Origin of the sequence: Paenibacillus albidus (assembly GCF_014644435.1) — a bacterium.
In the GTDB taxonomy this organism is placed as follows: Bacteria; Bacillota; Bacilli; order Paenibacillales; family Paenibacillaceae; genus Paenibacillus_AQ; species Paenibacillus_AQ albidus.
The window spans coordinates 1-230,686 of sequence record NZ_BMKR01000008.1; the positions used below are offsets into that span (position 1 = coordinate 1).

Annotated in this window: 218 protein-coding genes, 2 tRNA genes, 1 other RNA gene and 2 pseudogenes (1 of these 223 cut by a window edge); 24 read left to right on the plus strand and 199 right to left on the minus strand. The window is 51.5% G+C overall.

Annotated elements, in window-relative coordinates; genetic code table 11:
- Positions 1–12 precede the first annotated feature (12 nt).
- The 33 genes from IEY53_RS11140 to IEY53_RS11295 all read right to left on the minus strand — a co-directional run bounded on the left by IEY53_RS11140 (position 13) and on the right by IEY53_RS11295 (position 25,248).
- A complete protein-coding gene (locus IEY53_RS11140; RefSeq protein ID WP_189024881.1) occupies positions 13–282 on the minus strand; it encodes a phage holin family protein in 270 nt (89 codons plus the stop codon).
- The gene (locus tag IEY53_RS11145) at positions 282–578 is read right to left on the minus strand and encodes a hypothetical protein (protein ID WP_189024883.1); all 297 of its coding nucleotides are present in this window, start codon (positions 576–578) and stop codon (positions 282–284) included. The genes IEY53_RS11140 and IEY53_RS11145 overlap by 1 nt, the downstream gene beginning before the upstream one ends.
- Positions 579–661: 83 nt before the next feature.
- Positions 662–766, minus strand: a complete 105-nt coding sequence (locus tag IEY53_RS35020) for a CD1375 family protein (protein WP_229696087.1) — start codon at positions 764–766, stop codon at positions 662–664.
- Positions 759–1,277, minus strand: a complete 519-nt coding sequence (locus IEY53_RS11150) for a hypothetical protein (protein ID WP_189024885.1) — start codon at positions 1,275–1,277, stop codon at positions 759–761. The genes IEY53_RS35020 and IEY53_RS11150 overlap by 8 nt, the downstream gene beginning before the upstream one ends.
- Before the next feature lie 16 nt (positions 1,278–1,293).
- Positions 1,294–4,539 (minus strand): pyocin knob domain-containing protein, encoded by a 3,246-nt coding sequence (locus IEY53_RS11155; RefSeq protein ID WP_189024887.1) that lies wholly within the window; start codon positions 4,537–4,539, stop codon positions 1,294–1,296.
- Between the two features lie 20 nt (positions 4,540–4,559).
- Positions 4,560–5,201: a hypothetical protein gene (locus tag IEY53_RS11160; RefSeq protein WP_189024889.1), complete on the minus strand. Its 642-nt coding sequence runs from the start codon at positions 5,199–5,201 to the stop codon at positions 4,560–4,562.
- Entirely contained in the window at positions 5,194–6,369 is a 1,176-nt protein-coding gene (locus IEY53_RS11165; RefSeq protein WP_189024890.1) for a baseplate J/gp47 family protein, read from the minus strand. Before IEY53_RS11165 ends, IEY53_RS11160 begins: the two co-directional genes overlap by 8 nt.
- The gene (locus IEY53_RS11170; RefSeq protein ID WP_189024892.1) at positions 6,359–6,724 is read right to left on the minus strand and encodes a contractile injection system sheath initiator; all 366 of its coding nucleotides are present in this window, start codon (positions 6,722–6,724) and stop codon (positions 6,359–6,361) included. The genes IEY53_RS11165 and IEY53_RS11170 overlap by 11 nt, the downstream gene beginning before the upstream one ends.
- Positions 6,712–7,125: a Gp138 family membrane-puncturing spike protein gene (locus IEY53_RS11175; protein ID WP_189024894.1), complete on the minus strand. Its 414-nt coding sequence runs from the start codon at positions 7,123–7,125 to the stop codon at positions 6,712–6,714. The genes IEY53_RS11170 and IEY53_RS11175 overlap by 13 nt, the downstream gene beginning before the upstream one ends.
- Positions 7,122–7,916 (minus strand): phage protein, encoded by a 795-nt coding sequence (locus IEY53_RS11180; protein ID WP_189024896.1) that lies wholly within the window; start codon positions 7,914–7,916, stop codon positions 7,122–7,124. The genes IEY53_RS11175 and IEY53_RS11180 overlap by 4 nt, the downstream gene beginning before the upstream one ends.
- Positions 7,906–8,232 carry a phage baseplate plug family protein gene (locus IEY53_RS11185; RefSeq protein ID WP_189024898.1) on the minus strand — a complete coding sequence of 109 codons (327 nt, stop codon included), beginning with the start codon at positions 8,230–8,232 and terminating at the stop codon, positions 7,906–7,908. Before IEY53_RS11185 ends, IEY53_RS11180 begins: the two co-directional genes overlap by 11 nt.
- Before the next feature lie 8 nt (positions 8,233–8,240).
- Complete coding sequence (locus IEY53_RS11190) at positions 8,241–8,786, minus strand: phage baseplate protein (RefSeq protein ID WP_189024900.1); 546 nt, start codon at positions 8,784–8,786, stop codon at positions 8,241–8,243.
- Positions 8,773–11,454 (minus strand): phage tail tape measure protein, encoded by a 2,682-nt coding sequence (locus IEY53_RS11195; protein ID WP_189024902.1) that lies wholly within the window; start codon positions 11,452–11,454, stop codon positions 8,773–8,775. The genes IEY53_RS11190 and IEY53_RS11195 overlap by 14 nt, the downstream gene beginning before the upstream one ends.
- 45 nt (positions 11,455–11,499) lie before the next feature.
- Positions 11,500–11,682, minus strand: a complete 183-nt coding sequence (locus IEY53_RS11200) for a hypothetical protein (protein ID WP_189024904.1) — start codon at positions 11,680–11,682, stop codon at positions 11,500–11,502.
- Entirely contained in the window at positions 11,672–11,980 is a 309-nt protein-coding gene (locus tag IEY53_RS11205; RefSeq protein ID WP_189024906.1) for a hypothetical protein, read from the minus strand. The genes IEY53_RS11200 and IEY53_RS11205 overlap by 11 nt, the downstream gene beginning before the upstream one ends.
- Positions 11,981–12,009: 29 nt before the next feature.
- A complete protein-coding gene (locus tag IEY53_RS11210; RefSeq protein WP_189024907.1) occupies positions 12,010–12,408 on the minus strand; it encodes a phage structural protein in 399 nt (132 codons plus the stop codon).
- An 11-nt stretch (positions 12,409–12,419) separates the two neighbouring features.
- The gene (locus tag IEY53_RS11215) at positions 12,420–13,442 is read right to left on the minus strand and encodes a DUF3383 family protein (RefSeq protein WP_189024909.1); all 1,023 of its coding nucleotides are present in this window, start codon (positions 13,440–13,442) and stop codon (positions 12,420–12,422) included.
- Entirely contained in the window at positions 13,432–13,929 is a 498-nt protein-coding gene (locus IEY53_RS11220) for a phage neck terminator protein (protein ID WP_189024911.1), read from the minus strand. The genes IEY53_RS11215 and IEY53_RS11220 overlap by 11 nt, the downstream gene beginning before the upstream one ends.
- Positions 13,916–14,266 (minus strand): hypothetical protein, encoded by a 351-nt coding sequence (locus IEY53_RS11225; protein ID WP_189024913.1) that lies wholly within the window; start codon positions 14,264–14,266, stop codon positions 13,916–13,918. The genes IEY53_RS11220 and IEY53_RS11225 overlap by 14 nt, the downstream gene beginning before the upstream one ends.
- 2 nt (positions 14,267–14,268) lie before the next feature.
- A complete protein-coding gene (locus IEY53_RS11230; RefSeq protein WP_189024914.1) occupies positions 14,269–14,745 on the minus strand; it encodes a hypothetical protein in 477 nt (158 codons plus the stop codon).
- Positions 14,745–15,296, minus strand: coding sequence for a head-tail connector protein (locus IEY53_RS11235; RefSeq protein WP_189024916.1), 552 nt, complete (start codon positions 15,294–15,296; stop codon positions 14,745–14,747). Before IEY53_RS11235 ends, IEY53_RS11230 begins: the two co-directional genes overlap by 1 nt.
- A complete protein-coding gene (locus tag IEY53_RS11240) occupies positions 15,296–16,471 on the minus strand; it encodes a phage major capsid protein (RefSeq protein WP_189024918.1) in 1,176 nt (391 codons plus the stop codon). Before IEY53_RS11240 ends, IEY53_RS11235 begins: the two co-directional genes overlap by 1 nt.
- 44 nt (positions 16,472–16,515) lie before the next feature.
- Positions 16,516–17,115, minus strand: coding sequence for an HK97 family phage prohead protease (locus tag IEY53_RS11245; RefSeq protein WP_189024920.1), 600 nt, complete (start codon positions 17,113–17,115; stop codon positions 16,516–16,518).
- 8 nt (positions 17,116–17,123) lie between these two features.
- Positions 17,124–18,404: a phage portal protein gene (locus IEY53_RS11250; protein ID WP_229696088.1), complete on the minus strand. Its 1,281-nt coding sequence runs from the start codon at positions 18,402–18,404 to the stop codon at positions 17,124–17,126.
- A gap of 14 nt (positions 18,405–18,418) precedes the next feature.
- Complete coding sequence (locus IEY53_RS11255; protein ID WP_189024922.1) at positions 18,419–20,209, minus strand: terminase large subunit; 1,791 nt, start codon at positions 20,207–20,209, stop codon at positions 18,419–18,421.
- Positions 20,190–20,672, minus strand: a complete 483-nt coding sequence (locus IEY53_RS11260; protein ID WP_189024924.1) for a phage terminase small subunit P27 family — start codon at positions 20,670–20,672, stop codon at positions 20,190–20,192. The genes IEY53_RS11255 and IEY53_RS11260 overlap by 20 nt, the downstream gene beginning before the upstream one ends.
- Positions 20,673–20,790: 118 nt before the next feature.
- Positions 20,791–21,711, minus strand: coding sequence for a hypothetical protein (locus IEY53_RS11265; RefSeq protein ID WP_189024926.1), 921 nt, complete (start codon positions 21,709–21,711; stop codon positions 20,791–20,793).
- A 69-nt stretch (positions 21,712–21,780) separates the two neighbouring features.
- The gene (locus IEY53_RS11270; RefSeq protein WP_189024928.1) at positions 21,781–22,140 is read right to left on the minus strand and encodes an HNH endonuclease; all 360 of its coding nucleotides are present in this window, start codon (positions 22,138–22,140) and stop codon (positions 21,781–21,783) included.
- 166 nt (positions 22,141–22,306) lie between these two features.
- Positions 22,307–22,855 carry a site-specific integrase gene (locus IEY53_RS11275; protein WP_189024930.1) on the minus strand — a complete coding sequence of 183 codons (549 nt, stop codon included), beginning with the start codon at positions 22,853–22,855 and terminating at the stop codon, positions 22,307–22,309.
- Between the two features lie 568 nt (positions 22,856–23,423).
- Complete coding sequence (locus IEY53_RS11280) at positions 23,424–23,801, minus strand: hypothetical protein (RefSeq protein ID WP_189024932.1); 378 nt, start codon at positions 23,799–23,801, stop codon at positions 23,424–23,426.
- A gap of 98 nt (positions 23,802–23,899) precedes the next feature.
- The gene (locus tag IEY53_RS11285) at positions 23,900–24,208 is read right to left on the minus strand and encodes a hypothetical protein (RefSeq protein WP_189024934.1); all 309 of its coding nucleotides are present in this window, start codon (positions 24,206–24,208) and stop codon (positions 23,900–23,902) included.
- Positions 24,209–24,223: 15 nt separating this feature from the next.
- Positions 24,224–24,868: a hypothetical protein gene (locus IEY53_RS11290; RefSeq protein WP_189024935.1), complete on the minus strand. Its 645-nt coding sequence runs from the start codon at positions 24,866–24,868 to the stop codon at positions 24,224–24,226.
- Entirely contained in the window at positions 24,865–25,248 is a 384-nt protein-coding gene (locus IEY53_RS11295) for a nucleoside triphosphate pyrophosphohydrolase family protein (protein WP_189024937.1), read from the minus strand. The genes IEY53_RS11290 and IEY53_RS11295 overlap by 4 nt, the downstream gene beginning before the upstream one ends.
- 447 nt (positions 25,249–25,695) lie before the next feature.
- Between IEY53_RS11295 and IEY53_RS11300 the strand changes: the two genes are divergently transcribed.
- Positions 25,696–25,896, plus strand: coding sequence for a hypothetical protein (locus IEY53_RS11300; RefSeq protein ID WP_189024939.1), 201 nt, complete (start codon positions 25,696–25,698; stop codon positions 25,894–25,896).
- Between the two features lie 48 nt (positions 25,897–25,944).
- Here IEY53_RS11300 and dnaB read toward each other — a convergent pair whose 3' ends face one another.
- From dnaB to IEY53_RS11345, 9 genes are all read right to left on the minus strand, one after another.
- On the minus strand, positions 25,945–27,294 hold the full coding sequence (gene dnaB / locus IEY53_RS11305) for a replicative DNA helicase (protein ID WP_189024941.1): 1,350 nt from the start codon (positions 27,292–27,294) through the stop codon (positions 25,945–25,947).
- Entirely contained in the window at positions 27,260–27,610 is a 351-nt protein-coding gene (locus IEY53_RS11310) for a replicative helicase loader/inhibitor (protein WP_189024943.1), read from the minus strand. Before IEY53_RS11310 ends, dnaB begins: the two co-directional genes overlap by 35 nt.
- Positions 27,588–28,577, minus strand: a complete 990-nt coding sequence (locus IEY53_RS11315; protein ID WP_189024945.1) for a hypothetical protein — start codon at positions 28,575–28,577, stop codon at positions 27,588–27,590. The genes IEY53_RS11310 and IEY53_RS11315 overlap by 23 nt, the downstream gene beginning before the upstream one ends.
- A gap of 219 nt (positions 28,578–28,796) precedes the next feature.
- Positions 28,797–29,099: a hypothetical protein gene (locus IEY53_RS11320; RefSeq protein WP_189024947.1), complete on the minus strand. Its 303-nt coding sequence runs from the start codon at positions 29,097–29,099 to the stop codon at positions 28,797–28,799.
- Between the two features lie 106 nt (positions 29,100–29,205).
- Positions 29,206–29,367, minus strand: coding sequence for a hypothetical protein (locus IEY53_RS11325; protein ID WP_189024949.1), 162 nt, complete (start codon positions 29,365–29,367; stop codon positions 29,206–29,208).
- The gene (locus IEY53_RS11330; protein WP_189024951.1) at positions 29,364–29,633 is read right to left on the minus strand and encodes a hypothetical protein; all 270 of its coding nucleotides are present in this window, start codon (positions 29,631–29,633) and stop codon (positions 29,364–29,366) included. The genes IEY53_RS11325 and IEY53_RS11330 overlap by 4 nt, the downstream gene beginning before the upstream one ends.
- Positions 29,634–29,642: 9 nt before the next feature.
- Complete coding sequence (locus IEY53_RS11335) at positions 29,643–30,158, minus strand: helix-turn-helix transcriptional regulator (protein WP_189024953.1); 516 nt, start codon at positions 30,156–30,158, stop codon at positions 29,643–29,645.
- 125 nt (positions 30,159–30,283) lie between these two features.
- Positions 30,284–30,583 (minus strand): hypothetical protein, encoded by a 300-nt coding sequence (locus IEY53_RS11340; protein ID WP_189024955.1) that lies wholly within the window; start codon positions 30,581–30,583, stop codon positions 30,284–30,286.
- A gap of 2 nt (positions 30,584–30,585) precedes the next feature.
- Positions 30,586–30,837: a helix-turn-helix transcriptional regulator gene (locus IEY53_RS11345; RefSeq protein ID WP_189024957.1), complete on the minus strand. Its 252-nt coding sequence runs from the start codon at positions 30,835–30,837 to the stop codon at positions 30,586–30,588.
- 145 nt (positions 30,838–30,982) lie between these two features.
- On the opposite strand from IEY53_RS11345, the gene IEY53_RS11350 reads away from it, so the two are divergent.
- From IEY53_RS11350 to IEY53_RS11360, 3 genes are all read left to right on the plus strand, one after another.
- Positions 30,983–31,381, plus strand: coding sequence for a helix-turn-helix domain-containing protein (locus IEY53_RS11350; RefSeq protein WP_189024959.1), 399 nt, complete (start codon positions 30,983–30,985; stop codon positions 31,379–31,381).
- A 77-nt stretch (positions 31,382–31,458) separates the two neighbouring features.
- On the plus strand, positions 31,459–32,337 hold the full coding sequence (locus IEY53_RS11355) for an ImmA/IrrE family metallo-endopeptidase (RefSeq protein WP_189024961.1): 879 nt from the start codon (positions 31,459–31,461) through the stop codon (positions 32,335–32,337).
- Positions 32,338–32,401: 64 nt separating this feature from the next.
- Positions 32,402–33,559 (plus strand): site-specific integrase, encoded by a 1,158-nt coding sequence (locus tag IEY53_RS11360; protein ID WP_189024963.1) that lies wholly within the window; start codon positions 32,402–32,404, stop codon positions 33,557–33,559.
- A gap of 122 nt (positions 33,560–33,681) precedes the next feature.
- Here IEY53_RS11360 and IEY53_RS11365 read toward each other — a convergent pair.
- The 14 genes from IEY53_RS11365 to lspA form a co-directional block, all read right to left on the minus strand.
- Positions 33,682–33,755 (minus strand) — tRNA-Ile (locus IEY53_RS11365).
- A gap of 45 nt (positions 33,756–33,800) precedes the next feature.
- Positions 33,801–33,877: transfer RNA gene (locus IEY53_RS11370), tRNA-Met, on the minus strand.
- Between the two features lie 82 nt (positions 33,878–33,959).
- Positions 33,960–34,124: a hypothetical protein gene (locus IEY53_RS11375; protein ID WP_019909365.1), complete on the minus strand. Its 165-nt coding sequence runs from the start codon at positions 34,122–34,124 to the stop codon at positions 33,960–33,962.
- A 148-nt stretch (positions 34,125–34,272) separates the two neighbouring features.
- Positions 34,273–34,914: an orotate phosphoribosyltransferase gene (gene pyrE / locus IEY53_RS11380; RefSeq protein ID WP_189024965.1), complete on the minus strand. Its 642-nt coding sequence runs from the start codon at positions 34,912–34,914 to the stop codon at positions 34,273–34,275.
- A complete protein-coding gene (gene pyrF / locus IEY53_RS11385) occupies positions 34,911–35,651 on the minus strand; it encodes an orotidine-5'-phosphate decarboxylase (protein WP_189025254.1) in 741 nt (246 codons plus the stop codon). The genes pyrE and pyrF overlap by 4 nt, the downstream gene beginning before the upstream one ends.
- Positions 35,652–35,779: 128 nt before the next feature.
- A complete protein-coding gene (carB, locus tag IEY53_RS11390; protein WP_189024967.1) occupies positions 35,780–38,998 on the minus strand; it encodes a carbamoyl-phosphate synthase large subunit in 3,219 nt (1,072 codons plus the stop codon).
- A gap of 1 nt (position 38,999) precedes the next feature.
- Positions 39,000–40,178 (minus strand): glutamine-hydrolyzing carbamoyl-phosphate synthase small subunit, encoded by a 1,179-nt coding sequence (carA, locus tag IEY53_RS11395; protein ID WP_189024969.1) that lies wholly within the window; start codon positions 40,176–40,178, stop codon positions 39,000–39,002.
- Positions 40,179–40,220: 42 nt separating this feature from the next.
- Positions 40,221–41,498, minus strand: a complete 1,278-nt coding sequence (gene pyrC, locus IEY53_RS11400; protein ID WP_189024971.1) for a dihydroorotase — start codon at positions 41,496–41,498, stop codon at positions 40,221–40,223.
- A 102-nt stretch (positions 41,499–41,600) separates the two neighbouring features.
- Complete coding sequence (locus IEY53_RS11405; protein ID WP_189024973.1) at positions 41,601–42,509, minus strand: aspartate carbamoyltransferase catalytic subunit; 909 nt, start codon at positions 42,507–42,509, stop codon at positions 41,601–41,603.
- 1 nt (position 42,510) lies between these two features.
- Positions 42,511–43,095: a bifunctional pyr operon transcriptional regulator/uracil phosphoribosyltransferase PyrR gene (gene pyrR / locus IEY53_RS11410; RefSeq protein WP_189024975.1), complete on the minus strand. Its 585-nt coding sequence runs from the start codon at positions 43,093–43,095 to the stop codon at positions 42,511–42,513.
- Between the two features lie 316 nt (positions 43,096–43,411).
- Positions 43,412–44,017: a hypothetical protein gene (locus IEY53_RS11415; protein WP_189024977.1), complete on the minus strand. Its 606-nt coding sequence runs from the start codon at positions 44,015–44,017 to the stop codon at positions 43,412–43,414.
- 5 nt (positions 44,018–44,022) lie between these two features.
- Complete coding sequence (locus tag IEY53_RS11420; protein ID WP_189024978.1) at positions 44,023–45,276, minus strand: LL-diaminopimelate aminotransferase; 1,254 nt, start codon at positions 45,274–45,276, stop codon at positions 44,023–44,025.
- Between the two features lie 97 nt (positions 45,277–45,373).
- A complete protein-coding gene (locus tag IEY53_RS11425; RefSeq protein WP_189024979.1) occupies positions 45,374–46,345 on the minus strand; it encodes an RluA family pseudouridine synthase in 972 nt (323 codons plus the stop codon).
- Positions 46,338–46,832 (minus strand): signal peptidase II, encoded by a 495-nt coding sequence (lspA, locus tag IEY53_RS11430; protein WP_189025256.1) that lies wholly within the window; start codon positions 46,830–46,832, stop codon positions 46,338–46,340. The genes IEY53_RS11425 and lspA overlap by 8 nt, the downstream gene beginning before the upstream one ends.
- A 244-nt stretch (positions 46,833–47,076) precedes the next feature.
- On the opposite strand from lspA, the gene IEY53_RS11435 reads away from it, so the two are divergent.
- The gene (locus IEY53_RS11435) at positions 47,077–47,808 is read left to right on the plus strand and encodes a TraR/DksA C4-type zinc finger protein (protein WP_189024980.1); all 732 of its coding nucleotides are present in this window, start codon (positions 47,077–47,079) and stop codon (positions 47,806–47,808) included.
- 352 nt (positions 47,809–48,160) lie between these two features.
- On the opposite strand, the gene IEY53_RS11440 is transcribed toward IEY53_RS11435, so the two are convergent.
- The 37 genes from IEY53_RS11440 to IEY53_RS11620 all read right to left on the minus strand — a co-directional run bounded on the left by IEY53_RS11440 (position 48,161) and on the right by IEY53_RS11620 (position 90,837).
- Entirely contained in the window at positions 48,161–48,463 is a 303-nt protein-coding gene (locus IEY53_RS11440; RefSeq protein WP_189025258.1) for a DUF5665 domain-containing protein, read from the minus strand.
- A gap of 363 nt (positions 48,464–48,826) precedes the next feature.
- The gene (ileS, locus tag IEY53_RS11445) at positions 48,827–51,919 is read right to left on the minus strand and encodes an isoleucine--tRNA ligase (protein ID WP_189024981.1); all 3,093 of its coding nucleotides are present in this window, start codon (positions 51,917–51,919) and stop codon (positions 48,827–48,829) included.
- Between the two features lie 1,282 nt (positions 51,920–53,201).
- Positions 53,202–53,687: a DivIVA domain-containing protein gene (locus tag IEY53_RS11450; RefSeq protein WP_189024982.1), complete on the minus strand. Its 486-nt coding sequence runs from the start codon at positions 53,685–53,687 to the stop codon at positions 53,202–53,204.
- A 212-nt stretch (positions 53,688–53,899) separates the two neighbouring features.
- Positions 53,900–54,682, minus strand: a complete 783-nt coding sequence (locus IEY53_RS11455) for a YlmH family RNA-binding protein (protein ID WP_189025259.1) — start codon at positions 54,680–54,682, stop codon at positions 53,900–53,902.
- A 9-nt stretch (positions 54,683–54,691) separates the two neighbouring features.
- Complete coding sequence (locus tag IEY53_RS11460) at positions 54,692–54,958, minus strand: YggT family protein (protein WP_189024983.1); 267 nt, start codon at positions 54,956–54,958, stop codon at positions 54,692–54,694.
- A 7-nt stretch (positions 54,959–54,965) separates the two neighbouring features.
- Complete coding sequence (locus tag IEY53_RS11465; RefSeq protein ID WP_189024985.1) at positions 54,966–55,409, minus strand: cell division protein SepF; 444 nt, start codon at positions 55,407–55,409, stop codon at positions 54,966–54,968.
- Complete coding sequence (locus tag IEY53_RS11470; protein ID WP_189025261.1) at positions 55,409–56,101, minus strand: YggS family pyridoxal phosphate-dependent enzyme; 693 nt, start codon at positions 56,099–56,101, stop codon at positions 55,409–55,411. The genes IEY53_RS11465 and IEY53_RS11470 overlap by 1 nt, the downstream gene beginning before the upstream one ends.
- A gap of 9 nt (positions 56,102–56,110) precedes the next feature.
- Positions 56,111–56,965 carry a peptidoglycan editing factor PgeF gene (gene pgeF / locus IEY53_RS11475; protein WP_189024987.1) on the minus strand — a complete coding sequence of 285 codons (855 nt, stop codon included), beginning with the start codon at positions 56,963–56,965 and terminating at the stop codon, positions 56,111–56,113.
- Positions 56,966–57,040: 75 nt separating this feature from the next.
- A complete protein-coding gene (locus tag IEY53_RS11480; RefSeq protein ID WP_189024989.1) occupies positions 57,041–57,385 on the minus strand; it encodes a YlmC/YmxH family sporulation protein in 345 nt (114 codons plus the stop codon).
- 162 nt (positions 57,386–57,547) lie between these two features.
- A complete protein-coding gene (gene sigG / locus IEY53_RS11485; RefSeq protein WP_189024991.1) occupies positions 57,548–58,330 on the minus strand; it encodes an RNA polymerase sporulation sigma factor SigG in 783 nt (260 codons plus the stop codon).
- Between the two features lie 78 nt (positions 58,331–58,408).
- Complete coding sequence (sigE, locus tag IEY53_RS11490) at positions 58,409–59,131, minus strand: RNA polymerase sporulation sigma factor SigE (RefSeq protein WP_028530613.1); 723 nt, start codon at positions 59,129–59,131, stop codon at positions 58,409–58,411.
- Between the two features lie 43 nt (positions 59,132–59,174).
- Positions 59,175–60,122, minus strand: a complete 948-nt coding sequence (gene spoIIGA / locus IEY53_RS11495) for a sigma-E processing peptidase SpoIIGA (protein ID WP_189025263.1) — start codon at positions 60,120–60,122, stop codon at positions 59,175–59,177.
- Between the two features lie 378 nt (positions 60,123–60,500).
- Positions 60,501–61,625: a cell division protein FtsZ gene (ftsZ, locus tag IEY53_RS11500; protein ID WP_189024993.1), complete on the minus strand. Its 1,125-nt coding sequence runs from the start codon at positions 61,623–61,625 to the stop codon at positions 60,501–60,503.
- 63 nt (positions 61,626–61,688) lie between these two features.
- Complete coding sequence (gene ftsA, locus IEY53_RS11505) at positions 61,689–62,951, minus strand: cell division protein FtsA (protein WP_189024995.1); 1,263 nt, start codon at positions 62,949–62,951, stop codon at positions 61,689–61,691.
- A 333-nt stretch (positions 62,952–63,284) separates the two neighbouring features.
- Positions 63,285–64,040, minus strand: a complete 756-nt coding sequence (locus IEY53_RS11510) for a cell division protein FtsQ/DivIB (protein ID WP_189024997.1) — start codon at positions 64,038–64,040, stop codon at positions 63,285–63,287.
- 63 nt (positions 64,041–64,103) lie between these two features.
- A complete protein-coding gene (murA, locus tag IEY53_RS11515; protein ID WP_229696089.1) occupies positions 64,104–65,387 on the minus strand; it encodes a UDP-N-acetylglucosamine 1-carboxyvinyltransferase in 1,284 nt (427 codons plus the stop codon).
- A 229-nt stretch (positions 65,388–65,616) separates the two neighbouring features.
- Positions 65,617–66,723, minus strand: a complete 1,107-nt coding sequence (gene murG, locus IEY53_RS11520; RefSeq protein ID WP_189025001.1) for an undecaprenyldiphospho-muramoylpentapeptide beta-N-acetylglucosaminyltransferase — start codon at positions 66,721–66,723, stop codon at positions 65,617–65,619.
- Positions 66,724–66,728: 5 nt separating this feature from the next.
- Entirely contained in the window at positions 66,729–67,826 is a 1,098-nt protein-coding gene (spoVE, locus tag IEY53_RS11525) for a stage V sporulation protein E (RefSeq protein WP_189025003.1), read from the minus strand.
- 51 nt (positions 67,827–67,877) lie between these two features.
- Positions 67,878–69,299 carry a UDP-N-acetylmuramoyl-L-alanine--D-glutamate ligase gene (murD, locus tag IEY53_RS11530; protein ID WP_189025005.1) on the minus strand — a complete coding sequence of 474 codons (1,422 nt, stop codon included), beginning with the start codon at positions 69,297–69,299 and terminating at the stop codon, positions 67,878–67,880.
- 3 nt (positions 69,300–69,302) lie between these two features.
- Complete coding sequence (gene mraY / locus IEY53_RS11535; protein ID WP_189025007.1) at positions 69,303–70,268, minus strand: phospho-N-acetylmuramoyl-pentapeptide-transferase; 966 nt, start codon at positions 70,266–70,268, stop codon at positions 69,303–69,305.
- Positions 70,269–70,289: 21 nt separating this feature from the next.
- On the minus strand, positions 70,290–71,690 hold the full coding sequence (locus IEY53_RS11540; RefSeq protein WP_189025265.1) for a UDP-N-acetylmuramoyl-tripeptide--D-alanyl-D-alanine ligase: 1,401 nt from the start codon (positions 71,688–71,690) through the stop codon (positions 70,290–70,292).
- Positions 71,690–73,177: a UDP-N-acetylmuramoyl-L-alanyl-D-glutamate--2,6-diaminopimelate ligase gene (locus tag IEY53_RS11545; RefSeq protein ID WP_189025009.1), complete on the minus strand. Its 1,488-nt coding sequence runs from the start codon at positions 73,175–73,177 to the stop codon at positions 71,690–71,692. Before IEY53_RS11545 ends, IEY53_RS11540 begins: the two co-directional genes overlap by 1 nt.
- A gap of 56 nt (positions 73,178–73,233) precedes the next feature.
- Positions 73,234–75,159: a stage V sporulation protein D gene (locus IEY53_RS11550; protein ID WP_189025011.1), complete on the minus strand. Its 1,926-nt coding sequence runs from the start codon at positions 75,157–75,159 to the stop codon at positions 73,234–73,236.
- Between the two features lie 81 nt (positions 75,160–75,240).
- Positions 75,241–77,364: a penicillin-binding transpeptidase domain-containing protein gene (locus IEY53_RS11555; protein ID WP_229696090.1), complete on the minus strand. Its 2,124-nt coding sequence runs from the start codon at positions 77,362–77,364 to the stop codon at positions 75,241–75,243.
- Between the two features lie 144 nt (positions 77,365–77,508).
- A complete protein-coding gene (locus IEY53_RS11560) occupies positions 77,509–77,901 on the minus strand; it encodes a hypothetical protein (protein ID WP_189025015.1) in 393 nt (130 codons plus the stop codon).
- Between the two features lie 24 nt (positions 77,902–77,925).
- A complete protein-coding gene (gene rsmH, locus IEY53_RS11565) occupies positions 77,926–78,879 on the minus strand; it encodes a 16S rRNA (cytosine(1402)-N(4))-methyltransferase RsmH (RefSeq protein WP_189025017.1) in 954 nt (317 codons plus the stop codon).
- A gap of 36 nt (positions 78,880–78,915) precedes the next feature.
- Positions 78,916–79,353 carry a division/cell wall cluster transcriptional repressor MraZ gene (mraZ, locus tag IEY53_RS11570; RefSeq protein ID WP_189025018.1) on the minus strand — a complete coding sequence of 146 codons (438 nt, stop codon included), beginning with the start codon at positions 79,351–79,353 and terminating at the stop codon, positions 78,916–78,918.
- Positions 79,354–79,640: 287 nt separating this feature from the next.
- Entirely contained in the window at positions 79,641–80,906 is a 1,266-nt protein-coding gene (locus IEY53_RS11575) for an adenosylhomocysteinase (protein ID WP_189025020.1), read from the minus strand.
- Between the two features lie 45 nt (positions 80,907–80,951).
- Positions 80,952–82,583: a bacillithiol biosynthesis cysteine-adding enzyme BshC gene (gene bshC / locus IEY53_RS11580; protein ID WP_189025022.1), complete on the minus strand. Its 1,632-nt coding sequence runs from the start codon at positions 82,581–82,583 to the stop codon at positions 80,952–80,954.
- Between the two features lie 162 nt (positions 82,584–82,745).
- A complete protein-coding gene (locus tag IEY53_RS11585; protein WP_189025024.1) occupies positions 82,746–83,666 on the minus strand; it encodes an ABC transporter ATP-binding protein in 921 nt (306 codons plus the stop codon).
- The gene (locus IEY53_RS11590) at positions 83,663–84,658 is read right to left on the minus strand and encodes an ABC transporter ATP-binding protein (protein ID WP_189025026.1); all 996 of its coding nucleotides are present in this window, start codon (positions 84,656–84,658) and stop codon (positions 83,663–83,665) included. Before IEY53_RS11590 ends, IEY53_RS11585 begins: the two co-directional genes overlap by 4 nt.
- A 12-nt stretch (positions 84,659–84,670) precedes the next feature.
- Positions 84,671–85,609: an ABC transporter permease gene (locus IEY53_RS11595; RefSeq protein WP_285229538.1), complete on the minus strand. Its 939-nt coding sequence runs from the start codon at positions 85,607–85,609 to the stop codon at positions 84,671–84,673.
- A 2-nt stretch (positions 85,610–85,611) separates the two neighbouring features.
- Positions 85,612–86,544 carry an ABC transporter permease gene (locus IEY53_RS11600; protein WP_189025028.1) on the minus strand — a complete coding sequence of 311 codons (933 nt, stop codon included), beginning with the start codon at positions 86,542–86,544 and terminating at the stop codon, positions 85,612–85,614.
- A gap of 217 nt (positions 86,545–86,761) precedes the next feature.
- Entirely contained in the window at positions 86,762–88,477 is a 1,716-nt protein-coding gene (locus IEY53_RS11605; protein ID WP_189025031.1) for a peptide ABC transporter substrate-binding protein, read from the minus strand.
- Positions 88,478–88,627: 150 nt separating this feature from the next.
- On the minus strand, positions 88,628–89,014 hold the full coding sequence (locus tag IEY53_RS11610; protein WP_189025033.1) for a DUF3397 domain-containing protein: 387 nt from the start codon (positions 89,012–89,014) through the stop codon (positions 88,628–88,630).
- A 5-nt stretch (positions 89,015–89,019) separates the two neighbouring features.
- Positions 89,020–90,000: a ketopantoate reductase family protein gene (locus IEY53_RS11615; RefSeq protein ID WP_189025035.1), complete on the minus strand. Its 981-nt coding sequence runs from the start codon at positions 89,998–90,000 to the stop codon at positions 89,020–89,022.
- 186 nt (positions 90,001–90,186) lie between these two features.
- Positions 90,187–90,837: an RsfA family transcriptional regulator gene (locus tag IEY53_RS11620; protein ID WP_189025037.1), complete on the minus strand. Its 651-nt coding sequence runs from the start codon at positions 90,835–90,837 to the stop codon at positions 90,187–90,189.
- A gap of 343 nt (positions 90,838–91,180) precedes the next feature.
- On the opposite strand from IEY53_RS11620, the gene IEY53_RS11625 reads away from it, so the two are divergent.
- Both IEY53_RS11625 and IEY53_RS11630 read left to right on the plus strand, forming a co-directional pair.
- Positions 91,181–91,417 carry a DUF2626 domain-containing protein gene (locus IEY53_RS11625; protein ID WP_189025038.1) on the plus strand — a complete coding sequence of 79 codons (237 nt, stop codon included), beginning with the start codon at positions 91,181–91,183 and terminating at the stop codon, positions 91,415–91,417.
- A 125-nt stretch (positions 91,418–91,542) separates the two neighbouring features.
- A complete protein-coding gene (locus IEY53_RS11630) occupies positions 91,543–92,721 on the plus strand; it encodes a coiled-coil domain-containing protein (protein ID WP_229696091.1) in 1,179 nt (392 codons plus the stop codon).
- Here IEY53_RS11630 and IEY53_RS11635 read toward each other — a convergent pair.
- The 4 genes and pseudogenes from IEY53_RS11635 to IEY53_RS11650 form a co-directional block, all read right to left on the minus strand.
- The gene (locus tag IEY53_RS11635; protein ID WP_189025039.1) at positions 92,713–93,939 is read right to left on the minus strand and encodes an extracellular solute-binding protein; all 1,227 of its coding nucleotides are present in this window, start codon (positions 93,937–93,939) and stop codon (positions 92,713–92,715) included. The genes IEY53_RS11630 and IEY53_RS11635 overlap by 9 nt on opposite strands.
- 48 nt (positions 93,940–93,987) lie before the next feature.
- Positions 93,988–94,206 (minus strand): hypothetical protein, encoded by a 219-nt coding sequence (locus tag IEY53_RS11640; protein ID WP_189025040.1) that lies wholly within the window; start codon positions 94,204–94,206, stop codon positions 93,988–93,990.
- 402 nt (positions 94,207–94,608) lie between these two features.
- Positions 94,609–94,764, minus strand: a pseudogene (locus IEY53_RS36285) (transposase); the annotation flags it as partial.
- A 368-nt stretch (positions 94,765–95,132) separates the two neighbouring features.
- The gene (locus IEY53_RS11650) at positions 95,133–96,464 is read right to left on the minus strand and encodes a PhoH family protein (protein ID WP_189025041.1); all 1,332 of its coding nucleotides are present in this window, start codon (positions 96,462–96,464) and stop codon (positions 95,133–95,135) included.
- Positions 96,465–96,569: 105 nt separating this feature from the next.
- Between IEY53_RS11650 and IEY53_RS11655 the strand changes: the two genes are divergently transcribed.
- Positions 96,570–97,160, plus strand: coding sequence for a YhcN/YlaJ family sporulation lipoprotein (locus IEY53_RS11655; protein WP_189025042.1), 591 nt, complete (start codon positions 96,570–96,572; stop codon positions 97,158–97,160).
- Positions 97,161–97,216: 56 nt separating this feature from the next.
- Here IEY53_RS11655 and IEY53_RS11660 read toward each other — a convergent pair whose 3' ends face one another.
- The 12 genes from IEY53_RS11660 to IEY53_RS11715 form a co-directional block, all read right to left on the minus strand.
- Positions 97,217–97,669, minus strand: coding sequence for a pyridoxamine 5'-phosphate oxidase family protein (locus IEY53_RS11660; RefSeq protein WP_189025043.1), 453 nt, complete (start codon positions 97,667–97,669; stop codon positions 97,217–97,219).
- Between the two features lie 70 nt (positions 97,670–97,739).
- Complete coding sequence (locus tag IEY53_RS11665) at positions 97,740–98,831, minus strand: LCP family protein (protein WP_189025044.1); 1,092 nt, start codon at positions 98,829–98,831, stop codon at positions 97,740–97,742.
- 85 nt (positions 98,832–98,916) lie between these two features.
- A complete protein-coding gene (locus tag IEY53_RS11670) occupies positions 98,917–99,213 on the minus strand; it encodes a YlaH-like family protein (RefSeq protein ID WP_189025046.1) in 297 nt (98 codons plus the stop codon).
- Positions 99,214–99,852: 639 nt separating this feature from the next.
- Positions 99,853–101,694 (minus strand): translational GTPase TypA, encoded by a 1,842-nt coding sequence (gene typA / locus IEY53_RS11675; RefSeq protein ID WP_189025048.1) that lies wholly within the window; start codon positions 101,692–101,694, stop codon positions 99,853–99,855.
- A gap of 210 nt (positions 101,695–101,904) precedes the next feature.
- The gene (locus tag IEY53_RS11680; RefSeq protein WP_189025050.1) at positions 101,905–102,417 is read right to left on the minus strand and encodes a hypothetical protein; all 513 of its coding nucleotides are present in this window, start codon (positions 102,415–102,417) and stop codon (positions 101,905–101,907) included.
- A gap of 178 nt (positions 102,418–102,595) precedes the next feature.
- A complete protein-coding gene (locus IEY53_RS11685) occupies positions 102,596–103,255 on the minus strand; it encodes a TerC family protein (RefSeq protein ID WP_189025052.1) in 660 nt (219 codons plus the stop codon).
- 119 nt (positions 103,256–103,374) lie between these two features.
- Positions 103,375–104,661 (minus strand): tRNA uracil 4-sulfurtransferase ThiI, encoded by a 1,287-nt coding sequence (gene thiI / locus IEY53_RS11690; RefSeq protein ID WP_189025054.1) that lies wholly within the window; start codon positions 104,659–104,661, stop codon positions 103,375–103,377.
- A 5-nt stretch (positions 104,662–104,666) separates the two neighbouring features.
- Positions 104,667–105,815: a cysteine desulfurase family protein gene (locus IEY53_RS11695; RefSeq protein ID WP_189025056.1), complete on the minus strand. Its 1,149-nt coding sequence runs from the start codon at positions 105,813–105,815 to the stop codon at positions 104,667–104,669.
- A gap of 94 nt (positions 105,816–105,909) precedes the next feature.
- Complete coding sequence (locus IEY53_RS11700; protein WP_189025058.1) at positions 105,910–106,614, minus strand: lytic transglycosylase domain-containing protein; 705 nt, start codon at positions 106,612–106,614, stop codon at positions 105,910–105,912.
- 190 nt (positions 106,615–106,804) lie between these two features.
- Entirely contained in the window at positions 106,805–107,218 is a 414-nt protein-coding gene (locus tag IEY53_RS11705) for a DUF5353 domain-containing protein (RefSeq protein WP_229696093.1), read from the minus strand.
- 11 nt (positions 107,219–107,229) lie between these two features.
- The gene (locus IEY53_RS11710) at positions 107,230–107,448 is read right to left on the minus strand and encodes a DUF1540 domain-containing protein (RefSeq protein WP_189025271.1); all 219 of its coding nucleotides are present in this window, start codon (positions 107,446–107,448) and stop codon (positions 107,230–107,232) included.
- Between the two features lie 120 nt (positions 107,449–107,568).
- On the minus strand, positions 107,569–108,066 hold the full coding sequence (locus tag IEY53_RS11715) for a YpuI family protein (RefSeq protein ID WP_189025060.1): 498 nt from the start codon (positions 108,064–108,066) through the stop codon (positions 107,569–107,571).
- Between the two features lie 246 nt (positions 108,067–108,312).
- Here IEY53_RS11715 and IEY53_RS11720 point away from each other — a divergent pair, with 246 nt between their 5' ends.
- Positions 108,313–110,199 (plus strand): S8 family peptidase, encoded by a 1,887-nt coding sequence (locus IEY53_RS11720; protein WP_189025062.1) that lies wholly within the window; start codon positions 108,313–108,315, stop codon positions 110,197–110,199.
- Positions 110,200–110,215: 16 nt separating this feature from the next.
- Here the strand turns inward: IEY53_RS11720 and pdxR are convergent, their stop codons facing one another.
- Positions 110,216–111,649 (minus strand): MocR-like pyridoxine biosynthesis transcription factor PdxR, encoded by a 1,434-nt coding sequence (pdxR, locus tag IEY53_RS11725; RefSeq protein ID WP_189025064.1) that lies wholly within the window; start codon positions 111,647–111,649, stop codon positions 110,216–110,218.
- A gap of 91 nt (positions 111,650–111,740) precedes the next feature.
- Between pdxR and IEY53_RS11730 the strand changes: the two genes are divergently transcribed.
- Positions 111,741–112,955: an aminotransferase-like domain-containing protein gene (locus tag IEY53_RS11730; protein WP_189025066.1), complete on the plus strand. Its 1,215-nt coding sequence runs from the start codon at positions 111,741–111,743 to the stop codon at positions 112,953–112,955.
- Positions 112,956–113,434: 479 nt separating this feature from the next.
- Here the strand turns inward: IEY53_RS11730 and rnpB are convergent.
- From rnpB to era, 12 genes are all read right to left on the minus strand, one after another.
- Positions 113,435–113,851: RNase P RNA component class A (gene rnpB, locus IEY53_RS11735), an RNA gene on the minus strand.
- Positions 113,852–113,912: 61 nt separating this feature from the next.
- A complete protein-coding gene (locus IEY53_RS11740; protein ID WP_189025068.1) occupies positions 113,913–115,028 on the minus strand; it encodes a Nif3-like dinuclear metal center hexameric protein in 1,116 nt (371 codons plus the stop codon).
- Positions 115,004–115,801: a tRNA (adenine(22)-N(1))-methyltransferase gene (locus tag IEY53_RS11745; protein ID WP_229696094.1), complete on the minus strand. Its 798-nt coding sequence runs from the start codon at positions 115,799–115,801 to the stop codon at positions 115,004–115,006. Before IEY53_RS11745 ends, IEY53_RS11740 begins: the two co-directional genes overlap by 25 nt.
- Positions 115,777–116,601, minus strand: coding sequence for a hypothetical protein (locus tag IEY53_RS11750; RefSeq protein WP_189025070.1), 825 nt, complete (start codon positions 116,599–116,601; stop codon positions 115,777–115,779). The genes IEY53_RS11745 and IEY53_RS11750 overlap by 25 nt, the downstream gene beginning before the upstream one ends.
- Before the next feature lie 115 nt (positions 116,602–116,716).
- Positions 116,717–117,850, minus strand: a complete 1,134-nt coding sequence (rpoD, locus tag IEY53_RS11755; RefSeq protein WP_189025072.1) for an RNA polymerase sigma factor RpoD — start codon at positions 117,848–117,850, stop codon at positions 116,717–116,719.
- Positions 117,851–117,890: 40 nt separating this feature from the next.
- Complete coding sequence (dnaG, locus tag IEY53_RS11760; protein ID WP_229696095.1) at positions 117,891–119,726, minus strand: DNA primase; 1,836 nt, start codon at positions 119,724–119,726, stop codon at positions 117,891–117,893.
- Between the two features lie 24 nt (positions 119,727–119,750).
- Complete coding sequence (locus tag IEY53_RS11765) at positions 119,751–120,224, minus strand: YaiI/YqxD family protein (protein ID WP_189025074.1); 474 nt, start codon at positions 120,222–120,224, stop codon at positions 119,751–119,753.
- A gap of 207 nt (positions 120,225–120,431) precedes the next feature.
- Complete coding sequence (gene glyS / locus IEY53_RS11770) at positions 120,432–122,507, minus strand: glycine--tRNA ligase subunit beta (protein WP_189025076.1); 2,076 nt, start codon at positions 122,505–122,507, stop codon at positions 120,432–120,434.
- Positions 122,500–123,387, minus strand: coding sequence for a glycine--tRNA ligase subunit alpha (gene glyQ / locus IEY53_RS11775; protein ID WP_189025078.1), 888 nt, complete (start codon positions 123,385–123,387; stop codon positions 122,500–122,502). The genes glyS and glyQ overlap by 8 nt, the downstream gene beginning before the upstream one ends.
- Before the next feature lie 449 nt (positions 123,388–123,836).
- Entirely contained in the window at positions 123,837–124,592 is a 756-nt protein-coding gene (recO, locus tag IEY53_RS11780) for a DNA repair protein RecO (protein ID WP_189025080.1), read from the minus strand.
- Positions 124,593–124,628: 36 nt separating this feature from the next.
- The gene (locus IEY53_RS11785; protein ID WP_189025082.1) at positions 124,629–124,772 is read right to left on the minus strand and encodes a YqzL family protein; all 144 of its coding nucleotides are present in this window, start codon (positions 124,770–124,772) and stop codon (positions 124,629–124,631) included.
- 104 nt (positions 124,773–124,876) lie between these two features.
- The gene (gene era / locus IEY53_RS11790) at positions 124,877–125,770 is read right to left on the minus strand and encodes a GTPase Era (protein WP_189025084.1); all 894 of its coding nucleotides are present in this window, start codon (positions 125,768–125,770) and stop codon (positions 124,877–124,879) included.
- A 185-nt stretch (positions 125,771–125,955) separates the two neighbouring features.
- On the opposite strand from era, the gene IEY53_RS11795 reads away from it, so the two are divergent.
- Genes IEY53_RS11795 through IEY53_RS11805 form a run of 3 tightly spaced genes read left to right on the plus strand, consistent with a single transcriptional unit; the run spans position 125,956 to position 126,921 of the window.
- Positions 125,956–126,237, plus strand: a complete 282-nt coding sequence (locus tag IEY53_RS11795; RefSeq protein ID WP_189025086.1) for a hypothetical protein — start codon at positions 125,956–125,958, stop codon at positions 126,235–126,237.
- Between the two features lie 24 nt (positions 126,238–126,261).
- The gene (locus IEY53_RS11800) at positions 126,262–126,525 is read left to right on the plus strand and encodes a hypothetical protein (RefSeq protein WP_189025087.1); all 264 of its coding nucleotides are present in this window, start codon (positions 126,262–126,264) and stop codon (positions 126,523–126,525) included.
- Positions 126,526–126,528: 3 nt separating this feature from the next.
- Complete coding sequence (locus IEY53_RS11805) at positions 126,529–126,921, plus strand: hypothetical protein (protein WP_189025089.1); 393 nt, start codon at positions 126,529–126,531, stop codon at positions 126,919–126,921.
- Positions 126,922–127,261: 340 nt separating this feature from the next.
- On the opposite strand, the gene cdd is transcribed toward IEY53_RS11805, so the two are convergent.
- From cdd to IEY53_RS11895, 18 genes are all read right to left on the minus strand, one after another.
- Complete coding sequence (cdd, locus tag IEY53_RS11810; protein ID WP_189025091.1) at positions 127,262–127,681, minus strand: cytidine deaminase; 420 nt, start codon at positions 127,679–127,681, stop codon at positions 127,262–127,264.
- A gap of 86 nt (positions 127,682–127,767) precedes the next feature.
- Positions 127,768–128,163: a diacylglycerol kinase family protein gene (locus tag IEY53_RS11815; RefSeq protein ID WP_189025094.1), complete on the minus strand. Its 396-nt coding sequence runs from the start codon at positions 128,161–128,163 to the stop codon at positions 127,768–127,770.
- Positions 128,163–128,660 (minus strand): rRNA maturation RNase YbeY, encoded by a 498-nt coding sequence (gene ybeY / locus IEY53_RS11820; protein ID WP_189025095.1) that lies wholly within the window; start codon positions 128,658–128,660, stop codon positions 128,163–128,165. Before ybeY ends, IEY53_RS11815 begins: the two co-directional genes overlap by 1 nt.
- Positions 128,657–130,912, minus strand: a complete 2,256-nt coding sequence (locus IEY53_RS11825) for an HD family phosphohydrolase (RefSeq protein ID WP_189025097.1) — start codon at positions 130,910–130,912, stop codon at positions 128,657–128,659. The genes ybeY and IEY53_RS11825 overlap by 4 nt, the downstream gene beginning before the upstream one ends.
- A gap of 14 nt (positions 130,913–130,926) precedes the next feature.
- Complete coding sequence (locus tag IEY53_RS11830; RefSeq protein WP_189025099.1) at positions 130,927–131,898, minus strand: PhoH family protein; 972 nt, start codon at positions 131,896–131,898, stop codon at positions 130,927–130,929.
- 6 nt (positions 131,899–131,904) lie between these two features.
- Positions 131,905–133,095 carry a sporulation protein YqfD gene (gene yqfD / locus IEY53_RS11835; RefSeq protein WP_189025101.1) on the minus strand — a complete coding sequence of 397 codons (1,191 nt, stop codon included), beginning with the start codon at positions 133,093–133,095 and terminating at the stop codon, positions 131,905–131,907.
- Positions 133,092–133,385, minus strand: coding sequence for a sporulation protein YqfC (gene yqfC / locus IEY53_RS11840; RefSeq protein ID WP_189025103.1), 294 nt, complete (start codon positions 133,383–133,385; stop codon positions 133,092–133,094). The genes yqfD and yqfC overlap by 4 nt, the downstream gene beginning before the upstream one ends.
- Positions 133,386–133,733: 348 nt before the next feature.
- The gene (locus IEY53_RS11845) at positions 133,734–134,312 is read right to left on the minus strand and encodes a hypothetical protein (protein ID WP_189025105.1); all 579 of its coding nucleotides are present in this window, start codon (positions 134,310–134,312) and stop codon (positions 133,734–133,736) included.
- Positions 134,313–134,328: 16 nt separating this feature from the next.
- Positions 134,329–135,333, minus strand: a complete 1,005-nt coding sequence (floA, locus tag IEY53_RS11850; protein ID WP_189025107.1) for a flotillin-like protein FloA — start codon at positions 135,331–135,333, stop codon at positions 134,329–134,331.
- A 67-nt stretch (positions 135,334–135,400) separates the two neighbouring features.
- Positions 135,401–136,747: an NfeD family protein gene (locus tag IEY53_RS11855; RefSeq protein ID WP_189025274.1), complete on the minus strand. Its 1,347-nt coding sequence runs from the start codon at positions 136,745–136,747 to the stop codon at positions 135,401–135,403.
- A gap of 152 nt (positions 136,748–136,899) precedes the next feature.
- On the minus strand, positions 136,900–137,343 hold the full coding sequence (locus tag IEY53_RS11860) for a GatB/YqeY domain-containing protein (RefSeq protein WP_076109093.1): 444 nt from the start codon (positions 137,341–137,343) through the stop codon (positions 136,900–136,902).
- Between the two features lie 15 nt (positions 137,344–137,358).
- Entirely contained in the window at positions 137,359–137,532 is a 174-nt protein-coding gene (rpsU, locus tag IEY53_RS11865; RefSeq protein WP_005547957.1) for a 30S ribosomal protein S21, read from the minus strand.
- Positions 137,533–137,674: 142 nt separating this feature from the next.
- The gene (locus IEY53_RS11870; protein WP_189025109.1) at positions 137,675–138,034 is read right to left on the minus strand and encodes a histidine triad nucleotide-binding protein; all 360 of its coding nucleotides are present in this window, start codon (positions 138,032–138,034) and stop codon (positions 137,675–137,677) included.
- A gap of 359 nt (positions 138,035–138,393) precedes the next feature.
- Entirely contained in the window at positions 138,394–141,828 is a 3,435-nt protein-coding gene (locus IEY53_RS11875) for an AAA family ATPase (protein ID WP_189025111.1), read from the minus strand.
- A 1-nt stretch (position 141,829) separates the two neighbouring features.
- Positions 141,830–143,011: an exonuclease SbcCD subunit D gene (locus tag IEY53_RS11880; protein WP_189025113.1), complete on the minus strand. Its 1,182-nt coding sequence runs from the start codon at positions 143,009–143,011 to the stop codon at positions 141,830–141,832.
- Between the two features lie 97 nt (positions 143,012–143,108).
- A complete protein-coding gene (addA, locus tag IEY53_RS11885; RefSeq protein ID WP_189025275.1) occupies positions 143,109–147,194 on the minus strand; it encodes a helicase-exonuclease AddAB subunit AddA in 4,086 nt (1,361 codons plus the stop codon).
- Between the two features lie 14 nt (positions 147,195–147,208).
- A complete protein-coding gene (addB, locus tag IEY53_RS11890) occupies positions 147,209–150,751 on the minus strand; it encodes a helicase-exonuclease AddAB subunit AddB (protein WP_189025277.1) in 3,543 nt (1,180 codons plus the stop codon).
- Between the two features lie 376 nt (positions 150,752–151,127).
- Positions 151,128–152,522 (minus strand): class I SAM-dependent rRNA methyltransferase, encoded by a 1,395-nt coding sequence (locus IEY53_RS11895; protein WP_189025115.1) that lies wholly within the window; start codon positions 152,520–152,522, stop codon positions 151,128–151,130.
- Positions 152,523–152,616: 94 nt separating this feature from the next.
- On the opposite strand from IEY53_RS11895, the gene IEY53_RS11900 reads away from it, so the two are divergent.
- Both IEY53_RS11900 and IEY53_RS11905 read left to right on the plus strand, forming a co-directional pair.
- Entirely contained in the window at positions 152,617–153,606 is a 990-nt protein-coding gene (locus tag IEY53_RS11900; protein WP_189025117.1) for a Na/Pi cotransporter family protein, read from the plus strand.
- A 163-nt stretch (positions 153,607–153,769) separates the two neighbouring features.
- Positions 153,770–155,287 carry a hypothetical protein gene (locus IEY53_RS11905; RefSeq protein ID WP_229696097.1) on the plus strand — a complete coding sequence of 506 codons (1,518 nt, stop codon included), beginning with the start codon at positions 153,770–153,772 and terminating at the stop codon, positions 155,285–155,287.
- Positions 155,288–155,290: 3 nt separating this feature from the next.
- On the opposite strand, the gene IEY53_RS11910 is transcribed toward IEY53_RS11905, so the two are convergent.
- The 34 genes from IEY53_RS11910 to gpr form a co-directional block, all read right to left on the minus strand.
- Complete coding sequence (locus IEY53_RS11910; protein ID WP_189025121.1) at positions 155,291–156,121, minus strand: energy-coupling factor transporter transmembrane component T family protein; 831 nt, start codon at positions 156,119–156,121, stop codon at positions 155,291–155,293.
- Positions 156,118–157,824 (minus strand): ABC transporter ATP-binding protein, encoded by a 1,707-nt coding sequence (locus IEY53_RS11915; protein WP_189025279.1) that lies wholly within the window; start codon positions 157,822–157,824, stop codon positions 156,118–156,120. Before IEY53_RS11915 ends, IEY53_RS11910 begins: the two co-directional genes overlap by 4 nt.
- A gap of 67 nt (positions 157,825–157,891) precedes the next feature.
- The gene (locus IEY53_RS11920; RefSeq protein ID WP_229696098.1) at positions 157,892–158,452 is read right to left on the minus strand and encodes an ECF-type riboflavin transporter substrate-binding protein; all 561 of its coding nucleotides are present in this window, start codon (positions 158,450–158,452) and stop codon (positions 157,892–157,894) included.
- A 179-nt stretch (positions 158,453–158,631) separates the two neighbouring features.
- Positions 158,632–160,854: an Ig-like domain-containing protein gene (locus IEY53_RS11925; protein ID WP_189025123.1), complete on the minus strand. Its 2,223-nt coding sequence runs from the start codon at positions 160,852–160,854 to the stop codon at positions 158,632–158,634.
- A 137-nt stretch (positions 160,855–160,991) separates the two neighbouring features.
- Positions 160,992–161,423, minus strand: coding sequence for an NUDIX hydrolase (locus IEY53_RS11930; RefSeq protein ID WP_189025124.1), 432 nt, complete (start codon positions 161,421–161,423; stop codon positions 160,992–160,994).
- Between the two features lie 101 nt (positions 161,424–161,524).
- Positions 161,525–162,868, minus strand: a complete 1,344-nt coding sequence (gene mtaB, locus IEY53_RS11935; protein ID WP_189025126.1) for a tRNA (N(6)-L-threonylcarbamoyladenosine(37)-C(2))-methylthiotransferase MtaB — start codon at positions 162,866–162,868, stop codon at positions 161,525–161,527.
- A 3-nt stretch (positions 162,869–162,871) separates the two neighbouring features.
- A complete protein-coding gene (locus tag IEY53_RS11940; RefSeq protein ID WP_189025282.1) occupies positions 162,872–163,636 on the minus strand; it encodes an RsmE family RNA methyltransferase in 765 nt (254 codons plus the stop codon).
- A 131-nt stretch (positions 163,637–163,767) separates the two neighbouring features.
- Complete coding sequence (locus IEY53_RS11945) at positions 163,768–164,451, minus strand: site-2 protease family protein (protein ID WP_189025128.1); 684 nt, start codon at positions 164,449–164,451, stop codon at positions 163,768–163,770.
- 2 nt (positions 164,452–164,453) lie between these two features.
- On the minus strand, positions 164,454–165,518 hold the full coding sequence (gene prmA, locus IEY53_RS11950; protein ID WP_189025129.1) for a 50S ribosomal protein L11 methyltransferase: 1,065 nt from the start codon (positions 165,516–165,518) through the stop codon (positions 164,454–164,456).
- A 120-nt stretch (positions 165,519–165,638) separates the two neighbouring features.
- Positions 165,639–166,214, minus strand: a complete 576-nt coding sequence (locus tag IEY53_RS11955; protein ID WP_189025131.1) for a DNA-3-methyladenine glycosylase I — start codon at positions 166,212–166,214, stop codon at positions 165,639–165,641.
- A gap of 111 nt (positions 166,215–166,325) precedes the next feature.
- Positions 166,326–167,984, minus strand: a complete 1,659-nt coding sequence (locus IEY53_RS11960; protein WP_189025133.1) for a DUF4179 domain-containing protein — start codon at positions 167,982–167,984, stop codon at positions 166,326–166,328.
- Complete coding sequence (locus IEY53_RS11965) at positions 167,944–168,504, minus strand: RNA polymerase sigma factor (RefSeq protein WP_189025135.1); 561 nt, start codon at positions 168,502–168,504, stop codon at positions 167,944–167,946. The genes IEY53_RS11960 and IEY53_RS11965 overlap by 41 nt, the downstream gene beginning before the upstream one ends.
- Positions 168,505–168,673: 169 nt before the next feature.
- Positions 168,674–169,627 (minus strand): GDP-mannose pyrophosphatase NudK, encoded by a 954-nt coding sequence (gene nudK, locus IEY53_RS11970; RefSeq protein ID WP_189025137.1) that lies wholly within the window; start codon positions 169,625–169,627, stop codon positions 168,674–168,676.
- A gap of 16 nt (positions 169,628–169,643) precedes the next feature.
- Positions 169,644–170,861, minus strand: a complete 1,218-nt coding sequence (locus IEY53_RS11975; protein WP_229696099.1) for a MerR family transcriptional regulator — start codon at positions 170,859–170,861, stop codon at positions 169,644–169,646.
- 317 nt (positions 170,862–171,178) lie between these two features.
- A complete protein-coding gene (locus IEY53_RS35885; protein ID WP_189025139.1) occupies positions 171,179–172,090 on the minus strand; it encodes a methyl-accepting chemotaxis protein in 912 nt (303 codons plus the stop codon).
- Between the two features lie 269 nt (positions 172,091–172,359).
- Positions 172,360–173,550, minus strand: a complete 1,191-nt coding sequence (locus IEY53_RS11985) for a sn-glycerol-1-phosphate dehydrogenase (RefSeq protein WP_189025141.1) — start codon at positions 173,548–173,550, stop codon at positions 172,360–172,362.
- Positions 173,551–173,663: 113 nt separating this feature from the next.
- A complete protein-coding gene (gene araA / locus IEY53_RS11990; protein ID WP_189025143.1) occupies positions 173,664–175,154 on the minus strand; it encodes an L-arabinose isomerase in 1,491 nt (496 codons plus the stop codon).
- Between the two features lie 57 nt (positions 175,155–175,211).
- The gene (locus IEY53_RS11995) at positions 175,212–176,885 is read right to left on the minus strand and encodes a ribulokinase (protein WP_189025145.1); all 1,674 of its coding nucleotides are present in this window, start codon (positions 176,883–176,885) and stop codon (positions 175,212–175,214) included.
- An 85-nt stretch (positions 176,886–176,970) separates the two neighbouring features.
- A complete protein-coding gene (araD, locus tag IEY53_RS12000; protein ID WP_189025147.1) occupies positions 176,971–177,660 on the minus strand; it encodes an L-ribulose-5-phosphate 4-epimerase in 690 nt (229 codons plus the stop codon).
- A 513-nt stretch (positions 177,661–178,173) separates the two neighbouring features.
- On the minus strand, positions 178,174–179,268 hold the full coding sequence (locus IEY53_RS12005; RefSeq protein WP_189025148.1) for a GntR family transcriptional regulator: 1,095 nt from the start codon (positions 179,266–179,268) through the stop codon (positions 178,174–178,176).
- A 73-nt stretch (positions 179,269–179,341) separates the two neighbouring features.
- Entirely contained in the window at positions 179,342–179,716 is a 375-nt protein-coding gene (locus IEY53_RS12010; RefSeq protein WP_189025149.1) for a hypothetical protein, read from the minus strand.
- A gap of 88 nt (positions 179,717–179,804) precedes the next feature.
- Positions 179,805–179,984, minus strand: coding sequence for a YfhD family protein (locus IEY53_RS12015; RefSeq protein ID WP_189025150.1), 180 nt, complete (start codon positions 179,982–179,984; stop codon positions 179,805–179,807).
- Positions 179,985–180,028: 44 nt separating this feature from the next.
- Complete coding sequence (locus IEY53_RS12020; RefSeq protein WP_189025151.1) at positions 180,029–180,400, minus strand: hypothetical protein; 372 nt, start codon at positions 180,398–180,400, stop codon at positions 180,029–180,031.
- Positions 180,401–180,587: 187 nt separating this feature from the next.
- Positions 180,588–181,712 carry a molecular chaperone DnaJ gene (gene dnaJ, locus IEY53_RS12025; RefSeq protein WP_229696100.1) on the minus strand — a complete coding sequence of 375 codons (1,125 nt, stop codon included), beginning with the start codon at positions 181,710–181,712 and terminating at the stop codon, positions 180,588–180,590.
- Between the two features lie 116 nt (positions 181,713–181,828).
- Positions 181,829–183,676 carry a molecular chaperone DnaK gene (gene dnaK, locus IEY53_RS12030; protein ID WP_189025153.1) on the minus strand — a complete coding sequence of 616 codons (1,848 nt, stop codon included), beginning with the start codon at positions 183,674–183,676 and terminating at the stop codon, positions 181,829–181,831.
- A 161-nt stretch (positions 183,677–183,837) separates the two neighbouring features.
- Positions 183,838–184,428 carry a nucleotide exchange factor GrpE gene (gene grpE / locus IEY53_RS12035; protein ID WP_189025155.1) on the minus strand — a complete coding sequence of 197 codons (591 nt, stop codon included), beginning with the start codon at positions 184,426–184,428 and terminating at the stop codon, positions 183,838–183,840.
- Positions 184,429–184,478: 50 nt separating this feature from the next.
- Positions 184,479–185,510 carry a heat-inducible transcriptional repressor HrcA gene (gene hrcA / locus IEY53_RS12040; protein ID WP_189025157.1) on the minus strand — a complete coding sequence of 344 codons (1,032 nt, stop codon included), beginning with the start codon at positions 185,508–185,510 and terminating at the stop codon, positions 184,479–184,481.
- 238 nt (positions 185,511–185,748) lie between these two features.
- On the minus strand, positions 185,749–186,165 hold the full coding sequence (locus IEY53_RS12045) for a GNAT family N-acetyltransferase (protein WP_189025159.1): 417 nt from the start codon (positions 186,163–186,165) through the stop codon (positions 185,749–185,751).
- An 84-nt stretch (positions 186,166–186,249) separates the two neighbouring features.
- Positions 186,250–186,741 (minus strand): N-acetyltransferase, encoded by a 492-nt coding sequence (locus IEY53_RS12050; RefSeq protein WP_189025286.1) that lies wholly within the window; start codon positions 186,739–186,741, stop codon positions 186,250–186,252.
- 93 nt (positions 186,742–186,834) lie between these two features.
- Entirely contained in the window at positions 186,835–188,007 is a 1,173-nt protein-coding gene (hemW, locus tag IEY53_RS12055; protein ID WP_189025161.1) for a radical SAM family heme chaperone HemW, read from the minus strand.
- Between the two features lie 105 nt (positions 188,008–188,112).
- Positions 188,113–189,927 (minus strand): translation elongation factor 4, encoded by a 1,815-nt coding sequence (gene lepA / locus IEY53_RS12060; RefSeq protein ID WP_189025163.1) that lies wholly within the window; start codon positions 189,925–189,927, stop codon positions 188,113–188,115.
- A 91-nt stretch (positions 189,928–190,018) separates the two neighbouring features.
- Positions 190,019–190,501, minus strand: coding sequence for a hypothetical protein (locus IEY53_RS12065; RefSeq protein ID WP_189025165.1), 483 nt, complete (start codon positions 190,499–190,501; stop codon positions 190,019–190,021).
- Between the two features lie 14 nt (positions 190,502–190,515).
- Positions 190,516–191,850, minus strand: coding sequence for a stage II sporulation protein P (locus IEY53_RS12070; protein WP_189025167.1), 1,335 nt, complete (start codon positions 191,848–191,850; stop codon positions 190,516–190,518).
- 225 nt (positions 191,851–192,075) lie between these two features.
- Positions 192,076–193,077 carry a GPR endopeptidase gene (gpr, locus tag IEY53_RS12075; RefSeq protein ID WP_189025169.1) on the minus strand — a complete coding sequence of 334 codons (1,002 nt, stop codon included), beginning with the start codon at positions 193,075–193,077 and terminating at the stop codon, positions 192,076–192,078.
- Positions 193,078–193,254: 177 nt separating this feature from the next.
- Between gpr and rpsT the strand changes: the two genes are divergently transcribed.
- The 3 genes from rpsT (at position 193,255) to IEY53_RS12090 (ending at position 195,833) form a co-directional block, all read left to right on the plus strand.
- Positions 193,255–193,527: a 30S ribosomal protein S20 gene (rpsT, locus tag IEY53_RS12080; protein WP_189025171.1), complete on the plus strand. Its 273-nt coding sequence runs from the start codon at positions 193,255–193,257 to the stop codon at positions 193,525–193,527.
- Between the two features lie 665 nt (positions 193,528–194,192).
- Complete coding sequence (locus IEY53_RS12085; protein ID WP_189025173.1) at positions 194,193–195,080, plus strand: CPBP family glutamic-type intramembrane protease; 888 nt, start codon at positions 194,193–194,195, stop codon at positions 195,078–195,080.
- On the plus strand, positions 195,081–195,833 hold the full coding sequence (locus IEY53_RS12090; protein WP_189025175.1) for a MerR family transcriptional regulator: 753 nt from the start codon (positions 195,081–195,083) through the stop codon (positions 195,831–195,833). It begins immediately after the preceding gene.
- 414 nt (positions 195,834–196,247) lie between these two features.
- On the opposite strand, the gene holA is transcribed toward IEY53_RS12090, so the two are convergent.
- The 8 genes from holA to IEY53_RS12130 all read right to left on the minus strand — a co-directional run bounded on the left by holA (position 196,248) and on the right by IEY53_RS12130 (position 204,732).
- Positions 196,248–197,267, minus strand: a complete 1,020-nt coding sequence (gene holA, locus IEY53_RS12095) for a DNA polymerase III subunit delta (RefSeq protein WP_189025177.1) — start codon at positions 197,265–197,267, stop codon at positions 196,248–196,250.
- Positions 197,268–197,513: 246 nt separating this feature from the next.
- Positions 197,514–198,776 (minus strand): zf-HC2 domain-containing protein, encoded by a 1,263-nt coding sequence (locus IEY53_RS12100; protein WP_189025179.1) that lies wholly within the window; start codon positions 198,774–198,776, stop codon positions 197,514–197,516.
- The gene (locus tag IEY53_RS12105; RefSeq protein WP_189025181.1) at positions 198,773–199,324 is read right to left on the minus strand and encodes an RNA polymerase sigma factor; all 552 of its coding nucleotides are present in this window, start codon (positions 199,322–199,324) and stop codon (positions 198,773–198,775) included. The genes IEY53_RS12100 and IEY53_RS12105 overlap by 4 nt, the downstream gene beginning before the upstream one ends.
- A 389-nt stretch (positions 199,325–199,713) precedes the next feature.
- Positions 199,714–200,541 carry a carbohydrate ABC transporter permease gene (locus IEY53_RS12110; protein WP_189025183.1) on the minus strand — a complete coding sequence of 276 codons (828 nt, stop codon included), beginning with the start codon at positions 200,539–200,541 and terminating at the stop codon, positions 199,714–199,716.
- The gene (locus IEY53_RS12115; RefSeq protein ID WP_189025185.1) at positions 200,541–201,425 is read right to left on the minus strand and encodes a carbohydrate ABC transporter permease; all 885 of its coding nucleotides are present in this window, start codon (positions 201,423–201,425) and stop codon (positions 200,541–200,543) included. The genes IEY53_RS12110 and IEY53_RS12115 overlap by 1 nt, the downstream gene beginning before the upstream one ends.
- A 26-nt stretch (positions 201,426–201,451) precedes the next feature.
- Entirely contained in the window at positions 201,452–202,738 is a 1,287-nt protein-coding gene (locus IEY53_RS12120) for an ABC transporter substrate-binding protein (protein ID WP_189025288.1), read from the minus strand.
- A gap of 213 nt (positions 202,739–202,951) precedes the next feature.
- Entirely contained in the window at positions 202,952–203,929 is a 978-nt protein-coding gene (locus IEY53_RS12125; RefSeq protein ID WP_189025187.1) for a LacI family DNA-binding transcriptional regulator, read from the minus strand.
- Positions 203,930–204,090: 161 nt separating this feature from the next.
- Positions 204,091–204,732: a bifunctional 2-keto-4-hydroxyglutarate aldolase/2-keto-3-deoxy-6-phosphogluconate aldolase gene (locus IEY53_RS12130; protein WP_189025189.1), complete on the minus strand. Its 642-nt coding sequence runs from the start codon at positions 204,730–204,732 to the stop codon at positions 204,091–204,093.
- Positions 204,733–205,047: 315 nt separating this feature from the next.
- On the opposite strand from IEY53_RS12130, the gene IEY53_RS12135 reads away from it, so the two are divergent.
- The gene (locus IEY53_RS12135) at positions 205,048–205,998 is read left to right on the plus strand and encodes a sugar kinase (RefSeq protein WP_189025190.1); all 951 of its coding nucleotides are present in this window, start codon (positions 205,048–205,050) and stop codon (positions 205,996–205,998) included.
- 87 nt (positions 205,999–206,085) lie between these two features.
- Here the strand turns inward: IEY53_RS12135 and IEY53_RS12140 are convergent, their stop codons facing one another.
- From IEY53_RS12140 to IEY53_RS12160, 5 genes are all read right to left on the minus strand, one after another.
- On the minus strand, positions 206,086–207,102 hold the full coding sequence (locus IEY53_RS12140) for a LacI family DNA-binding transcriptional regulator (protein WP_189025191.1): 1,017 nt from the start codon (positions 207,100–207,102) through the stop codon (positions 206,086–206,088).
- Positions 207,103–207,183: 81 nt separating this feature from the next.
- Complete coding sequence (locus IEY53_RS12145) at positions 207,184–209,250, minus strand: glycosyl hydrolase 115 family protein (protein WP_229696101.1); 2,067 nt, start codon at positions 209,248–209,250, stop codon at positions 207,184–207,186.
- A 46-nt stretch (positions 209,251–209,296) separates the two neighbouring features.
- Positions 209,297–211,921 (minus strand): ComEC/Rec2 family competence protein, encoded by a 2,625-nt coding sequence (locus IEY53_RS12150; RefSeq protein ID WP_189025192.1) that lies wholly within the window; start codon positions 211,919–211,921, stop codon positions 209,297–209,299.
- Between the two features lie 85 nt (positions 211,922–212,006).
- Positions 212,007–212,525 carry a deoxycytidylate deaminase gene (locus tag IEY53_RS12155; RefSeq protein ID WP_189025193.1) on the minus strand — a complete coding sequence of 173 codons (519 nt, stop codon included), beginning with the start codon at positions 212,523–212,525 and terminating at the stop codon, positions 212,007–212,009.
- Positions 212,526–212,595: 70 nt separating this feature from the next.
- Entirely contained in the window at positions 212,596–213,222 is a 627-nt protein-coding gene (locus IEY53_RS12160) for a ComEA family DNA-binding protein (protein WP_229696102.1), read from the minus strand.
- A 186-nt stretch (positions 213,223–213,408) separates the two neighbouring features.
- Here IEY53_RS12160 and comER point away from each other — a divergent pair, with 186 nt between their 5' ends.
- Positions 213,409–214,260: a late competence protein ComER gene (gene comER / locus IEY53_RS12165; RefSeq protein ID WP_189025194.1), complete on the plus strand. Its 852-nt coding sequence runs from the start codon at positions 213,409–213,411 to the stop codon at positions 214,258–214,260.
- A gap of 79 nt (positions 214,261–214,339) precedes the next feature.
- Here the strand turns inward: comER and leuS are convergent, their stop codons facing one another.
- The 11 genes from leuS to IEY53_RS12220 form a co-directional block, all read right to left on the minus strand.
- Entirely contained in the window at positions 214,340–216,787 is a 2,448-nt protein-coding gene (gene leuS / locus IEY53_RS12170; RefSeq protein ID WP_189025195.1) for a leucine--tRNA ligase, read from the minus strand.
- Positions 216,788–217,444: 657 nt separating this feature from the next.
- Entirely contained in the window at positions 217,445–218,917 is a 1,473-nt protein-coding gene (locus IEY53_RS12175; protein WP_189025196.1) for a serine hydrolase domain-containing protein, read from the minus strand.
- 134 nt (positions 218,918–219,051) lie between these two features.
- Positions 219,052–219,654, minus strand: coding sequence for a CPBP family intramembrane glutamic endopeptidase (locus tag IEY53_RS12180; protein ID WP_189025198.1), 603 nt, complete (start codon positions 219,652–219,654; stop codon positions 219,052–219,054).
- Positions 219,655–219,926: 272 nt separating this feature from the next.
- Positions 219,927–220,931: a helix-turn-helix transcriptional regulator gene (locus tag IEY53_RS12185; protein WP_189025199.1), complete on the minus strand. Its 1,005-nt coding sequence runs from the start codon at positions 220,929–220,931 to the stop codon at positions 219,927–219,929.
- Between the two features lie 51 nt (positions 220,932–220,982).
- The gene (locus IEY53_RS12190) at positions 220,983–222,050 is read right to left on the minus strand and encodes an AI-2E family transporter (RefSeq protein WP_189025201.1); all 1,068 of its coding nucleotides are present in this window, start codon (positions 222,048–222,050) and stop codon (positions 220,983–220,985) included.
- 183 nt (positions 222,051–222,233) lie between these two features.
- Positions 222,234–222,443 (minus strand): YrzR-like zinc ribbon domain, encoded by a 210-nt coding sequence (locus IEY53_RS12195; RefSeq protein ID WP_189025203.1) that lies wholly within the window; start codon positions 222,441–222,443, stop codon positions 222,234–222,236.
- A gap of 14 nt (positions 222,444–222,457) precedes the next feature.
- A complete protein-coding gene (locus IEY53_RS12200) occupies positions 222,458–222,979 on the minus strand; it encodes a PRC-barrel domain-containing protein (RefSeq protein ID WP_189025204.1) in 522 nt (173 codons plus the stop codon).
- Positions 222,980–223,068: 89 nt separating this feature from the next.
- Positions 223,069–224,220, minus strand: a complete 1,152-nt coding sequence (locus tag IEY53_RS12205; RefSeq protein ID WP_189025206.1) for a cysteine desulfurase family protein — start codon at positions 224,218–224,220, stop codon at positions 223,069–223,071.
- Positions 224,221–224,265: 45 nt separating this feature from the next.
- Positions 224,266–224,757, minus strand: coding sequence for a 2-thiouracil desulfurase family protein (locus IEY53_RS12210; RefSeq protein ID WP_189025208.1), 492 nt, complete (start codon positions 224,755–224,757; stop codon positions 224,266–224,268).
- A gap of 44 nt (positions 224,758–224,801) precedes the next feature.
- Positions 224,802–225,080, minus strand: coding sequence for a YnaG family membrane protein (locus tag IEY53_RS12215; RefSeq protein ID WP_229696103.1), 279 nt, complete (start codon positions 225,078–225,080; stop codon positions 224,802–224,804).
- Positions 225,077–225,883 (minus strand): class I SAM-dependent methyltransferase, encoded by an 807-nt coding sequence (locus tag IEY53_RS12220; protein WP_189025215.1) that lies wholly within the window; start codon positions 225,881–225,883, stop codon positions 225,077–225,079. The genes IEY53_RS12215 and IEY53_RS12220 overlap by 4 nt, the downstream gene beginning before the upstream one ends.
- A 455-nt stretch (positions 225,884–226,338) precedes the next feature.
- On the opposite strand from IEY53_RS12220, the gene IEY53_RS12225 reads away from it, so the two are divergent.
- Positions 226,339–226,563: a DUF6199 family natural product biosynthesis protein gene (locus IEY53_RS12225; protein WP_189025217.1), complete on the plus strand. Its 225-nt coding sequence runs from the start codon at positions 226,339–226,341 to the stop codon at positions 226,561–226,563.
- Positions 226,564–226,714: 151 nt separating this feature from the next.
- A complete protein-coding gene (locus IEY53_RS12230; protein ID WP_189025219.1) occupies positions 226,715–227,347 on the plus strand; it encodes a type 1 glutamine amidotransferase family protein in 633 nt (210 codons plus the stop codon).
- Positions 227,348–227,399: 52 nt separating this feature from the next.
- On the opposite strand, the gene cymR is transcribed toward IEY53_RS12230, so the two are convergent.
- Positions 227,400–227,819, minus strand: coding sequence for a cysteine metabolism transcriptional regulator CymR (cymR, locus tag IEY53_RS12235; RefSeq protein ID WP_189025221.1), 420 nt, complete (start codon positions 227,817–227,819; stop codon positions 227,400–227,402).
- A gap of 328 nt (positions 227,820–228,147) precedes the next feature.
- On the opposite strand from cymR, the gene mnmA reads away from it, so the two are divergent.
- Both mnmA and IEY53_RS36290 read left to right on the plus strand, forming a co-directional pair.
- Positions 228,148–229,272: a tRNA 2-thiouridine(34) synthase MnmA gene (gene mnmA / locus IEY53_RS12240; protein WP_189025223.1), complete on the plus strand. Its 1,125-nt coding sequence runs from the start codon at positions 228,148–228,150 to the stop codon at positions 229,270–229,272.
- Positions 229,273–229,635: 363 nt separating this feature from the next.
- Positions 229,636–230,686 (plus strand): annotated as a pseudogene (locus IEY53_RS36290) (IS1182 family transposase); it runs 508 nt beyond the window's last position.

A 230,686-nucleotide genomic window follows, 5' to 3' on the forward strand; every position in this document is an offset into this window, starting at 1 on the left:
TACGGTAGATCATTACTCATCACCGCTCTTTTTGGTCGTCTGCTTGACCAACTGGTTACCATACACCGCCACAGCCCCGCACAGGATGCCCTGCAGGATACTCTCAGGGGTAAAGCCCATTGTCAGCGACACCAGGACAACGGCCACCACCGTGACCCCATAAATAATCGTCCAGTCTGGTACCTTCGGTGTCTGCTTAAGGATAACGCCAACAACCCAGCACGCGACCACAATAACCAATAGCTCCGGTTTGATAAAATTAGCAACTGCATTCCACTCCATTACACTTCACTCCTTCTATTTTGTTCGAATCGGTCAAGCCGCTTGTGATAAGACTTAGAGGATTCTTCAAGCCGCGTCACTCGTTCTGATAACGCGTCAAACCGCTGCCCTTGAACCCGCTGCTCCAGCCTCACATCATCCACACCACGCTTGATGTACTCCACATCCGTCCGCAGCGCCGCTCCAGTCCCGGCCTCCTGGGCGACATCCTTTTTAAATGCAGATGTACGGGTTACCCACCCAAGTACAACTCCGCTTACTGCTGCAACTATTGCTGTGATTGTTGTAATTTCCACTCCCGTTCCCCCTCAACAAAATAGCCCCCGGGGATCCGAGGGCAAAATAAAAACGCCTGCTTATGCGGCGCTACCTTGTATCTCTATTTGTCTTCCAAAATTACAGCTACATCCTCACGGATGATCTCCGGCACCTGCTCCAGCGTCTTCAGACCCTTGCGGATCAAGCTTGCATATACCTTAACCATTGTTCTCGTCACCTCCCTCTGCGGGCTGCTCCGGCTCTGTCGGGGCCTCCGGTTGCTGTCCGGCTTGTCCGGCAATCACCAGTTCATACAGCTCCGCCAGAGCAAGTTGAGCGTCTGCCGCCTCCTGCTTGGCTGCCTGAAGCTCTTCATAATTATCCGTTAACGCGACTTGAGTGTCCTTAAGGTCTGCCGCCAGCTGCTCGTTCTGCGCTTCCAGGGCTTCTACGCGTTCCCGCATCGGGTCCACTTGCGGCCCTGGATACGTAAATTCCAGCGTGCTGTTATCCGGGTTGACCCGGTAGCTATCGCATTGGGCAAACTCCCGGGAGTATTGGCCGTATTGCAGCTTGACCACGCCAACCGTCTCCCGGATCCGCTGGGCCAGCTCCTTGTAACTCGCAAAGTCCTGGTCCTCTGTCGTCTCCACGTAGCCCCGGCCCACGTATTCGCCAGTATTTAAAATCACATTGCCCGTTGTCTTATCAAAATAAATTTTCATTCCGATTTGCATTTCTATTCCTCCTTTTTTATTCGCAAGCCCACCATAAGTAACGTCCAGTCATGTATCCACTCGGAACGACAACATCAAAACCTTCATTATCGGGTGTAATCCAGTTTGATGTTAATGTTCCGTACGGACTAACAAAAAGACTTATGCCAAGTATCGTAGAATAAATACCATACCCTCCGTTCAGTCCTCCGCTCTCTGACCAGATAATGATCTGGCTCGGCCGAAACCCTGACCCTATAACTGGGAGCCACATAGACTGTCCGAGAGACAAGACTTCTTCTGATCCGGAAGCCGTCCTTTTACCCTCAACAAGCGTTCCAACCACACCAAACACATTTACACCACTACGAATGTTATGAGGCCTTAAATTACCTTCGACGGATTGCATTTGTGCACTGGTTACTTTGATCTCCCCAGCTCCTGCGCCACCTTTACGGTATCCCTCTCTCGGATAGACGGCCAAATCCCTACTAGGCCAAATCCCCACACCCTGAGCCACATCATCCCCTGTAGAGATAACGGGCACGGAACCTTGAACACCGAAAATACTTCTCCCGCTCAAGATGCTGCCAGGCACAAAGTTAGGATCATACGCAAGCAACGTCCCGAAGTTTCCTGCATTTTTCCCGGATTCGTAATAACCTGTGGGCGGCTCCATCACGATATCTCCAGCAGAGTCACCTAGGGCAGACAAGGCCGTGGTATATCCTCCAGCGGCGGCCCTAGTTCTATTTACCATGGAACCAGAAATTAACCCGGCTTCGGTGCCTACTGTATAACCAGCAAGCACTTGAGGAGCGGTTGCTGTTCCATACTCACCCCCTTCACCCTGTAAGATAAAAGCCGAGCCGTCATATACCAGCGTATAGACACCACCAAGAGCCAAAGGCGGGTTATTGCCGTTTGGCTTTTTGATGGACTTGGCTCCCAAACCGTTAAGGTTGAGCGTGACCGGCCCCGTTGTGGCCGCATGCGTTTTGATCGTCAGCCTCAGTCCCTGAGATAGGGCAGCTGGGGCTGGAGTGATCGAGGCCAACAATGCAGCTGCTGTACCTGTTGTCACTGCGAATGCTAGGGTTCCCTGTACCACTTCGGCTAAGGTCTTGCCCCCGTGCAGCTGAGGGTTGAGGTTAGCTACCTCTGTTGTTGAGGCTATGGTCATAGGGGCTGTCCCAGTAGGTACGGTGGAACTCAAACGTACCCCAAGACTGAAAATATTTGCGTTCATCACGGATATATCAATCAGCGTTATGATTCCCCCATTGGCACCTCCCGCAGCAGCATATCTGTGGACACTACCTCTTTGCATTACCACTCCGAACGTATAGGAAGGATTATCCCCCCGGACCTGCCTCCAGTTTGTACCGTCCCAGTAGCAGTTGGTACAATGCCAAAGGCCGTACCCATTGCCAGTGTCCGACGTTTGTTGCATGATCCCGCCAGAAGCAGCACCCGCCGCCATCGCTTCCGCTGAAGCTAAACGCCCGTTTTGTCCCATCGTGAACCCGCCCGCCACGAGATACCCGAAATTATCCCGTACTGGGATTGTGCTCGGTGCGTTCGCAACTTGGGCGGCGAACCCATCGGTTACAATTCTCCAAGCTGAAAACGCCCCATTGTTTATCTTGCTGCGCATGTAAACTCGGTTATTTACAGAATAGAACGTTTGGAACAACCAGTTATTTGTATTATTAAGGACTTCCCCAATATTCAAGTAGTTTACTAGAACCCCATAAGTAGCATCCGGGCTATTCGCCGCTGTTTGGGATACTGTAAATGTCCCCGGTCCAACGGAAGCGTTAAAATCCACAACCTGCCCGGCGTCCTGTCCTGTGAATTGGCTGTACATTTGAGTACGGGAAAGCCTGCCGTTACCGTCCGCGCCCAGGTATCCGTTAGCCACATTCTTTTTCCCCGAATGCTCAATTTCATACCAATTCGACCAAACGGAGTTGTAGTAATTACGAGTGAACATCCTCATTGCCGTAGCGTTCGCCCCGTAGGTCGTTAAGGTCTGGTTAAAGCCTCCTGCAGTATTCGGTACAACCTCCAGGTGGAACGATTTCCCGGCCACTTCTGGTGGCATACCGGAAAGAGTGGCGGCAGTAACGTCAGTAGCGCAGTAGTATTCACCCTCTACGAAAACTCCGGTATCACTTAAGCTCTGATTTGCAGATATCCCCCGCGCCTTCCGCGCGATATTACCCGGGATATTGGCGTCCAGGATAAAGGCGCTGGCATCCAGTCCGGCGTAGCCACTCGCTACGTTCTTTCGGCCTGTATTTTCGTTTTCTCTCCAAGTCGCCCAAACTCCACCGTCGTTCATGTATCGGGTGAAGCTACGGGTTGTCGCTGCATCAGTCACTCTTTGATATACCCCATTGCTAGAATTCACCAGCGTGTAGACTTCACAAAGCCCATATGTGAAACCTGTCGGCTTATTTGTTGCGGCTATGGGTGCGTAGTACAAACCCGGGGTTTTTAGAGCGTCAATATCACCGTTGTAAAAAATGGCAGCGCCGCTGTTTTCGGTTAGCTTATGCTTTTGAATCTCATACCCGGATTGGGTCACTGTATCATCTGGGATAGCCTGTACAGCCATGGGCAGCGTTGTTGCTTCTCCGGTATATACCCCACTAATCGAAGGCGTGGAATTTTGGGAAGAAGATGCGTTTGTAATACGGACCTTGATGGCAAAGTTATTTGTGGACGCCGCGCGTGATTCTATGGGTATTTTCCACGTGGTCGCGTCTTTCATCACCGGGTCGCCAATGGAAACATAATTTTTGGTCGCTCCCGTTACATCTGTGTATTGTGCGTTGTGCATGGATAATGTTGAGGCAAATGAAGCATTGAACCTCTTGACTATCCTCCCCGTCGTATTGAGGCTGTTGAAAGAACCGACCACCTCTATCTCCACGTATCCACCGATCGGTGTGGTCAAAAGAACGTCCACTTTCTGGGTCGCGGAAGAGAACCCCGCAAAAAAGACGCGTTCCGTAACCCTTCCGTTCAAAATAGCCCCATCAGAAAGGACCAGCTTATTTGCATCCAGTGCAGCCACCCCACCCGCAGCACCTTTTTCCGTCTTTTCAATCACTTTGCTCCGGATCTCCTGCAGAACCTTATATACCCGGTTAAAAAACCAATTCAGCCAGGCTGCCGGAGGCTTATCATTCACTTGCCATCCGTCCTTTTTCTTGGAGGCAGGCGGTTCTATGCCCGCTTCCTCCCAATCCGGTAATTTTTCATCCCATGCCAAATTGTTCCCCTCCTTATTAATTAAATTGGCAATGGATAATCGTCCCCTGGGGCATATACCGTGCCCAGCTCCCCGCCCGTAGTCATGGCTGGGTCTGCCAGCCCCAGCGGGCTTGTCTCCAGCACATCATACTGAGACGACAAAGCAAACGTGCCAGCAAGCTCGATCTGAGCCACCCGCACGCCTGCAGCAACCGTCTTTTGTATGATCCGGGCAAATTGTAACGGAGACATACCGACTTCATTCAACCGCCGGACCGGAACCCGAATCAAATTAATTGCCGCTGGCTCCGGCTCCAGGGGATCATCGAATTTCTCTTGAATGCGAATATCTGAATAGTCGCAATCCAAGGCGATGGCCAGTACCCTGATAATCGTATTTACATCCGTTTTCGATAGATTCCGGGCAATTTTACTTTTGAGCAGCACCCGGTAAACCTCATCCGTAGCAGCTCCACGGGGCTGCACAATATTGGTGCCGATCCGGTCCAAAGTGGTACCCTGGGCGGCGTCGATATCCTTCCATTCCCTTATCCGCTCGAAAGTCTCTCCTACCCTTGCCAGCTCCCCATGCAGGATGGTTATAACCTTGCCTAAGTTGCTGTCTGGGGATTTGTTGTAGGTGTCCGCGAAACGCCGCAGCATATCTTTGACACTAAACATGACTGGTCACCGCAATATCTGCAGCTTTGGTCCGGGCCACCTCGTATGCTTGTATGGCAACATTTGATCCGCCCAGGCTCCCACTTGCCTTGCCTACGGTCAAGACCATATCCTCGACACCTTCCACACTGGAGACGGCGCTAATAAGGCGAGTGAATACCACAGGTGCCCCCATGCTCAAGCCGTTGTAATAGGCCCCCGCTGCGTCTTCACCGCCGATGTACATAATAATTGCTGCTCGAATCTGATCGTCTCCATCAATGGGATACTGAGCGTTTTTGGTCACGGACACAGATACCTTTATTCCGACCTCTGCAGCACGGGAAAACTTGACCGTGTGGGGCAGCCCGCCAAGATCAGTGACTTGCTTACTAATCTTCCCATGGGCCTCCACGCCGCCGGACTTTGTAGCAAAAATAGCGTCAGCAATCTCTTGCTCATCCCCGCCCAACACATAAGCTTCAAACGATTTTGGGGGCCGCCCGGCGGCGTCTGTTGTCATGCCGGTATTTTCGATAATCGTTGCAGCTCGAACGGCGGGCATCCGTAGAAGCGCCCCGCGCAGGGCATCCACAGACGCCGCACCACCTCCGGCCACAGACAAATCAAAGCGACTCCGGAATTCGGCATCCGTCTCTTTTTCCCGACCTCCTGTCACGGCTGCGGCGTTGGATACGCCTGTAATATCCGGCACTGGATTGACGACAACGGTAATAGCACCCGCCGCCACATTACCCGCAGCTCCCGGGTCCAACGCCTCTATGGACACGGTGGCCGTGCCGCCGGTCAGTGTAACATCATCCATTGTCTCAAACACAACGCCGGATATCGTTGCCGCCCTGGTTCCCGCTGGTACCGTGTAACCGGCTGTACCAGTGATGGTTATATCACCCGCCGCCCATTGGGCCAGCGTTCGAGATATACCGACTTGCGGCCCCAGGCGGTCCAGGTTGTTGCCTGTAGCCGTGGGGATGTATCCGCTGTTGTATACGTCCTCGGCCATTGTCCAGATGGTCGCTAAAAAAAAAGCGAAGATCCGCAAAATGATCCCCAACGGGGACCGGACCGAAGTATTGACGGTATCGCCAAATGCCTCCTTGGCCTTATCCTCCATTTGGGCAAATAGATCATCAAAGCGCAGCCGCTTGAACCCTTTGCTATCCAACAACGGTTTCCACCCCCTCTATTGTGACAACATCACCATTGACTGCTGTGGCTGTTATGTCTGCGGTCACAGTCCGGTTTGGACGGTCAAATGTGACCACGACGTCATTGACCTCCGAAACCCTTGGCTCTTGCAAAATCCCTGCCGTCATTTCGGAACGCACTTCATCGGCAGTGACACCCTTGCCGGTGATTCGAGAGAAGTCTATCCCCAGTTCAGGGTCCAAGAACCACTCTCCTTGATTGGTGCCCAGCACCAGCTTGCAGCACTGTGCAATCTCTTCCGGGCCGGTCACCATTTGCAGCTCACCGCCGGTTATAACCAAATCCCCGGAAGCATCAATTTTTAAAGACTGCATGGCATTACCCCCACAATTACAGCATCCATCCGGCTGTGTCGCCTGCCTGTATCAGGCGCGGCCACTTGACCGGATAGCGTATTTTTAATCTCGGCATCAGCGCAAACAACATAGACGACGTCTCCAGCTGCCAGAGCCGGGCGCATGACCGTTTCAAATTCTCGCGGGCCGTTCCCAATATCAAGTTCAAATTTCACTTTATTGCCCGTTACTGGCACGGACATAATCTGTGCTGGCTGGCTGTTGGTTAGTTTAATCAAGGGCTGGACAACGGCACGCAACGCCAAAGCATCGAAGGCTATCACCTTGCAGGGCATGGCTACATTGATTTTGTCATCCTTGTTGCCCGCGTGTGCCCCAAGCAACCCCGCAAGCGCTCCCGCCGGATCTGATTTCCTCACATTACCGCCTCACCCTCTGTAATGAAATCACCTGTATTGCTGAACTTATGACTGCCGCTGCGGACATGCAACTTGCCGGACCACTCCCGGCAGGTCAAATTGAGCACTGACGCTGTGGTGATCCGACGCTGCAGCTGAGCCTGAACCTTGTACCCTTTAATCCCGTTATCCTCAAAATACTCAGGACTGCCGATCAAGCCAGTTTCCGGCGACAAAGCAAATACCCCGTCAGCACCGCTGCGGAGATTACGAACATATAGCTTGCTTTGATTGATATACACCGATGTGCCGCAGTCCTTACAGACCTCTGCAATAATATCTGTGACCTTGCCCTTTGCAGTGTACCCATCTTGATAGCGATAGTCCTGATTTAGTGTCATCTGGGCCACCGGCAGGCCAATGTATCCGGACATCTGCTTAATGATCGCACTGGCGAGTGTGCCTTTAGCAAAGGCAATCTCTGTAACCTCTCGCTTGCTCAGGTCCTCGCTGTCCAGTACGTTAATCGTTGTGACCTTATCAACACCCTCCCAGCGTGTGCGGACCGCAGATATCCGTCCATGCAGGATTACCCCAACATCGCCGGAATAGCCCGCATTAACCATCAGCACACCGTTATTCGTAATGTTGTTGATGGTGGTCTGGGCCAAATTCCAAAGCCGCAGCTCCGATTCATTCGGCAGCGCGTCATTGTCAAATGGTACTGTGCCCTCCATGGTGTATTTATCCAGTGTAAATTTCATGTTGCCAGTCATGATCTCCGCGACACGCCCAAAGTTTTTAAGTGCCATCAGCATCATCCTCATCCACGACATATAAAAAGACGCTCACTCCGAGCGTCTCCCAGGTTACAGCCGTGCTGTTCCCAGATTCATCCCAGGGCACGATAGGTAACCGAGGGAATCGGCTGTCCTGGACGTCGTAAAAGAGCGTCTGCCCATATACCAGCTTTTCCCCGTAGACCAAAACTTCACCGTCGCGCTCAAGGTCTACCGTAAAAAAATCGTAATCCGGGTTGTAATGGACCTCAAACGTATACATGACATCCGCAATCGAGATATCAAACCGATATGGGATATTGCCCTTTTCAATCTCGATAAACTTCATGATTCACCTCAATTCGCCCATTTGCTGCCTTCCTTAAATTTTACCTTCTCGACTTTTTCCTTCTCTTTCTCCTTCTTCTTGTCCTCCTTCTTCTGCTTGTCCTCCTTCTTGTCTCCCTTATTTGATTCTTTTTTTTCTTGGGTCTGCTTGGTTCCGCTATTCACAATTTTCACTACTTGCGCCTTAATCGGTGCCGGTAACGTCTCGACGTAAGAGGATGTGGCTATGCGGATCTCTCGCAGCTCCATAGAAAATGTGAATCCGTCCGCCGTGGTGTAATCATGTCCTGTTGAAAAATCAGTGATAAGGCCCTTAAACTGATTACGGCCCACGTAGTTGATGATCTGGCCCTTATCCTTAGCCGCTATTATATATGCCCGCGTCTTGGCTGCATCCGGGCCGACAATTACGCCAGACAAAGATAGTGTCCGGGCTTGAGCTTGAATGTGGTCTATAAGGTTAATCCCTTTTTCAACCGGCTGCTCAGTGACGGATACCGGAAAGGACGGAGACTCCGACTCTACGGTAATGTATTTACCATCAATTTGCGCCAACGATCTCCACCCCCATAATTCGAGATACCGCGTCAATCACATCCTGCATTTCCTGGCGGACAGTTTCACGTATGTTCGCAATCGTCTTTTCATCTGCATTGCCTTGGATAGTAATATTTATGGCCGGGGCGGTAAAATTGACCTTTGAACTTCCGACAGATCGGGCCGGAGCCGAATCCGGCGTGTATCCTCTGTTGTAGTCCTTGTTTTCCTCTGCTGTCAGGACGCGCTCTCCCTTATGCAGTTCGCCTATATACCCGTCAAACGGTACATTAGCAAGTCCGTTTGCGTGACTGCCGTCTACACCCACCCCCGAAGTGGCATCAGTAGTGGATACTGACACGTTTGCTGTTGTTTTGAAACCAAAAAAGCCCTTGATTCCGTCCACTATTCCCTTGACCTTTTCTTTCAAACTTTCCGCCATACTCATGATCCCATCCATAAATCCCGTAATAATCTTTTTTCCGGTATCCCATAGGTTAATCCCGTCGAAGAACCCCGTTACATTACTCCACATATTAGTCACGGCATTCCAAACATTGGTCCCGGCCGTCTTGATTCCGTTGACTATGCCATTCCAGATGTTTGTAATCTTATTCCACACTTGCGTCATTAGGGTTGATGTAGTGGATACCACATTGTTCCATGCACCGGTAATAGCATTCCAAACGGCGCTGACGGCCCCAGAAATAGTTCCAAGGATGGAATTCCAAACGGAACCAAGCCAGTTCCATACACTTGTAAAAACAGCCGTAGTGGTGGAACTAATGGAGTTCCAAGCGCTTGTGATGGCTCCCCATATAGCCGATGCTACGTTTGTTACGACAGTCATAATTCCGTTCCAGACGTTCTTCATCCAATTCCAAACTGCAGTAAAAACAGACACTGTTACGGCCTTGATCTTACTCCAATTGGCAATTATAAGCACCGCCAGACCGACAACAGCAGTTATTATCCATCCAATCGGACCCATAGCAACGACCCAGGCTGCAGCCATTCGAGCCGCGTGGATCATACTTTGAATCCCCATCCATGCCCAACGACCCACAATCACAGCAGATTTAGCAATATATACTGCTGCTGATGATATCGCACTTCCAGTGGACATTGCCCATCCCTTGATCATTTTAAAGCCAGCTACCAACGAACTATTGCCCATTATCCTAGTAGCTATGGTAGACCTTGCAGTCCAGATAGCATTGATTTTTTTTGCTGCGGTGTCGGCTAAAACCGCAGTTTTCAGTATCACAATCGCCGACGTTAATCCAACAACAACAGGAGTAAATCCTTCCCAGCTCATTACCTCGCTTGCCCCTTCAGATAGGGCCGAAGCAATATTTTGTAGAACTGGCCATAAGCTCACGGCGGCATTTAATAGCGTCGTCCCTAGCAACGTAACCACCGGCTCCATGCTCGTCCATAACTCCCGGCCTTTGGTCACCAAACTGCCAAAAACAGTTGCGGCCTGTGAGCCAAAGTCCTGTAAATATGGGATGGCCGCCTGAACCCAGCCACTTACCTTTTCAATGGCCGCACCCAGGCCGTTACCGATAACCTCACCGAAGGCTGCAATTTCCCCCTGGTGTCCTGATATCCAAGAACCAAATTGATTGAGATAGGGTAACAGCTTTTGACCAATCGGAATCAGGATACCCGTTTCGACATGCCTTTTAAAATACTGCATGGAATCCCCGATGCTCGTAAAAGAATTGAATAGGTTGGCCGCTGATCCTTTGCTTTTATCAAACCCTGTATTTACATCATCAAGTGCCGAAAAAGCCTTCACGCCAAGTTCCTCGAACATTGTCCCGAACAGGCCGATACCGATGGTGTTTTGCTGCACCGGATCTTCGATGTCTGATATCATGGACACGATATCCCTAAATGACTGCCGGGCTGCTGGCCCACCGCTCGAAAAGGTCTGCATCATCTTATTGGCGTCCAAGCCGAGCGCCTTAAAGGACTCTTCAGCAGTCCCGCCCGCTTCTATAGATAAGATACTAAATTCATTCATGGCATCCCCGAGAAGATCCGTATTCCTGGCCCCGGCCTTTAGGCCGTTTGTAAGGTATCCCATGGTATCTTCCATCGTAAAGCCCATACTCGAAAATGCCTGGGAATATTCATTTATGGAATCCAGCATATCGCCCTGGGTATTGGTCCCATTGTTCTGTCCCTGCGTCAACAAGTTAAAGGCTTCGGTACTGGTCACACCAAAGTTTTTCATCGCTACGCTCACGCCAGCTATGGATTCCGTAACGTCTCCGTCAAACTTATTTGAGTAAAGCATTGCCTCACGTGAAGCACTTTCCAGCGAATCACCCGTCAGTCCTGTTGCCTTCGCCACCGCAGAGATAGAGTTACCCAGATCGGCCCAATCTTCGCCAAAATTCTGGTTATATAAGTTTTTGGATATTTCCCGTGTTTCGGCCATTTGATCCGTTGTTTGTCCGGTAGTGAGTTGTACATTTGACATTGCACTTTCGAATTTCGATGCAGCATCCAAGGCAGCAGCTCCAAGGCCAATCATAGCCGATCCACCAGCAGCTCCCAAGCCGATTACACCTTTAGTAAGTGTCTTGACCTTACTGTCCGCCTCATCCAGGCCGCCGCTATTAAATTTAAACCCGACAGCGTACATTAAGGAGCCGATTATCCCGCCCGCCATATAACCTCCTTTCTGAACAAAAATAGACGCCAAGAAGGACGTCCACTATTTTCTGTTCAACTTATTCTGCTGCTCAATATGGATATCCAAGGCAGCATTGGCTTCGGCCAAGTCGTCCTGATCCATGTTATCCAGTTCAGTATAAGTGATGCCCATATCAGATAGAAGCAGCCGCCACATTGACCAATTCTCTTTAGCCCGCCGCGTTGCTTCTGCCCTACTTATCATCGACTTCATCTTCCTGTTCTACATCGCCAGGGTCAGGGGTTCCGGTAATAAAGAAATATGCTTTATTGGCTACCTCTACCATTTCCTTGTATTCTTCAAAGTCGTCAATGCCCATTTTGGGCATTACGACCACATGTTTGAACATCTCTTCACAGATTCTTTCCTCGGAATTGACGCCGTGCTTATTCTTAATACGGTCATTAATGCGGGTCACGTTTCGGACGCCAGGGTGTTGCAAAGTATATTTTCCACCGGATTTTGTGGTGATCTCTTTTTGTTTAAAATTAGTATTAGCCATGGATATAGGCCCCTTTCAGGTTTTATATTTTAGTTCATACTCAGGTCAAGGCATTGGAATTCGTAAGATCGGTCCCCAGCTTCGCTGCCATATTCACGGTCTGCAGGTTTTTTTATATATGCCTGCGTCGCTGTATTGGTTTCCTTCGGCGTTCCAGAGAAAACGACGGATACTGGAACAATCTTTTGACTATTCGCAAGACTGTCCAAATAGGGTACCTGCGGGCTGGTACTTTGAAGGGTAATCGTAACCGTTCCCAACGGATTATTCACCTTGGACCGAACGACGTCACCCTGTGCCCCTACCTTTGTGCTGTAACCTTCTTCGTCTTTGGCCACCGTAACCAAATCCTCTGCGAAGCCTGTTAAAAAAACGCCTCCCACAATTACAGAGACGTCCATTGCATCATATGTTTTTGCTTCTGACACTCGAATCCCTCCTATGCGAATTTAATGGTGCCACGAATAACGGCGGTATGGACAGCCCCGGCAATGACAAAATCAAATTGTCCATCCGGGTAATTACGAGCTGCAATCTGCGCTGGGTCCACCTGAGAACGCGGTGGAAACGTCGTATTATACAACGGTACTCCATTTTCATTAGCAGCAATCATTCCGTTGAGAAAGGCCCGCTGAAGGACTGTCCGAACCGCGCTCTCTATCTGAGCGATGCCTCGGTTGTCATATGGAATTTTGCTTTTCATGGCCTGGGCTTGGTTGAACAGATCCTGCACGGCAAACTGAATGGAATACACGATGTAGTCCTGGCTATGAACAAAGTCAATAAACTCCCCGCTGACTGCCCGGCCGTCACTGGTGACGTTGGTCCCGGCTCTGGTTACATAGGTATTAGCCCCCAGCCCATGAATTGCATTAAGCTCTGTGGTATCAATATCCATCGGCGCGATACCGACCAGCGTCCAGCCCTTCCAAGTCACTGATCCTGGCGGCAGACTACCGACAGCACCAACCCAAGACGCTTCGGGGTAATTGGTTACGGTAGTGTGGTATAAAACCTCCGTCCTGACATAGCCCTTGGCCTTGATGGTCGCCAAATCCTCTTTGCTGCTGGTTCGGGCGAAAAATTGGCGTGTCTTATTGGCTTCCACTGCATCACCGATAGCAATCAAGTCCGCTACCGCTGTTGATGTGGTTAAAAGGAAATGCCAGTCTTTGAGAAACAAGGACGGCAGCATATCCTCCAGTGTAACCGGCGTTGTTCCAGTCTTACGGGACACAATTGCCACCTCTGCAGGCGGGTTTTCCTGAGCGAAAAGTGCAAAGGCAACTTTATATTCCTCCGTTGACGCAGCATAATCCGCCCGTACCGCGTCTAAGTCCGCGTAATTTTTGAAGTCTTTTCCGGCTGCACTGGCCCCGAGAATCAAGGGTTTACCGAATCCGCCAAGAATCGGCGTCGGCTTTTGGACGGAAATAGTTACTGTAACGTCGCTAATGCTCAATTAAATCACTCCTTTGTATTGGTGCTGTCTCGATCCAGCCGGACAGGTCTGTAATCACAACGTCGGTGGCGCGGAAATCAACATCAAAGCCCTGCCGTCGCTCCCACTCTTCACCGATGTTAATGTCTCGGCTCTGAATTTCTCCGATCTCGGTAACAATGACGTCCAGTGTGTCCTTCAATAGCTCCCGGCCTGTTGTCTTAAACCAGTCACGGGCGCGCATGGCGTTTTCTACGCTGTCCTCCGTCAAATCGGCATACGAATTAAAAGAGACGGTAAATGTCACCGTCTCCCGCCTGTATTCTTTGCTATTTTGTTGTGTAATGACTGGCTGCCCCGTAGCCCCTCCAAAACCATCCGGAAAGTCATAGGTCAAGAAGCTACCGACTGGCATTTTACCGCCGCCGTTCATCTCTATCACCGGCATATTTAGCGCTGCCTTAAGGCCGCGGGCTATCGCTGACCGAATCGCTTTAAACGGGAGCATTGGCAACCACCTTTCGGAGCAGATATTGATTAACATCGCTGTATTCTCGCTCCGTCTCCTCTGCCACTCGGTACTGTACGTCTCCGTGGTCGATCATATCCCCTGTATTGTGGCTGCTGACCGTGTAAAGCATCCGGTCTGACTCTGTGTAATCCCCGCCTTCCGCAGCCCGGAGGCGGGCGCTCAGAGGCTGTACACTGCCGCGAAGGGAAACACGTATGGTTTGGCCTTCCCTCCAAACACCGTCTTCGTCGTACTCACCGCCTGATTCCTCCCGTAGCAGTGTATAAGGAACAAAATATTTACGGACAACGCCCGCAAACCGGAATCCCCTCATGCTTACTGCCCCCTCGGCACAATGTCATAGGTCAGCGAATCTTTCAATTCGTCCTCCCGGTGCAGTAGCTTCCGGGAGCCGGTCTTTCCTGCGGCATATCGGGCCGATAACGGCGGCTGCTTGATCCGCTCAAAATTCTTCTTCATCCGGTCTAATCCGGTTTCTCCAATTTCCACAAAAAGAGAATCCACTGACTTACGCCCGTGGGCAATCTCCGTCACCCCGGCCCGCACCAACTTGCCAATCGGGGCTTGCCCCTTTTTTTTGCCGGTACCGATAAAGGAACGCGCCGGAATGTTCATCTTGACGCTGCCGTATTCGTTGACGCCCGCGACCATAGCCAGCTCGGCATCCCCCTGCATACCGATTCGTATCTTTTGCTCAGTCAAGGGTCGCAGCCGCTCGGCCAGCAATTGCAGATTATCCTCGCCGGTCACCTGTACACCTACCCGCCGCGCTCGGCTTCTTTGGCTTGCCATTACACCCACCTCCCAACATAAGGCGATATGAGGGATACTACCGTTGGCGGCAACCCTTCACCGTCTGCGCTGTAGTTGACCGAGATATCACCCACCCGCTCCGCTGTCACTCCAGGTGTACGGAGCATCCATTGGGCATGGAAGATACAAGCCAGCTCCAGCACTTCCGGCAGTGTGCGGGGTTTTTCCGTAGTCGCATCGCAAGGCAGCACATAACCGGCGGTATACGTCACCTTGATATTGTGTTCTCCCGCAGGCCAGCCGGAAGGGCAGAAGATTCGCCCTTCCTCCAGGAGCTCATACTCGCCTACAGGCTTTCCGGGAATAACCACTTCTTCAATACTCTCCACCGGATAGTTCCGCAGGTTGATAAATGAGGAACGGGAATTCCCGCTATGCCGCTCACTATAACTCTGCAGTTTGAATGAGCGTTTGCAGTAGTTTTCAATGACCTGGGAAGATGCTGCAATTTGTATCTGCAGCACCTCTTGTTCAATTGAATCCCCTTGAACACCCATTGCCTTCTGTAGACGATCTACTGTTGTCAGCATTAGGCGCCGGAGCCGGAAATGGTCAGCTCACCGTAGACAAATGCGTCTTCATCGAAGCTCTGCACATCCTCGCGGCAGATGGCGCGTACATCGGTTGAATTCCGGCCAAATGCTTTACCGCCGACATTTGTGGAAGCAATAGAATATTGTTGACGGTCAAACAGCACAATCGCTTCCTTCAAGTCCCCGATAATCATAGGAGCCTTTTTCACGGTTGTGCCGGTTGTCGGCAGCCAACGATTACCAATTACGACAACCGGCTTGCCGAATAACATGTTTTGGGTAGGCATGGTTGGATTAGGCTGCAGCAATGGGCGTCCTTGACCATCTTTTTGCAAATCCAAGTAATTAAATCCGTCTTGGTTCGTCAGAATGATAGAACTCAGATTGATAGATGGGTCCAAGGTGACATTTAAAATAGTTTTGATACCGTCGATATCTGCAATAGCTACTTTGGTTTTCAAATTCAGCACAGCTAAGATCAACTTATTGCGAGTAACCACACACTTTTTAGAGATCCATTTGGAGATATACTCCATCAAGTTTTGATCCGTGTCTTGCAGCAAAGAATTGGAGATGGGAAGAATGCCGCCGCGATCTTTAATTGCATAAGAAATGGACTTGAATTTCGGATTATCCATGTCGTCCAGGTCCGTCAATTCGGTGATTTCCGCAAACTCAGTAATATCAGCATACTTTTCAATGACGCGGGAGCCTGAACGCGTGGAAACCGGCTCCACTGTCACATAAGGTTCCAGAGAAGCATACTGCCGCTTCAATTCATTGATTTTTGTACTAATATCCTGCGGTACAACAAGCCCCCCATCTTCTCCGACCGCCCCTTGCATGCCCGCACGCATTTCCTCAATCGCTTCGTCTACCAATGCCCGCTCCGAAGCATTCAGAGGCTTTTTACGCAATTCTTTCAGGAATGCGCTGCGATACTGTACTTCTTTGTCCAGTTTTTGCTCACGCTGTTCAGGTTCTGCAGGAACAGCGTCTCCAGGAGTGTCCAAATCCCGCATTTCAACCATTAAATCAATCTGCGCCCGCAGCTCTTTTGCTGCATCCTTTGCCGTCCGCGCTTCATCAAGCTTGCCGCTTTCCATGAGTGACCGGGCTTCTTCCAACTTTGCCGCCAGTCTCTGGCGTAATTCGCGTTCTTTCGGGTCCATATTGTACCTCCATTGGGTTTTTTGGCAAAACAAAAATCGACTTATTAGCCAAGAGCCAACAGGTCGATTTCGAGCAATAGCTTTTCTTTTTCAATTTTCCGCTGTTCTTTGGACGTAATGCCCAGCTGATCAATGCTGCGCTGACTCACTTCGCTATCTTCGTAAGCCGGGAACGGCGTAGGGGAAACTTCAAACAAATTCACATCAAGCAAAGTGCGTTCGTACACGTCTTCTTCCTTGAGATACTGCCAAGCGTCGCTACGTACATAAAAGCCGAAGCTCACTCCGTCAACATCCCCGCGCTGTACAGATTCAAAGGCATCATTGCCCCATGTATTGTTAGGCAAGTCAATTTCAAATGATAGGCCCACATCATCTTCCAGCAATCGCAGCGTCCCCGGCTTTGTCGATCCGAGAACAAAGTCACTGCGATGATTCCAGAAGGCTTTGATCACGTTCTCCTGCAGGCTGCGGGAGAATGCCCCTGCGGCTACACGCTCGTAGAACTCGCCCCAAATCAATTGGCTGCGCTGGTTAAACTTGACGACATAGCCACCGATGGTCTGAGTCTTACCGTCTCCCTCACCCTCTGCACTGCGCACTTCAATTTTAACAGGCAAGTAGCGAATAACCTTTTCACTCATTGTTGTTGTCACCCCCCTTCATTCGTAGCCTCTTTCCCGAGGCCCGCTTTCAGCATTTGATACTGGTCCATCTTCTCCAGGTTGACATAGTTCAGGCTGACAAAGTGTACGTCTCCTTTGTCACCGATATTGTCCCGCTCCTCCAGCTCCCGCACTTCATTGATGGTGTAGGCACCCATTGCAATCATTTCCTTGTAATAGGCTGCGCGGCTGGTGCTGTCTCCCCTTAATTCACTGGCTACGTTGAACTTGGTGTAATACTTCTTTCCCTCTGACTCCGTAAACAGCTTATAATCAAATTCCTGTTCCCAATTCGTAAGGATCGGCTGCAGCGTACTCTTCACGTACTCCAAAGACTGGTTTTCCATATTGCTGAACTTGACATCGGTCAGGCCCAGCTTATAGCCCGGCACCTTGTATATCTTGGCGGTCTCCATAATGCCAAATTTACTGGTTTCAATAAACTGAGCATCATTCAGGGGCATGCCAAGGTTCTGATATTCCATCCCGGCGTCCAGGATGGCTATCCGGTGCGCATTACTCAGTCCTGAATTCGCCTTCTGCCATTCGTCACGCGCTTTATCCTTGGCTGTTTTATCCAGAGTCCCGTTCGGAATTTTCAGAATGCCCCGCGTGGCCGTGCCGTTCGCATAGAAAGCACCGAGGAATTTACGTTGTGCCTTCTGCACCCCCAGCTCTTCGCGGATAACAGAGATCGGAGTAATTCCTTTCAGGCCGCTTTTGCTGATTGATTTAAAATGCAGCACATCAAAATGCTTCAGCTTCCGCATTTCCCCATTGGGTAGCGTTGTCACATACCAAACCTGCCCCGTATCTTTATCAACCTGGACGTCTGTTTTGGACGGGTCTAGGGGCCAAAACGCTTTTGGATATCCGTTATAGGGTCCGCTGGTCTCCCATTCAATATTGGCGTAACCATTACCCCAAACTACGGCATGAACCTCCATCAGCTCTTTAAATGTATAGGCGCTCATGTATGGGTTTGAACGCGTTCCAAGAAGCCTGGAAACCGGATGGCTACTGTCGCGCTCAATCCCTGCTCCGCTCTTTTTAAATACTTGAATCGGCAGCTTCCCAATGTCCCCGCCAAGGACGGAAGCACAGGTGTACACGTTGCTGTTTAGCAATGCGGAATCTGAGGTTACCGTTTCGCCGCTTGCCGTGTTGGAGACACCAAAAATATCAAGCAGCCACTGCATAGGATTCAATAGACTGTCCTCGGATGATCTCCACTCCCGCCAGCGCTGCACAAAGTTTCTTCGTTTCACGTTTCACCTCCTCGCTAAAACGAAAAGTCTTCGCTCAAGATATGATCATTTAGGTTAATGGTGGAGTCTCCCACCATAGCCCGGACCATGGCGTTTATAATGGCCGCAAGCAAGTCAATCCGCTGACTGTCGTCCTTATGCTTCTTCGATAGTTTAATATTCCCGTTGTTATCCGCAACTTCAACGGCGTTGGACAAGCACCAGGTCAGCAATGGACTTCCGTCATGAACGATTAAGCCGCGCAGAATCAGCTCACGGAAGAACTTTGTCGGTTCCGAAAGGGTTTGAACGCCCTGCCGAATCTCCACGCGGTTGTACCCTTCCGCTTCTAAATCCTGTGTGAAGTGAGTCGCGTTGTATGGGTCATAGCAAACCTCTTCAATAAACCAGGATTCATTCTGCTCCATTTGCTGAATATGAGATTTGATGAAGCTATAATCCACAACAGAGCCGGGTGTAAGTGTACACCACCCCTCTGCAGCCCACTGCCGATAAGGAACCCGGTCACTATGCTCATGCTTGGTAGCCGTTTCCTCCGGCATAAATCCGTGAGCCGTCACTGCATACCTGCCGTCTTCCAGCCGGAATACAAAGCCGGAGCCGGTCAAGTCTGTCGTTTTGGATAAATCCAATCCGTTGCGGGTCGCATAACCGCGAACCAAATCTAAAAAAGCACTCCGCGACACAGCGAGTGCTTTCCATTTGTCCATAATGCCGGACATGTATTTATTTTCGCTATCCGCCTGCCAGAGATTTACCCGCTTCGTCAGCCATTCCCGGATTTTATGCTGATCACCTGAATTGTACGCCTCGTCATGCTCTATGCGGATCTGCTTCTTCAGTTCCTGGGCGTATTCGTTGTCCTCTTGCAGAATAGGGTTAGCTTTAATCCAATTTTCCTCATTATGGGGATCGTCTGCCTTTTCCAGCTCACGAATCATCACATAGTAGGTGTCAATCATCGGGGTTTCGCCATCCAGCATCTTGCCAAGAGAATCATACTCTTTCTTGCAGGGACTATTTTCGGCATCTTTACCGGCGGTTGAAATGATTTGCATTAAGGATTGCAGCCGTTTACCGAAGCCTGAATAAGATACGTCAAGGATTTCGCTGGTCGGGTGCGCATGATACTCGTCAATAATGACCAGACAGGGAGCGCCGGAGTCCTTATTTTTCGTATCCTTGGACAATGGCCGTAGCCAGCCGCCCCGCTTCGCATGTTCAATGTACGTGCGCTTGATCCGCAGCCGCCTGGAAATGTCCGGGCTATTTTCCCCCATAGCTTTCGCATCCAGCCAGACACGCTTTGCCTGCTGCTTATCAACTGCAGCGCACTCCACTTCCGGGCTTTCTTCGTAGCGCTTTAAATGTGGTTGTCCAGGCGGATATACACAATCTCCGCACATCCCGTAAAGAGAGAGGCCGGACATTTCAGTCGATTTAACGTTCCCCCGCGCCCGTAAGTGCAGCGCCTTCGTAAATCTCCGTTTCCCGCTGTCCATATGCACCCAGCCATAGACGCACCCCAAATCAAATTTTTGAAAGGGTAGCAGCTCAATGAGTTGGCCGGAGAACGGGCCGCGCACGTGTCGGCAGCAACGTTCAAACCATTCGAATATGCGGTCAGCCCTGGATTCGTCGAAGACATACGGAAACTTAGGCGTTGCCTGCCGCTCTAAATCTGATAGATGTCGCTGGCACGCCTGCTGTTCTCGCTTGCAAGCAGGCCGCAATCCCATGACAATTTCCGCAGCATAACGATTAGTCGGGTGAACATCCTCCCAATTAATCGAAGAGTCCGGCATTCTCGTCCTCCTCCTGGTCCGCCGTCTTCTTCGCTAACCGCGCCCGCGATTCCGCATTCAGGCCGAGCTTGTTGGAATAAGAAAGAATGAGCCGTGAATAACTCTGTGCCATCTTCACGTATGCACTGACAACCATGTTCCCTTGAGCATTCACTTCCGTATATCCTTCAATGTCAATCAGCCGGTTCGCATCCTGGTACTTCGCTACGGCATCGCAATAAGCGCCTAGCACATCTTCATCCACTTTATCCAGGACGCCGAACTCGGCCATATCCTTCACCGTCTTACGCCAAACCTTCCGTGCCTCATCGTTCAGCCAGCCGGGTATTTTAAGGGTCTGCTTTTTCTTGCGTTCGAATTTTTTCGAAGCAGCTTCCCGAGCGTTAACCTCGGCTTCTGTCCAATGCTTGCCACCGCCTTTCTGTCCCACCCGCATGTGATTGAATTTTACAATTTCTGGCATATTTTCCGCACCTCCTTTTGAAACTTTCACTGGGGACTTTTTTTTACACAAGAGTCCGATGCGGTCTCTTAGGGGGCAAAATATTTTTTTCAGACCCCCGGGGGGGGTAGAAAGATCTTCAGTTATTCAACTTAGCTTGATCTCTTATTTCTCTCAACATTGGCGGAATACCCAAAAAACCTCTTGATGCCCTAATGTTATCTAATGGACTTATATTTTTAAGTTCGATACATCTCTGAACAAGATTATATGACTTTTCCATAGACTCAAAAATTAATCTCGCTTCTTGTCTTCTAATAGTTACAAACTCATCAATATAATCGGACGTGATTATATCCACACTAGAAGGAAATTTGCTAGATTCCGAACCATCCCAATGTAGCCTTATATGCTTTGTTTCTTCCAGTTCTATCTTTTCACATTCATCATTATATACAGCTTGAAACAAACTACCGTTAACAACAACAACTGGGAAGACAAGCTCAGCATAATCGGGAGGCGTTTTAGTTATTGAATCATCAAAATAATTGCCTACTAACCTAGAAGCAGCAGTAACATTTTGCATTGCTGAGTAGAATAAATCCTTGCCATTTGCAAGCGCTTGTCTTCCAGAAAACCCGGGAGTATTTGGGGTTAGAAAATGACTTGATCCGTAGATATCTCTATCTGCCGCCATAAGCCATAAGAGTGTATTGCCAAATTTTGAACTTACCGACTGAGCAATACAAGCCGCAGGACTCAGATTGCTCCCATTAGAACAAAAAACAACCCATGGTTTATCCTTGCTCCATTTACATTCTACAACGTGAGTGATCCTAAATAGTGTTTCATCATCAAGCTTATGAATAAGAGAAGCCAGTACATCTACTTCCCGATGAATATTATTCTTCTCATCTAAATAGTTTTCACTTTGACGCACCCTGAAACCCTGTTTCTCAAAAGCTGTCGCTGTTAGGAACTCCAAAGAGTACCCCTCTTTTTCAAGCCATTCTTGGACTTTTAACTTCAGACCATTTCCATTTGATATTTCTTCACTCACAAACTACACCTCAATATTTTATATTTGGAGATTTCAACTCCAATATATAATTTACCATAAAGTGTTTTGTTAAGGTCTACCAAATCCTCCATCTTCCCGAACGGTCTTGGCATCATGACACGCCTTGCAAAGTGCCTGCCAATTTTTGCGGTCCCAGAATAATTCCTTGTCGCCCTTATGCGGTACAATGTGGTCAACCACGGTAGCAGCAATCACCTTGCCCGCATCCCTGCAGTACACACACACCGGATGCTTCCGCAGATACCCTAGCCGGGCCTTACGCCACTGACCGTCATAGCCGCGCTGTGCGGCCGTTCCTCGGTATCTATCATAGCGGTGCTTCTCTTGGGTATGGTCGGCACAGTAACGGCCCCTGGTGAGGCTCCTACAGCCCACACGACTGCATGGTTTAAGTGGAGATTGTGCCATAATTAACCCCTTTGCTGCTGCTGAATAACTGGTAAATCCTGTGCGATCTAATTACACATATCTTACATTGTGTTAAATTCATTCACCTGTCACAGACCCTTGCTCTATAAGGCCTCTCAGCCTGTCCCAGAAACGAGTTTCACCTATCCTTAATATGTGTAACTGATTACGCTTTGTGACGCTTCAAAGCCATATCCATGCTGTCTTGAGCCATGCCTATATAGCGCAGCGTAATCTTGGGCGAAGCATGATTAAAGAAGTCCATCAGCATCCCAATGTCCTTGTCGGTTGTCTCGTTATAGAAGATGTAGCCAAATGTTTTCCGCAGTGTATGACAGCCCATTTCCGAAAGGCCGAACTCATCACCGATGGTTCGCATAATCTTATAGGCCATTTCGCGGGTAATGGGCCGGTTCATCCCTTCCCTGCTTTTGATAAGGAATTCATTAGCAGGCTTACCTTCAATGTAGGCAAGCAGAGCCTTTTTAAGTTCAGCAGCCATGTAAATTCGTTTCTGCTTATTGGTCTTCTTTTCACGAATGGAGATATGAGAACCGGAAACGTCCTTGACTCGCAATCGCAGAATGTCGCTAATCCGAAGTCCTGTGTAAATGCCAATCAGGAACATGATGTAATCCCTTGGATTCTTATCCTTGAGATAGTCTTTTATGTCTTGTATCGTTTCCGGGTCACGAATTGGCTGAACAAAGTTCATCCACGCCCACCGCCGTCCAGTTTCACACAATGGATCGGTTTAGAGCAGAACTGAGCTGCTGCTTCCCACTTGCCCCAAACACAGCCTTTGCATTTAACCGGCTGCTTCGGTTCTGGCGGTTCCCTGAGCCTCCTTACCTCATTCATTGCTTTTCCCCCAATATAAAAAGCCGCCCTTATATAAGAGCGACTTTGAGTATTTACATTTATTTGCATTATCCCGTACTTGCATGGTGACGGACGGTATTACCGACTAACATCCCCTATGCCAATATACCGCGCCCGGGCGGAGCGCGTTGAGAGTGATATTATAACTCCCTTTCCCCCGAACAGGCCGCCGCAAACATCTACTTGCTACTTGTGCGTACGGCTCTGCCACTAATTGCATCGCTATCGCGAGGGCATCATCACCGATTCAGCTCTGAAGAGTCCTGCGGCGATAAGGGGCAGCAGGGACACCCGGGAATGACTTCTTCCCTATGTCCCTACTGTAAATCGAATATACAGACGTAATGTTGACGCGAAACAGACGTAAAACAGACAGGTTACAGACGTAAAGCAGACACGTTTTAAATGATGCCTAGAAGTTTAAGTGTACCGGCTACCGATTCTGTTCCCTCTAGAATCTTCCGATCCAAAGAACGTCCGGTGAAGGAAGACCATTTTATTACGGCTGCTTTTCGCGGGTATAGATCAACAAAACGATATTTCATTATCTCTCTAATTTCAGCATCTGAAATGGATCTAATCGCTAACTCGATGTTCATGATTATCGGATTCAATTTTTTCAAGGTGGCTGCTTCTACTGTTGTAAGCTCACTTCTCCCCTTTAAGTCATTAACGATATCTGCCATTTTGGGATATTTACGAAGAAGCTTTTTGGTGACCATGATATCCGCCTTATTTGCACTCGGAAACAATTCCCCTTGTTCCCACACCATTGCCATTCCCCTCAATCCCCTTTGTGTTATAATGGGTTGAGGTAGAAATTACTGTTTATTGACCCCCGGCCCCCGCCAAGGATTAGGGGGTCTTTTCATGTTCACTATGCATATTTTTGACCTCTTTGATTTTCTGTAATATTCGCAGTCTTCGGAACTGAAACCCAAGCGAACCCTCTTTGCTCACCTCCAGAATCTTCAAATAAGTATGAGTAGCCTTTTGGGATGAAATCTCCCAGATGAATCCGCAAAACTCCAAAAGCTGTCTCTATTATTTGATGCTGAGCCAGTTCAGAACGTGGACATACATAAAGCTGCATGCGCTCGATCCTGCTACCTCTGCGGATTACCTTGTTGAGAGCAGAATTTATCATTTGTACCGCCTGTGGATGAATTGGGGATAAGGCGCTCATAAGTAACACCCCTTCCTATTTGCCGTGGCTTGCCAACCTCTCAAATTTTGCAAAGTCAAAAACCGGCTGTTCTTCGACCAATGACATAATGCGGTTAAGAAGCTCGATGCTATCTTTTGCAGATTCAAATGTCAGACGATTTCTCGCATTATCCTGTTCTATCGTTTTATTTCGGTGAACGATAGACAAACAATTTAGCAATTGATGCCTATTTATGCTCTCTTTCTTTTGCCGGTTTATGGTCTGCTGCGCTTCAAATAGCTCTAAACCTTTTTGAATTGAAATATTGTGAGCCATTTCCTGGGCGGAATCACGGCTGTATTCTAGTGACTTAACATACAGTTCAAGCTTGGCTATGCGTTGCTGCGCTTCTGTCAGCTGCCGATGATAGGACTGCGCTTCTTCGGTGCGCACTGCTTCAAAATGCTTGTATGCCTGGGCTTCACCTAATTCACCTTCAAGAAGCGACTTATCCGTTCTCAGGGTTTTAACAAGTTGCTGAGCGTCTTCCAGAGCAGCCAATAACTCCTTTCCGGCTGAATAGAGGTCGATTACACTTTCATTCGTAATTGTTCCTCTTGCTAAATGGCGTTCTAATTCTTCGATTTCAGCACCAAACTTGTACTTTAACTGTTCAACACGACCTGAAGTCATGTTCATATGACCTTACCTCCGTGTCGCTGCGGCCGCGTAGCGTTATAGGCCATTTTCTCTAAGATTGCGCGTTCTAGGTCGATACCATACCGCCCGCAGGCATCAAATACCCGAATTACAATATCAGCCAGCTCGGACGGGATGCCACAGGGCTTCCATGTCGCGTCCTGTCCTTCAATATCACTAAAGAAACGAATGATTTCCCCGTTCTTGGTATACCATTCTTCATCCGGCCATTTCCCATTACGATAGTCTTCCAGTGCTTCCGAAGCCTCGGAATGAATCAAAGCAATGACTTCACCAAAGCTACGGTCTTCATTCCACCAGCCCTTGTTTACTGCGTTTTCGTGTGCTTCCTTAACCAATTCATTAATAGATTTGCTCATAATAGTTATTTCTCCCCCGGGACAGTGCCCATAATCTTCGTACTGCGAAACAATAATTTATTTAAAGTCGAACCTTCCCATAATTTGTTAATAGTGATAATGTAGCTATAACTAATTAATAATAAGGAGACAGTTAAATTGCATAAAAAGAAATATTTCACCCTTTTACCACCATTCCTCGTTCTAGGGATCATCTTGGCTTACAATCTTCCATACGATAAAAGGTCTTTTGCATTATTACTAACCGTGTTGGCTTTTTGGATTACTTACTATATTTGGATTCATATTGAGAAGCTGATGCAGAAGAAGAACGAATAGTCTTTGTTACGCCTTATGCGTCTTACTGGCGCTACCTCTTCGTACTGTGCAGTATGTGGACATCAGATTAATTTAGTATGATATACTAAATCATGGTAATAACTATCCGTCTTTTAAAGGGGATTAAATATGAATAACAAAAAGAAGGAAAATCAAAATATGAATAAATGGATTTCGATTATTTGTCTTATATTAATACCTCTCTCTGCTGGCATCGGAATTTTATTCGATATTAATCCAGATCCAATACAAACTCTCCTTATGACTTTAGGTTTTTTAAGCATATCTTGGATTAATTGGTCAAAGTATAAAGAGAAATCCAAGTTGTAAATACTTTTGCTTCACAGTATGCGTCTACCTTGCAGCACTCCAAGCAGCTCAAGAAGCATGCGCCCGTTCATAATTGACGAATTTATTAAACTGCTTGAGGAATACAAGTTCCACGGTTCCTACCGGGCCATTACGCTGCTTGGAAATGATGATTTCGATGATGTTCTTCTTCTCGCTGTCCTGGTTGTAATAATCATCCCGGTAAAGGAAGGCCACTACATCCGCATCCTGTTCGATCGCTCCAGACTCGCGAAGGTCGCTCATCATTGGGCGCTTGTCCTGACGTTGCTCTACTGCCCGGCTGAGCTGGGAAAGTGCAATCACTGGCACATCCAGTTCGCGGGCAATCTGTTTAAGCGTCCGTGAAATCTCTGATATTTCCTGCTGACGGTTCTCGCCTCCTTTGCCCCGGCCTTGAATCAACTGCAGATAATCAATGACAATCAGTCCGAGACCCTGTTGTTTCTTCAACCGTCGGCAGCGTGTACGAATTTCCTGAACAGTGATTACGCCCGGATCGGCAATGAAGATATTAGCTTCTCCGAGAATGGAAGCAGCCCCGGCCATTTTGTCCCAATCATGGGCTTTCATTTCTCCGGTCCGCATAGCACTGGCATCCAGATTAACTTCTGCGCTGACCATTCGCTGCACCAGCTGCGGCGCCGACATTTCAAGGCTGAACACCGCGACTGTTTCCTTGGTTTTGACTGCCACGTTCTGAGCGATGTTAAGCGCGAATGCCGTCTTGCCTACGGATGGGCGGGCAGCGACAATAATTAGGTCACCTTTATGCAGGCCAGCCAGCATGCCGTCTAAATCCGTGTACCCGGTGTAAAGCCCCGTTGTAATGCCATTCTTGACATTTTCGCAGCGTTGCTCAGTCGATTCGATTACGTTGAACAGCACTTTCTTGATAGGCTGGAAATCATCATCCGATGAAGCCTGATCCGATAAAGCAGCCGAATCGTTCAGCATACTGTTAACAACCAGCCCGGCATCGTCACTCTCATAAGCCAGTTCCATCTGCCGTTCTGCTGCATAAATAGCCTTGCGCAAAGTATGCTTGTCCTCAAGCACTCCGATATAAAAGCCGATCTCAGCTGCAGACGGCACCGCATGAGCCAGTTTTAGCAGATAACTTGTCCCGCCGATCTTCTCCAGCTGCTTCTTACTGTGCAGCACATTCGCAAGAGCCGGAAACTCTATAGGATCATCAGCTCTGTGCAGGTCAAGAATAGCCTTGAATATTTGCTTATGTACCGGATTGAAAAATGCGTCCGGCTCCAGTGTAGCCGCAATTTCTACGGCATCCCCTGTTTTGTCAATGAGGATGGCACCGAGAACTGTTGCCTCTGCGGCAGGGCTATTCGGTAGTTCGCGTAATTCCAAGTCTTGCATAAAGTGACTCCTTCCATCCGGCAGGCGGCAACGCCACGTCGGTGCGCTCTGCGTCTCTTTGGGCCAAGTATTCGGCCGTCTCTTTCTTCTGCTGCTCTATTTCCCGAAGGTCGCCCACCTTGCCGCGAATCTGGCTGATTTTTGGTGGGAAGGAATTGGTCTGAATGTGTTTGCGGACATTTTCAACGGCTACGTCAAAAGGGAAGTCCTTCAGGTGTTCGTAAAGCCGTGTGACCTCCTGGTCGCTGGTGTCGATCTGGTGCGAATATTCCTGTTTGAGCTTAATAAGCAAATCAATGACTTGTGCTCTTCTCAAGCTCTTCTGCCTCCCTTGCACGGCGCTGCAGGTCTTCGATTTCCTGCTGCTGCTTAGTTTTGCGCGGCGGCTCTGACTGGGTTATCTTTGCTTTGCGCTTGCCCTCAGGCTTGCCGCCTGCTTTGGTGTTTTTCCAGGCTTGTTCGATCCCATCGATGTAGTAAGCGAAACTTTTGGCTTGCTCAAAGTCTTCACCTTCCCGGCCCTGCTTCGCCTTATACATGGTTGCCATAGTTTGGATGGTAAAAGGGACTGGAATCCCTCCGGCGACCATCTGACCCATAGCTTGGCGTTCAGCAGCGGAAACGTGTATATCAAATTTTGAATGCATTTTGCAATAAGCGTCTAAGATGGCTAGCATGCCATCGGCTGGCGGGTTTTGGTTCAGATCTTCTTCCCACCACTCTTTATCTAAATTAGTAGTAGTAATAGTAATAATATCTTTTGCATCGGACATTTTTGTCTGATCACTCGGTAAAATCGGTTCATGATCGGACACTTTTGTCTGTTCACTCGCGTTCTGTTCGGACAAATATGTCTTATCACCGTTTCCATGATCGGACATAAATGTCTGTTCACTATTCGGGTGATCGGACATATTTGTCTTATCATCAGACTGTGATCGGACATTTTTGTCTGATCTCTTTAATAGGTCTTTCTTGGAGTTTTTCACCTTTATGATCAACCCCCGGGGAGCGCGCTTCACCTGAATATAGTCATGCTCCTGCAGAGCATCGAGCCACCTACTGACGGTCTTGTCATTAACTCCGAATTGCTCTCCGATCTCCGACAGCTTCATTGGCTTATTGCCGAGAACAATCCCCCAGACAGTTCCATCCTCTTCGACTTCCTTAGTCGTGGAGCTGATGCACCACGCAAAAAGCCATATCGCCGAAGTTATGTTTTTATAATGTTTTGGCTCGAATAACCCGGAGTACATCGGAAAGGGGTAACTGCCATTGGGCATAATCTCACCTCTGCTGTCATTTCATCATTTTCCCTTTTTAGCCGGGAGCCGTTTTACTATCTCCGTAACATCTGTACGGAGAATGAACGCTGTTTGCCCATCATCCTGCCGCAACCTTGCCCAAAGCCGAGCGATACCCCATACCTCCATGACTTCCCCGGACAGGCCGGAGCTTGTCCGAACAACGTCACCCTTGAGAACAAGCATTGCCCTCGCCCCCTATTCGGCGTAACGAAGCCGTAGCGCTTTTAATGCTATCTCAGTGTTGTAATCGTCCAGACGGTCCGCATCGGACATATCGACTTTGTTATGACCATTGAAAAGATGAAGTGCAAGACTAAGCATGAATGTCTCCGATGGGCTCCAACCTTTTGAAGCTTTAATCAGTGCATCGGTGTGAACGGTAAGTTCTTCAAAGTCCACAAAATCTGGTTTCAGATAATTTTGAAGCTTGTTATGATTCAAAAAAATGTACAGCAGCCCTTTCCAATAACGGTCTTGCATCAAATGACTTGGGATCATGTCGTTGTACCCCTTTCAATTGGAATTATGCGGATATCCGCGACCATCCCGGCTTGCTTAATGCCGGTAGGTTTCAGCTGGTGTCCCTCCAGCCATCGTCAGGCGGCTATTGTATTTTTGCCAAAGCAGACTGCGCAGCCGCAAGCAAAACCTTGCAGTCTTCTGCGGCTTCCTCGCCTGCCCAATCAGATATATTGCTTTTCAGTTCCTCTATCCGGCGTTCCAACGCAAACTGGATTGCTAATATTTCCCCACCAGTAAACTTCATGCTGTCCCCTCCTTGCGTTCGGGACGTTCCAAGGTTAAAATGGACAAAACGAGGCTCTTAAGACGGGTTCTCAACTGCGACTGCCCTGACCGGCGGTCGTTTTTCATTTCAGCTTCTGCTATCCGAATCATGTTGTTCAGGTACCCTTCTGCAAAATTCTGTTCCCCCGGCAGCATAGCTTCGGGGTTCTGGAGTATCACCTGAAGATTATGCCGTGCAGCCTCACCAACCCGCCGTGCTTCTGCGACCAATTCACTTCTTTCCATTCCGTTCCCTCATTTCACGTAATTTTTTGCTCTCAATTCGGCCCTGTGCTCTTTCCACGTTCCAAGCCAGCTAAATGAATACTCCTTACAAATCGCTGCAGCCAAGTGTGTCAATGCCGTGATCGCTTCCACCGTTTCCATAAGCAGCCGTTTGATCTGCTGCCGCTCAGTTTCGTTGATCTGCGCATTTGTCTTGGTAATTGCAGCTTGTTTAGAAGCATCAAGAACTTCCTGCATTTCCTCTATAGTTTTGAATAAGACGCTTGCTCTATGTAGGTCTACGTTGTCCAGCCAGGGGGTAAAAGCCCCCCCGGTCACCTCAGCTGCCGCCGCGAGGAAAAGCTGTCCATCGTCATAATGCTCTGCGGCGGCTCTCATAACCGGATCGGTTGCCTTTCTGCTGCCCTTAATAATCTTCCCAACCTGCGAACCGTCCACATTGGCGATTCTGCCAGCTTGGGCCAGTGTATGGCCCTGCCGCTGCATTACATCCTGTAGAGCTGAAGAAAAATGTCCAATTGTCAACTTGATTCCACCCTTTTAGTCCAAGTTATGGGGATGCATTTGGACAGAGGCGTGATGTATGATTAATTCAAGCAATTCCCCTTGCCCACCATTCCAGGCCGCCGCATTGCACGGCGGTTTTTTTATTAAAATCTTTCAGTTTTCAGCCATTGATACAGATCAGATTTAAGAACGGTAACAGCTTCACCCTTTTGACGGTTGCAATTCAAGTGAGGGAATGTCGGATGCTTAGTAAGCTCATTCACCTTCGGAGGGCTGAAACCAAGAAGTTTCTGTATATGAGCTGGCCGAAGCACTTCAGGATATTCTCCATTCAGGCGAAGCTCTGCGAGTTGCCGTTCCAGTTTTTCGTTCTGTTCTGCCAAATCAGCAGCCAGACGAAGGGCTTCAGCGAAAGTTGACGGTGTCTTTATTGCCTTTGCCATACTTAAACCACCTCTTTGGTAGCAGATTGTTCATCTAAAAAACACGTTTCGTGCGGTTCCTGATCAAAAAAAATCGATTGTACCGATTGTTTAAAATGCGCAGCAACCTTAACTTTAATTTCATCTTTTGGAACCCTTTGTGCGTTCTCATACATTTGGAGGGCACTAATACTTATGCCAATTGCTTTTGCAGTTACTTCTCTAGAGGCTTCACCACGTAATTGAATCAATCTCTTTGCAATTAATTCTTTCATTTTCTTTCCACACCACCTCTCATAAAAACCACGTTTCGTGTTGTTGAAATAAATATACACCGCACGTTTCGTGTTGTCAACACGTTTTGTGTTCTTTATTAAAAAATAACACGTTATGTGTTATTGTATAAACGGGTGATGAATGATGGCGACATTTGGTCAAAGATTACGTAAAATTCGTACGGATAATAACCTTACTCAAAAAGACTTTGGAATCTTGTTTAAATTGAGCGAGAGTGCAATTGGTATGTATGAACGGGACGAAAGAGAGCCTCCTTTTAAATTCGCAAATGACATTGCGGATCACTTCGATGTCGATACCGACTATCTTTTTGGCCGTACAGATATCCCTAAGTCAAGGATTGTGAATTCTAAAGATCAAACTGAATTCGAAGCGTTTATTAACAATCCAGAACATGGTATTTTCTTCAGAGACTATCTATCTGCACCCGAAGAACGCCGTGAAGAAATGCGAGAGATTTTCAAAATACTGCAAGAGAAGGAAAAGGGTCGGAAGCCTGGGGATATCCAAGGCGAGAGTTGATAGAATACTTTTAGCCAGAAATGGCTTTTCTTTTTAACCAAAATAAGAACATATGATCCCATTTAGAGGTGAACAACATGATTATGAATTATAAGACCCCCCCACTCGAACAAAAGATAAATGAATTGTACAAAATGCATAAGATCATCAAACCTACGCATTTATCTGTTGAATCTTTGGCTGAAAAATTCAATGTATGGGTCCATTATCATAATAAAAAAAGCAAGGGAATTGAAGTTTCCCCAGGCGTGTATACCATATTCCTAGATAACCGCCTTGCAGAAGACCAACAGCGTCTAGAATTCCTTCATGAACTATGCCATATGCTCCGACATGCGGGAAATCAGACAATAATGCCCGAGCTATTCACCAAAGCTCAGGAGACTGAAGCAGACCGTTTTGTTTTCTACGCCGCCATCCCCTTCTTTATGCTTGAAAAGTTAAGTTTGTCATCAGTGAAGAGTGAAGCGATAGGATACATATCGCGGGAGTTCAATGTCCCGCTAAATTTTGCCAAAAAAAGATATGAACAAATTGAAGATCGTATAAGGCAAGGTGAATTTTTATCCGCCATTGAATCAGCTACTGCCACTCGTGAAATCATTCGTGATTCTTCAGAAAGTTACACCGCGAATCGCACCAACATATTTATTCGTGCTTATTACAATTGGGATGGCGATTACTCCCGGCCGGATACCCTGATAATCGAACAACCCGAAGGCTTTGACTGGGACAACCAGTTAGAAATTGACGTTGATGGAAATTACGAAAGCTGCGATATGCCCTCTTATATATCCCATGATTCAGCAACTATACTTTCAGGGGATCTCTCTATCCCGCCGGATCGCAAGGGATTTGTTACCATAAACTTATCACGCGTAGCATGGCGGCACGGCAAACTGTCAACACGGCTATATTTATCAATGGAGGCAATAGACGATGCTTTGAACTTCTGAAATCTTGAGGGGAGTGATGCAAATAAACTACTATACTGATGATTAAATTTCTAAGGAGGAAGTTATGAAAGGACATGTTTATCCAAGAGGGAAAACGTACACGTATGTTTTCGATCTCCCCCCGGACGCACTAACCGGTGAAAGGAACCAAAAAACTAAAGGGGGATTTAAAACTGAAGCATCAGCTTGGTCAGCTTGCAGAAAGGCAATGACCGATGCCGAGAAAGGATTAGATGTTAAGACAACAAACATCACCTTAGAAAAATATCTCTACGAATATCTTGAGACACATGCAAAGCCTAATTTCAAGCCAACGTCCTACGACACCGAAAAAACCATTATCGAGGCCCGAATTATCCCGGTACTCGGCAAAGTAAAATTGCAGACACTTACTCCACGTGCCATCAAAGGCTTTTATGCTGAACTCCGAAAGAAATATTCAAAGGATTACGTGAAGAACATCCATGGTGTGCTGAAACGCGCACTTCGACTTGCATATACGGAATCGGGGTTATTGGCGGAGGATATCATGAGTAAGGTGTCCATGCGGAGCAAGGTAAACGCAAACGAACAGAAAGAAATGCAGTTCTGGACAATTGAGGAATTCACTCAATTTCTGCAATCTTCGAAGAATCATGTTCATTACATTGCTTTTTCATTAGCAGTATATACCGGAATGCGGCGTGGTGAAATTCTAGGGCTGCGGTGGAAAGATATCGACTTTGAGAAGAAAGAGCTGAAGGTTATTCAGACAGCGAATTGGACGCGGGATGGATTGGTGATTCAGCGGCCCAAGACGAATGATTCCATACGGAGAGTCAAGCTCTTCCAAAATATCATCGATGATCTTCAAGAGCGCTATTTACAGATCGAAGCTTACAGAAAGGAATATGGGGAGGCATACGAGGATAATGACCTGGTGTGCTGCTATCCTGGAGGGGGTTATATTAAGCCGAAGCGAATCACTGAAGGTATGGATGTCCTTGTTCGCAAGGCCGGAGTTAAGAAGATCCGATTCCACGATCAGCGGCATACTCACGCTTCGTTCCTTCTGGCGATTGGAATCAATCCGAAGGTGGCTGCCGAACGACTGGGAATGACTCCGGCGATGTTCAATGAGAGGTACTCACATCTGCTTCCGATCATGCAGGAAGAAGCCGTTGACAGAATTGAAAATGAACTCAATAAATTCGCAGAAAAGCAGCTTGAACCTGTGGAATAAAAGTCTCCGTTAGCAAATCCGTTAGCAAGCTACAAAATATGACCTTTCCCCACTCTCTCCTGTTCAAATCAGCGACCCTATAAACAGCAAAAAACCCTTACAACGTAAGGGTTTCGGCGAAGTGGGCCCTGAGGGACTCGAACCCCCGACCAATCGGTTATGAGCCGACCGCTCTAACCAACTGAGCTAAGGGCCCGGATCTAAAATATCCGTATCTACAAGTGCTGCCTGGTAATAAAATTGGTTGCGGGGGCAGGATTTGAACCTGCGGCCTTCGGGTTATGAGCCCGACGAGCTACCGGGCTGCTCCACCCCGCGTCAGTAAACATATTCAAACAGCGACAATAAATAATATACAGTATATCATGGGTTTAAGTCAAGGATGATTTAGCAAATGTTCTCAGGGAAGGAACCGCACGCCGTACCGGCCTTTGCGCGAACGATAAATTTCCACAAAACGTGGATCATGATAGCCATAAATCCAGCCGTCCTGCTCCAGCCTTTTGGCCAGGCAACCTGCCTGAAAACGGGTTCTGAACAACTTGGCGAAATATATCCAGTTCATGATGTCTTCTCCTTTGGGGACAATGGATGAAATTCTGCTCTGGATATAGCATGCCCCGCCAAGGTTACAAAATATGCGGGAGTGCACGGAAACCCGGCCCAGGCCAAGCTTCATTCTCGCACACTCCCGCCGGTCTTGTGGGAATCTGCTACACGCCGAATGCAGCCGGATCTTTTCTCCAGGAGTGGAGCAGCTCGACATCCGTGGCGGCAATTTTGCCCTTGTTCAGGGCTACATCGATCAGCGCCGGGTAGTTGGACAAGCTTTGCAGCGGCAGCTTGGCTGCCGCGAAAGCATCGGACGCACGGTCCAGCTCATAGCTGAAGATAGCGAGCACTGCCAGCGGCTCTGCCCCCGCTTCCTGGATCGCCTGTGCGGCTTTGATGGAGCTGCCGCCGGTAGAGATCAGGTCCTCAATAACAATTACCTTCTGACCGGGGGAGATCAGTCCTTCAATCTGGTTCTGCTTGCCGTGTCCTTTAGCTTTGTCGCGAATATAAGCCATCGGCAGCTGCAGCTTATCAGCCACCCATGCCGCATGCGGAATTCCTGCAGTGGCGGTCCCTGCGATCACTTCAGCCTCCGGATATTGGCTGGTTATCAGCTCCGCAAAGGCACCGGCAATATAGCTGCGCACCTCTGGGAAAGACAACGTCAGACGGTTGTCGCAATAAATGGGGGATTTGATCCCGGAGGTCCAGGTAAAAGGCTCCTGCGGACGCAACGCCACCGCTCCGATCTCCAAAAGGTAGGCAGCTACCTGTTCACTTCTGTTCAATGATGTGCTCATGCTTGAATCATCTCCTCGATTATGGTAAGTGCTGCTTGTCTGGGGTCCGGCGCAGCCGTAACCGGCCGGCCGACAACGAGATAATGGCTGCCCTGCCGGATCGCTTGTCCAGGCGTCATTACTCTCGACTGGTCATCCAGGGAGGAACCTGCCGGGCGGATGCCGGGTGTCACCGTACGGAACGAAGGCCCACAGGCCGCAGCAACTGCTGCCGACTCCTGCGGTGAGGCCACTACGCCGTCCAGCCCCGCTTCTGCGGCCAGTTTGGCATAACGAACTACTGTGTCCCCGACACTGCCGGAGATCCCGATCTCGCCGTTCATAACCTCCTGGCTGGTGCTGGTGAGCTGTGTGACTGCAATAATCAGCGGCATATGAAGCAATGAGTTATGTTTGACTGCGGCTTCCGCACCAGCGCGGGCCGCCTCCATCATGGCCCGTCCACCCGCGGCATGCACGTTGAACATATCTACGCCAAGCTTGGTAAGACTCTCCGCTCCACCTTTCACCGTATTCGGAATATCATGCATTTTGACATCCAGAAAGACGGAATATCCGCGGCTTTTCAGCTCCCTGATGAATTCCGGCCCGGCTGCGTAGAACAGCTGCATCCCTACTTTCATATAACATGGAATACCTTCCAGCTTCTCCATCAACAGCTTGGCCTGCGCAACCTCCGGATAATCCAGAGCAACCATCAGCCGCTGTGCCATGTTGTCCTTAAGTTCATGTACCATTCTTAACGCTCCGTTCCAGTGCGGCTCTGCACTTTGCATTGTTTGACACCCGGGCGCAGCGGAACGGTCTGCGTTGTACGCAAACCGTTCCTGTAGCACCTTCAGATGCAACCTCTATAGAGAACTGTTTATTGCCCGACAAAAGCCGGCATCGACTGTGACGAGAAGTTGATCGTCTGCAGCATGATCAGCAGTGCAGTTACCGTATCCAGCGAAGTCATACATACCACACCGTTCTCTACCGCTTCCCGGCGGATACGGAATCCGTCGCGCTCCGGTGTTTTGCCTTTGGTCAGTGTATTGAAGACGAAGTTGGCTTGACCGCTGCGGATCAGATCCAGAATCGTCGGCTCGCCTTCATCCAGCTTGTTGACATTCATGACGTTCAGGCCTGCTTCTTCAAGCGCTGCAGCCGTGCCGCCGGTGGCAATGATTTTGTAGCCCATGGCATGGAAGCCTTTCATCAGTTCTACCGCTTCAGCCTTGTCTTTGTCCGCAACTGTAACGATAATGGCTCCGGTCGTCGGGATCTTCATGCCTGCGCCAATGAGGCCTTTATACAACGCTTTGGCATACAGCTTGTCGCGGCCCATCACTTCACCGGTCGACTTCATCTCCGGCCCCAGGGTAGGCTCCACTCTACGCAGCTTGGCAAAAGAGAACACCGGCACTTTTACCGAGACATAATCGCTTTCCGGCCATAGTCCTTCCTGATAACCATCCTCTTTCAGCTTGCTGCCGAGAATGATTTTGGTTGCCAGATGAGCCATAGGAATCCCGGTCACCTTGCTCAGGAAAGGAACGGTACGCGAGGAGCGCGGATTCACTTCAATGACATATACTTCATTCTGATAGATGACAAACTGGATGTTGACCAGTCCGATCGTCTTCAGTTCTTTGGCAATTTTGATTGTGATCTCGGTAATCTTCTGCTTCAGGCCTTCATCCAGATATTGCGGCGGATAGACGGCAATGGAGTCACCGGAGTGAACACCTGCCCGTTCAACATGCTCCATAATGCCCGGAATGACTACCGTTTCGCCATCACAGATCGCATCGACCTCAACCTCTTTACCCAGCATATACCGGTCGATCAGGACCGGATGCTCCGGGTTCACCTTGACCGCTTCCACCATGTAGCTGAGCAGCTCTGTATCATTATATACAATCTCCATGGCACGGCCGCCCAGTACATACGAAGGGCGAACCAGTACCGGATAACCCAGCTCCTGCGCCGTTTCTACGGCTTGATCCACGTTGATTACTGTTTTGCCCTTAGGCTGGGCGATATTGAGGCGGCCAAGCAGCGCTTCAAATTTCTTGCGGTTTTCGGCTTCATCGATACTTTCCAGGCTGGTGCCCAGAATCTTCACGCCGGCCGCGCTCAGCGGTGCCGCCAGGTTAATTGCCGTTTGACCCCCGAACTGGACGATAACGCCAATCGGGTTCTCCTGGGCAATCACGTTCATCACATCTTCAAAGAACAGCGGTTCAAAATACAACCGGTCCGATGTATTAAAGTCCGTGGATACCGTCTCGGGATTATTGTTAATGATAACCGCTTCATACCCGGCCTTTTGAATGGCCCAGACCGCATGCACGGTGGAATAGTCGAATTCAATACCCTGGCCGATCCGGATCGGACCGGAACCGAGGACAATCACCTTTTGTTTGTCGGAATGAATGACTTCATTCTCCGTCTCATAGGTTGAATAGTAGTACGGAGTAGAGGCTTCAAATTCCGCCGCACAGGTATCTACCATTTTGAAGACAGGGGTCAGGCCTTGTGCAAGGCGTTGTGCACGTACTTCAGCTTCCTTGACCTGCTCACTGGCCCCGCCTTCCGCACGGATCTCTGCGATGGCCCGGTCGGTGAAACCTCTGCGTTTGGCTTGATACAAGGTTTCTGCAGTCAAGCTCTCTTCGCTGCGAATCACATCTTCAAAGCGGACCAACCCTTCAATCTTGGACAAGAACCACCAATCAATATTGGTGATGTCCTGAATTTCCTGCAATTCATACCCCCGGCGGAAAGCTTCGGCGATCAGGAACAGCCGCTCATCGTCGGCTTTAGCCAGACGGGTCCGCAATACGTTTTCTTCGAGCAGCTCCGCACCCGGCAGACGGAAACGGTGCACACCGATTTCCAGGGAACGGATCGCCTTGTGAATCGACTCTTCGAAGGTACGGCCGATAGCCATAACTTCACCGGTCGCTTTCATCTGCGTGCCCAGTTTACGGTTCGCAGACGTGAATTTATCGAACGGCCAGCGCGGAATCTTGCTGACAATATAGTCCAGGGTAGGTTCAAAGCAAGCATACGTCTGTCCGGTAACCGGATTGACGATTTCGTCCAGGGTGTAGCCGAGGGCAATTTTGGCGGCCATTTTGGCAATCGGATAACCGGTCGCTTTGGATGCCAATGCCGAAGAACGGCTGACACGCGGATTCACTTCAATGACATAATACTGATAGCTCTGAGGGTCCAATGCGAACTGCACGTTGCAGCCGCCTTCGATATTCAGCGCACGGATAATTTTCAGGGAAGCACTGCGCAGCATCTGGTACTCACGGTCAGACAACGTCTGGCTCGGAGCCACAACGATACTGTCACCGGTATGCACACCAACCGGATCAAAGTTCTCCATGTTGCAGACCACGATACAGTTATCATTGGCGTCGCGCATTACTTCATATTCGACTTCCTTCATTCCGGCAATACTCTTCTCGATCAGACATTGTCCGATCGGGCTGTAGCGGATCCCTGCCTTAACTGTCTCCAGCAGTTCTTCTTCATTGTCACAGATCCCTCCGCCTGTACCGCCCAGAGTATAAGCAGGACGGACAATCAGAGGGAAGCCGATGACTTTGGCAAACTCCATGGCTTCTTCAACCGTTGTGATAATCGTACTTTCCGGTACCGGCTGATCCAGCTCACGCATAAGGTCACGGAACAAGTCACGGTCTTCCGCTTTCTCAATGGACTCCAGCTGTGTTCCGAGCAGCTTCACGTTCTCCTGCTTGAGTACACCGGCACGGGCCAGTTCGACAGCCATATTGAGGCCGGTCTGTCCGCCCAGTGTCGGCAGCAATCCATCCGGACGCTCCTGGCGGATAATTCCGGTAACAAATTCAAGGGTAATCGGCTCGATGTATACCTTATCAGCCATATTGGTATCCGTCATGATCGTGGCAGGGTTACTGTTGATCAGCACCACTTCGACGCCTTCTTCTTTCAGGGCCTGGCAGGCCTGTGTTCCTGCATAGTCGAACTCGGCAGCCTGCCCGATGACAATGGGCCCGGAGCCGATGACGAGAATTTTCTTAAGCTTATCGTTTTTTGGCATGTTATAGAGCTCCTTTCACGGCTTCACGGGATGCTGTAGGTTTGGGTGCCGTGATTCTGGCATTTGCTGCAAGCTGCGCTTGGCGCGAAATTACAGGTGTATTCGCTTTGTGCTCTGCGATCATCTGCAGGAAACGGTCGAACAAATAACTGCTGTCATGGGGTCCCGGCGCCGCTTCCGGATGGTATTGCACCGAAAATGCGGGGTAACGGGTATGTTTGACGCCTTCAATCGTCTTATCGTTGTTGTTGATGTGCGTAACTTCAAGCTCTGTGCTCTGAATGGATTCTTCATTAACCGTATAGCCGTGGTTCTGGGAAGTGATGAAGCAACGTCCGCTTTCCAGTTCCTTGACCGGATGGTTCCCGCCGCGGTGTCCGAATTTGAGCTTCTCGGTATCCGCGCCGCAAGCGAGCGCAAACAGCTGATGGCCCAGGCAAATCCCGAAGATCGGATACTCGCCAAGAAGTTCGGCAATTGTCTTCACCGCATAAGGCACGTCTTTGGGGTCCCCAGGACCATTGGACAGCTGGATGCCGTCCGGGTTCAAGCGGCGAATCTCATCTGCAGTCACGTCATGAGGCACAACTACCACATCACAGCCGCGGCTGTTGAGCTCGCGCAGAATACCTGTTTTTGCGCCGTAGTCTACCAGTACAATCCGTTCTTTACTGCCGGGACTGCTATACATGGCCGAAGTAGACGTGCGGGCTACCTGATTGCGCAATTCCTCAATCGTGGTGTCGCCCATCATTTCCATGAGTTCCTCCACCCGTTTGTTGGAGGTGGTAAGAATGGCCTTCATAGTACCGTAATGACGGATAATGCGGGTCAACATCCGTGTATCAATCTCACTGATGCCGGGAATGCCGTATTCCTTCAGCAGATCGTCCACGCTGTATTCGGAGCGCCAGTTGCTGGGTACCGTCTCATGGCGGCGCACAACAAAGCCGTGCACAAAAGGCCGCACAGATTCGAAGTCATCACGGGTGATGCCGTAATTCCCGATCAGCGGATACGTCATGGTGACGATCTGTCCGCAGTAGGAAGGATCAGACAAAACCTCCTGATATCCCGTAATCCCTGTATTAAACACAACCTCGCCTGTCTTCTCGCCCTCAGCGCCAAATGCGGTGCCTGTAAACAGCGTTCCGTCCTGTAGCAGCAATCTCGCCTGCATTCCCTTCCACTCCTTCTTGTTTCTATAGTAACAGTTCGTTAGTTAGTTGTTTTCATTCCAGACTGTTTGGCCGTCTACCCAGGTCATTACTGGCCAGCCCTTAAGCTTCCATCCGGTAAAAGGTGTATTGCGTCCCTTGGTGGCGAATGCCCCCGGATCCACTTCCTTCTCCTGTTCCAGATCAATCAAGGTCAGATCAGCAGGTGCACCCACAGCAAGGGTTCCCGTATTCAGGCGGAACACCCGGGCTGGATCAGCAGTCATCCGCTGCACCAGAAGGGACAGATCCCATTTGCCGGTGGCTACAAAAGCGGTGTACAGCAGCGGGAAAGCCGTCTCGAAGCCGACGATGCCAAACGGTGCAAGCTGCATGCCTTTGGCTTTCTCTTCCTCACTGTGCGGCGCATGATCGGTTACGATCATGTCCAGGGTGCCGTCCAGCAGCCCTTCAATGCAGGCTTCTACATCACGGCGCGAACGCAGCGGCGGGTTCATTTTCCAATTGGCATCCAGACCCGGAATATCCTCTTCTGCCAGCAGCAGATGGTGTGGACACACTTCAGCGGTGACTTTAATGCCAATCTGCTTGGCTTGCCGGATCAGCCGCACCGATTGCTCTGTGCTGACATGGCAGACATGATAATGCACTCCGGTAGCTTCAGCGAGCAAAATATCGCGGCCCACATGGATGGCTTCCGACTCATTCGGGATCCCGATCAATCCGTGCTTCTCGGCGAATCGGCCCTCGGCTACACAGCCGCCTTCCACAAGCGAGTTGTCCTCGCAGTGCGCGATCACCGGCATATCCAGCTTCGCTGCGAGCTTCATCGCATCCTTCATCATCTGGGCGCTTTGTACGCCTACGCCGTCATCCGTAAAGCCAATGGCTCCGGCTTCTTTCAGGGCGTCAAAATCGGTCAGCTCGCGTCCCAGCTCGTTTTTGGTAATCGCTGCATACGGCAACACCTTGACCAGACCGGCTTCACGCGCTTTATCCTTCACGAATTGGACGATTTCCGGACTGTCGGTCACCGGACGGGTATTCGGCATACAGGCAATGGTGGTGAACCCGCCTTTGGCTGCCGAGCGGCTGCCGGTCTCAATGGTTTCCTTATGTTCAAAACCCGGCTCGCGCAAATGCACATGCATATCAATGAGCCCCGGAATCAGCAGCTTGCCTTCAGCCTCAATGGTGTCTGCGGCTTCTCCCGCAGCTTCCGCGCCATCAAGGATGGCAGAGATGACACCATTCTGAAGTACGATATGTTTGCGTTCGAGTACGCCTTCCTGATTCAGCACACTGGCGTTTTTAATGATCATTATGTTCTCCTTTACCCGAAGACCGCTGTCGGGATTCTCTCGTTATTATATAATAAAAATTCATGTTTGTGTATAATTATTAGCATTTTCTCATTTGCTGTTTTAGAGCACCGCTCTTTCAATGACCGCCATCCTTACAGGAACGCCGTTCGCCATTTGCGGGAAAATCCGCGATTGTCCACTTTCGACCACCGCATCATCTATTTCAACATTCCGGTTCACCGGAGCCGGGTGCATAATAATGGTATTCGGGTTCAGCTTGGCGGCCCGTTCTTCCGTTAGGCCATATTGTCTGCGGTATTCCTCCGCCGATTGCAGGATTCCTGAAGCATGGCGTTCGAGCTGAACACGCAGCATCATCACCACATCCGCCTTTAGCGCCTCTTCCATGGACACATATGGTGCATAGGCCGCAAGCTCTGGAGCTCTCATATTCTCCGGGGCGCAGAACTGTACTTCGGCTCCCATTTTGGTCAGCCCCCACAGATTAGAGCGTGCCACCCGGCTGTGCATAATATCTCCGATAATGGAGACCTTCAAACCTTTCAGTTCGCCAAAAGCTTTGCCCATCGTATACAAGTCCAGCAGCGCCTGTGTCGGATGCTCATTGTTGCCGTCTCCGGCGTTAATCAGCGGAATGGAGACCTTCTCTGCAAGCTGCTGCAGGACTCCTGCAGGCTTCAAACGCACAACTCCGGCGTCAATCCCCATGGACTCCAGCGTCCGTACGGTATCGTAGATCGACTCGCCTTTTTCTACACTGGAAGCCGCAGCCGTGAAATTCAGCACCTGGGCACCAAGCCGTTTCTCCGCCATTTCAAAAGAAAACCGGGTTCGTGTACTGTTCTCGAAGAACATGTTGGAGACAAAATGCGATTTCAGAACAGGTGTCAGCTTCTCGCTTTGGTTATCCCAATAAGCCGTTCTTTGCAGCAGCTGCCGGATCTCCGATTGATCCAGATCCTTTAAGCCAAGCAGGCTGCGTTCCTTCACCTTGGTTGCTGTCATCATGTTATCGTTCCTCCCGGTTAGAAATAATGTAGACTTCATCCTTGCCGTCGAATTCGGTCAGCGCCACTTCAATTTGCTCATGTTTGGAGGTAGGTACATTTTTGCCGATATAGTCCGGACGGATCGGCAGTTCCCGGTGGCCACGGTCGGCGAGCACCGCCAGCTGAATCATCCGCGGACGCCCGCAGTCCATCAGCGCATCCATTGCTGCCCGGATCGTGCGGCCGGTGTAGAGCACATCGTCGAACAAAATCACTTTTTTGTCATGGATGCCGCTGCTGCCGGAGGTAATCGTCAGATTGCTATGGACCACCGTCTGAGCTCCCGGTTCCCCGGCTTCGCTGCCCTCCGCGCCCCGGTCATCCCGGTAATGCGTAATGTCCAGCTCACCGTAGGGAATCTCGACCCCTTCAATCTCCTTGATCCGTTCAGCAATCCGCTGGGCCAGATAAACCCCACGTGTCCGGATACCGACCAGCAGGCAATTCTCAATACCCTTGTTCTTCTCCAAAATCTCATGTGCAATGCGTGAAAGCGCCCGGCGAATCGCCGTTTCATCCATAATGACATTTTTCTCAGTAACCATAATCCCTCATCCTCCAGCTTGTACGCCCGTTCAAGTCCCCGGAAAACCAAAAACTCCTTGCCCAAAACAGGCAAGGAGTGAAATCCGCAGATGAAGAAGATGAGTGGTCGCGCGCGCATAAAAAGATCATCCATATACACATACGGATACCTTCCTAAGAGTCGCGAACCTCGATTCACGTTACCTTGCCAGCCTCACGGGACTGATTTAAAGGCGCTATTCATTTGTTAAAAGTATGACAGAATGATGGAGGCATGTCAACAGGGGGGATAAATCCAGTTTATTATATCTATGCTCTCAAGATCACAAGTACCTTTCAATAATTGATTTCCTTTTTCAAAAAATATTTAATAACTATAGATAGAATAATTACTAATTGTACTACGAAGCAAAATAAAGGAAATATATACACCATTTCTATGTAATATTTTGTGAAAAAATCAAATTCAACAACAGCGTAACTTTCATTACTCTCTATCCCTTGTAGTTCTTTCAAAAAGAACAGCAGGATTATACTGGGAACAGTGCTTTTTATAAACCAAATTATATTATTCTTGAGCATCCGTTTCCTTAAGCACAAGATACAATTTATAAGTAATAATATCAGCGGCAGAAAGTAAGTCAGACTTATTTCCAACAGTCTCGGGTCTTCTATCCTTATTCCTAAAAAGTAGATAACACTAACATGTAAAGCAATCACACTAAAGAAGTAAAAAATAGCTTTGACCACAATATCTTTAAAATTCCCCATATTATCCTCCCTCGTAATATCAAAATCTCTTTTTTTCTCAAGAGCCTCTATTACAAGTATCGTCTTTTTATGGGCTTTTATTAAATATATTCTAATATATAACAAAAACACCCCAGCCATAATCGGCACAGGGTGTCTTTCACTTTGCAGTTTAAGTGGTTTAGTCGGCAATTAGATTAAAATTCAAACTCCACATCACTCAGGCGGCGTTTGATTTCGGAGATTACACGCAGCTCCTCTTCTTCGCCCTTGGCGATGAACGTGACGGAGAAACGCACGAATGCGCCGGCATCATCCCAAGGCACAGTGGAGATCAGCTTCTCGCGGATCAGGAACTGGGAGAAGTCCTCACCGGATTCGAAACGGCGGCCGCCCTTTACGCCCTTAGGCGCTTCAACATACAGGAAGAAGGAACCCTTCGGTTTCTCGGCTTTGAAGCCAAGGCTGTTCAAGGCATCTACCAGCAGGTTGTGGCGGCGGGAATATTTGAGTGCAATCGCTTCGGTGATTTCCGGATGGGCCAGACCGTAAGCGGCCGCTTTTTGGATGGCAATAAATTGGCCGGAATCATTGTTGTCCTTCACATCGCTGAAGGCTTTGACCACCAGCGGATTGCCGGCAACGAAACCGATTCTCCAGCCCGTCATGTTGTAGGACTTGGACAAGGAGTGCAGCTCCACGCCCACATCCTTCGCACCGGGAACAGACAGGAAGCTGAGCGGCTTCAGTCCATCATACGTCAGCGCTGCGTAAGGAGCATCATGGATAACAACAACATCATATTTCTTGGCCCAAGCTACAACTTCGGCAAAAAATTCCGGGGTCGCACTCGCACCCGTCGGATTGTTCGGATAGTTCAGGTACAGAAGTTTCGCCTTGCGGGCGATATCTTCGGGAATATCATTCAGGTCCGGAAGGAATTTATTCTCCTTCTTGAGCTCTACCGTGAACACTTGTCCACCCAAATATTTGGTGTGTGTGCCCAGAACCGGATAACCCGGAACCGTCATAATCGTGATGTCGCCCGGATTAATGAAGCATGATGGCAACATCGCCAGCGCCGGCTTCGAGCCGATGGAGTGAACGACTTCAGTCACAGGATCAATACCGTCTACACGGAATACTTCGCGAAGATACTCTGCTGCAGCCGCTTTGAACTCAGGAATTCCGTTGTCCGAATATCCGCGGTTCTCTTCCTTGGCCGCTTCTTCCGCCAGCTTGGCCACGATTCCTTCGTCAGCCATCTCGTCCGGTTCACCGACGCCCATATCAATCAGCTCGATGCCTGGAAAATCCTGTTTGGCGGAGGCTTTGGCCCGCTTGATCTTCTCGAATTTATAAATTGCCGTATCTTTACCGTAGTTCGCGCCACCGATGCGATCCGCGAAATTCGTTTGAATGAACGTATCCTGATAGTGTTCAATACTCATATATTCGTCTCATCTCCTGGATTTAATCAAATTATACCTTAAATAATGACCTAAATCCGGCAGCAAGGCCATGGACTTATCATCCATTCATTTGTACTTATCTGCTCCGCAGGGTGAACAGCACTTCTTCCATATCTTCAGGAATGGGTGCGCTGAATTCCATGTATTCCCTTGTGGATGGATGTACGAATCCAAGTACGGCAGCATGCAAAGCCTGACCATTCATTGCGGTGCCCTTACTGCGTCCATAAATCGGATCGCCTACCAAAGGATGTCCAATGAACTTCATATGTACCCGGATCTGATGCGTACGTCCCGTCTCCAGCTGCAGCTCCAGCAGGGTGTTATCCCCGAACCGCTCCAGTACGGTAAAATGGGTAACCGAACGCTTGCTGTTCTTCTCTGTGACGGTGTACAGCTTGCGGTCATGCGGATCTCTGCCGATTGGCGCATCCACCGTTCCCTGATCATGCGACAAGTTCCCGTGTACCACCGCAATATAACGGCGGGTTACGCTGTGTTCCTTAAGCTGAGCGGCCAGTGAGGCATGACTTGCGTCATTCTTGGCGGCCATAATGAGGCCTGAGGTATCTTTGTCAATCCGGTGCACAATCCCCGGACGAATCTCACCGTTAATGCCGGACAAGTCCTTGCAGTGATACATCAGCGCATTCACCAGCGTGCCTGACGGATGCCCGACTGCAGGATGCACAACCATCCCGCGCGGTTTGTTCACGACAATAACATCGCTGTCTTCGTAGACCACCTCAAGCGGAATATTCTCGGCTACAAGATCCGTAACTTCCGGCTCGGGCACAGCCACAGCTACCCTGTCACCAACAAACAGCTTATAGTTGGATTTCACGGAAGCTCCATTAACGGTCACATGACCGTCATTGATCCATAGCTGGACCTGGGAGCGCGAGACTTCTTCTTCCCAAATTTCCGTTATATATTTATCAATCCGCTCCCGGGCGTTTTCTTCTGCAACCGTCCACTCCGTGACGTCTCTTTCCTCTTCGCCGCTGAATGCCTCATTGGTGCCCACGTCTTCGGTCAAATCATTCATTCCCTTCTTTTACTTCCTTTACCTCAGTAATTTCTTCGCCGCCTCTCAGATCACGCAGCGAATCCAGAATAATCAGGCCTACGCCGATCACGATACAGGAATCCGCCACATTAAAGATCGGGAAGGTATAGCTGCCGAAATTAAACATCAGAAAATCAACAACCTCGCCATTCATCAGCCGGTCTAAAAAGTTCCCAACTGCACCGCCGAGTACCAGGCCCAGCGCCGTAGGCAGCAGTTTGCGTGTAGCTTTTACCTTGTTCAAATACCAGACGATTCCGATCACGACCACTGCCGTAACCACGTAAAAGAACCACATCTGACCTTCCAAAATCCCAAATGCGGCACCGCGGTTGCGGTGGGAAGTAATGATAAAGAAATCGCCGATTACCGGAATCTGCTCGCCTAGCTCAAGACGGGTAGCAATTAGATACTTGGTCCCGCGGTCAATCAAAAAAGCAATAAGAGCTATCAGATAGTACACCACAGAAGTTGTCACTCCGTTCTTATTATCCCGCCATTTCCAGCGGTACAAATACTGAATTAAGACTTGTTTATTGTAGCACAGCCCTCAAGAACCCGTCTATTCCGGGACGCCGGTGTCCGTTCATCTTTCGGGGACTATTTTCCAGCGCTAAAATCCCCTCTCTCCGGTCAACCTATCCTTGAACCTTCAATTGCAAGCAGCGCTAATTCGATCTCTCAAGCATACGGAAAGGAGCTACCTCCAGATGAACCACCTGACAGCAAGACAGCTCTCCGAGCTGCGCGCCCTCCTTAACCAGCAGCATGATGATATTCAGCACAGGCTTCAGAACAATGAGCATTACGGACTTCAAGAATCCATGCGCGATTCCACCGGTGACCTCAGCGAGATTGACAACCACCCCGGAGATGCCGCCACGGAGCTGTATCACCGTTCCATGGATATCTCACTGCTGGAGAGGGACGAGCATGGACTCGACAATATTGATGCTGCACTGAACGCCATCACTGAAGGGACTTACGGCCTTTGCCTGACCTGCGGCGAGCCCATTCCTTTCGAGCGCCTGGCCGCCATTCCCTCCACCCGTTATTGCAAGGAGCATAACCCCCGGCAGAGTTCTCCGTTTACGCGGCCGGCGGAAGAAGAGTTTCTGTCCCCTCCTTTTGGACGGACAAGTCTGGATGAACGCGATACCCAAAACGGGTTCGACGGCGAAGATGCCTGGCAGATTGTAGAGAGCTGGGGCAATTCGGATTCTCCGGCTATGGCCGAAGGCAACAATATCGATTCCTACAATGACATGGAGATAGAGGCGGACGAAACCGAAGGTTTCGTGGAACCTTGGGAGAATTTTGTTGCCACGGACATCTCGGGAAATCATGTCACCGTAGTCCGCGGAACAAGCTACCAGCATTACCTGGACAGCGAAGAAGGCAGCTACCTGCTTGATCCTCACCATAAAGAAGACAAGTCCTAAACAGCAGACAATCACCTGTGGCGGGCCTTTCCCGGGTTCTTTTCGGGAACGGTTCGTCCTTTTTTATTCCATTTGTTAAGAAATTGTTCAGATGCTGCTGATACTATAGTTCTTGCCTATAAAAAAGTAAGTTAGCAGACGAGGAGCATATGCATGAAGCCCGACTATTCCAAGGAAATTGACAAGCTCAGCCCTAATGATGAACTTCGTTACCTACTCTTGATGAGAAGCCTTCGTATCCTCCATGCAGAGAAAAAACAGCAGCGGGGATTTCTGAAACGGCTGAAAAAAGAATGGTGCAGCCTCAAAAAACAGCCGGATATCAAAGCCTGGGCGGAAAGTACAAAAGGCCCTAAAAGTTCTTCAGCTCCAGCTGATGCTGGACGATCCGGACAATATCGGCAATATAGTCCCCGATTATCGGCAGGTTCAAAGCCCCCAGTCCTTGAAGCACATAAATAATCGTCGCCGCAAAAAACGTAAACCCGAGGGCAACCCCCACCCCACGCGCCGTACCCGTGAGCACATTCAGCCAGATCAGGCGCCAGGGTGAGCGCAGCAGCTCTGTATATTCAGCTATACGCGCTTTCTCCATCTGCTGCGCAAGACCGTTAGTCACCCGGTATACCACATTCAACCTCTCTTCCGGCGGCAAATCCTCCGGCCTGGGTGGAGCAGCAGAAGGGCCGGAAGGCGGGAATGACTGCTTCTCCGAATTCTGTACTTCCCCCTGCGAATTGCCGCTGCCCTTTCCGGAGGTCTTGACCGAGATTCTGTTCTGATCCCCCAAGCTGCCGTTCTCCCTATTTCCACCGCCCAAGTCTAGCGCCCCTTCCCTTGCCCCATTGTCTCCACAACGTAAACGAGCCCGGCCAAAGAAGAACATGTCTTCCTTGAGCACGGGACTCGTTATTTTTGCGCCGAAATATAATGGATTATATTCCACGCATAAACGGAGAACTTCCGTTTACACTTGTGACGCTAGTATATGCGGTTTGTGGACAAGTAATGCAAAGGCTCAGCCTCCGATATGGATACCGATGGATTTTCCTCCGGCATCTACTGTTTCAAACAGATGATCTCCGTCAAAACCAACCGACGTCACCAGCACGTTCTCGCGCAGTACATGCTCAAATGCCGTAACGGCTGCCTTCAGCTCAGCATCCACCTTCAGCGTAAGGGCAATATGTTTCTCGATCGGCAGGTCCAGACGTTTGCGGTAATCCTGCACGGCACGGACAATCTCGCGTACCCAGCCTTCCTGTTCCAGTTCCGGGGTGATCTCAGTGTTGAGTGCTACAGTAAGCCCATAACCCGAGGCAGAAGCAAAGCCCGATTTGGCCTGTTTGTCGACCAGCAGCTCATCAGCTGTAATTTGCAGCTCCTCCCCTTCCGGCGATACGACGGCAATGACACCCTCTTGTACCGCTTTGCGGGTAGCCTCACTGTCCAGCCCTTTCAGGAAACCTTGCAGGAAACCGATGTTTTTACCGTATTTTTTGCCGGCGACCTTAAGATTCATCTTCAGGGTAAAATCAACAAACCCGCTGTCGCTGTTCTCAAGCACGATGTTCTTGATGTTGATCTCATCTTTGATGATCTCCTCATAATCGGCCACATTGAAGCTGCGGTCGATCGAAACGATCAGCTCGGCAAGCGGCTGGCGGGTCTTGATGCCCGTCTCATTCCGCACATTGCGTGCAAGCTCAACAATTTGTCTGGCACTTTCCATATCCTGCTCAAGCAGCAGATCGATCAGGCTCTCATCGGCAACCGGATAATCGGCCAAATGCACACTTTCCCCGCCGCCGAGATTCGTGTAGATATCCTCGGACAACATCGGTGTAAATGGAGCCATCACCCGTGCCGTCTTCAGCAGCACTTCGGTCAAGGTACGATAAGCATCGAGCTTATCTTCGCCAAGGCCGCTGCCCCAGAACCGGTCGCGGGAACGGCGGATATACCAGTTGCTCAGCTCATCCACGAAGTTCTCAATTGCTTTGGATGAATTAACGAAGTCATTCACTGCCAGCCCTTTATCCACCACCAGGATCACACTGTTCAGACGGGACAGAATCCAGCGGTCCAGCTTGTGATCGGACAACTTGAACGGATGGTCGGCCGGATCGTAACCGTCGATACCCGCATACAGCGTCAGGAACGCATGCGTGTTGACCAGTGTATCTACAACCTTGGATTTGGTCTCCCCTACCAGTCCGCGCGAGAACCGTTTGTTGTTCCATGGTGCACTGTCGGCCAGAATCGCCCAACGGAAGGCGTCCGTGCCATATTCATTCATGATCTCCCAAGGGTCAATAACATTACCTTTGGATTTGGACATCTTCTGGCCATTCTCATCAAGGATGTGGCCGTGGGCAATGACCGCTTTGTAAGGCGCTACGCCCTTGAACAAGGTCGATACCGCAAGCAGGCTGTAGAACCAGCCGCGGGTCTGGTCAATCCCTTCGCAGATCATATCTGCAGGAAATTGGTCGTTCAGCTTATCTTCATTCTCAAACGGATAGTGGCTTTGGGCAAAAGGCATAGAGCCGCTGTCGAACCAGACGTCGATCACTTCGGACGTACGGACCATTTCCGCGCCTTCGCTGAACGGACTGCGCAGCTTGATGGCATCCACAAACGGCTTGTGCAGCTCAATATCCTCAGGCACATCGCCTATGGCCATCGCTCTCAGTTCGGCAATGCTGTGCGGGGCAAATTCCTTGCCTGTCGCCTGGCAGACCCACACATTCAGCGGCGTTCCCCAGTAGCGGTTACGGCTGATATTCCAGTCCACCAGCTCCTCCAGGAACTTGCCAAACCGTCCCGAACGCACATGCTCCGGATACCAGTCCACGCTGTTGTTGTTGGCAATCAGCTGATCCTTGATCTTCGTAGTATTGATGAACCAGCTGTCTGTCGCGTAATACAGCAGCGGCGTATCGCAGCGCCAGCAGAACGGATAGCTGTGCTCATATTTTTCTTTGCTGAACAGCAGGCCCTTCTCGGACAAGGCCTTGATGATATCCAGGTCACAGTCCTTCACAAAACGTCCGGCAAAATCAGTCACAACTTCCGTATATTTACCGGAGCCGTCCACCACATTCACGAAGCTGATGCCATTCTCGCGGCAGGTCTTGTAGTCGTCCTCGCCATGTGCCGGTGCCATGTGCACGATCCCGGTTCCGCTGGCATCGGTGACAAAAGCTGCGCCCACGATAACATTGCTCTTCTCCGCCTCGATATAACCAAATGGCGGTGCATAGGTTTTGCCGATGAACTCGGCACCTTTGTGCGTTGACAGCACGGTGTGCTCGCCTTTTACAACCTCTTCGACCAGGTTTTTGGCCAGAATATAGATTTCCCCGTCCTGCTGCACCCGTACATAATCCATGTCGGGATTCATCGCCAGCGCCATATGCGCCGGCAGTGTCCATGGGGTCGTCGTCCAGGCCAACACATATTCGCCGCTGTCATCCAGCTTGAATTTTGCTGTCGCACTGAGATCCTTTACCGTCTTGTATCCCTGCGCCACCTCATGCGAGCTCAAGGTCGTCTGGCAGCTCGGGCAATAAGGGCTGACGCGGTGACCACGGTAGAGCAGGCCTTGTTCATGTACTGTCGCCAGGATATTCCATACACTCTCGATATACGTATTATCCAAAGTTACGTACGGATGATCCAAATCGGTCCAATACCCGATGGCTTCCGTGAACTCACGCCACTGCTTCTCATAGCCGAATACACTGTCCTTGCATTCCTGAATGAACTTCTCTACGCCATATTCTTCAATATCCTGTTTGCCGGAGATGCCAAGCTTCTTCTGCACGCCAAGCTCCACCGGCAGGCCGTGTGTATCCCAGCCCGCTTTACGCACGACGCGGTACCCCTTCATCGTCTGGTAACGGCCGATAAAGTCCTTGATTACGCGGCCCAGCACGTGCCCGATATGCGGCGCACCGTTCGCCGTCGGAGGTCCTTCATAGAACACGTAGTTAGGACGGCCCTCGCGGTTCTCCATGGATTTGCGGAACGTATCTTCGTCGCTCCATTTCTTCAAGATACGGACATCTCTGGCCCGTGCTTTTTCTCTGACATCTACTTTTTGCATAAGGGTCAATCCTTTCGTGGTTTTGTCTATAAACCTTTTTCGATCCCTCCCAAACCCTCCCTTAGCCAAGGGAGGGCCCCAAGGGTTCCACCCTCTGGACACCCGGAAGGAAACCAGAGGGTGGAGTTACTGTGGCAGACGGGGAAAAATTACGTTGGCTTATCCCTCGCTTGTCGCCGCTGCCGCGGCCCGCTTTACCTAAGGCCCCCGAGCCCGCGATCCTCCGCAGGAGGCAGCACTGGGCTCGGGGGGCCTCCCCGCGCGACTGGCGCAGCGTCGCGGGGCCGCGATCCTCCGCAGGAGGCAGCCTGGGCTCGGGGAGCCTCCCCGCGCGACTGGCGCAGCGTCGCGGGCCCTTGCCCCGGCACCCGAGCCGCGATCCTCCGCAGGAGGCAGCCTGGGCTCGGTAGGCCTGCCGCGCCATGCACAGCTGGCGCAGAGCCTTTCCCCGGCACCCGGGCCCGCGATCCTCCGCAGGAGGCAGCCTGGGCTCGGGGAGCCTCCCCGCGCGACTGGCGCAGCGTCGCGGGCCCTTGCCCCGGCACCCGAGCCGCGATCCTCCGCAGGAGGCAGCCTGGGCTCGGGGAGCCTGCCCGTGCGACTGGCACAGCGTCGCGGGGCCCTTGCCCCGGCACCCGAGCCGCGATCCTCCGCAGGAGGCAGCCTGTGCTCGGGAAGCCTCCCCGCGACTGGCACAGCGTCGCGGGGCCCTTGGCGCCTTGCGGGCGCAGTTAAGGCCGCGCAGGCGAACCCGCAGGGGAGCCTAAGAACGGCCGCTCCCCCCCGGCAACCTAATCCTTCCCCTTCCGCCAAAGTCACTCCATCCCCGGAGCACTGCTTGCGGGTGTCCAGAGGGCCGCGGCCCTTGGGGTCCCCCTTGGAAAGGGGGATTTAGGGGGATCGCCCACACCAAAACGAGCGCCATCCCGCCCCCAAAGGGGCGAGACAGCGCTCGCGATACCACCCTAATTCTGCACATGAGCACATCCTTAAGGGGAGTGTATTCAGCACAATCTCAGTTCCGCGTAAGAATTGACACGCGGGTCCGGTGTAACGTCCGGCGGACGGCTCAGGCCTACGCACGATTCACGCTTCAGCTTGGCTTCTTGGGGAAGATATTCCGGCAGGGTGCGAACAATCGGCTCTCAGCAATCGCCGACTCTCTGGAGAACGTTAACCTTGTCGTACTTGTCCCGTCATCGAATACATATGAACATGATAAAGATATGATCTAGTTATAGCCTCTTTAAGCTGAAATGTCAACCATTTGGCAAAAGGCGGATCAGAATGCGTTCTCGGTAATCTCACGGCTCTCCAGCGCATTCCAGTCATCCTGAGACAGCAGTTCAAGCTGTGCTTCAAGAAGTGTCCGGAAGCGGGTACGGTAAATGGAAGCTTGCTTCCGCAGCTCTTCGGTTTCGATCGAGATTTTACGCGATTTGGACAAGGCTTCGTTGATAATCCGGTCTGCATTTTTCTCTGCTTCCTTGAGGATCAGCTGGGATTCCTTCTTGGAATTGTTTTTCAATTCATCCGCTGCTTCCTGAGCGACGATAATGGTCTTTGATAAAGTCTCTTCAATGTTGACAAAATGATCCAGACGCTCTTGTATGGACAGAAGCTGATTCTGCAGCTCCTTGTTCTCGCGGATCACACTTTCATAATCCTTGATGACCTGGTCCAGAAATTCATTGACCTCATCTTCATCATAACCGCGGAGCCGCCGGGCGAACTCCTTGTTATGTATATCGAGCGGCGTTAATGGCATGCTGTGCACCTCCTAGTAATTTCGGACCTCCTTGTGCCCCCCGGCACAAAGAAGAAAGACTGTAAAGCAAGTATAGGGCAGAAGACGGGATTCCATTCCGCCCTGCCGTCCATGGTCCGCCTCTTTTACACTAATCGGCGTCCAGCTTCAAAAATGTTTATTCCCTAGAGATAATCATTTTCGACAAGTACAGCCGGATTCCTGCAAGGAAATCATACAAATTTGCCTATCTGGACCCGGTACCGGCCTTTTTTCGTTAAACCGCCGACCTCGAGAACTTTGAAACGCCCAAACCCCTGAATAGATACCATATCGCCTGCTTTAAGTCCGTACGACGGATCTTCCTCCACTTTCCAATTCACCCGGACACGCCCGCCTTTGATTGGAACCAGAATTTTGCTCCGGCTCAGCCGGGTCACATCGGCAGCGATTCCGTCCAATCGCAGGGAAGCCACCGAGAACTCCAGAGGCTCCAGCTTGACTTCGCCGGCACGCAGCGAGGCCAGCGGGAGAATCGCGGTGCTTACATTCACCTTATGCACCTGGTGTAGATTTAGGCTCAGGTAGTCGGCAATATCTGCCGTAACGACCACATGGCAGCCATCGTCAAGAACATGAATGTCACCAATCTTACTCCGTTTAATGCCCAGACCCAGAATGGCTCCCATATAGTCCCCATGCTCCAGCGCCAAAAACTTCTGTTCGCCGGACGTAATCGCCAGCACCTTCAGCTCCATATCCTCGCCGGCCAGTTCGCGGTAGTCCGGCGCAACCAGCGCCCTTCTCCGCTCCGCTCCGGCATGTCCGCCTTCCCATCTGACAATCACATCGGGATGGCGGTTCACCAGACTTTGCAGGATATAACCTTGACGCGGGTCAAGAATATCCGTCAGTTTGGTCTCATGATATTCTCCGGCTGCCGTTACCCAATCCCAGGCCCTGTCCACAAATTGCCGTTCGTCCGGGTGGAAATGGCCATAAATCTCGTTCTTCAGCATGCCGGCCTACACGAAGAAGTGCAGCACGGACTTCAGCCCTGCGGCGGCAAACTGCAGTACAGTCAGCGCGATAATCGGAGAAATGTCCATGGTTCCGAACAGCGGCGGAATGAGGCGGCGGAATGGAGTCAAATAAGGCTCCACCAGCTTGCCGAGCAGCTCACCTATGAAGGTCTCCCGCACATTGGGGAGCCAGGACATAAGTACATAGAAAAGGATCATATAGAAGTAAATTCTGAACAGTATATCAATAATGGAATCGATTTGGGTCAAAACCCGTTCACCTCATTCTGTTATAGTCTTGATCGTCACCCAGAATCTCCGTGATGGAGCCTTGAATTTCAACCGTATCCGGTGTGCACATAAATATATTGCCCCCGATTTTGGAAATTCCTCCCCCAAGGGCGTATACCGTTCCGCTCAAAAAATCAATAATCCTCATGGCCTGGTCGTTGCGGACCCGCTGCAGGTTAATGACGACCGTCCGGTGTGAACGCAAATGATCGGCAATTTCCTGGGCCTCGTCGTAAGAACGGGGTTCATACAATACAACCTTGACATTTTTTTGTGAATGGATACTGACGACGTTAGCCCGCTGATTTTTGCGGTTTTCTACAGGGGCCGGCTCGTATTCATCCTCATCGCGGGAAATCTGCTCCCGCTCAACAACTTCCTCTTCCTCCTGTAAGCCCAAAAAACTCATAAACCGGTTCATTACGCCCATCACGATCCCTCCTCATGGCCTACTAATACCGTCCCCAGGCGCACCCAGGTGGCTCCTTCCTGTATCGCCACTTCGTAATCATTCGACATTCCCATCGAAAGCTCCGTAATCGGCTCTTTTGTCACACCGAGACGGTTAAGTTCATCGCGCAGCTCCCGCAGTCCGCGGAAGACCGGACGGGTAAGCTCAGGATCTCCTTCAAAAGGGGCCATTGTCATCAGCCCGATTACTTTTATACGGTCCAGACCGGCAATCTCACGCAAAAAGTCCGGTACGGACCCAGGCGGCAAACCGTATTTGGTATCTTCTCCCGAAATATTCACCTGAACAAAGACATGGACGTCCTGTTCTGCAGCGGCTGCCTTCTTCTGCAATTCCCGGGCCAGAGACAGCCGGTCCAAAGAGTGTATATATTGAAATTTACCGATAACGTCCTTAACTTTATTGGTCTGCAGATGTCCTATGAAGTGCCAGGTTCCTCGGTCCCCCAGCGCCTTCCATTTAAGCTCCGCATCCTGCCAGCGGTTCTCGCCGACATGCATCAAACCTGCATCCAGCACAGAAGAGACCATTTCCAGTGAGACATATTTAGTCACGGCGATTGCCTTGACTTCACTCCGATCCCGGCCGCTTGCGGCGCAGGCACGTATGATACGTTCCTCTACCTCGGCTATTCTTCCCTGCAGTGTCAAAGCCAACTGTCAACTCTCCTTTATTCCGATCCAGCTCGTCATTCTGCCTGTCTTCCCATTCTCCTGGCGGTAGGAGAAGAACAGATCTGTATTACAGCTTGTACACCAAGTTGTACATTCGATATGAGTCGGCAATATTCCTGCTTTAATCATAATGCGTCGGTTCATTTCTTTCAAGTTCAGCATGCTTTTGCCGTCTTTGACTGATGAATGGTACAAGGGGCCTTTCTGCCCCGCTGGCAAAAACGGCTCCAAATCCTGCTCCAGCCGGCGGATATGCTTCATAACGGGTTCATCCACTTCATAGCAGCAGTCGCCGATCGATGGGCCGATCGCAGCAAGAAGGTCCTGCGGGCGGGTGCCGTAGGCCTCCCGCATCGTGTTCACCGTCACAGCGGCGATCTCTGCCACCGTACCCTTCCAGCCCGCATGGGCCAGACCCACTGCCTGATGTGCCGGATCATAGAAATAAAGGGGCACACAATCTGCATAAAAGGAGGTCAACAGTACTCCCGGTACATCTGTAACCATCCCGTCCGTCGCCTGAAACGCAGCCTCCCGGTCCAGACTGCCGCGCCCGCGGTCCGTCTGGCGCACCACCGCGATCTCCGCTCCATGGGTCTGCTCCCCGCATGTCCAGTCCGCAAGCGTAAAGCCAAGGCTCTTTGCGAGCGCCCGGCGGTTAGCAATAACATCCCCAGACTCATCCCCGACATGAAACGCACAATTCAGACTATGAAAAGGTTCCCGGCTTTGTCCCCCCTGTCTGGAGGTAAATCCGGCCGTGATTCGTTTATGTTGTGCCTGCCACGGCTCCAGCAGCAGCTGCATGGGTGTTTCAGCATTCTGTACAAACGGTTCCATCTCCTCACCTCTGCTTTAGTGTACCACAACAGAATATCGCTACAAAGCAAGCCGGCACAAAAAAAGCGCACCGGATCAATAAGTGCGCCGCTCACTGCGTTCTCCCCGCTCCAGATACATCATTCCCTGATCCGCTTCAGCTTGGGGCATCCGCACCTCCTCCAGTTTTACGAGGACTACATCCGAACCGATCTTGACGATGTTCCGCCAGGGAATGATCAGATCTGCGCCGCCGCCGAATAATCCCATAAACCGGGTATAGCCGGGCACTACAATGGCATCAATGACCCCCCGGCGCAAATCCAGCTCCAGATCGCTGATCTGCCCCAACCGCTTGCCGTCCACGATATTGATAACATCCTTTGTCTGAAAATCGGAAATTTTCATTTTTTTGCCTGCTCCATTCGGCTCCTGATTCATTCCACCACCCCTGTACACTCTGACCTATAGTCCAATATATGAATGGGAAGCTTGGCCACATGTCTTTATTTCATTTGCTTCGGGTGATCAAGGCAAAAAAAACATCCCGGGTACCGGTCTTAGCGGTTACGGGATGCTTACGTGTGCTTATTTGAACGTTGCCTAGGACTTTACATACTTCTGCATTTGCTGAATCGCCGATTTCTCAAGACGCGAGACCTGGGCTTGGGAAATACCGATCTCGTCGGCGACTTCCATTTGAGTCTTCCCTTCGAAGAAACGCATCGATAATATCCTTTTCTCCCGCTGCCCCAGCTTTCGCATGGCTTCACGCAGCGCGATCTCTTCGATCCAAGAAACATCTTTATTCTTATCGTCGCTGATCTGATCCATGACATAGATGGGGTCTCCCCCGTCATGATAGATCGGTTCAAACAGGGAGACCGGGTCCTGAATGGCATCCAGTGCAAAGACCACATCTTCTTTGGGCACACCGAGCGCCTCGGAAATCTCGAATATCGTCGGCTCCCGTGAATTCTGGTTGGTCAGGCTGTCACGCACCTGCAGGGCCTTGTAAGCAATATCCCGCAGCGAGCGTGAGACCCGGATCGGGTTGTTGTCCCGCAGATAGCGGCGGATCTCGCCGATGATCATCGGCACTGCATATGTGGAGAACTTTACGTTTTGCGACAAGTCAAAATTATCGATGGCCTTCATCAGTCCGATGCAGCCCACCTGGAACAAATCGTCCACAAATTCCCCGCGGTTATTAAATCTTTGGATCACACTTAGTACCAGTCTAAGGTTACCGTTAACCAATTTCTCTCTGGCGGATCGCTCGCCCTGCTGCTGCAGCGAAGTGAACAGCTGCCGCATTTCCACATTGGTGAGAACCGGCAGCTTAGCGGTGTCCACACCGCAAATCTCGACTTTATTTCGGGTCATGATGATTTACCTCCCAAGGAGAAACATTACTGTACATTATCTCCCGGGGTGGCCATTTTATTCCTTGAAGATTTCACCTTACACCATCTTGTTGAACTCCTTGCGCAGCCGCTTGATAATTCTTTTTTCCAGACGCGAAATATAGGATTGAGAGATACCAAGCAAATCGGCAACGTCTTTTTGCGTCTTCTCCTCGCCTCCGCGCAGCCCGAACCGCAGCTCCATAATCAGCCGCTCCCGCTCACTCAGCTTCTCCAGCGCTTTTTGCAGCAGCTTGCGGTCAACCTGTTCTTCAATGTTGCGGTAGATCGTATCATTCTCTGTGCCCAGCACATCCGAGAGCAGCAGCTCATTTCCGTCCCAATCAATATTCAGAGGTTCATCGAAAGAAACCTCGCTCCGTGTTTTACTGTTGCGCCGCAGATACATCAGAATTTCATTCTCAATACAGCGCGAAGCATAGGTGGCCAATTTAATTTTTTTCTCGGGGTCAAAGGTGTTGACTGCCTTGATGAGCCCTATGGCTCCGATAGAGACCAGATCTTCAATGTTGATGCCGGTATTCTCAAATTTGCGGGCAATGTACACCACAAGGCGCAGATTGCGCTCGATCAGCATGGCACGTACCGCCGCGTCACCGCTGGATAAACGCTGCAGCAAATACTCTTCCTCTTCCCTTGTCAGCGGGGGAGGCAGTGCCTCGCTTCCACCGATATAATAGATTTCCTGGCTCTTCAGTCCCAGCAGAAACAACATCCGATAGTACTGAAGCTGCAGCGCAATTTTCCATTTGACCATTATCGTTCCTCCTTCAAGAGTGGCACGGCTCGCTTGTGAAGCCCTGTCAGGAGAGTACAGCCGCTTCGGTTGCACCCTCTTTTTGAACCAAATCAGGATGTATGATTGCTTTGTACGCCCCGTCTCCCGACAATGTCCCACCATCCAGCCCGATCAGAACTCTTTGGCAATGAAAGATGTCTTCTCCCAGCTTGATCATCACATGATCGGGTTTCAGCGCAAGCATAAAGGATGCCCCGCGGTTTACCCCCCGGTAGGGCACGAGACGCATTCTGTCCTGCCAGGCAAACGACTGCCCGTCCGTTTCCAGCAAAAGTCTGTCCGCACTCATCTGGGTCAGCCTGCCTTTCCACGAAGCGGGAAGATGCTCTTCCCAGAGTGCCGATTCCATTACCATTACCGGAATCCGGGTCAAAGGATCACTTAAACGGTTGCCTGTGTCCATCAAGCCTGGGCAGGAAACAGTGATCCCTTCAATCCGGACGGTTACCTCGCCAATGTAGGACTCGAGCTGCTCCCTTTTGACCCGGGAGGTATGTACGGCCTTGAAGCCGATCAGTACCAGGGGGATCATGATCATGACGAACCAGAATCCAATCTTCAACCGATAGGCATGCCCGCCTGCTGCTGTGAACATAATGCCGTTCCAAATCTCGCCGGAGCTTTCCAGCAAATAGTGAACCCCTACGATACCGCCTGCCGCCGCAAAATTAATCATGTAAAATGTACCCAAGCAGCGCAGGTAGTTTTGAAGACTCCTGTATCCAAAAGCGATCCACAGCATAATTACCGATAATCCAAACTTGATGAGGAACGTATACAGGAAAGACAGCTCCGGCACAAACATCATCACCACATACAGTGCACCGACCAGTGCCGAGAGGGAGAGCCGCCACCAGGATATCCTGAGCTTGACCAGCCAGCCTGTCAGCCACAAAAGCATTCCGTCGATCAGCAGATTGGCGGCAAAGATGAGGTCAATATAAACTACCAGGACATTCACCTGCCTAGCGACCGGAATCTATCCCAAAGGCCTGCAAAGTTCAGGCTCTCTTTTTTGGACGATATGATTAGTATAGAAAGTCTCGTATTCAAAGTCTGTCTAAACTTGGGGGGCATTCCTGCGGTTTTTTTGTCGAGTTATAGCAGGGTTTATCTTTGGACAAGCCTTCTGATTGGCTAACCTCACTGTATATCTGGACTTAGCCCCTCTATGACGTTCTGACATCAATTTTGGAAGGCACACAAAAAAGCCCGTTTCGAAAGGAAACGGGCCAAAAAGCTTGCATTTAGGATTGAATTAAATAGAAAGACTCGCCTGGAATTCTTGCAGCCGGAGAATCCCGGTTCCGGCAATCAGCATAACATTGTATTAGTCATTGTTGCCGCGTGTGCGGTTGCGCAGAAAAGTTGGAATATCCAGCTGGTCTGACGTACCTTGATTGCCAAACGGGCGCAGGTTTCCGGCACTTTTGTCAGGAGCGGCAGGTTCACTGCTGCTGCCGGTAGCCGCCGGGCGGCGATTTGGAGCAATGGGCAAAGGCTTGTGTTCAAAACCGGTAGCAATTACCGTAACCTTGATCTCATCCTTCATGCTCTCCTCGATGATTGCACCAAAGATCATGTTCACTTCGGGATCAGAAGCAGAGGTCACGATCTCAGCAGCCTCATTGACCTCATAGAGCGAAAGGTTAGAGCCGCCGGTAATATTCATAATAACTCCACGTGCACCTTCGATAGAGGTCTCCAGGAGCGGGCTCATGATGGCTTTGCGTGCCGCTTCCGAGGCCCGGTTCTCGCCTGAGGCAATTCCGATGCCCATCAGCGCAGAACCGCGCTCGGTCATAATTGTCTTCACATCCGCAAAGTCAAGGTTGATCAGACCCGGAACTTTAATCAGGTCCGAGATGCCTTGTACCGCTTGACGAAGTACATTGTCAGCTTCACGGAAGGCTTCCAGCATCGGGGTTTTCTTATCTACAATCTCAAGCAAACGGTCATTAGGAATTACAATCAGTGTATCGACTTTCTCTTTGAGCGCTTCGATACCCAGTTCGGCTTGATTGGAGCGTTTGCGGCCTTCAAATGTGAAGGGGCGTGTGACCACGCCTACCGTCAAAGCTCCGCATTCGCGGGCGATTTCAGCAATGACCGACGCAGCACCGGTTCCGGTACCTCCGCCCATCCCTGCAGTAACGAATACCATGTCCGCACCTTTAAGCGTATTTGAGATCAAATCGCGGGATTCCTCGGCCGCTTTTTTCCCAACCTCGGGATTGGCTCCTGCTCCCAAACCACGGGTCAGCTTGTCCCCGATTTGCAGCTTATGCTCCGATTTGGCCATATGCAGCGCTTGGGCATCTGTATTTACCGTGATAAATTCCACACCCTGCACGCCATTCTCAATCATCCGGTTGACTGCATTGCTTCCGCCGCCGCCAACGCCGATGACTTTTATTTGCGCCAAGCTCTCCATTTCAAAATCAAATTCCAACATATTGTTCCATCTCCCCCTAGAATAGTGCTTGGATGGCCAACCCAAGTATATCTGGACCTACACTTATATGAACTCGCTAAACATATTCTTTAGACGTTCCACCAATCCGGTCTTCCGAACGGGGTCCTGGTTTGGTGCAGTGTTCTGCTTGTTCCGGTTGACCGTCTTTTTGTTGCCGTTTCCTCCACTATTGCGGCCGCGGAATCTGCGGACGACATTGTGAAGGATACCGACACCGCCGGTAAAACCCGGGTCCCGGACTCCAATGTAATCCGGAACAGCGATACGTACAGATGCAGCCAGCTCTGTCTGAGCCACCTTTAACACGCCCGGCATAGACACAGTACCACCCGTAAGTATATAACCTCCAGGGAGCTCGCTGTAACCAAGCCGTTTCACTTCTTGGCGGATCAAATGAAATATCTCCTGGACCCTCGGCTCAATAATGGCCGCAAGATCCTCCTGGTTGAACTCTTTCTCCACGTTGCTGCCGATCCGCAGCACCTTGAATACTACATCGGAGGCAGCATCGTCAATCCAGGCGCAGCCATATTTCAGCTTTACCTTCTCCGCCTGATCCGTAAGTGTCCGAAGCCCGTAGGCAATATCATTGGTTACGAATTCTCCGCCGATCGGGATCGTCGAGGTTGCACTCAGGGAACCTTCTTCATAGACAGCTATCGTCGTTGAGCCTGCACCGATATCCACCAGCACAGAACCCATGGACTTCTCGTCTTTGGATAGCGCCAATCCGCCGGCTCCCAGAGACATCAGCACAAGATCCTTGACTTTAAGTCCTGATTTCTCTACACAGCGCAGCAGATTATGTATTGGCGTCTTGGCACCGGTGATGATGGTCGCTTCAACTTCCAGACGAACACCAATCATTCCGCGCGGATCCTGGATCCCTTCGAGACCATCGACGATATATTGCTTGGCGACAACATCGATAACTTCACGTTCCGGAGGCAGCGCAATCACTTCCGCAGCCTTAATTACACGATCGATGTCATCCTCTCCGATTTCGCGGTCTTCATTCTGAACGGCCACGACACCGTGGCTGGATTGCAGGCCGATATGATTGCCGGAGATCCCGACATAGACCTCGGATATTTGAATACCGACCATTTGCTCTGCATGATCCACAGCGCTCTTGATCGATTGCACAGTCTGATCGATATCTACAATCGCACCTTTGCGTATTCCTTCCGAATCAGCAGATCCAACGCCAATAATATTAAAGGTTCCATTGGTTACTTCCCCGATAATTGCCCGAACTTTGGATGTACCGATGTCCAAACTAACAATGATGTCATTGTTGCTCAAGCCCTATGGCACCTCCTGTTATTATCAAAGTAAATTTCAAGTTTTTTTCCCGGTCCCGGGAAACGTCTTTGTACATATTCAACATCCCTAATCCTTTCCCTCTTTTTTCTACAAATTTTTTGATTGGAATATTAATACAACCACCTCAAATGTCAATGGTTTCTCTACAATTCATGGCAATGAGTCTATTATGGCGATCCCAAAAACCACTTCGAGGAATCCTATCCAAAATTAGGCTCGGATTTCAAAAAATCCGGAGAAAAAAGAGGGATGCAGCAAACTTGCCCATAAATCCGATTGTAGCATTTTTTAAGCCCTATTAGTAGGGACTATTTACTCTTGCGCGTCCTCTTCATCCCTGGTTTCCACAATAAAAGGAACATAAGAATCAGCTTCAAGCATCCGAATCAGTCCCGGCTGCTCAGTCTCGATCACCTGATTCAGATAAGCCACTTTATCCTCAAGCAGGGAAATTGCCGTAATCACTTCAAAGCGTGAGCGTGTATACAGCTTGATCCGGTCCGGGAAGGACAGCGTAGGCGAGGGCACAATTTCGGAGATGTCACTCGTCAACTCGTTCGGAATGCTCGCCAGCGCCTTGCACAGCTTGGCCTTATTAGGGTCTGAATCCTCCCAGTTCGTCAATATGGGCTTCTCTACTGCAATGCCGGTATCATTCACGGGAACCGCTGCTCCGCTGGACAATATCGCCTTCAGAATACCCTCCTGATTCATTTCGTAGGCAACCGCAGGATATTCCTCAACCGTGATAAGGACGCTGCCGGGGAACTTCTTCTCCACGGTGGCTTTCTGCACGGTCTTAAGCTTCATTAAAGCTGCTTCCACTTCCGTCTTGGATACGGCAAAAAATTGGCCTCCGACCTTTATTCCGCTCCCTGCAAGCAGCTCTTCCTGAGTCGAGTACTTGTCCCCGTGAATTTCAATCTTTGAGATATGGCTCACGGACGAACGGAAGAAAATCACAGCAAGCAGTGCTGCAAACAGGAGCAGCAGAATTGCTGTAACTTTACGGCTCATTTTTCTTTTGGGCTTGTCCTCTTTAAGAAGAGGTAATCGGGTTGTAGGCATTCTCATATCTCCGTAGTAAGGCCCTGTCTCCTTCTCAAGCTGAACTGAAGGAGACAGGGAGCTTTAATTGGCCAAATCAAACGGTCCCGGCACGGGTACTTTACGGCTGATACGTGCGCCAAGCTTCTGAAAGAGCTTCTCGATCCCATCATAGCCCCGGTCAATATGGTGGGCCTGCTCAACAATCGTTGTGCCTTTGGCGGCAAGTCCGGCAATCACCAGCGCTGCACCGGCGCGCAAATCCGTAGCTTCTACCGTCGCACCGTATAGTCTTTGTACTCCGCGGATAAACGCACGGTTCAAATCGATGGAGATATCCGCTCCCATGCGGGCCATCTCCTCCACATGCTTGAACCGCCCCTCGAACACCGTCTCTTTAATTACGCTGAAACCGTCGGCAAGCGACAGCAGCACCATCACCTGGGACTGCAAATCTGTCGGGAACGACGGATAAGGAGAAGTAACAATTCTCTCTACGGCCCGCGGGCGTCCCATACAGCTGATATTAATTATATCATTGCAAACTGTGATTTGAACACCAGCCCGCCTCAGCACATGAATAAGCGAAGTCAGATGTCCGGCATTGGCATGAGTCAGCGTCACATTGCCCCTGGTGGCTGCAGCAGCAATCATTACGGTTCCCGCGACAATCCGGTCGGGAATCACCTCGTAGGCACAGGGGAAAAGCTTTGACACCCCCTGAATCGTGATTGTGTCGGTGCCTGCCCCCATAATCCGGGCCCCCATCCTGTTCAGAAAATTCTGGAGATCCTGAATTTCCGGCTCCCGGGCGGCTCCCGATATTGTTGTGGTCCCTTCTGCCATCGCGGCAGCCATCATAATATTCTCCGTTGCCCCTACGCTGGGATAATCCAGATGAATATCATTTCCTGTCAGCTTGGCGGCACGGCAGCAAATTCGGCCGCCGTTCTCTTCAATCTCTGCCCCCAGGGCTTTAAGACCCCGCAGGTGAAGATCGAATTTACGCTCCCCGATGGCACAGCCTCCCGGCTGATAGATCGTCACCTCGCCGAATCTGGATAACAGCGGTCCCATCAAAAAGATGGAGGATCTCATCTGCCGCATCAGATCTTCGGGAACATGGGCCGTGCTTAGTGAGGATGTATCAACCGTTACTGTCTCCTCATGGTGTTCAGCCTTGCAACCCAGCCGGTTCAAGATATTCAGCATCGTCTCGATGTCCAGCAGCTTCGGCACATTATGCAGTGAGTGAACTCCTTCGGCCAGCAGACTTGCCGCCAAAATCGGCAGTGCCGCATTTTTTGCTCCATGGATACGAATGGTGCCTGACAGGGGACTCCCACCCTCAATCACCAATTTGTCCAATGTATCACCTCCGAGATTACCGCTCACCCACCACAAACACTTCCGGTACCGGGCCTATCTTTTATAATTCCGGAAGCGCCCTGGGTGATTGTCACGATTATAGGATTATCCTATGTTCGATGCCCCGGGTGTGTGACAGCCGCTGCTGCACTGCTTCACCGAAAGCGGGTAAGCGGTGTTCTTCAGGGTTCAAAAAGGCCCAATGGACAAGGTTATGCCTGGCTCCAGCCTACTTTGCAGCCAGCCTGCGCAGCTCCTTTACAACAAGCGCCGCAGAGTCCCTTTTGCCCAGACGAAGGGATGCCTCTGACATCTTGCACTGCACAGCGGCGTCGCCGATAATCTGCTCTACCGCCTGATGCAGCGCCTGACCCGTCAAGTCTTTTTCAAGCAGCACCACGGCCGCCCCTTCCCGTTCCAGCTGTCTTGCGTTGGCTTCCTGGTGATTATTCGTCACGTTGGGGGAAGGAATAAGTACAGAGGGAATGCCAAGGGCCGTAATCTCGGCCAGGAAAGAGGCTCCCGCACGATTGACAATAAGCGAAGTGCAAGCCAGGACTTCCGGCATATTGTGAATATAGGGCAGGACATGCAGCCAGTTCGGCAGCCCCCCCAGATTCTGGCGCAGGGCCTTGCGCGTATCCTCATAGTAGGGTTCGCCTGTTACATATACGTAATGAACTCCATTACCCTTACCCACAAACGGGGCCATTTCAATCATGGCCTGATTGATCGCCTTGGCCCCGCGGCTGCCGCCCACTACCAGGACAACCGTGCTGCCTTCAGGAATGCCAAGTGAAGCAAAACCGCGCTGCGGACTGGCGTTGGTTACAGTGGTGGCCCGGGGATTGCCGGTATAGATGACGTTCTTGCACCCCGGAAATGCCGACTCCATGCCTTCAAAACTCACAGCCACGGTATCTGCATAACGGCTGAGAAAACGGTTCGTCAGGCCCGGTATGGCATTCTGCTCATGAATCAGGGTCGGAATACCCAAACGCGATGCCGCATAAACCACGGGTCCGCATACATAGCCGCCGGTCCCAATCACTACGTCCGGTTTGAACTCTCTTAACATCTTTTTAGAGGCCTTGACTCCCCGCAGAAATCTGAGGACCGTTTTGACATTATCCATCGACAGTTTCCTGCGGAAGCCCGTAATATCAATTGCCTTAAACGGGAGATTCTCCTGGGGAACCAGTTTGCTCTCGAGCCCCCGGGTCCCTCCGATGTACAAAAAATCAGCGGGGCCCTCTTCAGCTTCCAGTTGTCTTGCTACGGCGACGGCAGGATAGATATGTCCACCCGTGCCTCCGCCGCTTAATACGATACGCATGCCTTTCACCTCGCATAACGGGATAAGTTCAGTAGGATGCCGAGTGCTGTGAGCATCAGGGTCAATGACGAACCGCCATAGCTGATTAGCGGAAGAGTAATGCCGGTAACCGGCATCATGCCGATAACCACGCCAATGTTGATGATGACTTGAACCGCCACCATACAGACAATGCCCACCGCAAGATAACTTCCGAAACGGTCCGGCAGGCTCATCGCCACCCTCATGCCTCGCCAGATCAGAATCAAAAACAGGGCGAGTACGGCCAGCCCCCCGATAAACCCGAGCTCCTCGGCCAATATGGAAAAAATAAAGTCAGTCTGCGGCTCCGGCACATAGCTGTATTTCTGCCGGCTCATCCCCAGTCCCAGCCCCCCCAGCCCTCCGGGGCCAATCGCATACAGCGACTGGATAATCTGGTAGCCCGCACCGAGGGGATCGGACCAGGGGTCCAGGAAAGCTGTAATCCGCTGCAGCCGATACGGCGCCGCCGCAATCAATGCAGCAAACCCTACAACACCCAATGCCCCCAGCGAGAGCAGATGCTTCATCCGCGCTCCGGCTGTAAATACCATCATCAAGGCTGCACCGAACATTACCGTGCCTGTACCCAGATCCGGCTGAAGCATAATCAAGGCAAAAGCCGAACCAATCAGCGCCAGCGGAGGCAGCAGGCCCCTTGTGAACGAGGAGATATCATAATCCTCACGGCCAAGCCAGGAAGCCAGGAACAGAATCATCCCCATCTTCATGAACTCGGAGGGCTGGATGCCGAAGGAACTGATCCCCAGCCAGCTGCGCGCCCCGCCCCGCACGACGCCAATGCCGGGAATCAGCACTATGACAAGCAGGAAGAAGCAGATCAGCAGAGCCGGTTTCGCAAAACGTTTCAGCACCAGATAATCCGTTTTGGCGGTAATGAACATCGCTGCAAGCCCAAGGCCGGCAAATAAAAGCTGTCTTTTCACAAAATAAAACGAATCTCCATAATTGCGGAAGCCCAATACGGACCCGGCGCTGTATACCATCACCATCCCGATCGTAAGCAATAATAGAATAGGGATCAGCAGCCAGATATCGGGCGCGTGACGAGATTTATTCATCAGGAGCACACCTCTTGCATCCGTAGTAGAGGCTTATCCAAGCCCCCCTACTTAAAGGTTATGCACCGCCGCTTTAAAAATACGCCCGCGCTCTTCATAGGATGTAAACATGTCCCAACTTGCGCATGCGGGAGACAGAAGAACCACATCTCCGGCTTCCGCAATCGCAGAAGCTTCCCGCACGGCCTGCTGCAGCACGGCGGCGGCGCTCTCCCCATTATCGACGGAGATGATGTGCTTTAGTCCTGCCAGGCCAGCCACCTGCACCAGCTTGTCCTTCGTCTGCCCCAAGGCCACCAGCGCCTTCACGCCGCTGCCAAGGACAGGCAGCAGCTCCATGTAATCGGAGCCCCGGTCCAGTCCTCCGGCAATCAGGACAACCGGCTGGCGGAAAGAGGCCAGTGCCATTGTGGTCGCTTTGGAGTTGGTCGCTTTGGAATTGTTGTAATACACGGCCCCGCCTTTATCGGCCACATATTCCAAACGGTGCTCCACACCGCGGAAGGAAGCCAGCACTCCGCCAAGTCCGGCCGGATCTGCTCCGGCGGCAATGGCAATCGCGCAAGCTGCAAGAGCGTTCTCCACATTGAACCGGCCGGGCAGACCGATGGAATCCACAGCCGCAATCTCCGTCTCTTGACCCATGGCATCGCGGTAAAGAATCACCCGCTTCAGCTCATCTTCCCTATCAGGCACGAAAGAGGGGCTGACAAAGATCCCTTGAGCCAATTCCTCTGACGTAGAGAACGGCAGAATGGAAGCTTGCACATAAGGTACAAGTTCGCGGCAAACCGGATCATCCCAGTTCAGTACAGCCGTATCGCTCTCCAGCTGGTTGGCAAACAGCTTGGCCTTGGAAGCCACATAATCTTTCATATCTCCGTGATAGTCGAGATGCGTCTCCGCCACGTTCAGCAGACAGCCTACCTTAGGACGGAAGGTCTCCGTTCCTTTTAGCTGAAAGCTGCTCAGTTCGACAACCATCCAGTTGTCTTCTGTTGCCTCCAACGCGGCCTGAGACAGCGGTGTGCCAATGTTGCCGGCCACAATGGGGTTCATACCGGCAGCCTCCAGCATATGGCCTACCCAGGTGGTCGTGGTCGTCTTGCCGTTGGAGCCGGTAATGCCGATCATCGGTGCAACGCAGAGACGGTAAGCTACCTCAACCTCTGTAACCACTTCAACTCCGAGCTGCAGCGCTTTTTGTACAGGCGGGACGGAATACGGGATGCCCGGATTCTTCACCACCAGACGCACTCCTTCATGAATCAGCCCGTCCGGGTGACCGCCGCATATAACAGAAATTCCCAAAGATTCCAATTCGGAAGCTTCGGGACTTTGATCTCTTTCTTTTTTATCGTTGACTGTAACCAAAGCGCCGCGTTCATGCAGCACCTTGGCCACCTGGACACCGCTTTTGGCCAGTCCCAGGACAACTACTTCCTCACCACGGTACAGATCAGGATGTTTCATTCTCTACAACCCCTTGCTGATATATAGTCCCAGCGCTGCGAGCACAAGGCTTACCGCCCAGAACGAAACTACGACACGCCATTCCGACCACCCGCCAAGTTCAAAGTGGTGGTGAATCGGGCTCATTCTGAATATACGTTTGCCACGGGTCTTGAAAGAGGCTACCTGAAGGACAACAGACAGCATCTCAATGACAAACACACCGCCAATGATAAGGAATAGAAGCTCACTTTTGGTGACAATCGCAATGGCGCCGATGGCACCGCCAATGCCGAATGACCCGGTGTCGCCCATAAACACTTTGGCCGGATACGCATTGAACACCAGAAAGCCGAGAACTGCCCCGATCATCGCCGCCGCGCATACACCGGCTGCAATCGAGGTCGCCTGCATCGCTATTACAGCATAAGCCGCCAAAGCTATGGCGCTGACTCCGGACAGCAGTCCATCCACACCGTCGGTGAAATTGACGGCATTGGTGATTGCCATCATCATTACGATGATAAACGGATAATAGAACCAGCCGCTCCAGTCAAAGCTCACCGCAGTACCGGGAATACTGATAGCAGTACTATGTCCCGCCGATATCAGCAGTCCGCACATCACAGCTCCGACTAAGAGCTGTCCGAACAGCTTCTGGCGCGGCGTTAGACCCAAGGAGCGTTTGAAGACGATTTTGATATAATCATCCAGGAAACCGATCAGTCCATATCCCAGTGCAGCTACAAGCAGCACATAAAAGTCTGTATTCACAACGGAAAATTTCAAAAATGACAAAGTAAACGCCACAATAATGACGATCCCGCCCATAGTAGGCGTACCCGCTTTTTTCAAATGGCTCTGCGGTCCGTCATCGCGAACCTGCTGTCCGAATTTCATCCTGCGCAGCAGCGGAATGAAGAGCGGAGCGGCAATGACCGCAAGGATAAAGGACACAGCAATAGTCAATAGCAGCAATTGATAATCCATGGGTTCACCCCCTCCATTAATTTAGGTCTCTTGATAATGAGCCTGCAGACTGTGCATCGCTTCTTCCAGCTTCATTCCCCGGGAAGCTTTGAAGAGAACGATATCCTTCGGACTGCTTTTGTCCACAAGCCCGGCAATCAGCTGTTCTTTATCGGTAAAAGCAAACACCCGCTCTTTGCCGAACGTCTGCTCCGCAGCGTCTGCCAGATGTCTGGACAACGGCCCGTAGGTAAATATAAGATCTGTCCGCTCAGGATCCAGATAGACCCCAATTTCCTTATGGAATTGCATTTCTTCCGGTCCCAGTTCCAGCATGTCCCCCAACACAGCAATTTTGCTGCCCGCAGTCTTCATGGACTGAAGCACATCAATGGCTGCCTTCATGGAGGTTGGACTGGCGTTGTAGGCATCATTCAGAAGGGTAAGCCCGCATTCCATGCGGAGCACCTCGATCCGCATGCCGGTCAGCTTAAGGGTGCTCAGGCCGGCTTCAATATTCTCCGCGGTCACGCCGTAATGACGCGCAACCGCGAGCGCAGACAAGGCGTTGATCACATTATGCCGTCCCGGCAGCGGCAAGGTGAAGGCCCGTTCGGCATGTTGCTGTGAAGTGAAGGTCATACCGCCGCTGTGCGACATCATGCCTGTCGGATAATCGTCATTGCCGGCATCCCCCCCAAAACGGAAGGTATTCATTCCCGCCGGTGCCCGAAAAGCCGGCTCTTGCAGCACTTCGGCAAGCAACGGCTCATCTCCGTTATAGATCAGCAGACCGCCCGGCTTCAGGCCTTCAGCAATCTCCAGCTTGGCCCGGGCAATCTCCTTGCGCGAACCAAGCTGCAGCAGATGCGATTCCCCTACATTCGTGATTACAGCCACATCAGGCGTTGCCAAAGAAGCCAGCAGCGCAATTTCTCCCCGCGAGCTCATGCCCATCTCCAGAACGGCAATCTCGGTATCTTCTTCCATGGACAGAACAGTCAGAGGCAAGCCAATATGATTATTGAAATTGCCTTGTGTCTTGTGCACTTTGAATTGCCCCTCCAGCAGAGCCGTTATCATATCTTTGGTTGTCGTCTTGCCGTTGCTGCCGGTGACCGCAACCACCTGGGGGGCAACATCTTTCAGATACGCGGCAGACAGCTCCTGGAGCGCCTCCAGCGTATCCTCCACCACAATGACCGCACCGTACGGCGGAGTCCCTCTGTCACGCTGCCAGAGTGTCCCGGCAGCCCCCGCAGCAAGAGCGGCGCCGCCATAGTGATGTCCGTCGAAGGTTTCTCCGGCGAGCGGAACAAATAGGCAGGCAGGCGTAATTTTGCGGGAGTCGGTCACGACTCCTGCAATCTTCGTATCCACCGCGGAGGAGGACAGAAGTTCTCCTCCGCACATGGCAGCGATAGTTCCCAGTGTTCTAGTAATCAATAGCTTCGGCCCCTTATAACTTCTTTAGCGACGATCCGGTCATCGAACTCATGGACCACTCCGCCGATCAGCTGATAGGTCTCATGACCTTTCCCCGCAATCAATACTACATCGCCGGGGCTTGCCATTTCAATAGCTTTCCTGATCGCTTCGCGCCGGTCAGCGATCAGCTCATAACGCTCAGCAGGCACAGCGTCCTCTTCAAGTCCGGCTTCAATATCCCGCAGAATCAGAAGCGGATCTTCGGTCCGCGGATTATCGGAAGTCACCAGCACCTTGTCGCTGTATTTGGCCGCTATTTTGCCCATCTTCGGGCGTTTGGTGCGGTCTCTGTCTCCGCCGCAGCCGAACACGGTCAGCACCTGGCCTCCCGCAAATTCACGGACCGTACGCAGTACGTTCTCCAGGCCGTCCGGCGTGTGGGCATAGTCGACAATGACAGCAAAGTCCTGTCCTTCATCCACCGATTCCACTCGTCCCGCCACACCCGCTACCGCCTCCAGACTGGCTTTGATCTCCGCAAGCGGAATATCCTCCAGCAAGGCGGCAGTGATAGCTGCAAGCGCGTTGTAGACATTGAACTTGCCGACCATCCGCAGCGAAATATCCGTCTCCCCTTTAAACGTCTCAACATGGAAGGATGTTCCTTTGGCCGTAATGGAGATCCGTGAAGCCCGCACATTGGCCTGATTGTCTATGCCGTATGTAACGACTTCCGCCGCAGTTTGCGCTGCAAAATAACTGCTGGCCTCATCATCCACATTCAGCACCGCGTATTTGCGTTCTTCTTTCCAGGGAGAGATCACATTGCCCAGCCGGGCGAAGAACAGTCCCTTGGTCGCACGGTACTCTTCCATACTATGATGATAATCCAAATGATCCTGGGTCAGATTTGTAAAAATCGCGGTGCGGAAATCCGTCCCTTTCACCCGTCCTTGTTCCAGAGCATGGGAGGAGACTTCCATCACACAGCACTGTACACCCTTGACGGCCATATCATGGAGTGAACGCTGCAGTTCGAGCGATTCGGGCGTGGTTCCCGAGGTCGGATAGGTTTGGCCGTCGTATCGCATTTGAATGGTTCCGATCAAGCCGGTCTTCAGCCCGTGATCCTGCATAATACGTTCAATGAGATAGGTAGTGGTTGTTTTGCCATTCGTGCCTGTGACGCCAATCATCCGCATCCGGCTGCTGGGGGAGCCAAAAAAGGCGTTCGAAAGCACCGCCATGGCAAACCGGCAGTCGTCCACAACAAGCTGCGGCAGATCCACATCCAGTTTCCGTTCACATACGAGCGCAGCAGCGCCTTGTTCCGCAGCCTGACGGGCATAATCGTGACCGTCAACCGTAAAGCCCGGCAGACAGATGAACAGGTCGCCCGGTTTCACGCGCCGGGAGTCCACCTGTATATCGGATATATCCAGTTCCCCATCTCCATACAGCCGCACAGCAGCCAGACAAGAAGTTAATTCGCTAAGTTTCATAGTAATCCCTCACTCTGCTTTTTCGAAGTAACAGGGCCGCTCACCGCCCTATCGATTTAATCCTCGGCCGCTCCCATATAAATCCGGATGGTTGAGCCCCGCTCCACCCGCGCTCCCGCTTTGGGAGCCTGGTTGACCACTGTATTGCCTGAACCTGAACGGGCAAGATTAAAGTTCATATTCAGGTCCTCGTAAATATCCTGTACCGTAGCCCCGGTAAGATCAGGAACGGTCACAATCGGAGTTTCGCCGTATTTATAGGTTTTGGGAAGTTGATCGCTACGCTCCGGCACTTTTAGATAGTGCAAGGAATCCTCCAGGATGTTCTGCACGATCGGAGCAGCTACTACGCCCCCAAACTGTATCCCCTTCGGATTATCTACCGCTGTATAGACTACAATCTGCGGATCATCCGCAGGCGCAAAGCCGACAAAGGAAACGATATGCTCTGTCGGGGAATAACGGCCATTGATTACTTTTTGTGCAGTACCTGTCTTGCCCCCCACACGGTAGCCGTCTATAAAAGCCGGCCGGCCTGTGCCTTTGGCAACTACGCTCTCAAGTGCTGCACGCACCTCCTTGGATGTTTCCTCCGATATCACCTGCCGCACGAGCTCCGGCTCTACTTCCGATACCTTTTCTCCGGTATCGGGATTAATCCATGCTTTGGCCACATGCGGCTTGTAAAGCTTGCCGCCGTTAATCGCGGCCGACACCGCTGCAATCTGCTGAATCGGCGTTACCGAGACGCCTTGCCCAAACGCCGTGGTCGCAAGCTCCACCGGCCCGACCTGGGAAGGCTTGAACAGAATCCCGTTCGATTCGCCGTTCAGATCAATCCCCGTCTTCGTACCGAAACCAAAATCACGGATGTATTTGAACAGGGAGTCTTTACCCAGCCGCTGCCCAAGCGCAACAAAGCCCGGATTGCAGGAATTTTCTACTACCTGCAGGAAGGTTTGGCTGCCGTGGCCGCCTTTTTTCCAGCAGCGCAGCTTCGCTCCGCCTACCTCAATAAAACCGGGATCGAAGAAGTGATCATTCTGCAGATTAACCTTGCCCTCCTGCAGCGCAGCAGCCAACGTTATAATCTTGAAGGTTGAACCCGGCTCATAGGTCATCCAGATGGGCAAATTACGATTGTATATAGCCGCTTCGTATTCCTTATATTGACCCGGTTCATAACCCGGTCTGCTGGCCATCGCCAGAATTTCGCCGTTCTTCGGGTTCATGGCAATGGCCCAGCTGCCCTGAGCCTGGTATTTCACCATGGCCTGATCCAGCTCACGTTCCATAATCGACTGGATTTGTTTATCAATCGTCAATTGCAGACTGAGGCCATCCTGCGGTTCGGCATACTTCTCCGAAGAGCCGGGCATCAGTCTGCCCCCTGCATCGGACAGATAGGAGATATTACCGGCTATCCCCTGCAGCAATTTGTCATATACCGTTTCAACCCCCGTAATTCCCTGGTTGTCGATGCCCGTGAAGCCCAGAATATGCGCTGCAAGATCCCCGTAGGGATAATACCTTTTGTTGTCCTCAGCCACAACGATGCCCGGCAGCTGCAAATCACGGATGCTCGCGGCAAGCTCCATCGTAATTTTGCGGCCGCCGGGCGTAAGCTTCACCGAAGACTTTCTTTGGGTCAGCAGCTTTACCAGCTTCTCTTCGGTCATGCCGAGCAAAGGCGCCAGCTGCTGAGCTGTTTGTTCCTTATTCTTCACCTGAACCGGAATAGCAAAGATTGTAGGCGAACTGATATTGTAGGCCAGCGCCACACCCTCGCGGTCCAGAATCTCCCCGCGTTTGGCCGTAAAGGGGATATTGCGCCGCCAGGAATCCTCTGCTTTGGCACTCAGCTTCTCGCCTTGGGACAGCTGCACATAAGCAAGACGAACAACCAGCGAACCGAATAACACTGCCAGTCCCAGCAGCGTCCACAGCATTCTCCGCCGTGTCACGACCTTCGAAACCTTCATTCCGTTCTCCCCCGCTTTCCCTCATCTAAGCATGTTCTCTTACCACATGACTATTCGGGACAAACAGGGGTTAGAACAAGCCTATGGCTTGTTCTCCGTTTCCGGTGTCGGCTCCGGCGATGCCACCGGGATATTCTCCCCGTACGGATTGTAGGGCTTAAGCTTTAACGTGACCTGGGTCTTGCCGTCTTTCGTGGCTACGTTTTGCTCTGCTACGTAACCTTCTCCATCAACCACGATGCCCACCTTCAACAGATTAAGCACTTCAAGGGCGTCACGCAGGGACTGGCCCTTCATATCCGGGATATTGGGCTTATCCCCCTGCTGGCTCAGCAGATAGATACGCCGGCCTGAAGCAAGCTTGGAGCCGGCTTCGGGATATTGACTCACCACGGTTGCCCCGCTGCCAACAGCTTCAAAATCATAACCCTGATCAAGCAGCAGCGCTCTGGCTTCTTTGACCGTTTTGCCGGTCATATCCGGCGTAGTGCGCAGAGGCGGAGCCGTCTCGCTCCCCTTTGCAACCTCGGTAGTTGTTTTGGCGGTGGTTTTGGGAACCCCCATGTATGGAAGGGCCTGCGAGACAATCTCCTTGAACACCGGGGCTGCCGCCTTACCGCCGCCAACCTCCACATTCGGTTCATCGATAATGACAATTACGGCAATTTTGGGGTTGTCTACGGGTGCATAACCGATAAAAGATACCAGTACTTTGGATTTAACATACTCCTTGCCTTCCACCTTGATGGCCGTTCCCGTCTTTCCAGCAACCCGGTAACCTTCAATATAGGCATGTCTCCCTGTGCCATCTTTTTGATCCGCTACTACCTGTTCGAGATATTCGCCTGTCTCCTTGGCGCTTGCTTCCGAAATCACCTGACGGACCACTTCGGGCTTTGTTACCGTCGTCTTTCCGCTATTCGGATCAGTGACTTCCTTGATGACATGAGGGGTCATCAGCTTCCCGCCGTTGGCGATGGCAGCTACCGCAGCCAACTGCTGAATAGGAGTAACAAGGACCTTCCCGTGCCCGTATGCTAACGTTGCATTCTCGGAAGCAATTTTAGGATCGGGGTTGACCACGCCGTTGGTTTCTCCAGCCAGATCAATACCCGTTGTTCCATTAAAGCCAAAATCATTGATATACTTTAAAAGCTTATCCTGGCCCAGCATTTCATAACCCAGCTTCACAAACGCCACGTTACTGGAACGTTTGACTCCTTCCAGGAATGAAATGGTCCCCCAGCCCACCCGATTGATATCATGGAGCGGCTTACTGTATCCTTTGATTCTGATCTGCCCAGACATGAAGGTAGTCTCTGGATTAAATAGCTTTTCCTGTACAGCCGCGGCAAGCGTTACAATTTTGAAGGTAGATCCCGGTTCATATCTCGACTTAATGGCGTGATTATAGAATCCCGCCTGCTCGTCATCCCAATATTCATTTGGGTTAAATGTCGGCAGGTTCGCCATCCCCAGAATCTCCATCGTATTTGGATCTGCTGCAATGACTGTCATACTTTTCGGTTTGTACTGCGTGAAAGCCTTCCGCATAGCCTCTTCGATATAATACTGAATAGTACTGTCAATCGTCAGCTTGTAATTATCCCCATTCACTACAGGCTGGTACTCTTCCACCCCGTCGGGAAGTTTGGTGCCTTTGCGGTCACTTTGGTACTTAATACTCCCGTTCACACCTTTAAGCCGCTCATCCAGAGAACTCTCCAGACCTATTTCGGCATTACCGTCCCGGTCCGTATAGCCCAGAATATGGGCCGCCAGTGTGTTCTTGGGATAATAACGTTTCTGCTCCCGGACGAATCCGACACCGGTTTCCCGGATGCTGTGTTTCTCTTCCAGGGATTTGATAAACACCTCTACCTTGTCGTGCAGCTCCTGATTGATCTTCCAGCCCTCATTGCGGACCTCACGGTTCTTAAGATATTTCCCGTCTTTATCCTTGGCCTCAACCAGCTTGCGCAGCTCATCCTCCGGTTTGCCCAGCAGTTCATGCAGGCCGGTGATCACTTCTTCCCCCAGCTCCTGTTCATGGATAACCTCCGGATTGACAACAACGGTATAAGCCGGCACATCGCTGGCCAGCACATTGCCGTTACGGTCCGAAATCGTACCGCGAACCGCCTTGATTGTTGATTCCCGCTCCCACTTAGCAGTCGCCTTGTCATGCCATTCTCCATGCTCCATGACCTGTATCCAAAAGACCCTTCCAAGCAAAACAAGAAAAAAGAGGGTAATACACCCTCCTATAAACAGCGTGCGAAGTTTTATTCTTTTGACCATACGCAAACCTCACCACTTATATTATATTGCGATCTTGGCAACCGCTCACTAATTGTCCCCGTCAGTAGTTTTGCCGCTGAGCGGCACATAGATTGTCGCATCTTCATCAGGTTCTACAAAACCCATTTGCTTGGCTTTTTCCGGAATCTGCTGTTCCAGCGTCTGCTTCTCCATTTGATAGACGGCAATTTCCTTCTTGGATGCCGAGATTACCCGTTCCAGATCCTGAGCCTGCTTGTTCAAATCATAAATTTGGACGTAACGCCAAATCAGGGTGGCAGCCACGAGGACAAATACGCCCAATGTCAGCATATACAAGAGTTTCTCCTGCATCGGAAGTCCCGTGCGTCTGGTGACTACTTTCGTCTTCTCGCGGTATAACGGGTTGACTTCTTTTTTTCGTTTGGGCTGAACTGCTAAATTGCCGCGGGTATAGGCCATCTCCGACTCTCCTTTATCGTCTTTTTACAATTTCTCTGCAATGCGCAGTTTGGCTGAACGGGCACGCATGTTAAGCTCCAGCTCCTCTTCCGAGGGCACAAGCGGCTTGCGGTTAATCAACTTCAGCGTACCTTCAGCACCGCATACACATAGCGGAAAGTCAGGCGGACATGTACATCTGCTGACATAACTGCTTAGGATTTGCTTGCAAATCCGGTCCTCGAGGGAATGAAACGTAATAACAGATACTCTTCCTCCAGGGGCAAGGCAACGTACCGCTCCGTGCAGCCCTTCCTCAAAAGCGCCAAGCTCGTCGTTGACTGCAATTCTGAGGCCCTGAAAGCTGCGTTTGGCGGGATGGCCGCCTGTTCTCCGTGCAGCCGCCGGAATGCCTTCCTTGATAAGCTCGGCCAAGTCGCCGGTGGTCTCCACCGGGCGCTCTGCTCTTCTGTCCACAATGCGCCTCGCGATCCGCCGCGAGAACTTTTCCTCTCCATACTGGAAAAGCACGCGGGCAATCTCCGCTTCGGACCATGTATTTACAATATCAGCCGCCGTAAGCAGGGCTGACTGGTCCATCCGCATATCCAGCGGAGCATCATGGTTATAGCTGAATCCCCGCTCCCCTTCATCGAACTGGGGGGAAGACACGCCAAGGTCGAAGAGTATTCCGTCAACTTGGGGAACCCCATCCTTTTGCAGGACAAAAGGCACATCCTTCAGTACACTTTCCAGGTCACGGAAGTTGGTCTTGACAAGTACAACCTTCTCTCCGTATTCGGCCAGTCTCTCTTTGGCATTCTCCAAAGCCCAGTCATCCTGGTCCAGACAGATCAGGCGGCCTTCGCCGCTGAGCTTTGAAGCAATCAGAGCGCTGTGCCCCGCTCCTCCGAGCGTACAATCCACGTAGACTCCATCTTGTTTGATGTGCAGCCCTTCTGTCGCTTCTTCCTTAAGCACCGTGATGTGGTGAAACAAGCTGCATCCCTCCAGGGCAATATTCGAATAGTAAATTTATAGGTCAAAATTGAAATCCACCAATTTCTCGGCAATTTCGTTGAACGATTCCTCTGATTGTTCGAAGTACTGCTCCCATAGTCCCTTGTTCCAGATCTCCACCCGGTTCGAAACGCCTAAGATTACACAGTCCTTGTCCAGCTTGGCATACTGCCGCAAATTGCCGGGCAGATTTACCCTTCCTTGCTTGTCCCAGACACACTCTGTCGCTCCCGAGAAAAAAAAGCGGCTGAATGCGCGGGCATCCGATTTCATCAGTGATAGACTTTTAAGCTTTTGTTCCATGATTCCCCATTCTTCCATGGGATAAACAAACAGGCAGGAGTCGAGGCCGCGGGTCGCTACAAAGGAGGTTCCGAGCAATTCACGGAACTTAGCCGGAATAATAATGCGGCCCTTGTCGTCAATGCTATGCTGGAATTCACCCATAAACATAGTTTTACCCACTCCCAATGAACAATTCCCCACTTCGCCCCACTTTTCACCACCTAAGCATAATAGATTCGCCATTAAAAATCAAAAACCTTTTTAATAAGCAAGGTATTTTTTTACATAACGTCCCCAACTTATGTAATGTGATCAAAACCATTCCAGATAAGGCTTCCTCAAGCCAGCTGTACAGCCTGATCAAACTTATGTCCATAAAAAAAAGCCGTTCAACCGGACATAGCGTCCGGCTGCGGCTTCATTGTCAATCGGGGGCACTTGCAATTCGGTATGGATTAATCGTTCAGATTCCAGCTATCCAGATATTCTACCTGAGCCGGTGTCAAGCTGTCAATAGCAATGCCAAGACTTTCCAGCTTATAGCGGGCCACCTGCTCATCCAGATGATAAGGAACGTTCTCGACTTTTACACCAATCTCTTTATAGTTGTCATTCACATATTTAAGCGACAAAGCCTGAAGGGCAAAGGTCGTATCCATAATTTCTGCCGGATGGCCGTCGGCTGCACCCAGATTTACGAGCCGTCCCTCTGCCAAAAGGTAAAGCTTGCGTCCGTCTTTAAGCTGGTACTCCTCGATATTCTTGCGGACGGTGCGCTGGGAGACGGATCTTTCGGACAATTCCGGCTTGTTCACTTCCACATCAAAATGGCCGGCGTTGCACATAATCGCCCCATCCTTCATCACATCATAATGCTCGCCGCGGATAACGTAACGGTTACCTGTTACAGTAACAAAGAAATCGCCCCGCTTGGCTGCTTCCACCATAGGCATCACATGGAATCCGTCCATATGGGCTTCAACGGCTTTTATGGCATCGACTTCGGTTACGATAACATTCGCACCCAAGCCTTTAGCGCGCATAGCCACGCCTTTTCCGCACCAGCCATAACCCACTACGACCACTGTTTTGCCGGCTACGATCAGATTGGTTGTACGCACAATGCCGTCCCAGGCCGACTGGCCCGTACCGTAACGGTTATCGAACAAATATTTGCAGTACGCGTCATTTACGGCCACCATCGGGAATTTCAGGATGCCTTGTTTGTGCAGCGCTTTGAGCCGGATAATGCCGGTAGTCGTTTCTTCGGCTCCGCCGCGGATATTCTCCATCAGATCAGGCCGCTCGGCATGCAGCAAGGTGGCAAAATCGCCCCCGTCATCAATAATCAGATCAGGCTTGCTCTCCAGCGCCTTGATGTTCAGCGCCTTAAATTCCTCCGGAGACGGATTGTATTTGGCAAACACGGTAATTCCGTCTTCCACTAGTGCTGCACAAACATCATCCTGGGTGGACAGCGGGTTCGAACCGGTAATAGTTACTTCTGCGCCGCCAGCTTGTACCACTTTAGCCAGGTAAGCGGTTTTGGCCTCCAGGTGAAGCGTGATGGAGACCTTTAGTCCTTTAAAAGGCTGCTCCGCTTCAAACTGTTCACGAATCCGGTTCAACACCGGCATATGCTGGCGAACCCAGTCGATTTTCAGATGTCCTTCGGGCGCAAGCGACAGATCTGCCACGATACTTTTTTCTTTGGAACTCATAGTGAAACCTCCTCAAAGTTGGGTGAAACCTGACTTAATCAACTATTACATATAAAGGACCCGGTGTGTCCCGCTGTAGTCCGGGGGAACAGCCATTAGTTCATCCAGCCACGCGGGGCCATAACGGTTCAAGTAGAACATGATATTGTATACGCGTTCCTGGGGTTTGCCCTGCGGCATCAAGGAGCGCTCGATTCGTTCCCATTGCCGGAGTGCAGCCTCATTCTGTTTCTCCATGGCATCTTGTGCTTTAGCCTGCAAGAAAGAAATCTGGTCCACTATTTTGTCCTTGTTGCTGTTCCCCAGCTTAAGCAGGCCGGCCTGAATAGTACCCAATTGCTCAATCAGCGGCTCATACATGGCGGTGAAGGCCTTTTTAGTCTCTTCAAATCGCACACCCAGCTGCAGTTCATCCTGCGCCGCCAGCCACTCTTGCCTTTTCGCATCCAGACCCGTCACCACATCGGCAAAAGCAAGTCCATACTTCTCGATATGTTTATGCAGCGTACCTTCCACTACAGTAAACGACATTCGCGGCAGGATTAGCGGCATCTGTCCGCCTATCGCCCCGAAGGCCCGGTGCGGAATAGCCCAATAGGCTATTTCTCCTTGACCCAGCACTGTGGCCAGCACCGGCAGTACATAATCCTGCATTAAGGGACGGGTCAGCACATTATTGCTGAAACGTTCGGGGTGATCGGCCAGCAACGCCAGCAGCTCCTCGCGTGAAAAAGCAATGTTTCCCTTCCGGTCAGTGAACTTCCCGTCCTTCTTGTGCAGCAGCAAACGTGAGCCCTCGTGGATATAAAAAAGATTGGCGCTGCCGGCCGTCACCTCGGCCTGAAGCTCATATCCGCCATCCTTAAGCTCTGCAGCGGACTGCAGATAGGCTGCCTCCAGCGCATCATTATCCGTAATCAGCGAGGAGAAAAACGGCTGTTCCAAACGGCGCAATGCCGGATCGGCGGAATCAAGCAGAATTAGACCGAATTTGCCAAATAATACACCCATCAATTTCGCAAAAACCTCAGTCATACTTGCTGCCCCCAGCGAAGCTTCCCGAATGGATGCCATAAGCTGCGGTTTGAATTCACTTTCCTGCAGCAAACCATCCAGTTGCTCTACCGCTTGTTGCCAGCTGTCTTCATCTACGCGGATATCGCTGACTGAAGCACGCGGACCCTCTTCCTTGTCCATCTTGAGTTTGGAAAGCTCATGGGTGCGGCTCAACACATACGTATGATTGACCTCATCCCAGTCGTGATCCTCTCCGGCGATCCAGAACAAGGGTACCACCGGGCGTCCCAGACGCTCACCGGCTTCCCTCGCTGCCTGAATGATCGTAATGGCTTTATATATTACCAGCATTGGCCCTGTAAAAAGGCCGCTCTGCTGCCCGCCTGTCACAACAAGTGTGCCCGGTTGTTCCAGCAGCTCCAGGGAAGCCATAACCTCTGCATGAGGATTATGCCGTTCATTGTAAACACGCAGACAAGCAGCCACCTTGGACCGGTCAGCACGGAGGCTCTCCCTGCCATCCAGCCATGCGGCGCGTTCCCGCCTGCTCTCCTCATTGCGGAAATCTCCGCCGTACAAATGCCGTACCTTGTCATAACGTTCTATATAGTCGCGTGCGAGCGCAGATCCACCCGGGAGCGGTTCCGGTACAACGTTCATTGCGTTTGCCTCCTGTTCTACTGTCCCTGCCGTATGTAAATCGGAATATGATAAACTTCTTAATGATTGTATCCAAAGATAGAGCCTTCGTCAAAGCATCTCCAGCATTCTTTAGAAACGAAAACCGCCGGAGAGATCTCCGGCGGTTCATATTCATTACTATCAGGCAAACGCTTTGGCTACGAAATGGCCTTTGGAGACTTCGACCAGCTGCGTTTCGGCATCGTTGGTCTCATCCCCTTCGGAGAAGATGGGGCTGCCCAATTCATCCTGCATATGAATCCGTTTCTTGTTGACTTCAATTTCCGGATCGGGAACCGGAATAGCCGACAACAGAGAGCGGGTATACGGATGGATAGGGTTGGCGTATAGCTCTTCACTCTCAGCCAGCTCCACCATCTTGCCCATATACATTACAGCTACGCGGTCACTGATATGCTTAACCATCGACAAATCATGCGCGATGAAAAGATAAGTCAGTCCAAGACGGTCCTGCAGTTCTTTGAGCAAGTTAACCACTTGGGCCTGAATGGATACGTCCAGGGCAGAAATCGGCTCATCGCAGACGATGAACTTCGGATTAACCGCCAGTGAGCGGGCAATCCCGATCCGTTGACGTTGTCCGCCGGAGAACTCATGCGGATAACGGGTCGCATGGTCATGGTTCAGACCGACCATATCCAGCAGCTCTTCAATGCGTTTCTTGCGCTCTGCACGGCTTCCGGCCATTCCATGAATGTCCAGTGCCTCACCAATGATATCGGATACCGTAAACCGCGGATTCAGCGATGCATACGGGTCCTGGAAGATCATTTGCATATCGCGGCGGTAAGCTTTCATTTTGCCCGGGGACAACTTGTAAATATCTGTTCCATTGTACTTTACGCTTCCGGCAGTCGGCTCATAGAGCCGAAGCACCGTACGGCCGGCAGTGGTCTTTCCGCAACCGGATTCCCCTACCATGCCCAGCGTTTCACCTTCACGGATAGAAAAGCTAATATTATCAACAGCCTTAAGAACCTTGCCTTTACCTACATTAAAATACTTCTTAAGACCTTCTACTTCAATCAGGTTCTTACTCAAGAGTACTGCACCTCCTTGGCCATCGAATGCAGATTCCAGCAGCGCGCCATATGCGTCTCGCTGAATTCTGTGGCGCCGGGATCAATCTGCTCGCACACATGCATTGCTTCATTGCAACGCGCGGTGAAGGGACAGCCGATCGGCGGCTTAATCAGATCAGGCGGCGTACCGATAATCGGGATCAGCGGCTCGCCCTTTTTTTGGTCCAGACGCGGCATCGAACGCAGCAGGCCTTTGGTATACGGGTGCTGCGGATTCTTGAAGATCTCCCAGCGGGTACCCGTCTCCACTACTTCACCTGCATACATTACAATGACGCGGTCGCACATGCCGGCTACTACACCCAAATCATGTGTTATGAGAATGATGGAGGTACCCAGCTTGTTCTGCATGTCCTTCATCACATCCATAATCTGTGCCTGGATCGTAACATCCAGCGCCGTTGTCGGCTCATCCGCAATCAGCAGCGCCGGACGGCAGGCGAGTGCGATGGCAATCATTACACGCTGGCGCATCCCGCCGGAAAATTCGTGGGGGTATTGGTTAAAGCGAGCCTCCGCATTTTTGATACCCACTAATTGAAGCATCTCAATCCCTTGCTTTTTCGCTTCGGCCGCTGACATTTTCTGATGTTTGATCAAAACTTCGGTTATCTGCTTGCCCACTTTAATCGTTGGGTTCAAAGAAGTCATCGGGTCTTGAAAGATCATGCCAATATCCTTGCCGCGAATCGATTCCATTTGTTTGGTGCTGAGTTCCAGCAGGTTTTGCCCTTGAAAGATGATTTCTCCCTTTTTGACCTTGGAGGGAGGTGTTGGAATCAGCCGCATGATGGATTGCGCAGTTACACTTTTGCCGCTGCCGGACTCGCCGACGATGGCAACTGTTTCACCTTTGCCGATTTCGAAGTTCATACCGCGTACCGCCTGAACCTCCCCGCCTTTTACAAAGAAAGAAACCTGCAAATCCTTGACTTGTAAAATAGGTTCCACCTTGTACACCTCCTATTTCTTCAGTTTCGGATCAAGCGCATCACGCAGGCCATCACCAAAAATGTTAAAGGAAAGCATGGTCAAACTGATGACAATCGCAGGTGCAAGCATCCGCCAAGGATAATACATCCAGCCTGTAAGCGAGTCACTGATCATAGAACCCAGTGAAGCAACAGGTGCTTGTACCCCAAGGCCCAGGAAGCTCAGGAAGGCTTCAGAAAAGATAGCACTTGGTACAGACAAGGTTACTGTAACGATGATCGGCCCCATTGCATTAGGCAACAAATGACGGAAGAGCAGACGTTTCCAGCCCGCACCCATCGAACGGGAAGCCAAGATAAACTCACGGTTCTTCAGCTGCATAATTTCGCCGCGTACAATCCAGGACATATTAATCCAGCCTGTAATGGTCAATGCGAGAATAATTGTTCCAAGACTTGGCTCCAGAACGACAAGCAGCATGATCACAACCAGCAAATAAGGAATAGAATAGAGAATTTCGGAGAACTTGTTCATAACCGTATCAATGCGGCCACCAAAAAAGCCCATAATTCCGCCGTATATAATACCGATGATCAAATCGATCAGTGCAGCCGCAAGGCCGACAATCAGGGATATCCGGGCCCCCATCCAGGTGCGGACAAATACGTCCCGACCAAAATCATCCGTACCGAACCAGTGGTCGGAGGAAGGTGGCTTGTTCGTGCTCATTAAATCGTTGGAATCATAAGTATAAGGAACCAAATGTGGAGCCACAATGGCCATAATAACGATCAGGATCATGATAATCATGGCTGTCATGGCCATCTTGTTCTGGCGCAGGCGCTGCCAGGCATCCTGCCAGGCGGACAGACTCTCGCGCTGAATCACTTCCGCATCTTTTTCATCAATGCCAACCTTGCGGAAATCCTCGGGCTTCAACTGAGCAATCACTTTATTAGATTCAGCCAACTTTAATCCTCCTTCCTTTGGGTCAGTTTGATACGCGGATCAATAGCGACATAAGCGACATCCGTAAGGAAACGCGCCACCATCAGAATCACGCCGTAGAAAATGGTAATCCCCATGATGATCGGATAGTCCCGGGTATTGATCGCTTGAACGAATTGTTTCCCGATGCCCCCGATACCAAAGATCTGTTCAATAACAACCGAACCGGTAATGATGTTCGCCGTCATCGGTCCTACGTAAGTGACAACCGGCATAATGCCGTTGCGCAGCACATGGCGGAATACAATGGAACCCCAACTGAGGCCTTTAGCTTTGGCTGTCTTGATGTAATCCGCATGCAATACCTCCAGCATACTTGAACGGGTCAGACGTGCAATAACTGCAATCGGAGAAGCCGTTAGGGCCATCACCGGCAGGAAGTAGTTCATCGGACCATTAAAGCCCATGACAGGGAATATCTTCCAATGATAGGCCAACAGATATTGCAGCAGCGAGGCTACCACAAAACTCGGCACCGCGATCCCAAGCACGGCAAGGACCATCGCCACATTATCAATAAGCTTGCGATGGTGAAGTGCCGCCAGCATGCCCAGCGTAATACCGACTAAAATAGCGACAATGATTGCGACAACCCCAAGCTTGAGTGAGGCTGAAAAGGTTTGACCAATAATATGGGAAACATCCTGGTTCAGCATCTTCATAGATATCCCCAGGTCACCTTGTAGAATATTCTTCAAATAAATACCGTACTGCTCAAAGACGGGCTTGTCCAAATTGTACTGTGCGTACAAACGCTGCAGGATTTGCTCTGGAATCTTTTTCTCAGCTGTGAATGGATCTCCGGGGATCGCCTTCATCAGGAAAAAGGTTGCAGAAATCAGCACAAACAGTGAAATCACCATGTGGAAAAATCTATTTATAACATAACGAAACATGCCCGTCACCACCTCCTTCGACATTTTCTGACTTGTCTATTGTAAGAAAAAAACAACCGCTTGTCTATTTTCTGTAAATTCCTCTTTTGTAAAAAAACAACAAATAGCATCACATACAAAAAAAGGGATATATATGGAGTTCCACATATATATCCCGAAGTGTTCTTAAAACTTCAGACTATTATAATACTGTATTTAGTTAGTGTTTCTCGATTTCCTAGTGCTCAAGCAGGTAAGCACGGGACAAGTCAATCGCACCGCTGAAGTCAATAGTTGAACCTTTAAGGTATTCTTTGTTCAGCGAGTTGTTGGTGTAGTAGTAGATTGGAATAACTACCATATCATCCATCAGGATTTTTTCTGCAGCGGCAAACTTCTCTTGACGGACTGCATTGTCGGCAGAAGTTTGTGCTTCTTTAACCAGCTTGTCATATTCCGCGTTGGAGTAGCCGGAGTCGTTGTTACCTCCGCCAGTCAACCACATATCCAAATAAGTCATTGGATCATTGTAGTCGGCAGACCAGCCCGCACGTGCTACTTGATAGTTCAGGTTGTGTCTGTCTTCGATAAAGACACCCCACTCTTTGTTCTCAAGCTTCACTTCAACGCCGAGATTCTTTTTCCACATATCGGCAATAGCTACAGCGACCTTTTGGTGACTTTCACTTGTATTGTACGTAAGGGTAAGTGGCAGTTTATCCAGACCTTCTTCTTTCAGACCTTCCGCAAGCAATTTCTTGGCTTCATCCACATTCTCAGTGAAATATTGCTTGTCATCCACTTGAGCGCGGTATTCTTGTTCATTACTTTGAATACCTGGAGGCACATATCCAAAAGCAGGTAATTGACCACCTTTGGTGATGTTATCAATAATTGGCTGGCGCTCGAGGCCCATTGCCAAGGCTTTACGAATTTTAACGTTAGTGAAAGGTTTCTCAGTTACGTTGAACTGGTAGTAGTAAACGCTGGCAATCCCTTTTCTTGAGAATTCATTAGGGAGTTCCTTCTCAACGATTGGCAGCTGCTCTGTCGGAATTTCACCAATAGGGTTCCCGGCACGGTCAAGTTCACCATTCTTGTAGCTCAACAATTCAGTTGCGCCACTGTTTACGATGGAGAAGTTGATGTTCTCAGCTTTGATTTGATCTGCTGCATAATAAGATGGGTTCTTGGTTACTTTCAGGGATTGACCTGTAGTCCATTCCGTCAAAGTAAAGGGTCCGTTAGTGATTTGAGTATCGGGAGTAGTTGCCCATTTCGGATTGTCCTTAACGGAACTATGAACTGGATAGTACGTATAGAAAGACAACAATCCAAGGAAATATGGAGTTGGGTTATTCAGAGTCACTTCAAGTGTTTTGTCGTCAACTACTTTAACGCCGACTTGACTGAAGTCTGTAACTTTGCCTTTATTGTAGTCTTCGGCATTCTTCAGGTAATACAATTGATAAGCGTAAGGAGCGGCTTGTTCTGCTTTTGGATCAAGGACACGCTGCCAGGCGAATGCAAAGTCTTTCGCTGTTACAGCATCACCGTTGCTCCATTTGGCGTCACGAAGATGGAAAGTGTAAACAAGTCCGTCAGCGGAAATATCCCAGGACTCAGCAATACCTTCTTCAGCTTTACCTGTTTCTGCATTTTGGCGCGTAAGTCCTTCATACATCAATTTCAGAATGGCATTGGCTGTACTGTCTTGCGCTTGCTGTGGATCAAACGTTGGTGGCTCGGAGCTCAAGTTAATTTTGAGCGTTTGATCGGCGGCCAATTTCTCTCCGCCTTCAGCACCTTCATTAGCTGGTGCATCGGTTGCAGCCGCATTGGTCGGACTGGCCGAGTTGCCGGTGTTAGCGTTGTTTCCGCCACAGCCCGCAAGCACTGTACCGATAACAAGTACTAGTGCCAACATAAGCAATAGACTTTTACTCTTCTTCATCTAGCAGTTCCCCCTAAATAGAATGTGGTATATGGTTTATGATTATACAACCAGTGGTCAAAAAAATCTAGAGTAATGTTTTCTGAAAACACTTTTTTTTTAAAAGTTTAAAATTTTGTGACATTGACGCTTTACCGGAGCAATGGAACATTACATCGCTTGTGATATGTACTTAATTAGGCCGACAAACATAAACATAAGATAACCCACACCCATAAACAGGAAGCAAAGCCTCCAAACGGCCCGGAATAATCGCTTTCCATCCACCTTTCCCTTCAGCCTGTTTTGGGCTCCGCCAATCAGTCCAGCGGATATTAATACAATAAGTAGTATAAGATAGAACCCGAAGCCCGACTGAAATATGTTATTGAACAAAGCGGATACCGACAGCAATAAAAACACGGTAGTTATATCCATGGCCAATAAAAATGTGCTTTTCCGGTCTTTTTTCAAACCCATCCCGATAAAATAGACCATTAAGAAAGGAACAACCGGAATAACGCTTAATGTAATGAACGAATTTCGCAGAAACTCCAACAGCTTCACCTCTCCTCCGCAATCATGCCCTCCACCATCCGGCAAATCCAGCGATGTAAAGGAATATCCATTCCGGAACGCTCTGCCATTTCAACAAGACTGCCATTAATCCAGCGGATTTCCGTTGTCCTCGAAGCCAGAACATCGGCAAGCATCGATGAAGTGTTGGACGAAGTAGCCCGGCACACCTCAAGAATATTGTCCCACGCCAGTGAATCACGGCCAATCCCGCAGGCATCATACACCGAAACAGCTTCATCATAGAGAGCTCTCATCATGTGTATGCGATGCTCCGAAGCCAGCAGTTCCCCATTGGGTATGCGCCAAATGGCGGTAAGCGGATTAATCACAGCATTGATCAGAAGCTTCCGGTAAATCATGGTATCCACTTCTTTCGACAGATGGGCGGAGAATCCTGCTAAGGAAAAGGCCTCAATCAAACAAATTGCCTCTGGCTCCGCTTCACCCCGGGATCCTTGTCTATCAGCAGAGGGATCAGCGCTTTCTTTACCCAGCCATATTCCCCCTTCCCCCGCGTGAATGACCTCGGACCCGGAAGCTCTTTTGGCTCCTACAGTAGTCACAGCTGCATATATATTAGCTTTTGGCAAAAGCGCTTGGAGAAAGGCAAGATGACCCCTGCCATTTTGAAAACAAACAATGTGTGGCTGAGCATCCTTAACCTGCTGCAGGAATTCCGGCAATTCATGATGAAGAGCGTTTTGTTTTACCGTTACAATAATCCACTCTCCCGGATCCTGCGTATAGGCAGCCGCAAACTTGTCTATGGATGCAGAGTAGAAGCGGTCCCCGGCAAGCCTTAGGGGCTCCCGTTCGTCCTCATAGCTTATTATCAATCCCCGCCTGGACAATTCCAGTGCTTGCTCCGGCCCCCTGCACCAAAGCCTTATTTCATTTCCGGCCCCAATAAGTTTTCCCGCCAGCAGCAGCCCCAGGGAGCCGGCACCGATAATATCAATTTTCATGACTACTTTATTGCCGCCCTCCAAGGTAATTTTTTCTAAGTATATCCTGTGCCGACAACGGTCTGCAATCCGGAAGTCATACAGAAATATCCACAAGACGGAGCACCTGTATCCATAAATCACAAAAAACCCGCAGAAGCGGCTTTAGTTGGCGGGCCGGCCTACGGGATTTGCAGGAGAACAATATTATTCGATTCGTTCCAGATTTCCATTGGCATCCATTTTGAAGCGGGTCTTCATTTCATCTTCTTCTTCGTTCAGGAAAGCGAGTCTGCGGGCCCGGTCCATAATCTGGATCAAAGCTTTATAATCATCATTGACTACCCGGTAGTCACTTTGAGCAAGATTGACCTCTTTGGACAACCGCTCGTTTTCGCTGCGCAGCTCCGTTAACTCGTCTTCCTTCTCTCGCAAATCTCTTTCCAGCATCTTAAGCTGGCGGCCGGCTTCCTGGAATGAGCCCTTCCATTGCCTTAAGAAACGTATGACCGCATCAATGGATAAGGTATTTTCGCTTGATCCATCGCTCCGTCCATACTCCTCTCCCAAATCCCCAAGATTCAGGCCGGCAACCTGGGCTCCCCTCATAGAAGGCTGCTTTTTCAGATAACTGCGTTTCTGGCGCTGGCCTTTGGCGATGCCGATGGCCTCTTCATAGCTTTTGCGGACACAGCTGTTCCAGCGGAATCCGCAAGCGGCTGATGTCCTTCCGATTTTTTCACCCACTTCTTCAAAAGCAGCAAGCTGTGTACTGCCCTCACGAATATGGCGCAACGTAACTTCTGCCAATATAGCATCGTCTTCTGTGCTCCAAGCATCCTGTCTAACGGCTGTCATAAAGCCAAACCTCCTAACAACGTCTTGAAATAACCATCTTCATAACCGGCAGCTCCGCCGGATTGTGAATAGGGATAAAAGCTGCTTACTCCATTTCTATGCCTCTCATAGAGTTCATAGAATCTATTTGATACTAAATTGTATTTCCATTTTGTCTGCACCTCATACGCCGGACCTTATATTTTCTATTCGCGGACTGTGAGTGGGCGCGTCAATTATAAAAATCACATTTTTTGGAGTTCAGGGCTTTTTTTTCGATGAATTCGTTTACACCCTTTTGTGAAGCGGGTATAATTAAGTAAATGTTCATCGACAGATACATAAAGGTGAGGGAGGTTTTCGCGTGGACCGAATGTTTCGGGTATTGGGTTTCTTCACACTGGTCATTGGCTTAATGGCCTTTGCCGGAGATTTGACCGAAATGGCTCTGCTGTTCTTCTTGCAAACTGCTTTCTTTGTCATTCTCGGGTATATGAAATTTACCGAAAAGACCTATATCCTCCTCTTCTGGGGATATATGATTGTAAGTTTCACCGGATTCAGCTACTGGACGATTTTTGAAATGGGTCTGCCGCTGTAAAAGCAATTCTCTCATGAAACGGAAGCTGTTCCTTGCAGAAAGGAGCAATTCCGTTTTTTTGCATGTCTTTTTGTAGGCCTCTACCTCAAAAAAGGGTATGATATTTTAACAAAGCTAGACATATTATGAATACATACTGGCCAAAAGATCATAACGAAGGTGGTGGTGTGGTGCTTTCCCGTCCTTTTCATAGCCGTATGAGGGCAGCCATACTCATTTTATTCTGCTGTACCCTGCTGCCGGTATCATCCATGAACCTGCTGACTTCCGCCGATCCGGCAGGCTCCTATGCTCCGCCACTCCCCGTTCAAGGAGATGAAGCAACCCGCAAGCTGCTTGAACAGACCCTGTCCTCTGCAGAAATTGAACGCGAGATTACCAGGATTACAGCCGAGCAGAAGGTTCTGGAGCAAAAGGTAAGCAAGCTTACGGAAGAAGCTGCGGAGAAGAAACTTGCGATTGCGGACAAGCAGGAGCGTGCCGGAGCCGTTGTCCGTTCTTATTATATGGGAGACAGGGACGGTCTGCTCGCTGCTTTTCTGTCGGCCAAAAGCATCAGCCGGGTCCTCATGCTGTTCGATTATTATGAAATCATTATTGGACGCGACCGGGACATCCTCTCCCAGTATGAGAAGCAATATAAGGATATGCAAACCACGCTGACTTCCGCCGAGCGCACATCCCGGGAGCTGGCTGAACTAAAAACATCCCTTGAAGCGCAGAAGATTCGGGTTGCGGAGCTGAATCAGGAGATCGAGAGCGGAGTCAGGAACAGCGCTGATCCGGATAATATGAGTGCTCTATTGAAGGAATTCACTTTATATTGGGAGAATATCGGCCTGCATGAGGTCAAAACCTATTTCAAGGCGTTGTCTTCCGCGATGAACAAACTGCCTGAGTTCGTGCAGAACCGCGATGGCGTGCTCAGCCGTGAAGGAATGACCTATAATTTGAACCTGAAGGAAGAGGATTTGAACGAGTTTCTGGTGTCTCAGAACCAATTATTCGAGGATTTCGCCTTTCATTTCGAGGATGGAGCGGTATCGGCTTCGGGAACCAGCGGCCAATTGACTTTAACATTAACCGGCCGTTACACCATTCAGAACGAACCGGTTAACGGGCTGATGTTCCATGTGGACCATATCGTCTTTAATGGCCTGGAGCTGCCGGAATCCACACGCCTTGCCCTGGAGGAAGAATTCGATCTGGGCTTCTATCCGGAAAAAATCGTTTCCTTCCTGCGGGCCACCGAGGTAAATAGCAATGACGGTGTGCTTTTTGTTAAGCTCTCCCTCTCATTCTGAAGCCTGCCTCACCTGATTCATGTAAGCTGCTGTATCCAGCTTTCCGGTAAGCAGGAGCAAGACCGCTTCGGTGACTCTGCTCCAGCTGCCTTGCGATTCACTCACGGGGGCAGCCTCTTCGGAGAGCAACAGTCCGGTGTCAAAAGGAAGCTGTGTAAATGCCGGCTGATTCATACGGTACAGCTCATCCAGCGCCGGCAACCTGCCGGTGTTATCCAGCCAAGCCTGCTGGGAGGAAAGCGAGGTGATATAAGCCAGCCATTCTACAGCAGCTTCGGGGTTGCGGGATTGTGCCGGCAGTGCAAAGGAACGGCTGTATATCGATTCCAGCCCTGCTCCCTGCCCCGCCTGCAGCAGGGCTTCGGCAGCCAGAGAGCTATTGCCGTGTTTCTGCCATTCCGAAAGCGGCAGCACGGCAACTGCTATCCGGCCTCCTTGAAGCCTGTCCCATACCTCCTGATTGTAGCGGCTGGTCAAGTAAAAGGAACTGCGGCCCAGCTGGATCCAGTCCAGCCATTCCGGATTGGCTTTCAAGAGACTGCCGCCCATACTCTCCAGCACCGCGGCTAACCCGTAAGGATTGCGGGTATCCAGTGCCAGCAGCGAGGTCCCCTGTTCTTTATGTACATTCTGGAGCAGGGTATTCCATTCCTCCAGGTTCCGCGGCACTCCATTGAACCCAAGCTCTTTCAGCCGCTGGGGAGAATAGACCATGACATACGGGTCAATATCCAGCGGAACCCCCCAATCATATCCATTCCACTGCATCAGCGGTATCAAACCGGTTAAAGGTGCACTGCCGGGTATACTCTGGTACACATCCACCGGCAGCAAAAAACCCCTTGTTGCCAGATCCAAAATACTCCTGCCATCCGTCATGACAATATCCGGGCTGTTTCCGAGTGTGAGATCCTGCTTCAGGGTCCGTTCCGCATCCTCGCTGCTAACATTGATCAGTTCTACCTTCACACCGCTGGACAAGGAATAAGTTGCGCTAATCCGCTCCAGTTCCTGAAATTCTTCGGGATTAAGCGAGACGGAAATGCGCAAGCTGTCAACCGTCCCTTTCTCTCCCGCCGAAGAGTCGGTATTCTGGTTCTGGGGCTTCTTCACCTCATGCGGACCATCCCCGGTATTCAGTTCCATGCTGGGTGACAGACTGGTCAACGACAGCAGGATAATAGCGAAGAGCAGCCAATAGTTTTTGCGTCTCAGCATGTTGTACTCCTTCCGAACAGGTTCGTCCCCCCTATTTTACCAGACCCATCAGCCCTTGTCTGCACTTTGTGAAAACGTTCTCTTTCTATTATAAGGGGAGAGCGTCGCACAGATGAACCTTCTGGTGATTTCAGTGCCATTCTGAGAAAGATTTGGACTTCCGATCGCTGTTATCCTCAGATTTCCTGATTGAATACCGCTGCAACGGTTGAAATCCGAGGATAAAGGCGAACGCTGCGCTTCTCCAGTACCAAACTTTCTTTCCATGGCGTCATCCGCCTGATCCTTCAGCTTACCGCTCCCTGTGCGGGCAGGCAAAAAAGGAGCTGTCCCATAAGGAGTTTTTCTACGACCAGAGACAGCTCTTCTTCATTTTAAAAAACAAAAAAGTGAGCAAAGTAGCGCTTCTCCTGTCATTGGAGAAGCGCTACTTTGCGTTTTTGGTCTACTGGGACTTGCTTCAGCACGTTTTCCCGGATTCTGGTACATGTAATCGTTCCAAACTGACGACCACTTCCCGATGATTTCCTGCCGCTTTTGTACAACGTTTCTTCAGTGGGCAACCTTCGCAACTTGGGCTGCATGACGTTTCCAAAATTCTCTTGCTTTCTTTGCGGAAATGCAGCGTTTTGTCCGGCTGGGTACGTCCATCTCCATATGTGGCTGTAAGGCATAGATGGTGACTTTAGTAAGCATTTTAGGGTAGTAGCTGTCGCGGCCACCGCCAGGATAGGTAGCGTCAAAGGTGGCGTCGTCAAACCGATTCACGGCTGAGTTAACAACACGAACGAGGTGATGTCCTTGGATGTCTTCTTCCAGAACCATTGGCAAACAAAAGTTGGCCAGGGTATATTAAATGTACAAAGAAATCGCTCCTTTTGAAATGGGTGGTGGTACCTCCATTTTACCAAAAGAGCGATTTCTTTTTTTGCGTTTTTAAGAAACTGTTCCCGCTTAAAGCAGCGGAGAGAACGGACTGATTGTGGAAAAGCGGCAGCGGTCGCCTTGGTCTCCGGATTTTCACCGCTAAAGGGAATGAAAAAAATCTGGAGAGCACAGCGATTGGAACAACGGTCCGTTCGTGGAGCGCCCTCCCCAAGTGCCCACGTATATGCTACTCAAAAACAACAAGCGCTGACCCAAGCAGCCATTTCATGATTTTGGGTCAGCCCCTTGAGATTAAAGCTGATGGATTACAGCAGATCCGCCGCCAGCTGGGCCAGACGGGAACGCTCGCCTTTCTCCAGCGTGATATGGCCGCTGATGCCCTGCTGCTTGAATTTCTCGACGATATAGCTAAGGCCGTTGCTCGCGGCATCCAGATAGGGATGGTCAATTTGCTCCGGGTCGCCCATAAGAATGACCTTGCTGCCTTCGCCTGCCCGGGAGACAATGGTCTTCACCTCATGCCGGGAAAGGTTCTGGGCCTCGTCGATGATGATGAACTGAGACGGGATGGAACGCCCCCGGATATACGTCAGTGCCTCTACCTGAATACTGCCGAGGCCCATCAGGATTTTATCGATATCACCGGATTTCTTGGTGTCGAACAGAAATTCCAGATTATCATAGATCGGCTGCATCCATGGACGGAGTTTCTCTTCCTTCTCGCCGGGCAGGTAGCCGATATCTTTGCCCATCGGCACCACAGGGCGGGCAATCAACAGCTTCTTGTATTTGTGTTCGTCTTCCACCTTGAATAATCCGGCAGCCAGTGCAAGCAGGGTCTTGCCCGTTCCCGCTTTGCCGGTAATGGTGACAAGCGGGATATCATCATTCAGGAGCAATTCAAGCGCCATCCGTTGCTGGGCATTGCGGGCACTGATTCCCCACACTGCATCATTGCCCATATATAACGGTTCGAGGCGTGTAGCATCACTGTTCACCTTGAGCAAAGCCGATTTCCCACTGCCAATCTCATCCTTGAGGATTACAAATTCATGGGGATACAGCACATAGGACAAGGACAGCTGTTTAACCGACAAGGAGCGGTGGCTGTAATATTCATCAATTAACGAAGGATGAACCAGTAAAGACTGATAGCCGTTGTACAGCTCATTCAAATCTCCGGTCCGGTCGGATAGATAATCTTCCGGTGTAATGCCAAGGACATCCGCTTTGATGCGGACGAGCACATCTTTACTTACGAGTACCACGGGCCGGGGTTCGGCCTTCTCATTCTCCTCATGCAGATAATTAAGGGCAACAGCCAAAATCCGGTTGTCGTTGGAAATCTCCCCGAACATTTCCTGTACCTTCACAAAGCTACGGTGATTCAGCTCAACCTTCAGCTTGCCTCCTTGTTCCAGTTCCACTCCGCTGTGCAGATGGCCCAGTTCCCGGAGTCCGTCTAACAGGCGGGACACGGTGCGGGCGTTGCGGCCGATTTCATCGGCATTACGCTTTTTGGAGTCAATTTCCTCCAGCACGACGGCCGGAATGATAACTTCATGCTCCTTAAAAGCAAAAATCGAATTGGGGTCGTGCAAAAGCACGTTGGTATCCAGCACAAATATCTTGTTCATGTTATCCCCTCCACAGCGCCTGGTTTGATTGGTCATACATAACTCCTTCCACCACGGGAAAACCTATACGAAAGAATCGATCTTGGCAGAAAGGAGTAAGCACATATGAGAAAATCAATGTGTCTGTTGCTGGTACTGCTGCTGCTGACAAGCTGCGGTATCGTTAGTAAAGAGACATCACCCTCTCCTCAGGATAAACCAGCATCACAAACTGCACAGAACCATCAAGGGAATCACGGGGTACAACAGCTTGCTGATGATCCGAATGGAACAACTTTGCCGGAGACCGCAAGGGCGGATGGACAATCCTTGGACGGAAACAACACCAGCGAGGTTGCACTTAAAGATCATTTGGAGCAGTTGGCCAAAAGGGTACCCGGTGTAAAAGGCGCACACTGCGTAGTTATGGGCAACACCGCCATCATTGGCATTGATGTGAATGAAGCCCTGGACCGCTCACGCGTTGGAACTATCAAATATTCCGTCGCCGAGGCCGTCCGCAAAGACCCAAGAAAGATCAATGCCCTGGTCACAGCGGATATGGACCTCTCCGGCAGACTTGCCGATATGAGCCGCCACGTCTCCAATGGGAATCCGGTATCCGGCTTTGCCGCCGAGATGGCCGATATTATCGGCCGGATTATGCCGCAGTTCCCGGAGGATACCCAGCCGCAAGGTAACGGCAACGGACAATAAATGGACAGTCGCTTCAACAAACCTAAGGTGACAAAAAAAGCCCAGTGATAAACTCACTAGGCTTTTTGCATGGCGGCAAACACTTGTCCGTCCAGCTTCTCAGCTGCACGTCCATCATAAGTTATTGCATATCGCGGGGCGGAGGCAAGCTGCGCACCGTAAAAAAGCGCGTTGCGCACCGCTTCAATTTCAACATCAAAACAGCACATTTTGAAAGGAACATCCTGCAGCGGATCCTGCCTTACGGCAGCACGTCCGTTAATAGCATGAACCGTACCCTCACCAAACACAGTGATGGTGATCAGCGGATTGACTTTCATATTGTTCACCAGTCTGGAGCGATGGTCAACCGTCAGGCGGATCAGGGAAGGACTCACCGCATAAATCCAGGAGATTGCCGTGGAAGTAGGACCACCAGATTCTGCATCAACTGTGCTTAGAAGAACAAACGTTTCCGATTGCAGCATCGACAGCAAGGTTTCATTGAGTTGAGCTAGAGCTTCGGACATAAGTACAGGCCCCCTATGCGGCATTAGTACATTCAATTTAGTATATTATAGCACAGGATGAAACTTGCATTCAATTTTGAGAATCTGCTGTAGCGGCGCCCGAAATCCCGGCTATGCGGTTCTGAAGGCTTGTTCTCGCCTCTGCAAGCTCTGTTTCGTTAATATATACATACGGGCTGCGCCATGTTCCGGTTACCGGCTTAAATTCCACATTTTCCTTGGAAATATTCCAGTAGGTCGCAATCATGTCTTTCAGCTGCTCGTTCTCGATATCCGTCCTCATGTTGTCATTCATAGCGTCCAGCACCCCGCCAATCTTCACCGCTCCGCCGAAGGACTGCATTTGGCTGAGCATGGAGTTCAGCACTTCATTCTGGCGTTTATTGCGGTCAAAATCATCCGAAGCCTTGGTCTTGGGCTTGCAATTGGATTTACGGTACCGCACATAATCCAGCGCCTTGTCCCCGTCCAGCTCCGCAGGACCCTGCTTGAGATTGATATTGGTGCCATCCACGCTGTCCTTGTAGCACATATCCGCACTGACATTTACATCGACGCCGCCCAGCTTGTCCACAACGTCACGGAAGCCCTGGAAATCCAGAACCGTCGCGTAATCTACCTCGATGTCCAGATATTTGCCCATCATAGTCTTCATCTCTTCTTCGGCCGTAATGCCGGAGGTCTTCTCTTTCCCCTTGAAACGTGAATAGAACTCATTGATCTTCGTCTTCTTGTACCCGCTGAGCTCAACATAGGTATCGCGCGGGAGCGAAACCACCGTGGCGGATTTGGTCTCCGGGTTGAGTGCAGCGACCATAATCACATCCGTAAGATAGGATACATGCTTCGGCCGGCTGTCCGTTCCCAGCAGCAGCATGGTCAGCGGTTTGACAGTAGCTGATTGTCCTGCAGGGACGGGTTTGTCCACACCGGTATCCAGCAGGCCCTGATCCAGCTTCCAGTATAGATAACCCCCGTAGCCCAACACTCCAAGGATAGCGACAATCAAGAGGAGCAGAAGTGATCTTGCCATCTTGGCAAAGAAACCCCTTGGCTTGGTTTTTTTACCTAATTTCTTTCTGGGTGCTGCCTTGGCGGGTTGCTTCTGAGCGGCCCGCTGCCCGTTTCTGGGAGGTAAACTGCTATTGTTGCGTGTGCTCATAATGGAATAAAGTCCTTTTCATTTCAATTGAAATTCTGCTGGTTCATACTTAAATAGACGAGCTTTGGGGTAAAAAGTTGCGGAATTACTGCCGCTTCGCCGCAGCCGCCGCCTTCCTTCTCTGCCGGGCTTCCATAAAATAACGGACCCGTACAAGAAGCATCAGACCCACAGCCACCAGCAGGCACTGGATAATCGGCAGCTTGTCGTGCTGAAAGATCAGCAGCATGCCGGAACCGATCGCCATCATAATATACAGTACAATTTCTTTGCCGACGGGGAGCTTTTGGTTGACCCGGAAGACCTTGTTATAGACATAAGTCAACAATACAAAGATAACGATATAAGCAATCACAGGATGCTCAGCGAACCAGCTCTGCATAGATGAAGTACAACTCCCTCCAAAGTTTAAGATACGCTTACATTATACCATCAGACGTACCTTTTCACCTCACAATTACTTTAAACTCAAAAGACCGCAAAAAACAAAATCACCACTGGCGGGTGAATAACAACCCGGAGTTTAACTAGGCCCGGATTATTGTACAATAGGCAAGATTATCGTCATTTGGCTTGCTTAGAACTCACATTGTTGTACAACTTGCACAACTCTCGCCCCTATAGCGTGGTTAAGACATGCATTGTTGACCGTGCGGTTTTGCGTGGGTCCCTCTGCGGACACGATGAGGTCCCTTCACGATCTATCCGCGGCTGATGCGGACAGGAAATCCGTTGATTGGAGAGGATTCGTCTGTTCAGCAGGATAATCGGACAGAGATTCCGCTAATTGTCCTATCTCCCTTCATTCTAGGCTCAATCGAACAATATAACGGCTCCTGAGTCCGAATTCGCCAGGAAAGCAGACTTTTTCGCAAAATAGGGCCTTCTCTGTCCGCTTCACTCCCCTGATGGAACCCAATCCTCCTGCACCGCCTATTTCATCTGACGCTTCCAAGATATCCACATAAACAATAAATAAAACCGCCGGATGAATTCCGGCGGCTTGGGGATCGCGTATTCCTTACATGCCAGCTTTCGCTGCTTTACGCTGTTTCTCTACACGTTCGCGCTCGCCTTTGTTCAGAATCTTCTTGCGAAGACGAACTGATTTAGGCGTGATTTCACAATATTCGTCATCATTCAGGTACTCCAGGGCACCTTCCAAAGAGAACATGCGCGGAGTTTTCATTTTTACTGTTTCGTCTTTTGTAGCGGAACGCACGTTGGTCAGTGCCTTCTCTTTACAAATGTTGACGATAATATCGTTATCGCGGGTATGCTCACCTACGATCATACCTTCGTAAATGTCAGTTCCCGGCTCAAGGAAAAGAATCCCCCGGTCTTCTACCCCCATCATGCCATAGAAGGTAGTGGTTCCTGTCTCACTGGACACCAGTACGCCTTGGTGACGTCCGCCAACCTGACCGCCAATCAGTGGTGCATAGCTGTCGAAGGCATGGTTCATAACGCCATAACCGCGTGTAAGGGTAAGGAAATGTGTGTTGTAACCGATCAGGCCGCGGGCTGGAATCAGGAACTCCAGGCGAACTTGGCCGGTACCGGTGTTGATCATGTTGACCATCTCCGCCTTGCGGCTGCCCAGGCTCTCCATAACAGCGCCCATGCTTTCTTCCGGCACGTCAATCATCAGACGTTCCAGCGGCTCCATTTTGTGCCCGTCAACTTCCTTAACGATAACTTCCGGTTTGGATACCTGCATTTCATACCCTTCACGGCGCATGTTCTCAATCAGGATACCCAGGTGAAGCTCACCACGTCCGGAAACGATAAATGCATCCGGGCTGTCCGTTTCATCCACACGCAAGCTGACATCGGTCTCCAGCTCTTTGAACAGACGCTCACGCAGCTTACGGGAGGTAACCCACTTGCCTTCTTTACCTGCAAACGGACTGTTGTTTACGAGGAACGTCATTTGCATAGTAGGCTCATCAATTTTCAGAACAGGCAGTGCTTCCGGGTGCTGAGGATCAGCGATGGTCTCACCGATGTTGATGTCCTTGATTCCGGCAATCGCCACGATATCGCCTGCGCCTGCTTCTTCGGTTTCTACACGTTTCAGACCTTGGAAGCCAAACAGCTTCTCAATACGTGCCGTTTTGGCTTTGCCATCGCGCATAATTACCGTAACCGATTGGCCTTGCTTAATAATTCCGCGGTTCACGCGGCCAATGGCAATACGGCCGAGGTATTCGTTATAGTCCATCAGCGTCACCAGGAATTGAAGAGGTTCTTCAACTTTTTCTGTTGGAGCCGGGATATGTTCAACGATGGTTTCATAAAGGGCAAGCATGTTGTCATCCTGTTTGTCGGTATTCATGCTGGAAGTACCGTTAAGTGCGGATGCATAAACAACCGGGAATTCCAATTGCTCGTCACTGGCTTCCAGCTCAATGAACAGGTCCAGCACTTCATCAATAACTTCTTTTGGACGGGCAGCCGGACGGTCGATCTTGTTCACGACAACGATTGGTGTCAGATTCTGCTCCAGAGCTTTGCGCAGAACGAATTTCGTTTGCGGCATGCAGCCTTCATAGGCATCAACCACCAGAAGTACACCGTCAACCATCTTCATGATCCGTTCCACTTCGCCGCCGAAGTCGGCATGGCCCGGTGTATCCACAATGTTAATCAGGAACTCTTTATAGGTAATAGCTGTGTTTTTGGCTAGGATGGTAATACCGCGTTCCCGCTCCAGATCATTGGAATCCATGGCGCGTTCCTGAAGCGTCTCGTGTGCGCTGAAAATGCCTGATTGCTGCAAAAGCTGATCGACGAGTGTAGTCTTGCCATGGTCAACGTGGGCAATGATCGCAATGTTGCGGATATCTTTTCTTGAATGCATGATTTGTATCCAAATCCTCTCATTTATCAAATTAAAACTGTTTAAATTTATAGCATGTCTCGGCAGTCTCACAAAAGAAGCGCCAGGCAGAAAGCCGACGCTTCAACATATCCTTAATATTATAGTGAAAGTACTATGAAAAGCAAGTCTTTTTATGAAAAAAACCGCTCTGTGCCCCTGTTTAATTTTTCTAATTCCCGGTTCGGCAAATTACCAGCCCCGATTCCATTTCTTCCGGCTCCCCGATCTGCCTTTGCCGATGATCATCCATAAGCCCAAAGCAATCAGGACAGCACCTAACAGGTAAAGTGAGCCGGTACCAAGCAAGCCAAATATAAATAACACAAGACTTAGCAGCCCTAATATAATAGCCGAGGCGGACAGGCCTCCTGTCCGTACCGGAGCATACAGCGAATATTCGTAAAGTCCAACAGCGATCCCCAGCAGCAGCAAAGGCCACATCGGCCGCATAAGCCCCCAGCCCCAGGCATTGCAGATTCCCAGCACCAGTCCCCACACCGTCAGAATTCCGGCAGGAATCAGCACAGCTGCTGAGGCACGTCTGCTGAAGAACAGTACATGCAGGAACAGGCCCGGAAGCAGAAGGACAAGCGGCCAGAGGGCATGTCCCAAAAATCCAAATACGCCCAGCTTCCCGAATAAAATCACGATGCCTGCAGCGGCTATGAATATGCCCAGTTTCACGTCGTTTTTGGAAGACATCTTGCACCCATCCCTTCAGTAGTTAATGCCTTTTTCTTATATATTTTATCTGAAAACCCAATAAAACACCATGATTCTTCCGGACTTCCGCACAGCATGTCTTAGTTTTGCCGAATAATGCACAAATAAACGGATGCCATCCCGGTTCGGGAGGCATCCGCTATTCAGCACTTGCCGCTTATAGGACTGTCTGCGAACGGCGTTTGAACAGGCCGGACACGACCACCAGCAGCCCCAGGGCAAGAGGCAGCCAAGTATGAGTCGACGGCAGAAGGAAGGACAGAATGGCGCCGAATTTACCATCCTGCAGCAGCATATCGCCAGCCGTATAGGCCAGTATATAGGCACCGATGAAAACCAGCAGCGGAAAACGGTGCAGCCAGCCCACGATAATACCGCTTCCCCAGACAACAATAGGAATACTCAAGGCGATCCCAATGACAATCAGGGCCATATCCCCTTGGGCCAGCCCGGCAATGGCCAGCACATTGTCCAGGCTCATCACAAAATCGGCCACAAGGATGGTGCGGATAGACTTCCAGACGGTAGACGCCTCCTGCACCCTGACTTCTTCTTCATCTTCCAGCAGCAGCTTAAAGGCAATCCAGAGCAGCAAAAGTCCGCCACCAGCCTGAAGGTAGGGGATTTTCAGCAGAAATACAGCGACAAACGTCAGCAGGCAGCGCAGCCCGACAGCTCCCGCAGCCCCCCACCATACCGCCAGCTTGCGGTGCTTCTCCGGAAGATTTTTGCTTGCCAGCGCTATGACCATTGCATTATCGCCGCTGAGCACCAGATTGATCATTAGAATCTCCCCAAGCAGCAACATCGTATCCATAGTTACAACCTCCCCGAACAGCATGTCTACTTACATGTATGTCCGGGGGCGACAAGCTATGCTTCCTGTCCCATTTTTTATTGGCGGCTACATATTCTGGTCTTGTCCTGCATATTGGATCAGAACCACTCTTCCTTTATACCGGCTTCAGCGGGAACGAGATCTGCCGGTTTTTCGCCGCCATAGGGAGTAATTTGTACGGTTTCCGTGCGGTCCACTGCCGCTGCCAGAAGATCCTCATAACCCGGCAGGGTGGCTTCAATCTTGTCTACAATCCGCAGATTCGGGTTCGTTGTAGGTGATTTGGGCACAAACAGGGTACAGCAATCCTCGTACGGCAGGATCGACAGCTCATAACTGCCAATCTTCTTGGACAGCTCCACGATGTCACTCTTGTCCATCATGACCAGGGGGCGCAGCAAAGGAAGCTGGGTTGCACGGCCGATGACATTCATGCTCGGCAGTGTCTGGCTTGCCACTTGTCCCAGGCTTTCCCCTGTCACCAGTGCAAGTGCCCCTTCCCGCTCGGCAAGCCTGGCAGCGATTTTTAACATCGCCCGCCGCATCAGTGTAATCATCAGATTGTCCTGTCCGAGGCCGGTAAAAGACGTCTGCACCTCCGTAAAAGGAACCAGGTGCAGCTTAATCACCCCCGCATAACGCGACAGTACCCGTGCAAGATCGACAACCTTCTGCCGGGCAAGCTCACTTGTATATGGGTAACTGTAGAAGTGGACGCATTCCACTTCCAGTCCGCGGCGCATGGAAGACCAGCCGGCCACAGGACTGTCAATGCCGCCGGACAACAGCAGCATAGCTTTCCCGTTGGTGCCGAGCGGAAACCCACCCACACCGGCAATATTCTCGCAGAAAATATAAGTGTGGTCGTGGCGGATCTCAATCTTCAGCTCCAGCTGCGGGGATCTCATATCCACGGTAAGCCCCGGATACCCTTGCAGCAGCGGAGTGGAGACCAGCTTGTTCATTTCAATCGAGCCGTGGGGGAATTCCTTCCACACCCGCCGTACATTCACCTTAAAGGTCGAACCCTCAGCGGGGCTCAGAATCTCCAGCAGGCGGCGGCTGACGCTGATAATATCCTCAAGCGTCGACTGTGACACCTTCACCGGACTGATTGAAGCTATACCGAACACATTTTTTAAAGCTCCAGCCAGTTCAGCAGCCGGTTCTCCGTTTAATTGAACATAAATACGGCCGAACTCTTTGCCAAGCACTGCCCGGGGATAGGGCTTAATCATTTCTTTCACATGGCGCAGCACTGTTTTTTCAAACCGGGCCCGGTTTTTCCCCTTCAAGGTAAATTCTCCAAAACGCAATAACAGCATGTCGGCGTATTCTATACTGGTGCCTCTGCCGGCAACGGCGTCTGGCTCATGGGTTCTCATTAGGGCTACATGCCTCCTTCAGCAACTTTTAAAGCTTTAACAGCTGCAACAACAGCCTGTTCCAATGCGGCAACATCCGCTTCCGTGTGACTGTCCCCCAGGCTGATCCGTATGCCTCCCAAGGCTGCCGGAATATCCCTGCCCATGGACAGCAGGATCCGGCTCGGCTCGGCGAGGCGTGAAGAGCAGGCGGAACGGGTAGATACCATCATGCCCAGCTCTTCCAGCTTGCGGGCCATGACTTCCCCCTTCATGCCCGGATACGAGAAATGCACAATGTGAGGGGCTCCCTCCTCATTGCTGTTGACTACAAACTCAGGGATGCCGCGCAAGAAATGAAGCAGCCGGTTCCGGAGCGGCAGCAGCCGCCCGCACAGTTCCACACGCTGCTCCCCGCTCATCCGCACCGCCTTGGCGGAGGCAACAATGGCTGGCACATTCTCCGTCCCTGCGCGTTGTCCCGATTCATGCGAACCTCCCGTGAGCAAGGGGAACAGCTCCACACCCTTCTTGACATACAGAAGGCCCACGCCCCGCGGTCCGCGTACTTTATGCGGGGACAGGCTGTATAAATCAGCGCCCCACTCCTTCAGGGATACGGGGAGCTTGCCGTAACCCTGAACCCCGTCCACATGAAACAAGGTGCGCGGGTTGACGGCCTTGATCGCCGTTCCGATTGCCCCAACCGGTTGAACCGTTCCGACCTCATTGTTGACATGCATAACGCTGACCAATATAGTATCCCGGCGTACAGCCTCCGCGATACGGAACGGGTCAATGACCCCACTGCTCTCCGGGGCGATAAAAGTCACCTCAAAACCCAACTTCTGCAGCTGTACACAGCTCTCATATACAGAAGGATGCTCCAATTCCGTAGTTATAATATGGCGGCCTCTTCCCTGGTATTGCAGGGCAGCGCCTTTTATCGCCAGATTGTTGCTCTCTGTAGCTCCGGAGGTAAATACAATCTCCTCCGGCTGTACGGACAGTGCTGCGGCGCATACTTCGCGCGAGCGGCTGATCAGCCTGCCTGCCTCAAGCCCTGCACGATGCATGGAAGAAGGATTGGCGTAATGAAGCTTCATGATTTGTTCCATAGTCTGAACGACCTCATCATAAGGTGGGGCGGCGGCGGCATAATCCCAATAAATCATAGGTTGTTTATCTCCTTTGCTAACGTTGAAAAAGGATCAAACGGGTTCCCCCAGCCACAGGGCTGTAAAGGGTGTTTCCGCTTGATCCTTATTATTATACCGCGTATTGGGCGCGGGCGCGTTCAATTTTGAAGATATAGGACTGGGTCTCCTTCGGGAGCTCCTCAAGCTTGGCCATCAGCTCCTGATCGTTGCTGACCCCGAGCTTCGCCACCCGTCCAGGCCCGGCATTATAGGCAGCCAGCGCCATTTTCTCCTGCCCGTCAAACCGCTTCAGCTGATAGGATAAATAACGGACGCCTCCGTCTATGCTTTGAGCAGGGTCAAAGGGGTCCGATACTCCCAGCCCATTTGCCGTTCCGTCCATCAGCTGCATCAACCCTTTGGCTCCGGCGGAAGAGACGACACTCGGATTGAAGGAGGATTCCGTATCAATCACCGCTTTGATCAAATCCGCCGGCACGCCATATTTGGCGCTAGCAGTCTGAATCAGCTCTTCGTAATCGGTAGGCACAGTCTCGGTTATTTCCCCGGAAATGCCGGTTCCTGGCACAATGCTTGTGTACCCTGGATCCGTGCCGCTCAATTGCTGCCACAGCAGTCCTTCCGTGGAGGCAGTACTCGTAAAAGTAGCCATCTTGTTCTCTGCGGAAGATGATGCCTCCTGCAGGGCCCCGTTAAAGGTAGCCGAAGAGGTCCCCGGTGCCGGTGTACTTGTATTGCTGACAGCAGCCGGACTCTTCAGATTTACCCATTTCAGCTGCCCAGTTCCACTGAGCGTCGCCGGATTGATTTGCATACCGATACATTCCTTCTTCCTGTTGATTCTGTATATTTGAATGACTTATCATTTGAAATTAAAAAGATGCCTTAAGTTTACAATCAAATGATTGGGAATGCTATACAGTGGTATGAAAAAACAGACTTCAGACCCGTATAATTAGGTCTTGAAGCCTGTTTGAACTTCCGGAACCTGAAACTGACGCAAGCTAACGTGCGAAAGGAATCATCACAAAATAACTGAGCGTTGCCACAATCCCCAGGCCCATGGCCCAAGCTCCAGCAGTTTTTTGCCCTTTAGTATAAGCAAAATAACCAAGTATGGCAGCAACAGGCCCCAGAATCACGGACCACATAAACAAAGAGGCTATCCCGAAACCCAGCCCAAGATAGCCCATCCATCGGCTATTCTCGACTGCTCCTTCTCTGGGCGCCGTTTCTTCTCCCTGTTCACGGGCCTCCGCTTGGCGTACATGGACGGGGAGCGGGCTCACTTCGGCCGCATATTCCTCTTCATGTTTTCTTTCCCGCCGGGGATAATCCACCCTCCGCGGGCGCAGAATAACTCTTCGGGGTTTGTGCGAGCCGTCGGCTCGTGTTGAATCATCTTTTTCCGTATCCATAGGTTTACCTCCTAAGACTTCGGCTTGAATGTCAGACAGCAGGTTGCCGACGAGGTTCCGGCTTGGTCGCGGTGTCCCGCTTCCGTCATTTCTTCGGCATATTCTTCCTTGAACCTGGTGCCTGAGTGTTTGTCGATCTCGATAAGGATCTCATCCGCTTTGCATAAGTTCTGTTCTCCCCAATAATGACAATTGCTTACGCTGCATTTCACCAATGTTTTTGGAGTCATCTTTATCACCTCGGGTTCATTATGTCCGCCTTCGGCCCCCGCTATGCGATGCAAAAAAGACCATTCCAGTCTCCGCTTGCGGAGTTACTCGAATGGCCTTTTGGCAAAAGTTAAGTTGTATTATACTTGGTTCTGCATCCGTTTCTCGGTCAAATAATCATTCTCATAATAGCTGAGTTCGTCCCGCAGCTCTTCATAGGTCTTGGTAATATCCAGAATGATATCGCGTGCCGGGCGGACCGGCTTCTTGCGGAAGCGGATCGCATCCTGACCGGTATAGGCATAGCGGCCATCTTCGGAATAGCTTTCATTCTTCGGATAGAAGAAGTTGCTCACACCGTAATGATATAAGTTATAAAGCGCTTTTTGCGCAAAGGATTCGTCGAATGAGGCACGGCGCAGCGCAACTCCCAGTTTCTCGTAAGACATCTCGGAGAAAACCAACAGATGGCGCAGATCGGACAGAAACCCTTGATAAAAGACAGTTGTTTCTTCATCCTGTTCGGTCACAAGCTGTGGAAGCGCGTTTTCGTTAAGGAATAATTCCAATTTGTCGATCGCAAATTTCAGCTTTTCTCTTGTCGTTTCACACAATTTCTGCACATTGGCTGCTGACATGGCGGTTGCTCCCCCTTAATATTCCTTGCTCTTGTAGTCAATGATCATTCTTCACTTATTGCTTCTTGCCTATCATAATACCTGATTAAACCTTATCAATGCAATTATCTCATTCCAAATAAAGCGTATACCTCTTTGATAGTATCATAAAATAATGGACGACGGTATCCTTTTTACGCCGATGTATAAAACATCCGCACGCTCCTCAACCTATAGACATTACAATGCCAGGAAGGAGCGGTAAATATGTCACGAAAAAATAGAACAGTCGCCGGTCTTGTTACCGCAGCTTTGGTGGTGGTGATGCTGACTTTTGCACTTCGCCCTGTGGATGTGGATGAAGGGAACCCCAAGCAAGCATCTGTACCGGATCCCTATAACGAAAAAGCGTTCAAAAAAACCGCCTTGGTTCAGGACGTTACTGCCAGCGACAGCCTCAACAAGGCCGATGTCAGCAAACATCTAAAGACCATGCTCGCCGAGACTCACGGCTCCTCTCCCCGGGATATATCAGTGTATGCCAGACAGCTCCAGCAGGGGCACGGGCATATAACCATGCTGATGTGGATTGATTTCCGGAACAATGACACCAGAACCTTCAAGACCGCACTTCCCAAAGGCTCTGCCAAGGAAAACAGGCTGCTGCTGAGCTATTTGAATTCGGCCAAATCCGCGCTCAAACGCCACCAGTCTTACGAATCCCCTTCTTTTACCGTCGGAAAAGAAAAGTATTATTATATGGCGCAGCGCGGCCAGGACGGGCATATCGGCATCATTGCTCTGATCAACCAAAAAATATTGACACGCGTGGCAGAACACCAGCTCAAAAATCTGCGGCTCATTCCTTACCCCAAAGAAGGAAAATTCCGTGTGGAGTCGGTACATGCCGACACCCTGGGCAGCCTCACTGTCAAGACAGGACATGATAACGAGAAGGCCAGCCATTACTATGAGAATGAGGTTGTCGTACGCTTCCCGAATGGCCACCCTACCAAAGAGCAGCTGCAGACGATAGCGGCGGACATTCATTGCAAGCAGCCGCGCAAACTTGGTTATGCTTATATTTTCCGTTCAGAGCGTTTGAATTACAATCAGCTGAAAGCGTATTTTACGAACAAATGGCATCCCGCCTATATCGAACCTCACTATATGTATTTAACCAATGATACGGTCAGCGAAAATACCGGGGCGCCCCTCCCCCCAAATGATCTGCTGTTCTCGGCCTACCAGTGGAATCTCCCGGCCATCGAGACGGAGCAGGGCTGGAGCTTGTCCAAAGGCAGCGAAGATGTGATCGTAGCGGTTGTGGACACAGGAGTGCAGGCCAGCCATCCCGATCTGAAGGGGCAGCTGCTCGCTGGGTACAATGCCATCGCCAGCGGCGGAACCCCGGACGACGATGTAGGGCATGGCACACATGTGTCCGGCATCATCGGAGCATTGGTCAACAATAGCGAAGGGGTGGCAGGCATCAGCTGGTACAACAAGATTATGCCGGTTAAAGCCCTGGACAACTCCGGTGCAGGTACCACCTATTCCGTGGCCGAAGGCATTATCTGGGCAGCCGACCACGGCGCCAAAGTGATCAACCTCAGTCTTGGCAATTATGCCGACTCCCAGTTTCTGCATGATGCGATTAAATATGCCTATGACCGTGATATTGTTCTTGTTTCCGCCGCGGGAAATGACAATACAGAGCGCCCGGGATATCCGGCAGCTTATGAGGAGGTGCTTGCCGTAGCCGCAACCAATGCGTCCCGGGAAAAAGCCACTTTCTCCAATTACGGCGATTACATTGATGTAACGGCTCCGGGCGAGAGTATTGCCAGCACGTATATGGGCAGCCAATATGCGGCTTTATCCGGCACTTCGATGGCCAGTCCGCATGTTGCGGCCCTCGCCGGGCTAATCCGCTCCCTGAATCCCGCACTGACGAACCAGGAAGTGATGGAGCTGATGTGCAGCAACACGATTGATCTTGGCACTCCCGGTCATGACAAATATTATGGCTGGGGCCAGGTAGACATCTATAAAACCCTTCAGGCCGCTGCCGGCGATGAGACTCCGCTGCAATTATGGCCGCAGCAGGTGCGCCAGCAAATGAAACAGCTGCAACAACGTCTGGAGAAATAATAAGTCTTCCACCGGCTTAGCTCAGATACTTGTCCAATAAATCAAGAAACGAAGCTAAACCCTGCTGCATATCTTCTTCGCTCATCTGTGAATAACAGAGCCGGATATGCCGTGAGGGTGTGTGGCCGGCGTAACAGACATCCCCGGGCAAAAAAGAGATGCCCTGCTGCCCGGCAAGCTCGTGCAGCCTGCCGATGTCCTGCGAAGGAGGCAGCTCAAGCCACAGACTCAGTCCTCCCTCCGGCAGGTTCCATGTCACCCCTGGCGGGGCGTACCGCTTTAGCAGCTTGTCGGCCAGCTCCATGCGCCTGCGCAGAATCATCCGCAACTCCGCGGCATAAGCATCATATTTCTTGGCAATAAAGGGCAGAACTGCCCGCTGTGTCAGCAGCGGCCCGCCAAGGTCGCTAGCTGATTTGGCGGCGATCAGCCGGGACAGAATGTCGCCGCCGGCGGCCACACAGGCAACCCGGGATCCCGGGGCCAGCACTTTGCTGAAGCTTTTCATATAGACGACATGTCCGTCCGTATCCAGCGATTTGATTGGCGGCGGGGGCGGGGAATGAAAATACAGGTCGCTGAACGGATCATCCTCCACAAGAAGACAACGGTAGCTGCGCACAATTTCCAGCAGCCGTTGTCTTCTTGCCATGCTCATAGTGACCCCACTGGGATTCTGGAAGGTCGGTGCCGTATAGATGAGCTTGGGCGGTCTCTCGTCGCATAAGCGGGTGAGGACATCCACTTTCATGCCTTCCTCATCCATCGGGACAAAAATCATCTCCGCCCCTCTGCCTGCAAACACATCAATAGCTCCGGTATAGCTGGGCGCTTCCAAATATACGGTGTCACCCGGACCCACGAAGGTGCGGGCTACCAAATCAATACCCTGCTGTGTGCCGCTTGTAATCATCAGGTCGGAAGAAGCCAGCTTGATCCCTCTTGCCAGCAGATGGGCCCGCATCGTTTCCCGCAGATCCGGATCTCCCTGGAAATTCCCGTAGGTCGCCATCAGTTCAGGCTGCGCTGTAACCAGCGCTGCCATAGTCGCCCCGATCTGCTCCAAGGGGAGCAGCCCGCTGTGAATGGCCGCCAGATGGAAGGGGTATTTCACTTCCGAATCCTTAAAATTCCGCCACAGCTGGGCCCGCGGCAAATAATCATTATAGTGTTCCTGCCAGCTGTGCCCTTCGCTTTGCTTGAACAGCTCAGGATTCGCCACAAAACAGCCTTTGCCTTGACTGCATATAATCATTCCCGATCGCTCGAGCTCGGCATAGGCTTTGCTTACAGTCACTTGACTAACCTTAAGGGAGACAGCCAGGGAACGTACGGAAGGCAGCCTGGCGCCCGGCTGCAGCAGGCCGGAGCGTATCCGCTGGGCCAGTGTACCGCTGATCTGCTGAGGCAAGGATTTGCTGCTGCTGCTGCGGATCAAATCAATATGCATCGGCTACCTCCTTCACTGTTATATTCATCGCTTTACTGTTATACCGTCCTGCCGTTATGATACCATCAAATTGAAAGGTGGGAGCATGTTTATGAATATTAATTACTCGGCCGCAGCCAGCCATCTGGGTTCCTCGGCCGTACGCGATATCCTGAAGGTGACACAAGGCAAAGATATCATTTCCCTGGCAGGAGGACTTCCAGCCGAGGAGCTGTTTCCAATGGAGGCGTTACGTGAGGCCTACAGCCGGGTACTCTCCACCGATTCTTCCGCCCTTCAATACGGCCTCACTGAGGGCTACACCCCGCTGCGCGACAAGATTGCCGCCAGGCTTCAGGAGCAAGGGATTTCCGTTACTGCCTCAGAGCTCCTCCTGACTACCGGCTCTCAGCAAGCGATTGACCTGATCTGCAGAATTCTGCTGGACCCGGGAGATGCAGTGCTCGTGGAAGCCCCCACTTATCTCGCAGCCCTGCAGGTTCTCGGCTCTTACCGCGCCGACATCCAAACGGTCGCAAATGATGAGCAGGGCATGCTTCCGGATGATTTGGAGGACAAACTGCGGAAATTCAAACCCAAGCTGCTGTACGCTGTACCTACCTTTAACAATCCTTCAGGGGCAACTTGGAGCAAGGAGCGCCGTGAGCAGGTTGTTGAATTGTGCCGCCGCTACGGAGTTCTTATTCTGGAAGACAATCCTTATGGGGAGATCAAATTTGAAAAGAACAACAAGCTTTACCCGCTCCCGCTTGCATCCATTGACCAGAACTACGGTAGCGAGCCCTGTGTTATTTATACAGGAACGTTCTCCAAAATTGTTGCTCCGGCCCTGCGCACCGGCTGGGTGACCGGTCCACCGGAGCTGATCAAGGTTCTGACCAAAGCGAAGCAGGCTGCGGATCTCCATTCCAGTACCATTGATCAACGCGCCCTCGATCAGCTGCTGACCAGCTTCGATATTGACAAGCATATCCGCCTGATCTCTGCGGAGTATGCGTCCCGGATGGAGCTGCTCTCGGCTGAACTTACTTCCCGCAGCTGGGAAGGGGTTCATTTCCAGAAACCGCGGGGCGGAATGTTCCTGTGGCTGACCCTGCCTCAGGAGATTCAGGCCGCAGCGCTGCTCCCGCTCGCTGTAGAGAAGGGCGTTGCTTTTGTCCCCGGCGAGGTGTTCTATTCCGAGCAGCCGCAGAAGAATACGATGCGGCTCAATTTCACACACACTCGGCCGGAGCTGATTCCGGTGGCGGTACAGCGACTGGAGGAGGCACTCGTGCAGTGGCGGCACAGCACGCAGTTAATCTAATAAGGTCCGTTTTCAAAAGTAACTTTTCTACCGAGTGAGACAGTCCCGAATTATTTTAAAAACGGCAAAAGACAGCAGAGCAGCGATTCTCCCGTATACTTGGGAATCGCTGCTCTGCTTTTTTGGTTATTGGCGTACTCGCCGAAAAACAACGGGGATTCCCCAAAGCTGCGCCGGGCGCTCCATGAGAGGCATTTTTGCCTCTCTTTTCGCCCATTCCCGCGCTGGGCGCTCCATGAGAGGCATTTTTGCCTCTCTTTTCGCCCATTCCCGCGCTGGGCGCTCTATGAGAGGCATTTTTGCCTCTCATGGGTCGGCACTTCCATTTTACCAGTTAATCTAACACAAAGAGGTGCCCCTGGGAGCCATTTTCATGACTTCCGGGACACCTCTTGTAGTATCTATGCAAGCCTAAGCTTGATCTATAGTCTCTTATATTAAAATCCTATTATTGCCTTGCAATTGAATGTTGTTGCAGTTAGGAAAGTTTGCCGTAAGCCGGGTTCTGTGCTCGTCGTGGTTCATACGGGAACTACCCTCCCACCATAAGCGACAATCATCTATCTAGGCCATACATTACTGCACAGCTCCAGCGACCAACCTAGACACGCCTCAGGCGAAGGCTGCTTCCCCCCGTTAAGGTGAAAGCTGCGTCTCATTAGGTCTTGCTCCAGATGGGGTTTACCAGGAACGAAGTCACCAGCGTTCCTCGGGGTCTCTTACACCTCGGTTCCATCCTTGCCTGTGCCGCCCGAAAGCGGCCATCGGCGGTCCATTTCTGTGGCACTATCCTTCGGCTCGCGCCGACTGGACGTTATCCAGCACCCTGCCTTGTGGAGCCCGGACTTTCCTCCCGCGGCGTCTTCACGCGCGCCGGCGATTGTCTGTCAAACTTCCCGATCAACATTATATATTATACAGACATCTTATAGTCGGCACAAGTGTTAATCTATGGGTCTACAGGAAACGGAACGGCTCGGTATTGACCCCGGAAGCGTACACGGCCGTCTCATATTTATGTTCTGCCAGCTTGCCCGCCATCCATTCCGTGACTTTAACCTTCATGATCTTCTCCGCATTATGCCCCGGATCAATCAGTGTAAGGCCGGCCAGACCAGCATCCTGGGCGGTATGGTAATCGATATCGCCCGTAACCAGCACATCTGCCCCCTTAAAAATGGCGCTGTTATAATACTTGGCTCCAGATCCGCCCATGACAGCAGCCTTGCGGATAGGACGGTCGAGATCGCCGACTACCCGCACATGGTCCACCTGAAGCCCGATCTTGACCGTCTCGACAAATTGTCTCAAAGTTACAGGCTCTTTCAGCTTGCCGACTCTGCCCAGTCCGAGACTGCGGCCCTTGAGATCCATGGAGTAAAGATCATAGGCAACCTCTTCGTAAGGGTGGGCTTTGAGCATCGCCTGCACCACCTTGTTCCGGATGCTGCGGGGGACAATCGTTTCTATGCGGACTTCCTCGGCGCGTTCCATTTTACCGGATTCCCCGATATAAGGCTCTGCTCCTTCACGAGGAATAAAAGTGCCGTAGCCTTCAATATTGAAGCTGCAATGGCTGTAATTGCCGATATGTCCCGCCCCGGCGTTCAGGATAGCATCCAGCACCTTTTGGTGATGGTCTTTCGGCACAAACACGACAAGCTTGGACAATTCTTCGGAATGGATATCCTTGATTGGGACCCCATCCTCAATCCCCAGCGCTTCTGCCATCCAGTCATTCATCCCGCCTTCCGTCACATCCAGGTTCGTATGGCTGATGTAGACGGCAATATCATTTTTGATCAGCTTCTCGTACAACCGCCCCATGGGCGTATCCGTCTGAATTCCCTGCAGCGGCCGGAAGATAATGGCATGATGGGCTATGATCAGGTTGCAGCCGAGCCTGATGGCTTCCCGGGCAACCTCATCGTTGACATCAAGAGCTACTAGTACACCGGTAATCTCTTTGTGCAGGCTGCCCAGCTGAAGGCCCACCTTGTCCCATTCCTCTGCCAGATGCTTGGGGGCCAGCTGTTCCATGTATTGAATTACAGTTTGTCCTTTGGCAAACATTGCAGCACCTCCGTGATTTGCTTGATCTGTGTATTAATCTGATTCCGTTTGGTTTCAGCCGATTCAAGCTCTGAACGGGACAGCGAAGCCAGTATGCCTTCCAGCTTCTGGATCTCTCCCTGCCATTTGTCCCTGAATACCCGGTTCGGCGCTTTCAGCAGCCAGGGCCCCATCTGCAGCAAGGTCTCCTTGCCGCAAACTACCGCCCCTTCATTCAGGTTGAGGTCGCGGTACACCTCCTCATTAGTGAGGCCACCTTCCTCTTCAGACACGGCCGTGAGGACTTCATAGAGCTTGCCGTCCTCCTCCAGGATGCTCTCGGCTGTCAGGACCCAGCCATTGCCGAGCAGCCAGCGGCGCAGGATATCCTCGCCCACATTCGGCTGAAGGATGAGGACTTGAACTCCCTTGAGCTTCCCCCCGGCAGCGCCCCGCTCCAGAATGGAAGCAATCAGAGCTCCCCCCATTCCGGCGATGGTAATACAGTTCACTTCACCTGGTTCAATTACATCCAGCCCATCACCGCGCCGTACGGAGATTATACTGCCCTTTCCGGCCTCTGCTACTCCTTTACGGGCAGCTTCGAAGGGTCCGGGGTTTACCTCGCCTGCTACGGCAAATACGGCCTTACCGGTCTGCACAGCAGCAATAGGGAGCAAGGCATGGTCAGAGCCGATGTCAGCCAGCCTGCTTCCTGACGGAATCTGCTCCAGCAAGCACTGAAGCCGGTTTGATAATTTCACGTTGTTCATGATGCCACCCACGTTATCCATTTTTTTCGGTACATGAACAGCAGGGCAAGGCCTGCTGCAATTTTGGTTATTAGCATTAGCGATATCCACTGCGGATAATCCTGTCTCAGCAACAAAGCATCTATTTCCGGCATCATCCATAACGAGACGCCAACTGCAAAGTAAACACCCGAAACCCCGCTGACCCTGTGATGCAGCAGCCAACTCAGCCACACCATCACTATGCACAGCGGAAGCCACAGCAGCTCCAGTTCAAAAATGGATGCTTCCGGACGGAACGCCCCGGCGAATCCCGCATACAAGAGCGCCCAAAAGGCAAAGCCGCTGTATTGCAGCAGCCCTATCCGCAGCACAAAGCCCAGAACGCACCACAACAGGCCGCAGCCTGCAATTAGTAGCGGCCTCCAGAAGTCCGGATTAAGATCATGCAAAGCGATCATCCAGAGCCCAAAACCCAGGGTCAGCACACTGCCGGCTCCTGCCAATATAAGGCTGAGCACTGTCTGCCTGTCTCTATACACCGCCGCGAAACCGTAACAGACAATTAAGACAGAAAGGGCCGTAGCGATTTGCAAAGGCCAGGGAAAAACGCTAAAATAAAGACTAATCAAGAAAATCAAGGAAATAATCCCAAAACCAAACAGCCACAACTTGATGCTTCCCTGGCCAATATTATGTAATGAGAGCGGATTGCTGTCCTTTGCCTTAGTTTCATCATCATAGAGGTTGGTCAAGAAATCGCAATATTGCTCCGGAAGCAGTCTGCTGTTTCGCCAATATTGAATCTCTTTTAATATAATGTCGCGTTTCCCCAAATTCACCGGCTCATCCCTCTTTCCAGGCCTACAAGGTCATTATATAACATTGTAATATTTCCCATCGGTGAAATCAAAAAGACCTCCTGCCACTGTGCAGCAGAAGGTCCGTTCACCCATACTATTCGAGGAAATCCTTAAGCCGTTTGCTCCGGCTTGGATGGCGCAGCTTACGCAGTGCCTTGGCTTCGATCTGGCGAATCCGCTCCCGGGTTACGCCGAATACTTTGCCCACTTCCTCCAGTGTTCTCGTCCGGCCGTCATCCAGTCCGAAACGCAGACGCAGCACGTTCTCTTCACGCTCTGTGAGCGTGTCCAGCACATCCTCCAGCTGTTCCTTCAGCAGTTCATAAGCCGCCGCATCCGCCGGCGCCAGTGCTTCCTGATCCTCTATGAAATCGCCCAGATGGGAGTCATCCTCTTCACCGATCGGTGTTTCCAGCGATACCGGCTCTTGCGCGATCTTCATGATTTCTCTGACCTTCTCAACGGTCAGCTCCATCTCCGCCGCAATTTCTTCCGGCGATGGCTCACGCCCAAGCTCCTGCAGCAGCTGACGGGACACACGAATCAGCTTATTAATGGTCTCTACCATATGCACCGGAATACGGATGGTCCGTGCCTGGTCCGCAATGGCCCGGGTGATGGCTTGACGAATCCACCAGGTGGCGTAGGTACTGAATTTGAAGCCTTTATTATGGTCGAATTTCTCTACCGCTTTGATCAGACCCATGTTGCCTTCCTGAATCAGATCCAGAAACAGCATACCGCGGCCCACATAACGTTTGGCGATACTGACCACCAGGCGCAGGTTCGCTTCCGCAAGGCGCCGTTTCGCTTCTTCGTCACCATTCTTGATCCGCATGGCAAGCTCCACTTCGTCATCCGCAGATAACAGGGGAACACGGCCAATCTCCTTCAGATACATCCGGACAGGATCATTGATCTTGATTCCCGGCGGGAGTGACAAATCATCGTCAAAGCTGAAATCATCGCTGTCGCTGTTCTCATTGTCCTCACTCGGGCGGAGAGTGGTAACCTCCTCATCGTTCTCGTTGACCACTTCAATCCCCAAATCACTAAGCTGCTCATAAAATTCTTCCATTTGCTCGGGGTCTTGATCAAACGGCGACAATTTCTCCATAATATCTTTGTAGTTGAGTGATGATCTTTTTTTGCCTTGCTCTACAAGCTGATCCTTAACCTGATCCAAAGTAAATTCTGCTTCCAATTCAGTATGCTGATCGTTCGCCATAATTCGACTCCCTCCTCCCTAGGTACATCCTGTCATCCATTCATTGTCTCTCTAGGGCTATAATCTCACTTGCTATTTGTGCCGCACGCAAAAAGTCACCGGACTTCTCCGCTTGAATCATCTCTTCGCGCTTCTGTTCCATCCTGCGCTGCAGGGGGTATTTCTTTACTTCACGGATGCAATCATCCAGCACCTGCACATTCCAGTCCGGAGGGGTATCCATCATGGATATGGAGGTTGCCGTCTTCTCCAGACGGTCATCCTGAAGTGAGGATAGAAACCGGCTGATGCCGGGTGGTTTGCCTTGAGCATAATAGGCGTATAGATAAGCGGCGATTGCCGCATGATCATCGATGTTAAAATCTTCTCCGAGGCGTTCGCTCACATACGATGCGGCTTCCGGGTCCTGAATCATAAAGGACAGCAGACGCCTTTCCGCGACATGATAAGCGGGCAGCAGTGTAGGTGTCTGCACTTGCCCTTTTTTATGCCTACCATTATTCCACCTTTTGTCGTTATTATCCCCTTCGGGGATGTTTTTTTGCATCGATGCCCGGAGTAAATTGCAATCCTGCTTCAAACTATCATATGACAGCTCAAGCTCGGAGGCGATTTCCCTCAGGTAAACCTCGCGTTCCGTTGAGGAATGCAGGGTGGCTATAACCTCCAAAGCCTCCTTGACATAGGCGATTTTGCCATCTTCCTCTAGGAGTATATGGTTTTTTTTCAGATATATAAGCTTAAATTTCACGGGGGAAACAGCCGATTCAATCACCTGTTCCCTAAATCTGTCCCCGCCGTAACGCGAGACAAATTCATCCGGGTCAAGGCCGCTTGGCAGCAGTGCCACCTTGACCTGCAGTTCATTCGCTTCGAGCAGTCCGATGGCCTTCATTGCAGCGGCTTGTCCCGCCCGGTCGCCGTCATAAGACAGTACAATTTCATCGGCCAGACTCTTCAACAGCGCTACATGGCCGTCCGTAAGCGAGGTCCCCATGGTTGCCACACCGTTATGCACCCCTGCCTCCCAAGCCGAAATGACATCCCCGTATCCTTCAAACAGAACGATTTGCCGCGTTTTGCGGATGGATGCTTTGGACTGGTGCAGATTGTACAGAATGCGGCTTTTGTTAAACAGCTTGCTGTCGGGAGAATTTAAATACTTCGGCTGGCCCTCTCCCAGAATTCTTCCGGCAAAAGCAATCACCTTGCCCGTCCGGTTCGCAATCGGAAAAATGATGCGTCCACGGAAACGGTCAACATACCCCTTGCCTTCGCTTCTGGCCGACAGCAGCCCGCCTTTCTCCATCTCGCCCAGGTCAAAATTTCTTTTCTCCAGAAACTGGAGCAAGGTATCCCAGCGGTCCGGAGCATATCCGATCTGGAATTTATCAATCATTTGGTCACTGAAGTTCCGGGATCTTAAATATTCCATCGCGGCTGTGCCGTGTTCCGTATTCTTCAGCAAATAATGATAGAACTTCGCAGACCATTCGTAGGCCTGGAGCAGCCTGTCGCGTTCCGGGTCCGGGGGAGACATCATGCCGCCTTTGCCCTCGGGAATGGGAATGTCGCTTTCCTCTGCCATAATTCTGACCGCTTCGGGGAAGGATAACCCTTCGATTTCCATCCTGAATTTGATGGCATTTCCACCCATACCGCAGCCAAAACAATGAAAGACTCCACGATCCGGTGTTACTGTAAAGGAAGGGGTCTTTTCCGAATGAAACGGGCAGAGGCCCCATAAATATTTCCCCTGCTTGGACAAATGGACAACTTTACCGACTGTATCGACAATGTCATGACGAGCCAGAACGTTCTCGATCACTTCTTCCGGAATATTCCCATGTCCGCTAGCCACTTCAACCACCTTCATCTCTTAACAAATAAATAGTATTCGCTACTGCTGCACGTTCTCCTGCAAAAATGTTAAAAGTTTTGTCAGTTTATGTTGAAAAAAAACTTTTTCCTCGGGTGTGATTGCTTTGGGCCCCTTGGAGTAATGGCCTCTGCGGCGTTGAACCGCCTTGGCATGCCTGCTCTCAAGCATAAAATCCATATTGGAATCATCATACTCCTGTCCGCGATTCGACAGCACCCTGCAGCGTTTGCCGAGCGCCAGAGCCGCCAGCCCGTAATCCTGTGTAATGACTACATCCCCTGCAGAGATATGATTGGCGATATACAGGTCGGCGCTGTCCGCTCCCCGGTCAACCTGGATGACAGTGACGCCTTCCTCCGCTTTCAGCACATGATCAAAGGACGAAACCATTAATACCGGAATCCCAAAGGAACGGGCAACCGTTGCGATTTCCTTTTTGACCGGACAAGCATCTCCATCCACCACTATGGTTCTTCCCTGGGACCTTTCCATGAGCTCACCAAATTCCCGTGTAATATATATACGCTTCAGCTTGCTGAAATTCCTTCTTTGTAAAGCATAAATACGGAACGGATGTCAAGCTTTCGCGCAAGCACCGTTCCGTATATTTATACCCCAAACGACCAGTCTATACCATAAGTTGCTTAAAGTTGTTAGAAAAGCGGCCTTTTGTTCACAAATACAGGCATTCCGCCCAGGTTACCAGACCAGCTTGCCGAAATCGGCAAAGGCTTTGGAATCTCCATCGATACCAGCCAGCAAGGCCAAGCGGTTCGCCCGGATCTGTTCATCCTCCGCCATAACCATCACGGAATCGAAGAATCCGGTCACCGCATCCTTCAAGCCGGAGAGAATGGCCAGGGCTTCTGCAGCATTTCTGGCTGTCAGCGCCTCAAGGTATGGAGTATGGATAGCTTGCCATGTCTCATACAGCTTCAGCTCGGCTTCTTCCTTGAGCAGGCTTGGATCAATGGCTGTTGCAGAAGCCTTGGCAGCCAGATTGCTGACACGGGTCAGCGAATCCACCGCGATTTTGAAATCGGCAGTAGCTGTTACGGCCTCCATCAGAGCACGGCTGCGGCCCACCACATCTACAACATCGTCAAATCCGGCAGCAATCACAGCGTCCACCACATCATAACGGACATTGTCGGACAGGAGGCGTTTTACGCGAAGGCCAAAGAACTCGTAAAGGTTAATACGCAGCTCCTCACCGGAATGTTTCACACTTTTTGTATTTTCATGAACTTCCATGGCCGCCTCAAAAATTTCCTGCAGTGTGACCGGAAGCTCATGCTCCAGTACCATTTGTACAATACCTGCTGCCTGACGGCGCAGCGCATAAGGGTCCTGGGAACCGGTCGGAATAATGCCGATGGAGAAACAGCCGACGATGGTGTCGATTTTATCGGCAAGGCTCACAACCAGTCCTGCTTCTGTAGAAGGCACAGCATCTCCGGCGGACCGGGGCTGATAGTGTTCAAAGATCGCTTTGGCTACAGTCTCCGGTTCGCCGGCTTTGCGGGCATAATCCTCGCCCATCGTGCCTTGAAGCTCAGGGAACTCATAGACCATTTGGGTAACCAGGTCGAATTTGCAGATATCGGCTGTACGGCTGACCTCCGCTCGCGCAGCGGCAGAAAGTTCAAGCTTGCCGGCCAGACGGTCGGCAATTTGCCGGATACGGCGGACCTTGTCGCCTATGCTGCCAAGCTCTTCATGATAGACGATGTTCTCCAGTTTGGCCAGTGCAACGTCAATAGGCAGCTTTTGATCTTCCTCATAAAAGAATTTGGCATCCGACAGACGCGCCCGGAGCACTTTCTCATTCCCTTTGGCGATGACATCCAGCGATTCTGCATTGCCGTTACGTACGGTTACGAAAAACGGAAGCAGCTTGCCTGCGGCATCCAGCACCGGGAAGTAACGCTGATGCTCACGCATCGAGGTAATCAGTACATCCTGCGGAATGTTCAGGAAAGATTCATCGAAGGTTCCGAACAACACGGTTGGAGTTTCCACCAGAAACAATACTTCCTCCAGCAAGTCTTCCTTAATGGCGATCGTCCAGTTTTTATCTGAGGCCAGCTTGTTAATCTGCTCCAGAATCAGCGCTTCGCGTTCCTTCACATCCACCAGCACATGCTGGGCACGCAGACTTTCAATATATGCAGCAGGCTCTGTAATTACGGCTTCCTTCCCTAAGAAACGATGGCCGCGGCTGACATTGCCAGCTTTGACGCCTGTAATTTCAAGCTCAATGATCTCTTGCCCAAACAGGGCCACCATCCAGCGGATCGGACGGACGAATTTGAAATCATACGCGCCCCAGCGCATATTTTTGGGGAACGTCATTGCACTGACAATCCCGGACAGTCCTTCGGACAACAAGGATGAGGTCTCAACACCGGCACTGCTGCGGGTAGCATAGATATACTCTACACCAGCCAGCTCTTTAAAGGTGAACTGCTCCGGATCTACACCTTGGCTGCGGGCAAAACCCAGTGCCGCCTTGCTCCAGGCGCCGCTGGCATCCAGCGCGATTTTGCGTGACGGGCCTTTGACTTCTTCGCTGATATCCTCTTGCTTCTCGGCGGCACCTTTCACAACAACAGCAAGACGGCGAGGTGTAGCATAGGCTGTTACACCCTGATGCGCAATACGGGAGGCTTCCAGCCATTTCGTTGTTCTATCCTGCAGCTGCTCCATTGCCGCCCGGATGAACCTTGCCGGAATTTCCTCCAGACCGATTTCGAACAATATATCTTTAGCCACGGTCAGCACCTTCTTTCTTCAGCAGCGGGAAGCCCAGCTTCTCGCGTTCCTCCAGGTATGTTGCTGCTACGGTACGGGCCAGATTGCGCACTCTTGTAATAAAGCCGGTACGTTCAGTGACGCTGATAGCTCCGCGCGCATCCAGGAGGTTGAAGGTATGCGAGCATTTCAGCACATAATCATACGCCGGGAAGACGAGATGATTCTCCATCGCTCTGCGCGCTTCCTCTTCGTAAGTGTTGAACAAGGTGAACAGCATTTTGACATCGGAGACTTCAAACGTATATGTGGAATGCTCCACTTCCGGCTGATGGAACACATCTCCATACGTTACGCCTTCCACCCATTCCAGATCGAATACATTTTCTTTGTCCTGAATATAGGAAGCCAGACGCTCCATACCGTAGGTGATTTCCACAGCCACCGGATGAGTCTCAATCCCGCCAACTTGTTGAAAATAGGTGAATTGCGTAATTTCCATCCCATCCAGCCAGACTTCCCAGCCCAGACCCGCGCAGCCGAGGGAAGGATTCTCCCAGTTATCCTCGACAAAACGGATATCGTGCAGGAGCGGATCAACGCCAAGTGCTCTCAAGCTATCCAAATACAGCTCCTGAATGTTGTCCGGTGAAGGCTTGATGATTACTTGAAACTGGTGATGCTGGTACAGGCGGTTAGGATTCTCACCGTAACGTCCATCGGATGGGCGGCGGGATGGCTCCACATAAGCCACCTTCCAAGGCTCGGGTCCCAGCGACCGTAAAAAAGTCATGGGGTTCATCGTGCCGGCCCCTTTTTCCGTATCATACGGCTGGACCAGAATACAGTTCTCTGCTGCCCAGAACTGCTGCAGCGTCAAGATCATCTGCTGAAAGTTCATACTAACCGACTCCTTCGCTATACGAATTTTGACTCACTCCCTGCGATGGAGGCGGCCTGCTCTATATCCTGCGGCGAATTCCGAAGAGGTTCAGCAAAGTCCCCGCCGCAGGCAAAAAAGCTCCCGCCCCCATGCCTGATAATCCAGACATAGGGACGAGAGCTTAACATTCATTCTCCCGCGGTTCCACCCTACTTGATTCCATACAAATCCCTGCACGACTTCAGCCGGCTGCAGTGTATGCAATCCACTTTTCCTTAATTTCCGTTCCCATACTCCCGGGTGCCATGTTCATGAACAATGTCCCACCAGGCTTTCACTGTCCCCGGTTCGCTGCTGCTGACCATTCGTTCATTACTTTCCCGATCATTGTACGTCTCTCCACAGGAGCCCACGGCTGATACTGTAAAAAGAAACTGTCCCTATAATACCGGAACTTTTGCGTTTCGTCAAATATTGTATTTATCCAGCTGGTCAAGAAAACTCTGCGATTTCAGCTTGAGTCCCAGCTGATGATCCATAAAAGCCCGCATGATTTTTTTCAGTTCGGCCTGCGTCTCTGCTTTGACATCCACATTTCCCAGTCTAGTCAGATCCAGCCTGGCGAATACACGCAGGAGCTTCAAGGCACGCGGTGTAATCTCCATGGCCGGCGGATCCTGATGCTTGCAGCTGCGGCAGAGGACTCCGCCGAGCCTTGCACTTACCCGCAGCTGGTCATCCGGCTTGTCTGCGCCGCACACCACACAGGCATCCAACTCAGGGCCGTATCCTGCGGCCTGCAGGATTTTCATTTCGTAGACATTAATTATAATGCCGGGCTCCTTGTCTTCCTCCAGTGCATTCAGGCAAGCCGTCAGCTGACGGAACCAGAAGTTTCCGGTTTCCTCATCATGCAGCACGCGATCCAGCAGCTCACAGGCATAGGATGCATACGCCGCTTTGATTAAATCCTGGCGGAGCGGGTGATGCGACTTTGTAATTTCGCCGGCATTCAGCGTACCCAGTCCTCCATTATTTCTAAAAAAAACAAATTCCCCAACGGTAAACAGCTGAATCAGGGCAGCATGACGGCTTTTGACTTTCTTGGCACCACGCACGAGAACGCCTACTTTGCCGGCATTTTCGGTGCAAAGCGTAATGATGGCGTTCCCTTCGCCGTAGTCCATGCTGCGGATGACGATCCCTTCCACCCTGTGTAGCATGCCTCTTCTCCCAACCACTCGGCAAGCAACCAGTTCTTATTGTGCTTCTTCATCAAGAGCCTTCTCTTCCTCCGCCGGCAGCAATCCGGCCTCTAAGAGCGGATCGCGCGCTTCCCGGTACAGCAGATAAGCATCGACATCTCCAGTCATTGCAAAATACTTCCACGAAAAGTCTCGCATTGGTATTCATCCTTTCTTCGGAAACACGATGTCCTCGGAATTAGGATGTGCGATGTGCCGGGTTCTATCCTTGCAATTCCTGCCAATGGGCGTTCGCCGCCGGATTAAAGGTCTTTATGGAAGCCCAAATCACGCAGTACGCGTTCCTGGTTGCGCCAGTCTTTTTTCACTTTTACCCACAGCTCCAGAAAAATCTTCGAACCAAGCAAATTTTCGATATCCGTCCGTGCCCGCTTGCCTACTTCTTTGAGCATGGCTCCCTGCTTGCCGATAATAATCCCCTTCTGCGAATCACGCTCTACAAAAATCACAGCGGAAATGTGCACCACGCCGTTTTTCTCCACGCGCATATCTTCAATGGCCACCGCGATGGAATGCGGTACCTCTTCCCTGGTCAAATGCAGGATTTTCTCCCGGACAAGCTCCGCGCAGACAAATTGCTCCGGGTGGTCGGTAATCTGATCCTCCGGATAATATTGCGGCCCTTCCGGCAAATACTTCTGGAGCTGCTCCAGCAGCGTATCCACATTGCTGCCGACCTTGGCGGAGATTGGAACGATTTCGGCAAAATCATGCAGCTTGCGATACGCTCCCATCAGCGGAAGCAACGCCTCCGGCTCGATTTTGTCGATCTTGTTCAACACAAGAATGACCGGAGTCTTGAGCCCGTTCAATTGCTCGGCAATGTAGCGGTCGCCTCCGCCGAGTCCCTCCGCAGCATCGACCAGGAACAGAACAGCCTCCACTTCACCCAGTGTGCTCATAGCCGTCTGATTCATGTAATCGCCCAGTTTGGACTGTCTTTTGTGAATCCCGGGGGTATCCAGGAATACGATTTGCGAGCCATTGGTGGTGTATACCCCATGGATTTTGTTCCGTGTAGTTTGCGGTTTGTCGGACATAATGGCAATCTTCTGTCCGATTACCTGGTTCATAAGTGTAGATTTGCCTACGTTTGGTCTGCCGATAATAGCAACAAACCCTGATTTGAATTTCATAAGTTGATCCTACCTTTCTTTAAAAACATTTCGATCCTTTAAGATCCTTTAAGATCCTTTAAGATCCTTTAAGATCCTTTCGATCCCCCTAAATCCCCCTTAGCCAAGGGGGACCCCAAGGGCCCCGGCCCTCTGGACACCCGGAAAGGGCGGCCCTGCGGCGGCGGTGGAATAAAGGGAAGGTGGTGCCGGAGCGCTTACGTCCCCATCCGGGGACACGCTTGACGTCGCCTTCCGAATGCCTGGCGCGGCTTCCGCGGCCAGGCTTGGAGCACCGGGTGACTCCGGCGCGTTGGTACGCAGCGGTGTGCCCGCAAGCGCTCGCGGCTGCGCCGCTTTGCTTACGGGCGAATGTGACTCCAACGGACCAGGGAGTGACTCCGGCGCGTTGGTACGTGGCAGCGTGCTCGCAGGCGCTGGCGGCTGTGCCGCTTCGCTTACGGGCGGATGTGACTCCAACGGACTAGGGAGTAACTCCGGCGCGTTTGTACGTGGCAGCGTGCCCGCGGGCGCTGGCGGCTGCGCCGCTTCGCTTACGGGCGGATGTGACTCCAACGGACCAGGGAGTGACTTCGGCGCGTTGGTATGTGGCGGCGTGCCCGCAGGCGCTCGCGGCTGTGCCGCTTTGCTTACGGGCGGATGTGACTCCAACTGGCGAGGGAGTGACTCCGGCGCGTTTGTACGAGGCGCCGTGCCTGCAAGCGCTGGCGGCTACGCCGCTTCGCTTACGGGCGGATGTGACTCCAACGGACTAGGGAGTGACTCCGGCGCGTTGGTACGTGGCGCCGTGCTCGCAGGCGCTGGCGGCTGCGCCGCTTCGCTTACGGGCGGATGTGACTCCAACGGACCAGGGAGTGACTTCGGCGCGTTGGTATGTGGCGGCGTGCCCGCAGGCGCTCGCGGCTGCGCCGCTTCGCTTACGGGCGGATGTGACTCCAACGGGCGAGGGAGTGACTTCGGCGTGTTGGTATGTGACGGCGTGCCCGCAAGCGCTCGCGGCTGCGCCGCTTCGCTTACGGGCGGATGTGACTCCAACGGACCAGGGAGTGACTTCGGCGCGTTGGTATGTGGCGGCGTGCCCGCAGGCGCTCGCGGCTGCGCCGCTTCGCTTACGGGCGGATGTGACTCCAACACACTTGGGAGTGACTTAAGCGCGACTGCACTTTGTACATCAGGTTGCGGTTAAATCAGGCACATTTTCGATTAGAGTGCATTTTATGCATCAGAAAAAGCCAAAAAGGTCCTTTTTCTAATTTTTCTAATTTTCTAATGTACGAAATACATCAGAATGAACTTTTGAGCCAATCCAGAGTGATTTGGCTGCACAAAATACATTAGAACAGCTATCCACCTGACCGGTAAGACAGTCCCCCTGTTACAGTCAGTCTTTATGGGACTGACAATCTAAGCGGACTCTTTGTATTTTGTGCATCCCCGCACACTCCCACTCCATATTTTCCGGATTAATTCACCGTATCTGAATTCGCAGACTTATTCCGTAGCTTGTCCCTGGGCCAGATCTACCGGACCAAACGCACCCGGAAGCAGCTCGCGCACGGTGGTCTCGAAGATATCCCCCTTCATATTCCCGAGGATCACCTTCATATCGGGCGGACACAGTTCGATCATCACCTGGCGGCAAACCCCGCAGGGGGAAACAGGTGCATCCGTATCGGCAATGACAGCGATGGCTTTGAACGATCCCGCTTTATGGCCGTCGGCAATCGCCCGGAACAAGGCGGTCCGCTCTGCACAATTGGTCGGGCCAAAAGCAGCATTCTCCACATTGCAGCCATGGTGAATATGCCCCTCCCGGTCCAGAAGCGCCGCACCGACTGCGAAACGGGAATATGGGATATAGGCATTGGCGCGGGCTTTAATCGCCTCTTGCAGAAGTATAGCGGAATCCATAATAATCCTCCTATAGGGTCGTAATCAAAGAGGGCGGAGCGCAAAAAGCGGATCCGCCTCTCCCATGAGTCTAATTAGTACACTGATTATGACATAAACCCGGCGATCCAGTCCATCACAGGGTGATAAAAAACATAAACCCCCGCAATTACAGCAAACACCGCCGTGAGCAGCACGGCTCCTGCGGCGGTATCTTTGGCTTTTTTGGCCAAGGGGTGTAGCTCCGGTGAAACCAGATCTATGGTCGCTTCAATCGCAGTATTCAACAGCTCGGCGGTCAGTACCAAGGTAATGGCAACCGCAAGGATCATCCAGCTTGCCACCGGGAGCCTGAAAAATGCCGCAGCCAGGAGCACCACCAGCGCAAAAGCCGTGTGCACCTTCATGTTCAGTTCCGACTTGAATGCGGCGGCAATGCCGTGCGCTGCGAAGCGGAATGAATGCCAGAATTTTTTGTGGCCGGCCGCCGTGTTCTTGACCATTATCGGGTCAGCCCGACCTGGGCCAGCACACTCTCCTGCTTGGACATCATCTCGGCCTCCGCGGCCTCATCCTGATGATCATAACCAAGCAAATGCAGAAAACCATGGACAAAAAGGAACCCAAGCTCACGCTCCAGCGAATGGCCGTATTCCAGCGCCTGCTCCTGCGCACGGGTTACCGAGATAATAATATCTCCCAGCATATCCGGCAGATCCGCAAGCTCCTCGCCTTCTTCCAGTTCATAAATAATCTCCGGCTCGTCTTCTCCGGTTTCGTTCATGGCAAAAGAGAGCACGTCCGTCGGACGGTCAATGCCGCGATATTCCCGGTTCAGCTCATGTATCCGCTCGTTGTCGACAAAAGTCAATGCGACCTCACCTTCGTGAAGCCCCTCCGCTTCGCCGGCTTTTTGCAGAATCTGCTCCAGCATTGTGATCAGACTGTCGCCAATCTCATATTCTTCCTGTTCATTGTTCCAACTGATCGCCAGGCTCATGTATTAACGGCCCCTTCCTCTTTTTTGGGCTTCTTCGTTTCCTCCGGGTATTCAATCCGGGAATGAAAAATTCCCATCACTGTTTCTTTGAGCGTACGTGAAATAATATCGAGTTCCTTGATCGTAAGATCACACTCGTCAAACTGGTGGTCGTCCAGCCGGCTTTTGATAATCTTCTCGATCATCGTCTCTACCTGCACCACCGTTGGTTTACGCAGGGAACGGACAGCTGCTTCCACACTGTCGGCAATGCCGACCACAGCGGATTCCTTGGACTGCGCCTTCGGTCCGGGGTAACGGAAATCCTCCTCCGTGAAGTCAGGCTCCACACCTTTTTCCTCCGCCAGCTTCAGTGCCTTATGATAAAAATAATGCAGGAACGTAGTTCCGTGGTGCTGCTCCGCGATGTCGCGGATCGGCTTCGGCAGCTTATATTCCTTCTGCATTTCCACCCCGTCCCGGGCATGGGCTACAATAATCGATTTGCTGAGTTTTGGTTCAATGGAATCATGCGGATTCTCCATATTATTCTGGTTCTCGATAAAATAAAACGGTCGTTTCGTCTTCCCGATATCGTGATAATACGAGCCCACACGGCAGAGCAGACCGTCTGCGCCAATCGCTTCGGCAGCAGCCTCCGACAGGTTGCCGACCATCACACTGTGATGATACGTTCCCGGCGTCTCCGTCAGCAGCTTGCGCAGCAGCGGATGGTTCGGATTGGACAGCTCCACCAGCTTCAGCGCCGACAGAATGCCAAAGGTGGCTTCGAAGAAAGGCATCAAGCCGATAACCAGCACAGCGGTCAGCAGCCCTCCCGCAAAGGAAAACCCGATGGAGTAGAGAGTATCCACTTCCTTCCATTCTCCGCCGCCCAGCAGGGTCAGCATAAAGACGGACAGACAGCCGAACAGGGAGACCATGATCCCGCCTTTGAGTAGCGTGGAGCGCTGCCCTGCGCGATGCGTGGCAAAAATGGCCACGTAGGAAACGATAAGGGCAAAAAATCCAAAGTTAAAGTCAAATACCGAATTCGGCTGTACATTCAGAATGATACTGGAAAGTATAGCAAACAAAATGGAACAAAAATAGGCAAGCGACATGTCCAGCAGCATAGCAACAAGCATGGCCCCTATGGCAACGGGAGCCAGGAAGCCTATGTAAGGCTTGGCATCCGTTTGAATAAATGCGGCCAGACGCATGGAAATCATCGTTATGACAAACACCAGTACCAGCATCAGCAACTGGGAATTATTATACTTAAAGGTGGAGCTCCCTCCGGAATACCGGATAAATACCAGCAGCCCTGCGGAAAGCATGGCTGACAGCAGAAGCAAGCCTAGCTGCGGCCAGTAGTTCACCTCGTTGCGGAGCAGGCCGCTCTCGTCCAGAAGCTTGTAGAGCTCCGGAGTAATCTGTTGGCCTTTGGCCACAAGGACATCGCCTTGTTCAATATATACAGGCTGCGTATTTTCTCTGGCCTGCACTTTTGCTTCCTTGGTAGCTTCCTCATCATAGAATTTGTTGCTCGTGATTACGAGCCGCACCAATTCCTGAGTAACCTCACGCGCCGTGCGCTGGCCAAGTGAACTGACACTGACCTGCTCGGCCACCTTGGCCCGCGCCGTCTGTGCCTCCAGTATCTGATCGTTCATCAGCTTGGTGACGATATCCCGGGCGACCGGCTTCATCTCAATGATATCCTGGGAGGTCAAGCGCGGGATCTTGATGTATGTCTCCTCCGGGATGACATAGGTCTGCTCTTTGATTTCTCTTTGCATCTCTTCCAAAAGAGTGTCGGAGTAGGTCCCGTTACTCCGGTTCGAGGCCACAAAGTTAAGGATGAAGTCATTGGCACGCCGCGGAATTTCTTCACGGTAGATGGCCGTTTTATCGCTTTGCGAGATCAGATCGTCCTGATTCAGGCGGTCAATCCGGTCCAGCAGCGAAGTCACCAGATTATCGGCGCGCATCGGAATAATCTTGTAAATCTTCTGAACATCCTCCGCAGCTTCTTCCTGCGCCTTCAGCGTAGCTTTGTTGTCCTGGATCTGCTTGGGTGAAGTGATTTCCTTCGCGCTGTAAGAGCCCTCTTTGATGTCATACCGTTTGGGCAAAAGGTCAGGCGCCAGCATGAAGTAGAACACCAGCCCCAGCAACAGGAAAAGAGCATAGCGCGTTGCCACGCTATACTTCCACCCATGGTTGCTGTATACAAATCCGCTTAATTTCGATGGTTGCTTTGAGGCCATGAAGACAATCCCCTTTATTCGAGGTTTTCGGCAGAGCGGTCATAGGCAACGATTATTTTCTGCACCAGGGAATGCCGTACTACATCCTGTTCTGCAAAATAGACAAAGCCAAGCTCTTCGATGCCGGATAAAATTGCTTTGGCTTCTATCAAGCCTGATTTCTTTCCGCGTGGCAGGTCGATCTGGGTCACGTCACCCGTAATGACCATCTTGGACCCGAAACCTAGCCGGGTCAGGAACATTTTCATCTGTTCGGGTGTTGTATTCTGCGCTTCATCCAGAATAATAAAAGAATCATCCAGCGTACGTCCGCGCATATAAGCGAGCGGCGCAATCTCTATCAAGCCGCGTTCCAGCGCCTTGGCGACCTGATCGGGCCCCATAACGTCATATAACGCGTCGTAGAGCGGACGGAGGTATGGATCTACCTTTTCCTGCAAATCGCCGGGAAGGAACCCCAGGCTCTCTCCTGCTTCCACTGCCGGCCGCGTTAAAACAATCCGCTTGACGGACCCTTCCTTCAGCGCTACCACGGCAAGCACAACAGCGAGATACGTTTTGCCGGTTCCCGCCGGTCCGATACCGAACACAATATCACGTTTCTTAATCGTGGTCACATAATGCTTCTGGCCAATGGTTTTGACACGGATAGGGCGTCCGCGGAACGTTGTTGTAATTTCCCCCTTGAACAGGTCCAGCAGCTGGTCGGCGCGGAAATCCTTCGCCAGTTCCACAGCATACTGCACATCCCGCTCGCTGAGTATGTAGCCGCTCCGGATCAGGGACAGCAGCACACCAAAGAGCTGCCCCAGCATGTCTACTTCACGTTCAGAGCCACGCACCGTAAATTCCGCTTCGCGCGAATCGATTACAGCCGGAATCTCACTCTCAATAATCTTCAGAAAACCATCCTGCGGGCCAAAGAGGGATTGCGCCTCTCCCGCATTTTGTAATGATATACGAATGCTTGCAGTCTGTTCTGACAAGTAGCCTCATTCTCCTTGGTTGTTTACTATCGGAAGTTCTTCCGCGATTTGTTCTTCCACTTCAAACAGCACTTTCATATAAACTTTACCATTCTCTTTCTTCTCATGCAAAATTTTTTGACTTTTGATGACGCTGTCAACGCCATAACGGGCCCAAATATCCTTTTTTGCCCGCGCCAAACCTTCCTCCCGCGCCCCCTCTGCAGACAATGTGCCTACAGTTTCACTGACCTCCATCTCTTTTTCGATCATCCAGCCCAGCGGCAGGACAATAGAACGCCAAGTTAAAGGATCATTCTCCGTAAGTGTCCGTGATTGCACAAACCCCGCATCCCCGTAGCCCCACAGCTGGATAGCCCATTTGCCCAGCACCAGGTACGTGCGGTCCTTGCGTTCACCGGTATAGGAACGGTTCGTTGTCGTTAACGGAACCTCTACGTTATATTCATGCCAGACCAGCCCTCTGACCTCGCCTTTCGCTACAACCTCCTGCGAATTCTCTTCATCGCCCAGGATGCCGGAGATCAGAATATCGCCTTTTTTGACCCGCGAATGGCGGGCAACCAGCGGACGCCCTTGCTCTGCATATATTTCAGACACCACCGCATCGGTCCGGCTAACCAAATGACGCTGGCTGTGAAGCGGCTTCACTTCAGGCTGTGCAGCCTCCACTACCTGGATCGTAATGCTCGTCCCTGTCCGCTGCAGGCCAATCCATGAAATTCCGGGCAGGCGTACAGCCAGCTCCTTCGTAAGCTCGTCCGGCTCTTTTAGACGCCAAATCCACTGATACGGATAGACCCCCTCCTGCCGTGCTGCCGATAAGATATCCTCGGAGGCGATGCGTTCATTCCCTTCCACTTTGATGCTCCAGACCATGGAGGATAGGAGGACGAGAGCAACGCCAAACAACAGCAGTCCTATGGCAAAAAACTTCCGCTTCCATAACCTTGCCGCTGTGAAAGGCAGGCCGTTCCGCCCGATGACGCGCATGCGGCAGCCTGTCTGCTTCAGGAGCGGCCGGAGAGCATAAAAGTCATCCAGCAGCAGCTTCAGGGTAGCGCCGTTCCCGGCAGGCTTTACGTCCCAGATGACAATGCCTGCTCCGGTCACAGCATTAATGAATTGTTCCACCTGCGGTCCCGTCACGTGCAGTGTAACGAACCCCCGCAGTGATGACAGAGGCGGTTCCTTCATGATCTCTCCTCGCTTTCTATATATCTGATCTCCCCGATAATGCCTTCTACCGCCAATTCCTGGCCGAGTATATTGCGGATCACAAGCTCCCGGCCTGTGATTACCAGCGACCCCTTGGCTAATGCAAGCGTAAGCGTCCCGGAGGAAAAATGCAGTACGCCGCGATGATTCTCGATATACAGCTCCTTATTGCCGATCAGGGTGATCCGGGGCATTTCCTGCAGCAAATCCTGCGGAAGATCCAACACCCCGTTTGTCCATCCCCGCAGCCTGCGGCCGATACGGGTCATAAGTAGACGTTCCCCCTTCCTGCCTTCTGTACACCTTATGCGGCAACGCTTTTTTTTATGAGAAAAACCCATATCAGGCTGAGGCAAAACAGAAAGGAGCTGTCCCACGCGCCATCAAATGGATCCTGAGGGGGAAAATCCAAGACCAGGGCGACCAAAAATCTCTAACTAATGTTCTCCAAATGATAAAAAAGGACAGTTTTAATAGGGAAACTCCCCTTAACTCGTCCTCTCTTCGGCAAAAACACTGATTCAAAATGCAAAAAAGCGATTCTCTGGAATATAAGAGAATCGCTGCTTTCTGTTTGCGTCACGGCTTGTTTCCGTTTGTAAAAATAATGCTTCAGCTCAGCCCTGCCTCCGGCTAAAATGGGACTGACGTGAACGGGGCGGACCCAGTACCTCGGCCCAGATCAGCCCATTGCGCAGGCTCTCGCGGTCTCCCGCTAGCGCCCGCCTGCCTGCCGAGCCCGATGGCTTACCTTGGTCTTGATGCAGAAGTACGGGATCTGCTCCAGCCACTTGGTCAAACGCGGCATTCACACGCTCCACCTCAGCCTTCATGCTCTGTATCCGCGCCTCAACACCATCTTCTTCTTGCCTATGCTCATAAGAAACCCCTTCGCCGGTTTCCATATCCGGTGATGGAGACCTCTGCGCCCATACCGGAGGGCTGACGGTATCCCGCCCTTCTTCAAACGGAGTACGTCCTGAACCGCCATCCGCAGCCGGAGCCGGGAGACCGGACCGTTCGCTGTCCTGTCCGCCCACCCGGCGAAGATTACGGCGCAAAGGCTGATCACCGCCACCGCCAAAGGTCGGCATCCCGCTAGGGGGATTGCCTTTATCCTTGTTCTTTTTGGCCTTATTCACATTCGTCACAATGGCGAATAGAATGACAGCAATAATATAGATCAAGCTGCTCATGGGACATCACATCCCCTTATTTGTTGTGGTTGGAACTGCTGCCGTCATCCTGGTCATTCACTTTACCGAGCGAACCGCGCATTTGGGTGTCGGCCTCGATGTTCTTGAGATTCATATAATCCATAACGCCGATTTTACCGGCACGCAGTGCTTCTGCCATAGCGAGCGGTACCTGGGATTCTGCCTCGACAACCAGTGCCTTCATTTCAACAACCCGCGCTTTCATCTCCTGTTCATGCGCAACCGCCATCGCCCGGCGTTCTTCCGCCTTAGCCTGGGCGATACGCTTATCCGCTTCGGCTTGCTCCGTTTGCAGATAGGCGCCAATGTTCTTGCCGACATCCACATCCGCAATATCGATGGACAGAATTTCAAATGCCGTTCCGGAGTCGAGGCCTTTGGACAAGACCGTCCGGGAGATGGAGTCCGGATTCTCCAGTACGTCTTTATGTGCATTACTGGAACCTACTGTTGTTACAATCCCTTCCCCGACACGGGCAATAATCGTCTCTTCACCCGCACCGCCAACGAGACGGTCGATATTGGCACGGACTGTAACCCGTGCTTTAACTTTAACCTCGATTCCGTTCTTGGCCACTGCCGCTACAATTGGTGTCTCAATGACACGCGGGTTAACGCTCATTTGCACGGCCTGCAGGACATCACGGCCGGCAAGGTCGATAGCCGCAGCACGTGTGAATTCCAGCGGTATATCGGCCCGCTGGGCGGCAATCAGCGCATTGACAACCCGGTCCACGTTACCTCCGGCAAGATAATGGCTTTCCAGCTGGTTAATATTAAGCCCAAGTCCGGCCTTCGTGGCCTTGATCATCGGATTGACAATCCGGCTTGGTGTTACCCGCCGCAATCTCATTGCCACCAGTGTAATGATACTGATTCTTACACCGGATGCCCATGCCGAAATCCACAGCATGACCGGAAAGAAGCTGAAAAAGACACTCAATACAATAATCACGACGACCGCGATTAGTAAAATGGTTATCATAGATGCTTCACCCATATTACGCTTCAACCTCCGCTATTTGTTTTGTTCTTCCTCGAACCTATCCATAGTTTACCTTATTGTTTTATATTTCCTTCACCACAATTCGCCCACCTTCGACCTTAACAATAGAGATCGGTGCATTGACGCTGATGAAGCTCCCCTCCGTCACCACATCAATGCGTTCCCCGTTCACCAGGGCCGTTCCGGCAGGCCGCAGAGGGGTAATGCTGACTCCGGTGCCTCCAACAAGGCTGAGCTTTTCGGAAACCGGGACAAATCCTTGTTCCTTGGTCAGACTGTCCTTCAGGATAAACCTGTTCCAGATTCCGCGTTCCTTGAAGATCATAGCTACCACCGCAATCACTACGACCGCCCCGGCAAAAGCAATCCCCAGACTGGCCAGCGCATTCGTGTAGCTGTAGGCTGCACGCACAACTCCTGCCACCAGACTGATCGACCCGAGCAGTCCGAGAATACCAAAACTGGGGACAAACAGCTCCAGCACCAGCATAACCAGACCTAATATGAACAGCAGCCAGGTCTCAGCACCCGCGAAGCCAGCCACATAATTCCCGAAGAAATATAAGGCAAAAGCCAGTGTGCCAATAACTCCAGGTGCACCAAAGCCCGGTATAAGCAATTCGATCACGACACCTGCGATCCCGATAAACAGCAAAATCGTCATAATAATCGGGTTCGTCAGAAATTGCGACAATTTCTCCGCTCCGGTATGCTCTACGCGAAAAATGTCGTCCGTTGAATATCCGAGCCACTGAATGGCTTCCTCCGGTGTTTCGGCAATTTGCTCCGCATATCCGGCCTTCAGTGCTTCGTCACTGGTCAGGGAGATAATCTCGCCTTTCGCCTTGCTGACACCGAGCTCCGGCTTATCGAATTCCAGGTTAATGTCCATCATTCCGGCAGCAATGTCCGGGTCCCGGTCGTTCAAAGCTGCAGCTCCGACCATCTTGGACTTCCAGTAGGAGATCAGCTTGGCATCATCGACCCGCTGGCCATTCATGTCCACAAGCGAAGCTGAGCCAATCATGCTGCCCGGCTTCATAATAATGTTCCCCGCATTCAGGGCGATGTAGCTTCCGGCTGATGCCGCATCTCCTTTGATAAAGGCAGCTGTCGGAATCTCACTGTCCTTTACCATTGTCCCAATCTGCTCCGCCGCGCCCACCAAACCGCCCGGGGTATCAATCTCAAGCACAATCAGGACAGCTCCATAATTCGCAGCTTCCTCGAAGCCCCGTTCCAGGAAGCGTTGCAGCCCTCTTTCGATTTCGTGATCAACCGGAATGATAAACACCGGTCCCTGATGGCTCTCAACTGTGGATGCTGCGCCGGAAGCTCCCGGAGCTGCCCCATCGGCATATGTATTCAACGTAAGCGGAACAAACAACAGCAGCAGAATAAGGGCCATGCCAGCCAACGCCAATCTTCGAAATCCTCTCAAGTTTACTCCTCCTCCTTTCTACAATGTACCCAATCTCATGCTCCTTAGTACGAGAGCGGCCGCTATTGCGTTTCATTGCAAAGAAAAACACCCCTTATACAAGGGGTGCTGGTGTTATATTATTGCAGAAATTGCAGAACCGCTTGGTTCACAAGTTTACCATCGGCGCGACCTTTGACCTTCGGCATCAGTGCGCTCATCACCTTACCCATTTCACTTTTCGAAGAAGCACCGGTTTCCTGGATGGTCTGCTGTACAATTACTTTAATTTCTTCTTCGGAAAGCTGTTCAGGAAGATATTTAATGATAATCTCGATTTCTGCCTTCGTACTCGCGGCAAGCTCGTCGCGACCCGCTGATTCAAATTCTTGGAGGGCATCTTTGCGCTGTTTGATTTCACGACTAAGGATATCAAGCACTTCGTTGTCGTCTAATGTTCTCTTCAAATCTATTTCAAGATACTTTATCGTAGAACGAACCATTCGAATGGTGGAGAGTCTGAACTTGTCCTTACTCTTCATCGCTTGCTTCATATCTTCGTTCAATCGTTCGCTAAGATTCATGCGTAGGTAATCCTCCTAAAACTTTCTCTTGCGCGCAGCCTCAGACTTCTTCTTGCGCTTTACACTTGGCTTCTCATAATGCTTGCGTTTCTTCACCTCAGCCAAGACACCATCTTTAGCAATGGAACGTTTAAAGCGACGAAGTGCAGCATCAATTGTCTCGTTTTTGCGAACTTTCGTTTCAGACACCAGTTTTCCCTCCCTCCGACCAGACCGTCCAAGAGCATAACAACACGGTTCATCAAATTTCATTATAGGTCAAACAGAAATAAGGTGTCAACCTTCGTGTTACTCTTTTTTCGGCAGGTCTTTCAAAGTTTAATTTCCCTAGTTAGGCGTGAGAGGCTGAATTCCCGGTGAGAGCACCCAATTTGGCTCCTCCGAGCAAATGATAATGAAGATGGGGCACGGCTTGACCGCTATCCGGTCCGCAATTATTGATCAGCCGGTATCCCGAATCCGCAATTCCAAGCTCGGCGGCAATCTGCTGCGCTACACTATGAATCTCGGCAATCAAAGGAAGGTCCTCAGGGGTTACATCATTCATCGAAGCGATGAACTTCTTCGGAATAATCAGCACATGCACAGGAGCGGCAGGCTCAATGTCGTAAAAAGCAAGAATCCGCTCGTTTTCGAAGACTTTTTTGGAGGGAATCGTTCCCTCGATGATTTTACTGAACACTGTCTCCATTTGGGCGCGTCCTCCTAAAAATGGTCAGCCAGCACTTCTGAACCGGCTGTTCTATAACTTCGGTTTCAGAAACCCGGAAGTAATACCTCGCAGCAAATTATAGTACATGTACCTTGTATTATACAGGATTATCCTGGATAACAAAAGCACACCCAATGAAATGTATTCACCCCAAAAAAACGCAAAAAAAAGAAACACCCTTCACAGCTTAAAAAGCTGGATCGGCGGCGGACGTATGAAAAGGAACAAATCCCGGTCATACGTCCGCCGAGGTGTTTCTAAAAGTAATGTCGGCTTAGCTGTATTATAACAAGGGGTTGATGCTGTATCTGTGACTCACATCACATTAATTCCAGACATCACATTTTTTCCAATAAGATCCGCGAACCCCCGCCGCCCTGTTCTGCGGGCACCACAACCAGCTTGCGCGGCAGGCGCGCACGCAGCTCCGGAACGTGGCTGATAATGCCGACGGACAGCTGGTCGTTATGCAATCTCTCCAGGGAAGTGATCACTGTATCAAGCAAATCCGGGTCCAGCGTCCCAAAGCCCTCATCCAGAAAGAAAAATTGCAGCGGATATTGCCCGCGCAGCTGGATCTGCGCAGACAATGCAAGTGCCAGCGATAAGGAAGTAAGGAAGGTTTCTCCCCCCGACAAGGTAGAGACCGGACGGCGGACTCCACCGTTTCCGTCATCCCGAATGACAAAGCCCCCTCCCGAATCCACCTCCAGCGCATAACGCTGTTTGCTTAAGAAACGCAGGCGCTGTGAGGCGGCCTGGCATACCTGCATCAGCTGCTCCTCGGCAATGTACTCCACAAAAGCATTTCCCCGCAGAACGGCCTGAAGCTTGGACAAGCGGTCCTGAAGCAACTCATGCCCGAGCCGTTTCTCCTCCAGCTCCATCCAGCGAATATGGCGCTGCCGCAGGTCTTCCAAATCACGTTCTCCGCGGGCCCGGTTCTGGAGAGACATTTCGTCGTCTTCCTTGCATTTGCGCAGCGTCTCCTGGCTGTCCTGCCATTCCTCGGGACTCAGGCTGGCCCCGTCCAGCTGCTCTTCGATGTGCCGCAGTTGCATGTGAACCTTGGCCTCTTCTTCGCGGTGGCTGCGTACCTGGACGACAGCTTGATCCCGCTCATGCGGAACAAGTGCCGCTGCCTCCACTTCGGCAGCCGACGCAAAGGGGGAGGAGGCCAGGTTATCCTCCCATTGAGCAGTGGCCGCTGTTAAATGCTCACTGGCCGATTCGGCAGCCTGACGGGCAATTGCCGCTTCCTTGCTCTCCCGCTGAGCCTTATCGGCAGCGGCGCGAAGCGCTTTTCTGGAAGCTTCGGCAGCCGCCAGCAGTTCCTGCAGCCGGCGTTCGCATTCGGCCAGCAGAGGAGCAGCGGGCCTGCCGCCTGTCCACTCCATCAGACGGCGTTCTTTCTCGCCTTGCAGCTCTTCTTTACCCTCCAGCTGGACATCCCACTGGGCCAATTCTTTATCGAGAACTGAAGTTTCCTCCTGCAAGCTCTGCACAGCAGCATTCTTGTCATCCAGGAACTTGACGCTGATCTCCAGGCGGTTGCGGATTTCCTCAGCCTGCTCATCCTTGCTCAGCAGCTGGCGGTAAGCAGCCTCCACCTCATGCGGAGCCAGTTCTGGAAATTGGTCCCCCCAAGTCCGGCGCAGAGCAGACAACTCGTTGCCCAGCTCTTCTGCCTTGAGGGTGATACCCTCCATCCAGCCCCGTTCCGCTTCAACTGCTGCCGCCTCTTTGTGACAGAGCTGCGTTCCCTCCTGAAATGAACGCTGCCATTCCGCAGCCTGGCGGCGAAGTTCACCTGAACGGTTCTTCAGTTCAGTGAAGAGCTGTTCCAATCCGGACAAAGCAGCTTCGTCCGGAAGGTTCTCTGTGGAGGAGGAAGCCTTGGCGGCAGTCAACCCGGCTTCTGCTTCCTCCTCCACCGCAGCCGCAGCAGGATCATTCGGCAGGGGCAGGGCTCCATCGCCATACACCTGCTCCAGCCAGGTCTGATCCTGCTCCCGGAGGCTGCGGAACAGATGGCGCGCTTCCAGTGCGCGCCTTGACAGGGCCCGGATGTGCTGGAGCTGATTCTCCTGCACATCCGGCGCTTCACCGCCCGCGCCCAGCGCCGGGGCAGGATGGTCCTGGCTGCCGCAGACCGGGCACGGCAGCCCTTCGGCGAGTTCACGGGCCAGCGACAGCGACAACCGGTGAATCTCGCGGTCCTTGAGCGCGGCCTCCAGCTCGCCGCCGTGCTGCTCCAGGCGCACCGCCGCCTCTGCCGCGGCCGTCTCTGCCGCCAGCAGCTGCTCGGCGTGCAGTGCTGCCGTACGGACCCGCTCCGCGCGCGTGCCCTCCTGCTCGCGGCGCCGGGCTTCGGCCGCCGCGAGCCTGCGCTCGGCTGCCGTGAGCAGCTCCGCCCGCTCGCGGCGTTCCTTCTCCGCCTGAGCCCACTGGGCTTCGGCGGAGAGCAGCCCTTGCAGTCTCTGCATCGCTTCCTGCAGAGACTGCCGCTCCTGGGAGCGGACCTCGAGCGGCTGCAAGCTCTGCTGCAGCTCTTGCTGCCGCTTTTGGCCTTTGGCCAAAAGCTCCCGCTCCCGGGCCATGTTCTCCCGCAGCGCAGCAAGCTTGCGGGAGGCATCCTCGCGGCGCTCGCGCAGAGCGGCGAGCTCGCGGCGCAGCCCGTCACGCTCGGCTTCCAGCTCGAGCGCACGGCGGAAGAGGCCCTCCTCCTGGCGGAGGGCCGGCTCTTCCGCCGCAAGTGCGGCCTGTGCCGCAGCCTCGGCCGCTTCGCAGCGCGCGGCCTCCTGCTCGGCAGCGGCTGCCTGGACCTCCTGGCCCTCTGCCCGGGCCAGACGGCTCCTGAAAAGCTCCTCCGCACTGCGCCATGCCTTTAGCGCAGGCAGTCTTTTCTCGGCTTCGTCAGCTTTGCCGAGCTTACCCTCGAGCAGGAGAATCTCCTCCTCGCGGGCCAGCAGCCCCTGCCGCTGCAGTTCGCGGCGGGAACGCTCCTCCTGAAGCTCGCGGATTTTGGCGAAACGCTCCGAAACCCGGATCGCCTCCGCAAGCTTCTTGCGGCATTCCTCCGCATGAGCCACCGCCTGCTGAAGACGTTCAGCAGCGGCCTCCACATCCTGCTTGCCGGCTTGGCCGAGGCCCTGCTGCTCCGCCTCCAGCGCACGTAGTGCCGATTCATTCTCCTTGACGCGGCGGCTGAGCTTCTGCGCCAGCAAATCGCCGTATTGCTCCAAATGAAAAAGCCGCTGCAGCATCTGCCTGCGGTCCACACCCCGCAGCGAAAGAAATTCTGCGAATTTGCCCTGCGGCAGCACAACGGCCCGGGTGAAATCATCCATTTTGAGGCCGATATGTTCCTCGACACAACGCGTCACATCCGCAAGCTTGTCGGCCATGACATGATCCCCGTCCGCTGTCAGTTCAATGAACCGGCTGATCGTATTGCTGACGGACTGCTCCCCGGTACGTTTGAATTTGCGTTCCACCCGGTAGCGCCGGGGACCCGCAGAGGAAGTCAGCTCGAACGTAAAGGCCACACTGAGCGCATCCTCGGAATGGTTCATGATTCCCTGGGTGCCGTTGGCCGCACGTTCCACTTTCCCGTACATCGCCAGGGTAATCGCATCCAGCAGGCTTGACTTCCCGCTGCCCGTCGGCCCGAAGATCCCGAACAGTCCCGTCTCTGTCAGACTCTCAAAATCGATTTCCTGCTGCTCCCGGTAGCTCTGCAATCCAGCCACTTTTAATAGAATCGGCTTCACTCTAGTTCTCCTCCCCTTCCTCCGGCTGCTGCCGTTCTTCTTCCGCCAGTTCCAGGAACAGCTCAATCAGGCTGTCCTCCGGCTCTGCTCCGCCGGTCTGGCGCTGATAGAATTTGCGGAACAAATCCTGAACGGGCATGCGGGAGCGCGACAGCTGTTCCAGCTCCTGCTCCATTTGCGGATAGATGGGCCGGATATGGATGATTCCTTCCCTTGATTTGCGCAGCCGCTGAATATCATTCATGGACATCGCTTCACTGAGACGGATTTCAAGATCTATAAAAGCGGAAGCATCCCGCCCCTCATCCAGCCACTGATAGACTTCCTGCAAGCCTCCGGCAGAGTTCCACTTTACCAGCGGACGGCCGCAGCGAAGATAGACCTCTTCAAAGACAGGCTCTCCTCCGGGAACAACATCGATGATCGCCACCGATTTGGCCTGGCCCGCTTCTGAAAAACTGTACGCCAGAGGCGAACCGCTGTAACGGATCATACCGTCCCCTTTAACCCGCTGGGAGCGGTGAAGGTGTCCTAGGGCCGTATACTGCGCTCCGCAAAACAGTGATGACGGGTCTACCGTATAGGCCCCGCCTACTTGAATTGGCCGTTCCGAATCACATTCCACACCGCCCAGCACATAAATGTGGCTCATGGCCAGATTCACCGTCCGGGGCGTAAACTCCCGGCCCAGCAGCTGCATCAGCTTGCCTACGCGGGCACTGTATGCAAGCCGCAGCTCGTCCTCACCGCTGTCGCTGGCGAGCAGTTCCCCGAGGCGTGCTTCGGAAGGATACGGGAGTGCCGCTATCTTGGCAATCTCTCCGGTACGCATTGCTTGCACAGTCACCGGCTCCGAAGTAGGAAGCCCCACTAAGGTAATACCTTGTCTCCGGACAAGCGGAGATACGGACGATACGCGCTCCGGCTGGTCATGGTTGCCTGCAATCACGACCAGCGGCCGCCCTCCGGCGGTTAGTCTGGCCGCCGCATCGTAGAACAGCTGCTCTGCGGCCGCTGGAGGATTGACGGAATCATACACATCTCCTGCCATTAATATCAGATCCACCTGCTGTTCATCGGCAATCTCAACCAATTCATCCATGAACTGCTCCTGCTCCCGTTGCCGGCTTCTTCCTTCCAGCGTACGGCCCAAATGCCAGTCGCCCGTATGCAATATCCGCATCTTCCGCCTCTTCCCTGCCTGGGCGCATTTTTCCGCGATAGATTTGCCGCGGAACTGCGCCAGGCTTATTAATAGAATCAAATTATTTTTTAATGAATCATAGTTTCACTGCGTGACCGCCGTCAAAAAAGTATAACCAAATCTCCTGGACTGGTTCTCCCAAAATATCATGCAGTGCTTTACTGTATAACTCCAGCTGAAAACGGTATTTCTCCCTGAGTGCCGCAAGGCCGCCCTCATGTTCCAGAACCGAATCGGTCTTGTAATCCAGCAGAACCAGCCGTCCCTCTTCCCGGAACAGACCATCGATAACCCCTTGGATCAGAACAGACCGGTTCGTGCCGGATATGGAAGATAATTGAGTTGCCGCTGCTGCCAGCCGGCCAAGGCCACGGTAGGCTTCCACTGCCGGGACCATGTAACTGAACGGCATTTCCCGTCTCTTCCAGGATGCCTTCAGCAATCTTTGGCCCAGTTCATTTCTATAAAAAGCCTCCACCTGTTCCGGCACAACCGCCTCAGCCTGCTCGTTGGTCAGAATCGCAAGCCGGACCAGGCGGGCCAATGTCTCTTCAATTACTGCCTTGTCAACGGTCCCTGCAAGCGGGATATGCTGCATGACGGTATGATAAGCGGTTCCGCGTTCCGCCGGGGTCAAGCTGCGCTTCTCCATAAATTTGGGACGGCGCAGATGTAGGGTTCTGGCACCGGCCGCATGCTGAACCCCGGAGTAGCCACGTACTGCGTTATCCTCTTCCTGGACAAGTTCCCTGCCCTCAAGCAAATCAAAAGAAGGCTGCTCCTGCATGGAGAGCAGATTCTTCAGCTCGGTCACTGAGGTTTTGGCCGGAACTACGGTAGCCTCCGCGTGAGGATAACGCCACCCCAGCCTGTGGTTAACCAAGGATTGATATTCCGTCTCAAGCAACGGGGCAGGTTTACCATGCTGCAACGCTTCAAGTACAGCATGGCGTCTTTCATCCTGTTCTGTTTGGCCGGAATTGGCGAGAAGGTTACCGGAACCCAGTTCCGCAGCATCCAGGGCATGGATACTCCAATTGGAGACGTCGCTGTGCAATACCGTAGATACGGCTCCTTCCGAATCTGCCAGCTTTCGCAGGATCGCAGCAGCGGGATGCCGAATCAGCGCCGGGCCTACCCAGTCTAAATAACTGCGCCCACGCGCCAGCAGATGATCCGGGAGCAGCAGCTCCTCCCTGCCCTGCAGAGCAGCCCATCCGGCAATTTTGCGCGGCAAATCCCTTACCGTTCCCACGAGAATCATCTTGTCGCGCGGACGGGTCAAGCCTACATACAATACCCGCATTTCCTCTGCCAGCAGTTCCAGCCGCGAGCGGCGGTTAATGGCGAGAAAGGGCAGGGTCGGATAGCTGACCCGGGTATCCCGCTCAACAAACCGCGGACCGAATCCCAGTTCTTTGTGCATCAGGAAGGGAGAATGAAGATCCTGGCGGTTGAACATTTTGGACATGCCTGCCAGGAATACTACCGGGAACTCCAGTCCCTTGGACTTGTGGATCGTCATAATGCGCACGCCATTGCCTTCTTCGCCGCTTCCTCCCGCGACACCAAGATCGCCGCCATTCTCTCTAAGACGGGATATAAAGACCAGGAAGCGGAACAAACCGCGTGCAGAAGTGTCATTCTCGTATTGAACCGCCCGGTCATAGAGGGCCTTCAGATTGTTCTGGCGCTGCGATCCACCCGGGAGTCCGCCCACCCAGTCCAGATAGCCGCTCTCTCCATAGATCCGCCAGATTAAGCTGCTGAGGCTGCCTTCACGGGCAGCATCTCTCCAGCTCTCCAGCCGGTCCATAAAAGACTTGAGCTTGCCGTACAGCTCGGGCCGTATTACCGGTGCAGTTGTCTGAACCCCAACCAAATCATTGACGGTATCCGTCCATATCTCCGAAGAAGCATAGATCCCTTCTTCACTCGCGGCAGCCGCTTCGGCTGTTGCTTCCAAGGCTGATGCAACTTCTGCACCTGAGGCATAAGCAGCCGGATCCAATGCCGCCTGCACGGCTTGATAGAAAGAACCAGGGCTGCACAGACGCACCGTGGCCAGTTCTTCCTCGCTCAATCCCACTACAGGTGAACGGAGTACACCCGCAAGCGCAATATCCTGCTGGGGATTGTCTACTACTTTGAGCAGGGACAAGGCAATCTCTACCTCCGTAGCTTGAAAATATCCTTTATTCTGATCCCCGTAAGCCGGAATCCCTTCCAACCGAAGCTCCTCAATAATCTGCGGAGTCCATATTCTGGCGGAACGCAGCAAAATGACAATATCCCCATACACCACCGGGCGCATGATTTTGAGCGCTTTATCATAGATCAAAAGCGGCGATCCGCCGGACATTCCGGTCATCTGTGAAATGCGCCGGGCTATGGCCCGGGCCTCTAGCTGCGCTGTCTCGCTCTCGATGATATCATTCTCAGGCGCAGGTGCTTCCCCGTCTTCTGCCGCTTCCTCGATCCGTCCGGAAGGTTTGCCGCGGTCGATCAGCAGCAGTTCAGGCGCAAAAGCAGTGTCCGGCCCCTTATCCTCCGCTCCCGGAAAATGGGCCCCGTATACCAGCTCGGCACGTTCGTCATAGCTGATCTCCGCTACCGTCTCGTTCATGAGTTGGCGAAATACCATATTGACGGCATTCACCACTTCCCGGCGGCTGCGGAAATTCCTTGCCAGGTCGATGACCGATCCGCCACGCGGTTCTGCGGGCGGCAGATCAGAAGTTATTTCTTCGGCAGCGCTTTTGCCGAAGCTCCGGTATTTATCCAGGAACAATCCTGGCTCAGCCAGACGGAACCGATAGATACTCTGTTTCATATCGCCAACCATGAACCGATTGCCCGGCGCCTCGCGGGCAATCAGGCGAACAATCTCTTCCTGAACACTGTTCGTATCCTGATACTCGTCCAGCAACACTTCATCGAATTGGGCACGGTATTCCATCGCTGCATCCGAAGGCTCGGAATGGCCCGCCTCCGAATCGGGATGACGCAGGATTTGCAGGCAATAGTGCTCCAGATCGCTGAAATCCACCAGGCCCCGGCCTGCTTTTTCCACCCTAAACCGCTCGCCGAAAGCAATGACTGTCTCAGCCAGTTCTTGCATCAGCGGTGCAGCTTCATGCAGTTCAGCCAGAAAAGCTTCCGCCGGACGGCCAAATAACGCATTCTGCAGCTCGGAGATGCTTTTTTTGACGTTCTCCCGCAGTTCCTTGACTCTTTCCTGAAGTCCCGGATCGGTAGCATCCTTCTTGCACGGCTTCAGCTTGCCAAACGATATTTCCCGAAACGCCTCGTAAAGCTCAGACCAGGGACGCTCCGCTACGGCCTCCCGCAATCCTTCAACCATCACTAAATCGGCCGTCATATTCTCTGCATAAGGAGCCGGCCCCCCCGGTTGCTGGGCGATCTCCCGGCCTTGCAGCAATTGGCTGATGGCGCCATCCAGCGTAAGCTTCGCTTCGCCCAGAATGCTCTGTACCCACGGTGTGCGTTCCAGGCTCTCTGTGTCAGGCAGCGAAAAGTCGGCAGCCGTATCACGCAGCCACTGCGAAGGCCAGGGATGACTGCGTGAAAAATCATGCAGACGCTGGATAAGAGCATGCACCGCATCATCACTGCGCTCTCCGCTGAACCAGTCTGCTAACCTTACAAAAACACTGTCTTCTCCGTCGTCACCGGCTTCTCCATACTTTTCTTCCAGCAGCTCTTCGAGAATCTCCTGCCGCATCATCTCAGCCTCATGCTCATTAAGAATCCGAAAACCAGGATCAATAGGAATCATCTGATAGTACCTGCGGATCACTTCAAGACAGAAGGAATGCAAGGTTGTTATAGAGGCTCTGCCGAGCAGAGCCAGCTGGCGGCGCAGATGGTCATTGTCCCCATCCTCTTCCAGCGCCCGGTCCAGTGCTTCGCGAATCCGCTGCCGCATCTCGGCGGCGGCGGCCTTGGTGAAGGTAGCCACCAGCAGACGGTCTACACTAAATCCGCTTTCCTCACGGCTGATTTTGCGTATAATCCGTTCGACCAGCACGGCCGTCTTCCCCGAACCTGCCGCCGCCGCCACAAGGATATCATCACCGCTCTCGGCAATGGCGCGCCACTGGTCGTCGCTCCATATACTGCCTTCCGGTTTGGCTTCCATTTCAGGCTTCCAATTCACAGTGTTTCTCCTCCTTTGCGGGACAGCAGATCCCAAATGATGTCTTTGCCCGGTTTACCCAGATTGTTATAGCCGTTGCCATCTACCGCTTCGTCAAAGTGACAGACCGGCCGGAAGGAGCAGAAGGTGCAAGCCGTTTCCTGTTGAATCCGGTAAGGCTCGATCGCCACATCACCTTCGGTAATCCGTGTGCCGATATCCGAAATCGTACTTCGCACCGAGGATAACAAATCTCCCCATTGCTCCGGCGTAGCGACTGAAGCGCTGCTATAGAAGCTCCCGTCACTCTTCACCGCCACCGGTACGATCGAGGAATAACCTTTATCCAGCGTAGTGTCCATCAGGGAGACTACTTCCCGGTCAGCGGTTAACAGCCCTTTCATCTTGAAGCGTTTCAGCAGTTCCTGCTCGGCCTGTTCCCGGTTCATTCCGTTCGGAGAGGAGAGCAGCGGATCATGCACATGGAAATAAAGTGTTCCTGCGGGAAGTGCATGGCGGCCCAGCCATTGTTCCGAGTAGGTCAGCAGCACATCAAGGTAAGTCAACATTTGTAGCGACAACCCGTAGTAGACTTCATGCAGCTTGAGGTCCTTCTGGCTTGATTTGTAGTCGATAACCCGGAGCAGCACACCATTCTCGCCTTCAGCCATATCGACACGGTCAATCCGTCCCACCACTTCCATCACGCAGCCGTTCGGCAGAGTGATGCGCAGTGGCGGAAGATCCTTGTCTGGTCCAAAATCCAGTTCCAGGCCTACCGGCTCAAAGCTGCCACGCCGTGCGTGCTCACCCAGAATGACCGAGGCCCGTCCCACGATATTCTTCAATTTACGTGAAATATATCCGTAGCGCTTGGAGCTAAGCAGGATCTCTCCTTGCAGCATAGGAGACAGACGGTCTACGGTCTTCCCCGCTTCGCTGCGGCATTCCTCCGGGGTCAAGCTGCCCCAGCCACGGCCTTGCTGCTTCAGATTGGTGGCCATCTCGCTTAACGCAGCATGGAACAGCTGTCCAATATCGGGCGCTTGCAGCTTATATAGCTGCCGTTCTTTCAGCCTCAGTCCATAAGATGCAAAATGCGAAAAGGCACAGGCCGCAAACTTCTCCATCCGGGAGACGCTGCCGCGCAGCGTCTTTCCTCCATACAGCTTCAGACTGGTGCCGCGTTTCAGACGGATGCCTTCGTTGCGGTAGAACAAAGATCCCAGCAGCCGCTGCAACTGCAAGCTCAAGTCTTCGTGCCCGTGATTCTGATGAGCATCCGCATACCAATTGTAGACATTCCACCAGAGCTGCGGGATCTCCGCCCCCTGCCGCCAATGCCTGAGCTGCATCAGCAACACGCGCAGCGTCTGCTGCGGGTGACTGACAAAATCCAGGTGGAATGAAAGATCCAGTTCCCCGGATTCGGCAGAAGGTGCGGGAGGAACAGCCGGAAGCATCGACTCTTCTTGATGACCCTCATGAAACATAATGTGCAAATGGCGGATGATCTCCGATGGCAGCAGCGCCTTGCCCTCGTCATCGGCGGAGGCATAACTTATCCAGAGCTTCTTGCTTGGAGTTGTTAGCGCGTTATAGATCAGGAACCGCTCGTCCAGAAGCTTGCGCGAAGAACCCGGAGCCAGCTCAATCCCGGCGTGCTCCAGCATCGCCCGTTCCCCCTCGGAGAGGATGCCATCCTCCTTGAACTGCGCAGGCACAATGCCTTCATTGAAGCCCAGCAAAAAAGCATATTTCACGCCTGAAGTACGCGTCCGGTCCATATTTCCCACCAGCACCTGATCCAGCGAAGGCGGAACAAGCCCCATCTTCAGCTCGGCAAGTCCGGTCTCCAGTACACCTGCGAACAACTCAAATTCCAGCCGCTCCCCGCCCATCATTTCCACGATCTGATCCAGCAAATCCAGTACCGCTCCCCAGATCTGTTCATGTTCACGGGCAGCCTCCGGCTTCCCTTGCTCAAGGGCGGCCATACTTCTGTCTTCCAGCCAGCGTGCAGCGCCGGTATCTTCCAGCAGGTGATATACAGCTGTGCATAGCTCAGCAGCACTGCGGCTCTTTTTCACCCTTTTCTCAAAAGCAAATAAAGGCCCTGTAATCACCGCCCGGCAAGCTTCCACTTTAGACAGCAGTTCCTCATCCACCCGCCTAGCACCTTCAAGTGAAAGACTCGGAATCCCCCTCCAGGGGCGCTTATCGGTCCAGCGGTAGCCCTGAATGCCGCAAGCCAGTACGTAATTCTCCAGAGCGTCCATATCTTCACGGGTCACTCCACTGCCCGGCGACAGCAAAAGCTCCGTCTTCACACAGCGGAACACATCTTCATACCGCCAGCGGCGGCGCACCACATCCAGTGAAGAGCGAATGAACTCTACCAGCGGATGATGCAGTTCGTTAATCTTCTGATCCAGAAAATAAGGTACTCCGTAATCCTGGAACAACGGCTTCACCAGCTGCTCATAGTCCCCGATGTTCCGCATAAATACAGCCATTTCTCCATATTCTGCCCATTCATCCCGGGCTAGCCGGATCATCTCGCGCAGTGCGCCCTCCACTTCTGCCCGGCGGGAAACCGCTGCGTGTATAGTAATAGCTTCAGAACTCTCAGCGGAAGAACCGTTCCAGCGGTTCCGGCGGTCGAATCCCTTTTCCAGATGGGCAAGTACGGGACTGTCTTGAAAACGCGGCAAAACCGGCGGCGACAGATGCTGGTCCCACACCTCCAGCCCCAGTTCCTCCGCCATCCCGCGCAGCTTGATATATGTCACCGCCGCAGGATGGAACAACTCCAGCTCATGGGGCTGCCCCCCTGCAGGATAAGCTTTATTAAGGGTAAGCGAAATCGTCATCCGGGAGGCATGCAGCATCAGTTGACGCAGTACAATGAACTCCTGCGGTGTAAATCCATGGAAGCCGTCTACCCAAATCTCGGCGCCCCGAAGAAAAGAAGAGTCCTGAATATGTTCCGCCAGTTCAGCCAGACGGTCTTCTTCATCTACATAGAGCTGTGACATCTCTTGCTCCAAATCATTGAATACCAGCTGGATATCATCCAGCTTGCCTCCAAGAATGGGGCTGCCTGACGTAACATCCCGCATTCTTGATACCTGTTCCTCCAAATCTCCGGCACCAAGGCAGCAGCGCTTCATTTCCGTATGCAGCCGGCTCAGACGCTCCACGAACCCCGGCCGGTCCGAGGAGGCTCCGAAGAGCTTGAGTTCCTCCTTGCGGCGGCCGATGATTTTGTAGATCAGCATCTTCTTGCCTTCTTCACTGATCGGCAGATTGGCGCTTCCCCCGGTTTCCTGACGCACCCGGTATGCCAGACGCGAGAAGCTCAGGGTGTGTGCCCGGATGCTCCCTTTGGTGTTGCCCTCCGACAAGAGTCCCCGTTCCGCACCAAAAGATCCCTGCTCAGGCACAAGCACAATCATCGGAACGCCAAGCGGATCCTGTTCCAAGGAGGAGGATACTTCCCTCCATATTTGTGTAGTCTTGCCGCTGCCCGAGCGGCCTGTTAACAAGGTTACCGGCATCGCAATGAACTCCCTTCCGTCGAGTAACAAAAAATATATACAGTACAGGCGTTCCCCGCCTGATTACACCTCAACCTGCTCTCAAACTCTGAAATTACTCGTGTTCATAGTATAACATACCGCAAATAATCAGAACATATGTTTGGTATTGTTTTCAAGAAACAGACAAACTATGAATCCTGCTTGGTTTGCGTTATCTTCTAGTCTTCTACTGTAAGTCAAAAAAGACTTCCGCCGCAAGCCAGGCGAGAGTCTTCTCTGTAAGAAAGTTTATGGAAATTCGGCGAAAGTCCGATTCCGTGTAATCCACTATTGGTCTAATTTATATATCTGTTGATGAGCCAGTTCTGCCGACCTCTTTCACTGACAATCCAATTTAGTTCTTGCTCCGTACCTCAAAAATGGCAAATTTCAGGTAGTGGCCTTCATTGACGCCGAGAATCTGCGGATGGTCTTTGCCTGCGGCCCGCCATTCCACCAGACGCAGCACCTTGCCGGCATCTTTGGCCGCATCAGCGATCGTCTCCAGGAATAAGTCCGGCTGCATGTGGTAAGAACAGCTCGCGGTGACCAGATAACCGCCTTCGTTCACCAGCTTCATGCCGTGCAGGTTAATATCCTTGTACCCGCGGCAAGCCCCCGCTACGGCGCTTTTGGTCTTGGCAAACGCAGGCGGGTCCAAAATAACTACATCCCACGTCCGTCCGCCCCCTGCTGTCATCGGCTTGGAGGTATCGGTCTTCGCACCCGGCTTCACCGGATCGGCACCGGTGGCAGTTGCGCGTTCCGCACGTTCTTCCAGCCCCTTCACTTGATTGCGCAGATATTGAAACGCATCATCCACGACGAATTCGACACGCTCACTGAATCCGTTCAGCTCTACATTGGCTTTGGCGCTCTCAATGGCATGGGCGGAGACGTCGAGGCAGGTGACTTTTTTGGCGCCGTATTTGCAGGCATGCAGTGTGAAGCTGCCCGTATGCGAGAAGCACTCCAGCACGGTCGCACCATCCCAATAAGGGAACGTAACAGGCTTGCCGCTTTTGTTCACCGGAAGGAGCTGCACCGAGCCGTCCTCCGCCTGAACCTTTTGCCGCGTAATTCCGCTGCGTCCTCCCCAGCCCTGCATCAGCAGAGCAATGGAGGCCCGGTTCTCACGCTGGTCAAAAAAGTACCCGGTCTTCTGCCCCTCTTCGATATCAACGATCAGCTGAAGCTCATTCTCGCTGACAGTCACATGCCGTGGGCATTCGCCGTACAACACACCTGTAGTTTGTTCCAGACCTTCCAGCTCACGGACACTCACATCACTGCGTTCATAGATGCCGCGCGGAGCCATCACTTGTACGAGCGCCTCCACGATTTCGCTGCGCCGCTTGTCCATCCCCAGCGTCAAGAGCTGAACCACCAGCACATCCCCGAACCGGTCCACAATCAGACCCGGAAGAAAATCCGCTTCGCCGTATACAAGCCGGTAAGCATCCGCTCCCGGCAGGAACCGTTCTCTATGTTGAAGACAGCCGGTGAACCGTTCTACGAAGAACTCTGTATCCATCGCTGCAAGTTTGCCTTGCGAGACGATCCGCACCCGGATTTGCGAAGCGGAATTATAGTAGCCTGTCGCCAGAAAACGCCCCTGATGATTCAGAACCTCGACCAGACTGCCTTCCTCCGGATTGCCTTCTACTGAAGCTACCTCTCCGGCATAGACCCAGGGATGGGCCTGCTCCAGTCTTTTCTTGCGGTTTTTCTCCAAAATAACCGATGCCAATGACTTCAACTCCCTATTCTTGTGAATTGCATACATGTCCCAATCGTTCTGTTCATATATTGGTGTACAACCTCGTTCCAAAGGAGCTTGTCCTATGATTCGTGATTTGCTGTTCCCTGTCGTATACGGCCTGGTGATTTTTCTGGCCGGGATGAAGCTGATGGAAGCTGCTCTGTCCAGGCTGGCCGGCCCCTTGCTGATCAAGGGACTGCACTCTGCAACCTCCACGCCGCTCAAAGGATTGATTGCGAGCAGCGTCCTGTCCGCCCTGCTGCAGAGCAGTACGGCCGTAACCGTCCTGACCATCGGGATGGTCAATGCCGGGCTGCTCTCTTATGCCCGCACACTCGGCATTATTCTGGGGAGCAATATCGGCACCTGCCTGACCACAGAACTGATCGGACTCCAGATCAGCACTCTGGCCTCGCCCTTATTGGCAGTATCCCTCAGCCTGTGGGGGGCGGCTGTTGTCCTGGCCGAGTGGCCTCCTTATGCCTGGCAAAAGGCAGACTTGATCCGTAAATGGGCCCAGCTGACCCAATTCATCAGTCTGGCTGTGGCCGGGTTCGCACTCGTCCTGTGGGGCATCCGGGTGATGCAGTCCATCGGCCCTATGCTGCAAGAGAGCGGCCTGTTCATGTGGTTCCTGGACCATGCGGCCACCAGCGCATGGTGGGGGCTGGCCGCCGGTGCCTGCCTCACGGCACTGGTGCACAGCAGCGCCGCCGTCATCGGCATGGCGATGAGTGTTGCCGCCTCCGGCGTCATGCCGCCCGAGCTTGGCATTGCCATCGTGCTTGGCGCGAATATCGGCACCTGTCTGACAAGCGTGATCGCCTCGATTGGCGGGTCGCCATCCGGTGTCTTCGTAGCTTACTCCCATGTGGTGCTGAATCTGGGCGGAGCCCTGCTGTTCCTGCCCTTCATCGGACCGCTTGCGAATGTGGCCGCCTGGATGGGCGGCGGGCCGGCAGCCCATATTGCCCACGCCCAGACCATTTTCAACGTGGTCTGCTCGCTGGCCGTGCTGCCGCTGTGTTACCTCCCCTTCTGGGAAAGGCTGGAGAGCCGGCTTCAGACCTAGCCTTGTTGGAAATACAATCTTCCAGAATCCGGTGCTGCCCACAACTTTCGCTGTCTTATTATACTTCAATTGCCCTTTCAGTTCTAATGTGATTTGTACACCATCTGCTCCTTTTGCTATGCTGTAAGAAACAGCAGGGTAAATATGGATGCAGGAGGAAATGATGAAACCGAATACCGGAGATATTTATTGTATCTATCATGAAAGGTTGCAGCAATATACGGCTTGCCAGGTCACCGGTTTCAACGACTCCGGGGAAACAGCTGCCATCCTGGAGCTTGACTGGTCCGGAGATGAACTGCCTGCGGAAGCCGAGCTGCGTCACATGAAACCGCTGGTGGTCCATTTTTATTTTTGGAACAACCAGCTTCAGCATTTCAATGCGAGGCCCCAGGTTCCTCAAGGCTATATCCTTGCAGGGAATATTCCGCCACTGATCACAAAACCTACGAATTCCTACAAGCTCTGGATCACCGGAAACAGCCTGTATTCCCAGCGTCAGTGGGAGAAGCTGCCTGAGACGTTGCGCAAGCGGTTCAAAGCAGCCCACGCAGATACAAGTACGATCACCATCGGCAAGCAGAGCTTCCGCCGCAGCACGAATACGCTCCGGGAGCCGGATCTCCAATCGTTCTCAAATGCCGGAGAACTTGCAATGCTGCCTTGTCTGACCGGGATTTTCGCGAATCGGTATTACGATTATATTGTGCCTTATGTCAATAACAATCCATTGATGAACGAGCTGCAACTGTACAATCATGGCCAGGCCGTCATTGATCTGAGTCCAAGCAATTTAAAGCGGCTGATTATCGATGCCAGCGGCTTGAAAGTGCTGTATTTGAATGATGGGTTAACCTTTTTGTCACTAACCGGCAATGTGGCCCCCGAGCTTACGATACATGCCTCTGAACAGGGCAGATGGCTCACATTACAGGCTGAGCAGAGAATACCCGTCATCAACAGCCTTGCCAATCTGGGCAGTCTGCATCTGAACCAATTGAGCGAGCTTGCACTTCTGCCTGTACTGCACAGCTACCCTAATCTTACCGAACTTCAACTCTGGGGCAAGCCCGGCCAACTGACGGGACTTGATAACCTGGCACAATTTCAGAATCTGCAATCGTTCAGCACCTATGATCTGTTCGGGTTCGGAAGCTCCGATTTCCCGCCTCCGGAGCAGCTTCCCCGCCTATCTTCATTGTCAATGGACAGCCTGCCTGCCGATGCTGCCAAAGCGATCAAAGCGGCCTACAAACCAAGAGTGGCCTATGGCCTCGATCTCTACATCACCAAACCGCGCAAGCCGCAGTGGCTGGCCGAGAATCTGAACAATCCGTTCCGGGATTGGGATGGACGGGACAACATTACGGCAGCAAATGCAAAAAAGGCCTTTCAGTTATACAAGAAAATGCGCACCAGTATCAGTGCTCTCGTAGTTTCCGCCGAGTCTCCCGGCACAGAAACAGCGGCCCAGGAGCTGAAAGCGCTGGTGGTGGAATACACCGAAGCTTTCAACAAGATGGACCGCCGTACCGGCTTTATCGAGACCATTGAACGTGAGGAAATTTATACCGTGCTCTTGAACCTGCTGGATGAGGCCCAGGAACGCCTGTCTCCTTACCATATCCAAATCGATAGGGATGCACTCCATGGCACCTTTGGGGAGACATGTCAATTTTAAGGGCTACTTAAAAATATTATAATAACGCGAGCCGTCATAAAATGTGATCCACGCTGTCAGAACAGCAATACCAGCAATAATTCCTATAGCGATATAGTCATTTCTTGCAAACGGACGGGCCCGGTACCAGGTCCGTTTTTCTTTTTGCCCAAATCCGCGGAGCTCCATTGCAGTGCTGATCTTATCGATCCGCTCAATGCTGGTCAGAATGAGCGGCATCAGAATCAAGATGATATTTTTCAGCCGCCGGGGCAGCTTTTCTTTACGGGAAATATCGATTCCGCGTGCCTGGGCGGAGAAGGAGATATTCTCATAATCCCGCTGGATATCAGGGATATACCGCAGGGCAAGGGACACGGAATAGGCGATTTTGTAGTTAAATCCCACCCGGTTCAGGGAGGCGGAGAATTCGCTCGGGTCTGTCGTCATCAGGAACAGCAGCGCCATCGGGATAACCACGGCATATTTCAGCGCGATATTGAACTGATAAAAGAGCTGCTCCCAGGTGAGAGTATACCGCCCCGCAATATGAACTACATCATGCCGGGTTCCATAGATGCGCACGCCCTCCAAGGGAGAGAAGAGAAAGATGGCGATATGATTCAGCACAAAAAAGATCAAAATCAAGTACAGTACAAAGGCGTAATCTTGAAATTGCACCTTGGATATTTTAAACGCAAACAGACTGAACAAGAACAAAACCAGCAGACAGCGGGTGTCGTAAGTAATCATGGCCGAAACGGACCAGACTGCGAAAAAAATCAGTTTGGCCGCGCCTGTAAGCCGGTGAATGCCCGAATCGTGGTTCGTGTACGCTAACATTGTGGCCCTCATTGTCCCCGGCTCCTCCTGTCATGTGCGATAAACCGTCTAACGAATTCTACAGGCTGACGAATCCCCGCCTTCACCGCCAGAGCAAACAATGAAGTCTCCTTAAGATTCGCACTTCGCACCACATCGGTATCGGTTAGTACCCGTTCGGGCCTGTCGTCGGCAACCTTGATCCCGTCCGAGAGGACGATGGCACGCTCTGTATATTCAAGCATCAAATGCATATCATGGGTGATCATAATGACGGTAATGCCCTGCTGATTGAGATCCAGCAAAAACTCCATCATTTCATTGTAATGCCGGTAATCCTGACCCGCTGTCGGTTCATCCAAAATCAAAATCTCCGGCTGCAAAACCAGAATCGCGGCAATGGTGACACGTTTCTTCTGCCCATAGCTCAGAGCGGAGACCGGCCAGCTGCGGAAGGGATACAGCCCGCAGACCTTCAAGATCCCGTGGACACGTTCACCGATTTCTTCCTCCATTATCCCCCGCTGTCTAAGCCCAAGCGCGACCTCGTCGTAGAGCAGCGTCTTGGAGATCATATGATTCGGATTCTGCATCACAAAACCGATCCGGTCCGCCCTCTCCTTGATCGTGTCAGAGCCAATGTCACGCCCGTTCATCAGAATCGTTCCGGAAGCCAGCCGGTAAAATCCGCAGATCAGTTTGGATACCGTAGACTTACCGGCACCATTGCGGCCGGCAATGCATAACATCTCGCCTCGGCCAACCTGTAGGGAAAGACCCTGGAGGACTGGCCTGCTCTTCTCATAACCGAATGAAATGTCGCGTAATTCGAGCACTGGCGGGTATTCCGGGCTCTCCGGCTGTGCGCCATGGTTGTCGTACCATGCTTGTAGCTTGTCTGTGCAGGAATCAAGCTCCATCATCGCCAGGTTCTGCGGATTCATCTCCGGCGTAACCGGGCATCCGGCATACCGCAATGCAGTCAGATATAGAGGCTCACGAATGCCCGTTTCCCGCAGCAGGTCTGAGCTGAGCAGTTCAGCCGGAGTCAGATCTGCGGCAATACGTCCCTCGCTCATCACAATAATGCGGTCCACGGGCCGGTGCAGCACTTCCTCCAGCCGATGTTCTATAATGAGGACTGTTTTCCCCGTCTCCTGCTGGACCCGGTCTATCAGTTCGATTGCTTTCTTGCCTGTGTATGGATCAAGGCTGGCCAGCGGCTCATCGAATAAAAGAATCCCCACCTCATTCACCAGCACGCCGCCCAGCGTAGTTTTCTGTTTTTGACCGCCGGACAGACTCTGCGGCGCAGCTCCCAGATATTCATGAATGTCCACAGCCCGCGCCGCAGCGGCCACCTTGCCAATCATATCAGCCTGCGGAATGCCCTCGTTCTCCAGCCTGAAGGCGATATCCTCACCAACCGTCAGCCCGACGAATTGACCGTCAGGATCTTGCAGCACCGTACCTACGATATTCGACAGCTCACTGATGCCCAGTTCCTTCTGCTCCTGCCCCATCATGCGCATGGTTCCAGTCATTTCCCCCGGATAGGCAAAAGGAATCAAGCCGTTCAAACAATGAGCCAATGTACTTTTGCCCGAACCGGATGGGCCGATAATCAGCACCTTTTCACCTTCGGTTATGGTTAGATTTATATCTTGCAGTGTAGGCTCTGTCTGGGCCCGGTATTGAAAACTGAAATTTTGGAACTCGATAACCGCTCTTTTCATCATGGACCTTCCTCTTGATAAAAATAGAAAAGCCGGTGATCAGCACCGGCTCTTGGATTGTATGGCATTATGCTTCTTTGGTCAAGCTTCCTTGCTTCGTTCTGGTCTTGGCATAGGCTATGGCGAGCAGCGTTCCGATCACACCTGCAGCCACCATATTGGCCGCTCCGGCGATCAGGCCTTGTGTGAACACTTTATTGGCTGGTTCCGCATAAATCGCAATGTCTAGCAGCGGAGCAGCGATAAACCAGGCAACGGCGTTGGCGGCGATCTGTGCGAGATTGAAGCGGATGATTTCTTTCTTCCCGAATTCACCGTCGTGGATGGCGATTGTTCTGGTGAGCAGACCAATGATCAGCCCGGCGATGGCGGAAGCGATCACCCAGCTGAACCACGGTGAGCCATACAGAATCGCATCCTTCAGTGTGTGCCCGATCAAACCGATCAACAGGCCTGCTGCCGGACCATACAAAAGAGCGAACAACGCCAGCAATGCGTACGTGGTCTCGATGTTGGTATTGGGAATGCCCGAGGGTATGGAACCGAACCTTCCCAGAATGACGAACAATGCTGAACCGATCCCAATCGCCACAATAGTCTTAATGGATAACGCTTTACGCCCTGCCATTTTTTCCATCTCCCCGTCTATAATTTCTACTCCCATTTGTCGTCTAGTGATGCCTAGGGTCTATGTACTTTTGTGAATTATACATCGGATTAGTGGGGATTGCTATAGGGTTACGGATTATATTAAAAAAAGATCTGCAAAGCCGTCACCCCGGCCCTGCAGATCCCATACTTTTCCAGCTATTTCACTGAAACTGAAACCGTCACGGTTTTGTTGTTGTATTTACCCTTGATGGAGGCCGTTCCTTTGCTGACAGCGGTTATAACTCCACCGGCCGATACCTTGGCCACGGAGGGTTTGGAGCTGGTCCAGGTTACATTGCCGGTAACATTGGCCGTTTTACCCGTGTCATACAAAGCAGTAACCACTACCGTTTGAGTTACTCCCGGTGCGAGCTTCAGCTTCTTTTCGTTCACGGCCAGTTTGGTCAGTTTAGGGATAACCGTAACCTTCACCGAAGCCGTAATCCCTTGGTAAGAGCCGGTTATCGTTGTTGTTCCTTCAGTCACAGCTTTGACGGAAGTTCCCTTCACCGTAGCAACAGCCGGATTTGAGGATTCCCAGTTCATTGCACTTGAGAAGTTGGCTGTTTTGCCATTGGAATAATATCCGGTTACCTTGATTGTCTTGGAGCCTTTGATATTCATTACCAGGTCCGCAGGTTCTACGACCAGCTTCACAACCTTTTGCTCAATCGTAAGCGGAATGGTCAACGTCTGGTTGGAATAGGTTCCTTTCAAAGAGGCCGAACCTTTCGTCAATCCCTTAAGTACCTTGGCGCTGGTGCCTTGCTTGATTACAGCATTGGTTCCGGTTATCGTCCACACGATGGTTGCCGTCACATCGCGTTCGTCCCCGTTCTCCATGACAGCCTTCACACTCGGAAGAGGTTGTTCTTCACCGGTTACCAGCTTAAGATTGTCTTCAGGTCCGATCAGAACCAGCACTTTATCCTGTACGGTCACATTCACTTCAACGCTTTGTGAACGGATCGCAGACGGGCCGGACGTCACATTGCCATCCTTGAGGGTACCGATGATTTTTACGGTGCCGGCTGCCTCTGCAACGATTTTGCCATCCCGGATCAAGGCGACAGCCTCATTCGCCGAAGTCCACTCCACCTCTTTGCTGAGGTCCAGCTTCGTTCCATCCAGCTTCGTTCCGCTGACTGCAGGCAGACTTGCAGAGTCTCCCGTGTACAGATCCTGCTCTTTATCCTCAATGCCCAGAGCTGTAACAGTAGGATATACAGTCAATCTGAACGTTTTGTGGATACCCAGATATTCCGCCTTGACCGTAGTAGTTCCCACTGCTTTGGCAGTAATCACAGCAGCCTCTCCACCCGGTGCTACTGTAGCCGCCAACTGATTGTCGGAGGTCCAGACTGCCGTTTGGGATACATTCAGCGTAGAATTCGCCGCATTTCTAACCTCAGCTTTTACATGAAGACTTTCACCCAGGAAAATCGCCTGATCGCCTTCGGGTGCAAGCAGCAGCGCCTCATAAGGAGCTCGAACATACACATCTACAGACGTTGTGACACCCAGATAACTTACTGTGATCACTGTTTTTCCTGCTGTCAGTACTTTGATTTCCCCTTCTTTAACGGTGGCTACGTCTGTGTTTGAGGACGTCCATTCCGCTTTGGCAGAAATATCATTCTCTGCGGCACCTGAGCTTGACTTCGTAATTGCCGCCAGTTTGACCGCGTTATCGCCGATCAGCATCTCAAGTTCTTTTACTACAGTGCCGTTCTGCTTAAGCTCAACGCCGGAGTACGGCAATTGCACTTCCGCCTTGTAAGTAGCCGTTAAGCCTTTATATTTGGCTGTAATGGTCGACTTTCCTTCCCCTACAAGCGTAACCTTCCCTGCGGAAATGGTCAGAACATTGGTATTTGAGCTGCTCCACTCGGCATCAGCCGAAACATCCTTCGATGAGGTTGCCGTTTCTCCGCCGAAAACTTTCGCTTTAACCAGCAGCCGGTCCTCTTCATCACCCAGCTTGTAGCTGCCGTCGATATGCTCCAGCTTCAATTCTTTGAATGGATAAGTAACAGTTACCTCTATGGTTGTGAGGGCATTATTATATGTAGCTCTAATGATGGATGTACCACTGGTAAGCGGGGTAAGCAGTCCCCCTACTACCTGAACCACATTACTATTGGAAGAGTTCCATACCGCCCCGGCTGTCACATCTTTTTTGGATGAGGAGCCTTCCACACTTGCGAACACTTTCAGCTGTTTGGGGGTCTGGCCTACGGTCAGCTCCACTTTGGCCGAGCTGTCGAATTCAATCGAGTTGATATCGCCCGCAGCCGCGAAAACATTTAACGGAAACACTGCAGTGGCTAACAAAATCAGAATGAGTAGCAATTTTGGTATTTTCCTGTTCACAGTCATTAGTTCTCTCCCTTAGACTTTATTGTCCGGTGGTTGTTTTCCACACTCTTCCACTTATATCGACATTTAGGTCCCCAGTGTTAACCCTATTCTCAGATTAGGTCCCTTCATGGACGGATTTAGGACTTTATGACTAGTTACACCTCTATATTAAGCAAGGACAAAGCCTGCCGCAGAATATGAAGGTTGTTGGCATAGGAATGGCCTGTCCCCCGGACCCAGGCTGCAGAAGGGGTATGCCATTCCACTGCCTGAATCTCTTCCATCTGTGCCTTTGTCTCTCCGCCTTTCTGCTCGACCAAAAAATAATGAACCTCTTTGTCCACCCTCCCGTGTTGGGGGTGCTGGTACGTATAACGGATTACATCAATAGGAGCCTTAACCTCGCCAATAATGCCCGTTTCCTCACGAATTTCGCGCAGAGCCGTCTCCTCCACCGTCTCCCCGGCCTCCATCTTGCCTTTGGGAAGCGACACTTTGCCGTAACGGTCCACGATCAGTTGAATTTCCAGTCCTTTGCTGCTCTGGCGATAAACCACGCCTCCCGCCGAAATTTCCTTATGTGTCATGCCGGACTCTCCTTTATGCAATTTACTCATCCGTTAAAACTAACAAGGACTCCATTTCCATAACGGAAATGAAATCCTTGAGTTTCGTTCATTTGCAGCCTTTACAGCACAGCATGTTTCATACTGGTACGGCTTGCGCCTACCAGCTCGCCACGGCATTCATTCACGCCCGCTTCCGTAATTCTGACCTCACAGAGCTGTCCTTGCAGCGAGTCGTCGCCATTAAAAAACACCTGGAGATAGTTGTCGCTGAAGCCGTGCTGCACCTCTCGGCCAGGAGCGCCTTTGGCCGATCTTTCCGGAATGACGGTTAACGTTTGGCCTACAAATTTACGCGCGTAAGCGAGCTGCATCTCCTCCGAAAGGTCGATCAGCTCTTGAACCCGGGCATTCTTAATTTCCTCATCAATCTGATGGTCCATTCTTGCTGCCGGTGTACCGGTTCGCTTGGAATACGGGAATACGTGCATTTCCGAGAAATTAATGGCCTTCATAAAGTCATAGCCAGCACGGAACATTTCATCCGTCTCTCCGGGAAAACCAACAATGACGTCCGTCGTAATCCCGACATCGGGCATCGCCTGGCGGATCAGCTGCATTTTGGCATAATATTCTTCGGTTGTATATTTACGGCGCATCGTTTTGAGCACCTCGTTATGTCCGGCTTGCAGCGGAATATGCAGGTGGCGGCACATTTTGGAGGAGCGGTTCAGCACCTCCAGCAGTTTGTCGTCAATCTGGCTGGCTTCAATAGAGCTGATACGCACCCGCTCCAGCCCGTCCACCTTGTCCAGTTCCCACAGCAAATCAGACAGGCGGTAATTATCCAGATCGTCGCCGTAGCCACCGGTATGAATGCCCGTCAGCACGAACTCCTTGTATCCCGCTTCCACCAGTTGATGCGCCTGGGCGACAATGGATTTCGGGTCACGGCTGCGCGAGAGGCCGCGCGACCACGGAATAATGCAGAATGTACAGAAGTTGTTGCAGCCATCCTGGATTTTCATAAAAGCACGGGTTCTGTCCGCAAAGCCGGGGACATCCAGTTCTTCAAACTCGCGTGTCTTCATGATATTGCGGACTGCATTCACCGGCTGGCGCGACTGCTGAATATTCTTCACATGGGTCATAATCTGATCGCGGTCCTGATTGCCTATAACGAGATCCACGCCGGGGATATCCAGAATTTCTCCGGGCGAGGTCTGCGCATAACATCCGGTAACGGCCACGATGGCCTCCGGATTGCGGCGGACGGCACGGCGGATCATTTGACGGCTTTTTTTATCGCCTGTGTTGGTTACGGTACATGTGTTGATTAAATAGACATCGGCGGTCCCTTCAAAATCGACCTGCTCGTATCCTTCATTTTTAAACATTTGCCATATGGCCTCGGTATCATAGAAATTCACTTTACAACCTAAAGTGTAAAAAGCAACGGATGACATCGCTTAAGCTTCCCCCATTTCGCCGGATTCATATAAAATACAAGCTGCGGCCACCATACCCGCCGTCTCACAGCGCAGAATGCGCCGTCCAAGACCCACCGACACTGCACCGGCCGCTTCTGCTGCCTGGCATTCTTCAGGCGTGAAGCCGCCCTCGGGGCCAACTACAATCATGACCTTGCCACTTGCCTGCGGAGCAAGCGAAGCTACCCAAGGTGCAGTGGCATGGCGCAGCTGTTGTCCTTCTTCCTTCTCATAGCAAAAATAAACGGCATCGTATCCGGCAAAGGACTGCAGGAGCTGCTTCCAGCTCAGCGGAGCCGCTACCGCCGGAACGATGTTCCGGTGAGCCTGCTCGGCAGCCTCCTTGCAGATCTTGCGCCAGCGTTCCAGACGTTTGCTCTCTTTGCGCTCGTCATATTGCACTATGGTGCGTTCCGACAGAAAAGGAGCAAAGGCTACTGCCCCAATCTCGGTGCATTTCTGGATCACCGTCTCCATCTTGTCGCCCTTCGGCAAACTCTGGGCAACCGTAATCCGGACACGCGGCTCATGGGTCATCTCCAGCGCTTCCAGAATGCTTGCGGTTACCTCACCAATCTCAATCCGCTCAATCTCCACAAGCGCCTCACGGGATACACCGTCACTGACGATGAGCTTGTCACCGGCTTTCCCGCGCATGACCTTGGCGATATGGCGGGCATCCTCGTCCCGGATCACCACGGATTCACTGCCGAACTGCTCCGGCATCACGAAATATCGCTGCATCATATCAACATCCTGTTCATAAATAAAGTGAACTTGAGAATGGGGGTCCATATCCTCAAGTTCAGCTTATATCAATTTGTATATTTCATCATACATGGTTTGCCGGATGAAGACCAGACTTAGCTGGACTCCTACACACCGAACAACTTGAAGAAGAGCTGGGTGAAGCCATTCGTCAATTCCCCTGCCCAAATCTGCAGCGGATTAATGGTATATGCCCGCAGTGCAGGAATAAAAAGAATCAGGAGAAAGATAAAGACCGACCACTGCTCATATTGCTGCAATTTCCCGCGAATCGGACGCGGAGCCAGATCTTCAACAATCCGGTAGCCGTCCAGCGGCGGCAGCGGAATCAGGTTGAACAAAAAAAGAAAGAAATTCAGCTGGATAAACATGCTGAAGAACCAGAAAAATGCTTTAAGCACCCGTTCATTGGTGACCGAATCCATCACCCCTGTCGAGACGATAGCCGCATAGATCAACGCCCCTAGGATTCCCAGCAGCAGATTGCTGATCGGTCCAACTGCAGAGACAATGACTCCCATCAGCCTAGGACGGCTGAAGTTGTCCCGGTTGACCGGCACTGGACGCGCCCAGCCAAAGCCGGCAAGGACCATCAGCAGAATTCCGAAAAAATCGAAATGCACGGCGGGGTTCAACGTCATGCGCCCCATCAGCCGCCCTGTCGGGTCCCCAAACTTGTTGGCGAAATAGGCATGGCTGAACTCATGAACAGTAAACGCTATAAGCAAAGTAATCAATAAAAATGGAAGCTGCTCCAGCGGCATTAAAATAATTTTCTCCAAAAACTCCATCTCTACCTCTTTCCGGCCGTAATCGCCACCCAATCTTCTTCACGGGATACTTCCTTAATGTCAAAGCCGGAGCCTAAGAGCGCCTGCTTCACAAGTTCCTCTTTGTCCTTGTAAATTCCGGAGGTAATATAGATTCCACCCGGTTGGAGTGCACGGTACACATCATCCGTGAACAATACCAGAATCTCTGCCAGAATATTGGCTACTACGATTTGCACAGGCAGGGTAACACCAAGCGTTGGCTCACCGGAAACCACAACTTCTGCGTCCGTCTCGGCCGTCTTGCCGTTCACTCCGGGTCTTGCAGAAGGCCACATCTCCCCGGCAGGCGTATCCGAAGCGCCTTCGCCGCCGAGCAGGGTGAGCAAATCGCTCTCTTGTACCGTAATGGCATGCTGTAGCTTGTTGAGCTCCACATTCTCCCGGGCACTCTCTACGGCTACGGGGTCCAGATCCAGCGCCAGCACGGACTTCGCACCAAGCAGCATGGCGCCTACAGCCAGAATTCCCGATCCGGTACCCACATCAATTACTTCTTCGCCGCCCCGGATATGCTTCTCCAGCGCACGCAGACATAACGCCGTGGTTGGATGGGTGCCTGTGCCAAACGCCATACCGGGGTCCAGCTCAATAATGGCTTCGTCAGGACTCTCCGGGGTATATTCTTCCCATGTCGGTTTAATCGTCAGCCGCTCCGAGACACGCAGCGGTTTGAAATATTGCTTCCAGGCATGAGCCCATTCCTCTTCGTCAACCGTCTTCCAGGAAATAAGCGCCTTGCCCGGGTCGATCCCGAACTCCCGCAGCTCTTCTACCCTTGGGGCCAGCTCCTCTATAATTGCATCCATATTCAGTGTTTCGGAATAATAGCCCTTAATCACCGCTTCACCTTCAGGAATATCGTTCAAAGGCTGATCGTATAATTCCCCGTAACGTGTATCCCGTTCTTTGTTCAGCGTCCCCGATTCCTCAATGGAGACCCCGCCCGTGCCAGCCTCATAGAGCAGATTGGAGATCATCTCCTGGGCTTCTTCTGTTGTATGTATCGTCACTTCATGCCATAACATAGATTTACAAATCCTCCTAAAGGTTCTGTGCGGCCCATCCGCTTCCTAAGCGAAAGCCAAGTTTTATTCTAGTAGTATACCATTCCTTGCCCATGAAACGCCAAACTTGCGAACCGGCCTTCACTTCAAGGCAAGCTCATTCTTGCGGCAAAAACAATCGAGTGTGTGATCGTTGACCATCCCGGAGGATTGCATAAAGGCATAACAGATGGTGGAACCGACGAATTTCATGCCTTTTTTCTTTAATGCCTTGCTCATTTCATCCGACTGCGGGGTCGTCGCGGGCACATCCGCCCGCTGAGTCCACTGGTTGACCACCGGCGCTCCGCCTGCAAAGCTCCAAATATACTCTGCGAACCCGCCCTTCTCCCGGCAAATCTGCAAATAGACACCGGCATTGCGGATTATGGATTCGATCTTCAGCCGGTTTCGGATAATGCCGCTGTCATTCATCAGCTCGCTGATTTTGGCTTCATCGTAACGGACAATCCGCTCGGGGTCGAATCCGTCAAAAGCACTTCTGAAGCTCTCCCGTTTCTTGAGTATCGTATACCAGCTGAGTCCGGCCTGCATGCCTTCCAGCATCAACAGCTCGAACAGCTTCAAGTCATCGTACAGGGGTTGTCCCCATTCCTTATCATGATAGGCAATATAAAGAGGATCTCCATTGACCCAGGCGCACCTTGTCACTTCCACTTATTCTTCTCTCCTTTACTTCTTCTCCCTCTGCCCTTTTTAGGCAGCGTCTACTTAATGTATACGAAAAAAAGGGAAGAACACAAGGTTCTTCCCGTTAAAATAATGTTACTATTTGCCTTGCAGCAGCACCCGCGTCTCTTTGTCAGGCTCATTGATGAAATAATAGAACATATAGATGGAGGCTTCCGTTCCTTTGAAGTCCTTATAGACATCAATGTTTTTGTTGTTGCCGTTGCCACGGAAATTAACCGTAACCTTGTTGCCGAGAATCCGCTCATTCCCTAACCCGATATGGGTCTGGTTCACACCGCCGAAGTTGACGTCATCGCTTCCCGTCTCCACGTACAGATCCTTTCCTTTCATATAATAGGTCCATTTCACGGGATATCCGCCGGTTTCACGGATTAAGGTCTGCTTCTTGTCCGAGATGTTTGTCAGCAGCAGCGGCTCTTTATCCTCCTCATTGACCGTAACCTTATACTTCCCGATATAAGCAATCGGTGTTTCCTTGGTAATCTCCAGATCCGCAGGCCGTTCATAGCGCAGGATCCTGAGTTCAGGGTCATCTTTAGGAGTATCCCATCCCCCAGTCCATTCCAAGGTTCGTCCATTCACCTCAAGTAAATTCCGGGTGTAAGGCAGCTGCGCATGTGGTTTGTCTTTGAAGCGAATCACTACCCTTATTTGGGTAGGGGTTATTACCATCTGCTCAAAACGGATATCTTCCTCTTCGAGTGGCAGATCGAGAGCGGTTTTGATGGTGCCGCTCTCCATTTGTTTTTTGCTCAGCTGCAAATCAACGCCTTCTGCGTCAATGCTGCGGTTTATTTTAACATAGGACAGTTTGTACTCCGTCTGTTCATCCGGCAAGTCACTCGGATTGAAATACTGAAGTCCCGTATACTCCCCGTTTTCACCCGGTTTGCCGAACGTCCCTCCAGGCAGTTCGCTGACAAGGGAACCATTCCGGTAGGCAACGAGCTGCGGATATGCCCATTTTTTGGCTTCCGGCTGATCAAAGGTGACTGCGGTAGAGACCAGCAGCTTGTCATTGCTTTCTTTGAAGACCTCAATACCGATGCCCTGCAGGCCATCCTGGCCCACAGCAAAGTTTTGAGCAGCCTCAGAGCCGATATTCAGCGGCAATGCTACTTCCTCACGGGTGTAGTAACGAATATTTCCTACATTAAATTGTACGGTAGCGCTCTCTTGCGGCGGGACCCAGCCACTCTCGAAATAGCCGTTATAGCGTTTGTTCTTTTCATCCCATTGCATATGATTGTATTCCGACAAGCTGGTATTGCCCTTGGAGTCCGTCAGTGACATGCCCTCGATATTCCAGAATCCCCCTTCTTCAAGCTCCCCAGCTTCGAAGCTGTACAAAATCACCGTGCGGTTCTCATCGACAATCGCCGTGTGCAGCTTCAACGTTACACCGTCCCGAGTGATGGACTGCCCGAGGGGCTGACCCAGGTTCTGTTCGAGTGCAGTCTGTACACCGCCTCTGAACTTCAGCAAGCCACTCCAGTCATATTGCACCGCCGCATAGACCGGCACGGCCATCAATACCGCGCTGAGCGAAGCCATTACAGCTACCTTCTTCCAGGCTTTGGAGCGGCGCGGAGCAGCCGCCTCCACCCTTCCTGACATCTGCGGAGCTGTATGCCCAGCCTGCTCCATCCGTCCCCACATTTCCTCAAAATCGGGGTAAGCAACGCCTGCCTCTTTATTTAATTGATGCTTTAAGTGTTTTTCCGTGTGATTCATAGCTGTTTTCCTCCTTGTCTTCAAGTTGTATGCCTGCATTCAGCAAAATTTTTTTCATCAGGCGAAGCCCTTTATGTTGTCTGGATTTGACCGTGCCCTGCGGAATTCCCAGCAGCCCGGAGATTTCAGCAAGACTGAAATCATGCATGTAGCGCAGCGTCAGCACCGCCCGGATTTTTACAGGAAGAGTACTCATATAGCCAGCCCATTCTTCCGCACGCTCCTTGTCCTCCACCAGCCTGTCCACCGCCTTATCCTCCCCGCCTGTGAACAGGTAAGGATTGGCGGAGACCTTCTGCTGCAGGCTGCGCCGCCGCCGTAAATGATTGAGGCATTGATTGACGGCAATCCTCATGATCCATGCTTTCGGATAATCAATCTGCTCCCGGTTGGTGCGGAAAGCAGTAATAAACACCTCCTGAGTCAGATCCTCCGCATCCGCGGCATTATGCACCATGTAGTAACAGGTCCGGTAGACATCCCGGTTATAGGTTTCGAATAGCTCCCGGTTGCTCTGCAAATTGTTCCCCCCTCTCGTGGTTCAGATATCTATATAACAATCGAGTCGTCAAAAAGGTTCGTTTCCTAAGCAACGATAGCAGAAAAAGCCCGATTGCTCCATGTACAAGCTAAACCGGGCCTTTTATTATAACGTTGGAGAACGCCAACTATTGTAATGTTCTACGAGTCTAACCGACCACTGGCAGCTCCTGCAGCGTATAAAAAATTGGCTTCCCGCTTTCTTTAGCCGTCTGCACCATCTCATCCGCCCCTTGGGAAGGCCCGCCGATCCGCAGGACAGCGTCACAATGAGCCAGAAGGCGGGTTGATGAAGGATGGAAAATTTCATTGAAAACCGCATCCCCTATCTCAGTTGAGCCCGCCATTTCCAGCAAAGGCAGCGCGTACCACTCGCCCAGCACCGGCAAATGGCCAAGTCTGTACACCTGAAGAGCAGCTTCATTCATGGCACGAAGGTTCGCGGCAATCCGGTCCGGTTCATTATCGGTTCCGGAACGGTAGGGGCCGGCAATAAGAATATGTAATGGGACTGCGGACCGGAGTTCAAGCAAATCATGGAGCTTGGCATGCTGCAGCAAAAGAATGGTTTTGGCATCTTTAATTTCACCTGTATCCAACATCTTCATAGCCTCGGCAAAAGGAATTTCCAGAACCTCGATATTCTCCTGTTCTTCCTCAAGTCCTCCACCGCGCCCTGTCTTCATGTCCTCAGAATATTCAGCGGCGAATAAATGCAGAATCTCGGTCACTGAACCCGGCGACATATACACCTCACCGATTCTTTGAATCTGTGACAGACGGTATCCGGTTTCTTCTTCGGTTTCTCGCTGGATACAGGACTCCGGGCTATCCTGGTCAAGCAGTCCGGCACATGCTTCAATCAGCATTCCGGTCTCATTGCCGTTAATGTAAGTCGGAAGGCGAAACTGGCGTGTCAGGACAACCGTTTTTTTCCTGCGGTTGTAGAGCAGAATCGCTGCTCCATTGCCCCGGTCATACGCCTCACGCTGCTGCTCTTCCCAAGTGCCGTCGCTTCGCTGGTAATCCAGTGTGTATTTTCTCAGCGTATACCAGTTGTCTGACAAAAGATCTATTTTCTTAATCCGTACATTCTTGTTCACAGGGCGTCAGCCTCCTTTATCTTTTCAGGGCTTTAGAAAACGAAAAATATCCCATATCCTTGGAAATCACTATACTTCCCTTCTCCAGCATCTTCCGCTCAACGAAGGCAGTAAACTGCTCCATGGCTTGACCTGTCAATCTTTTACCGGCATTCATGGGTGTTGAGGTCATATAACGGATCAAAGGACCGGCCTCGGTTACGACCAGAGAATCCTTGTAACGGACAAGCTCCGCCCCTGGGAACCAAGGGTTTAAAAGCTCTGCGCCATTATACAGATTGAACCGTTCAATGGTGTCGTCCAGTACCCGAAGGCCGGGGTCAAATTCCCGGGCCAATTCCTCCATCTCCAACAGATGTCTGCTGCTCATCGTGGAGGCGAAAAAGATGCCTTTTTCACTTAGGACCCTGGAAATTTCCTTGAACGCAGGCGTTAGTTCCTCTACATGGTATAACATGTGGTTGGCAATCACGATTTGAAATTCGCCCTCCGCAAAAGGAAGCGCACGCACATCCGCCTGGCGGAACTTAAACCTAACGGCGGACTCCCCAAGAGAGCTGCGGGCATCCTCCAGCATTCCGGCGGAAGCATCGGCTAACGTGATTTCCCAATGTGGCGGAATCCGGCCCTTGTTTCTGGCCCATAAAGAGGCATCACCGCAGCCGATATCCAGCAGCTTCAAGGGGACAGCCGGCGGATGGAGGGATGCGGCTTGCTGCACCTGTTCGAAGAACCACTCGTGCCAGCCAATCTGATTTGTACTGAATCGGTCATATAAGTGCATTCGCGCCTGCAAGCGGACGGCATTCTGATATTGCTCGCCCCAATCCCTTTCCGTTTGGACCGTTTGGATCATCCCGGTCAGCTCTTCCCAATCCGGTTCATTATCCTGCTGCTCCATATAGCCCATGGAAGCCTCGATAGCCTGGACCACGCCTTCCATATGGCGCATTTTTTGAAGGATAAGTTGTTTTTGCAGCAGCAGGGAGCTGCGCAGATCGGCGTTCTCATCGTCGCTCTCCATGACTGTTCCCATCTCTTCCAGGGAAAGGCCGATGAATTTAAGGACCGAAAGCTTCTGGAGCTTCGCGACATCACCTTTGCTGTACAGCCGGGTCTTCCCTTCATATTGAGAAGGCTTCAGTAATCCGATCCGGTCATAATATCGCAGTGCCCGAATGGTCATCCCTGTACGTTTAGCAATTTGTCCGGTAGTTAATCCCTTCTGATTCAAGCCATCCCCCCATCTATGACCGCAGTTAGAACGATTAGCCAAAGTATAACAGGTGACGTTACGTCACCTGCAAGCCTTAATTTGAAATACATACCGGTTTTGTCTGGGGCTTTGCAGTTAAAAAGATAAGGGGGATGTCCCACATCCATGTAATGGCTTGTGGGACATCCCCCTTCCAATCAAACTGGCTTCATAGCTATTCCATTTTTCCAAGCAATCTTCTAAGTGCCACCGCAGCTTGCGCCCGGCCAGTCATTACGCCATTTCATCACGGTTGATCGACTCAGCCGGGACAAAAGGTTGACCTGTCCTGCGGATTAGATCATCTCCATAACCTCACGCGCCTGATTATCCAGCTCCTGAGCCGATGCTGCGATATCCGTGAACGTACTCAACGCCAACTGAATCTGTTTTTGGCTGATTTCGGTATTTTCCTGTGCCTGGGTGGTTCCTGCAGAAATCTTGGCAACTTCCGCCGTAATAGCCTTCACATTATCCCGCACTTCAATAATGGAATCATTCACCCTGGCGGACAGCTTACGCACTTCATTCGCGACCACATTGAAGCCCCGGCCGAATTCTCCGGCATGTGCGGCTTCAATGGCGGCATTCAGCGCCAGCAGCTGGGTCTGCGAAGCTACATCACGAATCGTCTGGACGATGCCCTGGATGGAATCAGCCTGCGCCTGGAGATTGGAGAGAACCCGGGTATTTTCGATAGAGACTTCCGCGATTCTATCAATACTGTGTTGCAGTTCCCGGCTTCGTTCAATACCGGTTTCGGCACGCTGGTTCAAACTGTCGGACATGCCCTGCATCCGTTCCACCACTTGACTAATATTGTTTTGCCTCCCGGTAATATTCGTAGCAATTTTGGTCACACCAAGCACCTGCTCATTCGTGTCATCAAAAATCGGCATGTATGTGGCTTCCAGCCAAACTACATTGCCCTGTGCGTCCATCCGCTCAATTTTGTCCTGAAAGCTGCGGCCTGCCCAAAGATTCTGCCAGAACATTTCATACTCCGGACTGTTCACAAACTTCGGAAAACAAAAATCGCTATGCTGCATCCCGTACATTTCTTCGGTAACATAACCCATCGACTGGGCAAATACCTCATTTACATATGCTACCCGGCGGTTCAGATCAAACCGGATAAAGGCCAGGTTCTTCTCCAGCGCTTTGACAACCAACTCATCAGTAACCTCTTGATTATGGACTCTGCTCATCACATTACCTCCACGCTAAACTGAGTATGCACAATTCACCAGACGGCTACATCTCTTATTCGTGAAATGACTGCTTTTGGGTCATATTCGCTATAAAAAAGTATTTTCACTCTATTGAATATCTATCGTCATCTAAATGGAAATCTTGATAGTTTCGGCAAAAGATACTCCGCAGCATCAAAAAAAGCGCCTCTACCGTTCCGGAACAACCATCTTCCGGTCTGGCTAGAGGCGGACTTTGCTGTCAGTTTATATAGCTGGGTCAAGGGCTACTCTTGTCCCAATACCGTTCTCCCCACCGTCCCCTCATTCCGCGCACGCAGCAGCGTATGCCGGTTCATGCGGATGTGGTGAGCTTCCTCCAGACTACGGCGCAGCAGGCCGGCGTCCACACCCAGTTCCTCCAGTGTAGACGGTCCGTGGACGGTCCGCAGCAGCGCGCGCAGTTCATCGGCCGCCGGAATCCGGCGGATCTCTTCGCGCACCTGTTCCCCCAGCGTACTGCCGGCAAGCTCCGGCGAGTTCGCCAGCTCGTGGTACAGCGCGGAAATTTCCGCGCAAGCCACGCCAACCTTAGCACCGTGCAGCAGCTGTCTGCGGCCGGTGCGGATGTACTCCATCTCCCAATAATGGGAGAGATGGTGCTCCGCTCCCGAGGCGGAATGGGATTGTCCGAACAGCAGAATGGCAAGTCCCGATTCCATCAGTGCCGCCGTCAGGATGCGGATGCCCTGCTCGGTATGATTGCCGATCTCCCCGGCATGGTCCACACAATCCTGCAGCGCCCGCCCGGTAATTTGCGCAACGACCGGCGAATAAGGTTCATTGGCCGTCAGCCGGCCGTATTTCCAGTCGAACAGCGAGGTGAACTTGCCCAGCATATCCCCGAACCCGGCGGCGATCATCGGAGCCGGAGCGAGGCACAGAATTTCGGTGTCAGCAAATATCGCCACTGGCCCCGCCGCAGGAATCGTAATCTTGTTGCCGCGGATAATCAGCGGCGAACCATTCGAAGTGAACCCGTCCACGGACGGGGCGGTCGGCACCGATACGAACGGAATGCCAGCCGTATAAGCTGCGTACCGGGCCACATCATGCAGCGTGCCAGATCCGGCAACAATAATGGCATCCGCCTTATTTTGCTGGACCGCGAGCAACACTTGCACTACCGAAGCTTCGTCGGCGATGACATCACCTTGCGCATTCGGCAGCACCAGCGACAAGTTGATGCCGATCCCCGTGCCCGCGTCTTTGAACTTCTGCTCCAGCTCTGCTCCTGCGGCCGCCAAGGTATGTTCGTCGGCCACAAGCAGCGGAGCTTTCCATTCCTTGGCCTTAACGAATGGAACCACTCTGCTGAGCGCCCCAGGCTCAATGCTAATGATCTCCGGGAGAGCAAATGCGGCTCCCCCTTCCATTTCGGCTGCAGCCATTTTAATATTCTCCAATAGTCGGGTCATTAAGCACTTCATCCTCTCTTGATTTCAGGTCCGAATACAGGAAAAAACGGCTGTACCGCACTCTATAAAAAGAGCACGGCACCCGTTTTCCTAATCGTCCTATTCAGGGTTGACTACGAAAGCTTCCAGGCAATATCATTCAAGCGCAATTCGTTGCGGAATGCACGCGGCTGTGTATCTTTGTCGATAACCACACATTCAATGCCGACCATTTCAGCAAAATCCAGCAGCTGCTCGGTAGTCACCACATAGGAGAACCCGGTGTGGTGCGCACCTCCGGCCAGAATCCAGGCTTCCACACCTTCCTTCAGGCTTGGCTGTACTTTCCAGAGCACACGTGCCACAGGCAGATTCGGCATCGCTTGGATCGGTTCTACAGCCTCTACTTCATTGACAAGCAAACGGAACCGGTTGCCCAGATCAATAATCGAAGCATTCAATGCAGCGCCGGAGCGACCGTTGAATACCATCCGCGCCGGATCTTCCTTGCCGCCAATACCCAGCGGGTGTACTTCCAATTTGGGCTTATCCACCGCAATCGTCGGGCACACTTCCAGCATATGTGAACCCAATACCAGCTCATTGGCCGGATCCAGGTGGTACGTATAATCTTCCATAAAGGAAGTGCCTTTGTTTCCGGCGATAATCTTCATCAGGCGGACAAGTGCAGCCGTCTTCCAGTCACCTTCACCGGCGAAGCCGTAACCTTGCTCCATCAGGCGTTGAACAGCCAGGCCAGGAAGCTGCTTCAGTCCATGCAAATCTTCAAAGGTCGTAATAAAAGCCGTATATCCGCCTTCTTCCAGGAATGCTTTCATGCCAAGCTCAATGCGGGCCTGATAGCGGATAGAATCACGCACAGCACCCTCCTGATCCCCGCCTTGGGCAAAATCATATTGCTCTGCATATTCAGCCATCAGCTCATCGACCTCGGCTTCGGTTACAGCATCCACACGCGCGACCAGATCACCTACACCATAACCGTCCACGGTCCAGCCAAGCTTGATTTGGGCTTCAACCTTATCTCCTTCGGTAACAGCAACGGAGCGCATATTGTCGCCGAAACGGGCCACCTTCAAGATCTGGCTCTCATTGTAGGCTACGGCTGTGTTCATCCAGCTGCCCACCCGTGCCCGGACTTCACTGTCTTCCCAATAGCCCACTACGACTTTGCGGGCGATGCCCAGACGTGCGCCGATGAAGCCGTATTCACGGTCGCCATGCGCCGATTGATTTGTATTCATGAAATCCATATCGATGGAATCCCACGGGATATCGCGGTTATATTGGGTAGCCAGGTGCAGAAGCGGCTTGTTCAGCTGAGTCAGGCCTGCGATCCACATTTTGGCCGGGGAGAAAGTGTGCATCCAGGTAATAATTCCGGCACAGTTCTCATCATTGTTGGCCGCAACGGCCAGCTTGCGAATCTCATCCGCAGTAGTCAGCACCGGTTTGAACACAATCTCAAAAGGAACACTGTCAGCCCCATTCAGGCCTGCTGTGATCTGGCGGGAGTGTTCAGCTACTTCCTCAATGGTCTCAGGTCCATACAAATGCTGGCTTCCGGTTACGAACCAGAATTGATAAGCTTTTACGTTCAACATATATAATTCCTCCTAGGATAGGTTATGAACTGGCAAGGGTTGATCCTTCAACTTGCTTTATTCGGACGCTTCTTCTTTAATCGCTTTGAGATGCTTCATGACATTGTTCTCGCCGCGGCCAAAATAATCATGCAATTTCGAGTATTCCTGGAACAGCTTTTCGTACACCGCTACATTCTCAGGAATAGGCAAATACGACTCTTCACGCACCCGGGCCATTTTTTCCGCCGCTTCCACGATGGAATCATAGCCGCCAGCTGCCGCTCCGGCTGCAACGGCTCCAAACATTGCCGCCCCCAGGGCCGGGGTCTGTTTCGAAGCGGCTACTTTAATCTCACGGTTCGTTACGTCCGCATAGATTTGCATAAGTAGACGGTTCTTTTGCGGAAGTCCGCCGCAAGCGTACAAGACGTCAACCGCCACACCGTTGTCATGAAAAGCATCCACAATTTTGCGTGTGCCAAAAGCCGTAGCTTCCAGCAAAGTCCGGTAAATCTCTTCAGGTTTGGTCAGCAGTGTACAGCCGAGCAGCAATCCCGTCAGATCAGTATCCACGAGCACCGAACGGTTGCCGTTCCACCAATCCAGAGCCAGCAGTCCGGTCTGACCCGGCTTGTAGGCAGCAGCCCGTTGTTCCAGCCATTCATGCACATTGGCATTCTCGGCAGCCGCCGCTTCTTTGACATAAGCCGGAACTGCTTCTTCCACATACCATTCAAAAATATCGCCAACCGCCGACTGCCCGGCCTCATAACCGTAATACCCCGGAATGATGCCGTCTTCGACTACGCCGCACATGCCTTCTACTTTGCGCTCCGTATCCCCTAGCAGCATGTGGCAAATCGATGTCCCCATCGCCATCACGAGCTTGCCCGGGGTTACCACGCCTACCGCCGGAACAGCCGCATGTGCATCCACATTGCCGACTGCAACGGCTGTTCCCGGCTGCAGCCCGATCAGCGCTGCCATTTCCGGGGTCAGCCCGCCGGCCTTCGTACCCAGCGGTACAATCTCGCCGCGCAGCTTCGTGTCGGTCAGATCTTCAAGGCGCGGGTCCAGCGCTTTGAAAAATGCCTTGTCCGGGTATCCGTCCGCTTTATGCCAGATCGCTTTATATCCCGCTGTACAGCTGTTGCGTACAATATTGCCGGTCATTTGGGAAATGACCCAATCCGTAGCTTCGAGGAACTGGTCAGCAGCCTCATAAATTTCCGGCGCTTCATTCAGGATTTGCCAGACTTTGGCCATCATCCATTCGGAAGAGATTTTGCCGCCGTAACGCGCCAGCCAGTTCTCCCCGCGCTCAGCAGCGATACGGTTGATCTCATTAGCTTCATCCTGGGCCGCATGGTGTTTCCATAGCTTGGTCCAGCTATGCGGATTCTCCTGATATTCAGGGAGCAGACACAGCGGCTCACCTTGCTCATTGACTGGCAGCATGGTGCAGGCGGTGAAATCTATGCCTACGCCAACCACGTCCGCGGGATCAATGCCCGACTGGCCGATGACCGCCGGTACAGAACGTTTCAATACCTCTATATAGTCCGCGGGATGCTGCAGCGCCCAATCGTATTCCAGCTTCTTGCCGGTAACCGGCAGTACCTCGTCAATCACGTGATGCGGGTAAGGTGTCACATGGTCGGCAATTTCTGTTCCGTCCGCCAGATCCACCAGTACCGCCCGTCCGGACTGGGTCCCGTAATCGACACCGATTGCGTATTTTTTAGTCATGACAGGAATTCTCCTTTATATAGATAATGACTTTCTTCGCCAAAAGCTCGGCTGACAACCCTTAGTTGCTGCGCAGAAACGGTTATCAGCTTTGTCCGTAATAAGCATTTGCTCCGTGCTTGCGCAGGAAATGACGATCCAGCAGATGCTGGCTCATAGGCTGCAGGTCCGGGTTCAGCTGATAGCTCTGGGTGGCCATCTTGGCCACTTCCTCAAGCACCACGGCATTGTGTACCGCATTATGCGGGTCTTTTCCCCAGTTAAAAGGGGCATGGCAATGCACCAGCACTCCAGGCAAATGGTCAGGGTTCAAATCCTTAAATGTCTCCACGATCACATTCCCGGTCTCCAGCTCATACGCGCCTTTGATCTCGGCTTCGGTCATAGCCCGGGTACAGGGGATTTCTCCATAATAATAATCGGCATGCGTCGTTCCCAGCGCAGGAATGCCCCGGCCCGCTTGAGCCCAGCCAGTGGCCCACGGAGAATGGGTATGCACAATGCCTCCAATGTTCAGAAAGGCCTTATATAACACGAGATGAGTTGCTGTATCGGAAGAAGGTTTGTAACTGCCCTCTACAATTTTCCCCTCCAAATCGACTACCACCATATCGTCACGGCGCAGCTTGTCGTATTCCACACCACTCGGTTTAATGACCACTAATCCCTTCTCACGGTCAATCCCGCTGACATTCCCCCATGTAAACGTAACCAAGTTGTAACGGGGCAGGTCCAGATTCGCCTCCAGTACCTCTTGCTTCAATTGCTCCAACATTTCGTAATCCTCCCTATCGCTTTAGGTATGATCGTGTGCAGCTTCGCCCCCTCATTATACACTTGTACGTACAATTGGTCTATAATTATTTAATATCATCTGAACAGGTACATACAAATAAAGAGGCCTCTGCAATTTTATAATCGCAGAGACCTTATATTGTATATAACAATTTGAAATTATTGAATTGCTGAACTAGGTCCCGCCCAAACAGGCCCCATCCATTCAAGGGAGAGAGCGGTTTTAATGTATTTCGTGCATCCAAATCACTTTGAAAAAGCCCAAAAGTCTATTCTGATGTATTTTGTACATTGGAAAATTCGAAAACAGGCCATTCCACGCCATCTCTGCTTTTCCTGATGTAGAAAATACAGCCCAATCGGATATTATCCTGAATTGCCCGTAATTCGATGCACAAAATACACTCTAAGAGTTTCCTTACCGTCCCAGACAGCTATTCTGCCAGCCGCTATCGGAAAGTAGCCCCCAGTACCTGAAGGTGCGTCCACACTTTTACAGCTCCAGAGGTTTCGTCGAACTTCGCAGCACAAGCTCCGGCTTGTAGATTACATCCTTGGGCGCTTCCGTATGCCGGCGTTCCATCATCTCCATCAGCATGTTTGCTGCCTGGATGCCCATCTCCTGCTTCGGATGGCTCAGGGTGGTCAGCTTCACTTCGGTTGCCGTCGCCAGTGTCGAGTCATCAAAGCCGATAATCGACAGATCATCCGGGACGCTGAGCCCGGTCTGCCGCACCGCCTCCAGCAGCAGGACGGCCAGCTCGTCATTGTAGCAGACGAAGGCTGTCGGCCGCTGCGGACTCTGCAGCATGCGCAGCGCAGCTTCATAGGGAACGGTGTGCTTTTGTTCAGTCGTATAATGGGTTACCGTATCCCTTCCCAAGGTCAGACGGTGTTTATGAAAAGCACGCGTAAAGCCCTTCAGCCGGTTTGCTCCCTGCAAATCATCTGTTTTGAAAAATCCGGCAATCTCCCGGTGCCCCAGCTCAATCAGATGCTCCGCTGCCATGAACCCGCCGGCTTCGTCATCCAGCTTCAGGCAGGGACAATGCAGCTCCGGGTAACGTTCATTAATCATAATGAACGGGATACGGTGAATCGCCAGGGACAAGAACAGCTCCAGATTGGGATTGCCCTGCGCGCTTTTGGTCGGCTCAATAATCAAACCCTTAAACGGCTGGCTCAGCATCATCTCCAGGTTCTCGCGCTCCTTGTTCTTGTCATTGTCCGTGCTCGACAGCATCATGCTGTAGCCGCCGCTGCGAAGGCGCGCTTCCGCTCCCCGTACGATGTGCGGAAAGATATAATCGGAGATATGGGTCGTCATCATGCCGATCATGCTGCTCTGCTGCAGGGAACGTGTCTCCTGCCGGGCTACAAAAGTCCCTTTGCCCTGCAGTCGGTACAGCCAGCCCTCCTTCTCCAGCTGTCCGAGCGCCTGGCGTACGGTCTGTCTGCTCATGCCGAACTGTCCGGCAATTTCATGCTCGGAGGGCGCTTTCTCCTCAGGCTTCAGCCGCCCGGACTGAATCCAGGACAGCAGTTCATTTTTTAGTTGCATATATTTCGGTATTGGTTTCTCCGTCATGGTACACCTCAGGTTGCTCAAATAGAGTAATACAAGTTATTATAACATAAGCAACTTGTATGTACATGTATAATCACTTTTTTGAGCCGTAATTCCCCATTTTGAGGCCCCAAATCGTATCCTTCTGATGGGCAGCCGCTTCCTTGAGCGCAGGAAGCCTGGAATCCTGCGGATAATGGCGTTCCAGATACAGGACAAATACGCCGCGCAGGCCAATCTCAAGCTCCAGCTTGTTGTATTCATTCGGATGCTTCGCAAGTTCTGCCATAGCCTGTTCCCAATTCTCCAGTTCATCCCCGGACGATTGGCCATTTGCTACCCTGTCAGCCAGTTCACGAAGCTCACGGTACGCTTTTTTAACTTTGGAAGAATAACCTTGTTTCTGATTCAGGAACGTCAGCAGCGCAATCAGCAGCACCAGCCCGCACCATAATAGGATGTTGTCCATTGTTGTCCCCCCGCTTGGCTTATCCTCATCATTATACAGGTCAGCGCACAAAAACACCCCACAAAGTGGGGCATTGCTGTAATGCTGTCTATTCCTTTTTCATTATTTCATGCAATTGACGTTTATCCGCTTCAATCGCTCTGGCCTGAGCCTCGAGATCCTCATGGTCCGCCTCAGCCGCCGAGAATTCCACATCCTCCGCCTTAGCTTCATAGAGCATTTTCATTTTTTCCGTTTTGGAGAAAATCCTGGAGTTCTCTCTGTCCATCTCTTCATTCCTCCTTTCATCCTAAATGCAGGACATCCTGTCCCTTAGATCAGGCCTCCGGCTTCCTCTATGATCCTAAGCGCCTGATCGTGAGACTGGGCATCCGTGACGACAGTCAATAAAATATTCCTGCCCGTAGGTCCTCCGTCTCCCCCATGGCTCATCCCGCTTGCGCTGGTGTCCGCAGAAGCCAGGATCCCTGCAGACCGGCTGTCCACCTGTGAATTTAAGGTCATAGTTGCCAAACTGGGAATGTCCCCGGTCAACGGGTTGTTGCCCGAATAGCTGGCATCGCCCGGATATTTGCCAAAACGGTCAATCGCCATATCGATGACTCTCAGAGATTGCAGTTTTCTGGAGACGGCTTCCGCCTCTTCCGGGCTTTTAAAATAGGCCAATATAGATTTTTCCGACATTTCCTCCCACCCTCTGCTCGAATTTCAATCCGTCTGTGCACATCTTTAGGTTGTCTAAGTTACGGAGTATTTATGTACAAGCCGCTTCCCCACCCTTCCTTCCTCAACAAGAAAAAAGACTGCCTCATCAGCAGAAAATCTGCTCACAAGACAGCCCTTTGTAGGTTATAGTTTCAGGTCTAAAAGATCAGTCTCCACGGAATGCACGCTTTACACGATCAAAGAAAGATTGCTCCTGCTCATGCGTATTTTCTCCGTTGTAGGAGGCGAACTGGCGCAGCAGATCCTTTTGCTCTTCACTCAGCTTGCTTGGGGTCACCACAATCACCCGCACATGCTGGTCGCCTGAGCCGGAACCGCGCAGGCGCGGAACGCCTTTGCCCTTCAAGCGAAAGAAGGTGCCCGTCTGCGTACCCGCAGGAATCTTGAGCTTCACTTTCTCAGTTAGCGTCGGGATCTCGATCTCATCACCCAATGCCGCCTGGGCAAAAGTAAGCGGAACCTCGCACATAATGTCGTCATTCTCACGAACGAAGAAATCATGCGGCTTAACGCGGATCACAATATACAAATCTCCGGCTGGGCCGCCACGCAGGCCGCCTTCCCCTTCACCGGTCATGCGCAGCTGTGCACCGTCATCGACGCCGCCCGGAATGCGGACGTGAATCTTCCGCTGCTTCTTAACTTTGCCTTGACCGCTGCAAGTTGTACATTTCTCCTTGATAATCTTGCCCGTTCCGCTGCAATGGGAACAAGGACGGCGGTTGCGCATTTGTCCAAGCGGTGTATTCTGCACGAATTCCTGTTGACCGCTGCCATGGCAGACGGAACAAGTCTCCGGTTTGGTACCCGGTTTCGCTCCGGAGCCGAAGCAGGTATCACAAGTCTCCGTACGCGGAATGGTAATATCGGTTTCTTTGCCGAATACCGCTTCCTTGAACTCAATGGTCATCGTGTACTGCAAATCACCGCCACGCTGCGGTGCGTTCGGGTCACGGCGTCCACCGCCGCCGAAGAACATATCGAAGATATCGCCCAGTCCTCCGAAATCTCCGCCACCGCCGCCAAAGCCGCCGCCCATCCCCTGATTAGGATCTATATGTCCATATTGGTCATATCTGGCACGCTGCTGGCCGTCGCTCAGCACATCATAGGCTTCCTTCACTTCCTTGAATTTCGCCTCGGCGTCGCTCGCCTTGTTGACGTCCGGGTGGTACTGGCGCGCCAGCTTACGGTAAGCCTTTTTCACTTCATCTTCTGAGGCATCTCTTCCGAGGCCCAGCACTTCATAATAATCACGTTTATCCGCCACTGCTCTCACCTCCGTACATCCCTGCATAATGGGTGCTTCTTAACAGTATAAAAGGAAAGGCAAAACACGGGATGCCCCGGTTTTGACCTTCCCTTTCCCATACTTATCGTTTAAGGTTACCCTTGATTCTTCTCGTCGTCAACAACCTCGTAATCAGCATCGACTACATTGTCTTTTCTGGCAGTGCCTTCAGCAGCACCTTCGCCGCCTTCCGCACCTTGTTCTGCCTGGGCAGCCTGCTCATACAGCTTCACGGACAGCTGCTGCACGATTTCGGTCAGCGCTTCGGTAGCGGCAGTGATTTCTTCCAGGTTGTCAGTTTCCAGCGCCGCTTTAAGTTTGTCTTTAGCAGCGTTAGCCTTGTCAACTTCGGCAGCATCCACTTTATCGCCCAGATCCTTAATCACTTTATCTGTGGAGTAGACGAGCTGGTCTGCATTGTTCTTCGCTTCTACCAGTTCCTTGCGCTTGCGGTCTTCCTCAGCATGCAGCTCGGCATCCTTCATCATTTGCTCCACTTCAGCATCGCTCAGGCCGCTGGAAGAGGTGATGGTGATTTTTTGGCTCTTGTTGGTGCCTTTATCGGTAGCTGATACGTTCACGATACCGTTGGCGTCGATGTCAAAAGTAACTTCGATTTGCGGTACACCGCGCGGAGCCGGCGGAATCTCGTTCAGCATGAAGCGTCCCAGGGTTTTGTTGCCGTTCGCCATTTGACGCTCACCTTGCAGCACGTGAATTTCCACGCTTGGCTGGTTATCGGCAAATGTTGAGAACACTTGGGATTTGCTTGTAGGGATAGTTGTATTGCGCTCAATCATCTTCGTAAATACGCCGCCCGCAGTTTCAATACCGAGGGACAATGGAGTTACGTCAAGCAATACAACGTCTTTCACATCGCCAGTCAATACGCCGGCTTGGACAGCAGCACCAAGGGCAACCACTTCATCCGGGTTAACACCTTTGTGCGGCTCTTTACCTGTCAGTTTCTTGATCGCATCCTGTACAGCAGGGATACGGGTGGAACCCCCTACCAGTACGATACGGGTAAGATCCGCAGGCGTCATGCCGGCATCGGACAAGGCCTGACGTGTAGGTCCCAACGTGCGTTCTACCAGACCGGAAGTCAATTCATCGAATTTGGCACGGGTCAGGTTGAGCTCCAAGTGCTGAGGCACGCCGTCAACAACCGTAATGAACGGAAGGGAAACGGTAGTGGTCAATACACCGGAAAGTTCTTTTTTGGCTTTCTCTGCGGCATCCTTCAGACGTTGTACAGCCGCTTTATCCTTGCTAAGGTCGATGCCTTGCTCTTTTTTGAATTCGGATACCAGGTGGTCCATAACTACTTGGTCAAAATCGTCACCGCCCAGACGGTTGTCACCGCTGGTAGCTTTAACTTCGAAGAAGCCGTCGCCCAGTTCAAGAATGGATACGTCGAACGTACCGCCCCCAAGGTCATAGACGAGGATCGTTTGGTCTTCGGATTTCTCCAGACCGTAAGCCAGCGCTGCCGCTGTAGGCTCGTTCACGATACGCAGCACTTCCAGACCGGCAATTTTACCAGCGTCTTTGGTAGCTTGACGTTGGCTGTCGTTGAAATACGCCGGAACCGTAATAACGGCTTGCGTAACAGTTTGGCCGAGGTAAGCTTCAGCATCGGATTTCAGCTTCTGAAGAATCATCGCCGAGATTTCCTGTGCGGAGTAGTCTTTGCCGTCAATAGCTTCTTTATGGTTGGTACCCATATGCCGTTTGATCGAGCTGATCGTACGGTCAGGGTTCGTAATGGCTTGGCGTTTGGCCGTTTCACCGACGATACGTTCGCCGTCTTTCTTGAAACCTACAACCGAAGGGGTTGTGCGTGCGCCTTCCGGGTTAGGAATAACGACGGCTTCGCCGCCTTCCATAACGGCAACGCAAGAGTTGGTCGTTCCTAAGTCAATACCGATAACTTTACTCACTGTAATTGGCCTCCTCAAAATAAGTTGGAGCTTTGGCTCCTCTGGAATGTCCTGAATTATGTTCGGGTCCGGGACCTCGCGCGTTGCAGAACCAACCGGACAGATCCGGTTACAGCAGCCGCGCTCATGACAGGCAATGACAGCCTGTCTATATAGACAGGTTACATGCTGACTTTGACCATGGCTGGACGAAGGACCTTGTCTTTCAGAATATAGCCCTTTTGGACCTCTTCCGTAACAATGCCTTCCTCGTGCTCATCGCTCTCCACCTGCATGATGGCCTGATGGTATTCGGGATTAAATGGCTGTCCTACCGTCTCCATGGCTGTGAGCCCTTCCGATTTCAATACCCCTTCGAGCTGGCGGAAAATCATATTCACGCCTTTGGCGAACGCTTCGGAATCCGGGTTGGCCGGTGCTGAAGCCAGCGCACGTTCAAAATTGTCCAGTACCGGCAGCAATTCATTCACGAGCTTGGAGGTGGCATACTGTGCCAATTCTTCTTTTTCCTTCTGGGTCCGGCGGCGGAAATTGTCAAAATCGGCCTGCACACGTAGCGTGCGCCCCTGATATTCTTCAATCAGCGCCTGCAGGCGGCTGGAATCTCCCCCATTGCCGGAAGCCTCTGTAGTGGCTTCTTCCGCAGTGGATGAGCCCTCCCCGGAAGCTGCTTCAGCTTCTTCGGCGGCCTGTTCCTCATGTATCGCCTGATCCTTTAATTCGTTGGTATCTTGAACTTGTTCCTCTTTCAAGTTGTGTTCACCTCCTTATAATCATTCACGATAGTCAATCAGGACTCTGTTCACTTATACCAGTGTGCCAGCATTGCTGTCAAATCCCGGGACAAAATGCCCAATATCCCCATTACCCGCGCATACTCCATCCGGGTAGGCCCCAGAATGCCGATACTGCCCAGCGCCTGGCCGTCCAGCGAATAAGTGGCGGTAATCAGGCTGCAATTGGCAAAGGCCTCATGATTGTTCTCTGTGCCGATCTTAACCTGAATGCCACTGCCTCCGGACACTGGAGCCAGCATCTTGAGCAGTGTCGGCGTCTCCTCCAGCAGATCCAGAATATTCTTCACCTTGTCGACATCCTTGAATTCCGGCTGGGTCAGCATATTCGTGGCTCCGCTCAGATAGATCCGCTGTTCATGGTCGCTCTCGAGCGCCGTATCCAGTACCTGCATCAGTTCCTCGTAATGGGAGATATGGCGCTGCATCTCCTCACCCAGCTCGGAATACAGCCGGGTCTTCAGCTTGTATAGCGGAACGTTCACCAGCTTGCTGTTCAGCAGATTGACCACTTTCTCCATTTCGGAAAGAGAAATCTCCGGCGGAATATTTACGGTCCGGTTCTCAACCTGTCCGGTACTGGTGACGATAATCGCCACAGCCGTCTTGTCATCAAGCGGCAGCAGCTGAAAGTGGCGCAGTGAAGTATGAAAAACCTCCGGTCCAAGCAGGATGGAAGTGTAATTCGTCATATTGGAAAGAATCATTGCTGCGTGCTGGATAACCTGCTCCATCGCATTCAGCTTCTCGGCGAAAAAGGCACGGATCGTCCCCACCTCCGCCGATTCCGCAGAATTCCACGGCACCAGATGATCCACATAATATCGGTATCCTTTATGGGAAGGAATCCTCCCTGCCGAGGTATGGGGCTGTTCAAGAAACCCTAACTCCTCGAGATCGGCCATTTCATTACGAATGGTTGCAGGACTATAGCCTACATCCCCCCGTTTGGAGATGCTGCGGGAACCTACCGGTTCAGCCGAAGAGATGTAATCATCTACGATGGCGTTCAATATCATTCTTTGGCGTTCGGTTAACATGTCATCCCCTCCTAACAGCCTGTGGCCAGGATTCGTTAGCACTCGACTCAGATGAGTGCTAACCACTACTACAAAAATACCAAACAGACATTGACGTTGTCAAGTCAGTTCAGCAAGCCGGACCTCTTTTTCATTACAGGGCCATCAACAATCTCAGCTAAGGGGGACCGCGGCTGCTTCATTATATAGTATGCATTAAACCGGCTTCCCGGAAACCCGTCTTACCGCAGTGCCTATGTTACAGCTGTTTCTTCAAGTAGAACTTAGTCTGCCCAGCCAGCGGACAATCTTGAATCTCCCCAAAAATTTCATAGCCCTGCTTCTGATAAAATCCCGGTGCTTGCCAGCTCATTGTCGTGAGCTCGCTTACCTTACAGCCCTGTGCCTTGGCCAGAGCCTCCATCTGCTCAAGCAGCAGCGCTCCCACACCGTGCCCTCTATAAGCCTCATCAACCGCCAGCAATTGAACATGCAGGATATTCCAGACCATCTCGCCGGTAATGCCGCCTGCATAAGCACCGTGCTCATAGGCTGCAAGGGAGATCGTCTGCCGCTCATAAGGGGGGATATTCTGTAAACGGGCGTGACCGTGCTGCTCCAGCAGTGCAGAGATCCGCTCTTGATTCATTTCGTATTCCGTCTCTTTGATCTCCAATTATATCTCCCCTTTCAGACTGATAATCTGTCCGCTTCCGTTGTCTCTCCAAAAAAATACCAAGCCGACATTGACAGTGTCAAGTCAGCTCAGTATTTTGAGTACCGCTATTTCATCGCAAGCATTCTGCTTGGCGCAGTTCACGCAATCGGTCCAGACCTTCTCCGGGAAAATCTCCTTCTCCACCACTTCAAATCCGTTCCGGAGAAAAAAATCAACCTCATAGGTCAGGGCCATTACCTTGGGAATCTGCTGGCGTCCAGCCTCTTCCATCAGCTTGTTCAGAATCAGCGAACCAATGCCTTTCCCCCTGCCTTCGTCACGCAGACCAATGGAGCGGATCTCGACAAGATCATTCCCCAATCGGAACAGTGAGCCGCAGCCCACGAACCTTCCTTCTATCTCGGCCACCACGAATTGATCGATCTGGCGCCCCAGAGCCTTACGCGAACGGGGCAGCATGATGCCGCGCTGGGCATATTCCTCTATCATCAGGTACAGCGGTTCAACATCCTCCACCGTAGCCGTTCTGCATATCACCTTCGCCCCTCCGGCCGGAGAGACCTTGCGGGACATTTCCGTTTTGGCAAGCACTCTGAGTCACCCCTCTGTCAATAATATGAATAAATATACAACAGAGTGAATGACAATTCAAGGGGTATTTTAAAATTAAACCTCTGTCAAGGCGCCAACAAATTCGCCGAATACATCATTGCCGAACAGAATCCCCTGCTTGCTGAGCCGGTAGGTCCCCCCGCCTTGCTCAAGCAGTCCCGCATGCACCATTTTATGCAGTGGAGCCGCAAAAACTTCCTCCATCGACCGCCCAAATTGCGCCTGGAACGCCGTATCCGAAACGCCTTCGCGCATGCGCAGGCCAACCATCATGAAGTCCTCCATCGCCTCCTGCGGGGAAATGGGGTAGGCATCCAGACGCGGCAGACCGCTGCGGGTAGCTTCTACATACGGATTGACGCCCTTGATATTGATATGCCGCTGACGGCCTACATATCCATGCGCTCCTGCACCAAGCCCATAGTAGTCCTGATTGCGCCAGTAAGTAATGTTATGGCGGCTCTCCATCCCCGGCTTGGCGAAGTTGCTGATTTCATATTGATTATAGCCCGCTGCCTCCATGGACGACATGAGCAGCAGATACATTTGCAGTTCATCCTCTTCATTCGGGAGCGGGAGTTTATTCTTATGGAACAAGGTGTGAAAAAGTGTATTCTCCTCCACCTTGAGGCTGTAGATGGAATAATGGGGCAGTTTCAGCTCCAGTGCCTTGCGGATACTCTCGGCCAGCATGTCTACCGTCTGGTTCGGCAGGCCGAACATCAGATCCACCGAGAGGTTGTCGAGACCGGCTGCGCGGGCATTCTCCAGGCTGCGGTAGACATCGTCAACGTTATGAATCCGGCCAATTCCGGTCAACAGCTCATTCTGGAAGGCCTGCACACCAAAACTGACCCGGTTCACGCCGCCGGCTTTCATGACAGCAAGCTTCTCGGGATCGGTCGTGCCGGGATTGGCCTCCATCGAGAATTCAATATCTTCCGCCCAATGAGGAAAATGGGTCCGTACCGATGCCAGAAAATAAGCCATCTCGTCCGGCTTCAGCACCGTTGGCGTTCCCCCGCCCACAAAGATAGTTTTGATCACACCGGGCGGCGTTTCCTCTACGGTCAGCTCCATCTCCCGGTCCAGTGCGCGTAAATAATCCATAACGGGCTGATCCTTCAGGACATAAGAATTAAAGTCGCAGTAAAAGCATTTGTTCGTGCAAAATGGGATATGAATATATACCGCCTCAGGGGGACGGCTGTTATTGGTGGTTGTCATTAGCTGTCTCCTCCATGTAGATCTGAAATGCAGTTATACAACTGCTTATACAAGCCAGAAAAGGGAAGCCTGACGGCTTCCCTTACAGGGCATTCGCTTACGGGGTTACTCGTCAATCTTCAGCACAGCCATAAATGCTTCTTGCGGCACCTCTACGCTGCCGACCTGCTTCATGCGCTTCTTGCCTTCCTTTTGCTTCTCCAGCAGCTTCCGCTTACGCGAAATGTCGCCGCCGTAGCATTTGGCCAGAACGTTCTTGCGCATCGCCTTTACAGTCTCACGCGCCACAACCTTCGTGCCGACAGAAGCCTGAATCGGCACCTCGAACATTTGCCGCGGAATAATGCCGCGCAGCTTCTCACAGATAATCCGTCCGCGGTTATAAGCGCGGTCACGGTGCACGATAAAGGACAATGCATCCACCTGTTCGTTGTTAAGCAGAATGTCCATCTTCACCAGGTTGGAGCGGCGGTAACCGGAAATCTCGTAGTCGAAGGAAGCATAGCCCTTCGTACCCGATTTCAACTGGTCAAAGAAATCATAGACAATCTCCGACAGTGGAACCTCATATGTGATCGTTACCCGGTTGGTATCCAGGTACTCCATGTTGACGAACTCGCCGCGCTTATTCTGGCAAAGCTCCATTACCGTTCCTACATAGTCATTGGGTACGATAATGGCAGCCTTGACGTAAGGCTCTTCCACATAATCGATGGTGCCGATCTCCGGATAGTGCGACGGGTTGTCGATCTGAATCATTTCGCCGCTCGTCAGCATAATCCGGTAAATAACACTCGGCGCCGTGGTGATCAGCGGCAGATTGAATTCGCGTTCGATCCGTTCCTGAATAATCTCCATATGCAGCAGTCCAAGGAAACCGCAGCGGAAACCAAAGCCGAGTGCGCTTGAGCTCTCCGGCTCGAAGCTGAGCGAAGCATCATTCAGCTGCAGCTTCTCCAGCGCTTCGCGCAAATCGTTATAATCGGACGTTTCAATCGGATACAGTCCGCAATACACCATCGGATTAATCTTACGGTAACCTGGCAGCGGCTCGGCTGTCGGGTTCTTCGCATCCGTCACGGTATCCCCGACACGCGTATCACCGACGTGTTTGATGCCGGCCACGATAAATCCAACGTCACCGATATTCAGCTCATTCACAATCGTCATGCGCGGCATAAAGGAACCGACCTCGATGACTTCAAACGTCTTCTCGGTAGCCATCATCTTGATCTTGGAACCGGCGCGGATACTTCCATCCATAACACGCACATAGACGATTACGCCTTTGTAGGGATCGTAGTGGGAGTCAAAAATCAGCGCTTTCAGCGGTTCGGCAGCACTTCCGGTTGGAGCCGGAACCTGCTTCACCACCTGCTCCAGAATTTCCTTGATGCCGATACCGGCTTTGGCGGAAGCCAGAACAGCTTCGCTTGTATCCAGCCCGATCACATCTTCAATCTCCTGCTTGACCCGTTCAGGGTCGGCACTCGGCAAGTCGATCTTGTTGATGACCGGCACAATCTCCAGGTTGTTGTCGAGCGCCAGGTACACATTGGCAAGCGTCTGGGCTTCAATCCCCTGCGCCGCATCCACAACCAGCAAGGCACCTTCACAAGCCGCAAGACTGCGGGATACCTCATAGGTAAAATCGACGTGTCCCGGTGTATCAATCAAGTTGAGCAGATACTCTTCTCCGTCGTCTGCACGATAGGTCAGACGTACGGCCTGCAGCTTGATCGTAATACCGCGTTCGCGCTCCAGATCCATTTGGTCGAGCACCTGTTCCTGCATTTCACGGGAGCTGAGCGCGCCCGTATATTCCAAAATGCGGTCTGCCAGCGTCGATTTACCATGGTCTATATGTGCAATAATCGAGAAATTGCGAATTTGTTGTTGTCTTTTCTGTACGTCAGTCATTCCTTACCCCCACAGACAGCCTGATGTTAATCCACTTATTATAACAGTACAAGCTCCCCCCATCAACCACAACCCTGGAGCTTAACCCGTCTCACTCTTCAGCCGAAGCGAACAGGGAAACCACCCAGCGTATACTCTTTTGTGAAGCCTGCTGCAGCAGGCTGGCCGTTTTGTCCGCCAGCACGTCTACGGACGGCTTCTGCTCCTCGGGAATCAGTATTTGCTCCGGGCTCCTCACACTGTAATCCTGGGCCTCCTGCTGCGGCAGCGCGCCGGTGGCAGGCCCGGGACTGCCACCTTGCGGCTGCCCCGGGACAGCTGCCACGTACGCCCCTGTTACTGGATCAACCGTCACCGGGACGTAGACATAAGCCTGTCCCTCTTGGGCTTTACCGTCCGCTTTAGGCCGGGATTCGATGCCGGTCTGGCCAGCCCCTTCTGTTGCCGGCGTTGTCGTCCAGTCTGGCAGTACCTGCGGGGCCCGACCCCCTCCTCCCCCAAAATGCAAGCCAACCAGAATGCCGAGGCCTGCCCAAATGGCGACGATTACCAGCTTTTTACCGAATCGTGACATTGTATTCCGCCTCCTCATTTTTGGGTACCGCTGTTCTTCGCCGGGGTTGTAGACAGTTCCGGACCATCCGCCTTCTGGGCGTCCTGGCTGCTCCAGTACACATCTGCAATGGCATCGGCAAGCAAATCGGCCGTCCGTTTCAATTCATCGGCAGTGTTGTCAATGCCGCCCACTTCAATCAGGACGCTATTGGGGGAGAGGGTCTGATTGTATTCCCCATTGTTGCCCTTGCCCGCGGCTTTCCCCCAGATCCCGCGTGAGATGCCGGGGTAATTTTTCTCAAGCAGCTGATGAATCTGGTTTGCAAAGGCCTCATTTTTCTTCCAGTTCTCATTGGCATGGCCGAGAATAAAATACACCTGCGCATAACTTTTCCCGTCAATGACCGCCGTTGTTTTGCCATGGCGCTGTGAATCGCGGTGAATATCGATCAGCCCGTTCATCTCTTTATGTGCAGCCAGTGCCGATTTGATCGTGATCCGGGAGTATTTATAAGAAAAGTTCCATTTGTAACCGGCTACCTTGGTCGCATAATCATCCTGGGAATGGACGGCTCCAATCCCGCGCTCTTCCAGACGTTTGCTAATATAGGAACCTACCAGCATGACATTCCGGGTTGGATCGGCAGAGCTTGGATTGTCGCTCGCCGCTCCCAATAGCGGATTATAAGCTTCCCGGGGATGCGAATGGTAGATCAGAAAACGTTTGATTGAGGTATCCTCGGCACCCGCCCCCTTATCCCCATTCCCCTTGCCCTCTCCTGTCCCGGCGCCAGCTCCGGGGTCCACCGGTGCCGTAGTCGCTTGAGGTTTGTCTGGAGCTTGTCCGGGCTCGTCCGTATTCTCAGGTACGGGGGGTGCATCGTTTCCGTTTCCGTCTTCGCCTGCTGCCGGATCGTCCGTTCCCGGATGATAATCGGCCGGGGCTCCGCCTGTTCCCCCCGAGCCGCTGCGCAGCAGGAACGGATCATCCGCGCCCATTCCCGGCACTTCCCGGGAGAGCAGGCTTTTGGGGTCATTTGGATTCACGCTCGTCAACAGCTGGAATGCGAAAGAAGTCACCTTTTTCCCAGACAACGCGGAGGGTTCCTTGCCTTGCGGCAGATGTGGAACCTCCATTCCCAGGATATCCATAAAGAACCCGCTCGATAACGTAGCGGCTAGTCCTTTCATCGAAGGAATCGGGGAGGAATTCAGCTTTTGTCCGGCCAGTCCCCCGGCACCCAGCAGCACAAAAAATACAAGTGAACCGCAAGCAAGCAGCAGCATCGTTCTCCCCAGCGACAACATATCCAGCATTCTTCCGCGTATACGGCTGATGTTCCATAACCGAAACCATTTTCTGTTCATGATATTTATGTCCTCCTCCAGCCCTCTGAAATCTCTTATACTTCAAATCTATGAGCGGAGGGGTCATGCTAGAACCGAAAATACGAGGGCTTAAAGAGAGACTCTCTATATTAAATAGAGAGGATTGCCCAGATAGATTGCAACTTGGAAAAGAACGCAAGAAAGCCGGCCCCTGTAAGCAGGCCAGCCGCAGTCTGCCGGGGGACCGGCGTTTCCATCCATTAATTAGTGGGTATAAGCTCCGACATTTTCCGGGTCTACCGCTTCATGCAGTGCGGCATTCAAGCCGCTGGCTACCACATTGGCGATACCTTCGATGAACTCGTCAATTTCCTTGGGGGTAACTATCAGATCATGCCCGAGCGGCTCCAGCACCTCTTTTACCAATGCCAGCCGGTCCTGCTCTGAAATATCGTCTAGCATGCCCATGATCTCCTTCGTATGCCCGGAATCCGGTCCGAAATGATTCTTCATCATTTCCAGCACATTATTGACAATGGTCGAGGCGTAGACCACGGTAGGAACCCCAATAGCGATGCAGGGGACGCCCAGAATTTCCTTGGTCAGGCCGCGCCGTTTATTGCCAATGCCCGATCCGGGATGAATGCCGATATCGGCAATCTGGATCGTGGTATTGATGCGTTCCAGAGAACGGGAAGCCAAAGCATCTATGGCGATAACAACCTCCGGTTTCGTGCGGTCGATAATCCCCTGCACCACCTCACTGGATTCAATGCCTGTCAGACCCAGCACACCGGGGGCGATGGCGCTGACATTGCGGTACCCCGGAGCTACCTGATCCGGAACAAGCTCATAGAATTGGCGGGTAATCAGCGAGTTCTCAACTACCAGCGGACCGAGCGAGTCAGGAGTAACATTCCAGTTGCCCAGGCCCACAATAAGTACAGAAGCATTTTTGCCAATGCCAATATGCGCCAGAAAATGCTCAAATTCACGCGCAAACGCATCAGCCACCTTTTGCTGCAGCCCCGTATCTCCGCCGCGGAGCGCAGGCACCTCAATCGTCACATAATTGCCTATGGCCCGGCCGATAGCCTGTGAACCCGCAGGTGTTGCCACACCAAGCCGGGTAATTTTAATCCCTTCCGACTCTTCCACTTGCTCGTTCACACCGGGGATAGGCGACTTTTGCAGCCCCTGGGCCATTTCCTTCGCTTCGACCGCCAAATCCGTACGTACCGAATACAGCTGCAGATCCAGTTCCATTTTCGTCCTGCCTCCTTATGCATTTGACGTTAGTGTGCGGGAGAAAGGCAATGATTATACAGATGGGCTGCATGAACTTTGAAAGCTTTTCCTTGTTGCAATTTGCTACCCTTCATGCTAAACTACTGTAAGTTGTGAATTATTGAGATTTGTAATGTCTTACAGGAGGTGAATGCAATGCCAAATATTAAATCCGCGGTTAAACGCGTCAAAACGAACGAAAAACGTCGTGCACTGAACGCTTCCCAAAAGTCCGCGCTTCGTACAGCTGTGAAAACTGCTGATGTAGCACTGACTGGTACTGAAGTTGAAACTGCTCAAGCTGCTTTCCAAGCTGCTTCTCAAAAGCTGGACAAGGCTGTTACTAAAGGTCTGGTTCATAAAAATGCGGCTGCCCGCAAAAAATCCCGCTTGGCAAAGAAATTGAACGCTCTTCAGGCTCAAGCCTAAGACGACATTCATAATGAGCATTGAAGAACCTGACCGCTATGCTGCATACGGTTAGGTTTTTTTGCGCTTTAATTTGCCAGGATAGGCCCAAGTTGAATAGGCTTCTCATGACAGCAGAGCAGAGAATCTCCCATTACTGGAGAATCGCTGCTTTTTCGTTTGGGTCATCTGCGGCTTGTTTCAGCAGATGATGGGTGGACAGCCGCCCGAACTTCGGGCGTCACTTTTCCAGCCCGCGAAGCGCCTCTTCCGGCCAGCCGCCTCTCTTTTCGCCCTATACCGCGCCGGGCGCTCCTCGAGAGGCATTTTTGCCTCTCTTTTCGCCCGAAACCGCGCCGGGCGCCCCATGAGAGGCATTTGTGCCTCTCCTTTCGCCCATTCCCGCGCCGGGCGCCTTATGAGAGGCATTTTTGCCTCTCTTTTTGCCTAGTTGGCCAGCACTTCCCTTTTACCAAAGTGCGGTTACAAAGTAAGCGTCAAACCCCGGCCACCTTCTATAGTGTAAGATCTTGTGAGAAAATGAAGGCAACCTAACTCAACCAGTAGGTTGTCTTCATGGCGGACTCACCTTGTCCGCTTGGTGCGCTGCTCATCACATCACGAAAAAAACGAACTTGACCCTTACGTATACAGTAGGCTTTATAATGTACGGGGAGGGATTCAGCATGATAAAATTGGATAGACACAGGACATCAGGCCGTTCACATTGGCAAGCATTTGTCGTACTTGGTTGGCTGACCATGACGATTGGATTGTTTATGGCTACGGTATTGGGGCAGTGGATACGGAATGTGGGAGGAACACAAAGTGTCACACTTCTTGCCCAGGCAGTGGTTGCGGCGTTAATCATTATCCCAGCGGTTTATATGATTCAGCATCGCTTTGGCGCAAAGCTGAAGCTGTTGCCAATTTCCCTAAACGGATTGCTTTTCTTTCTGTGTGGGTTTGGTTTACCGTCTCTTATGGCCGGAGTGGGATTGTTTATTGCGGAGTCGCAGCAATGGGTTTTAATCACAGAGTGGCATTTGACGGCTGAACTGTTCGCAGCGATATTGGGCAATTTAGTTATAGCCGTTCTCTATGAAGCGTTGCCTGAGGAATTGACACTCAGAGGTTTGGTATACAGCGGACTGCGTATGCGACTGCCGGTTATTTTTGCATACATGGGCCAGGTGATTTTGTTTGTATTGGTTCCAGTTACTGTCCTCGCATTGCAAGAACTGACGGGGATGACAGCGGGGGGCGCTATTACGGTTGAGTATGTGATTCTCCTGTTATGCTTTGGTGTAACCTTGCAGTTGTGGCGCAGTTTGACTGACTCTTTATGGGCTTCTATAGGATTTCATTTAGCCTATTTGGGAATATCCAGATTTGTCATCCTGCCTCGCGGCGATCTTGCAGTAATAACCTACACGGAGCAAGAGGCAGGGACAGGCGATCTGTTTATTTTGTTCGGTATGGTGATTTTGGGCACGGCACTGGTTTTGCTCGTTGTAAAAGCAGGACAATGGGTAGTGAAAAAAAGAAAGCGAAGTAGGAAAGAGGCGAATTGAATGTATAGCGTCGGTCAATTGGGAAAAAAAACGGGGGTGTCGATACGCGCGCTGCATTATTATGAAAAACTCGGTTTGCTTCATCCTACAAGGAGTGATAGCGGGTATCGTTTATATGGGGAAAGTAGCATGATCCGGCTGCAGCAAATTACGATATTAAAAAAAATGCGCTTTACATTGAATGAAATCAGCGAAATACTCGGACAGGTCGGTAGTGACGATGCAGCAAGTCTTGCAGAAGTGTGGGAAAGAGCGTTAGAGCAACAGGTGTCAATTGTGAATCAGCAAAAAGAAAGTTTGCAGGCAGTGGAGCATCTGCTTTGGTCTGCACAATATGCCATCCGAGCAACCGGTCAAGTGAACATAAGTGAGCTTCTGAATTTCATTCGTGAGATCGAAACATTTCCTTCACCGGACAAGAGCAGACGTGAACGTTTCTTTACTGTAGAAGAGCAGATAAATCTACCAATCAATGCATTTGATAATCCCCTTGTCATGGAATGGGCAGATATCTTACGTAACATTCAAAAGCATATCAACGAACCGCCGACATCAGACGTTTCACAACAACTGGCTGCCAGAATTGATTGTTACGCAAGGCAACTGTTTAAGGGGGATGAGCAACTGCTCGAAAAATACTGGAACTATATTACCCCTAATGAAGATCAGTCTTCGATTATGTATGGCATGACAAAGGAAGTGATTGGCTATATCGAATCTATCTTGGAAATCTTCCATGGTTCCGACTTATGATTGTTGATGATTAAAGAAATTATGTTGAAATCCTACTTCACGTTACGCTTATCCTTGCATCAATAGTGCAAAGATTTTTATTTAGGATTTTTTGGTGAGCAAAGATCGTCTATAGTCGCGAGACTCGGCACCCTCTTCTCCCCTTCGCAAGGCCTTTTTGACGACGCGGCAGGATTCATTTTATGTTGCAGCCTGGATTGTCGCTCGCCCTGTCTCTGACCGGTACTTTTGTCGATGCGCTTTCACACACAGATTTCGCCATATGTAAGCATCCTAGCTACAAAGGTGGCTTGGCCCCTCCTTTGGTTGGACTTTCACCAACTAGATAACGCGTGCCTCTGGGCACGCCAACTCAAAAAAGATGCCCCAAACAGCCATTACATAGCTTTTGGGACACCTCTTAAAGTTATACCATCATGCGCCCAGACGCAGCATGAACATTTCCAGACCCATGACCTTATCGACGCCTCCGGTCTTCATCTGATAATCCAGATCGGCCAGAGCGCTCAGTATGGTTCTGAGCCGTTCGCTTCCGAATTTCCGCGCCTGCTCCCCGGCTATTTTGACGGCATAAGGATGCAGTCCCAGCTGAGAGGCAATCTGGCCTTGGGAATAGCTGAGCGCCGATAAATCCTTGACCTGCAGAATCATCCGGAACTGCCGGGCAATCAGCGCAGCAATTTTAATCGGCTCTTCGCGCTGCTTAAGCAACTCATACAGCGTATTCAGCGCCTTGTCGAGACGCAGGTTGGCAATATCCTCCACCAGCGTGAACACGTTCTGCTCCGTACCCCGGTGCACCAGGCTTTCCACAGCTGCCGGATCAACCGTCCCGCCTGTGCCGGCGAACAGGCACAGCTTGTCCATCTCTCCCGACAGCCCCTGCAGCCCCGTTCCCGCATTCGCTATGAGCGCTTCGGCAGTACCGGGAGCCGCACTGCAGCCGCGTTCCCGAATACCCTTCTCTACCCAGCGCAGCAGCTCATCTGCGCCCAGCGGATTAAAGGCCAGCACGGTTCCGGCGGCTTTGACCGCCTTGACGATTTTTTTGCGTTCATCCAGCTTGTCATGGTTGACCATGAAGACAATGACACTGAATTCGGCAGGACGCTGCAAATACTCATTCAGCACCTCTACCCGATGCTCCAGCTTGGCATTCTCCTTGCCTGCCGTGAACAAGGAGGCATCCCGCACGAGGAGCAGCTTGCGTTCTACCATGAACGGCACCGTCTCGGCTTCCTCCACAACTGCCTGCACCGGTGTCTCGGAAAGATCGAAGGGAATGACCGCGAAATCCCGGTCCTCTTTGGCAATCAACTGGGCTTCCAGCAATGCCGCAAATTCATTCATACGGAATTTCTCGCTCCCGTACAAGACGTACAGCGGAGAAATCTTCCCTTGCTTGATGTCCTTAACCGCCGTTTTGGCATCCATCCCGCCACTTCCTTTTCCATTTCTTCATCCAGTATAACAGCCCCCTCACATTCAAGCAAAAACGGAGAAACCCGGCCATATGCCCAAGTTTCTCCGTTTCAGCGGCATCTATATAAACGCCGGAAATCAGAAGCTCTAGAAACCTCCTATCCGACGGTCATACCGATGATCTTCGGTGCTGTATTTCCTGTCCTCATCCTATAATTCTATAGTATTCAGGAACAGCGAAAAATGTTCCACTTCCGCTTATTGTGCAGGCGGCGTTGCTTCCGGGGTTGCCGATGGTGTTACAGTCTGCACCGGGGCATTCGTCGCGGTTGGACTAGCCTCCGGCTGCAGGGTATAGACATTCGTAACATTGCCGTCCGCTTGCTCGGTCACATACGTAAACTGCCGGCCATCTGCAGACCATTCGGCGGAGACCAAGGCGCCTTCCAAAGGAAGCGAGGTGACCACCTGCTTCTCACCATCCGGACCCGCTGCCGGTAAATGGTAGATATGCAGTTGCTGATCGGCTACCTCTGCAGTGTACTGCCCATCCGGGGAAGCAAAATACGCTTGATTCATGAACGCCGATTCCGGGGGCACAAGACTCATGATCCCAGGGTCATCAGCCGGGGGAATTTGCGAATCCTGCATACTCCCGTCCGTGTTGCCGGCTTCGCCTGTGTTCCGCTCCTGAAGCCCGGCATTCGGCTCTTCACTGCTGCCGGGAGCTTTAGGCTCAGCGGATGGGCTGGCCTTGATCCCATTATCGGGTTTGGCTGTACTTTTCGGCGCACTGCTCTTTTGCGCCTTGACAGGCTCCTGGCTCTTAACAGCCTTCGAGCCAGGCCGTTCGTCAGGCGGTGCTGTCGGATCGTTTGGCACCACGGCGGCCGGAGACGGCGTAGCCGGAATGGCGTATTCCTCCGGGGCTGCTGCTGAGTTATCCTCTATTGGGGCATTGCTCTGCGCCATATCACCGGTAGAGGTTTCTTCGGCGGTGCTGTCAGATTTCATTGCCTTTTGATTCATTACTTCATTACTCCCGGCCGTATCCGCATTCGACTGCATCATGCTCTCTACCTGGGCACCGGGAAGGGACTCCGGCATGTTAAACAGGGCAATACCCAGTAAGACTGCCGCCGCCGCTGCACCAATGCCTGTCCGTGTTGCGATGGAAGAACCCTTGGAGGATTTCCCCCGGGTGCTTTTACGTGAAAAAGGAACAACGGCAGCCTCATCCTGCACATCCTGCTGAGCAGGCTCAGCCGAAACTGCATAACCTGCTTCGCTTCCGGCGCGGTCCAGTTCATCCAGCCGGGGCAAAATAGAGTCAACCAGACTGAAAGGGGGAGACACATCCGGAAGATGCTCCAATTCCTGGTGAAGCAGCGTTAATTGATCCAAAATCTCCGTGCAGGAAGGACAGCTGTCGATATGCCGGAACATTTCAATCTTCTCAGCGGGGCTTAAATCATGATCCAAATAGCGGTGCATCCATTCCATCACCTCCGCGCAATTCATCCCGATACACCCCCTTTCTGATACTCCTGTAGTCTGTTCTGCAGCTGTTGTCTGGCCCGGAACAAATACGATTTCACCGTATTGAGCGGCAGGTCCAGGGAGTCTGCAATCTCGTTGTATGAAAAATCCTGCAAATAACGTAATACGATGACCGTGCGGTGATGCTCCGGCAATTGGTCAATCGCCTCCCGAATGTCCTCTGCCAGGTAGGAAGACAACACTTCGCGCTCCACGTTATGTTTGTGATCCTGAAAGACCATCTCGTGCTCATCGATAGACACCGAAGGTTTGGTTCTCCTGAATTTGTCAATACAAATATTGGTAACGATTCGCTGGACCCACGTTTTGAACTGGGCTTTTTCCTCGTAGGAACCAATTTTGGTATACACCCGGATCAATGCTTCCTGAGACGCATCCAGCGCATCCTGTTCATTATGCAAAATGTAGAAGGCCGTCTTGTACACATGTCCTTCAATTTCCCGCAATAGGGTGATTAGAGCGTCGCGATCGCCCGCTTGAGCGGCTCTGATGAGTCCCTGCTCCACCACGAAGGTTCCCCCTCTCTATGCAATCTTACTGACGCGCAAGACTGCGAAATTGTTGCAACTCTTTAATCAATATTTTTAGAATACCAAACTTTGCTTGTTACGTCATGCGCCACCCAGTTTCGGGTCTTGCCGCTTCCCGTAGACCGTGCGCAGCCTTACTAAGCATACAGGGGAAGACTTAAATCTTCAAACCCTCTTTTTCAATCATTTGATTACAAAAATGACACCAAAACAAAACGCAAAAAAAGGATGAGCGCCACGCGTGGCGTCACCCGGATAACCGTGTTTTTATTATTATAAAAGAAAGCACTTCATCCATTATACAGCAATCCATTACACAGCAAAAGACGGCCAGCAGACGAATTCGTCCGCACAGCCGCCCTTCCACTCTATTTCACCGCACCCTGCATAACACCTTGGATGATATATTTCTGCGCGAACAGATAGACCACTACAATCGGCAGAACCGTAAGCACCAGACTCGCCATCAGGGGCCCGAAATCAACGGTATATGTGCCATAGAAATTGAAGGTGGAGAGCGGAAGCGTCCGCTGCTCCGGATCAGTCAGCACCAGTGACGGCAGCAGGAAGTCATTCCAGATCCACAGCACATTCAGAATCGCAATTGTAGCCGTAGTCGGCATCAGCACCGGAAAAACAATCCGGAAAAAGGTCTGCACCCGCGTACACCCGTCAATCAGCGCAGCTTCCTCCAGCTCCTTGGGAATCCCCTTCACAAAGCCGTGGTAGATAAAGACGGCCAGCGAGCTGCCGAAGCCGATGTACATATAGATCAGCGACCATTTACTGTTCAGCATATCAAGCGAGCCATAGACTTTGACCAGCGGAATCATTAAAGCCTGGAACGGAATAATCATCGATGCGACCATCAGCAGAAACGTGTACTGGTTGCCCTTGGTCGGGTTACGCACGAAATAGTGAGCCGTCATCGCCGCAAACAATGAGATCAGCAGCACGCTCAGCACCGTAATAATAAAGGAGTTGGTGAACGCGTCTACGTAATTCATTTTATCAAAAGCGTTGGCATAGTTGTCCATACTGAAGCTGCCGGGCAAAGAGAGCGGATTCGCGGTAATCTCCTTATTCTCTTTGAAGGAGTTCAGCAGCAGGAACGCAAACGGGACTATAAACAGAATAAGTGCAAGCGACAGCAGGAGCAGCTTAAAGAATGAGGTGATTCTTCTCGAACCTGCCATCAGGCTTCAACCTCCAATTTCTTGCTAAAATACACCTGAAGCAGCGTAATTGCAGCCACGAGAAGGAAAAGCACCAGTGCCTCGGCCTGGCCAACCCCGTAGTCCCGTGACAAGAAGGCCTTCTGGTAGACATGCATGGAGACGAACTCCGTACTCTTGAACGGCCCTCCCTTGGTTAACGAGAGGTTGACGTCATAGACCATAAATCCGCGCTGCAACGATAGGAAGATACAGACGATAAAAGAAGGAATCATCAGCGGGACCGTCATTCTGACCATCTTCATCCAGCCGCTTGCCCCGTCGATACTGGCCGCTTCCAGCACATCATTCGGCACACCCGTCAGTCCAGCCACATAGATCACCATCATGTAACCGGCGTATTGCCATACCGTCACAATAACCAGCGTCCAGAAGGCATGATCCGGGTCGGCCAGCCAGGAGGTGCTGAAGATGCCGATGCCTGCCTTCTGCCCAAGGTATACCAGCACATTATTGAAGATAAATTGCCAGATGAAGCCCAGTACGATGCCGCCTACCAGATTGGGAAGGAAAAATCCGGCCCGAAAGATGCTCTGCCCTTTAAGCCCCGTTGTGAGTATATAGGCTAACAGAAATGCCAGTACATTCGTCAGCACAACCGTATACAGCACATATTTCAGCGTAAGTCCGAACGATTTCCAGAACTCGGCGTCTTTGAAGACTGACCCGTAGTTCTGAAAACCGACCAGCGTCTGCGTCGTAGAAATGCCATCCCAGCTCGTAAATGTCAGGTAGATCCCGTATACAAACGGAATAATCATTACCGTGATAAAAGCAAACAGGGTAGGCCCGGTAAACAGCAGCCGCAAACGCAACCGGTTCCACACTCCTTTTTCCGTAATCATGGAGATTCCTCTCTCTCTATAACAATTTATTTGGCAGTCTTCCAGTACTCCTCAATCTCTTTGACTAATAAGGCGCGGTCACCTGCTTTGGACAGGTACTTCTGCATGGAAGCGCCCAGAATGGACCAGTGATCCGCAGGCAACACGCTCATAGACTGCTCCGAGCGGTCTATGGCGATATAATCCTGAAGCGATTTGCCGAGCGGATCGGCAGCCGGAAGCGTAATATTCTTGAAAGCCGGAATGATGCTGGCTTTATTCACCAGGAAGTCCTGTCCCTTGTCCTGATACACGATCCACTCGAGGAATTTCTTGGCCGCAGCCTGCTGTTCAGGTGTGGATTTCTCCTTGTCGATGACAATACGCTTGGAGACGGCGGAGGAAATCTCCTGGTTGCCGTAATCGGTTGGATTGTTGCTGACGGGCACCGGCAGGAAGCCATACGCACCGTTTGCAGTATCGAAGCTGTTGATCTGCGGCCATGCCCAGTTCCCCATGAACCAGATACCGACTTCCCCTTTGCCCAGCAGCTCAGGCCCGCGCTCATATACGCCTGCCAGCGGTGAAGCCTGGTCGATGTTGTATTTCATCATGACATCAAAGGTATCCATTAGTCCGTTAAACACCGCGTTGTCACCCAGTTGCACTGTACCTGCGCGCAGACCGTCGACGAACTTGTTTACTTCAGCCATGTCCTTGTTCTGGCCTGCATAGGCAAGCGGGAGATAGTGTGCGCCAAGCGACCAGTCCATCGGGGAGACAACCAGCGCTTTGGAGCCGGAAGCCTCGATCTGCTGGAATAGCTTCTCCAGTGAATCTGTAGTATTGATGGTAGCCGGATCAAACGTGCCGCCAACAGCCTTGTCCAGAACGGCCTTATTGTAAATGAATCCATAACCTTCAACAGCCAGCGGGAACGCGTAGTTCTTACCGTCAAATGTAGTCAAATCCGTTGCATTGGCTACAGTGTCCGCATTCCACTTCTCACCGCTAAGATCGAGGACACGGTCCTTGAATTTCTCAACATCGCCGGTGTCCAGCATAATCATGGTCGGCGGGTTACCCGAAGCATATAGAGTAGATGCACGCTCGAATGGTGATCCACCGTTCGGCACAGCCTGAATTTCCAGTGTAATGTCGGGATTGTCTTCATGGAAAGCCTTGGCCGCATCCTCAAGCTGTGTCTGTATCTCACCCTTGGAATTCAGCAGAGTTATCTTAACACCCGCCGAATTGGAAGCGGCATTTTCCTTGCTGTTCCCGTTAGAACTTCCACATGCGGACAAAACCACAATAAACGCCAGCATCAACATCAATAACCCCGTACCTTTGACTCGCTTCACATAAACTCCCCCTATTTTTATGAATCACGCTGTATAAAATCGCTTACATCCGCATTATATGTCAAACGTTTGATATATGTCAATCGAATGACATGTCAAGCGTTTAATATATTTTTCGACATGAAAAAAGCCGTCTGCATAAAGCAGATCAGCTTCGGTTCTTCTTTTATTCAGTCCCATCCTTTACGTTGTCGAGCGCTCCATCAGCTCCACGGGCAGAATATTCTCCCGCTCAAACGGTTCGCCGTCCCGCTGCTTGCGGATCAATTCCACGGCCAGCCGTCCGATCTCGCTGATCGGCTGCCTGATCGAACTGATCTCCGGTTCAAACCAGGAGACTGCACCAATCCCGTCATATCCGATAATGCGGATGTCTTCGGGGACTCTTTTACCGGCTTGGGTACAGCCTTTCAAGGCATACGCCGCTATGATATCGCTCGTGGCAAAAATCCCGTCAATATCCTCATGCTCCCTGAGCAGCTTGCCGATAATCCGCCCATACTGATCATGGTCGAACACATTCATATCCGTCTGGATCACCACGTTCTCGATCCCATGCTCCAACATCACATCACGAAAGGCCATACTTCTGTTATTGGCCAGCAGATTCAGTGTCAGATTACCGCAGATGTGGGCAATTTTGCGGCAACCCTTGGAGATGAGCAGTTCTGCAGCAAGTCGCCCGCCAGCGTAGTTATCGGAAGAAATATAGGGAATATCCTCATCAATCCTGCGGTCGATTGTCACAATAGGGGAATGCAGATTCCGGTACGCATCCACCTCAAGCGTATGGCTGCCCATCACAATGCCGTCCACCATATTGCGCTTCAGCATATCGATATATTCTTTCTCCTTCACGGGGTCCAGTTGCGAATTGCACAACAGCACCTTGCAACCGCTCTGGTAAGCATAATACTCCACATGGTTGGCCAGCTCGGCAAAAAAAGGATGAGACACCGCCGGGATAATCAGTCCGATCACATTAGAGCGCTTTCGCAAAAGCGAACGGGCGATCTCATTCGGATGGTAATTCAGCTCCTCCATCGTCTGGAATACCTTGCTGCGCGTACGCTCGCTGATATAGCCGCGGTTATTCATGACCCGGGATACGGTGGTGACCGACACCCCCGCTTTCAAAGCAACATCATGTATGGTAGCCATATCATTCCTCTTTCAACAATTTTGCTCCTCAAAGCTATGATGAAACTATACCTTATACCGGGCTGGCATACAAACAGATTTCCTTATACCAAAAGGGCCGCCCGCCGATATTCATCAGCGAGGCAGCCCACCGCAACCTCTTAACTGCCTCTATTCTACTGCTATAAACCTTTGATCTCCTTAAACCTGGCAACATATTTGGCCGCCAGCTCGGTGATCTGGTCATAACGCCCTTCTTTGGCCGGAGCGGTCAGGTTGCCCCCGATGCCGACAGCTATGCAGCCGTTAGCGATCCATTTGTCCATATTGTTCAGATCGACACCGCCAGTAGGCATAATGTTCACATGCGGCATCGGGCCTTTCACGGCTTTGACATAATCAGGTCCAAAGGCGCTGCCCGGAAACAGCTTCAGCACATCTACGCCCAGCTTCAGCGCTTCCTTCATCTCATTCAGCGTCATACAACCCGGCATATAGGGAATTCCGTAGAGATTGCACATTCTGGCTGTATCTTCTTCAAACGAAGGACTTACCACGAACTCCGCACCGGCCAGAATGGCAATTCTCGCCGTCAGCGGATCAAGCACCGTACCCGCACCGATCACAGCGCGGTCTCCATATTCGCGGGCGAGTCTTTTGATAGCCACATCCGCCTCAGGCGTTGTGAAGGTAACCTCAATATTGTTCAATCCGCCCTCGATGCAGGCTACGGACATTTTAAAAGCATCCTCAGGGTTATCTGCACGGATAACGGCCACAACACCCACAGCTGTTACATTCTGCAATACTTTGATTTTTTTCATAAGGAACTCCCTCTCCGAATTAGTAAATTATTTTATCAAATTTAGTAATAAAAATGTGAATAGCACTAAGAAAATAGTAATAACATTGCCCCATATAGTCAATCTCTTTTTTAGAAACCTCTTGAAAAAATAGCCGCTCCAGTTACTAATTACTCTTTATTTATCAAGGCTTCATGGATATCCAACTCTTTGCAGCGTCTATAGTTTTTTCTTTGCGGTGAGCAATGTGTTATTGTACAAAACCGTTTTATGTGATAATTTCAAATTAAAGATCATCATTCAGGGAGATTATCCTTCCCTTAGGAGGTACTATTCATGAATAAACCGCTGGACGCCGTAACCTTCGGCGAAGCCATGGCCATGTTTTATGCCAATGAACCGGGGCCGCTGCATGAGGCCGTTTCGTTCTCCAAAGCGCTGGCCGGGGCCGAAAGCAATGTGGCTACAGGCCTGTCCCGTCTGGAACACCCGACTGGCTATGTGACCAAGCTGGGTGAAGACAACTTCGGGCAATTTATTGTAGAAGCCTTGAAGAAAGAGCAGATTGATACACGCAGCGTTACTTTTACCAAAGAATATTCCACAGGTATGCTGGTCAAATCAAAGGTTGTGACCGGCGACCCCAAGGTCGAATATTTCCGCAAAAATTCCGCAGCCTCCAAGCTGAGTCTGGCCGACTTCGATGAAGCCTATTTCGCATCCGCTGGTCATCTGCATGTGACAAGCATCCCTTCCGCCCTGTCGGACAGCTTCCGTGCTCTCTCTATGCACGCCATGGAGTTTATGAAGAGCCACGGCAAGACCGTCTCGCTGGACCCGAATCTCCGCCCCACTTTATGGCCGGATACGGCAACCATGGTGGCTACCATCAACGACTTGGCTACACGCTGTGACTGGTTCCTGCCCGGACTTGGCGAAGGCAAAATCCTGACGGGCCTTGATACGCCGGAAGAGATTGCCGCCTACTATCTGGAGCGGGGCGTCTCGCTCGTTGTTATCAAGCTGGGACCCGAAGGCGCTTACTTCAAATCGGCGGATGAGGAAGGTTATGTGAAGGGCTTTAAGGTTGAGGAGGTCGTGGACACGGTAGGTGCAGGCGACGGCTTTGCCGTTGGCGTCATCAGCGCGCTGCTGGAGAAGCTGCCGGTTGCGGAAGCCGTCACACGCGGCAACGCCGTCGGCGCACTCGCCGTCATGTCACCTGGAGATATGGACGGACTGCCGACCCGCGAAGGCCTCGCGAAGTTCATGAATCAGGAAGTATAGAGCGAAGCTGCATTTATGCAACAAAAGGAGTGTCTCACAAGCCATCATAACGGCTGCCGGGACACTCCTTTTGTTCTGGGACAACATTCAGTTCTTACGCTTCACGGATTGCCCCTGCTGAAGCGTTGGCGGGAACCGATAGGTGATCGGCACGGAAGGACCTTCATCTTCAATGCAAGACAACATGATTTTGGCCGCCTGCATGCCCATTTCATACGCAGGCTGGCGGATTGTCGTAATGACCGGATTATAGATATGGGCAAATTCGGCATCGTCAATCCCGATCACAGACAACTCTTCCGGAATGACAATCCCCTTCCGGTTGGCTGCTTTCAGAATTTCCGCGAGGGCAATATCATTGGAGGCCAGCAGTGCCGTTGGCGGCTGCGGCAGCCCCAGCAGACGATCTACCTCGGCTGCCAATTCCTCGCGCCGCACACTGCTGATATACTCTTCATGCAGCGTAAGGCCGGCTTCCTCGATTGCTTTTTTATAACCGCTCATTCTCTCTTTACGGGGGGTCACCCCATGCGAGCCGAGCGGAAGGGACAACAACGCAATCCGTTCATGGCCGCTCCTGACGAATTCGGCAATACCGAGCTTCACAGCCATCTCGTTATCCAGCAGCAGGCTCTGTGTCGTTACACCATCCACCAGCCGGTCCATGAATACCAGCGGATAATTTGCTTCGATCAGACGGGTGTAGAGAGCCGGATCATTCCCTGTCGGGAACACAATCAGACCATCCACCTGGCGGGCGATCAGCGTCTCTATATACTTGCTTTCCTTCTCCGCATTCTCGTCGGCATTGCAGATCATCACCTGGATTCCGTTGCGCTGGAGCTCATTCTCAATCGCCCGGATACACGCGATGGACAGCGAGTAGTCAATATTGGCGACAATAATGCCCACCATATGCGTCCGGTTCTGCTTCAGGCTCCGGGCCAGCCCGTTCGGCTGGTAATTCAACTCCTCAATGACCTCGGCAATCCGGTTTTTTGTCGCTTCACTCATGTATTTGAACCGTTTATTTAGAAATTGCGAGACGGTGCTTTTCGACACTCCCGCTTTTTGTGCTACATCCTCAATCGTCAGCTTCTTCATCTCTTCCGCTCCACTCTTCTTTAAAGAAAACACTTTAGAAAAAAGTATAGCTTTTTTTTAGTAAATTATCTACTGAACGATTTATCTGCCCAGGCCCAGCTTCTCCTCCAACCGGCGGGCAAGCTCATCATCCGATAGCGGATTACGGTGCGTATTCTCCAAATAAATGTGTTTCTCCGTTTCGGGCATCAGATACTGCTTGTACCACAGAAACATATCGGGGCTGTCGCCCTGTATCCGCAGGAAACCCCGTACGGTCTCCGCATGTTTGATCGTATTCATGATATTGGTCAGCCAATCGGCCCGGTAGAAAAACTCCCAGCGTCCGGCCGACGCGCGCGCAAGCGCCTGCTGCCCTTCCGTATAATGCCAGACGGCATGGGAAGCATGGATGAATGCCCCGGGGTAGTTCTCCTGACGGAACGAATGGTAGGCTTGGCAAATCGAAGCCAGTCCCCTGCAGCCGCTCGAATGCAGCTCAATTTGCACAAGCAGCTGGACTTGCAATCTGCGGCGTTCTTCTTCCGGCAACCGCTCCATTACTTCAAGGCATTGATTATACAGCGCATCCCATCCGGCCACAGCGGCTTCCGCACGTTCCCCGAACCAGCGGACCTGATCTGCAAAAGACTGCTCTCCAGCAGCCCACACCAGTCGCTCCTCGGTATCCGTCCGTCCCCGCAGCCAGTGTCCTATGATCTCGCGGGCGGGATGGTGATAGAATTCATCGCCTGCCCGGTCATCGGCATTGGGGCCATACGCGATGGTACATTCGGCATATCCTTCATACAAACCCGCGATCCGCTCCTGCTGGCCTGTATACATACGTCCGATGAATGTTCTGAGCTGCTCTGCGGCCTTCGCCTCACCGTCTGTCCACAGCCCTGCTACAAGATTAAGCGTATACAAATGAGGCAGGATATTGCCCGAATTGACCAGCACATATTCATCAGCTCCCGCTGCAAAGGCGTTCTGGAGCTCATCGGCAATAATGTCCGCACTGGAGGGAAATTGCGTTAAATGATTGGAGGCCTGCAGATCATGAAAAGTCACATGGTAATACACGCCGTTTTTGCCTTCATCGCCCTCTTCCGGCAACGCCGGAACCCGCAGATTCAACTTGCCGTGCCGGCGTGAGACCATTTTGCCATAGCCGTTATCCGCCCATATTTTGATTACTCCCTCCGGCACCCCGATATGCCCCTGCTTGTACAGCTCGGCGATTTCCCCATACATGGCGATGCAGCATACCGGCTGCTCTACCACCTCGCTGACCATCTCAAATTGCTTGCGGACGACATAAGTGATCATGCCCCCACGTTTCTCTGGAGTATCAAATGCCGGATCGTTCTCCCAAAAGGGCTTGTCCCCCTGGCCCCGGAAGGACAGCACCCAGAGGGTTTTATCGTCTTTTTGCCGCTGGATGGCTTCCCGCCACAACTGCTCAAACAACTCGGGATGCTCTTTGTAGCTGGCCTGCTTGCCGGGAAACGCACGCAGAAACATCTCCGCGCCCAGCGGTTCGGCATGATGATGCGTAATCCATAACCCCATGTCTACTGCGAGCTGATGGTGAATGCCGTGTCTAGGCAAATCCGTACCCGGGATGACCATATTACCTCCGCAGCGCAGCAGCGCTTCAAAGACCGGCTGCCATACCTCCTCTGTCGGAGGGTAGTCCTCTTTCCAGCCGATCAGGCATACCTCGTCATTCACGAACCAGCCCCGGTAACGCACACGGGGTTTACTGCTGTCATAATCCCGAATCGGCAGCTCAATGGCTTCTCTCTTGGCAGGGGGTAACTCGGCCCAGAACCAGAAGGGGTCCACACCAAGCACAGTCCGGCTGTAATAGAGCATTCCATAGATGATTCCCAGTTCATCATTGCCGATAATATGTAAGACTGGCCCTGCCTCCCCTTGCATGTACCGAAAGCCAAAACCCTCCGGCCATCTGGGGGTGTTATCTTCAGAAGTGGCATAACGGAAGATCACAGAAGCCGGTTCGCCTAGTTGCGGGGATGAACCAAACACATGGGTATGATCCCTGGCAATCATGCTCCAGGCATGGCTTAGCGGCAAGCTATCGGCGGCATCAAGCTTGTATATGGTAGCTGCGGAGACCTCCAAGGATGTAAACGTATCCAAAATTATGTAACCCCTTTCTGTTAAATAGAGTTAGTGTTATTATAGATCATTTTTGTCCGGTTGGAGCGTCAAGTTTGCAGCGGACTTCGATCCCCTTCGCTTTGACCTCCATCTGGATTTCTCCCTGCCTGTCCGTTCGGAATACCTGGTTGGAAACGGCTTCCAGACGTTTAAGCACCCCGGCATTCGGATGCCCATACAGATTATTCACCCCGGCAGAGATCACCGCTGTGCGGGGTTTCCAGAACTCCAGCCATGCCTCCCCTGTAGAGGTTTTGCTCCCGTGATGGGCCGCTTTAAGCACATCGATTACGGGCCCCGAGTGAAGCCCGGACCGTCTGCCGCTCTCCTCGATTTCTTCCTCTGCCTCCAGATCCATGTCACCGGTAAACAAAAAGCTGTGCCCTTTCATCTCCAGCCGAAAGACCACCGAGTCGTGATTCTGGTCCTCCAGCACAGGAATTTCCGCTGTGGCAATCTCTTCTGCCCGTTGCTCCGGCCACAGGAAGGACAGTTCCGTGACGTCATCCGGGGCAAGAAATAACCCCTGATGGACCGCGTATAAACGCACATTCTTATGGAGTGCAGTCCGCATCAGCTTCGTGTAGGGCTCCCGGTCGGCCAGGGTTCCATTGAACAGCAGCGCCGAGACCGGTATCCCCTCCAGCACCGCCTGCAGTCCTCCGGCATGATCCTGATCTGCATGCGTGATGATTACGGCATCCAGCCGGTGGATACCGCGTTTTTTGAGCAGGGGAACCAGCGTTTTGGCCCCTACTTCAAACGGGCTGCGCCGGATCCGCCACGCCTCCCGCTCCCCGAAGCTCACCGTGCCCCCTCCATCCACCAGAATATGGGCTCCGGCCGGAGTTGTAATGAGGATGCTGTCGCCCTGGCCTACATCCAAATAACTTATCGCACCCGCTCCGGAGAGCCGTTCCGGCTGATATCCAGTGTACAGCAAACTTCCCAGGCCAACCGCCAACAGGAGAATTGCAGTCCTGCTGTACCGCCAATCAAGGCGGCTTTCTGGTGGAGCGGGTAAATCATCGCCATGCAGCGGCCGGGTCTCCTCTTCTGTGTATTGCGGTGTCAGTCTGGCCCGCGTCTGCTGCCTGGCGGCATAAAGCACGGCGTACAGCAAGAGATAATAAGCCCCGATCCACAAGAGCGACGGCGACCGCCAAATCATCAGGGCAGCCGGGAAGCCATTGATCCATTCCACCAAATGAAAGGTGAGTCCATTCAGCTGTTCCGTCAGTTGAGCCAGCAGCGTGGCCCCCTTTCCCCAAATTTGTGCCAGCAGCAAAGCCGCCATTCCCAGTGGAAGGATCATAAACGTGATAAACGGCACAAGAAGCAAATTGGCAGCAAAAGAGAGCAGCGAAAACTGATTGAAATAATAGATCGTCAGCGGAAACGATACCCATTGTGCTACTAAAGTGACCGAGACTGCACTCCGCAGCCAGCGGGGCAGCCTGCGCAGAAGCGGCTCGGCAAGGGGGACGTAGAGCATCAGTCCCGCCGTCACCAGAAACGAGAGCTGAAAGCTGACACTCAGCAGCAAATAAGGGTCAGAGAGCAGCATAACCAATGCCGACGCAGCCAGAAGATTCAAACCATCCTTAAGCATACCCATACGTGCAGCCAGCAGGGCAATCATACTCATCAGGCCTGCACGAATGACTGAAGGCCCCGCACCGGCCAATAGAATATATACCGGAACAAGAAGCAGTGTAACGGTCAGCATCGTTTCCCTGGTCATTGCGCAGCGCCGGAAGATCCACAGCAGCATCCCTACATAGACTGCCACATGCATGCCGGAAATGGCCAGAATATGTGTCAGCCCGAGCTGTGAGAACTGCCGGAAGGTTTCGGGGTCTAAATCATCCTGAAGGCCAATCACCAGCCCTTTCATATATCCCGAGTGAAGCGGCTGAAATAAACGGTCCATCTCACGTCCAAGCACTGCCCGCACTTTGTCATTCCAGCGCAAAACAAGGCTTGGGCTCCATTGAACAGGCGGTGTTACCACCGCACTGTCCACTCCCTTGCTTTTGAGCAGCCAGTGAATGCGAAGGGTACGCAAATACCGCTGGTAGTCAAAACCTCCAAAGTTGCGTGCAGCGGAAGGAAGCTCCAACTCACCATCCAGCACCACCCGGTCGCCCCTCTGCCAGGCTGCTGCCACGGCAATCTCCTCTTCCTCCAGCAGCTTAAGCTGTACTGCGAGCCTTTCGTTCAGATTCAGTTGATCCGATTCATCGCCTGTTGCAGGTATCCCGGGTCTCCCAGCTTCGTTTCCCGACGAGATCCGGGTCAAGCGGATCGTGAAATCGACCCGGTCCCCGTCCCGCTCAACCGGAGTGACAATGACACCTTCGGCTCTCACAGGAGCTTCATGCAGTGCGTCAGCCCGGGTGCCCAATATTTCGGGAAGTACAGTCAGATTGCGGTGCTCATTCCCTTCCCAGTACACAGCAGCGAGTGACAGGGACAGCATTAATGTCACTGTGTATTTCCAGCCTAGGCTCCCATATACAACATAAACGGCGAGCAGCAGCAATAACCCCGCCCAGGCGAGCAGCAGCGGAACACCTGAGAACAGGCAACCTGCCGTATTACCGGCAATCCAGCACACCGTAAAGGCCAATAGTGGTCTCTGCTTCATCCATCCATCCTCCTTTTCTATCCAAAAAAAGAACCCCTGCATACGCCCGTCAAGGCGTGTACAGAGGTTCCTCCTCTTTCACTCTTCAATCTGACACTTTCATCATCGTTTCACGCGGAGGTTCATAGGACTCCAGCTGGCGGAAAACGATGCCCTTGGAAGCCATCATCGCCCGGACCTTCTCCATATCCTTGCGGTACGGACGATAATACACAATCTCCACAATACCGCTGTTGGCCAGCATGTTGGCGCAGGTCCAGCACGGCTCATCGGTTACGTATACTGTACTGCCTTCCCGGTCAATCCTGTCCGTGAACAGCAGAAGATTCTGCTCGGCATGAATGGTACGGATGCAGCGCTGCTTCTTCACCATCGTCTCTGCACCTTCAACAATCTCCAGCTCATATTGCTCCGATACCATACAGCCTGCCTCCGAACAGTCCGGCACACCCATGGGCGCCCCGTTGTAGGCAGTGCCCAGCAACTTCTTGCCCTGCACCAGAACAGCGCCGACATGACGGCGCGGACAACGTGAACGGGTAGAAACCATACAGGCGATATCCATGAAATAGGTATCCCAGTTCTTGCGGTAAGCCTCAGCCATCTTCAAGTCTCCATCTTCACAATAAATTTGTTAACTATTGTAGCACATCCGCTTGGGCTTTCACTAGGACTTAAAAGCTGACCAGCGGTTCCAGCTTCTCCAGCATCTTTTTTCCGATTCCTTTTACTTTGCCCAAGTCGCTCAAGCTGCGGAAGGTTCCTTTACTGTTGCGGTAATCAATGATTGCTTGCGCTTTTTTCTCCCCGATCCCCGGCAGCTCCATCAGTTCTGTGGTCGTGGCCGCATTCACATTGACCCTGCCATCCTGAGCGGCGGCAGGTGCAGATGGCAAGGCTCCGGTGGAGGTTTGCCCACCGCTGTTCATATTTCCGGGAGGGGCCGGCGATACAGCGCTGGCCTTGTCCGGATCTCCCCCGGCTCCTTCAACTCCTCCAGCAGCTCCCGCTTCGGTTGCCGGGGCTGCGGCTACGTTTGTTTCCGCTCCCTTTAGCACTGGCGCTTGTGCCGCCTCGGTTCCCACGGCCTTCTTGCCCGCAGTGTCGCCCGCGCCCTTAGCATCTTCCTTGTCTGCCCTTTCCGCTGGTTCGGCAGCAGGTGCACCGATGGCCTGCTCCATGCTGACATTGAGCGTCTCCCAGCCGGCAATGCCGGATTCCTCCCTGATGGAAGCTGTCCAAATCAGCCCGCAACCGAGCAGTGCCGCCACGATTCCGGCTGCAATCTTGCCTTTATTCAATCCAATCCTCTCCTTCACATCAGTCAGTATTCGTTTTTTTGCATCTTCATTCATCTTGGAATCCCATTTTCTTCAATATTTCAGGTATTACCTGTCATGTGTCCAAGTCTATCCTGCATACACTTAACGAAGAGAATTCATGTCAATTCAACAAAAAAGCAACGCGGGAAAGGAGGGAACCACAAAATGAAGGTGGGATTTATCGGAACAGGCAGCATGGGCAGCCTGCTGATCGATGCCTTTCTCACATCGGGAGCACTGGAGCCGAGTGATGTGCTGGCCAGTAACCGCAGCCCAGGCAGACTGCAGCAGCTCGCAGGGCGCCACCCGGGCATTTCCGTATGCACCAGCAACAGCGAAACTGCTGCTGCAAGCGATATTGTGTTCTTATGTGTGAAGCCGCTCGAATTCAAAACCCTGACGGATGAAATCGCTTCTTATCTGCGCAGTGAGCAGATTGTTGTTTCCATTACCAGTCCGGTCCAGCTGTATCATCTGGAATCGGCGCTGCCGTCTAAGATTGCCAAAGTCATCCCGAGTATTACCCACAGTGTCAAAAGCGGAACCTCACTGTGTGTATTCGGCAACAGAATTACCCCAAATGACCGGCTGAAGCTGCTGCATCTTCTGTCTTTTATAGGCGTTCCGGTGGAAATCCAAGAGAACCATACCCGGATTACCTCGGATTTCTCCAGCTGCGGCCCGGCATTCCTCAGCTATTTCATTGAGCGCTGGATTGAAGCGGCCGTAGAGTCCACTGGTATTGAGGAAACCTTAATTACCAGGCTGGCGGGTGAAATGCTGCTCGGTACAGGCAAGCTGCTGACAGAAGGACAATTCACTCCCCAGGAGCTGCAGGAACGGGTGGCGGTACGCGGAGGCATTACAGCCGAAGCGCTTAATCATCTGCGCATCAGTCTGGAGGGCGTATTCGAAAGCCTCATCACCACTACGCATGACAAATACGATGAGGATGTGGCACGGCTTGATGCCCTGTTTGGACGTGACGGCATTGCCCAAAGTCGATTGGACTGCTAGCAGATTTGTCGTTCCTTTAAACAAAATAAACCCGCAGCACGGAAACCTCCGTTGCTGCGGGCAGAAATACGTTCTTCGCTTAACCCACTACGATATTTACAAGCTTGCCGGGAACGGCAATGACTTTGCGTACAGTTTTGCCTGCAACTGCACTGCTGACATTCGGCAGCGACAAGGCATGTGCCTGCATCTCTTCCTGCCCCATGTCCTGCGGGATCAGGGCGCGCTGGACGATTTTGCCGTTGACCTGCACCACGATTTCCACTTCCGCGTCCACCGTCCAGGCCTCATCATAAGCCGGCCAGGTTACATAGCTGATGCTGCCTTCGTGACCAAGCAGCTGCCATAGCTCTTCCGCAATATGCGGAGCCAGCGGCGAGAGCATTTGTACGAAATGCTCCGCAGCCTCATGGGACAAGCTGTCCTGCTTATAGGCATCATTGATAAAAATCATTAGCTGACTGATTACAGTATTGAAGCGCAGATGCTCAAAGTCCTCGGTAACCTTCTTGAGCGTCTTGTGCCAGGTCCGTTTGAACTCGTCACTGCCGCCGTCTTTGGTAATTTTGGCGCTCAGTGAGCCGTCCTCGTTCACGAACAGGCGCCATACCCGGGCCAGGAAGCGGTGAATCCCTTCCACGCCTTTTTCGTTCCAAGGTTTGGTTGCTTCCAGCGGTCCCATGAACATTTCATAGACACGCAGCGTATCCGCACCGTAAGCTTCCACGATCTCATCCGGATTGATGACATTGCCGCGCGATTTGCTCATCTTCTCATTGTTGTTGCCCAGGATCATGCCCTGGTTCACCAGCTTGTAGAAAGGCTCTTTCGTATCGACTACACCGATATCGTACAGTACTTTATGCCAGAAACGGGCATACAACAGATGAAGCACTGCGTGCTCGGCTCCGCCAATGTAGAGATCTACCGGCAGCCATTCCTTTTGCTTCTCCGGTGAGCAGAGCTCCCGGTCGTTGTGCGGATCAATGTAACGCAGATAGTACCAGCAGCTTCCTGCCCACTGCGGCATCGTATTCGTCTCACGGCGCGCCTTCATGCCGGTCTCCGGATCAATCGTTTCCACCCACTCGGTTACATTCGCCAGCGGTGATTCCCCGGTACCCGATGGTTTGATTGCATCCACATCCGGCAACACCAGCGGCAGCTGATCCACCGGCACCGTCTTCATGGTCCCGTCTTCCAGGTGCAGAATTGGAATCGGTTCACCCCAGTAACGTTGACGGCTGAACAGCCAGTCCCGTAGGCGGTAGGTCACTTTGCCTTTACCACTGCCCTGCTCTTCCAGCCAGGCAATCATCTTCGCAATCGCTTCGGTATTCATCAGGCCGTCGAGGAACCCGGAATTCACATGCGGGCCGTCTCCGGCATAGGCTTCTTCTTCAATATTGCCGCCTTGTACCACTTCGATGATGTTCAGGCCGAACTGCTTGGCGAACTCCCAGTCGCGGGAATCATGGCCCGGAACCGCCATAATTGCACCCGTTCCGTACCCGGCAAGGACATAATCGGCAATCCAGATCGGTACTTGTGCGCCATTGACCGGATTTACCGCATAAGCTCCGGTGAATACGCCGGATTTCTCCTTGGCCAGATCGGTGCGTTCCAGATCACTTTTGCGGGAAGCCTTGTCACGGTATTCCGCGATGGCCGCGCGCTGGCTCTCTGTCGTAATGGCATCCACCAATTCATGCTCCGGTGCCAGTACACAATAGCTTGCTCCGAACAAGGTGTCCGGGCGGGTAGTGAACACAGTCAGGCTTGCTTCATGGCCTTCAACGGCGAAGTTCACTTCCGCACCGGTGGATTTGCCGATCCAGTTGCGCTGCATATCCTTGATGCTCTCCGTCCAGTCCAGCTCTTCCAGATCCTCAAGCAGGCGCTCCGCATATTCGGTAATTCTCAGAATCCACTGGCGCATCGGCTTGCGGATGACGGGATGGCCGCCGCGTTCACTTTTGCCGTCAATGACTTCTTCGTTAGCCAGTACGGTTCCAAGCGCTTCACACCAATTGACCGGAACTTCAGCCACATAGGCCAGTCCACGGTTGTAGAGCTGGATAAAGATCCATTGCGTCCATTTATAATAGTCCGGATCGGTTGTGCTGATCTCGCGGTCCCAGTCGTAGGAGAATCCGAGCGATTTGATCTGGCGGCGGAAATTATCGATGTTCTTGAAGGTAATATCCCGCGGATGCTGGCCGGTATCCATCGCGTATTGCTCCGCCGGAAGTCCAAAAGCATCCCAGCCCATCGGATGCAGCACGTTGTAGCCGCGCATCCGTTTGTAACGGGAAAGAATATCCGTAGCGGTATATCCTTCTGGATGACCTACGTGCAGGCCTGCGCCGGATGGATACGGAAACATATCGAGGGCATAAAATTTCGGGTTGCCCGGTTCTTCCCCTGTCTTGAAGGACTTGTTCTCATCCCAGAATTTCTGCCATTTAGGCTCGATCGTCTGGGCCCGGTAGCCTGCGCCGGGTGTAGCATTCGTATGCTCGCTCATTGTATGCTCCTCCTTGGAGTGTTGCTGTTGAAGTTAAGGGTGTCTATTTTTAAAAAATGATGTAGAATGGCGTCACTGCAAGAAATGTTGGACTTCCGGCCGCTGTTGTCTTCTGATTTCTTCAATATGTACCGCTGTCTGCGGTTGAAATCAGAAGCACAAAGGCGGTCGCTGGCGCTCCTTCAGTTCCAAATTTCTCTTTCGTTCCATTCTTCTACACTACACAACTAAAATCCCACCCGCCATGCCTTCGTACCGGCAAAGTCCAAGCCGAATCTCCAAGGCTCGCTGGCAGCTTAACAACCGCCACGCCCCAACCTCGGCATTCATAGGGACGCACCGCTACGCTAAAAAACCTCCCATCCCTAGCGTATAATCGCTAGGGACGAGAGGTTGAAATTCCCGTGGTACCACCCTAGTTAGCGGCTGAATATGCTTTACCGGCCACTCACTTTGCACCCTCTAACGGGGGTGAGGCGACGCCCTTTCACACGCTAAAGGAACCCTTAACGGCTTCTCTTCTGCGGCTTGCGGCGTTACTCCGAGGTGAGTTCATTCCGTTCCGTCAACCGGCTCGCACCTATTGCACCGGCTCTCTGCGATAACGAACTGTGAATTAATACTCCTCATCCATGTACTAAGTATGTGTATCAGGCTCTAATCGTAATATTCCCCAACATTATAACCAAAATCATTGACTATAGTCAATGATTTTGGCATCTCCGCCATATCTCTCCCCATCCGCACCGCTTTAACCATCCCTGCGGCCAATAGCAGCAGACAGAAGAATAGGACAAAGTGGGCAATGCCCGGCAGGAACAGCAAGGCAACCGGCCAAGGAAGCAAAAGCCTGGGAACAAAGATCAGAACAGCCGATGGAAGCAGGATATTGATCAAGATCAGGCTTCCCTCGCGGAGAGCCTGTTTCTTTTTGGTCAGCAGCTTCGTATTCCTCCATTTCATTAAGCCGCGTAAGGACAACAGATATAAAATAGTAAATAACAGAAGAACACCATTAATGAGCAAGTGCGTTTGCCAAAAATCCGGCAATTTATCTACGGAAACCTCCTGCCCATGCAGCAGCTGTTGAATCGCCAAAGGAACACCATCATAATCGGCCAAAAAATCGACGGAGTTGAACAGCAAAACGATGCCATATTCTCTGTCCATTAATAAATAGGAAGAAGAATTCTCGGTAGCTCCATTATGCCATACATTTCCAGAAGAGATAATCCAACCCATTCCATAATACTCACCTTCCTGTATCAGGGAAGCAGGCTTGTGCAGTTGCTCGATGCCATCCTCTGACAGCACTGTACGATTCTCAAGCTGCCCGCCGTTCATCTGAGCGATCAAATAATTGGATAGATCTTCTGCACTTGAGATCAGATTGCCGTCCGGTACAGATGCAGTGTGGTCCATTTGCGGGGTAGAAGTCATCTTGCCAAAAATAGGCTGATAGCCCGCAGCCAAGCCATATCTCCGGGCTTCTTCGGCATAGGCTGTACTATGTAACATATCTAAAGGTGTAAATATATGGTCTTTAATATAATCGCCGTATGGCTGCTGAGAGACTGCCTGAACGATGCCGCCCAGAATATCATAATTCAGATTTGAATATTGGTATCCTGAACCCACAGGTTGGGCTAGAGGAACATCCTTCATGCTCTGCAGATGGGCTTCTAGCGGCAGATTATCCGAGGCCATAGTGGCCCGGCCTTCATACTCAGAGATGCCGCTGGTCTGATGCAGCAAATCACGGACTGTAATTTTAGCAGAAGCTTGTTTATCCGCCAGACGGAACCACGGCAAATACCGCTGCACGGGCGCTTCAAGGTCAACCTTGCCTTCCTCCACCAGCTGCATCACCGCCAAAGCCGTAATAGACTTGCTGGTAGAACCCAGAATAAATGGTGTTTGCGGTGTTACCGGCTTCTGTTCCGGACCTGAAATGCCGTATCCCTGCAAATAAATAATCCGGTTTCCTTTAATGATCCCAAGGGCTGCTCCGGGAATTCTCAGCCGTTCCATGGCATTCTTCATATACTGGTCCACCCCGGTCCCGTCGAAGCTTGAAGCAGCACCGGCGGTTGTGCTCGAGAACAAGGCAGCAAATAATACCAGCGTCAATAAGGTGATATATATTTTACGGTTAATCCTTTTAGATTTTCTCGAGCTGAAACACATTATTATCATTCCCCTCCGCTCCGTATGCAGAGCATAATCCTGATAGCGCCAACGAGTATTTGAATGGATTAGCGCAGTCAGCCCATATACAGATTATACTGTGACAGTGAGGAAATCAGGTTAAGCAGAACGTGGACTGCCATGCCTAGGTAGATGTTTTTGGTGCGCCATACGATGAAGCACATCGGGAAGATCGCGATAATTCGGGTAACGGCCATCCAGGGGGAGAAAAAATGATACACGGCGAACAAAACTGTATTGATGAAGACACTTGCTCCCTGATATCTGCTCAGCCTGGGCAGCAAGTACCCTCTGAAATACAATTCCTCCACAATCGGCACAAAAATTCCAAGCAGAATCAAATCACTGGCCCAGGATGCCAGCAGCATGCCACTTGAATACCGGGACAGCATATCAGCAGCAGGATTGAACCATGCCGGGAAGAAATTAAACACATACTCCAGCAGATAATTGCCTACCGGTTCCAGCAGGAAGAAGACCAAAATAAACCAGACCAGCAGTGCAGGAACCCAAATGAAATATTGCCGCATGGGCAGTTTTTGACGGTATGGAAGAATACCTTGTAACGTAAATCTACCGGTCTGCTTCTTGGCGGTATAGAGCAGAATCCCGAGCTGGACCGGAACAATCGATAGGAACAGCACAAGATTGAGTGCCAACCCAATCGTCAGGCCCGACCTTATCAGAAATGGCGCGAAGAATAGAACACACAAAAAGGGTATGATACCGGGGAGGAGATGATATGCTATTGATTTTGCCAACGAATGCTGCTCTGTTTCTGCCAGGCTAATAGGGTGAGTATTCAAGGCGGACCTCCAGGATGATGTGAATTTAACCGCGGTTGCATTCAGTCTATCATCCTATGCAGAAGATCTCCGCCCCGGTACGTTTAATAAGTAACAGCGTAGGGTTGGGTGCTGCCGTTTGTTGATTACAACCGTTTGGATTCAATGATCCATTCACGCGGATTACATCCGAACCTCTCTCTGAAGATCGCTGCAAAATGGCTCGGGTTGGAGTATCCTACCATAATCGCAGCATCACAGACATTGATTCGTTCCATTTCGAGCAGTTCCTTTGCTTTATCCAACCGCTTTTCTTTTAAATAACCGAAGACGGTAGTACCGAATAGTTCCTTGAACCCAGATTTCAGCTTGGAATCACTAATTCCGGCCAGCTTGGACAATTCCAGCAATGACGGGGGCTGCTCCATCCGCTTCTCCAAAATCTCGCTCGCCTCGCGCACTCTCGCGATATCCTCTTTACGCAGCCGGATTCCGCCCCGCTGCGCAGACACTTCGTCTTCAAACAGGGTTTGCTGGAACCAGAGGGCAAGCAGTTCCAGAGTTTTTCCTTCCAGGAACATTTTTCGCATCGGACCGGCAAAGGGGTGGGAGCGAATGTCCTGCAGAATGGACTGCACCTTGGGTAATATCGACTGGTGGAATATGCGATTCTCCCGTCCATCAAGAATCAATGCAAAGCTGTAACGCGCTTGGCCCAGTTCATCCATTAATTCGTCAAACAAAGCTGTAGCCAAACGAATTTCACAGATGGTTATTGGCACCCCTGCCGCATATTTTAGTTCAAGCTGCTGCTCCAGGCCAAAAGTAAGGTGTCCAAGACCTGGGGAAATCTGTTCTTGTGTTCCGGAATGAAGGATTTCAATATTGCCCTGAATCCAGAATGTCAGATCCACCATCGGAAGATTGCCGTGAAGCTGCATGGTATGAACGTCCTTCATCCGGCAGTCGGCTATAATAATCTCCATGCCGGGCCGTAAACGCGTCCTGCTGATCATCCCGCTGCCAATGGATTCAGGCAGAGTAATCAGATCCGTGTAGCGGTTGTTGGAGCTGTATGGGAGAAATTCGGACAAGTATTTGTTGTAATGTGAATAAAGCTCCTCATACTCTAGGGACTGTAACGTTTGCATTAGGGTTCCCCTTTTGTTTTATATTTATAGTGGTCCTATTCCTCTTTCTGTTCACGCCGGCTTACGCTTAATATAATAGGTCATAAAATGCTGAAGCACCACTTTGGCTGCAGCAAACAGCGGAACGGCGAGGATAAGTCCAAGCATACCGGCGACCTCTCCTCCGACCAGCAGGGCAAAAATGATTAAAAGCGGGTGCAGATGCAGCTTCCGGCCCACAACCTGCGGCGAAATAATATTGCTCTCCACAATTTGACAAAGTGTATTGACCACCGCCACCAGCAGCACGAGCCGCAGCGAAAGGGTAGAGGCCATAATGATCGCGGGAGCCGCCCCCAGAAAAGGCCCCATATAAGGGATAATGTTAAAAACGGCCACGACGCTGGCAAACAGCAAGGCATATGGCATTCCGATCAGGGCATAACCGATATATGCGAGCACTCCGATAATGAGACAGACCAGAAATTGCCCCCGGATGTAATTGCCGAGTGCCTCATCAATGTCTTTGAGCAGCCTCACGATGGATTTGCGTTTGGAACGGGGCAGACAGGAAACCACAGTCCGTTCAAACACATCGAAATCCTTGAGAATATAGAACACCAGGAACGGCACGATAAATGCATTGAACAGCAGCCCTATTGTAGTCCCGATATGATCGAGAAAATGGGATATCCCTTTGGCCAGACGGTCCTCCAGCTGAAAAAACCAGTTGTTCATCCCCATCTCTACGCCCGGAGGGATCAGTCTGGAATTCATATGGCGCATCAGCCCCTGCGCGTGCAGTGTCATCTCGGGCAGATGTTCGTTTAGTTCCTCAAGCTGTTCGATAAACATCGGAATCAGATTGATGGCAATAACGGCAATGGCGGTCAGAAATACGGCGTAGATCAGCAGGACTGCGATGCTTCGCGGCATTTTTCGGCGTGAAAGCAGGCTGACTACGGGATTAAGCACATACGAAATAATCATGGCTGCCAGAAAAGGGGCCAGAATAGCCTTTAAAAACATAAAAACTCCTTGCAGCATCGGACGGAGCTGCCACACGAAATACAAAATGATCAGCGCAAGCAGAACTCCGACCATCCAGCGGAACCATTTACTGTGGGACCATTGCTCCATACTGAGAACCTCCTGCGGTATAACTGGACTGGCTTCGTAAATAAGTATATGTATGCCCACCGCAAAATAACCGCCTAACCCCTCATCGCATAAAAAAAACGCCAATATCCTTGCAGCTGTGAAAAGCTGAAAGGAATTGGCGTTTCATTATGAATATGTACCCGCTTCACTGCAATTCCTTACTTAAGAGGAAGCATGAATCTGCGGGAACTCCTGAACCATTTCATCGCCGGAGAACAAATCGTCAAGCGAACTGAGTGTTCCGTCTTCTTCCACCTGATACACCGACATTTTCTCACCGTTTACGGTCAGCTCAATGAAACAACCCCAGCAATAGAACTGGTGGGAGCCAATCTTGCCGATGTCTTTGGAATTGCAGTTTGGACATTTCATCTCATTCATTCCACCTATCCGTTAACAATATTAATGGCTTTTTGAAGCCGTTCTTCGCTCATCGCGGGCACCATCACAGCGTTTTCCCCAATGGACATTTCCTCAGAACAAGGCAGCCATTTGCGGCCTTCGATCAAATCAGTTACAAGTCCGTCACTGATTTCCAGCGCTACTATTGTGTTTCCCAACTTTTGGTCAAAATAAACATCGGATATTCGTCCAAGTATCGTTCCGGTTGTAGTCAGTACCTGCAATTCCTTAAGTTTGTTCTTTCCCAAAAGAAAAGTATATGGTATATGGTCGGATTCTGCTTTCACAATCGACTCTTTACTCCGGATCATGACAGCATCTTCGCCGTAAGCGACAATATCTTCCCATGCCACAACTTTCACATGACTGGTAAAAAAAGATTTGCTTTCCAGTTCAATACCCGTAATCTTCCAGTTTGAATCCAGCATAACATCGACAATTGTGCCGATTTCATTACCTTCTTCAACTTCATATACAGCCAAACCGATCATTTCTTGAAGTCTCATGGCTGCCTTAGCCCCTCACTTTGAGTGTACTTACGAGTCTTCAGGGTCAACCCCGAAAGACCCCGAAAAGGATCGAAAATTCGAAGCGGCTACGATCTATTACGCAGGCGATTCAAAAGGGTTTCAATTTTTCGGGCAACGTACTCCATTTCTCCAACAGTATTACCCAAACCAGTACTAAATCGAATCGCGGAGTCTAAAAGATTATCAGAAAGATTCATAGCTTGCAGAACATGGGAGATTTCCAGTGAACCCGAGGTACAGGCCGATCCGCTGGCCACAGCAATCCCTTCCATATCCAGATTCATCAGCAGCACATCCGTCCGGACTCCCGGGAAGCTGAGATTGAGAATATTCGGCACAAAATGACGCGGATTACCGTTAATCGCATAACCTTCCGGCCCGATCAGCCTGTCCAATTCCTGCAGCAGTGTACTCCGTAAAAGATTCGCTTTCTCCTGCCGCTGCAAAAACTCCTGCACCGCCAACTGGACAGCCTTGGCAAAACCTGCAGCCCCGGCCAGATTCTCGGTTCCCGCACGCCGCCCCCGCTCCTGCAGGCCGCCATGCTGCCTTGAATTCAGCGGCGCGCCGCGTCTGACATACAGTCCGCCTATTCCTTGAGGCCCGTTAATCTTGTGGGCGCTGAAGCTCATATAATCAACCGGCAGCTCACGAAGGACAATCGGCAGCGCCCCCAGAGCCTGAACGGCATCCACATGGAACAATATGCCCCGCTCTGCGGCCAGTTCACCGATCTCCTGAAGCGGTTGAACGGTCCCCGTCTCATTATTGGCAAACATGATACTAATTAAAACCGTATCCTCGCGCAATGCAGCTGCGACCTCGGCCAGCGAAACCCGGCCAGTCGAATCCACAGGAAGATAAGTGACGCTCCAGCCTTCCTTTTCCAGCTGTTTGCAGGTATGCAGCACAGCATGATGTTCGATTGCTGTAGTGACGATATGCCTTCCTTTATTCGCAGTGGCGGCAGCCGCACCAAACAAGGCCAGATTATCGCTCTCCGTGCCTCCGCCGGTAAATACCCACTCCTCCGGGCTGCAGCCCAAAAAGGCGGCAATCATATCGCGCGCCCCGTTGATCATCCGTTTGGCAGAACGCCCGAATTGATGAACACTGGACGCATTGCCGTATTGCTCAGTCATTATATTCAGCATGACCTTGGCTACCTCAGGATGAACAGGGGTTGAGGCAGCATGGTCCAAATAGATTCTTGTCATAGGTTGAATTCTCCGCTTCTTGGAATGGTAAAACGTTACGTTTGTTTACTCGATTATACGCTGCTTTGGGCCTCTCAACAATGCAGGCAGCTCCTGCAGCTGCGTTTCGGAAGCGACTTCGATCCCATGCTGCCTGAGCAGTGCCGCTGTGACGCCATGCCCCGCTATTTTTTCACCGCTGAAAGTGCCGTTATAGATCATCGCACTGCCACAAGAAGGGCTGTTCTCCTTGAGTACAACAACTTTCGCTCCGACCCCGCGCGCTTTCTCCAGAGTAATATGCGCCCCCCGAATATACATCTCGGTGACATCCGTCCCGGACTTGTCGACTACCCGTGCCCGGCCCGCCAGCACATCGTCTCCATCTCCGCCGACAATTTCAGCCGGCTCCCGCGGTGTAACGAATCCGCCAAGCAGCTCTGGACACACCGCCACCGCCTGGTTGCCCGCAAGCAGGCTTTGAATGGTATCATCCAGACAATCCGTGCCGTTATATCTAACCTTCATTCCTGCAAGACATGAGCTTACCAATATCACACCGAACACCTCCGTGTACCTTGTAAACCAATCCCTTGAATAGCTTAGACCCCAAACACAAGATAACCCAGGGTCATGTACAGCACCAGAAAAACTGCCAACACAATATGGCCGATTATCGCCGCCGTGCTGAATTTAGGCTGGGGATTGCCAATACTCCCCACACCCAGCACCAGGCCAACCGGACACAGCACCACAATCATTCCAAACCACAGACCTTGCAGCCGCTGTCCTGCCTCAAACGGGAATACGAAGCTATAAATTGTCATTAAGGCTGTAATCGCAAATAAAGCCAGCGCTATGAGGGCCATTGCCTTTTTCAAATGAAACACTCCACTCTTTTGAAAGCCGTAATGATACTTACTGGAATTTCTTCTGTAAATACACCCTCTGAGTCAAGGCTTAACAAGGCAGTTCTCAACTCATCTTCAAATCGTTCATGTTGATCTCCAAAGAAACGCCTGGCAGCATACGAAGTAGAATACAGATTTCCGATTATCGTTTCGACCGACCACCTGTGTACATAACTTGGCAAAACATGTCTTTCTACATTTATGAATTTGGATTTAGCTACAAGGACCTCATGCCGTTCTGTTGGAGGTACATATACGCTGCTGCCCGCCCGTCTTTCCTTTCCCAGCCAGCGTTTGACTACTTCATCCACCTTGAGCTGCCAGGTCAGGGGCTCCTGCTTCTGATCATTATCGACGATGGCTATACCCCCATTTGGGATAGTAGTGTTATAGAGAATTTCAAGGACGGCTTCTCTGTCCATCCAATGAAATGCTTTTGCAATGATCGTCAGTCTCAGGGCCCCCCAATCGCCCGCCAAATCTTCCGCTTTGCCATATAACCATTTCACATGGTCCACCCTGTTCTCGATAGACAGACGGTTCGCTTCTGCTAACATTTCCGGTTCCGTATCTACACCTACGATTTGTTCAAACCAATCCTGAAACCGCAATGCCAGCTGTCCACTGCCGCACCCCAAATCTAGCATGCAGCCTTCACCGTTCAGCGAAAACTTGTCAATTATATACCGAATAAGCGATGCAGGGTAAAGTAGCCGGTATTTACTATAGTACCAAGCCGTCCCCTGAAATAATTCAGCCCCATAGTCGTTCATTAGAATCACCTTTTCCAACTAAACTTCACTTCATTTCCGTACTGTCACAAAAATTAAAAAGGGGATTGCGTAAGTGTGACTATCATAAGAATGAATCCAACAACCGATGACAATGCACCCATCTTATCTTTAGTATTCAAGTATGTGGCGCCTCCATTAAAGATTAGAGCCCCGGACATCCCAAGCATCGCCCAGGACAATCTCACTACGCGGCTTTGATCCTCTCCCCACAAAAAGGTTATTGCCAGGATGAGGGTCGATACACTAAATAAGATCCCAACTAACCTAAGAACATTTTGCAAATCGATCTCCTCCTTTAAAAATAAAACACCCCACCATCGGCAGGGTTTCGTTATTTCAGATCCTTCTATTTTATCATTACTGGAACAATGTGTAAAATACTCCTGAACCATTTTCCATTTCTTTACGTATAACCTCACAAAGGAGCTGATCGAATGTTCGGAGGTATTATCTTTCTTATTCTTGGTTTATCAACAATTGCTTTTGGAATATATACTCGCAAAAATCCAACCTTTGGATGGCGTATGAATGAGGGTTGGAAAGTGAAGGGCGACTCTGAGCCAAGCGTTTCCTACATAGACTCCATAAAATTCACAGGAATTATTGCTATATCAGTAGGGGCTTTGATGATTATATTCGGTATACTGATGCTACTTTAATTTCCCAAATACCGGTGATACATACATTGCACTATTGAAGTTCTGTTGGAGTTAATAAAATTTTATCAAGTAATAGTACTTCCCTGACAATAGCTGTCAGGGAAGTACTATTATAATAGGCTATATCAAATGTGATTGGAGTGTTACTTAGATGCAAACAAAAAAAGTTTATCTTTATGTATTTAATACAATGTCAGACTGGGAATATGGATATTTAATTGCTGAACTAAACACAGGAAGATATTTCAAAAAAGATTTAGCACCTTTAAAAGTAGTTACCGTAGGAGCCAATAAAGAAATTATTACTACGATGGGAGGACTGAGCATACAACCAGATATTCCCCTTGATGAATGTACTCTTGAGAGTAAAGATCTAATAATTTTACCTGGAGGGAATACTTGGGGAGAAGATATTCATCAACCTCTCTTGCAAAAAATTGGCGAAGCTTTGGAGCTTGGCACTATTGTTGCTGCAATTTGTGGTGCGACTGAGGGACTGGCTAATATGGGATACTTAGATTCTAGAAAGCATACAAGCAATGACCTAGAGTATATTAAAATGGTCTCTCCTAATTATAAAGGAGAAAAATTGTATGAGATGGGACCTGCAGTATCTGGTGGGAATTTGGTTACTGCATCAGGAGTAGCTCCTTTGGAATTTGCGATGGAAGTACTGAAAAAATTAGATGTATTTGCACCTGATACCTTGCATTCATGGTATAACCTGAATAAGACTCATCAACCTGAATACTTCTTCCAGTTAATGAATTCAATAAATAAATGAGCTAAAAAATCCTCCCCAAATTTCTTGAGAAGGATGAGTTTGGTGTTCTTTCCTAGATGTAAAACATATAATTATCCGCCTGGCTCTCTTCCTTGAAGTTGATGAGGTCGGAAAGTGTGGTGGAATCGAGTACATCGGCAATGCCGTCGCGGATACGCAGCCACAGGTCGCGTTTGGCGGGATCATCTTCTTCGGTGAAATCCACAGGCGAAATAGGGCCTTCGAGTACGCGGATGATGTCACCGGCGGTGATGGTGCTGGATTCACGGGACAAAATATAACCTCCGTAGGCTCCACGGATGCTTTTAACAAGACCTGCATTGCGCAGGGGGGCAATCAATTGCTCCAAATAATGCTCGGACAAGCCATTTTTCTCGGCGATACTTTTCAGTGATGTCGGGCCTTCGCCGAATCTCCGGGCCAGCTCCATCATAATGGTTAATCCATAACGTCCTTTTGTCGATATTTTCAAAGGGGCACCTCTTTCGATTTAGTTGCTGATTCTGCTACGTTTATAAGTGGGTAACACAGGTGATATCTCATATCAAGGTATTCCGATGTTTGCTCTATAGTTTATGTTATCATATCCGCAGTTACATTTGGAGAACAAAACGTAACTTTTTAGCATAATGTTCTCCCCACGCGGACATTTTAGCCATTTCACACTTGTTTTTAGGGCAATATAAGCGGCGGAGGGTCGGTTTGCAGTAGACAGTTATGTTATAATACTTTTTGAGCCGGGTGTTTCATGAAATGCCGGGCTTACCCGCTTTATATTTTGCACAGAAATGGTGATTACGATGACAAAAGCTAACCAAGATACACGCGTCGTTGTCGGGATGTCCGGAGGCGTTGATTCCTCCGTTACTGCGCTTTTGCTGAAACAGCAGGGCTATGACGTCATCGGCATCTTCATGAAGAATTGGGATGATACCGACGAGTTCGGTGTATGTACGGCCGAAAGTGATGCAGAGGATGTCCGCCGGGTATGCGAGCAGATCGACATTCCTTACTATACCGTTAATTTCGAGAAGGAATACTTTGATAAAGTATTCTCCTATTTCCTCGATGAATATAAGGCGGGGCGCACTCCGAATCCGGACGTAATGTGCAACCGTGAGATTAAGTTCGGGGAATTCCTGAACAAAGCACTGCAGCTTGGTGCGGATTATGTAGCAACGGGGCACTACGCACGGGTCGTTGAAGAGAATGGCGTATTCAAGCTGCTGCGCGGCGTGGACAACAATAAAGACCAGACCTATTTCCTCAATGCGCTGAATCAGTATCAACTAAGCAAAGCCATGTTCCCGATCGGCCATCTGCCGAAGCCGGAGGTACGGAGAATTGCCGAAGAGGCCGGACTTTATACCGCGAAGAAAAAAGACAGCACCGGCGTCTGCTTCATTGGGGAACGCAACTTCCGCGAATTCCTCAGCCAGTATTTGCCGGCCCAATCGGGTGACATGGTGGATATTGCCACCGGGGAAGTCAAAGGCCGCCACGAAGGGCTGATGTATTATACACTCGGCCAACGCCAAGGCCTTGGCATCGGCGGCTCGGGCACGGGCGAACCGTGGTTTGTGGCTGAGAAGGATTTGGAGCGCAATATTCTCTACGTCGTGCAGGGAGACAAGCATCACAGCCTGTATTCGACGAGTCTGACCGCCTCGGGTGTGAACTGGATCGACGGACAGGGTCTTGGCTCTGACCCGCTGCAGTGTGTAGCCAAATTCCGCTACCGCCAGCCGGATCAAGGTGTGACCTTAACGGCACGCGAGGACGGAACCGTACACGTCGCTTTCGATGTTCCGCAAAAGGCCATTACGCCAGGTCAAGCCGTGGTATTCTACCTGGGCGAGCAATGCCTTGGCGGCGGAACGATCGAAGTTGCAGAGAAGATTGTTCCTTCGGCGCAAACGAACTAACCATTGGGAAAGCCGTTGAGTAATGGAGTGAATATTTATATTTTTGCAAAGAGGGTGTCCCATAAGCCATGAAATGGCTACTTGGGACATCCCTTGTTTTTGGAGTCGGACAAACGTTGTGCTCCATGAGGACGCTCCGCGAACGGACCGTTGTTCCAATCGCTCTTGTGTCCAGATTTTTTTATTCCCCTTAGCGGTGAAAATCCGGACACAAAGGCGAACGCTATCGCTTTTCCACAATCGTTCCGTCCTCTCCGCTGTTTAAGCGGGAAACATACTACAATATTTATAAAAACGCAAAAAAGCAACCACTCTTTTGGTAAAATGGAAGTGCGACCAACCATTTCAAAGGAGAGGTTTCTTTTGTACATTCAATATACCATGGACCCACTTTGCTTCCCAATGGATCTGGAAGAAGACATTCCAGAAAACCACCTTGTTCGTCTTGTTAATGCAGCCGTCAATCGGCTAGACGACGCCATCTTTGACGCTGCCTACCCCGGCGGCGGCCGCGACAGCTACCATCCCAAAATGCTTACTAAAGTCATTATCTACGCGTATACGCAGCGCATTTATTCTTCCCGGTAAATCGCCAAAGCGGTCCGGGAAAACATTCCTTTCCTGTGGCTGGCCGGACGACAACGCCCGGATTTCCGCACGATCAACCGTTTCCGTTCCCAGCGGATGAGGGCTGTCCTCGAAACCGTATTTACCTCTGTCCTACAGTTTCTGGCGAACGAAAAATACATTTCCCTGGAGCATTACTTTGTAGATGGTACAAAAATAGAGGCGAATGCCAATCGCTACACCTTCGTGTGGGGCAAAGCCGTCAGTAAGCATAAGACCAAGCTGCAAGGAAATATACATGCATTGTTTGCCGACATTGAGGCCACGGAGAAACAAGAAGAACAGGAACACCACTGCCAGGACCTGAGCGAACTTGGCGAGTCCGCCGAGATCAGCAGTGAGAAACTCGAACAAATGACCCAGACGCTAGAGTCGCAACTGCTGGACAAGCCCAAGGACAAACCACTGAAAAAAGCCGTTCAGCGGCTCCGTAAGGATTTGCTGCCCAGACTGCTGAAATACGAGCAGTACCAAATGCTGCTTGGCGACCGGAATAGCTTCAGCAAGACCGACCCGGATGGGACCTTCATGCGGATGAAGGAAGACCACATGCGTAATGGTCAACTCAAACCGGGTTATAATGTACAGATCGGAACCGAAAATCAGTTTATTTTGGCCTACAGTCTTCACCCAAGACCTACCGATACCCGTTGTTTACAGCCACATATGGAAAGGCAAGGAAGATCCTGGGGAAACTTCCTAGGGTGGTGGTTGCGGATGCAGGCTATGGCAGTGAAGAGAACTATGCCTATTTGGAAGACGAACACGTGAAGGCTGTGGTCAAATA

What these genes read in the sequence shown, in the direction of transcription:
- IEY53_RS11655 (WP_189025042.1), top strand. Translation starts at nt 96,570, where the DNA reads ATGAGAAAATCAATGTGTCTGTTGCTGGTACTGCTGCTGCTGACAAGC.
- pdxR (WP_189025064.1), bottom strand. Translation starts at nt 111,649, where the DNA reads ATGCATATTGATTTGATCCGCAGCAGCAGCAGCAAATCCTTGCCTCAG.
- IEY53_RS11245 (WP_189024920.1), bottom strand. Translation starts at nt 17,115, where the DNA reads ATGAGTGAAAAGGTTATTCGCTACTTGCCTGTTAAAATTGAAGTGCGC.
- IEY53_RS11995 (WP_189025145.1), bottom strand. Translation starts at nt 176,885, where the DNA reads ATGACTAAAAAATACGCAATCGGTGTCGATTACGGGACCCAGTCCGGA.
- IEY53_RS11785 (WP_189025082.1), bottom strand. Translation starts at nt 124,772, where the DNA reads ATGCGAGACTTTTCGTGGAAGTATTTTGCAATGACTGGAGATGTCGAT.
- bshC (WP_189025022.1), bottom strand. Translation starts at nt 82,583, where the DNA reads ATGAACGTTGTACCGGAACCGCTCCCGGGTGGATCTGCGCTCGCACGC.
- IEY53_RS12050 (WP_189025286.1), bottom strand. Translation starts at nt 186,741, where the DNA reads ATGTCCCGCAAGGTCTCTCCGGCCGGAGGGGCGAAGGTGATATGCAGA.
- pyrR (WP_189024975.1), bottom strand. Translation starts at nt 43,095, where the DNA reads ATGGTTACTGAGAAAAATGTCATTATGGATGAAACGGCGATTCGCCGG.
- leuS (WP_189025195.1), bottom strand. Translation starts at nt 216,787, where the DNA reads ATGAGCGAGCATACGAATGCTACACCCGGCGCAGGCTACCGGGCCCAG.
- IEY53_RS11680 (WP_189025050.1), bottom strand. Translation starts at nt 102,417, where the DNA reads ATGTCTTCCAAAAACGACGTGAAACTGGGCATATTCATAGCCGCTGCA.
- IEY53_RS11940 (WP_189025282.1), bottom strand. Translation starts at nt 163,636, where the DNA reads ATGCAGCGATATTTCGTGATGCCGGAGCAGTTCGGCAGTGAATCCGTG.
- lepA (WP_189025163.1), bottom strand. Translation starts at nt 189,927, where the DNA reads ATGACTGACGTACAGAAAAGACAACAACAAATTCGCAATTTCTCGATT.
- IEY53_RS11650 (WP_189025041.1), bottom strand. Translation starts at nt 96,464, where the DNA reads ATGAACAAGATATTTGTGCTGGATACCAACGTGCTTTTGCACGACCCC.
- IEY53_RS11640 (WP_189025040.1), bottom strand. Translation starts at nt 94,206, where the DNA reads ATGGAAAGAAAGTTTGGTACTGGAGAAGCGCAGCGTTCGCCTTTATCC.
- IEY53_RS12010 (WP_189025149.1), bottom strand. Translation starts at nt 179,716, where the DNA reads ATGGACAACATCCTATTATGGTGCGGGCTGGTGCTGCTGATTGCGCTG.
- rpoD (WP_189025072.1), bottom strand. Translation starts at nt 117,850, where the DNA reads ATGGCGAACGATCAGCATACTGAATTGGAAGCAGAATTTACTTTGGAT.
- IEY53_RS11710 (WP_189025271.1), bottom strand. Translation starts at nt 107,448, where the DNA reads ATGACTCCAAAAACATTGGTGAAATGCAGCGTAAGCAATTGTCATTAT.
- IEY53_RS11715 (WP_189025060.1), bottom strand. Translation starts at nt 108,066, where the DNA reads ATGTCAGCAGCCAATGTGCAGAAATTGTGTGAAACGACAAGAGAAAAG.
- IEY53_RS11765 (WP_189025074.1), bottom strand. Translation starts at nt 120,224, where the DNA reads ATGGAAAGGTCCCAGGGAAGAACCATAGTGGTGGATGGAGATGCTTGT.
- IEY53_RS11615 (WP_189025035.1), bottom strand. Translation starts at nt 90,000, where the DNA reads ATGAAAATTGATATTATCGGTGCCGGCTCCCTGGGGCTGCTGCTGGCG.
- IEY53_RS11425 (WP_189024979.1), bottom strand. Translation starts at nt 46,345, where the DNA reads ATGAATGATTTGACCGAAGACGTGGGCACCAATGAGGCATTCAGCGGC.
- ybeY (WP_189025095.1), bottom strand. Translation starts at nt 128,660, where the DNA reads ATGAGCCTGGCGATCAGTTGGAACAATGAACAGGAAGAATATGAGATT.
- IEY53_RS12070 (WP_189025167.1), bottom strand. Translation starts at nt 191,850, where the DNA reads ATGAACAGAAAATGGTTTCGGTTATGGAACATCAGCCGTATACGCGGA.
- IEY53_RS11635 (WP_189025039.1), bottom strand. Translation starts at nt 93,939, where the DNA reads ATGCTGAGACGCAAAAACTATTGGCTGCTCTTCGCTATTATCCTGCTG.
- IEY53_RS12065 (WP_189025165.1), bottom strand. Translation starts at nt 190,501, where the DNA reads ATGTCACGATTCGGTAAAAAGCTGGTAATCGTCGCCATTTGGGCAGGC.
- ileS (WP_189024981.1), bottom strand. Translation starts at nt 51,919, where the DNA reads ATGCAAAAAGTAGATGTCAGAGAAAAAGCACGGGCCAGAGATGTCCGT.
- IEY53_RS11855 (WP_189025274.1), bottom strand. Translation starts at nt 136,747, where the DNA reads ATGGCCCTTATTCTGCTGCTGTTGTTTGTTCCGCTTACGTTGAATACA.
- IEY53_RS12130 (WP_189025189.1), bottom strand. Translation starts at nt 204,732, where the DNA reads ATGAAAAAAATCAAAGTATTGCAGAATGTAACAGCTGTGGGTGTTGTG.
- IEY53_RS12100 (WP_189025179.1), bottom strand. Translation starts at nt 198,776, where the DNA reads ATGAATTGCGCGGAGGTGATGGAATGGATGCACCGCTATTTGGATCAT.
- sigG (WP_189024991.1), bottom strand. Translation starts at nt 58,330, where the DNA reads ATGACCCGAAATAAAGTCGAGATTTGCGGTGTGGACACCGCTAAGCTG.
- carA (WP_189024969.1), bottom strand. Translation starts at nt 40,178, where the DNA reads ATGCAGGCGAGATTGCTGCTACAGGACGGAACGCTGTTTACAGGCACC.
- IEY53_RS11985 (WP_189025141.1), bottom strand. Translation starts at nt 173,550, where the DNA reads ATGACCCGACTATTGGAGAATATTAAAATGGCTGCAGCCGAAATGGAA.
- floA (WP_189025107.1), bottom strand. Translation starts at nt 135,333, where the DNA reads ATGGGTGAAGCATCTATGATAACCATTTTACTAATCGCGGTCGTCGTG.
- IEY53_RS12110 (WP_189025183.1), bottom strand. Translation starts at nt 200,541, where the DNA reads ATGGCAGGTTCGAGAAGAATCACCTCATTCTTTAAGCTGCTCCTGCTG.
- IEY53_RS11560 (WP_189025015.1), bottom strand. Translation starts at nt 77,901, where the DNA reads ATGGCCTATACCCGCGGCAATTTAGCAGTTCAGCCCAAACGAAAAAAA.
- mraZ (WP_189025018.1), bottom strand. Translation starts at nt 79,353, where the DNA reads ATGTTTATGGGTGAATTCCAGCATAGCATTGACGACAAGGGCCGCATT.
- cdd (WP_189025091.1), bottom strand. Translation starts at nt 127,681, where the DNA reads ATGGATTCCGCTATACTTCTGCAAGAGGCGATTAAAGCCCGCGCCAAT.
- araA (WP_189025143.1), bottom strand. Translation starts at nt 175,154, where the DNA reads ATGTTGAACGTAAAAGCTTATCAATTCTGGTTCGTAACCGGAAGCCAG.
- yqfC (WP_189025103.1), bottom strand. Translation starts at nt 133,385, where the DNA reads ATGACCCGTATCGGCCGCAGGCTGCGGGGATGGACAAACGGGGTGTTG.
- IEY53_RS11665 (WP_189025044.1), bottom strand. Translation starts at nt 98,831, where the DNA reads ATGAGCACACGCAACAATAGCAGTTTACCTCCCAGAAACGGGCAGCGG.
- IEY53_RS11325 (WP_189024949.1), bottom strand. Translation starts at nt 29,367, where the DNA reads ATGAAGTTTACTGGTGGGGAAATATTAGCAATCCAGTTTGCGTTGGAA.
- dnaG (WP_229696095.1), bottom strand. Translation starts at nt 119,726, where the DNA reads ATGAAGGTGGTTGAAGTGGCTAGCGGACATGGGAATATTCCGGAAGAA.
- murD (WP_189025005.1), bottom strand. Translation starts at nt 69,299, where the DNA reads ATGAAACATCCTGATCTGTACCGTGGTGAGGAAGTAGTTGTCCTGGGA.
- gpr (WP_189025169.1), bottom strand. Translation starts at nt 193,077, where the DNA reads ATGGAACTGGATCTGCAGCTGTATTCGGTACGTACGGATTTGGCGGTC.
- IEY53_RS12155 (WP_189025193.1), bottom strand. Translation starts at nt 212,525, where the DNA reads ATGGCTGAGGCTTACCGCAAGAACTGGGATACCTATTTCATGGATATC.
- addB (WP_189025277.1), bottom strand. Translation starts at nt 150,751, where the DNA reads ATGCCGGTAACCTTGTTAACAGGCCGCTCGGGCAGCGGCAAGACTACA.
- IEY53_RS11170 (WP_189024892.1), bottom strand. Translation starts at nt 6,724, where the DNA reads ATGCAGTCTTTAAAAATTGATGCTTCCGGGGATTTGGTTATAACCGGC.
- IEY53_RS11705 (WP_229696093.1), bottom strand. Translation starts at nt 107,218, where the DNA reads ATGGATACGGAAAAAGATGATTCAACACGAGCCGACGGCTCGCACAAA.
- pyrC (WP_189024971.1), bottom strand. Translation starts at nt 41,498, where the DNA reads ATGATCATTAAAAACGCCAGTGTGCTGAATCAGGAAGGCGTACTCGAA.
- IEY53_RS11355 (WP_189024961.1), top strand. Translation starts at nt 31,459, where the DNA reads ATGATTATGAATTATAAGACCCCCCCACTCGAACAAAAGATAAATGAA.
- IEY53_RS11280 (WP_189024932.1), bottom strand. Translation starts at nt 23,801, where the DNA reads ATGGCAATGGTGTGGGAACAAGGGGAATTGTTTCCGAGTGCAAATAAG.
- IEY53_RS11295 (WP_189024937.1), bottom strand. Translation starts at nt 25,248, where the DNA reads ATGAGCAAATCTATTAATGAATTGGTTAAGGAAGCACACGAAAACGCA.
- IEY53_RS11255 (WP_189024922.1), bottom strand. Translation starts at nt 20,209, where the DNA reads ATGCCGGACTCTTCGATTAATTGGGAGGATGTTCACCCGACTAATCGT.
- IEY53_RS11285 (WP_189024934.1), bottom strand. Translation starts at nt 24,208, where the DNA reads ATGAGCGCCTTATCCCCAATTCATCCACAGGCGGTACAAATGATAAAT.
- IEY53_RS11600 (WP_189025028.1), bottom strand. Translation starts at nt 86,544, where the DNA reads ATGTTTCGTTATGTTATAAATAGATTTTTCCACATGGTGATTTCACTG.
- IEY53_RS11880 (WP_189025113.1), bottom strand. Translation starts at nt 143,011, where the DNA reads ATGCGGATATTGCATACGGGCGACTGGCATTTGGGCCGTACGCTGGAA.
- IEY53_RS11825 (WP_189025097.1), bottom strand. Translation starts at nt 130,912, where the DNA reads ATGGCCTCAAAGCAACCATCGAAATTAAGCGGATTTGTATACAGCAAC.
- ftsZ (WP_189024993.1), bottom strand. Translation starts at nt 61,625, where the DNA reads ATGTTGGAATTTGATTTTGAAATGGAGAGCTTGGCGCAAATAAAAGTC.
- IEY53_RS11260 (WP_189024924.1), bottom strand. Translation starts at nt 20,672, where the DNA reads ATGCCAGAAATTGTAAAATTCAATCACATGCGGGTGGGACAGAAAGGC.
- IEY53_RS11545 (WP_189025009.1), bottom strand. Translation starts at nt 73,177, where the DNA reads ATGAAACTTAGCGAATTAACTTCTTGTCTGGCTGCTGTGCGGCTGTAT.
- IEY53_RS11745 (WP_229696094.1), bottom strand. Translation starts at nt 115,801, where the DNA reads ATGGATAACGTGGGTGGCATCATGAACAACGTGAAATTATCAAACCGG.
- IEY53_RS11345 (WP_189024957.1), bottom strand. Translation starts at nt 30,837, where the DNA reads ATGAAAGAATTAATTGCAAAGAGATTGATTCAATTACGTGGTGAAGCC.
- murG (WP_189025001.1), bottom strand. Translation starts at nt 66,723, where the DNA reads ATGCGTATCGTATTAAGCGGCGGAGGCACGGGTGGACATATCTATCCT.
- IEY53_RS11685 (WP_189025052.1), bottom strand. Translation starts at nt 103,255, where the DNA reads ATGGATACGATGTTGCTGCTTGGGGAGATTCTAATGATCAATCTGGTG.
- IEY53_RS11730 (WP_189025066.1), top strand. Translation starts at nt 111,741, where the DNA reads ATGAATATTAATTACTCGGCCGCAGCCAGCCATCTGGGTTCCTCGGCC.
- IEY53_RS12195 (WP_189025203.1), bottom strand. Translation starts at nt 222,443, where the DNA reads ATGAAATGTCCAAACTGCAATTCCAAAGACATCGGCAAGATTGGCTCC.
- IEY53_RS11405 (WP_189024973.1), bottom strand. Translation starts at nt 42,509, where the DNA reads ATGATGACAGCAACCAAGGTGAAGGAACGCAGCCTGCTTGGCTTAAAG.
- IEY53_RS12220 (WP_189025215.1), bottom strand. Translation starts at nt 225,883, where the DNA reads ATGAACGACTATGGGGCTGAATTATTTCAGGGGACGGCTTGGTACTAT.
- IEY53_RS11960 (WP_189025133.1), bottom strand. Translation starts at nt 167,984, where the DNA reads ATGAATCACACGGAAAAACACTTAAAGCATCAATTAAATAAAGAGGCA.
- prmA (WP_189025129.1), bottom strand. Translation starts at nt 165,518, where the DNA reads ATGTTATGGCATGAAGTGACGATACATACAACAGAAGAAGCCCAGGAG.
- IEY53_RS11235 (WP_189024916.1), bottom strand. Translation starts at nt 15,296, where the DNA reads ATGCTGACAACAGTAGATCGTCTACAGAAGGCAATGGGTGTTCAAGGG.
- IEY53_RS11630 (WP_229696091.1), top strand. Translation starts at nt 91,543, where the DNA reads ATGAATACATACTGGCCAAAAGATCATAACGAAGGTGGTGGTGTGGTG.
- IEY53_RS12135 (WP_189025190.1), top strand. Translation starts at nt 205,048, where the DNA reads ATGAATAAACCGCTGGACGCCGTAACCTTCGGCGAAGCCATGGCCATG.
- IEY53_RS12090 (WP_189025175.1), top strand. Translation starts at nt 195,081, where the DNA reads ATGTATAGCGTCGGTCAATTGGGAAAAAAAACGGGGGTGTCGATACGC.
- thiI (WP_189025054.1), bottom strand. Translation starts at nt 104,661, where the DNA reads ATGAGAACCCATGAGCCAGACGCCGTTGCCGGCAGAGGCACCAGTATA.
- IEY53_RS11420 (WP_189024978.1), bottom strand. Translation starts at nt 45,276, where the DNA reads ATGAGTATTGAACACTATCAGGATACGTTCATTCAAACGAATTTCGCG.
- IEY53_RS11435 (WP_189024980.1), top strand. Translation starts at nt 47,077, where the DNA reads ATGAACCACCTGACAGCAAGACAGCTCTCCGAGCTGCGCGCCCTCCTT.
- IEY53_RS12150 (WP_189025192.1), bottom strand. Translation starts at nt 211,921, where the DNA reads ATGAAGCAGAGACCACTATTGGCCTTTACGGTGTGCTGGATTGCCGGT.
- IEY53_RS12020 (WP_189025151.1), bottom strand. Translation starts at nt 180,400, where the DNA reads ATGTCGGAAAAATCTATATTGGCCTATTTTAAAAGCCCGGAAGAGGCG.
- hemW (WP_189025161.1), bottom strand. Translation starts at nt 188,007, where the DNA reads ATGACAACCACCAATAACAGCCGTCCCCCTGAGGCGGTATATATTCAT.
- IEY53_RS12230 (WP_189025219.1), top strand. Translation starts at nt 226,715, where the DNA reads ATGCAAACAAAAAAAGTTTATCTTTATGTATTTAATACAATGTCAGAC.
- IEY53_RS11465 (WP_189024985.1), bottom strand. Translation starts at nt 55,409, where the DNA reads ATGGGCGTAATGAACCGGTTTATGAGTTTTTTGGGCTTACAGGAGGAA.
- IEY53_RS12125 (WP_189025187.1), bottom strand. Translation starts at nt 203,929, where the DNA reads ATGGCTACCATACATGATGTTGCTTTGAAAGCGGGGGTGTCGGTCACC.
- IEY53_RS11930 (WP_189025124.1), bottom strand. Translation starts at nt 161,423, where the DNA reads ATGACACATAAGGAAATTTCGGCGGGAGGCGTGGTTTATCGCCAGAGC.
- IEY53_RS11925 (WP_189025123.1), bottom strand. Translation starts at nt 160,854, where the DNA reads ATGACTGTGAACAGGAAAATACCAAAATTGCTACTCATTCTGATTTTG.
- IEY53_RS11605 (WP_189025031.1), bottom strand. Translation starts at nt 88,477, where the DNA reads ATGAAGAAGAGTAAAAGTCTATTGCTTATGTTGGCACTAGTACTTGTT.
- IEY53_RS11290 (WP_189024935.1), bottom strand. Translation starts at nt 24,868, where the DNA reads ATGAACATGACTTCAGGTCGTGTTGAACAGTTAAAGTACAAGTTTGGT.
- IEY53_RS11575 (WP_189025020.1), bottom strand. Translation starts at nt 80,906, where the DNA reads ATGAGTTCCAAAGAAAAAAGTATCGTGGCAGATCTGTCGCTTGCGCCC.
- IEY53_RS11300 (WP_189024939.1), top strand. Translation starts at nt 25,696, where the DNA reads ATGAATAACAAAAAGAAGGAAAATCAAAATATGAATAAATGGATTTCG.
- IEY53_RS11870 (WP_189025109.1), bottom strand. Translation starts at nt 138,034, where the DNA reads ATGGAGACAGTGTTCAGTAAAATCATCGAGGGAACGATTCCCTCCAAA.
- IEY53_RS11195 (WP_189024902.1), bottom strand. Translation starts at nt 11,454, where the DNA reads ATGGCGGGCGGGATAATCGGCTCCTTAATGTACGCTGTCGGGTTTAAA.
- IEY53_RS11900 (WP_189025117.1), top strand. Translation starts at nt 152,617, where the DNA reads ATGATTCGTGATTTGCTGTTCCCTGTCGTATACGGCCTGGTGATTTTT.
- carB (WP_189024967.1), bottom strand. Translation starts at nt 38,998, where the DNA reads ATGCCAAAAAACGATAAGCTTAAGAAAATTCTCGTCATCGGCTCCGGG.
- IEY53_RS12225 (WP_189025217.1), top strand. Translation starts at nt 226,339, where the DNA reads ATGTTCGGAGGTATTATCTTTCTTATTCTTGGTTTATCAACAATTGCT.
- IEY53_RS11200 (WP_189024904.1), bottom strand. Translation starts at nt 11,682, where the DNA reads ATGATAAGTAGGGCAGAAGCAACGCGGCGGGCTAAAGAGAATTGGTCA.
- addA (WP_189025275.1), bottom strand. Translation starts at nt 147,194, where the DNA reads ATGGAAGCCAAACCGGAAGGCAGTATATGGAGCGACGACCAGTGGCGC.
- hrcA (WP_189025157.1), bottom strand. Translation starts at nt 185,510, where the DNA reads ATGTTAACCGAACGCCAAAGAATGATATTGAACGCCATCGTAGATGAT.
- typA (WP_189025048.1), bottom strand. Translation starts at nt 101,694, where the DNA reads ATGCATTCAAGAAAAGATATCCGCAACATTGCGATCATTGCCCACGTT.
- IEY53_RS11920 (WP_229696098.1), bottom strand. Translation starts at nt 158,452, where the DNA reads ATGGCAGGGCGTAAAGCGTTATCCATTAAGACTATTGTGGCGATTGGG.
- IEY53_RS35020 (WP_229696087.1), bottom strand. Translation starts at nt 766, where the DNA reads ATGGTTAAGGTATATGCAAGCTTGATCCGCAAGGGTCTGAAGACGCTG.
- IEY53_RS12115 (WP_189025185.1), bottom strand. Translation starts at nt 201,425, where the DNA reads ATGATTACGGAAAAAGGAGTGTGGAACCGGTTGCGTTTGCGGCTGCTG.
- IEY53_RS11945 (WP_189025128.1), bottom strand. Translation starts at nt 164,451, where the DNA reads ATGGAGTTTTTGGAGAAAATTATTTTAATGCCGCTGGAGCAGCTTCCA.
- IEY53_RS11660 (WP_189025043.1), bottom strand. Translation starts at nt 97,669, where the DNA reads ATGTCCGAAGCTCTAGCTCAACTCAATGAAACCTTGCTGTCGATGCTG.
- mraY (WP_189025007.1), bottom strand. Translation starts at nt 70,268, where the DNA reads ATGGATTATCAATTGCTGCTATTGACTATTGCTGTGTCCTTTATCCTT.
- IEY53_RS11845 (WP_189025105.1), bottom strand. Translation starts at nt 134,312, where the DNA reads ATGAGCAGCTTGATCTATATTATTGCTGTCATTCTATTCGCCATTGTG.
- spoVE (WP_189025003.1), bottom strand. Translation starts at nt 67,826, where the DNA reads ATGAATAAATCTCGTCACGCGCCCGATATCTGGCTGCTGATCCCTATT.
- IEY53_RS12190 (WP_189025201.1), bottom strand. Translation starts at nt 222,050, where the DNA reads ATGGAGCAATGGTCCCACAGTAAATGGTTCCGCTGGATGGTCGGAGTT.
- IEY53_RS11815 (WP_189025094.1), bottom strand. Translation starts at nt 128,163, where the DNA reads ATGGTCAAGAACACGGCGGCCGGCCACAAAAAATTCTGGCATTCATTC.
- era (WP_189025084.1), bottom strand. Translation starts at nt 125,770, where the DNA reads ATGAAATTCAAATCAGGGTTTGTTGCTATTATCGGCAGACCAAACGTA.
- IEY53_RS12005 (WP_189025148.1), bottom strand. Translation starts at nt 179,268, where the DNA reads ATGACGGAGAAACCAATACCGAAATATATGCAACTAAAAAATGAACTG.
- IEY53_RS11700 (WP_189025058.1), bottom strand. Translation starts at nt 106,614, where the DNA reads ATGCAAATCAATCCGGCGACGCTCAGTGGAACTGGGCAGCTGAAATGG.
- IEY53_RS11140 (WP_189024881.1), bottom strand. Translation starts at nt 282, where the DNA reads ATGGAGTGGAATGCAGTTGCTAATTTTATCAAACCGGAGCTATTGGTT.
- IEY53_RS11160 (WP_189024889.1), bottom strand. Translation starts at nt 5,201, where the DNA reads ATGTTTAGTGTCAAAGATATGCTGCGGCGTTTCGCGGACACCTACAAC.
- IEY53_RS11185 (WP_189024898.1), bottom strand. Translation starts at nt 8,232, where the DNA reads ATGAAGTTTATCGAGATTGAAAAGGGCAATATCCCATATCGGTTTGAT.
- IEY53_RS11240 (WP_189024918.1), bottom strand. Translation starts at nt 16,471, where the DNA reads ATGGACCCGAAAGAACGCGAATTACGCCAGAGACTGGCGGCAAAGTTG.
- IEY53_RS11220 (WP_189024911.1), bottom strand. Translation starts at nt 13,929, where the DNA reads ATGCTCCCGTTTAAAGCGATTCGGTCAGCGATAGCCCGCGGCCTTAAG.
- IEY53_RS11720 (WP_189025062.1), top strand. Translation starts at nt 108,313, where the DNA reads ATGTCACGAAAAAATAGAACAGTCGCCGGTCTTGTTACCGCAGCTTTG.
- IEY53_RS11180 (WP_189024896.1), bottom strand. Translation starts at nt 7,916, where the DNA reads ATGGCACTTAAAAACTTTGGGCGTGTCGCGGAGATCATGACTGGCAAC.
- IEY53_RS11915 (WP_189025279.1), bottom strand. Translation starts at nt 157,824, where the DNA reads ATGAAAAGAGCGGTTATCGAGTTCCAAAATTTCAGTTTTCAATACCGG.
- IEY53_RS11695 (WP_189025056.1), bottom strand. Translation starts at nt 105,815, where the DNA reads ATGATTTATTGGGATTATGCCGCCGCCGCCCCACCTTATGATGAGGTC.
- pgeF (WP_189024987.1), bottom strand. Translation starts at nt 56,965, where the DNA reads ATGGAACCGTTTGTACAGAATGCTGAAACACCCATGCAGCTGCTGCTG.
- IEY53_RS11860 (WP_076109093.1), bottom strand. Translation starts at nt 137,343, where the DNA reads ATGAATCTTAGCGAACGATTGAACGAAGATATGAAGCAAGCGATGAAG.
- recO (WP_189025080.1), bottom strand. Translation starts at nt 124,592, where the DNA reads ATGCTACACAGGGTGGAAGGGATCGTCATCCGCAGCATGGACTACGGC.
- IEY53_RS11270 (WP_189024928.1), bottom strand. Translation starts at nt 22,140, where the DNA reads ATGGCACAATCTCCACTTAAACCATGCAGTCGTGTGGGCTGTAGGAGC.
- IEY53_RS12085 (WP_189025173.1), top strand. Translation starts at nt 194,193, where the DNA reads ATGATAAAATTGGATAGACACAGGACATCAGGCCGTTCACATTGGCAA.
- IEY53_RS11360 (WP_189024963.1), top strand. Translation starts at nt 32,402, where the DNA reads ATGAAAGGACATGTTTATCCAAGAGGGAAAACGTACACGTATGTTTTC.
- IEY53_RS11510 (WP_189024997.1), bottom strand. Translation starts at nt 64,040, where the DNA reads ATGCCTACAACCCGATTACCTCTTCTTAAAGAGGACAAGCCCAAAAGA.
- IEY53_RS11225 (WP_189024913.1), bottom strand. Translation starts at nt 14,266, where the DNA reads ATGAGGGGATTCCGGTTTGCGGGCGTTGTCCGTAAATATTTTGTTCCT.
- IEY53_RS35885 (WP_189025139.1), bottom strand. Translation starts at nt 172,090, where the DNA reads ATGAGCAGAGTCCATAATCAAGAGGTTACTGATGAGTTGGTTGTCAAA.
- IEY53_RS12140 (WP_189025191.1), bottom strand. Translation starts at nt 207,102, where the DNA reads ATGAAGAAGCTGACGATTGAGGATGTAGCACAAAAAGCGGGAGTGTCG.
- glyQ (WP_189025078.1), bottom strand. Translation starts at nt 123,387, where the DNA reads ATGAACTTTCAGCAGATGATCTTGACGCTGCAGCAGTTCTGGGCAGCA.
- IEY53_RS12120 (WP_189025288.1), bottom strand. Translation starts at nt 202,738, where the DNA reads ATGTTGATGCTGGCGTTTATTGTGGTTTTGTCCGCATGTGGAAGTTCT.
- IEY53_RS11350 (WP_189024959.1), top strand. Translation starts at nt 30,983, where the DNA reads ATGGCGACATTTGGTCAAAGATTACGTAAAATTCGTACGGATAATAAC.
- IEY53_RS12185 (WP_189025199.1), bottom strand. Translation starts at nt 220,931, where the DNA reads ATGCAAACGTTACAGTCCCTAGAGTATGAGGAGCTTTATTCACATTAC.
- IEY53_RS11205 (WP_189024906.1), bottom strand. Translation starts at nt 11,980, where the DNA reads ATGGCTAATACTAATTTTAAACAAAAAGAGATCACCACAAAATCCGGT.
- pyrF (WP_189025254.1), bottom strand. Translation starts at nt 35,651, where the DNA reads ATGGTACATGAACTTAAGGACAACATGGCACAGCGGCTGATGGTTGCT.
- mtaB (WP_189025126.1), bottom strand. Translation starts at nt 162,868, where the DNA reads ATGTCATCCGTTGCTTTTTACACTTTAGGTTGTAAAGTGAATTTCTAT.
- rpsT (WP_189025171.1), top strand. Translation starts at nt 193,255, where the DNA reads ATGCCAAATATTAAATCCGCGGTTAAACGCGTCAAAACGAACGAAAAA.
- araD (WP_189025147.1), bottom strand. Translation starts at nt 177,660, where the DNA reads ATGTTGGAGCAATTGAAGCAAGAGGTACTGGAGGCGAATCTGGACCTG.
- comER (WP_189025194.1), top strand. Translation starts at nt 213,409, where the DNA reads ATGAAGGTGGGATTTATCGGAACAGGCAGCATGGGCAGCCTGCTGATC.
- IEY53_RS11550 (WP_189025011.1), bottom strand. Translation starts at nt 75,159, where the DNA reads ATGAAGGTTTCGAAGGTCGTGACACGGCGGAGAATGCTGTGGACGCTG.
- IEY53_RS11315 (WP_189024945.1), bottom strand. Translation starts at nt 28,577, where the DNA reads ATGCCCAATGGCAGTTACCCCTTTCCGATGTACTCCGGGTTATTCGAG.
- IEY53_RS12015 (WP_189025150.1), bottom strand. Translation starts at nt 179,984, where the DNA reads ATGGACAGAGAGAACTCCAGGATTTTCTCCAAAACGGAAAAAATGAAA.
- IEY53_RS11150 (WP_189024885.1), bottom strand. Translation starts at nt 1,277, where the DNA reads ATGCAAATCGGAATGAAAATTTATTTTGATAAGACAACGGGCAATGTG.
- IEY53_RS11740 (WP_189025068.1), bottom strand. Translation starts at nt 115,028, where the DNA reads ATGTTTGCCAAAGGACAAACTGTAATTCAATACATGGAACAGCTGGCC.
- IEY53_RS11340 (WP_189024955.1), bottom strand. Translation starts at nt 30,583, where the DNA reads ATGGCAAAGGCAATAAAGACACCGTCAACTTTCGCTGAAGCCCTTCGT.
- IEY53_RS11555 (WP_229696090.1), bottom strand. Translation starts at nt 77,364, where the DNA reads ATGGAGCATGGAGAATGGCATGACAAGGCGACTGCTAAGTGGGAGCGG.
- IEY53_RS11230 (WP_189024914.1), bottom strand. Translation starts at nt 14,745, where the DNA reads ATGGCAAGCCAAAGAAGCCGAGCGCGGCGGGTAGGTGTACAGGTGACC.
- IEY53_RS11375 (WP_019909365.1), bottom strand. Translation starts at nt 34,124, where the DNA reads ATGAACTGGATATATTTCGCCAAGTTGTTCAGAACCCGTTTTCAGGCA.
- IEY53_RS11620 (WP_189025037.1), bottom strand. Translation starts at nt 90,837, where the DNA reads ATGACAGCCGTTAGACAGGATGCTTGGAGCACAGAAGACGATGCTATA.
- IEY53_RS11320 (WP_189024947.1), bottom strand. Translation starts at nt 29,099, where the DNA reads ATGATCCCAAGTCATTTGATGCAAGACCGTTATTGGAAAGGGCTGCTG.
- yqfD (WP_189025101.1), bottom strand. Translation starts at nt 133,095, where the DNA reads ATGAAGGAACCGCCTCTGTCATCACTGCGGGGGTTCGTTACACTGCAC.
- IEY53_RS11450 (WP_189024982.1), bottom strand. Translation starts at nt 53,687, where the DNA reads ATGCCATTAACGCCGCTCGATATACATAACAAGGAGTTCGCCCGGCGG.
- mnmA (WP_189025223.1), top strand. Translation starts at nt 228,148, where the DNA reads ATGACAAAAGCTAACCAAGATACACGCGTCGTTGTCGGGATGTCCGGA.
- IEY53_RS11670 (WP_189025046.1), bottom strand. Translation starts at nt 99,213, where the DNA reads ATGCAGAGCTGGTTCGCTGAGCATCCTGTGATTGCTTATATCGTTATC.
- holA (WP_189025177.1), bottom strand. Translation starts at nt 197,267, where the DNA reads ATGGATGCCAAAACGGCGGTTAAGGACATCAAGCAAGGGAAGATTTCT.
- pyrE (WP_189024965.1), bottom strand. Translation starts at nt 34,914, where the DNA reads ATGAGCACATCATTGAACAGAAGTGAACAGGTAGCTGCCTACCTTTTG.
- IEY53_RS11330 (WP_189024951.1), bottom strand. Translation starts at nt 29,633, where the DNA reads ATGGAAAGAAGTGAATTGGTCGCAGAAGCACGGCGGGTTGGTGAGGCT.
- IEY53_RS11275 (WP_189024930.1), bottom strand. Translation starts at nt 22,855, where the DNA reads ATGAACTTTGTTCAGCCAATTCGTGACCCGGAAACGATACAAGACATA.
- IEY53_RS11905 (WP_229696097.1), top strand. Translation starts at nt 153,770, where the DNA reads ATGAAACCGAATACCGGAGATATTTATTGTATCTATCATGAAAGGTTG.
- IEY53_RS12205 (WP_189025206.1), bottom strand. Translation starts at nt 224,220, where the DNA reads ATGACAAGAATCTATTTGGACCATGCTGCCTCAACCCCTGTTCATCCT.
- IEY53_RS11910 (WP_189025121.1), bottom strand. Translation starts at nt 156,121, where the DNA reads ATGAGGGCCACAATGTTAGCGTACACGAACCACGATTCGGGCATTCAC.
- IEY53_RS12200 (WP_189025204.1), bottom strand. Translation starts at nt 222,979, where the DNA reads ATGAGACTTCAAGAAATGATCGGTTTGGCTGTATATGAAGTTGAAGAA.
- dnaB (WP_189024941.1), bottom strand. Translation starts at nt 27,294, where the DNA reads ATGCAAGACTTGGAATTACGCGAACTACCGAATAGCCCTGCCGCAGAG.
- IEY53_RS11480 (WP_189024989.1), bottom strand. Translation starts at nt 57,385, where the DNA reads ATGAATCAGGAGCCGAATGGAGCAGGCAAAAAAATGAAAATTTCCGAT.